Below are 230,686 nucleotides of genomic sequence, written 5' to 3' on the forward strand. Positions count from 1 at the left end.
TTGCCACTCTCAAGGCCTACGCCGTCATTAACACCTGCATTATTTACGAGCCCGTCTATGCGCCCGTATTGTGCAACAATTGCATCAATAGCAGTTTTACAGTTATCAGGAGTAGAAAGTTCTGCTGTGGCAAGGCCGGCTTTTAGCCCGGCTGTAGTTAGTTCATTAACCAGTTTCAGGTTATCGTTTTCACTACGGCCTATAATAACGGGTATTGCCCCCTCAGCGGCTAATATTCTCGTTATTGCTTCGCCAATACCTTTTGCACCGCCACTAACAACTATTACTTTATTTTCGAGATATAAATTCATTTTTAAGCATTTAAAGATTATAGATACGTGCTGCGTTATTGCCCAATATGTCCTGTTGCTGCGCAGTAGTGCATTGCGAAATATATTGTTTTACAAAGCCCATCCACTGTGTATATGTTCCCGCAACGTTTACCACCGGCCAGTCGCTGCCAAAAAGAATGCGGCTTGTGCCGAAGTTTTCAAAGATGGTATCAAAGCATTCTGATAACTGTTTTTCATTGCAGTTGTGCCACTTATCTTCAGTTAAAAGCCCTGATATTTTGCAAGATACATCGGGGTTTGTTGCAAGTTCTTTTATGCCTGATTTCCAGTTTTTAATAGCGCCGCTGCGCAATGCAGGCTTACCACAATGGTTAAGAATAAAAGGCTGGCCGGATAGCTTTTCGGTTAGCTGTATGGCATCTTCCAATTGATGGTCATATATCAATATATCATAGGTATAGCCATTAAGGCCAACTTGTTTTATGCCGGTTACAATTTCATCGCGAAGCAAAAATCCCCTGGGTTCACCTTGTGCCACATGTCGCAATCCCTTAAGTTTTTTCTCTGTTTTATAGCCTTCAAGTACCTCTAAGATATCGGGGTCTGCCAGATTAATCCAACCGACTACGCCTTTAACCTGAGTATTTTCGGCTGCAAGCTCTAATAAAAAATCTGTTTCTGCATCGCTTTGGGTAGATTGTACAGCAATACAGCCATCAACACCATTTTGAGCTAAAACGGCTGACGCATCTGCAGGAAGAAAATCTTTTTGGATCACTTTCATATCGTCCGTAATCCAGTCGTTCTTTACCGCATCATAGTGCCAAAAGTGCACATGTGCATCAATAATCATGGTTGATACTCCTTTACATGTTGGGTACTGCTGCCAAGGCCATCTATGCCCAAAGCCACTATGTCGCCCGGGTTTAAGTACCATGGTTCGGGTTTTTGGCCTAAGCCTACGCCTGCGGGTGTACCTGTAGATATAACATCGCCCGGAAGCAGCGTCATGAACTGGCTGATATAGCTTACTATAAACGGAACGTCAAAGATGAGGTTTGAGGTGTTGCCATCCTGTAGTACTTTATCATTTACCTTAAGCCAAAGCCTCAGGTTGTGTACATCTTCAATTTCATCGGGTGTGGCAATAAAGGGGCCTATTGGGGCAAATGTATCGCAACTTTTACCTTTTACCCACTGGCCATTGCGCTCCAGCTGAAAAGCCCTTTCGCTATAATCATTGTGCAGGGTATATCCGGCTACGTGATTAAGTGCATCTTGCTCATCAATATAACTTGCCTTTTTGCCAATAACAATTGCAAGTTCTACCTCCCAGTCCGTTTTAGTGCTGTTTTTAGGGATAATCAAGTCATCATCAGGGCCCACAATTGCTGTGGTAGACTTAAAAAACAATATAGGTTCCGTAGGTATTGGGGCATTGGTTTCGGCGGCGTGGTCTTTATAGTTAAGGCCTACACATATAATTTTTGACGGACGTGCCAGTGGTGCGCCAAGCCTTTCATCAGCTGAAACTTCGGGCAGATTGCCATTTGATATTTTATTTTTAAGCTGTTCAATACCATCGCCGGTAAAAAAAGCTTCGTTGTAATCGGCTACCAGGTGAGATACATCGTAGCGTTTATCTTTTATAATAACACCGGGTTTTTCCTGCCCCGGGGCTCCAAATCGTATTAGTTTCATACTTTTCTTTAATTGTTTAGGGTAGTAAAACCACCATCTATAGGATAATCTACACCCGTAATAAATGCCGCCTCATTACTACATAAATATAGTGCGAGAGATGCTACCTCATCAGGTTTTGCCATGCGGCCTATAGGCTGGGTTTTAGAAAGTTTATCAAACATCTCAGCTATATTATCAGGATAATTTTTTTGAAGGAAACCATCTACAAACGGGGTATGCACCCGCGCCGGGGAAATAGAGTTGCACCTTATGTTTTCGCCTATATAATCTTTTGCCACGCTCATGGTCATGGCCTTAACTGCACCCTTAGCAGTGCTGTATGCAAAACGGTGCGGTATACCTACCAGTGCGGCAATAGAAGCCATATTTATAATAACACCGCCGCCTGCAAGCCTTAACTGCGGTATTGCGGCATACAAAGTATTATAAACACCTTTTACATTAACACGCATTACCCTGTCAAAATCATCTTCGGGTGTTGTATCTGCCTTGCCAATGTGGGCTATGCCTGCGTTGTTTACTAATATATTTACAGGGCCTATGGCTTTAAAAGCCGCCAGGACTTCCTGCTGGTCTGCAACATCGCAAACCCTGATGAATGCTTTACCGCCAAAAGCCTCTATTTGAGAGAGTGTTGCGGCTGCATTTTCTGCACTGATCTCGAATATATAAACTTCGGCACCCTGCTTAGCGAGTAGTACGGCTATAGCCTGGCCAATGCCGCTGCCACCCCCGGTTACTACCGCTATTTTATTATCTAATCTAAACATTTTTATAGTCTAAAGGTTGAATTTTTTAAGTCTTAAAGCCCGAGCAGGATGTCTAAAGGCTTACCCCACGTTTCCACGGAATAAAATCGTCCTGGTTAAGTTGCACTGCCTTGGGTATTTCTATACCGCTTGCTGCTTTAATGCAATATTCCAGTATATCTTCGCCCATTTCGGTAATTGTTTTTTCGCCATTTATAATAGCACCGGTATCAATATCTATTATATCTGCCATGCGTGCTGCAAGCGCCGAGTTTGTAGCTACTTTTATAGTAGGGCATATGGGGTTGCCGGTAGGTGTGCCCAAGCCTGTGGTGAACAGTATCAATGTGGCTCCTGCCGCAGCTTTACCTGTAGTAGCTTCTACATCGTTACCGGGTGTGCATACAAGGCTAAGGCCTGGTTTTGTAGCCGGTTCTGTATAATTAAGTACATCTACAACCGGCGATGAACCCGCTTTTTTTGCAGCCCCTGCCGATTTTATGGCATCGGTTATTAACCCGTCTTTAATATTGCCCGGCGAAGGGTTCATAAAGAATCCCGAACCTGCCTGATGCGCAAGGGCATCATAATCGGTCATTAATTTTATGAATTTTTCGGCAGTTTCTCTGTTTACAGAACGGTCTATCATTTCCTGCTCTACACCGCACAATTCAGGAAACTCAGCCAACAGTACTTTAGCACCCAGACCTACAAGAAGATCTGCACAATGCCCCACAGCAGGATTAGCAGATATGCCACTAAAACCATCACTGCCACCACATTTTACACCTACTGTAAGCTTGCTTAACGGTGCATCGGCACGTTCTGCCTTATTAGCTTCTATAAGGCCTATGAATGTTTGCCTTATTGCATCTTTTAGCATTTGCTCTTCGCTTACCGCGCGCTGCTGCTCAAATATAAGCAGCAGCTTATCAAAATCTGGATGAAGGGCAAAAAGGTCGTGTTTAAAACTATCAGCCTGTAAGTGCTGGCATCCAAGGCTTAATACCGTAACGCCCGCTACGTTAGGATGGTTTGCGTAAGCAATCAATAACCTGCTCAATACTTCAGAGTCCTGTCTTGTGCCACCACATCCACCTGTATGGTTAAGAAACTTTATGCCGTCTATGTTTTTAAACACACGTTCAGGGGCAGTAGCTGCCACCGGGCCCAGGCTTATAGTATTGATGTCTTCTCCGTTATTAAAAGCTTCTATAAGCTTATGGGTGAAGGATTTGTACTTATCATCTACGGCATATCCCAGTTCGCTATACAGCGATTCTTTAATAATATCAAGGTTGCGGTTTTCGCAAAAAACAGTAGGTATAAATAACCAGTAGTTGGCTGTACCTACCTGTCCGTTACTGCGGTGGTAACCTTTAAAAGTACGATTGTTATACTTGCTTACATCCGGAGCCTGCCAGGTATAACTTACATCGCGGTAGGCGTAAGGTTCTGCGGCATGTTTGGTGTTTTCGGTACTCATGCGGGTGCCTTTTTGCACCGCGTACTGTACTTTGCCAACCAGCACACCGTACATTATTATTTCTTCGCCGGGCTCCATATCAGCCATAAAAAATTTATGCTTGGCAGGTATTGGCTCTGTTGTGGTATAATCAAGGCCATCATAATGTATTGTAGTGCCCGCAGCAATATCCTGTAAGGCTACAAGAACATTATCTGCCGGGTTAATTCTTAATACAATATTCTTCATAGAAAGGGGAGTGCTATTTAATTAAAGTAAGTTATTGTTGGTATGGTTTTGCTGAGGTTGCCAGTATTTGGCGGCGTATAATAAAACAACCAGAAAACAAACGGCAGGTACGGCATAGCCATATTGTATGTTTCCTGTAAGGTCTGATATGTAACCAAGCCCTAATGGCAATAGTGCGCCGCCTACAATGCTCATTACAATGAGTGATGAGCCAAGCTTTGTATCATGCCCCAGGCCGCTGATGCCCATAGAAAATATAGAAGGAAACATAACCGACATAAAAAATGATATGCCTATAAGAGCATAAACCGTTATCATGCCCGTGCCAAAAATAGCCAGGAAGCAAAGCCCTACATTTATAGAGGCGTATAGTATAAGTAGCTTGTTTGGCGCTATAAACTGCATAAAAAATGTACCTGCAAAACGCCCCAGCATAAAGGCGAGCCCGGCTGCCCCGGCATACCAGCTAGCCTGTAGCTGGCTAATACCCGCTGCGGTAGTAGCAAAGCGTATAAAAAAGCTTAAGATACATACCTGTGCGCCCACATAAAAAAACTGTGCAATTACAGCCCATTTAAGATGCTTGTGCTTTAGTATCTTACTTATAGATGCGCCATTGTTACTATCTGTACTTTCTTCTTCATGTTTAATATCAGGTAGTTTTACAACAGCAAATAGTACTATGATAATACAAATTATAATGCCTAAAACCAGGTAGGGGCCTTTAACACTGGCTGCTTCCTGTGCAAGGTATATTTGCCTGTCTGCAGGGAGCATAGCGTTAATTTGAGCTTCGGTATATTCGGTTCCTGAGAGTATAAATTTACCACCGATGATAGGAGCCATAAATGCTGCCAGGCCATTAAAAGACTGAGAGAAATTAAGCCTTCGCGTGGCCGTTTCAGGATCTCCTAAAATTGTTATGTAAGGATTAGCTGCCGTTTCAAGAAACGCTAATCCGCAGGCAATGATAAACAAGGCACCCAGAAAAAATATGTATTGTTGTGTATTAGCAGCTGGAATAAAAAGGAAAGAACCTATGGCAAAAAATAGCAAGCCTACTATTATGCCGCTTTTATAACCATAACGCCGCATAAAATATCCGGCAGGCAGGGCCATTACAAAGTAGGCTATGAATACAGAGAAGTCTACAAACGCAGTTTCAAGATCGTTTAGGGTAAATACTTTTTTAAGGTGCGGTATAAGTATAGGATCCAGGTTATGTATAAAGCCCCAAAAGAAAAACAGGCTGGTAACCAATATTAGAGGTATCAGGTAGTTGTTACCGGTACCCGACTTTTTGCTTACTGTAACCTTTGATGTAGCGTGATTCATTTTTTAGTTTATGATTTCTATATAAACATCTACTCTTTCTAAAACAGCATAAGATTACTTTTTATGCTGCTTTAAGATGTCCTGAGATAAACTGTATTCATATCAGGTTACTATATCGATTGATGTTTTACAAAGTAATGTAAAAGCCGGAATTAAAAAATATGGGTAATTATTAAATTAGTAAGATATATTAACCTGTAATTATTTATAATAAAAAAAATAAGGTAATATTTTTTACTTATTGTAAATTTTTTGATACTGCAAAGGCGTGTTGCCGGTTACGATTTTAAAGCATTCGTGAAAACTGGCAAAATTATTAAATCCTGATTCAAAGCATATTTCTTTTACACTCAGCGAATTTTCTATGAGCATACGGCATGCGTTGCCTATCCTGATTTCATTTATAAAGCTGGAATAGGTTTTGCCCGTCTTTGCCTTAAAAAATTTGCAGAATGCCGGGCGGCTCATTTTAGCTACACCCGCTATTTCGTCAAGGTCAATGCGCCTTTTATAATGGTTTATGGTATGATTAAATATTGCCTGTATGCGGTCGCGCTCTACTTCCTGGTAATAGCCCTGAAAACCTACCGATGCTAAGTGTTCTTTTTTTTCTGTTTCAGAAATTACCAGCAGCGCATCCATAAGGTTAAGTATTTTGCGCCTGTCGTTACCGGTAACAATTTCTTCGATCAGGCAGCCCAGCCGTGTTCCGTGGCAATCGGTAAGCTGTATGCCCCTTTTAGACTTTTCTATTATGCGTTGCAAGTCTGTATTCTCGGGTAATTTTAAAAAATCAGCACCCCAAAACTGATTAGAAAAATGTATTACATAAACCTCTATCGGGTTATCCTCTATGTTTTCAAAATACTTGGCTGAATACTGCCAGTAGTGTGGCAGGTTACTTCCCACAATTATTATGTTGCCGTCTTTAAAAGGGCGAATGTCATCACCCACAAACTGGGTACCGTCACCTTTTTTTACATATATAATTTCAAGCTCGGTATGGTAGTGCCATATATTATTAATATCCGGCGCTCTGTCTACCCTTGCACTAAATGAGCGCGATGAACTTGATGGTATTTTTAATAAAAAAGGTTTCACTATTTTTTCAATTTTAATCAAAACTAATGTTTTTTATTTAATACTTGGGTACTGTATCGTAGTAGTTTGATAATAAAGCTTAATAATTGGAAAATAGGGTAAAGTTTTATGATTTTCAATTGCTATTACTTTGTACTTACATTTTAGAACTTATTACAGCGTTAAAACGCTAACAGAGGTATGGCTTTCTTTAAATTAAGCATGCTACATAACAGGTGGCTGTCAGGCTGCTGAAACCTAACCAGTATTCCAATAATAATTTATAGCACAAATTAGTATTCCATGAAATACATAGTATGCGAGGAGCCTTACAGGCTACTGATAAAGCACAAACCCATGCCGGAATTACAGCCGGGTGAGGTACTGCTTAAACTTAAAAAAGCCGGTGTGTGCGGTACAGACCTTCATGCTTATGAGGGGACCCAGCCTTTTTTTGAATATCCAAGAATATTAGGCCATGAGCTTGCTGCCGAATATGTGGCAGGAAATAGTAACCGATTTAATGCAGGGGACAGGGTTACCGTTTTGCCTTACTTTAATTGTGGTACGTGTGTAGCCTGCCGCAATGGGCATACTAACTGCTGTGAGAAGATGAACGTTTTTGGGGTACATACAGATGGTGGTATGTGCGAATATATTACCCTGCCCGAAGCTTATGTTATAAATGGACAGGGACTATCTTATGATGAACTTGTTGTGGTAGAGCCTCTTGCCATTGCAGCCCATGGCATAAAAAGGGCTGGTGTAACTGCAACCGATACAGTACTTGTTATGGGTATAGGCCCCATAGGTGCCGGGCTTATAGCATTTGCTAAAATAGCCGGCGCTAAGAAAATTATTGCTATGGATGTTAATAATTACAGGCTGGGCTATGCAAAAAATGAGCAGGGTGCCGATGCCGTTATTAATCCGCTGGAGGAGGATGTAATTTCGCGGCTGCGCGAAATTACCGATGGTGATATGCCTACAGTAGTGATAGATGCTACCGGTAATAAAAATGTAATGAATGATGCTTTTAAGTATATGGCCCATAGCGGCAGGTATGTGCTTGTGGGCTTACAAAAAGAGCCGCTAACGTTTAGCCATCCTGAATTTCATAAGCGCGAATCTACTCTTATGAGCAGCCGTAATGCTACAAAGGCAGATTTTGATTTTGTAATAACGGCTATTAAATCGGGTAACATAGATGTTACTACATATATAACGCACAGGCTCAGCTTTGACAGCCTGGCCGAAAATTTTGAAACCCTTATGGATAGTAGCAGGAACGTATTAAAAGCCGTAATAGAGTTCGATGCGTAAGGTAATTACTTTTGGCGAGGTACTTATGAGGCTTTCGCCACCGGGCAGTTATAAACTACAACAGGTTTACTCGTTAGATTATTACTTTGGGGGTACCGAGATGAATGTTAGCGCCGGGCTGTCTATGCTGGGGCTAACAGTACAGCACATTACCTGCCTGCCAGAGGATATGACAGGCGATGCCGCGCTATCTGTTATGCGTGGTTATGGCATAGATACTTCGGCAGTTGTAAGGAATGACCATCCTATAGGCTTATATTTTTATGAAGCAGGATCAGAATTTCGTTCCGGTAACATTAGTTACAACAGGCAGCACAGCGCTTTTTCTAAAATAACGCCAGCGGCTGTTGACTGGGAAACCGTTTTAAAAGATACCGCAATTTTTCACTGGACGGGAATAACGCCTGCCATTTCAGAGGGGACTTATAAAACATTGCTTGAAGGGCTCAAAATTGCCCGAAATAAAAATATAGTGGTTACAGCCGATCCTGTTTTTCGTAAAAACCTATGGAATTATGGGCGTGATAGCAAAGAAGTTATTAGCGAGCTATTGCAATATACAACCGTATTTATAGGCGGTCCTGCCGAGATAAACGAAATTCTGGATAGATCAGAACCGGCAGATAAAGAGAGTTTTATTTCGGCCTCAGAAGAATTGATGAAAGCCTATCCTGATATTACTATGGTTGTAGATAAAGTAAGGGTGGGTAGCGATGCATCTGCACAAAAAATCTACGCACGGTGCTGGACCAATAGCCAGTACATACAAACGGATGCAATTACAATAAACACAATTACAGACCGTATAGGCACGGGCGATGCTTTTGCTGCCGGGCTTATATACATACTGCACCAGGACGGAGATGTTTACGAAGCTTTACAATTTGCATTGGCTTCCTGCGCGTTAAAGCATGGTATTTTGGGGGATGTAAACCTTGCTACTGTCACAGAGATTACCGCTCTGGCAAAAGGAAGTTTTTCCGGGAGAATTAACAGATAATATTTATGGGGCAATTTACTAAAATACAAGTGCTTTTAGCACTTAAAGAAACGGCTATTATACCTGTTTTTAACCATATGGATGTAACTGTTTGTAAGGAAATTATACAAGCCTGCTACACTGCAGGTATACGTGTGTTTGAGTTTACAAACCGTGGCGATAGTGCTTTACAGGTATTTACAGCCGTACATGCGTATACTAAAAAGCACATGCCGGAAATGATACTTGGTGTAGGGTCTGTAACAGATGCTGTATCTGCGGCATTGTATACATCGGCAGGTGCCGAATTTATAGTATCTCCTTTATTTAATAGCGAGATAGCGCGTTTTTGTAATGGCAGGCAGATAGTATGGATACCCGGTTGCGGTACAGTTACCGAAATAGCTACAGCACAGGAAGCCGGCTCTTGCATCGTAAAGATTTTTCCTGCGGAACAGCTGGGCGGCCCAGCATTTATAAAAGCTGTAAAAGGGCCTATGCCCTGGACTAATATTATGGCTACCGGTGGCATAACGCTCGATGCCGAAGAACTACAACAATGGTTTAAGGCAGGTGTTTACTGTGTGGGTTTTGGTTCTTCGGTATTCAAAACTTTACCCGATGGCAGTTATGATTATCAGCAAATTGAGGCTGAGCTAAGCCAGGCCGTAAACATAGTAAAATCGCTTTCAATTAATATGTAGCAAATGAAAACATTAAACCGCTCTGTAATAAATGCAAAAGAGTTACCTGTAAAAATAATACAGTTTGGCGATGGTAATTTTTTGCGTGGTTTTGCAGATTATATTGTTGACTGCCTTAATAAAAATGGGTTTAACGGCGGCGTGGCTGTTATAAAAAACAGGCCGGGGTCGGGATTAGAAACGTTACAGCGGCAAGAGGGACTTTTTACTCTCTTTACACAAGGTGTAAAAGATGGTGTAACAATCGATAAAAATCAGGTAATTACCTGTATACAGACTGCTGTAAATCCTTATGAAAATTACGACGATTTCTTAAAACTTGCCGAAGGGGAAGAACTGAAATTTATATTTTCTAACACTACCGAAAACGGTATTGCATTTGACGAGGACGATAATTTTTTAGAAAGGCAGCCGCATAAAAGCTTTCCAGCAAAATTAACTGCCTTGCTGTACAAACGATATCTGCACTTTAATGGCGATGAGCATAAAGGACTCATAATTTTACCCTGCGAACTAATAGAGAATAATGGAGATACGCTTAAAGATATAGTATTACAGTATGCTCATTTATGGCAGCTGGATACTGCATTTATAAATTGGGTTATTACCTGCAATACATTTTGTAATACCCTTGTAGATCGCATCGTATCGGGTTTTCCTAAAGATAATCCTGAAGCGTATATGGCTCAGCTTAATTATTATGATGCCCTTGCTACTGTTTGCGAACCCTATCTTTTATGGGTAATTGAAGGAGATGATGCCCTTGTTGCAAAATTGCCGTTTACCGGTATTGATGAGAATATTATTGTAGTGCCAGATCTTACACCTTACCGTACACAAAAGGTAATGGTGTTAAATGGTGCACATACCATACTGGCACAGATAGGCCGTCTGTTAGGTATTACAACGGTTAAAGAAAGTATGGAAAACCGTTTCTGTATAGATTTTGTTTTGCAAACGTTGCACAATGAAATATTGCCTATAATACTCTTGCCCGAAGAAACCCGCCTGAAGTACACAAAACAGGTGCTGGACCGTTTTAACAATCCTTATTTAAAGCATTATTTATCAGATATTTCTCTTAACTCCATTTCTAAATTTGAAGCGAGGCTTATTCCGGTTATAAGAGATTACTATACATTAAACCAGGTCTTACCATTACGTCTTACGTATGCTTTTGCCTGTCTGATAAGAATTTATAAAGGTAACTGGCAGGGCCGGGAAATACTGCGCCGGGATGACGATGCCATAATCAATTTTTTTAATACCGCATGGAAACAGTACAGTACAGCTGAGGTTTGCCGCTTTATTTTATCTGATGTAAGGTTTAAATCTCTGGCAGATGAGTTACCCGGGTTTTATGAAATGGTAGTATCAGCCTTAGATAATTTAGAAGTTCATGGAGTAGAAAATGGATTTGACATTTTTTATAGAACCCATGAATAAGTTTTTGGATGATAAATACAGATATCAAAAAAAATACCCTAAAAATTTAATTAAAAAATAATTTAGTTTAATAATTAGATAATATTCCAAAATTTTCAGATTTATATTTCTCTCACCTTTGTACAAGACCTGATACTTAAAAGATTGTTAAAAAATTAAACTAAAACGTTTTCTTGAAACTGAAAATGTTTATGCTCTTACAGCTTGTATTTCATTGTAATAATATCCAAAAAACATATCTGATAAATAATAATAAATAAGTAAACCTACGCTTTTTTCACTATAACGATATAGTGTTTTTCTGACCTAATTTTTTAACTATTAACCATTTAACCTTATGCTGATATGATGAAACTAATACTCATCTCCGGAAGCGAAAATCGCCTTAAAGAAAATAAAAGGCAGCTGTTTCCAAAAATACTATTGTTGTTTTTATTGGGCTTATCTGCCCATACTGCCCTGGCACAAAGTACCGTAACCGGACAGGTAAAAGCATCAGACAATCTTTCTGAAGGCCTTATTGGCGCTTCTGTACTTAATAAAGCCACTGGCAAAGCTGTTACTACAGATTTAAATGGTGAATACTTTGTATCTGCTTCTCAAAGCGATACACTTGTATTTACTTTTATAAGTTACAAATCGCAGTCTGTTGCAGTAGGTAGCCAGTCAGTTATTAACGTTACACTTCAGTCAGACAATGAACAGCTTGATGAGGTTGTAATTGTGGCATACGGCACCCAAAAAAAGGTAAATCTTACAGGCTCTATATCTACAATATCATCTAAAGATTTAGATAACAGGCCTATAACCCAGGCATCTCAGGCTCTTGCGGGTCTAACGTCGGGTGTTATCGTATCGCAGGGTTCAGGCCGCCCCGGTGCAGATGGTACCGGCATCACTATAAGGGGATCAGGATCTTATGGTGCAGGTGGCGGGCCACTTGTATTGATAGATGGGCTTGCAGGATCGCTAAATGATGTAGATCCAAACATTATTAAGAGTATAACAGTGCTAAAAGATGCTGCTTCTGCAGCAATTTATGGTAGCCGTGCGGCTAATGGTGTTATTCTTGTAGAAACCAAGCGCGGTACAGAAGGTAAAATGCAGGTAAGCTATAACAGCTATGCAGGTTTTCAAAATCCTACTTCGCTGCCCGATTTTGTAAATTCTGCCGAATATGCAATATTGAGAAACGAAGCTAATGCAAACATGGGGCAATCTGCTACATATACTGATGCTGAGATACAAAAATTTCGCGATCAGTCAGATCCTGATAATTATCCGAATGTTCCACATTTAAAAAACCTTTTAAATTCAGGCTCAGGTTTTCAAACCAACCATAACCTGAGCTTTATGTGGGGTAATGATAAAATAAGAAACCTTTTTTCTACATCATATCTTAAGCAGGATGGTTTAGTTGAAGAAAACAACTATACTAAGTTTAACTTTATGTTTAATACAGATACCAGGATTAAAGATAATCTTACGCTGAAAGTAAACATGATGGGGTACTCATCTGAAACTAATGAGCCTACACAACTTGAGGGTGGCGGTAGCATGACGAGTATTATAAGATATGCGGTACGCCAGGGGCCAATTTATGCAGGCAGAAAATCTGACGGTACATATGGTTACCAGGATAATTTTAGCCCTGAAGCCTGGCTGGACAGTAATTCATTTAAAAAAGGCACAAACAAATATTTTCTTGGAGGTACTGAGTTAGCATGGGAGCCGGTAAAAGGGCTTACCATTAGCGGAAAAGTAGGATATATGTATAATGCCTACTATGATAAAAATTATATTGCCGAAGTAGTATTTGACCAGTATAAAACAGTAGGGCCAAACAACCTTAATGTATACAGTGGCCAGGGCAGCCAGGTAACGCTGCAGGCATTGGCATCGTATACCAAGACTATTAAAAACCACAATTTTACCATACTTGCAGGTGCATCTCAGGAAAACGCTGAAAACGTATTTATAAATGGTTACAGAAAAGATTTCCCTAATAACCTGTTGTCAGAACTAAATGCTGCGGGTGCAGTAGGTATGTCTAATTCAGGTTCTGCTTCAGAGTGGGCTATACGATCTTATTTTGGCAGACTAAATTATATACTAAACGACCGCTATTTGTTTGAAGCAAATATAAGGACAGATGGTACTTCAAGATTTCCGAGTGCGGGACGTTGGGGCGTATTTCCTTCATTCTCTGCAGGATGGATTGTTTCAGAAGAAGCTTTCTTAAAAGATAAACTGAGCTGGTTAAGCCTTCTAAAGTTCCGCGGTTCATGGGGTGAATTGGGTAACCAGAATGTGGGCGAGTATCCTTACCAAAATAAGGTAAGCCTGGGCGAAAATTATTCTTTTGGAGGTATCTATACAGCAGGTGCAGCTGTAAATACTACAAGTAACGCTAATATAACATGGGAAAGTACCACTACAACAGATGTGGGTATAGATGCCTCTTTTCTTGGTGGCAGTCTGGGGCTTACATTTGATTACTTTAATAAAAAAACTAATGATGTACTCTATGGTATAGCAAGTTCATCAGTTCTGGGTATGGGAACAGCTCCGGTAAACATAGGCGGAGTAAGAAACAGGGGCTATGAAATAGCGCTTAACTTTAATCAGCAAATAGGAGATTTAAGATTTAGTGTAAGCCCTAACTTCTCATACATTAAAAATGAGGTTACAGAACTTTCCAGTGGTTTAAAGGAAGATATAAATAGTAACCTTTTTGTAGGGCAGCCCATAGGTGCAATTTACGGTTATGTTGCAGATGGCCTGTTTACAGACCAGGCAGATGTAGATAGTTATGCTTCTCAGCCTTATGCCGCAGAGCCGGGATTTGTGAGGTATAAGGATATTAGTGGCCCTGATGGTGTACCGGATGGTAAAGTAGACGGAACTTATGACAGAAAGGTTATAGGTAGCACAACCCCTAAATATACTTATGGTGCTACTATTAATGCTAATTACAAAGGATTTGATTTCTCATTATTGGTTAGCGGCCTTGGAGGTTATAAAAAGAGGCTGGACTCATACGAAGCATACGCGTTTTACAATGGAGGGCAGGTACAACGCTGGCAGGCAGACAACCGATGGACGGCAGACAACCCGAACAGAAATGCTGAATATCCAAAACTTACCAGCCTTAATGGTAGTAGCGGTACTACAATGACGTCTACCTACTGGCTTAGGGATGCAAGCTTTTTGAGGGTTAAAAACATACAGATAGGTTATACATTACCGGAAAGCTTTGTAAAGGATAAGCTAAAGATGGAAAGGCTAAGATTTTATGTAGGAGGGCAAAACGTGCTTTCTTTCAATAAATTCTATGAAGGATGGGATCCTGAAATGAGCAACGGTAATTTTTATCCTATAACCAAAACCTACACATTAGGTATTAATGCCACATTTTAATAACAAATACTATGAAAATAAAATTTCTTAAACATATATCTCCGGCAAAAGTACTGAGTGTAATAGCCTTGTCGGTAATTATTACAGGCTGTTCAGATGATTTTCTTGACAAGCAACCCCTTGACCAGGTTTCTGATGCTACCTTTTGGAAGAATGAAAAAGATGCTATGCTGGCACTTACCGGCTGTTATGACATTGATGCGTTTTGGGCAGGGCAGGACTTTTTTAATGGTATCTCTTTACTATGGCTAGACCTTGCTGCGGGTGAAGGTTCTGAAAAAGAACATTATCCTGATGGTATTACCGATGGTACGCTAAATGCCACTAACTGGGTAACAGCATCATACTGGTCTAATACCTATCGCAAAATATCCAGGTGCAATAATTTTCTTGATCATATTGGAGATGTAACCATGGATGAACAAAATAAGGCTATAATGACGGCTGAAATCCGCACGCTAAGGGCATACTGTTTTTTTAACCTTGCATTGTATTTTGGCGATGTACCTATGCCGGAACATTTACTAACGGTAGAAGAGGCAAACAGCATACCACAAACATCAAAAGCTAATGTATGGGCATTTGTAGAGCAGGAACTTATAGAAAGTTATCCGGCATTACCTACAACACGCCCTGCGGCAGATAGCGGTCGCCTTACAGCAGGTGCATCGCTTGCAATACTGGGCAGGGTACAAATGGCACAACAAAAGTGGAGTCTTGCCGCTGCAACCTATAAAAAGATAATAGACAGTAATGCTTATGCTGTGTATCAAACAGGATATGCACAGGTGTTTTGGCAGGCAAATGAAAATAATAGCGAGATTATATGGAGTACACAATACCAGGAAGACCAGTATGCACAGGTTTTGCCACAGTATGCTTACCCCGAAGCTATGGGCGGGTGGCATCAGTTCTCTCCGTATAATGAGCTGGTACAATCTTTTGAATGTACAGATGGTAAAACCATAGAGGAGTCGCCATTATATGACTGGACAAATCCTTATGAAAACCGCGATCCCAGGATGGACTTTAATATAATGATATCTGACAGAACCGTGTTTAATGGTACTACTTATGTGTCCCGGCCAGATAGTAACTCGCCAGACAGGATAAGCAGGTACAACTGGAGTGGTTACTGCATTAATAAACTTATGGATCCCAGCTTTAGCGGTAACCTTATGAACTATGGTGGTAATTCTATAATCATTCGCTACCCTGAGGTGTTATTGGGGTATCTTGAATCTAAACTGGAGTCGGGTGAAGGTGTTACCCAGTCTGTGCTCGATGAAACCGTTAACCTTATACGCAACAGGCCTGGTGTAAATATGCCGGATGTTACAACGGCAGACCCAACACAACTGCGCGCTATTGTAAGAAGGGAACGCAAAGTAGAGCTGGCTTTTGAAGGAGTACATTATTATGATATCCTGCGTTGGGGCACAGCAGCACAAGAGCTTAATAAGCAGTTTACAGGTATGAAACTTACAAATACGCCTTCGTCTTATACGGCATATCCGGTAGATAATAATGGGTTCTTTATTTACCAGAAGAAAAATTTTGTAGCTGGTGTAAATGAGCTTTGGCCAATACCGCAAACAGAACTGAACATTAATAAAAACCTTGTTCAGAATCCTGGCTATTAATATACAAGTTTAAGTTTTGGGTTATTGTTACTGTATTCCCCGGGCGCTATAGGCTGCGTCCGGGGTTTACTATTAAATAAATTTCTTACATTTAAGATCTCAACCAGGACAATCAAAACAATTAATGATATTTGCCTGCCTTAACTATGGCAGGCATTTTTACAATATGAATATGAAAAAAAAATTATTGACAAGATTTGCACTTGCGTTCTCTATTCTGCCCGGTATTGCTTTTGCGCAGCAAAAACCGGAGTGGCAGGATGAAACTGTTTTTAGTGTAAATAAAGAAGCTGCCCACGCATGGTTTGTACCTTATGAGTCGGTAGAAAAGGCAAAGGCCGAAAACCCAGCCGCTTCAAAATATTATCAGACCCTTAATGGGACATGGAAATTTAAATGGCTTAAAAATCCGGGACTGGCTACAGACGATTATTTTAAAGAAAGCTATAACGACAAGAAATGGGATAATATTCCTGTTCCTGCCGATTGGCAACAACACGGGTATGACTACGCAAATTATACTAATATTAAGTATCCGTTTGAAGCCCATGTTTCTGAGAGTGGCATACCTACTGTTCCCGTTGAATATAACCCAACAGGTATTTATCGCCGGGAATTTACAGTGCCTAAAGACTGGGATGGATATCAGGTATTTGCGCATTTTGGTGCCGTAAATTCTGCTTTTTATCTTTATATAAATGGCCAGCGTGTGGGCTATAGCGAAGACAGCAAAACCCCGGCCGAGTTTAATATTACAAAGTATCTTAAACCAGGTAAAAACCAAATGACTGTTGAGGTAATTAAATGGAGTGACGCATCTTATCTTGAAGACCAGGATATGTGGAGGCTGTCAGGCATAGAGCGCGATGTTTTTTTAGTAGCTACGCCACAAAACAGGATAGAAGATTACACAGTTAAGAGCTTACTTGATACTAATTTTAAAAATGGTTATTTTTCACTTTCTGTAGACCTTAAAAGTTATACAAATAGCACGGTTCCTTTAAGTATTACAACCCGTATAGTAAATGGAAATAGTGTACTGTTTGAGGCTACCAAACCGGTTACGGGTACAACCGTTAATTTTTCATCAGTCATTCCAGATGTAAAACCCTGGTCGGCAGAGTTTCCGGAACTTTATGAACTTCAAATCGAATTAAAAAATGGTAGCGCTGTTTTACAGGCTATTACACAAAGTATAGGATTTCGCACTGTTGAAATTAAAAACGGTAACTTGCTTGTAAACGGTAAGGCAATCACTATTCGTGGAGCAAATCTTCATGAACATCATGATGTAACGGGCCATGTGGTAGACCTTGCCACAAGGCTTAAGGATATTGAGGTAATGAAGCAAAATAATGTAAATGCCATTAGAACCTGCCATTACCCGCAAGACCCTGTTTTTTACCAACTTTGCAATAAGTATGGTATCTATGTACTAGATGAAACCAATATAGAGTCGCACGGCATGGGGTATGATATGAATAAAACCTTAGCAAATAAGCCAAACTGGCAGGGTGCACACCTGTACCGTACCCAAAATATGGTTGAACGGGATAAAAACCAGCCTAGTGTAATAATTTGGTCATTAGGCAACGAAGCAGGAAATGGCACTAACTTTTACAGTACTTATAACTGGATCAAACAAAACGAACCTACAAGGCCGGTACATTATGAGCGTGCCGGTAAGGAGTTTAATACAGATATTGTAGCATATATGTATTACACAATGCCCCAAATGGAGCAGTATGCACGTGAATATAAAGACAGGCCACTAATACTTTGCGAATATGCCCATGCTATGGGTAACAGTTTAGGTAACTTACAAGATTACTGGAACCTTATTTACAGTTATGATATTATGCAGGGCGGTTTTATATGGGAGTGGCTGGATGAAGGCCTTAAAAAAACAGATGCCAACGGAAAAACCTATTGGGCGTATGGTGGAGACCTGGAGCCTGCCGGTACACAAAACGATAATAACTTTTGTATCGATGGTATTGTTAACCCGGACCGTACACCACACCCAGGTTTATCTGAACTTAAAAAAGTGTATCAGCCTGTATATTTTAAAGAAGCCGATCTTTACAGTAATACCATTAAGCTAATTAACCATTATGCTTTTGACGACCTCAGCAACCTGCAACTGAGTTGGGAACTAGAGGCAAATGGCAAAGAAATTAAGTCTGGCATTCAGGAAACAGGTAGTGTTGCGCCGGGTAGTACTAAGGTTGTTGTACTTAACCTGCCTCAAATTTCCCCGGAACCAGGAGTCGAATATTTTGTAAATGTCTATCTAAAATCTAAAGAAGCCAGGCATTTAGTACCGGCAGGACATATTGTGGCTTACGAGCAGTTTAAATTGCCTCTTTCTATTGCAAAGGCATTCAAATTTAATACGGCACAGGCATTGAAACAAACTGATTCTGGCAACAATTTGAAAATAGAAGGGAACAATTTTTCAGTAGTATTCGATAAGAAGACAGGCTGGATAAATTCACTTAAAAACAAGGAAGAAATATTGGCTATGCCTGTTGAACCTGATTTTTGGCGTGCTCCAATAGATAATGATTTTGGTAATGATATGCAGGAGCGTTGTAAGATATGGAAAAACCTTCCTGCAAGTTTTGAAGTAAAAAGGTTTAGGGTAACACAAGACATCCCGGGACTCGTAGAAGTTGCTGTAGAGTATAGCATAAATGACCTAAAAGGCAAAAAAGCTGAGGTAAATTATAAAATCTATGGTGATGGTAACATAGCTGTATCAAGCCGTTTTGATTTTAATGATACTAAATTACCTGAGATACCCAGGATAGGCTTCCGTACACGCCTTAAAGGATCGTATGAAAATTTTGAATACTTTGGCCGCGGCCCTCAGGAAAACTACATAGATCGTAATACGGCTACATTGGTAGGCTTGTACAGCTCTAAAGCGACAGAGCAGTATTTTGCCTACGAACGCCCACAGGAAAACGGCTACAAGACAGATGTACGCTGGGCTACACTATCAAATTCAAAAGGTAATAGCGTTACAATAACTTCTCCATCAAATTTTGGTACGAGTGCCATGCCTTATTCCCGTGAGGATTTTGATGATGGAGATAAAAAAGACCAACGCCATGCCAAAGACATTATAAAGCAAAATTACACCGAGTGGCATTTTGACAAAAAACAAATGGGAGTAGGCGGAGATACCAGTTGGGGCGCAAAACCACACGATGAGTATATGATTTATCCCGGTATTTATGAATTTGATTTTGTTATAAGTCTTTTTTAGATTTACATTTATGTGTTTTACAAGCTACAGCAAATAAATTCTGAATTTAGAAATAGATTTGGCTAATTTGTTTGATAAGCAAAAAATGACAAACTTAACTTAATGCGTAGTTGCTTAAGTTAAGTTTGTTGCATTTAAAAAGAAACCATAAATTCTTTTTATGCAGGCATAACTTGTTTTTTTACAATGTTAATTACACAAATCAAAACGTATCATGATTTGTTACAGTACATTAAATGTTTTTACTTAAAACATATAATATTATTTAGAATTAAAAATTACACGGTTTGTCTTTTAAAGAAAAGGTTATCGTTAAAATTGCCTCAAAAAACAGCAGTTTTATGTTAGCGATTGTGCTTTTCAATTTATCTTTGCACGTGTTAAATGAATGCAAAAATAGCCTACTCTAAAATGTTCTCTGATAACTTACTTAAACAGCTGGATTTTATTAAAGAGATCGATAAGGTTAAATATATTCAGCGCAAAACCAGACTTTTTAATAGTAACAGAAATGAAAATGATGCTGAACACAGTTGGCATCTGGCATTGATGGCTCTTGTATTGGCAGAACATTCTAACGAACCTGTTGATATACTAAAAGTGGTTAAGATGGTTCTTATACATGATATTGTTGAAATTGATGCAGGAGATGTCTTTATCTACGATACCCAAAAAAACCATTCTAATACAGATCAGGAACGGTTAGCGGCTAACCGTATATTTGGATTACTTCCTGAAAGCCAGGCACAAGAGTTCGTTACGATTTGGGAAGAGTTTGAAGCAGGAGAAACTGCTGAAGCAAAGTTTGCCAGAGCAATGGACAGGCTGGAACCACTTTTACAAAATACCTCTAATAATGGAGGAACCTGGAGAGAGTTTAACGTACCCTATAAAAAGGTGTACGAAAAAAAGAGCCATATAAAAACAGGTTCAGAGGTGATATGGAATTATGCTGAAAATTTGATTAACGAGAGTGTTGAAAAAGGAATTTTAAAAGATGAATAAGCAAGTATTGTAATAGGAGGGAATAACAAATGTTTTATTGGCGAAATGTAATTTTCCTGTTGCGTTCCAGGTTTATACAACTACATTTCAGCAGGATTTTTAAACGTTTCAGGATTTTTTTAGTTCTAACTATCCTTTTATATTGCACTTTTGCTATAATGTACTAAATTTTGTTATATAATGAAAAACGCTACTATTACTGCCCTTGGTGGCTATGTACCCACTTCTGTCCTGTCTAACGAGGCACTTACAAAGATGGTTGATACATCTGAAGAATGGATTGAAAAAAGGACAGGCATCAAAGAGCGCAGGATAGCGGAATTTGACCAAAGTACGTCTCACCTTGCGGCAGGTGCCATAAAAGACCTGTTGCAAAGTTATGATGTACACCCTTCAGAAATAGAAGGAGTAATTTTGGCCACGGCTACACCAGATAGTCTTCTTGCACCTACGGCGCCTACTGTATGCCAGTTATGCGAGTTAGACAACGCATTTGGATTTGACCTTAACTCTGCCTGCAGCGGGTTTTTATATGCGCTTACCATGGCTACATCTATGATAGAGAGTGGCAGATACAAAAAAATTATTGTTGTAGGTGCAGATAAAATGAGTTCTATAGTAGATTATAATGACCGTAATACCTGCATACTTTTTGGAGATGGGGCAGGTGCTGTGCTGTTAGAAGCCATTGAAAGTGGTAATGGTGTTTTAAACAGCATATTGCGCACAGACGGTAAAGGAACAGAATCGTTACTTGTACCGGGCGGTGGGTCTAAATATCCTGCAAGTGCAGAAAGCCTTATTAGCGGTAAACACTATATAAAGCAAGACGGTAGCCTTGTGTTTAAAAAAGCTGTTGCTGCTATGGGTAGTGTAAGTAGGGATGCACTGACGGCTAACGACTTTGATAGCGAAGATATTGACTGGGTTATACCACATCAGGCTAATATCAGGATTATTAAAGCAGTAAGCGACAGTTTAAATATTCCTTTTGAGAAAGTAAAGGTAAATATTGAAAAATACGGAAATACAACTTCAGCGACTATACCATTGTGCCTGTGGGATTTTAAAGAAGATTTTAAAGAAGGGCAAAACCTGCTTTTAACTGCTTTTGGAGCCGGCTTTACATGGGGGGCAACTGTGCTGACCTGGGGAGTATTGCGCCCAAGCAAGTCTCATAATTACCAGGGCAATTGTGTAGAGGCTACTATCTAAAAGCCTGTAAAACATAATAAAACGGATAAACAGTAATTTACTTATTGTTTATCCGTTTTTTGTGGTTTATGTTTTTCTTATCTACAGCTGATGATCTTATTTTAAGCCTAATCTCTCTATTGATTCTTCAATAAATTTTATTGCAAGTTCTTTGTAGTGTAGTGTAAAAACTTCGCATTGCATCCGATATTCGGCAATAGGAAAAATATGTTGAAGTGAGTGTGTTGGAAGATTTACGACAGAAAGCAGCTGCATTAAAAAATCTTCTGCCTGTAAATTTTGTAAACTTTCAGGTGGGGCAAAATTTTTTATCTCTTCCAGCAAAGCATTGATCTTTGATTTATGGACGTAAAAAAAACATTTTAAATCCGGATTGTACTTCATCCCTGTTATCAAAAATGTTTCCAGGTAAGGATATTTTACCGATATTGCAAATGCGTTATGTGCAAACAAAATAATACGGCTGTACAACGTGTCGCTGCCTGTAAATAAAGGCTGCATTTTTAAATTGTAAAGCTCCATTGCTTTAGAACAAATTATTTCATGTATTTCTTTCTTGTCCTTAAAATAATAGTGCAATAATGTCCTGCTTACATTAGCGGCAGTAGCAATTTCTATTGTAGAAGGGTTAAAAACCCCTTCGTTAAGAGCCAGTTTAATTGCGCAGTCTTTTATTTTTTCGAGGGTAGTGTCATCAGTCATGTTATATTGCATTACAAAATTAAAAATCCCCACCCACAACTTAATTCCCCTGCTTTAGCATGGAAAAGTAGCGGATGAGGAAAATGTAATCTTTATTCTATACCACCGCCCAGGGCACGGTAAAGGTCTATAGAAGCGTTTATTTGCTCCAGCTTTATGCTAATGGCTTCCAGATCATTTTGTAGCGCACTGTTTTGTGCTGTAATAACTTCAAGATAATTTGCCATACCATTGCTGTATAGTAAATTGGCATCTTTTGTAGCTTTATTAAGAGCTGTTGTTTTTTCTGACACCAAATCCCGGCGCTCACTTGCATATTTAAGTTTAGACATGGCATCAGATACTTCGCCTACAGCTATAGTAAATGATTGTTTAAATGCCACAGCAGCTTTTTCCTGCTCAATAACAGCCACTTTATAAGCCGTGCTCAGTTCTTTTTTCCTGAAGAGCGGCTGTAAAATTCCGGCAGCAATTGTCTTGGTTATAGAGCCCGGAAAATCAAACCATTTTTCAAATTCAAACGTATTGGCACCTATTGAAGGTGTTAGTGTAAGCGATGGGTACATGGCTGCTTTTGCAAGCCCTGTTTTTGCCGCGGCAGACATCACTGTATATTCCGCGGCCTTTACATCAGGCCTCCTGCTTAAAAGCGCCACAGGAATACCCGATGGGAAAATATTGGCAATTTCGCTGTTGCTAAGTGTGCCTGCACGTTCTATAGCATCAGGATACTCACCACATAATATTCTCAGCGCGTTTTCCTGAACGGCAATACTGGCTTTAGCCTGGGGCAGTAAAAGTTCTGCCGTTTTCTTTTGTGCCTCGGTTTGGTCTAAAGCCAGCGAACTTATGCTGCCAGAATTATATTGCAACTGCATCATTTGTAATGTGCTTGTTGTTAGCAGTATATTTTTCTCAGCAATTTTTAACTGCTCATCAAGTCCTAAAAGGTTGTAATATGCCTGGGCTACCTGTACAATGATCCTGGTTTTTAAAGCCAGGAGGTTCTCTTTTTGTGCAAAATAACTCGCCCTGCCGTCTCTTTTGCGCAGGGCAGCCTTGCCCCACACATCAGCTTCCCAACTAAGGGCAAGGCTTGCGGTGTAGTCGTCTAGATATTCCTGCCCGGTAAATTGCTCACTAAGCGAACCGTTTAGTGACGATTTAGACAAGTAAGCCCTGTTTGCCGATACATTAAGGTCTAATGATGGTAACAATGACAGCTTGGCCTGTTTGTAATTCAGGTTTAGTTGCTCCATTGTTTTTAGAGCAGTAACTACTTCAAAATTTTTAGTTAGTGCTTTATTTATCAGTTCCTGTAGCTTTGCATCCTTGTAAAAATCTTTCCAGGGCAGGGCAAGCGTATCTCCCGTTAAAGTAATATTTTCACGATAGTTGGCAGGTGCGGCTAATTCCTCACGCTTGTACTTTTTACCTACAACACAAGATGTAGTGCTTAGTGATAATGCGGCCGCTATGGCTATATAATATATTGATCTCATTATTAGTTGTTTGTTGTGTTAACCACTTGTTTGTTTCCGGAAATTTTTTCCTGTAAATACTGGAACAGTATAAAAAGCAACGGAATTACAAATACTCCCAGTACTACGCCGCTAAACATACCTACGGCAGCACTTACACTAATAGACCTGTTTCCTACGGCTGTACCACCAGAAGCAAACATAAGTGGTATCATACCCACAATAAAGGCAAGGGAGGTCATAATAATAGGGCGTAACCTCGAACGTGCTCCTTCAATAGCCGACTCTACTAATGAAAGTCCGGATTGCCTTCTCTGTACGGCAAACTCTACAATAAGGATGGCGTTTTTAGCTAAGAGCCCCACAAGCATAATAAGTCCCACCTGAACATATATGTTATTATCCAGTCCTACAGCCTTAATACCCAGAAATGCACCTAAAATCCCTGTAGGTATAGACAGTAGTACGGCAAGTGGCAGCAGGTAGCTTTCATATTGCGCAGCAAGTAAAAAGAACACAAATAACAGGCAAAGGCCAAAAATGGCTACAGTCTGGTTACCTCCTGCTTTTTCTTCAAGGCTCAGGCCCGTCCACTCGTAACTATAGTCAGATGGGAGATTATTACCAACAGTTTCAATACTTTTCATGATATCGCCACTGCTAAAGCCCGGTAACCCTACAGCAGTAATACTTACCGAATTGTAAAGGTTGTAGCGGTTAACAGATTCCGGCCCATACACCTTTTTAAGGGTTACCAATGATTTTACAGGAACCATTTGCATATCGGCGTTGCGCACAAAAATTTCATTAAATGCATCTTCATCTGTCCTGAAAATACCATCTGCTTTAACATTTACCCTATAAAATTTACCAAAACGGGTAAAGTCTGAAGACTGGTCGCCGGCAAAGTAGGTTTGTATGTTGTTTAATAACTCGCGTATGCTAACGCCCATTTGCTTGGCTTTATCCTCATCTACTTCAAGCTCCAGCTGCGGGTAGTCTGCCCTAAATGTTGTATAGGCATATTGCACGCCAGGTTGTTGCATAATTTGGCCTATAACTTTATCTGCCATGGCTTTAAGCACCGCCGGATCTTTAGATGTCCTGTCTTGTAATACAATTTCGGCACCGCTGGTAACACCAAAACCTTCTACCGGTGGCATCCTGAGTACCATAATAGATCCTTCTTTAATCGTAGATAATTTACCTGTTGCTAAATCTACAATTTGTTGAATATCTTTTATTTCACCACGCTCTTTTTTAGGTTTAAGCTTTACAAATCCCATTGCATAAGCAGGGCTGGCGCTGTTACTTAAAATATTAAAGCCTGTAATACTTGTATTGTTATCAATAGCCTCTATGCCCGAAAGTTCTTTCTCAATATTTTTTACAACAGCAGTGGTTCTGTCCAGTGCTGTACCTGGCGGCATAGATAAACTGTAAAGCATAAAGCCATCATCTTCCATAGGTACAAAACTTTTTGGGGTAGACATCATACTATATATTGCCAGGGCAGTTATACCCGCTACAAAACCAGCAGCCAGCCATTTTCTGCCTATTAAAAAACGGACACCTTTTATGTACTTGTTTGTAAGATTGTTAAAGCCCGAATTGAACCCGGTAAAAAAGCGCTGACTAAATGATGTTTTAACTTCAGTTCCTTCATGCGAATGAGTATGTGTATTTTTTAGCAGTATGGCACATAGGGCAGGGGTAAGTGTAAGGGCATTAACAGCCGATATTATAATGGCTATGGCCAGTGTGTAGGCAAACTGCTTATAGAATATACCCGATGAACCCGTCATGAACCCGATAGGTATAAACACAGCCGACATAACAAGGGTAATAGATATTACCGCACCTGTAATTTCTGACATTGCTGTGTGGGTAGCTTCTTTAGGGGTTAGCCCTGCATCTTCTTCCATTTTACTATGCACAGCTTCAACCACCACAATGGCATCATCTACCACAATACCTATGGCGAGAACCAGTGCAAAAAGTGTTAGTATATTTATGGTAAACCCAAATACTAGTAAGAAAAAGAATGTACCCACAATAGCCACCGGAACTGCTATGGCAGGAATGATGGTAGAGCGCCAGTCCTGCAAGAAAAGGAAAACTACAATAAACACCAGTATAAAGGCTTCTATAAGGGTAGATTTTACCTGTCCTGTAGCCTCGTCAAGGCGTGCCTTAGTACTCATTACGTTTACGTATTTTATACTTGGTGGGAATGACTTAGACAGCCTTTCAATTTCCTGGTTTACACCTATCTCTATATCATTAGCATTAGACCCCGATGTTTGTAAAATGGCCATAGTAACGGCATTTTTACCGTTTGATTTATTATCGCCACTATATGATATAGAACCAAACTCTATGCGCGCCACATCTTTAAGGCGCAGTAAATTGCCGCCATTGTTTTTTACTACAATGTCTGAATATTGATCAGGTTTATTCTTTTTACCCTTGTAACGGATAACATATTCCAGAGCCGCATCAGATTCTTCACCAAGCTTGCCCGGTGCCGATTCAAGGCTTTGATCTGCAATGGCATTTGTAACGTCTGATGGTACAAGGCCGGCATTTGCCATTTTCCTTGGATCAAGCCAAATGCGCATAGAATAGTCTTTTTGCCCAAAAATTTGTACCTGGCCTACGCCCGGTACACGCTTAATTTGTGGTACAAGGTTAATGTTAGCATAGTTTTGAAGAAACAGCTCATCATACTTCTCATTATCTTCGGTATAAAGGTTGAAAATAACAATCATGCTGTTTTGCTGCTTAGAGGTAGTAAGCCCCATGCGTATAACTTCCTGCGGTAGTTTTGGTGTAGCCTGTTGCACACGGTTTTGTACGTTTACCGCTGCCTGGTCCGGGTCTACGCCCTGTTTAAAAATTACGCTGATGGAAAAAGAACCATCGTTGCTGGCGTTAGATTTTATGTATTGCATATTTTCTACACCATTTATTTGCTCTTCGAGCGGGGTAACTACCGAACGTATTACCGTTTCGCTGTTACCGCCCGGATAGGAGCCGCTTACCATAACGGTAGGAGGGGAGATGTCCGGAAATCGGGTAACCGATAACCTTGTAAGTCCTATAACGCCCAGTATAAGCAGTACTATAGAGATTACCGTGGCCAATACCGGCCTGTCTATTATGTTTTTTAACATTGGAAATGCTTTTTAATGTATCTGATAGTTATTTTTTAGCAACCGGTGTGTTTTCTCTTGCAGTTACCTCCATGCCGTCGTTAAGGGCATCTATACTATTGATAGCTACCTTATCGCCAGATTTAAGGCCTTTGTTTACAAAATAATCAGTACCGGCGCTACCTGCAATTTCTACAGGAACCATGGCAACTTTATTACCGTTTAGTGTAAATACAAAAAACTTATCCTGTATGTCCTTAACGCTTGCCATAGGCACGGTAAGTACCGAAGAAAGGTTACTGTTAAGTATAACTCTTGCAGAACCGCCAGAGCGCAGGTATTTTTTTGGATTCGGAAAAATGGCTTTTAAGGAAATGCTGCCTGTAGTACGGTCTACATTTCCACTTGCTACTTCTACGGTACCTTTATGCTCATAAATGCTGCCATCTGCCATAATAAGTTGCACGCCTTTATCTTCTGCTGTGTCTTTCAGGTATGCTAAATAATCGGCTTCGCTTAATGAGAAATACACATAAACTGTATTAATGTCTGATAGTGTAGTTAACGGAGTAGCATCGGTAGGGGTAACAAGATTTCCTATCCTGTTAGGTATGCGGCTTATATAACCACTTACCGGAGCCTTAATTAGAGAAAAATCGGCATTAAGTTGAGAAGAACCAAGCGCAGCTTTTGCTTGTGCTACCTGTGCTTTTGCTGCCTCATAGCTGGCCTCGGCTGTTTTTAACTGCATTGGCGAAAATACTTTGCCTTCAACCAGCGGCCTTATTTTGTCTACTTCAAGTTTTGCAGTGGCAAGGTTAGCCTGTGCATTTTTATAAGCCGCCTCACTGCTGTGTACCTGCTCTTCAAAAACATCGCCTTTAATTTTAAAAAGCGACTGGCCTTTTTGAACGTAGTCACCTTCTTTTACATATATGGCTTCAAGATAGCCAGATACCTGAGCTTTAATATCTACATTTACACTACCTTCTATAAGTCCAGGATATTTTTTATCAATTTCTCCGGTTCCTGATTGCACTGTTAAAAAGTCTACTTCAGGTTTTGGCATTTGCTGGGCGGCATCTGCATTCTTTTGTCCGCAAGAAGAAAAAACAAGAGCTACAATTAAAGCTAATGATGTTTTAATAACGGCATAGCGCTGCAAAATTTTCTTTGTCATTTTTTTGATTAATAGATTATTTCAACAAAATAACGTTAGAAAAGAGCTGTATTTGGAGATATTTAACCGAAGCGTATTTTTTAGCTACTGAAGCGAAAAATAGGCAAACTGAAAAAATAAGGATGGTTTAGAAAGCCAAGATTTAATAATCAATCCATGACTTTAAAAGGCCTGCTTTTTCCCTGCTTACAATAATTTGAAGCCCGGGGTTATCTTTAATTAATACAACAAGTTTAGAATTAAAATGATTGTAAATTTGCTCTATAGCATCAATATGTATAATGTATTGCCTGTTTGCCCTAAAAAAAACTTTTTTATCAAGTTGCTCTTCGAGTTCGTCCATTTTTAGCGGAATAACCTCTTCGGTTCCGTTATGCAGTCTTGCCCTTGTAATTTTGTGTTCAGAGTAAAAAAATGTAATTTCTGATACGGGCAATGTTTTAAAACCATCTCTGTAAGGGAGCAAAAATCTGGTACGGTGCTCTTTTAAAGAAACAAAGCTTAATAAACTTTCAAGCTTAACGGTAACATCTTCTTTTGGCAAATTTTCCAGTTTTAAAAAGGCAGCCGATAATTCTTCCGGTTCTACAGGTTTAAGCAAATAGTCAATACTATTATACTTAAAAGCCCTAACAGCATATTCATCATAAGCTGTGGTAAAAATTATAGGGCAGGTTAGTTTTATATTTGCAAGTATCTCAAAGCTTAGGCCATCACTAAGGCGTACATCCATCATTACAAGATCTGGCATTGCGTTGGCAGAAAACCATGCAAGGCTGTCTGAAATGCTTTCCAGTACAGAGATTATTGTTGCCTGTGGCTTGATCCCGCTAATAAGCCTTATTAACCGGTCGGCGTTAGGCTTTTCATCTTCTATAATTACAATTTTCATTCTTTAGCCTATAAGTGGAATTATTACTTTAAACGAATCATTAGTATTAACTACAATCGGTATTTCTTTTGAGAGCAGACTGTAGCGGCCTATAATATTTTTAAGCCCTGTACCGGATGAGCTTACATCGCCCTGAATGGGTACAATTATATTTTCTACAACCAAGGAATTAAGCCCTTTACTGTACACACGAACTTTTAACGGATTGTTTTTGTTTGTCTGGTTGTGTTTAAGGGCGTTTTCTATAAGCAATTGTAAAGTAAGGGGAGGCAAATTAAGGCCGAGTGATACCTTGTTTATATCAATTTCAAACTCTACACCTTCACCAATCCTGCTTTTTAAAAGGAACATATAAGACTTTACAAATTTTAGCTCATCTGAAAGGGCTATTAGGTCCTTGCGCGAATTTACAAGCAGGTAGCGGTACACCCTTGAAAAATTTTCAGAAAACTCATATCCAATCTGCTGGTCTCTTAGTATTAATTCAGACAGTACACTAAGGTTATTAAAAACAAAATGCGGGTCTATTTGTAACTTAAGTGCATGTAGTTCTGCCTCGGTTACAGCCCTTTTCATTTCAGCAGCTTTTAAGCGCTGTTCTGCAGCTTCAAGGGCAGTTTTTTTCCAGTTTTCAATTATATAGCTACCCGTGTTAATGCTGCTTATAACAAGACCAATGATAAGACTACCCGTTAGCCAGTTCCATATTTCTCTAAAGTTGCATAACGGGTCGTTAATACAACCATTATCTTCATAGAAGAGAGACCCTAAAAGAATCTGAAATGCTATTATAGTAATAACTCCCAGTATTTGTAAAAACGTTTGTGTAATTACACGCTTAAGTGTCTTTTCTGTCCATGGTAGCGATTTGTTTAACCTGTTGTTCAGCATTATGCTAAATCTTGAAATTGCAATACAAAACAACAGTGATATAAAAATATCGCCTATTACAGCAAAAAACGGCTGGGTTAAAAATATTGTCCAGTAATGAGAATCAGGATGTAATAAAAATGAAATTATGTAATAAATTAAAAGTGAAAGAAAGGCAAACAAAACCCGTCTCCACTTTTTTACAATATATTTATTTACGTCATCAATCATGTTTGTGGCAGCATTATATAATTTTATAAAGATATGCTATTGAATTTATTCTGTAAAAAACGTGTTCTAATAATTAGGGAGCGAAAGTAATGGTATGTTTAACCCGGATGCCATTATGCGTGTTTTGCTGCGGTGTACAATAGAGTCCCAAAAACCATAGCGTTGTGGCATCATAACCAGTATATCTGCATTATACAGGTTTATCTCTTTTTCTATTTCGGCAATTACGGTATTAGAGCGTACACTTTTATAAACATATTTAATTTCCTGAAATTCTTCATCAATAATGTTTTTTACCAGCACACCGGGATTTTCTTCTTTTAACGTTTTCAGGGTTTCATCTACACTAAAAAGTTCTATTTCTGCTTTAATATGTTTTAATGCGACGCCAAGCCAAAGTAATTTACCCGCTGCTATTTTTTTCTTTGCATCAAAAGCAAATAAAACCTTTTTAGCCTTGTGTAGCCTGGCGTGCAGTGGCACGGCCAGTACCGGCAGGTTAAGCGATTTTATAGCAAATGTTGTAGCGTTTCCCATTAGTTCCTGTTCAAACGAACGCTCTGCCATACCCATAACTACCAGTTGTGTATTTGTATCTGTAATTAGTGTCGGCAAATAATCTTCAAGGAATGAGTAGCTACAGTTATATGTAATAGTAATGGCATAAAACTGTGTTAACTCTGCGGCTAAAAGTGCAAGCCGGGTATTTACTTTGTTTAGCTGTAACTGCAGTCCATCTGCTGTTATATGTGAATTAGCACTATGCAGTGGCAGCGAAAATGAATGAAATATAAGGAGTTGTGCACCCGATGCTTTTGCTAAGCCGGCAGCATAATTTACCGCATTAACAGATGTTTCTGAAAAATTTGTTGCGGCAATAATTGTAAATTGTGAATTCATTACGATACAAGTTTGATAATACAAAAAGACCATATTAAATGACCGGTTTACAAAATTATTACCTGAAGTGTAGTTATTCTTTACTGAAACGTATATGATGGCAACTGAAAATTGCAGGGTGGATAACGCTTTGTTGTTTTGTAGGAATACAAATATATGTAAGGCTTTTGTGTACTGTTTTTGTTACTGCTTAAATAATGATGGCAGGCAATAATTGCCTGTTATAAAATTGATGACAAAGTAGAACAAACAGCAAAAAAGTGGTTGCCGGAGTAATACTGTTTTTGTAATTTCGAACTGTTTTTATATCTATCCTTTACAGGAATTAAACACTTATAAACATGAAAAATAGTCTATTTGCTCTTGCTCTAATATCTTTATTAACTGCATGTAAAGAAAAAGAAGCGCACGCTGTGACCGAAAGCGAATCTGTGACAGCTAATGCCAACGGTAAATATTTAGCAGGCGATGGGCCTTTAAAAGGTGTTGAGCTTGATAGCCCCAAAGATTTATATTGCGAGATGAACGTACAAAAATATGGAGTTAGCGATACGCTGCATTATAAAGGCAAGGTATATGGGTTTTGTTCTGCAACTTGTAAAGATGGTTTTGCAAAAAATCCTGAAAGCTACCTGGCAAAGAAATAGCGTTGTTATATATAATTGCCGCTTACATAATATCTAAATACTCCTTAATATTAGCTATGGAGGATTTAGATATTCTGTGTCGTATTTTTTAGCGGGAAATGATTACAGAAAATAGTAAAAATAGCTTTACAAGTTTTTTATTTCTGTATATACTAAGTACTTTTGCATCGTGAAAAAGCTTGCATTTATCATAGCGGTATTTTTATTGTTAAAGCCTGTACTCCCATTAGGAGAGTACCTGCTTAATTATGACTATATTGTAAAAGAACTTTGTGTTAATAAGGATAAGCCTGTAATGCACTGTAATGGTAAATGTCACTTAATGAAAGAGCTTGCAAAAAATGCTGCTGAAGATACTCCGTCATCTGAAAAGAAAACAGTTGTAACACAGCACGAAATTTTTGCTGTTCTTGAAACACCATTTACATTTTCTTTTAATCCGGTAGTGTTTTATAACGTTAGCCCTGCTATTGTTTATAAAAATCTATATTCGCACGCTTACAATCCTGTTTTTTTCAGGCCACCCAGTATTGCTTAATTTTTAATACTACATATTTTGGGGTATCTTAAAAAGATGCTGTCAAATGTATTCTCATAGTATAAAAAAATTAAAGCTGTTAATAAAGCTTTCCCTTTACTATACGTTTTAAACTTTAAGTTGCTTTACCCCTAAAAGCTTAGGTAAGGTATAGCTTGTCTCAAACAAAAGTTAAGTAAAAATGTGTTTTAGCGGTAGGGCTTATTAAACACTATTGGTAATCCTTTTAGTTTTTTCTGTTGTTTTCATCGGTAGTATATTTATCGGTGTACGGTTTTGTGCCATTACAATAGCAATAATAAAATTTACCAAATGTTTACAGCTCTAATACTTAAACAATTAAAAATGAAATTTTATTATTGCTTAGTAATCGCAATGGTTATTGCGGTTACATCCTGTACGCTTGATAAAACCGATTATGAAGCCGAAATAGGCGCCGTAGTTCCTGAACATTATGAATTTAAAGAAGCTGTCTCCTTAACCAGCGGCATTTATAAAATAAGCATCGAAGCGCTAAACGGTACACTTTATAAAGGTTATAACGAAATACATATAAAAATTACCAATACACAAGCCAGGCAGGATGTAAATGGATCTGCTGTTACTTTTTTACCTGTATTAACTGATGGTGCCGGAAATAACTCATCATGTCCGCATAAATACAGTATGGACTATGATGCCGAAAATCAGTATTATGTAGGTTATGGTGTTTTTACAAGTCTTAGTAGTGTTACAGAAAACTGGAAGTTGTATCTCAGCTTTACCGACGGTGGACAAACTCATACTGTAAATGAAGTAATTTCGGTTAAAGAGCAGCCCAATAAAAACCTGAACATGACAACATTTACAGGTAACGACGGTGCACAATATGTAATAGCATTAATAGCTCCGCAAAGGCCAAAGGTCTCAGAAAATGAACTTATTGCGGGAATATATAAATATAACCAGCCCGATGGCCCGGCTACAGCTTTTCCGGATCCGTTGCAGTTTACTTATAATGAAGTTAGTGGTTACACATTACGACTGGATCCCAGGATGCCGGAACCCTCTATGGGAAACCATTCTTCTCTCAATAACCAGGACTTAACGCAGCACAGTAATAGCCTCTATTATGGCGTGGTAAACTATACCATGACAGGAAACTGGACCCTGAACTTTGTTATGCTCAATCAAAATGGGATGATTTTAAAAGGCACCCAGGTACCTACTACTTTCACGCCTGGGGTGCAGGGCGTAAAAAGTGAACTTTTTATAGATATATTATTCTAAAGCGATGAAGATAATAACTATTATCCTGCTCCTGTTAGGACTAAGGGTTGCTGCTCAAAATGACAGCATTAATATTCTGGAAGAAATAAAGGTAAACGCTGTTGTAAAGAAGAAGATAGAAACAGATATGAAAATGGCTGTTTCGGTAGATGAATTCTTAGCATCTTCAGGCAATATCAGTTTTATAAAACGCGGAGCTTATGCCTGGGAACCTTTGCTTAATAATATGAGTAGTGAACGATCTATACTTACCATAGATGGCATGCGTATTTTTGGCGCGTGTACTGATAAGATGGATCCTGTTACATCCTATGTAGAAGTTAATAACCTTTCTACAATCGAAATCAAATCAGGGCAGGAAGGCAGCCTGCACGGTGCTACTGTTGCGGGAAGTATAGACCTGAAGCACAAAAGCACACCGTTTGGGCTTATTAAAAAATGGAATGCCGGATATCAAAGTGGATTTGAGTTTAATAACAAACAGCTTTTTAACCTTGGTAATGTATCTTATTCCGGCGACAAGTTTGTGGCAGACGGAAGCATATCATATCGAAAGGCAGGGAATTATACTGCCGGAAATGACAAGGAAGTAAAACACTCCCAGTTTAGTAAATTCAATACATCTTTAGGTCTTGCTTATAAAACCGGTAATTTGTCATCATTACGTGCAGACGTTATTTTTGATGAGGCGAAAGATGTAGGTTTTCCTGCATTACCCATGGATCTATGGCTATCAAGGGCAATAATTACATCATTGTCTTACAAACAACTGTTTGAAAAAGGACTTATAAAAGCAATAGATACTAAGGCTTATTTTAATGCCATAGAGCATTATATGGATGATACCACGCGCCCGGAAAACCTTGTACATATGGATATGCCGGGGTGGAGCACCACATATGGCCTTGTTTCTAAAGCCAGTCTTATGAGCAATCGCTACATATCAGAAATACAGTTTAATGCCTTTGATAACCTATCTATTGCAGAGATGCGTATGTATCCGCAGGACCGTAGCCAGAGAACAATGTTTGCATATAGCTGGCCTTGGGTAACCACGCGTTTTGCAGGACTTTCGATGAATAATTCTTATGAAATTTCAGAAAAAAGCCAACTGAATTTTGGCGGCTCTTTAGGCGTAAACTACAATAACTCTAAATATGTAGAGTTTAACTGGATTTTTCATCCCGGAGCACCACAGCAAAAAACAAGGATATTGCCTGGGCTGCACGCATCTTATCAATTGGCCATAAGCAAATTTAACTTTTCGGCAGGAGCAGGTTATGGGCATAGGGCACCATCTGTATCAGAAGGATATGGTTATTACATTTATAATAGTTTTGACCGTTACGATTACATAGGTAATCCTGACCTGAAAAATGAAATATCAAATGAACTTAACGCGAGTGCCGGATTTAAAAATGACAAGTTTAGCTTACAGGCCAAAGTAAATTATTTCTACATCAAAAATTACATCATAGGCAGGGTTTTAAGCTTGGGTAGCCCTATGAATTATCAGTCGGTAGGGGTAAAGGGGTACACATCTTTAGACTATGCCACATTGTTTAACTTTTCGCTAAACAGCAGTTATATCATTTTGCAGGATTTGCATTGGGAGGGTTTACTAACCTATGCACGAGCCCAGGATAATAAAGGCGGTAACCTGCCTTTTATTCGCCCGCTTAGTTATAAATCTTCACTCCATTATATGATTAACAAGTTTAGGATACAGGCATCTGTTAACGGCGATTTTTCTCAAATTAATTACAGCCCGGAATATGGCGAAGACCAGACACCGGCTTATGCAATTTTTAACCTGTCGGCAGATTATGCTTTCAAAATTAAAAATGTTGGCGTAGTAGTACAGGCTGGCGCAGAAAACCTACTAAATGAGTATTACAGCACTTATGCAGACTGGGGCAACATACCCCGAATGGGGCGCAACATATTCACATCTTTAAAATTTAATCTTTAAAATAAAAACAATTAATAAATTACTTAAAATGAAAATCTTAAAACAATACCTTTTCCTTTCGCTTACAGCACTTGCCTTAGCTTCATGTTCAGATGATAATGACCCGGCAGCAAATAATGTTACCCTGGCTTTTAACAACACATTAGGCAGTACAGCTATTGTACTTGGCAATGCTAATTCGGCTACAGCAACAACAGGTACATCTGCTGCGGGGCAGGTACATCATTTCTCGGAGTTAAAATATGTAATAAGCAACATCCGCCTTATAAAAGATGACGGAACTGAAGTGCCTTATAACATAAATGATCTGGATAAAGGCGCTACAGTTATAGACCAGTCTAAACCGGCATCGTTAAACTATTTGTTAGCTAACATACCTGCCGGTGTTTACAGGCAGTTGAAATTTGGCCTGGGTATAAAACCGGAACAAAATACACTGGACCAGGTACGTTTCCCAAATTTTTATGCCGCAGCTGGTGCTAATGATACAGAGATGATGTGGGAGTGGGGAGCAGGCTACCGTTTTACTAAGATTGAAGGCTTTTATGATGCAGATAACAAAGTAATGTCTATACATACCGGAAGCACCGTTCAGGGCGCAGAAGGTAATTATACGCAAGGTGTAAACGCTTATAGGGATATTACCCTGAATCTTGTTACAAACGCAATAGTGGGCAGTTCTGCACCAAAAATTACCATACAGGCAGATTTTAGCAAATTACTTAGTGGTGCTACAAATACCATAACACTATCTACAGGTACAGGTATGGACGATAATGCTACGCCGAACATACATACTGCGGTACAGATGATAAAATTTGTTGATAATCTTGGCGGAAACGGCACGAGTGATAACAGCGGAATGTTTTCTGTAAGTAATGTTGCAAATTAAATAACAATGAGCAGCCGTCTCAAAATATGAGGCGGCTTCCAATTAAAAGCGTTTAGAAGTCCTTCATCCATGAAAAAAGTATTTTGTATTTTACTACCTATAATCTTATTTATATCATGCAGTAATGATGATTATAAGCCTGTCTCTTATAACAATACTGAAATTGCTTTAAATATACCCGCCGGATTTCCGGCTTTAAATAATGCGGTACTCGAAAATCCTCCTACATTATATGGTACAGCGTTAGGTAAAATGCTTTTTACAGATAAAAGATTTAGTGCAGATAATTCAATTTCCTGCGCTGAATGTCATATACAGGCACTCGCCTTTTCTGATAACAACGCGCGGGGCATTGGCGTTAAGGGGAGGGTTGGGCTTAGAAATGTACCTCCTTTGCAAAATTTGGCTTTTATGAATTTTTACAACTGGGATGGCAGTAAACTTCAGCTTGAGAAACAGTCGCTTGTGCCTATTATTACACATGAAGAAATGGACTCTTCCATATTAGATATTATAGGTAAAATAAAAGATGATGCTACTTATAAAGAGTTGTTTAATAAAGCGTTTGGAGATGAAGACATTACGCCCGAAAGGATTTATAAAAGCATTGCCCAATATGAGTATACGTTACTATCTGCTAACAGTAAATATGACAAAGTAATGAGAAATAAGGGTGAAGATTTTACAGTAAGCGAAGCTTCAGGATATGAGGTTTTCCGGCAGAAATGCGTATCCTGCCATAGTACAGCTTTGTTTACAGATCAATCTTTCAGGAATATTGGCTTTCCGCTAAATCAGGATACTAACGAGGCTGGCAGGGCAAGGGTAACAGGCATCTCTGCGGATTATATGAGCTTTAGGGTACCATCATTAAGAAACGTAGCACTTACTGCGCCTTATGGCAGTTTTGGTCAGTTTGCAACTTTAAAATCTGTACTTGATTATTTTAGTGATGGAGTTTTAGACGCAGACAATCTTGATCCTGTTTTTAAAAATAACAGCGGTAAAATTCCTTTAACAGAAACCGAAAAAGTAAATCTTATAGCATTTATGAAAACACTGACAGACGATAGTTTTATTTCAGATTAACGATTGAAATTTCATGAACAAATACTTCAATAAACAACAAAAGCTCACAGATTTAAAACTGTGAGCTTTTTTAATAGCATAATCAGGGGGGCATGCTAGTCTTTCTTTTTATCCCGAAACTGTTCTATCAGTTTTTTCTTAAAATCTTCTTCCGCTTTTTTAAGCTTTAATATTTTGGCAGATCCTATTATGGGTTTAAGATCATCTGTAAGTTTTGCTTTCAGTTCAAAAAGTTCGCGGTCAGCTGCTTCCAGTTTATCAAGGCAGCCTGCGGCTTCTTTTTCGGGCATTTTGTCAAAGCCGGACTGGTCTATCTTTGCTATAAGCGGACGCATCCTGTCATGGCGTATTTTAAATTGCTTTTCATCAAAAGCATTATAAACCGGCCAGAATTTAGCTGCTTCATCCGGGGTAAGGCTAAGTTCAGACGTAAAGAACGAAACCTTAAGTGCCTTTATTTGCTCGTGCTTATCTTTTTGGGCATAACCCGTAAGGCAAAATAGTAGCAGTAGGGGTAGTAGTGTTTTTAATTTTTTCATGGTTTATTCGTATATATTTTCATCCAGTAAATAATCTTCAACAGCATCATCGTTTATGGTAAGCGACGATTCAAGTTGCTTAATATCCTGTTCATTTAATTGCTGTGTAAGGTCATACGTGCTTACATTACTATTGTAAACTAAATAGTTTTCGATAGTAACATCATCTGGCTGTGCTGTTTTTTGGTTATTCAGCATAAAAAACCATCCTGCGCCCAGTAGCAATATAAAAGCCGCTGCTGCACTAAACCATACGGGCATATGCCTGTAAAGCGGAAGCACTTTAGGTTCGGGCTGTTCGGCAATTTGAGTCATCATACGCTCAGTAAAAACATCAAAGTAGCCCTCCGGTACCCTAAAACCGGTTTTCATTTTATCCTCTTCATCTATCTTAAAATCTTTCATGGCAGTTAGACTATAGTGTTATTAAAAAGTTTAATGCGTGTTAACATAATCTTCTATTTTTTTTACCGCATGGTGGTATGATGCTTTTAAAGCGCCCACACTGGTGCCTGTAGCTGTTGATATCTCCTCATACGGCAGGTCTTCAAAATACCGCATCTTAAAAACCAGCTGTTGCTTTTCCGGCAGTGTTGCTACAGCCTCCTGAAGTTTAAGCTGTAAGGCATCTCCCTCAAAGTAATCATCGGCACGCATCTTGGCAACTTCTTTCTGCAAAACTTCCTCATTAGTGATACCGCCTCTTTTTGCCCTTTGGTTTACAAAAGTAATAGCCTCATTAGTAGCTATGCGGTACATCCATGAGAAAAGCTTGCTTTCGCCTTTAAAGCTCTTCAGGTTGCTAAAAATCTTTATAAAGGTATTTTGCAGTACATCATCGGCATCGTCATGGCTTATAACAATAGTACGTATATGGTTATACAACGTCCTGCTGTATTGCCCCAATAGCTGCCTAAAAGCTGCCTCGCGTGTATCGTTATGTAGCAACAGTGCTATAAATGCTTTTTCGTCCTGCAAAGTAATTGCCTTTTTATATAAGACTAAAGTTACTGCAAAAGGTTTAATTAATGTTTGTTTTATAATTCGTAACAAAACCTTTAACAGCTTTTTAAAACTCAGCCTGCGGGCTATATCGTAACTTTATGTGTTATGAACCTTTAAATAAGCCTGTTATGAAAAATAATGCAATGATAGATGCCTGCCTGGCTTGTTTTGCGGCCTGCGAAATGTGTGCCACGGCCTGTATAAAAATGGTTAATGCAAGCCACACGCACTGTATAGCACTTTGCCGCGACTGTGCCGATATTTGTGCCCTGTGTGTTAAGTTTGAAGAACGTGAGTCAGCTTTTGCACAGCAGCTTATGGCTGTATGTGCAGACCTTTGTATTGCCTGTGCTGAGGAATGCGACAAATTTGCAGCAATGCACGACCATTGTAAAGAATGTGCTAATGCCTGCCGGGAATGTGCCGAAGAGTGTATGGCTTACTAAATAAAAATAACCAAATCTTTACCCGATATCCTTTACTTTTTGTGGGGGATATCGTATTTTTGACTTTTAACTACTATTATGGTTCACACGGTTATTTTTGATATGGATGGCGTTATTGTAGATACTGAGCCACTACACCACCTTGCATACCACCAGCACTTCAGGCAGCTTAATATAGAAATCCCTAAAGATGTTTATGCCACCTACACGGGGCTAAGTACTAAAAATACATATCAGCGTATTAAGGAAGCGTATGGACTGGAGCACGAAATACCGGGCCTTATACAAAGCAAGCGCGATTTTTTCAACGATCTTTTTGATACTAAAGAAGACCTTGAAATGCTGCCGGGTGTATTTAACCTTATTAAGGATGTACACGCGTCGGGCATACAGTTGGTATTAGCATCGTCGGCTTCACACGTAACGATAAAGAGGGTGTTTGACCGTTTTGGGCTGCATCAGTATTTTACCCATACAGTTAGTGGTGAAGACTTTCCGCAGTCAAAACCGCATCCTGCCATCTTTTTAAAAGCTGCTGAATTATCGGGTTCGCCCGTAACCGAATGTATTGTAATAGAAGACAGTACAAACGGAATTACAGCTGCAAATGCCGCAGGTATATTTTGCGTAGGCTACAGGAGCGCCAACACTGCCCCGCAGGAACTGGGCGAGGCAAGCCTAGTCATCAATCATTTTGATGAGCTTACGGCTGAAAAGATTAAAACATTAGTATAGATTAGAGTCGCAGTCCCAATTTTCAGGCTGCTAAACTTTACGACTTTATAAACTTTAGACTTTTAAACTAATATGATTAAAGCAGTAATATTTGATATGGATGGAGTAGTGGTAGATACCGAACCGCTAAGCCACAGAGCTAATAAAAAGTTTTATGAATCGCTAGGCCTTGATGTTACCGATGATGTGTATTCAACATTCATTGGCAATTCTGACAAAAACATTATCCAGAAGATCAAGAATATTTATGGTGTAGACACAGATGAGGCTGTATTAGTAGCGCAGGGTCTGGAATATTATTGCCAGGAATTTGACGCCGATGCTACCTTAGAATTAATGCCCGGTTTAAAAAATCTTGTTATTGATCTTTATAATAACGGCATGACAATTTTACTGGCGTCATCATCATCTAAAGTAAAGATAGAGAGGGTTTTTAATCGATTTGGTTTAAACCAATACTTTAGCCATAAAATAAGCGGACAGGATTTTGAATTCTCTAAACCACACCCGGCTATATTTTTAGACGCGGTTGCTAAATCTGGCTTTACAGCAGATGAATGTATTGTTATCGAAGACAGTACAAACGGTATTAAAGCCGCAAAAGCTGCCGGCATTTATTGCATAGGTTACAAAAGCGAAGAAGAAAGCCTTCAGGATACATCATTGGCAGATGAAGTAATAACCGATTTTAGCCAGTTGAGTTTTGAAAGAATAAGAGATATTAAATAATTTGTTTCAGGTTTCAGGTTCAAAGTTTATTTTAAAGTTTTGTGCGTAGTAATCTTCAGCTTGAGTGAGTAACCTGAAACTTTAAACCTGAAACAAAAAATATGCTTAAGGCTGTAATATTTGATATGGATGGTGTAGTTATAAATTCTGAACCTGTAAGCTACAGGGCAGATAAAGAACTCTTCCGTCAGTTGGAGCTTGATGTACCCGATGCTGTATATGCGTCTTTTGTGGGTACAGCTCCGCATAACAATATGCAAAAGCTAAAAGAACTTTATGACATTTCGCTAACACAGGCAGCTTTACTGGACAAACGCTATAAAGTATATTTTGATGTGTTTGACAAAGCCACCGATCTTGAGCTAATGCCCGGTGTGTTAGAATTTATTAGTGAGTTAAGGCAAAAAGGCATAAAAGTATTACTTGCCACATCGGCTATAAAAGCCAAGATAGAAAGGGTCTTTAAACGGTTTAACCTCGACAGCTATTTTGATGCTGTAATTAGCGGCGAAGATTTTGAATTTTCAAAACCACATCCTGCTATTTTTTTAGAAGCTGTAAACCGTACAGGCTATAACAAAAACGAGTGTATTATTATAGAAGACAGTACAAATGGTATAGCGGCAGCCAAAGCTGCCGGTGTATATTGTGTAGCTTACGAAAGCCCGCACGGATTGCCACAGGATACCGGCGCCGCAGATAAAATTATTACAGATTTCAGAGAATTGATTTCAATGTTCTAATTTTGACCACTGACCACTGACCACTGACCACTGACCACTGACCACTGACCACTGACCACTGACCACTGCTTACTGTCTTCCTAATCCTTCTTTATAAACGCTAAGTGCCCTTTCGCGCGCTTCTTTATGGTCTACAATAGGTTTATAATCAAGCTCCTCAAATTCAGGAACCCACTTGCGTATATATTTCAAGTCCTTGTCAAATTTTTTAGTTTGTTCAGTAGGATTAAAAATACGGAAGTAAGGTGCGGCATCTACACCGCTTCCTGCGGCCCATTGCCAGTTGCCTATATTGCTTGATTGTTCATAATCAAAAAGTTTTTCGGCAAAATAAGCCTCACCTTTACGCCAGTTGAGCAGCAGGTGTTTGCATAAAAAACTGGCAACCACCATACGCACACGGTTGTGCATAAAGCCCGTAGCATTTAGTTGCCGCATACCGGCATCTACAATAGGGTAGCCTGTTTTGCCTTCGCACCAGGCGGTAAACTCTTTTTCGCTATAGCGCCATTTAATATTATCGTAATCAGGGCGAAAAGCTTTGGTTACCGTATGTGGGTAATGCCAGAGTATCTGCATAAAGAATTCCCGCCAAATAAGTTCTTTCAAAAATACGGGATTACTACTCTCCGCTGCTTTATTAACCATTTCCCTCACACTAACCGCGCCAAACCGTAGGTAAGGGCTTAACATCGAGGTGCCGTCTACAGCTGGAAAATTTCGCGTATCTTCATAATCGTCGATAAGCTTTTTTGAAACATTAAAAGGATCGGGCTTTATGTCAGACTCCGTAAACCCGATATCTTCCAGGCTTAAAAAAGAATAATTGTGGGTAGCAATATCGTCTGCCTTAAGTGTTACTTTGTGAGATGATATTCCCTCTCTGTTAAACCTGTCAAGCCAGCGTTTACTATAGGGAGTATATACAACATAAGGTTCGCCATTATCTTTTGTTACTTCATCCTTCTCAAAAATAACCTGGTCTTTAAAGGTTTTAAAATCAATATTATGGTCTCCTAAAAATTTTCCAATTTCAGTATCACGTTGGTGAGCATAGGGCTCATAATCATGATTGGCATATACTGCCGTAATTTTATGGTCTTTAATAATCGTTTTAAAAACTTCCTGCGGCGTGCTGTGAAATACTGCGAGCGACCGATTGTGCTTTTCTAATTTTTTATTTACATCGCTAAGAAGCGCAGCTATAAAAGTTACGCGGGCATCATCTTTAGAAAGTTCTTCCAGTATGTTTTTGTCAAATATAAATATAGGGAGCACTTTTTCTCCGCTGTGCAAAGCCTGATAAAGTGCGGTATTATCTTGAATGCGCAGGTCGCGCCTGTACCAGAATACGATCATGTATTACGATTTAAATTCTCCAAATAGTTCAACCAGTTTCTTTTCGCGGTAAGCAAAGATCTCATCAAGCTTTGGCTTTACCAGAAAAGGCCGTACAAGCCTGCCCAAAAATCCCATCGGGATTTTATAGTGTACAATGTCTTCCATCTCTGTACCGCCGGGTATTTCTTTCAAAAAATGCTTGTGGTGCCAAAACGCGTACGGGCCAAAGCGTTGCTCGTCTACAAAGAATTCTTTATCTTTTACATGGGTAATTTCTGTAACCCACTGCAATTTGATGCCAAACAACGGCGTTATGGTATAGGTAATGATTTGCCCGGCAAACATAGGGCGATCATCGCCACCAGTAGTTACAAAACCCATTGATGGTGGTGTAATTACGGCAAGGTTTTTGGGATTACCCATAAACGCCCAGGCCTCATCAATAGGTATGGGAAGTTTTTGTATCTTATGAACAGTATAGATCATCTGTAAGAAATTATCCTGTGAAGGTACAGAAACTAAATTGTTAGCTGTTAAGGCAGCCTTTTATTTTTTAAGTTTTTTAACAAGTGTATACCATAGAATAACTAATTTTGCAGCATTAAAATTAAATACCCAACATGAAAAAATTATTGATAGCGGCAGCTTTTGCACTGACCCTAAGCATTACAGCTACTGCACAGATACAAACCCCTCAGGCCAGCCCTAAAGCGGTAATAGAGCAAACAGTAGGGCTTACAAATGTTAAAATAGAATATTCGCGTCCCAGCGCAAGGGGCAGGGCTGTTTACGGAGAGCTTGTGCCATTTGGACGTTTGTGGAGAACCGGTGCAAATAACAACACTATTATAACCTTTAGCGATGATGTTATTATAGGCGGAAAAACAGTTAAGGCAGGTCATTATGCTTTATACAGCCAGCCTAAGGCGGACAGCTGGGATGTAATTTTATACAGCGATACAAACAACTGGGGACTTCCTGAAAAATATGACGAAAAGAAAGAGGTAGTGCGTACTACGGTAAAACCTGAGTTTTTGTCACGTCCGGTTGAAAGCCTTACAATAGGAATCAATGGTCTTGAGAATGACTATGCATTTCTTGAAATTGCATGGGAAAAAACTATGGTAGCCGTAAAAATAGAAGTGCCTACTAAAGCTACTGCGCTTAAAAGCATAGAAGAAGCCATGAGTGGGCCTACAGCGGGTGCATATTTTGCTGCGGCACAATACTTTTATCAAAGTAATGCCGACCTGCCTAAAGCACTTGGATGGATAAACACAGCCATTGAGAAAACACCACAGGGTGAAGAAGTACCGTTTTATATGCTTAGGCAAAAATCGCTTATACAGGCTAAAACAGGCGATAAGGCAGGTGCTGTAGAAACAGCAAGATTATCACTTGCAGGTGCTGAGAAAGCCGGTAATGCAGATTATATTAAAATGAACAAAGATTCGATACTGGAGTGGAGCAAAAAATAATTTGCACTGCTTTATAAAATAAAAAAACCGCCATCAGGCGGTTTTTTTATGCGGTTATGTTTTCAGGAAGTTCTGTTTGCAACGGAGGCTTCTTGTTAAACAACTGGATAAGGAAGGCAAGTAAAACGGTTAATACCGCGCCTATGATGTTTAGCCACAAGAAACTTACAATGTCTATGTACCATATATATATTACAGTAGCCTGGCTTACCAGCGCACTCCAGAATATGGCACGAGCACCAATGTATTTTAAATAGAAAGCCGCAAGGAATATGCCCAGTACGGTTCCGTAAAAAATAGAGCCAATGATATTAACCAACTGGATTAGGTTTTCAAACATGGTGCCTACACAGGCAAACAATATGGCTACAGCGCCCCAAAGCAGTGTAAACAGGCGTGTGGCGTTTACATAATGCTTTTCAGATTTTTCTCCTTTAATATTTCGTCGGTAAAGATCTATTGCAGTTGTACTGGCAAGTGCATTTAGCCCTGATGCCGATGACGACATTGCCGCTGAGATAATAACGGCAAGCAGTAGCCCAATCATGCCGCGTGGCAGGTAATGTAATATAAAATATAAGAACACATAATCTTTATCATTAACTTCTGCCTTGGCATCTACGGTAGTTATAAGCTCGCGTGCCTGCTCCCTAAGGTCTTTTTCCTGGTTATTAAGGGCTACCATGCGGTTGTGCAGCTCTTTGTTATCATAATCCTGATAAAGCTGGTTTACATAGAGCATGCTAATTTCTTCTTTTTCCTGCTCAACAGTTTTTAGTTCATTCTCTAATTGTTGATAATCTCTTTTATACTGAGAGTTTGCTACAATTTTTGTATTGTTTGGGTTAAAGTGCAGCGGTGCTTCATGAAACTGGAAAAATACAAACACCATTACCCCTATAAGCAATATAAAAAACTGCATGGGTATTTTAAGCAGTGCGTTCATAATAAGCCCCATCTGGCTTTCCCTTATAGATTTACCCGACAGGTAGCGTTGTACCTGGCTTTGGTCTGTGCCAAAATAGGCCAGAGCCAAAAAGAAACCACCGGCAAGCCCGCTCCATATGGTGTAGCGTTTTTCAGGGTCAAAAGAAAAATCAAGGGCATTAAGTTTATCGTTGGCTCCCGCTATGTGCAGGGCATTGTCAAAGCTTAATTCTTCCGGCAGGGCATATAAAATGATAAAGAAGGTAATGATAAGCCCGGCAAATATTACGAACGTTTGCTGGGTATGCGTGACGTTGACTGCACGTGTACCACCCGAAACCGTATAAATGATTACCATAATACCTATAATGACATTCATAAGGGTAAGGTTCCACCCCAGCAGCGATGATAGTATGATGGCAGGTGCCAAAATAGTAAAGCCTGTGCCAAGCCCGCGCTGTACCATAAAAAGGAGGGAGGCGAGGGTACGGGTTTTTACGTCAAAACGCTGTTCTAAAAACTCGTAAGCCGTAAAAACTTTTAACCTGTGGTAAATGGGAATGAATGTTATACAGATAACCAGCATGGCAAGTGGAAGGCCAAAGTAAAACTGTACAAAACCCAGCCCGTCATGATAAGCCTGCCCGGGTGTAGAAAGAAAGGTAATGGCACTGGCCTGTGTAGCCATAACTGATAGGCCTACCGTCCACCACGGAGTCTGGTTATTGCCTAATATATATTCTTCTACGTTTTTGCTGCCCCGTGTTTTTATAACGCCATAAACGACGATAAATATCAGGGTAAACGAAAGTACGATCCAGTCTAATAACTGCATACTATGAATAGATTTGCATCAAAAAATAAAACAACGCTATATAGACAATGTTGAGTACCAACACCAGGGTGTAACTCTTTTTCCATACAAATGGGTTATCTTTCATGCGTTTTGTTTGTTATTATTGTTCTTATAAGACTTACTGTAGCGCCACTTGTTACAGTAAACGCTGCAATTATTATTGTCCTATTGCTATCAGGTTTGCCATCAGCCTGTAAGCGCCTGAAACGCCCTCCGGCAATTCTCTGAAAAAGCTTAAGCCTGTGTAAATATAATACCCTTTTCCGTACTTCGCTACCAGCAGCGCACCTTTTTGATCCTGTTCGCCTGCATCATGCGAAGCGATTATTGGTGTATACTCCGGAGCCCATTCATCAGGGTAATAAAGTCCCTGTTCCTGTACCCATCCGGTAAAGTCTTTCGCGGTAATTTTATTAGGGTAATTAAGCACTTTTGCATTAGGATCTAAAAAAGTAACCTTCGCATTTTCGTCGGTCACCCTTTGTCCTGAAATGCGCAAATGGTAAGGTCCCGGTTCTTTAACGGTAAGAGCCCCTGTAGTATTGTAGAGGGTTATCATAGTACCGCCATTATTTACATAATTAAGCAGGGCTTCCTGCTTATAAGCTAACCCATCTAATACATTATATGCGCGAATGCCCATAATTACAGCATCAAATTCTGCTAGCCTTTCCGGTGTAATATCCGTTGTTTTTAGCAGGCTTACATTGTATCCCATTTGTGTAAGGCTTTGCGGAATGTTGTCTCCCGCACCGGTTACATAGGCAATGTTTTCGCCTTTTATCTTAAGATCGGCACGGGTAAATTTAGCGGTTGATGGCAGTAAAACCTGTTGCGCGTCGATATGAGGGTAGTTGATAATGGTTTGCTCCCTGTCATAATCTTTACCATCAATTGTTGCAATACTTCTTCCTACAGCCTCCATAGGGGTTGTTGGGGGAACTACTTCAAAATTTGCAATGACTTCACTTCCTTTTAGTTTCAGGTCAAATGGTATGGCTTGTGGCTCTACTTTCCATCCTTCCGGAAGTTCAAAACGCAGGCTGCCTTTACAATTGTCGCGGCCCGCCTTTATTTTAATGCTAATGGTCTGGCTGCGGGTATTGCTAAAGAGTTGTACTTTGTTAAGTATGCGTGTGGTAACATCAGGAATTATATCCAGCGGCTGGTAAACTTCGCCCTGCACAGGATCATTAAACTTATACGTTACTTTACGCTCAAACGGAATTTGAGTGCCATTGATATCTACGGTGAAATTTACCGCAAGCTCACGAATGATGTCGGCTTTGCCAATTTTTTTTTGGTCAGTCACTACATACATACCTGATGTACCCTGCTTATCAAGCCAGTAGGGGGTAGTGTAAGCCAGGGTAGCCGGCAATGTCGTAGTAAGTGTATTGTTTTGCCCAACGTTGTTATGAAGGGGAAGATTGATTGCTGTGGAACTGTTTATCGGAAGTACAGCAAGCGATACCAGGTTCATGTTTACATTACTACGGTTTACGGCTTCCCACTTAATGCCAAAGTTACTGCCGGGCGTTACAGATTGTGCTTCTGCCACAGCTTCAAGATATAAGCCTGAACATTCTGCTATAATGTCTGCCAGTTCTTTCTGTTTCAGGTTTTTCCAGTAGCCGTTCTCTAATGTACTTATCTGCGCGTATAATTTTACAAGTGCGGGTACAGCTGCCGACGGATTTTTAAAATCGTAATTTTTAAGGATGTGCGCCAGGGCATCGCCAATAGGCTTGCCGCCCTTAACGCGGTTCCATGAGGTATCAATACCTTCAAAAAGGTTTTGCTTGTTTTTAAGCTCTGGGCCTTTAGTCTGCTCCAGGTATTCCATGTCATCGCCACGTTCTCCGGAAGTACCAAATCCCTGCGATTTGTGCCTGCTGCGGCTAAGTGCAGCTATCTCCTGGTTAGATTTACCTAAAAGCGAATAATAGGTTCCTGTAGAAAGATTTACATATTTAGATTTATCGGCTTTTTCAAATTTATCTCGGCCACCAAAAAACCACCATGATATATTAAAAAATACCCTCTCAGGTTTCCATGTTTGGGTGTAGGCAAGCTGCCCCGGTTCATAGTTGGCATCTGCGGCAAGTTCATAAGCTTCCTGCGTAAGCATGGCGCTGGTAGTGTGGTGCCCATGGGTACTGCCGGGTGTGCGGTGGTCAAAACGGGTTACAATTACATCGGGCTTAAAGTTTCGAATTACCCAAACCATGTCCTGTAATACCTCAGTCTTGTTCCATATCTTAAGGGTTTCGTCGGGCAGTTTGCTGTAGCCAAAATCATTCGCACGGCTAAAGAATTGTTCGCCACCATCAATATTACGGGCTTCGATAAGCTCCTGGGTGCGTATAACACCAAGCAGTTCGCGCAACTCATTTCCTATAAGGTTTTGCCCACCATCGCCCCGCGTTAGCGAAAGGTAGCCGGTACGTGCGTGCGTAGTGTTAGACAGGAACGATATTAACCTTGTATTCTCATCATCAGGGTGTGCGGCAATATAGAGTGCAGAACCCAGAAAATTCAGCTTTTCGAGCTTGTGGTATATTTCTGCCGAAGTAGGCTTGGGCGGCTGCGCGTAACTTATAAATGCTGCAAACAGCATTGCAGGTAGCGGCAGCTTTTGTATTATATTTTTAATCATAAAATTCTTTGTCCTCTTGTTTTATGGGTACTATGCTCACGCCCTTTTGCAGCAGCAGGCTGTTAGGGTAGGTTATGAGTTCGCCCTCGCGGGTTTTTAGTATGGTGTGGAATGCTTTAATGTCTTCAATTTGTGCCTCGATGGGGAAATCTTTATCGTGTATCCGTATTACATCGCCTATGCGGAACGGAAAGGTAAAGAACATTATTATGCCTGATGTAATATTACTCAGTATGCTCCATTGTGCAAAAAATGCCACGCCTATAACCGTTAGCGCGCCACCCAAAAGCCCGAATATCTGTTTAGAATCTGTACCCCAAACGGCTATAACACCTATGCAGGCCAGGATAAACATAAATATGTCTATGTATTTAGAAATAAGATTGGTGCGGTGCTCTGATAAATGCGATGCTTTAGCATACTTTCGGGTAAGCTTTGTAATGATAAAATTGAGCAGTATAAATACCCCAACTAATATCAATGTACTTATTATCTGTTGTGTATAGGGAAAATCCTGCATTTAAAAAGTATTATGCGTTTTTTGTAAGTTTACTTAAATATTGGTACACCTTATCTACCGGAAGCCCCACCACATTAGCATAAGAGCCTTCTATGCGGGCTATAGCCACAAGGCCTATCCATTCCTGTATGCCGTATGACCCGGCCTTATCAAAAGGTTTGTAATTGTCAAGGTAATATTTTATTTCTTCGTCAGACAGAGGGTTAAAGGTAACACGTGTAGTCTCATTAAATACATCGGCCTTAGTTGTGGTCTTAATACAAACCGATGTTATTACCTCATGTGTTTTACCTGCCATAGACTGTAGCATGGCAAAGGCATCGTTATAATCTTTTGGCTTGCCCAGTGCCCTGTTATCCTGCCACACTATGGTATCGCTGGTAAGGATGATCTCGTTATCGGCAGCATCAAAAGCATCAGCCTTTAATTTTGCAAGGAAATCGGTTATCTCAGCACCCTGAAGGCTGTCTGGATAGATTTCTTCCACGTCCTTAAGGCGTATTTCAAAATCTACATCAAGGTCGCGCAAAAATTGCTGCCTGCGGGGCGACCCCGAAGCCAATACCAGTTTATATCCCTGTAATTTAGTGTTTAACATAATCGATATTAAAAGTGATGACCATTATAGAAAAAGCGGTAAAAAGCAGTACCAGTTTCAGGATGCTTTCCAGGTGGATAAAGTCTTTAGTCGCCTTAGCACTAAAAAGCTTAAGCATAAAATAAGCCAGTAGTCCTAATATAAACAGGAGTACATAGCCCAATGCATAAATTAAGTTTATAAGATATTCGTTAGCATAGTAAAGGACCAGGCCAAGAGGTATAACAGATAATCCCAACACTATTTTCATGGTACGGCCACGTCCCAGTAATATAGGCAATGTACTTAGGCCTGCGTTGTAATCGGTATCGTTATTAGCAAGGTCGTTTACAAAACTAAGTATAAGGCCAATTATAAATGTAAAGATGGTATAATCTATAAATATCCTGAACAACAGGGTAAACTGTGCACGGACTTCTTCCGATACTACGGTAAGTATGGGGAACATCATAAAAAGCGGCACTATAATTACAGGAAGTGCAATAAGTAGTGCAACGATAACATTACTTACTATCAGCATTTGCTTAAGCCCCGTGGCATATACATACATGGTAGCCGCTGCAAGCACAAACAGCCCACTAAGCAGCATGGACTTTTCAAGCCCGTTAGAAAGGTAGTAGCTAAGCCCTATGCCTGCAAGATTTAGTGCTATGTAAATGTTGTAGCCTTTTGCCTCGCTAACATCAGGATTACCATCTTTACCAAAGCCAAATACGCTGTTGATAAAAAAGCCACCCGCCGCAACCAATACCGCCGCCAAAACCAATAAGAAATATTGCCACTGGTTAAGTGCCAGTATAATACCTGTCTGCCTGTCTAGGAAACCAAATTTAAGCGTAAGCATTGTTATGGCTAATAGTAAAAGTGCCGGTATATTGAAGTGTTTTAAAAGCTTCATTTAAGGTTTGTTGTTTTTAGTTTATGGTTTGTTGTTCAGGGTTCTGTGTAGCTCCGAATTAGCAAATTAACAAATTACCGTATCCACAAAGAATTAATCGTATTTTGCGTCGAACAGTTCCATCCATTTGCCCTGAACTTTCATTACCTGCTCTATAACATCGCGCACGCAGCCTGTACCGCCTTTTTTGTGTGATATGTATTTGCTGATTTCCTTAATTTCAGGCGCAGCATCCTGCGGGCAGGTAGGCAGGCCTACGAGCTGCATTACAAAAAAGTCAGGAATATCATCGCCCATATACAGTACCTGCTCCGGTTTAATTTTATAAACATCGGTAAACTCTTTGAAAGTTTCCACCTTATCCGGCACACCCAGGTGAATATCTGTAATGCCCAGGTTCCGCAGGCGTATGCGCACACCCTCATTACTGCCGCCAGAAATAATGCAAACCGTATAGCCATTTTCTACCGCGGCCTTCATGGCATAACCATCGCGTATGTGCATATTGCGCAGCATTTCGCCGTTTGGCGCTACGTGTATGGTACCATCGGTTAGTACACCGTCCACATCAAAAACAAATGTGGTAATATCGTTCATTAACTCTTTATAGCTTTTGCTCATGTGTTTGTTGTATCGAATAGGTTAATAAGGTATAAATTTCTTTTAGCTTTTCATCCTGTAAAAAATCCAGGTGTCGGCTTATGGTTTTCTCGTCGCCACGCAGTGCAGGCCCGGTTTGTGCCTGTAAGGGCGGGAGGGAAGTCGCTTTATCGGCAACCTCTTTTATCAATGGTTTTAAAATATCAAAAGGGATATTGTTCTGTGCGCACACTTCGCTGCCCAGTACATACATATGGTTTACAAAGTTGCTCACAAACACAGCCGCTACGTGCAGTGCCTGCCGTTGTTTAGAGTCAATGTGATAAAAGCTTTTAGATATGGCCTGCGCCAAGGTGTGCAGCGTTTGAAGATCTTGGCTAAACTCACTTTCAAGGCATAGTGGCACCGTACTAAAATCTATCGCCTTGGCGGCAGAAAACGTCTGTAAAGGATAAAATACCCCACGGCGGTTCTTATTGTCTAAAATTTCTAACGGCGTGCTGCCGGAAGTGTGTACCACCAGTTTACCCTTAAACTGAAGTTCGGCGGAAACAGCTGCAATGGCATCGTCGCTTACGCTGATGATATATACATCGGCATCTGCCAAATTGCTTATGACGTTTGTGATTTTTTCAGGGGGAAGCAGGTGCGAAAGCTTCTCAGGATGGCGTGCGTAGGCCTTCACTAAGTTAACATCTGCCGCAGCAGAAAATGCCTTAATGAGGTGCTGTGCCACATTGCCCGAACCTAAAATTATTACTGATAACATAGCGGCTAAATTATAAAAATAAAACCGTGTATTAAAATGCCGTTGCAGGGAGAGGTTTTGTTGGAAATAGTCTATTGATATTCTTTATGTGATAGATATCAATTTACTTTTTTAAAGGTATTTTATTGGAACGTATCTGTCCATCAAATATCTCAATTTTATTATATTCCAGTTCATCCAAAATATATTTCGGAAGCTCTGACTTTAAACGCTTTGCATTACAACTATAGTTCAATTCAAAAGTATTAGAATTGTTTAAATCACTGTAATTGATTATGCCGCCTCCACCTTCTTTTCTTTCTAATACAATAGGTAACATTACTATAGATTTAAATGTTCTTTTCTCACCCGGATAAATTGTTACAGAATTATGAAGGTAGTTATAAACTTCCTGGGAGTATCTGGGCGTTATTCCTAATTTTTCATATTCGTTTATACGATTTATCATTTGGGAAGATTCGCAATCTCGAGAATATGATTCGGAAAAACTATCTATAATTCCCGGATTATATTTTTTAAATACGTTTTTGTCACTAAAAATACTGTAGCCTATAAAAGCCCTTACATAGTCATTTTTATCAGAAAACATCGATTCAGGTGATTCTCTATCAAAAACGAGTAAATACTTTTTGTCTGTAGGGTTACTTATGGTGTAAGTTATAATATTTGTTGTTTTTTTCTTATCGTATCATTTTTGTATGTGTATTCAGCTGTATGTGAGTAGTCAACATATTTTATATACTCATTTGCTAATGTTAATTGAAGTTTATTTTCGGTAGTATTGCAACCCACAATTGCTATTAAAGAAAATATAGATAATACGCTATTTAAAATCTTGTTCATTATATTCTTGGTTGGTAGATTAGATATCAAATATAACAATCCCATTCAAAAAATCTGCGCCAATCAGCCAAAATCCGTGTCATCCGCGTTCCGTTTTAAGTTCGCAAACCCTTAACAAAAAGCTCCCCATAAAACTGTATCTTTGCGCATTACTTTTTTGCCATGATAAAGACGGATTTCTCTACCCTTGAGCCTAAGAAAAACATACTTATAAAAGGTGCGCAGCTGCACAACCTTAAGAATATAGACGTAGCCATACCGCGAAATAAACTGGTAGTAGTTACCGGACTTTCGGGTTCTGGTAAGTCAAGCCTGGCGTTCGATACGCTTTATGCTGAGGGTCAGCGCCGCTATGTAGAAAGTTTATCGAGCTATGCGCGCCAGTTCCTTGGCCGCTTAGATAAGCCTAAGGTAGAGTATATTAAAGGCATAGCCCCGGCCATTGCCATTGAGCAAAAAGTAAATACCACCAATGCCCGCAGTACCGTGGGTACCAGTACCGAGATATACGATTACCTTAAACTATTGTATGCCCGTGTGGGGCGTACTTATTCGCCTGTTTCAGGGCGTGAGGTTAAAAAGCATACCGTTACTGACATTGTAAATACTGTTAAGGGCTTTGAGCAGGATAGCCGCTGGCTGCTTCTTGCGCAGGTTCATACTGAGAAAGGCCGCACGATTGAAGAGAAGCTTGGCATACTCCTGCAACAGGGTTTTGCCCGTATACTGGTAGATAACGAAACGCTAAGGCTTGATGATATTACCGGAGTAGACTTTACCAACAAAGAAGTACTGCTGGTTGTTGACCGTATTGTGGTTAAGGACGAGGAAGAATTTTACAACCGCCTTGCCGATGCTGTACAAACTGCATTTTATGAAGGCAAAGGCGAAGCCTATCTTCAGGACGTAGGCAATGGCAACCGCCTGCCGTTTAGCAACAACTTTGAGTTGGATGGTGTAACGTTTGTAGAGCCTAACGTACACCTGTTTAGCTTTAACAACCCTTATGGTGCCTGCCCGTCATGCGAAGGCTACGGCAGTATTATAGGCATAGATGAAGAACTGGTGGTGCCTAACACAGCACTTTCGGTATATGAAAACGCTATTTACCCTTGGCGTGGTGAGAGTATGGGATGGTACCGCGATGAGTTGGTTAAGGCCAGTCATAAGTTTGACTTCCCGGTGCATAAGCCGTATTTCCAATTGAGTGAAAGCGACCGCCAGCTGATCTGGACGGGTAATAAATACTTTACCGGGCTTAATGCCTTTTTTGCTGAACTGGAAGAAAAGAACTATAAGATACAGAACCGTGTGATGCTGAGCCGTTACCGAGGCAAAACCAAATGCCCGGAGTGTAAAGGCAAACGCCTACGACCAGAAGCCAACTATGTAAAAATAGCCGACCACACCATTAGCGACCTTGTAGACCAGCCAATAAAACACCTGGTTACCTTTTTTGATAAATTAGAACTTAACGAGTACGATGCCAAAGTAGCCAAAAGGCTTTTGACAGAAATAAATAACCGCCTCAGCTTCCTTCAGGAGGTAGGGTTAGATTACCTTACACTAAACCGTAAGTCGGCTACACTTTCAGGTGGTGAAAGCCAGCGTATCAACCTGGCCACGTCTTTAGGCAGTAGCCTTGTTGGCAGTATGTATATACTTGACGAGCCTTCTATTGGCCTCCACCCAAAAGATACCGAGCGCCTTATAAAGGTGCTTGAAGGCCTGCGCGACCTGGGCAATACCGTTATTGTAGTAGAACATGACGAGGATATTATGAAGATGGCCGACATGATTATCGACATTGGCCCGGAGGCCGGTACCCACGGTGGCGAACTTGTAGCCCAGGGTACCTATGAAGAGTTATTAAAATCTGATTCGCTTACCGCGAAATACCTTAACGGCGAGCTTGAAATCAGCGTGCCTAAAAAGCGTCGCAAATTTAAGCACCATGTAGAAGTTATAGGCGCACGCGAAAACAACCTGCAAAACATAGATGTTACTTTTCCGTTGGACTGCCTTACGGTTATTACCGGGGTATCGGGTAGTGGCAAGAGTACGCTGGTTAAAAAGATATTGTTCCCTGCCATACAGAAGCAACTGGAAGGCGTAGGGGAGAAAGCCGGGCAGTTTACCGAGCTCCGGGGAAGTTACAGCCACATAAAGCATATTGAGTATGTAGACCAAAACCCAATAGGGCGCAGTTCGCGTTCTAACCCGGTTACGTATATAAAGGCGTATGATGACATTCGCGACTTATTTTCAAAACAGAAGCTAAGCCAGATACGCGGTTATCAAAGCAAGCACTTTTCGTTTAACGTAGATGGTGGCCGTTGCGAAACCTGTAAGGGTGAGGGCGAAGTAACCATTGAGATGCAGTTTATGGCCGATGTGCACCTGCTGTGCGAAACCTGTAACGGCAAACGCTTTAAGAAAGAAGTACTTGAAGTTACCTTTAACGATAAGAACATAGACGATGTACTAAGCATGACCATTGATGATGCCGTTGCGTTTTTTAGCGAGCATAAGCAAACCAAGATCATGACCAAGCTACAGCCGCTTCAGGACGTAGGCTTAGGCTATGTACAGTTGGGGCAAAGTTCGTCTACACTTTCGGGTGGGGAGGCACAGCGTATTAAGCTGGCATCGTTCCTGGTTAAGGGGGCTACTAAAGATAAGGCTCTTTTCGTGTTTGATGAGCCTACTACGGGGCTGCATTTTCACGATATTAAAAAGCTGTTAGCCAGTTTTGAGGCACTGCTTGAAAAGGGGCATTCCATCATAGTCATAGAGCACAACCTTGACCTTATAAAATGTGCTGACTATATCATTGACATTGGCCCTGAAGGTGGCGAGAACGGTGGGCACCTCGTAGCCTTTGGTACACCTGAGGAAGTTGCTAAGAACCCTAAGAGTATTACGGGGGAGTATTTGAGGGAGAAGCTTTAGTTGTTGATAGGAAATTAAGTGACTTATTTTTTATTTATTTATTATAACGCAGAGAACTCATCTTGACTTTTTTGATTGAAGCGAAATATAGGGATTTTTGTTTCAGATTTTGCCTTTTTTTGCGCTGTATAACAGTACTACGGAGTAAGAATCAGGTAAAGTATAAGGCTAGTTTACTGGTAATTAAGAAAAAGTTAAGACGAGTTCCCAGTTAATCTTCATGAGAAGATAATTAAGCTAAATTTTAACAAATGATTAACTGTCTTTTTTTTTTAAAAAGTATAATTTTGAAATCCTATTTATAGGTAAATACAATTAAAAATTTTAAACCAATCAACATTTGTAATCATGAAAAAATTTTCATTCTATTCTGCTTTTTTTTTACCGCTCTTTATAATTTGTGGATGTTCCAGTGATAGTGTGACAGGAGAAAACAGAAACACTGCTCTGCGTACTTCAAGCTCGAGCGACAATAGTGTTATTCTACCAGAATATTTTGATTTCATAGGAGAAGCTCATAATTCAGGATTGGATTATGTTTATGATAACGCAATCAAAAACAATGGTAATTTAAAGTATGCTGATATCAAAGGAGCTTCATTATATTATTTTGATAATATTTATAATTTAACGAAAGGTAATGCAAAACAGAATTACACTCCTGAGCACGATACTATTGTTAAGATAAGTGTTGAGAGTAATAAACTTATGCCTGCAGGGCACGATTATTCATCTTTCTCAAAAGAAGAAATTTCATTTATCAATAACTTAGAATTAATAATTGATGAAAATTCGGATATTGTTGATAAAATTAAAAAGATAGATTTACTTAACAAAAAAATTTATATGTCTGATTTGGAAGATAATCAGTTGACAAGGCTTTATATGACAAATTCTGTAGCAAAAAGTTCATTAACATATTGGAATAGCAGCAAAAGAGACAAATGGCTTGATACTTTTCCAATTGGTAATCCCGCTAGTCCTACTGGTCCTACGTATCCAATAACTACTATGGGTAAAATTGATTGGTCAAATGTGGCCAAAGCTGACATTGCTGCGTTTCTAATGGCTTTTCCATTTGGTGTAAAAGCGGGAGCTATAAAAGGAGCAATTGTTCTCGGTTTAGCATCGGGTGGAACAGGTGCCGTTGCAGGTGCTATTATAGGTGCATTAGGCGGAGGTGCTGCTGCTGGTGCCACCGCTGCAGTGGGTGCTTCAGCTGCTTGGTTAGGTGCAGAAGCAATCGTTAGTTGGTGGCAATAAGATTAATATAAGATGAAAAATATAAATTTGTATTCAAGTATACTTGAGCTTTTAGCCTATTTTATAAGTGCTGTTATACTTACTGCACTTGCAATGAAGTATGAGCCGCAATTAGCATTATTACCATGCTTGTTTTTTGGTCTTTATACTTCAAAACTGGTTGTAAAAAGAATCAAAAAAGGAAAGTGACTTTATAAGATAATTGTTAACTTAAGCGGAGTAGATTAAGATCTACTCCGCTTTTTCATTCCAGCTAAAATATCCCTAGCTAGCGCGAGCATCTTGCTCGTGAATATAAACCGGCAGGAGCGGGACGCTCGCGCCAGCCATAACTTACCTAACAAATCAGTACAAAAAAACCGCCTTTGGAGGTTTTCCTATATACTATCTTATAGCCTAAATAAAATGACCGACTACAAACTCAATAAGCTTTCGTGACTCATCATTACATCATAAATTTGTAAATTGCCGTCCCTGAATGTTTCGGATGAAAAACTACTATCACATATTGGGCTTAAGCCCTGATTGCGCGCCTGCTGATATTAAAAAAGCGTACCGGCAGCTTGCGGTGCAGCACCATCCGGATAAAAACAACGGCGACAAGGCGAGTGAGGAGCGTTTTAAGGAAATATCAGAAGCCTATACCATACTTATTGAAGACGATACCCGTAGCGAGTACGACTATCTTAAAGGATACAAAACTACCTACCGCAGTGTGCTCTTTCAGGCAGGGCAACCCACACCGGTAACATTCCTTACACAATTTCAGCGGATAAAAACTACCGTGCTAAATGCCGGCGGACGTATCAACAGGCAGGCTTTATTTAAGGTGCTGGAAGATTTACTTTCAGATACAAATATACACCTGCTTGTAAGAGAGAGGGATATTGTAGTAAACAGCCGCATTATGGATGAGGTGCTTACCTGCTGTGTATTTCTGGAAGATGATGCAAAAGCAGTCTTACATACAAAGCTTTTAAAACTTGCTGATAACAATACACGTTTAGTAGAAAAGCTAAGCCTGCGCAATAGCCAGAGTGTTACTGTAAGCTCAGAGAGCCTAACGCATAATAAAGTGAATAACAGTAGTAATGACGGACAGCCGGCAATGACTACAGTATTGATATTTATATTGTTCGTGCTGTTGTTTATACTATTGCTGTTTGTTTAATCCAGTTCAAACATTACTAAAATGATTCCTGTAATTCAAACTAAAGAGGAGTGGCAAGAGCTTTTGAAACTTGCTGAAAATAATGATAGCAATGCACAATTTGATGTAGCAATGTATTATGAAGATGGTATCGTGGTAGATGATGAACAGATTATTGTCATTGATGAAGTACAGGCTTTTACCTGGATAAAAAAGGCATATGAAAATGGGAATACTGAAGCGCTGGTTCGTTATGCTGATTACCTGAGTGCAGGTGAGTTTTGCGAAAAAGATAAATATAATGCGATAGAATTATATAAAAAAGGTATCTCCCTGGGCAATGGCATAGCGGCATTTAACCTTGGTGTTGAATATCGTGACAGATACGATTATGAAAGCGCTTTTAAATGTTATGAACAATCTTTGCAATTAGGTCATCCGGCAGAATTTACCATAGCCAAATGTTACTATTATGGTATAGGGGTAGAGAAGGATAAAAATAAAGCGTTTTCGATTTTAAAAAGTGATAGAATTAAAGAAAGTTCGCAGTATGAAATGGACGAGGCTAATTATTTGATTGGTCTTTTGTATTTAAAGGGAGAAGTTGTAGATAAATCTTTGCAAAATGCCCGCTACTATCTGGAACTTGCTAATGAAGACGGAGATCACCGTTCTGCCCAAGAGATTTTATTTATAATTGGTAGGAGTGAATATGATTAATAAAATTAATTACACAAAAAAGCAGCCCTAAAGCTGCTTCTCCAAATTATCTTATAAAGTCCTACGGTCTGAAAATCTAATCATCCCATATTCTGAAAAAATCTATTTATCACCGCCATATATTTTATCATACAGCTTTTTATATTTTTCTTTAACTGCCTTACGTTTTAGTTTTAGGGTAGGAGTCATTTCGCCACCTTCGGTACTCCAAACGTCAGGAGTAAGTTCAAATTTTTTGATTTGCTCCCAGTGTCCAAACTTTTTATTAATAGCATCTACCTCTTCCTGTAAACGTTCATGTACCTCTTTGCTGTCGGCAATTTCCTGGTTGCTGTTTACAGAAAGTCCCTTGCGCGAAGCCCACGATTTTACAAAGGCAAAATCTGGCTGAATAAAGGCAGCCGGCATTTTTTCGCCATCGCCTATAACCATTATCTGCTCTATAAAACGGCTTTGCTTCATGGCATTTTCTATCAGCTGCGGGGCAATATACTTACCGCCTGATGTTTTGAACATTTCTTTTTTACGGTCAGTAATTTTCAGGAAACCGTCTTTGTCAATCTCTCCTATATCACCCGTGTGGAAATAACCATCTGTAATAGCTTCGGCCGTTTTTTCAGGGTCGTTAAAGTACCCCATCATTACGCTGTCGCTTTTGGTCAGTATCTCGCCATCCTCGGCAATTTTAACTTCAACACCTTTAAGCGGCCTGCCAACAGTGCCTATTTTAAAGCCCTTGTTACGCATATCATTCACCGCAATAACGGGAGATGTTTCGGTAAGGCCATAACCTTCCATAACCGGAATTTCTGCTGCTGCAAATACACGTGCCAGCCTTGGCTGTATCGCAGCGCTACCACTTACCATCAGGCCCAGTTTGCCGCCAAGTCCTGCCTTCCATTTACTAAATATCAGTTTGCGTGCCAGCCATAGCTTTAAGCCATACCAAGGGCCATTTGCACCATAGGGTTCATATTCGTGGCCAACATCAACTGCCCAGAAAAATAATTTCTTCTTAATGCCTGTCAGGTCTGTACCCTTCGCTATAATGGCATCATAAACTTTTTCCAATAGCCTTGGCACTGCGGTAATAACATCCGGGCTAACCTCTTTAATGTTAGCACTAACCTTTTCAATGCTTTCGGCAAAGTAAATAGATACACCCACATACTGGTAAATGTATAGTATCATGCGCTCATAAATATGGCACACCGGTAAAAAACTAAGGGCAACACTTTTACCATGTTCAAATGGTACACGTTCCTCGCTCATAAGCACATTGCTTACAATGTTTTTGTGCGAAAGCATAACGCCTTTTGGCCTGCCAGTAGTACCCGATGTATAAATTATTGTAGCAAGATCTTCTGTAGTGATTGTTTTCTTAATATCTTCAACCTCCTGCTGGTTAGCAGTGTCTTTACCAAGCTCCAGTATCTCATTCCAGCTTTTGCAACCCGCTATATCTTCAAAAGAATAAATTTCTTTAAGCTTTGGCACATTGGCTTTAACCGAAGAAATTTTATTGAACAGGTCTTCGTTAGATACAATTACATACTGCGATTCTGAATGATTTAGGATATACTCAAAATCTTCCTCAGATATGGTAGGGTAAACCGGTACGTTCTGCGCCCCGGTTTGCAATATGCCAATATCAACAATATTCCATTCAGTGCGGTTGTTGTGCGATATTACAGCAATTTTATCATCTTTTTTAATGCCCATGCGTAGTAACCCACGGCTAAAGGCATTAGCTTTATCTATATATTCCTGCGTAGAGGTGGCAACCCATTTTTCGCCATACTTGGTTGCCAGCGCTTCAGTAAGCTTATATTTTTCGAGCTGGTAATAGGGGAAATCAAACAGGCGTGTTATTGTATCCATAAGAAATGTAGGTCAGATTTTATATGCAAATTATGAAAAAAATATATAACGCCCGAGTAAAACTTGAAATATTAAATTATTTCTAAGAAAAATTATTATTCTGATATTAATATTAAAAATTCTAATATAAGGTATTGATGATTAGTGAAATACTATCTTTCTGTCATTATTACATATACAGGTTTTGTATCACGTTATAATTTGTATGTGAATTTCATTTTTATGTGAAATTTAATAAAATATTCACAATATTGTTTCTTGTTTAATATATTTACTAACCTAATAATCGCTTAAAATCATTTTAACTTGAAAAAAATTACTCTTTTTACATTTTTACTATTTGGTGGTGCTCTTTTTGCGCAAATTGTGAATACGGCTCCGTATATTTTAACGATAGATCAGTTAAAGTCCTGGACACCGGACGGTGCTACAGCTTCTGAAGATCTTATAAGCACAATACCACTTGCTACAAGGTTTAGTAATCCCGATACCCAGTTCAACCCGGCGCTTAGCAACAATATGCAAATTGCTTACCTGCCCGATGGTATGAACAATTTTGGCAACTACCACGGCGAACAAAGCCAGTTTAATCTTTACAACTTTACTCACTGGGCTTATATAGATAAGTTTGTCTGGTTTGGAGGCACATCTACCCAAACGGTTCAAATACCTTCATCGCCCTGGGCAAATGCCGCGCATAAAAATGGAGTTAAAATTTTTGGAGATATATTCTTTTCGCCATTAGCATACGGTGGTTCAACGGCTACGTTGCAAAGTTTTTTAGAACGCGATGAGCAGGGCAACTTTTTAGCGGTGCCAAAACTTGTTGCCATTATGCAATATTATAAGTTTGATGGTTGGTTTATTAATCAGGAGACAGGAACCACAGCAGCAGTTGCTACAGAAATGCGTGCGTTTGTTAGTGCCCTTACTGCCGAAGTAGAAGCAAAAGGTAAAGAAGTTATGTGGTATGATGCCATGACACCCACCGGAGCTGTGGGCTGGCAAAATAGGCTTAATACTGTAAACAGTCCTTTTTTGCAGGATGATGCAGATGGCGATAGCGCTAATGGTTTTGAAACCCGTGTGAGCAGTAGTATGTTTATCAATTTTTTCTGGAATAGTTCGGCAGGGCCCATAGCTTCGCGTAACCGTGCAAGAGCTATCGGACGTTCTGAATTTGATGTATTTACGGGAGCAGATATCTGGCCTAATCGTAATCAGGGCAGTTTTGCTACAAATGGTAATAGTTTTATGACTGCATTACACGATGGCGCCACTACACCTTACACATCGCTGGGCCTGTTTGCAACCAACTGTCTTTATAACTATTCAGGCTTTACTAATTTTAATAATGATCCTACAGATGTAGATTCTTTTTATAGCGCAGAAAACCATATGTTTGGTGGGTTAGACCGTAATCCTGCTCTTGTAGACGCTACGGGTTTTAAAGGATTTGGGAACTGGGTTCCGGAAGCATCGGTTATTATCAGCCTGCCTTTTGAAACCGGATTTTCTACCGGTCATGGGACTAAAAAATTTATAGAAGGTGTACAAACAAGCAGCGATGCCTGGCATAATGTAGGTGTTCAGGATATTTTGCCAACCTGGACGTGGGCTTTCTCTCAAAATGGTACACTATCGGCAAAGTACGATTTTGACGATGCTTATACTTTGGGTAATTCAATTAAAATAAGCGGAACGCTTCCTGCAACTACTACTGTAGATTTAATGCTTTATAAAACAAAGCTTACTGTAGTTCCCGGTACAGCGATAGAACTGGCTGCGCGAAGCACATCGCACCTAAAACTTATAGTAGTTTTTGCCGATAGCCCAACTGAGAGAGTTGAGTTTGCATTATCTGATGCTGCCGACGCAAGCTGGCATAAGCAAACAGTGGTATTACCATCAGCTTATAACGGTAAGGAAATTGCGGCTATTGGCCTGCGTTTTTATTCAGAGGCTACGCTTAACGATTATGCGGTAAATGTAGGAGGTCTTAAAGTATATGCCGACCCGGATCTTGCTACTGCTAATTACAATATGGGCAGAGATATGGTTACAGTAAGTTACCCGTCAGGCACTAAAGATGTGGTATTTACGCTAAACACTAACCTGGGTAGCAAAGTAGGTTACACTATTTTTGACCTTCAGGGTAAGCAGATACGTCAGGGTAATATTCCTGCCGGAAGTACCGATTACAGACCGGATACCAACGGTATAAGTGCAGGTATGTATATGGTTCGTTTTACCGATACACGTAACATGGCTGACACAAAAAAGATCTTTATCAAGTAAATTGCATCATGTAGAAGTTAAGGGCTGCCAATCGGCAGCCCTTTTTTGTAAGATAAAATTATAATTGATATATTTTTAAAACTTAATTTGCGTTACGATATTATATCATTTGTAAATGAAAGTTTTTACCTCGCTGTTTTTGCTGTTTGCTGTATGCTCTGGTTTTGCCCAGAGAGTAGATTCGCTCTACATTGCACCTTACCCGCAAAAAATGTCTATTTCGCCTTTTGTGGCAAACAATACTTTACTGGTAAGTAATAATGATGTTGAATACAGCCCTAACAACCCGATTACTGTAGGCGTGGGTTTTTCTATAAAAAACACCGTTGTTAATGCCCGGTTAAGCTATGGTGCGGCCGACCTGCAGGGCAAGGAGTATGGCAAAACAAAAGTGGTCGACTTCCAGCTACACAATTACGGGCGAAAGTTTATAATTGATGTATTTATCCAGAATTATAAAGGTTTTTATAATGAAGACAAACAAAACATAACGCTGTATCCTGACATGGCTGTACGGCAGATAGGAGCAGAGGGCACATATCTATTTAACGGTGGGCAGTTCTCTGCTAAGGCAGCCTTTCAGCACAGCGAAAAGCAATTACAATCTGCCGGAAGCTTTGCTATTGGAGCTGGATTATATAACTACCGTATGCACCTTGGCGATGTACTGCCAGATTCTGGTGACGAATATATTGATAACATACAATTTGGTGCCAATGCCGGATATGCTTATTCGTGGGTGGTAAACAAATACTGGCTACTGTCGGGTATGATTACTGCCGGAGCTAATGTGGGCAATAACCCTGATAACCTCAAAAATATAAAGCTTAATGTTTACCCCACAGCTTTTGCCCGTGGTGCTGCCGCTTACAGAAAAAATGACTGGTCTGTAGCATTCTCTATGCTCATACAAAACAAGCTTGTATATGCCACAAAGGGAAACGAGTTTAGTGTTGCCTCATTGGGACTGCAGTTAATGTATGTAAAACGGTTTGATAGTTTCAGGTAGGAGAAGAGGTTAACAGAATAGTGAATCTCTCTAAGAAAATAACTTTATTGGTAGCGAGGATATTAAATAAATAATCTCCATTCAAAGAGCTTTTTAAAATGTCTCGCAAAGGCGCTAAGACGCAAAGTTTATCGAGACAGATACTCTTATTATCGACACAAAGCTTTGCGTCTTAGCGCCTTTGCTTGAAATAATAGCCTACATTGTTTTGGCCACAGCAACCTAATATACACCTATACTAAATTATACTTCCCTACAAGCACACTCATGGTTCTCGTTAAGATAGGCAATAGTTGCTTTACAGATTTTCTCTAAAGCATCAATATTAATATCAGATAATTTTTTAACGTAGATGCAGGCTTTCCCCATTTTGAACTTACCCAAATCATCTAATAGCGGTTTGTTTTCTTCGGTAGGAGAGTACACATACAATGAAAATTCCGCCTTGCGTGGCGAAAATCCAAGTATTGGTGCATCGCCCTCATGCCCACTGGCATATTTATAGTGGTAACTGCCAAAGCCGATAATGGTTGGTCCCCACATTTTTGGCTCAAACCCGGACCATTCGCGCAGTAGTGCTATCAGTTGAAAACTGTCTTCTTTCTTTTGGTCATTATCCACATAGGTGTTAATGAAGTCGGTAACGTTGATGGCGGTTTCGGTAGTTTTATTTTTTGCCATGGGTAAGGGTTGTGATTTGTTGTTGTTTTTAGTTCGCTTGCGCGAGCATCTTGGTAATGCGTGTATATTTTAAAAGAAAAGCTCGCGACAGATCGGAGTTCTCACTATGAAATTATATAGGTCTTAATTTTCCTTCCCTAATTAATCTATTGTAAATGTTATCTAATAAGCTTCGTTCAATAGGCAGCTGTGTTCTTGTAAGTAAATGGTTAATTCTTGTCCAATTGACTGTAGAGCTAATATTGGATAGTCTTTCGACAAGAAAAAAAGATTCTTCATTAGTTAATTTCATATTTTGAATATCATTCTGAAAGAAGTGTTTGATTGCAAATGAAAGCCCCATTTTTCCTTTTTCATACCTAACAGAAGCAACGTATAATTTTAATATATCAGATTTTACAAAAGTTTTATTAATCCATATAGATAATAATATCTCAATCATCTTTCTTAAGTATATATTTTGGTTAGAAGGAATGAATAGAGTTCTAGCGAGTTGCATTGTTAATGTCGACCCCCCATTTTTAATTATTGAATGTCGCCTCCTGAACATCTTAAAAATACTGAAAAAACCTCTCATTAAAGATTTTATTGAAAATCCAGAATTATTATGAAAGCTTTTATCTTCGATATCTACGAGTATTTTTTCTAAGTTTTTGTAATTTACATTTAACCTATCAAGTTCAATATATGAAAGTTTAGCTCTGTAAATTATATATTCAAAATTTGGTAATAATTTTATTCTAATAATCTTGGACAAATTCTTAGTAAATACTAAAAGTAAATTTTCATGTTGTTCGAACAATTGGCATCTAAATATGTAAATATATCCTGCCAAAGTAATTAAAATGAGAGTTATTTCAGAATATTTATCAGAAAAAATTATATCTAATAATACACTATTATTACATGCAAATCGCCAGACCAAGATATTGATAAATGTTAGCATCCAAAAAGGAACAGTCTGAAACCAAAACCATCCATTAAAAAATTTTATAACAAATGGATTAGTTGCTCCTTCAACTCGAAAATTTGGTAGTGTCAAATGTATGTTCCCATAATCTAAGCCTAACATTAGCCGTAATGACACTACTTTTCTAGCGTTAAAAACAATTTGTCTTTGTAATTCAACAAAGTATCGCAACAAAAATCCTCCCAAGAATGTTATAAAGAGTGCGAATAGAAATGAGTTTTCTTGCAAAATAGTTAGATTCGCGTTTAAAGCTTCTTTTTCCTGATTAAAAAAAAGAGGTATTAAAACAGCGGTAATTGCAACTAAAACACTTGCTACTTGAGCATAAATTTTTGTTTGTGAATTTGCTACTTTTTGAGCTTCTTCAAATTCTATTAATACAACATCCCTGTTATTCAAGTCAAACCTGTATGTCGGATAAAATTGTTCCCCCTTGCTTTCCATCTATTTTTTCTTATTGATAAAGATATAGTTTTTTAACAAAAAAACGCCCCTGTTTCCAGAGGCGTCTATCATCTTACGTCTATTTGTCTTCTTCCGAATAAACAAATAACCGCATAACCGAATTACCTTTTCTCAATCCACTCACGCGCATTTACAAACGCTTCGTGCCAAGGGCTTACCTCATCGGTACGGCCTTCAGGGTAGTAGGCCCAGTTCCATTGGAACATAGAGCGCTCTATGTGCGGCATCATTACCAGGTGGCGGCCATCGTTGCTGCTCATCATTGCAATGTCAAAGTGAGAGCCGTTAGGGTTAGCCGGGTAGCCGTTGTAGGCATATTTAGCCACCACGCTATATTTATCTTCCTGGTACGGAAGCTCAAATTTACCTTCACCGTGGCTAATCCATACGCCCAGCGTGCTGCCCGCAAGCGTGTTTAGCATCACCGAATTGTTTTCCTGTACTTTAACCGATGTAAAGGCACTTTCGTGCTTGTGGCTATCGTTAAAGTGCATGCGTGGTTTTACCTCATGCTCAGGGTTAATAAGGCCAAGCTCTATAAACAATTGGCAGCCGTTACAAATACCAACTGATAGTGTATCTTCACGTTTAAAGAAGTTCTCTAATGCGGTTTTAGCTTTCTCGTTATACAGGAACGCACCTGCCCAGCCTTTAGCCGAACCCAGTACATCTGAATTTGAGAAACCACCCACAGCACCTATAAATTGTATATCTTCCAGCGTTTCGCGACCCGAGATTAGATCGGTCATGTGCACGTCTTTCACATCAAAGCCGGCAAGGTACATAGCATTTGCCATTTCGCGTTCCGAGTTAGAACCCTTCTCACGGATTATAGCTGCTTTAGGCCTTGGTTTGCTTGCATCGATAACAACTTTCTTACCTGTAAACTGAGTAGGGAAGTTATATACCAGCGGTTGCGACTTATAGTTTACATAACGCTCTTTAGCTTTCTGTACACCAGACTGTTTCTGGTCTAAAAGGTATGATGTTTTATACCAGGTATCGCGTGTTTCGGCAACGTCAAAAGTAAGATTGGTATCACCGTTTTTCACGGTTATTTCAGTGCCTTCTTTTGGCTGTCCTATTTTTATAAAGTCAATGCCATTAGCAGCAAGTTCCGCTTCAATAGAGGCATCTGCCTGTAGTACCACGGCAATATTTTCTGCGAAAAGCACCTTAACCGTATCAGCCTCATTAAGGTTGGTCAGGTCATATTCAGCACCCAGGTTTACTTCTGCAAAGCTCATTTCAAGCAGGGTAGTAATAAGTCCGCCGCTGCCTATATCGTGGCCAGCTGCAATTTTACCCGCCTTTATAAGATCCTGAATGGTATTGAATGATGTTTTAAAGTTGGCAGCATCGGTAATTGTTGGTACTTCTGTACCCACTTTATTCAATACCTGCGCAAATGATGATCCGCCCAGTTTAAAGCCATCATTGCTCAGGTTGATGTAGTATATGTTGCCGCCGTTTCGTTTTAGTACCGGCTCTACTACTTTAGTAATGTCGTTACAGTTACCCGCAGCAGAGATAATTACTGTACCCGGGGCAATAACGTCGCCGTCAGGGTATTTTTGTTTCATACTAAGTGAATCCTTACCGGTTGGGATGTTGATGCCCAATTCAATAGCAAATTCACTACAGGCTTCTACAGCTTCGTATAGCCTTGCGTCTTCACCCTCATTCTTACACGCCCACATCCAGTTGGCCGAAAGCGACACACTTTTTAAACCGTCTTTTAGCGGAGCAAATACGATGTTACTAAGCGACTCAGCAATAGCGGTACGGCTTGCGGCAGCAGGTTCAATCAGCGCTGAAACAGGGGAGTGGCCTATAGTGGTAGCAATACCTTCTTTACCGGCATAGTCAAGCGCCATAACGCCCACGTTATTCAGCGGAAGCTGTATAGGTCCCGCCGTTTGTTGCTTGGCAACTTTACCACCCACGCAGCGGTCTACCTTATTTGTTAGCCAGTCTTTACAGGCTACAGCTTCAAGCTGCAGTACCTGATTAAGATAGTCGTGTATTTTATCCTGAGAATATGTTACCTCGCTATAATTAGGGGTAACCGTTTTATCGTTCATTACAGTTTTTGGCGATGCGCCAAACATATCTTCCAACGCAAAGTCCATTGGTTTTTCGCCGGTAGTAGCACTTTTAAAGGTAAACCTGTGGTCGCCGGTTACTTCGCCTACAGTATACATTGGGCTACGCTCACGGTCGGCAATGCGCTGTAATGTGTCAATATCTTTCTGACCAATGATAAGGCCCATACGTTCCTGGCTCTCGTTACCAATGATCTCCTTAGCAGAAAGGGTAGGGTCGCCTACAGGAAGCTTATCAAGGTCGATAAGCCCGCCGGTTTCCTCAACAAGTTCGCTAAGGCAGTTTAAGTGTCCGCCCGCACCGTGGTCGTGGATAGAAACAATAGTATTATCATCACTCTCTACCATACCACGAACGGCATTGGCAGCACGTTTTTGCATTTCAGGGTTAGAACGCTGCACTGCATTAAGCTCAATACCAGATGCAAACGCTCCGGTATCTGCGCTTGAAACGGCAGCACCACCCATACCTATGCGGTAGTTTTCACCACCCAGGATAACTACTTTATCGCCTTCCTGTGGTTTTTGTTTTTTGCTTTGGCTCTCTTTACCGTAGCCTATACCGCCTGCAAGCATTATCACTTTATCAAAGCCCAGTTTACGCCCGGCTTCTTCGTGTTCAAATGTAAGTACTGAACCTGTAATTAGCGGCTGCCCGAATTTGTTACCAAAATCTGACGCACCGTTAGATGCCTTTATCAATATGTCCATCGGGGTTTGGTACAGCCATTTGCGCTCGTCCATACCTTCTTCCCAAGGGCGGTTTTCTTCTAATCTAGAATAGGCCGTCATATACACCGCTGTTCCCGCTAATGGAAGCGAGCCCTGGCCTCCTGCAAGCCTGTCGCGAATTTCTCCACCTGCACCGGTAGCAGCACCGTTAAAAGGCTCAACCGTAGTAGGGAAGTTATGCGTTTCTGCTTTTATAGATATAACAGAATCAAATTCTTTTACATCATAAAAATCAGGCTTGTCTGCTGTTTTAGGTGCGAACTGCTGTACGCGTGGCCCTTTTATAAAGGCTACGTTGTCTTTGTAAGCCGAAACAATATCGTTAGGGTTTTCCTGAGATGTTTTCTTGATCAGTTTGAATAGTGACGATGGTTTTTCTTCGCCATCAATAACAAACGTACCGTTGAATATCTTGTGGCGGCAGTGCTCTGAGTTTACCTGGCTAAAGCCAAAAACTTCGCTATCCGTCAGTTTCCTGCCCAGTTTTACGGCAAGTTCATTAAGATAATCTACCTCTTCTTCGCTAAGCGAAAGCCCTTCTTTAGTATTATAAGCCGCAATGTCATCTATCTCGAGAATAGGCTCCGGCTGTATGTTTATGGTATAAATATCCTGGTTAAGGCCATCGTACTTTTGCGACAGCATCGGGTCGAATTTAGCATCAGCCTCATTCACCTTGATAAACTCCTCAATGCGAATAATACCTTCAATACCCATGTTCTGGGTAATTTCTACGGCGTTAGTGCTCCACGGGGTAATCATGGTGGCGCGCGGTCCAACAAAAAAATCCGCGAGTACGGATTTTTCTATTTTATGTGCGTTGCCAAAAAGCCAGTTAAGTTTTGAAATGTCCTCTGCCGTTAGTTCGTTTTGCGACTGTACCGCAAAAACCGTAGTGGTCTGGTTTCCGAAGAAATGGATCATCGTAGTAGTGTTGTTGTTTAAGGTGCAAAATTAATCTAAAAATGGCAGATGGGCAAATGTAAGTTAAGACTGAAATTAATTATTTTAAACAATAGCTACTTGCAGTTTTTAATTAAACAATACCGTAGTTTTTTGCGGTACTGTTTAATAAATTAGAAAATTTTATAGCCAAGTATAATCCCTATGCTGCTGTAGCTTGCTGATGCTACATTATATTGTAATAATTCTCTTTTTACAGCATAGCGAAAGCCAATACTTGCCCTTTCTTTATAAGTAAAACCTGTACCTATGGCAAGCCCGGAAGATGATGAAGCATCATATATGGCTACGCCTCCCCGTTCTATAGAAGTGCTTTTTAACAGTACGGCAAGTGTATAAGCTGCTTCAAGATATACTTTAGAATTGGTGTTTAAAAACATATAATGCCGCGCACCAAAAGGAATTTCTATAAAATTATATTTGAAACTCCATGTGCTAGTATTTGTTGTACCGCCGTAAGTGGTCGTTATATCGTCAGTTTTATTATAAAACTGTAATGATGGGTTTACAAACAACGACCATTTGTTATTGTTAAAAGGTAAAACACATTCTGCCTCAAAACCAAATCCCGGTACTATAGCATTACCAAAATTATAATTAACGGTAGAATACCCGCCGCCGCCAATACCGCCATAACGATATACTGCCCCGGATGTTTTTAATGATGCTAACCCTGTGCTGGCGGTAACTTTAAAATTAAAGCTTGTTTTATTTTGAGTTTGTGTATGGTCTGTAACAGTACCTTTATCGGTATTATATTTTATGATAAGTCGGCTAAGGCTTTCTTTGTTATACTGCAGCCTTTCAAATGTTGTAATGCTGTAACCTTCGTCTCTCATAATATTTATGAGTTCCTGTTTGTAAAGGTTGTTTTCTAATATAGACGAATCTTTAAGATATTGTTTATAAAGCAATTGTTTTGCATTTTCATGATTGCCTGTACTTATAAAATATTTTACAAGGTTACCGTCTTCATAAGAATACAGGTTTATTGTACCTTCTACTAGTATTTTCAGGAAAATGGTAGTATTTTCAGGATGGAACACTTTATCTGATGTAAGGCTTTGGATACTTTTTTCAGACCTGTCGATGTCTACGATAAAACGGGTAAATTGATATCCACCTACCTCAAAAGAAGCAACGTCCTTAAGCAATGCCGTTTTTATTTCTCCGTTCTCAGATAATTTATATTCAAATGAATCCGGAGTGTTTTTCCAGGCAAGGTTCTTTATAAAACAATTTGTTGTATTGTTATTATTTCCGGTAAAATTTCCGGCTTCAAACTTAATTTGGGCAAGCATTACAATAGGAGCAAGTATTGCGATAAACAATAAAGATTTTTTCATTAAGACTGGTGGTTCAAAGGTTATTGGCTGGAGACAAAAGTAGTATAAATTAGTTAAATTTTTTAACAAAAAAATGCCGCCCTATAAGAGGCGGCATATCATTTCCAGGTAGAAATTATCGTTTAAATACTTTAGTCAGGTTTTTAATATTGTCAGGATCGGTACTTATTACAAGATTTGAACCTGTATTGGCAAAAGCACCCTGCTCATGGCCTTCAACATACAGATAGCTTTTATTTGCTTCGTTAATTATAGTGTAATCATAAAAACCAGTAGGCAAGCCAGACATAATGTTTTCAGGCCCTGCGGTCTTAATGTTATTTTGCACGACGAGCGTTTTAGCGTTCTCGTTAAACGTCCACATTACCTCACCGGTTTCATATTCAAGGCTTGGGCCATCGGTTACTGTGGCATTAGTAAGCTTCCACGATCCGTTAAGGCTATTACCCTCAGGGTCATCACTACAGGATATTGCAACCAGGGCAATAAGGCTATATGTTAAAGCTTTTAACTTCATAATAAACAGTTTACGTTAAATTTGTTTTATTATTCAGCTGGTTTGGCTGGGCTAAAATATTAAAAATTTCTTAAAACTACTTCGTTTGAGCAAAAATTTAATATTGCAGTTCATCCCTTTCAAATTACAGTTCGGTCAGCTTTTTTATTTTATGAGATGATGGCATCGCAAATTTGCAGTATCAAAATCAACCGGAATGAAAACAACAATTACCCTTTTGCTACTTTTTGTTACTGCCTTTGCACAGTCTCAAACCACTATTAGCGGCACTGTGACCGATGATAAAGGTAAACCTGCCGCTGCCGCTAATGTATTTATAGATGGTACTTATGATGGTGGCACTACAGCAGCAGATGGTACTTTTAGTTTTACTACAGATGTTACCGGAAGCCAGGTACTAGTAATAACTTTTTTAGGCTTTGATGATGCACGCATAACTATAGATGTTGCTAACTATACTGCACAAACTTTTAAACTTCAGGAAAATGTAAATACGTTAGATGCTGTTGTAATTTCTGCCGGAACATTTAGTGCCGGCGATAATACAAAGGTTACAGCCTTAAACGCGCTTGATATTGTTACCACGGCAGGCAGCGCCGGTAATATTATAGCTGCCCTGCAAACGCTTCCGGGTACACAAACTGTGGGAGAGAGCGGCCGCCTGTTTGTGCGTGGTGGCGAGGCAGACGAAACCCAAACGTTTGTAGATGGTATACGCGTGGCACAACCTTATAATGCAACTGCAAACAACCTGCCCACACGTGGCCGCTTTTCGCCGTTTTTATTTAAAGGGATGATGTTTTCTACAGGTGGTTATTCGGCTGAGTTTGGGGAGGCGCTTAGCAGTGTGCTGTTACTTAATACCATTGAAGAACCTGACCAGGAGCAGACCGATATATCATTAATGACCGTAGGGCTTGGCCTTGCCAATACACAAAAGTGGGGCAGGAGCTCTCTAAGCGTAAATGCTGCATATATGAACTTACAGCCCTATCAGGTAGTAGTACCGCAAGATGTAAGCTGGAATAAGCCTTATCAGTCATTCTCGGGAGAAACGGTATATCGTTACAAAACAGAGAATGGTATTTTTAAAGTATATGCGGCTTTTGACCGAGCCAATTTTAGCCTGAACCAAAAAGACATTAATCAGCCTCAACTAATTCGCACCAGCATTACTAATGATAACTTTTATACAAACAGCTCTTATAAGGGAGTGTTTGGTACTCAGTGGACGGTGCAGGCGGGCATAGCATACGGTTACAGCCATAATGATATAGGCCTTGATGAAAATACCGTGACTAACGGTGAACACAGCAGCCATATGAAGCTGAAGTTTACCAAAGGTTTTAGCAGCAGGGTAAAATTATCCTTCGGAGCAGATTATTTCCTGACAGATTTTACAGAACGCTATACTGAGCCTTCTGGGTTTACTTACACCAGTGGTTATGTTAATAATATAGCAGCTACTTATGCTGAAGCAGATTTTATATTTTCAAAAAAGTTTGCGCTTAAAACGGGTATTCGTGCTACTTATAGTGATGTAATAGGGCAAAGCAATATCGAACCGCGCATAGCACTGGCTTACAAAGCAGGGGCAAAGGGGCAGTTCTCATTAGCGTATGGCGATTTTCATCAGACACCAAAAGCCGATTACCTGAAATATTTTAAAGACTTTGAATTTGAAAAAACGGCACATTACATCTTTAACTATATGTACAATGGTGATGGAAAAACTTTTAGGGCAGAGTTTTATTATAAAGATTATGCCAACCTTGTAAAATACAATTCGTTATTGCCGGAGTATAACAGTACCTACAGTAACAAGGGTAAAGGCTTTGCGCAGGGTATTGACCTGTTTTACCGCGACAGCCGCAGTATCAAAAATCTTGATTACTGGATATCGTATTCATATATTGACAGTAAACGCGATTATAAAAATTATGAAAAGGAAGTAACGCCATCGTATATTGCACGTCATAACTTCTCTATAGTAACAAAATACTGGATAAGCGACTTGCGCTCGCAACTTGGGGTTACCTATAGTTTTAATAGTGGCCGCCCTTATGATAACCCTAATCAGTCCGCATTTATGGCTGGGCAAACCAAAAGCTACAATAACTTAAGCCTGAGTTGGGCTTATTTACTTAGTCAGCAAAAAATACTTTATTTTTCAGTATCAAATGTGTTGGGGTATGATAACACGTTTGGTTATACCTATGCAAATAATGCGGGAGCCGATGGTATGTATGCCCGCCAGGCTATAACACAGCCCGCCAGCAGGTTCTTTTTTGTAGGTTTCTTTTGGAGCATTAGCGATGACAAAAAATCTAACCAGCTGGAAAATCTTTAATGAGAAAAGAATAAAATAATAAAAGCGGGACAAGTAGTGAAAACTGTCCCGCTCCTTTTTGGATCAGGTTCTGAACTTTAAAAATTCGTACGTCTGACCCGGTAAAAAAATTATCCCTGTTATTCTTCAGGTTCATACCAGCCAAAACGGCTGTTTCCCCTGTTATATTCGCTGTGGTCGCTGTTTATGTAATCGCCTGCATCACGTTGTTCATCATCATAAGTATAATCAACCGGCTGGCTTATAATTGTCCTTGGTTTTTTATCTATAGTTTTCATATCGTATGGCTTTTAATTAATATTCTTTTTTACTTTCTTCAAGATTACCGTTTTGTATTTTCTGGGGTGTTTTTGTAGCCCCGGTTTTGTGCTGAGCACTTTTTTCGGCTTCGCTAATCTTGGTTTTTAAATTGCTCTCATTCTTTTCGCTGGTATCCTTACCGCTAGACACCTTAGGAGCCGGGGTTTGGTTTTTATCATCTTTAGCAATCATAACAGTTTGATTTTAGGTGTTTTGTAAAGTTCGCAATTGTTATAGTTACATCAGATAAGGTTTAACACCGCTTTTTGATGTTGTTTCTTACAGTTTTATACTTATTTATTTAATATGCTGTCTTTCAGTGTTTTGTGTGTTGTTGAAAAGCTTACAGATTCAAAGTTTAACAAATAATTTACGCCTTAAAAACCTCCGGAGAGCATATTCTGTGTAAATTAGTGATGGCTTAACAGGGATTTACTTATAAAACTATTTTGAGGTTATCATTAAATCACTGTCAGCTACTAATAATCAACATAAATAATGTTTTTATGGCTACAAAACACTGGGTTTTAGACCCTGCACATTCAGATATTCATTTTCGCATCCGCCATCTGGTTATTTCTTCTGTTACGGGTACATTTAAAGTATTTAGCGGAAGGTTTGTAACGCCGCAGCACGATGATTTTTCAGAGGCGTATTTTACCATTAAAATTGATGTCTATAGCATAGATACCAATAATCGGGATAGGGACGAACACCTTAAATCGCCCGATTTTTTTAATGCAGATGCGTTTCCTGATATAGAATTCCTTTCAACCGAGTTTAAACATATAGAAGGTGATAAGCATACTCTTACCGGAGATCTTACTATTAAAGGCATTACAAAACAGGTAACGCTTGATGTGTTGTTTGGTGGTGAGGCTAAAGACGGTTTTGGTGTAGAACGTGCCGGTTTTGAAATTAATGGCTTTGTAAATCGCAACGATTTTGGTATTCATGCCAATGATGTTACAGAGGCTGGTGGGCTTGTACTGGGCGAAGATATTAAACTACACGCAAACCTGCAGTTTACAAATCAGGTTGATTAATTAAAGATATTTATTTAATCAGGCAGGCATTAAGCACTCTAACAAAATGCTATCTACTGCTTGCCTGATTAACTTATCCATTGAAATTTTCTACAGCGGGAGCTATACCTAATCCGTTCTTTTCAATAATTTTTTCAACTAAAGCAGTTGTCTTTTCCTTAAGCCACAACGGCTCTACAATTTCAGCGCAGTCTGCAAACATCATAAACCATCTCAGAAGTCCTTCTTCTGCCCAATGGGTTACAAAAGTCATTTCGATATTGTCTCCATTTTCAACTTCAGATACGAAACCATAAAAGTGTTTCCTATCCTGTATATATGGTACACAGTGTTTTGCTACGCAGAGGATAACTTTTTCCAGCGGGTATTTTTCCCATTCTTTAGGATAAAGCTCACGGTATTCTTTTAAGCTTACATGCTCTTGCTGTGCTATATCTGTAAGCTGTATTGCTATAATACGGTCTGTCCTGAACTGGCGGTACATTTCGCGCAGGTGGCAGTAGGCAATTGTATGCCAGTTATTATCTTCATGAAAAACACCTATAGGCTCAGCAATGCGGTTTGTTACATCATCACTGCCAAAAGCCTTATACGTCATTTGTACTGCTTTTTTCTCCCCAATGGCTTTTAGCAAAACATCCAAGCTGTTAGTCCCGGCTGGGGTAGCACGGCGGTGGTCGAATGTATCAATATGGTCTTCAAGGTTATTAACCAGATCCTTTTCTGTATTGCGCAATACTGCCTTTACCTTATATAATGCCGAAGCAAAATTATCGGTCAGCGCCTTGTCTGAAAATTTTTCCATGAGTTTGCCCGCGGTAATAAAAGCCATCGCTTCTTCGGGTGTAAACATAACAGGAGGCAGGCGATAGCCGTCTACCAGAGAGTACCCAATACCGGCTTCGCCATATAGTGGTACACCGGCTTCTTCCAGCGAACGTATGTCGCGGTATACCGTGCGCAGGCTGATGCTAAAACGGTCAGCAAGGTCCTGCGCTTTTACAACCTTTTTAGATTGCAGCTGAATTAATATGGCTGTTATGCGGTCAAAGCGGTTCATAATTGACTATTTAGTATTGCGTTCCTGCAGCATTTCAAGCATCTTGAGTGTGGTATTCCAGTTGCGTGTGGTAGATTTAAGCCCCATTTTACTTTCAATAAATGAATTTGAAAGTTTAGAATCGGCGGCGCTTTGGGCTAATTTTAAATACATAGTAGTACCCACGGCTTTAAACTCATCGTTACTACGGTTATATTTTTTCATCTGGTCAAGTCCCTGTGTAGTGGCCTCGCCTGAAAGAAACGTAACAAAATACTTTTTAATGCCCGATGGCTCTGGTTCGCGCTTTGTGTAAGGGTTGTTATCTACAGCTTTTTCCAGATCGGTTTCGTCAAGTATAAAGGTAAAAACGTCGTGCCCATACTCTTTATATAAAAGTACTTCTATAGCGCGGCCCACCTTAGCTTTATCTGTTTCGTCCATATCAAAAACAACATTGCCACTTTGTATGTAAGTAGCCACGTTGTTAAATCCGTTGGTTTCCATTAGCTTACGCAGGTGTTCCATTTTAATGACGTTATGGCCACTAACGTTAACGGCGCGAAATAAGGCTAGGTATGAGGGCATGTTATTTGGAATAATGATTAATTACAAATTTATTTAAATTTAATGACCAATAACGTATTTTTGCGCCATGGGAAAAAGAAAAACGACAGACAAGATTGTTTTTACAAATGTAGATGTGCTTGATGCCGGCGCTAAAGGCGTATCGGTAGCTAAGGCACCAGATGGCAAAGTTATATTTATACCTAATGTAGTGCCGGGCGATGTTGTAGATATACAAACGTTTAAAAAACGTAAAGCCTATTATGAGGGTAAGGCCATACATTTTCATGAATACAGTGCAGACAGGGTAATACCCCAGTGTCAGCATTTTGGGTCGTGTGGTGGCTGTAAATGGCAAAACATGCAGTATGAAAAGCAGCTTTTTTACAAAAACCGTGAGGTATTTAACCACCTTAAGCGCATAGGTAAGGTAGAACTACCCGAATTTGAGCCTATTAAAGGCAGCGAAAAGCAGTTTTATTATCGTAATAAAATGGAGTTCTCATTCTCTAATGCACGCTGGATAACCGAAGAGGAATCTAAAAGTGGCGAGGAGATTGATAACCGTAACGCGCTTGGTTTCCACATTCCGCGTATGTGGGATAAGATACTAGACATAAACCATTGCCACCTTCAGGAAGACCCGAGCAACATGATACGCAACTCGGTTCGTGAGTTTGCTATTAAGCACGACCTGGCGTTTTTTAACCCACGCGAGCATAGCGGCCTTTTGCGCACGCTTATGATACGTACGGCAAGTACCGGAGAGATCATGGTATTGATACAGTTCTTTGATAATAATAAAGAAGAACGAGAGCTGATACTTAACCATCTTGCAGAGCAGTTTCCTAGTATTACATCATTACAGTATGTGGTTAACCAAAAAGCTAACGACACGCTGTATGACCAGGATATAAAACTCTTTAAAGGTCGTGACTATATATTAGAGCAAATGGAGGGCCTTAGCTTTAGCATAAACGCTAAGTCTTTTTACCAGACTAATAGCGATCAGGCTTATGAGCTGTACAGCATAACCCGCGATTTTGCCGGCCTTACCGGAGAAGAACTGGTATATGACCTTTATACAGGTACGGGTACCATAGCCCAGTTTGTATCGCGCAAAGCAAAAAAAGTGGTAGGGGTAGAGGCAGTGCCGGAGGCTATTGCTGATGCTAAAGAAAACGCAAGGCGCAATAATATTATTAATTGTGAGTTTTTTGTAGGTGACATGAAAGATGTGTTCAATGCAGAATTTATTGAAACACATGGCTATCCTGATGTTATTATTACCGATCCTCCGCGCGATGGTATGCATAAAGATGTGGTGGCAGAGATACTGCGTATAGCACCACAAAAAGTGGTGTATGTAAGCTGTAACTCGGCTACACAGGCACGCGACCTGGCGCTTATGGATGAGGTTTATAAAGTAACACGTGTACGCCCTGTAGATATGTTTCCGCAAACGCACCACGTAGAAAATGTTGTACTTTTAGAAAAAAGATAATAGAACCACCTGCCTGATGAAAAAACTTATTGGTTGCATACTTGTTCTTTGTGTCACAGCCATCTACCTTATCAGTTGTGAAAAGGATGATATATGTGCAGAAACTACGCCTACTACACCAAACATGATTGTGTCTTTTTATTATAATGATAACAGGACATCTTATAACCATGTAACTAACCTGCAGTATTATGAAGTAGACAATGAGCAAAATATCATTTCTGTAGGAACTGTAGATAGTACCAGGGTGCCACTTCGCGTTGATGCAAACCACACAAAATGGGCTTTTGTTTTTAACCAGGTTGTAGCTAATGGAATTGATAAAAGAACTGACTATGTAGATTTTAAATATACAGTATGGCAGGAGTTTGTATCGCGTGCCTGTGGCTATAAAACCCAGTTTTTACTCGATCAGGACAATCCGCGTGGCAGTAACCCTGTTGTTACCGATGGCGATGGTAAAGGACGCTGGATACAGGGTATTGAAATTGTAAGAGACAGTATAACAGACGAAAACGAGGCGCATGTTAAAGTATATTTTTAGGCTTATTATACTTCTTCCTGTTATTGCCTTAGGTCAGCAGGATTTGAAAGTAGAAAAAATGGATACTGTGCAGGCACCGGTTTCTGTGCTACCTACCCAGCAGCGTTATGGCCTTAGGGTAGGTGTAGACTTGCACCGCCTTACACGATCTTTTTATGACGATGGCTTTAGGGCAATAGAAGTTGTGGGCGATTTCAGGCTGAATAAAAAACTCTATGCTGCTGCAGAGCTTGGCAATGTTGATTATACTGTAGACGACCGACAGCTAAATTTTACTACAAAGGGCAGCTATCTTAAAATAGGGCTTGATGTTAACGCATATGAGAACTGGCTGGATATGGAAAACATGATTTACTTTGGTTTCCGTTATGGTTTTTCTACTTTTAATCATACTCTCAATTCCTATACGATATACCAAAACAGCGATGTGGGTAATGCCGAAGGACAGGGGAATTATTTTGAAGATGTAACGGTACAGTCTGGCGAAAAATTCAGTGGGCTTTCTGCGCATTGGGTAGAATTGGTGGGTGGTGTTAAGGCAGAACTTTTTGCAAACATCTATCTTGGTTTTAGTGTTCGCATCAATAGCCTTATTAGTAATAAAAAGCCTAAAGAATTTGATAACCTTTACATCCCGGGGTTTAACCGTACGTATGATGGAAGTTTTGGTGTAGGATTTAATTATACGCTTTCTTATCTTATTCCGTTATATAAGAAAACAGAGGTAGAGAAACAGGCTAAGAAAAAATAACAAACAGCCTGTTAAAAGTTAAAATTCTGTTAAGGTAGATTTAAACCATTATCTTTGCCCCGTAAATATGTAGAGGGCAACTGTTTTTTAAACAAGGATATACAATAAATATTTAATAATTTTTTAGTTACCCAATTTTTGATATAAAACTACTTTTACGGATTTTGTTTAAATTATCAGGGCATGAAATTATTTTCATTATTACTATCCATTATTGTATTTTTTGTATCGCTTTACTTTTTAGTAGGTGAAATAACCTATGGTATATATACTTTTAATGAAGTTATTTATATACTGCTTCTTGTCATTTTAATGGTAATATGTGTTACTGGCGTAATTATAAACTGGAGTGTTTTTTCTAAAAAAAGGCGTGGCTCAGTTTATCTTTTTGTGTCAAACAATTTTTCAAAAAAGGCAAAATAAAATTTTTCTCATTTTTAATCTTTGTGGTTTAAAATAATTTTGACTTTGCTGAAACCCTGTTAAATATAGCCATTGCACACATTCTTAATAAAAATTTAATTGTATCTGCACATTTAAAATCCTATATTTACCGTCATTTATATATTGAAATGTTATAAAATGATGATGCAGGAGTTACCCGAATTATATAAATACAAACATATTTCTTTCGATTTGTGGCTTACCCTTATTAAGTCGCACCCGGAATTTAAACCAAAGCGTAATCTTCTTTTCAGAGATTATTTCGCCATCAATAAACCTATTGATGCCGTTTCTGCAGTAATACGCAAGTTTGATGTGCTTACAAATTCAATTAACGAAAAAGTATGCCGCAACTTTAACACCTACGAAATTTATTATCTTATACTCGATGCGCTCGATGTAGACATTAACACGGTTACAGCTACCCATCTTGATGGCTTTTACAAGGCGACAGAAGATTTGCTGATGCAATATAAGCCTGTATTGCTTTATCCTGAAATTCCTGAACTTTTCAGGCAATTGCACAGCGAAGGTAAAACCATGAATATACTGAGCAATACAGCTTTTATAAAAGGAAGTTCGCTTAAAAAGGTATTGACTTCACACGGGCTTGAAGAATATTTTGCCTTTCAGGGATACTCTGATGAAACCGGATATTCTAAGCCGGGAACTGAGATGTACCAGTATGCCTGGGATAACATCCTTAAAATAGGCGATATTCAAAAACACGAAGTATTGCACGTTGGCGATAATGCCCTGTCTGACCAGCAGGGAGCCCTGCAATTTGGCTTCGATGCATATTTATTAACCAACCCAATCAATAATGAACCTAAGTTACAGCCTGCATAAAATTACCGATAAAAACAACAGCCCGTTTTGCGAGGCAGAGTACAGCAAGTTTAAATTTGGCGATAGTAGCATTGCACAAAAGTTTGCCGATGAACTTTTTGACGGTTTTATAGCAAAGCATTCAGATTTAATACTGGCGCACGATGAAGTGGTGATATTGCCAAGCCCGTACCACAGCATACCTACAGCATCTAACTATCTTAGTTCATACTTTAAGCTAAAGATGAATGCGTTTTTATACACTCATGGTAAAAAGGCATTGTCTGAATCTAAAATATACCGTAACCAGACGTATACTACAGATTATGGTAGCCTAAGCTTTGCAGACAGGGTAAAACTAATAGCTAACGATACTTACTATATAGACCGTAATTATATTAACGGTAAACTATGCCTGTTTATGGATGACATAAAGATAACGGGCAGCCATGAGCTTATCGTTAAAAAAATACTTAATGAGTATGATGTGCAGGGCGAATTTGTATTTGTATATTTCGCTGAGTTAATAAATAAGGACATTCATCCTAATATTGAGAATTATTATAATTACTTTTATGTTAAGGATACTGAGAGCCTTGGGGAGGTTATCAATGCGCCGTCGTTTGTGTTTAACACGCGTACAGTAAAATACATACTGAAGCTTGAGGAGCCTGAATTTATGGCGTTGCTTGATATTATTAATCCAAATGTACTGCCGCAATTGTTTAACCTGGCGGTTAGTAATAATTATCATACCATTGAAGATTACAGGGTTAACCTGCATTATATAAACCAAAGTATAACCAATAAAAAATCTAATCATTATGGCTATCAACTTACAGAAAGGTCAACGTGAAACACTTAATGCTCCAAAATTTACCATAGGCTTAGGCTGGGATACAAACACATCTTCTACAGGTGCGGCATTTGATCTTGATGCCTCGGTATTTGTTATGGGCGATAACAGGAAGCTGCTTGCTGACGAATTTTTTGTATTTTATAACAACCTTACTTCTCCGGATGAGGCGGTACAGCACACGGGCGATAACCTTACCGGTGAAGGAGATGGAGATGATGAATCTGTAAATGTAGACCTTGCTAAGATAGACCCACGTGCTACAGAGCTTTGTGTGGTAGTAACCATACATGATGCTGAAATACGCAAGCAAAACTTTGGACAGGTGCGTAACTCTTATGTGCGTATTGTTGATGCTTCTAACGGAAATGAGCTTGTAAAATATGAGCTCGAAGAAGATTTCTCTATTGAAACTGCTGTAGAGTTTGGCCGTATCTATAAAAGAAACGGCGAATGGAAGTTTGAGGCAGTAGGTGTAGGCCAGCGTGGCGGGCTACAGGAATATTTAAACAAATACAACTAATAAAATTACAATGGCTATAAATTTAGAAAAAGGGCAGCGCATTAACCTTGAAAAAAGCAACGGCAGTAAACTACTTAACCTTTGTGTGGGGGTAAACTGGGGTGCTATAGAAAAAAAGGGGTTCTTCAGCACTAAAAAAGAGGCGGTAGACCTTGATGCAAGCTGCGCCATATATGATGAAGGTAAAAGAAATATTGACACCGTTAGCTTCCGTCAGCTTAAGAGCAACGATCAGGCCATTCGCCATAGTGGCGATGACCTTACGGGCGACCTTAATGGTAATGATGGCTTAGATAATGAAGTCATTACTGTAGATCTTTCACGCCTTACACCATCTGCAAATTACGTGGCGTTTTTTATAAACAGCTTCCGCGGGCAGGACTTTAAAGATATTCCGTTTGCATCCATCAGGATTTACGAAGGTACACCAACCCGTGTAAACGAGGTATTTGCCAAGTACGACATTGCTAACGAGGCTACTTTTGCAGGCAGTGTATCTATGGTGCTGGGTGTGTTTTATAAAAGAAATGGCGAGTGGAAATTTAATGCTGTAGGCGAACCTACAACTGATAAAAAATTAGAACAAACCATAGTAACCATTCAACAAAAGTTTCTGTAAGCTATGGAAAACAACGATTTAACAGCGCCGCAGCCACAGGCTTCGATTGCGCCAATAGATAAAGAAGGTAATGTAAACCTGGCTAATATACAGCCGGGTGATATGGCACAATATGAAGCTATTACAAACCAGCTTTCTGAAAAAGATACTAACTCAATACTAAACTTTGGTGCTGAGATACAAAATAACATTGCCCGCCAGAGTGATACGTTTTTAAATAACGTACGCACACAGCAGGGGGGCGAAGTAGGCAACCTTATAACGGAGCTTCTTACCGAGCTTAATTATATTGATGTTGATGAACTCAACAAAAATGGTTTCCAACGCTTTATCTCGGGTATACCATTACTTAATAAACTGGTTATCGACGTTAAAAAGATCTTCCAGAAGTATGATAAGATCACGGCTAATGTAGACCGTATTAGTAACAAGGTTAAGGCTGGGATGATCAATTCGGTAAAAGATAATACCTCGCTGCAAACTATGTTTGACAGTAATGTAAACCTTATCAAAGACCTTGAAAAGTATATTATTGCAGGCCAGCTTAAGTTTAAACAACTTAGCGAAGAACTTGCGGTAATGGAAGGTAATCCATCTAATTATCAGGATTATGAAATTTCTGATAAGCGTAACTTTACGACCCGCCTTGATAAAAGGCTGGCTGATATGAAGGTGGTGCGTTTTATACTCCTGCAATCATTAGCGCAAATAAGGGTGGTGCAAAATAACAACACCTCTATTGCCGAAAAAGCGCAGACGATACTTACCACAACCATGCCGGTATGGAAGAACCAGCTTACACTTGCAGTAGCGCTGCAAAGGCAAAAGCAGCACATTGAGGTACAGAAGAAAGTAAGTGAGACGACCAACACCATTCTTCAGAAAAATGCTGAAATGCTAAAAACAAACAGTATTGAGGTGGCCAGGGAGAACGAAAAAACGGTGGTGTCTTTAGATACGCTTAGATCTACTACAAGGTCGCTTATAGATACACTTAGCGAAGTAAAACAAATACACGAACAGGGTGCCCAAACGCGCAGGGAGCTAGATGCCGGCCTGCAAAACCTTGAGGCAGAACTGAAAAAAGGTGTAGTGAGCTAGAAACAGCAACATAAAGAAGGTAGATGCAGGAAGGGCAGCAGGAAATTTACGCTCAGGCTATAAAAGATAGTAATAAAAGGTTATTGGTTTTAAAAACATTGTCTAATTTTTTTAACCATAAGGATCTCTTTGCGGTTTATATTCGCACTAAGGTTATCCATAATCTTTTTGAATCGAATACTGGTCTTGATCCTAATAAGCTGGAGCTCTTTCATATACAATATACCAGTAGCCTGATCGATTTGTTTCAAAAGCTCAAAAAAGCAAAGGAGCAGCAGTACCTGTTAGTTAATGATGAAATCTATATTAATGATGAGCTGGTAGGCAAACTGGAGAAGCAAACCCAAAGCCTTGATTTTACAGGCGAGTCGCGAAAGCACAGCCAAAACATGGGTGCTAAATTGCGCGAACTTTACAGCATATTGGAAAGTGGCACGGCAGGCAAGCCCTTTAGCTGGGGCGATGCACTTATGCTTAGTACGCGTTTTGGGCAGGAGTTTTACCGGGAGTTTACGGATGCCGAAAAGTTTCTGCAACTTACAGAGGCAGAAACTAAAAAAACATACAGGAGCGACTATGCAGCCATAGAGCGAAAGCTGATGGGCAGGCTTAATAAGCTAAACTTCAGGATAAAATTTACCTGTGGGCTGCGTTATCAAAATGATTACCTGGAGGTTTTTGAATTTGTAGATTCTAATGATAAGTTCATCTTTATAGAGGCCATCAAAACCTTTTTACTGTTGGATAATGAAATGGCAGCAGGGCTTGATTTTTCTAAAAATATGTCTAACAAGGCGGATATAGTAAATAGCCTGCGCCAAAAAAATGATATGCTGCACGATAAACTGGGCAGTATTAAAACGTCGCTCCCTACTGATGTGGAGGATGTGTTAGAAAGTTATCTCGAAAAAATATCAGGGGTAGATTTCCTTGAGGAGCTGCAAAATGTAGATGAGCAGACCAATATTTTAAGAGCAATGTTAAATATAAATATTACAAAATAATGGCAATAAATCTTGAAAAAGGGCAGAGGCAAAGCATTGCTGCACCTAAATTTACCGTAGGTCTGGGCTGGGATACTAATAACAGTAATACCGGCGAGGCGTTTGACCTCGATGCTTCGGTATTTGTGCTGGGCGCTAATGGTAAACTGGTGAGTGATAATCACTTTGTTTTTTATAATAACCTTACCACACCAGATGGTGCTGTAACCCATGCAGGCGATAACCTTACGGGTGAAGGCGATGGCGATGATGAAAAAGTATTTATCGACCTTTCTAAAATTTCATCGATGTAAGCGAGATCACGTTTGTAGCAACGATACACAAAGCCGCAGACCGCAGGCAAAATTTTGGACAGGTGCGCAACTCATTCATTCGTATTGTAGATGGTTCAAATAATACAGAGCTTGTAAAATATGAGTTGGATGAAGATTTCTCTATAGAAACAGCTGTAGAGTTTGGTCGTATCTATAAACGAAATGATGAGTGGAAATTTGAAGCTGTTGGTGCCGGTATGAAAGGTGGCTTGCAAGATTTTCTTAACAAATATAATTAAGATAAATTCTTTAATTAGTTAATATTTGTATATTTAAACCAACCAATAAACATAAATCATGGCAATTAACCTATCCAAGGGTCAGAAGATAGACCTTAAAAAATCTTCAGGCGAAACCCTTACTAATTTTTGTGTAGGTGTTAACTGGGGTGCTATAGAGTCAAAAGGCTTTTTAGGCCTTGGTAAAAAAGTGCAGAGCATTGACCTCGACCTAAGTTGCATTCTTATAGACGACCAGAATAACCTGTGCGATCACCTGTACTCACCACTTTATCGTGTAGAGATACTACAGCAGTTTGGTTTGCCAAAAGGTAAGCTACAAACTACCGATGGTGCTATGCGCCACACTGGCGACGACCTTCAGGGAGATACCGGTGGTGATGATGGTCTTGATAACGAAATTATTACAGTAGATCTTTCTAAATTGCGTCCTAATGTAACGCAGATATTTTTCTTCCTGAACAATGCAGGTAAAGAAGATTTCTCGCAAATACCATACTCAAAAATCCGTATGTATGAGGGTACTCCTACTTATGTAAAAGAGGTTTTTGCATCTTATAACGTTTCTGCCGAAGGGCAGTATGTGGGTAAGCAAAGTATCATCATGGGCAAGCTGTACAAACGAAATGGCGAATGGAAATTCAGTGCCATTGGCGACCCTACAGAAGATACATTCCTTGGACAAACCATTCACCGTATTGTAAAGTCTTACCTTTAATTTTATAGCTTATGCAAATCAAAAATATTGATGGGCTATCCGTATCCCAAATCAGGAGGATGGTAAATGAAGGCGGTAAATTCGTAATCTTTCCATATACGGTATCTATAGTAGTAATGACGTTTAAAAGATCATCTTCTATTTATTTTATACCGCCCGGTGAAAATACCATCAAGCATTCTTATAAGCATGTGCTTACTAATGGTGTACTGGGTTGGTGGGGTATCCCGTGGGGGCCTATTTACACTATAGGCAGTATGTATCACCATTTAAGCGGCGGTAAAGATGTAACATCTGATGTTATGACCCATCTTATACAGCATGACCCTGAGGCCAATACGTCTACTTATAATATTAATGGCGTAGTATCTTCAAATACGGCAGTACCTGCACAACAGCAGGATACTTATAACATACCCAGGTAATCTTAGCATATGAGAAGGCTACCTGTTTATTTTTTGCTGGACACGTCCGGCTCTATGTATGGCGAACCCATACAGGCGCTTAACAATGCCCTTAGCGGTATGGTTAATACGTTGCGCAGCGATCCGCAGGCGCTTGACTCGCTGTGGCTTAGTATCATTACGTTTGACCGTGAGGTTAAAGAACTGGTACCACTTACTGAGTTGGTGCAGTTTCGTTTGCCTGAAATTACCTGTCCGCAGAGTGGGCCTACCAATACCGGTGCCGCACTCGATTTTGTTATGGATAGGGTAAGTAAAGATGTAATTAAAGGATCTGATACGCAAAAAGGCGACTGGAAACCATTGCTGTTTCTTTTTACCGATGGCAAACCCAGCGACATACAGCTGTATCGCGAAAAAACAGCCGAAGTGCGTAAATTCGATTTTGGTGCTGTTGTAGGCTGTGCTGCCGGCCACCTTGCTAACGATGCCATGCTTAAGGAACTTACCGATAATGTGGTACACCTTGATTCGGCAGACAGCCAGACGCTTAAAGCCTTTTTTAAGTGGGTAAGCGAAACCATAGAGCAGGGTAACAAAAGCCAGGGAACAGGAGAAGCGCCTAAGTTGCCTCCGCCGCCAGATGAGATAACGGTAGTAATTTAATACAGGACCAACCATGAGAAGATTACCCATTTATTTTTTGATAGACATTTCTGAATCGATGGTAGGCGAACCCATACAACAGGTAGAGGAGGGGCTTGCCGCGATTATACAGGCGCTTAAGTCAGATCCTTACGCGCTCGAAACCGTTTGGATATCAATTATCGTATTTGCGGGTCAGCCAAAAACACTGGTGCCTTTGCAGGAAATCGTTACATTTTATCCGCCAAGATTTCCTATTGGGGGTGGTACTTCGCTTAGTAAAGGCTTGGGCCACCTGATGTATGAACTGCGTAAAAATATCGTAAAGACTACTTATGAGCAAAAAGGCGACTGGAAACCCATTGTGTTTTTGTTTACAGATGGTGTTCCTACAGATGATACCGCATCTGCTATAACAGAGTGGAAACAAAACTGGCAAAAATCGGCCAATATGGTAGCCATATCGTTTGGCGATGAGGCCTATACGTCATTATTGGGCCAACTAACCTATAATGTACTGCATTTTAAAAATACTAATGCACAGTCATATAAAGAGTTCTTTCGCTGGGTTTCAGATTCTATTAAAACCAGCAGCATAAGTGTAGACAGTAACGGTTCGGGCTTTGAACTTGCCAAAACCGACGATGACACCCTTTCAAAAATAGACCTTACAAAACCCGCAGATCGTAAACCAGCTTATGATGATAATTTTGTAGTACTGGCCGCTAAATGCCAAAACACAAAACGCCCTTACCTGATGAAGTATGCCCGTAACCTGGCATCAAACAACTTTGGCGGGGTAGATTTGTATACCAAATCTTATAGGCTTACCGGTGCTTTTCCGGTTGATAATTCTTATTTTGAACTGGCCGATGCTAAAATTGACACTAAGGTAAGCAGCGAAGAGCTTGTAGGTGCACCTACCTGTCCATGCTGTGGCAACCCTTATGGCCTTGCAGTATGCAGTTGTGGTAACATACACTGCATAGGCGAAGAAAAAGAAAGTACCTGCCCTTGGTGTGGTAATAGGGGAACTTACGGCATAGGCAGCGGTGGTTTTGATATTAACCGTGCACAAGGCTAATGGATGAAACAGAAAAATATCTCTACGCACTACTGCAACAGCAGGGTATAAGCAGCCATGAACGCTTAAGGGAGTTGTTTAATGAATTTGTTAGCAGAGAAGAAAATATAAATTACGTAAAAAGCATAAAACTGCTACAGGAAAAAATGACAAAAAACTGGCAGATTTTTGCGCGCGGCGAAGATATAAAAACACTTCAGGTGGCACTTCCTAACGGCAACCAGGGCAAAGCGTATAAAGCAGTTTTTGATTTTGAAGCTTTTGGTTTAGCTGACATTACCCGTTATGAACTTACTGGTTTTGAAGGTACAGGCCTTGCATATGACCCTGAAAACAAAATAATTGAGGGTTTACCGGCAAACAGCGGCGACATTGTTTTAAATTTTAGCTATAACTTTGAGGGTGAGCCTGAAGATGCTGAATTCAACCAAAAAAAAGTTACCATCATCATCAATCCGGATCCTAAGTCGCTCTGGAGAGATATTCCCAGTGATCCTGATGGGCAGTTTGCCGTACCGGACAGGTTAAGCGAAACCGTTTCTTTTTTAGGAAAAACACTTGTGGTAGCTTCTACCCGTGGGCGTTCGCACGCTATTAAAGGTTCTTATAGAGATGATAGTTATGCCTATGCCGAATTACTTTCCGGATGGGGTGTAATTGCAATTTCAGATGGTGCGGGTTCAGCAAAATTTTCCCGTAAGGGGCAGAAATTGCCTGCAAATCTGTTATAGATTATCTAGAGAGAAATTTTACTAAAGAAAATGCAGCATTGCTTGATGAAGCTATCAGTATATATTCAGTTGATGCTTCGGTAAAAGACAGGCTTGAGGATATAGCATTTCCATATCTTTCGGAGGCAGCCAAAAATGCACATACTACTATTGAGGCCTTTGCTCATACAAATGATGCTGCTATCGGCGATTTTCATGCCACGCTTTCTTTTGCGTTAGTCAAAAAATACGAGACGGGTTATGCCTTTTTAAGTTTTGGTGTAGGCGATTGCCCTATTGTTTTAGTAGCTAAAGATTTTAGTGAAGTGATACCGCTTAATATACTTGATTCAGGAGATTTTGGAGGAGGAACACGCTTTGTAACGATGCCGGAAATTTTTAAAAAAGAAGACTACGACAGCCGTTTTAGATTTGAATTCGTAAACGGTTTCCCATATGTTGTATTGATGACTGATGGCATTTATGACCCTAAGTTTGAGGTGGAGGCTAATTTAGCAAAAGCCGAGAAATGGCAACATTTTTTTAAAAATCTTCAGGGAAATAATGATGAGGATGTAACTATTTCCTTTGATGTACGTACAAGTACTATAGATACATCACTTTTAAAGTGGATGGATTTCTGGAGCCCGGGTAACCATGACGACCGCACCCTGGCAATCTTGTTTTAAAATTTAGTATGAATATTACAACCGTACGGTCTGTTAACGACCCTGATAAAACCTACCAGTTTAATGACAACGGCGCCCCAATGCGCGGCGGGGTAAAAGACGTATACTTTAGCCCGGACCGTAGTTATGTGGTAGCGCTTTTTAGGGAGCGGCTGGACGACAACCAAAAGGAACGCCTTAAGCGTATTACCACCCAGTATCTTACCCAGATAAAAAATAAAGATGCCGCAGAATATTTTTTAGAGGAAGTATTCCGTTGGCCTACAGATGTTGTAGAACATAAGGGGCTTACCGGCATTATTGTGCCCACTTATAAGCAGAAGTTCTTTTTTAAGCAAGGGCAGGAAACTGCTAACCTGATTAAAGGAAAAGAAAAGAATGGTAAATGGTTTGCAGCTGCAAAGTTCAGGAACGAGCAGTTTCCGCTACGGCTTGCCAAGGCAGAACTGGGTAACTGGCTGAGCTATTTTCAGATATGCTTAAACATAGTACGGGGCATCAAGAAGATGCACGCCATGGGCCTGGCACACTCTGACCTTTCATACAACAATATTCTTATTGACCCCATTGAGAAATCGGCTTGTATGATCGACCTCGATGGGCTTGTGGTACCAGGGCTGTTTCCGGCGGAGGTAATAGGTACGGCTGAGTTTATAGCGCCAGAGGTTTTGGCTACAAGGCACCTGGATAAGGCTGACCCTAAACGTATTTTACCAAGCCGTTATACTGACCTGCACGCGCTGCCCGTGCTCATTTATATGTTTTTGCTACACCGCCACCCGTTAAAAGGGAGCAAAGTGCATGACCTTGATGCCGAAAAAGATGACCTACTTTCTATGGGAGAAAAGGCATTGTTTATAGAACACCCTACAGACCATAGTAACCGCCCTAAAATAAGCCGTTTCTCTAAATGGGAAATGCCCTGGAGCGATATTGATAAATTGCCTTACAGTATTACAGGGCCCTACCTTGCTGAAATGTTTGATCGGGCTTTTATTACCGGGCTACACAACCCACAGGAACGTCCACCGGCCGAGAGCTGGGAACAGGCAATTTTAAAAACAGTCGACTTAATGCAGCAATGCGCTAATACTGCCTGCAGCCAGGGATGGTATGTGTTTGACAATTCGGTGGCTCCAAAATGCCCTTTTTGCGGAACAAAACACCAGGGAACGCTGCCAATGCTCGATTTTTATTACGAATTTAGCCCCGGTGTATGGAAGCCCGATAACCAAAGGCTGATGGTGTATAATAATCAGTACCTCTTTAACTGGCATGTAAACCGAAATGTGGTACGTAATGAAAAAACAGATCCACGCGATAAGATACCTGTAGGCTATTTTACTTTTTTTGAAGGGAAGTGGATGCTGGTAAATCAAAAGCTGGATAGCATGAAAGATATTACCGAGGGTAAAGATGTGCCTGTAAACAGCATGACAGAACTTACACAGGGTAAAAAGCTGCTTCTTTCTGGCAAAGAAGGAGGGAGGCTTGTACTTATAACAATTACAAATTAAAATAACTAAATCAAATAAAATAACTAATAAATGGACAGCTTAATTAATCATCCGGGCATTATTGCCGTTTTTTCCGTCGTTGTACTAATCATGCTTCTCCTTGACCTGGGAGTATTTAACAAAAACAGCCATGCAGTAACAAATAAAGAAGCCATAACATGGTCGCTGGTCTGGATTACGCTTTCTATGGGCTTTAGTGGTGTAATATACTATTACATGGGGGTAGAAAAGTTCTCCCAGTTTCAGAGTGCTTATTGGATAGAGAAGGCTTTATCTGTAGATAACTTATTTGTATTCATATTAGTATTTAGCTTTTTTAATGTACAAAAAGAAAATCAGCACAAAGTACTTTTTTGGGGTATCATTGGGGCATTAGTGCTCAGGGCAATATTTATTTTTAGCGGTGTAGCTCTTATTAACGTTACATATCTGCCTGAATTTGAGCTTTGGGGCTATAATATGAGGGTAAATATCTTACTTACAATATTTGGACTTTTCCTTGTATATGCCGGTATAAAATCTGCTTTTGCAGAAGACGATGATGATGAAGAGAAAGACTTTAATAAGAGCCCGGGTGCACGTATTGTAACTAAATTTTTTAAAGTAAGTAAAAACTATGATAAGGATAACTTCTTTACTATAGAAAATGGCAAAAAACTCGCTACACCATTACTTGTAGTTGTAGGTGTTATCGAATTTACCGACCTTTTATTTGCGGTAGACTCTATTCCTGCAATTTTTGCCATAGCACCGGATGACCCTTTTATTCTGTACACGTCTAACATTTTTGCCATATTAGGCTTAAGAGCACTTTACTTCTTATTAGCTAACTTTATACACCTGTTTAGTAAATTAAAATATGGGCTTGCTATCATCCTTTCATTTATTGGTGTTAAGATGGTTATATCGCCTATATATCATATCGAATCGATGCATTCGCTTATGGTAGTGGCTGGCGTACTAGTACTTTCTGTATTAGCATCAGTATTATTTCCTGAAAAGGAAGAAGTTAAAGAAACAGAAGTTTAGTCTTCATCTAAATAGTAAATACAAAACAGGCCGCCCAATTTGGGAGGCCTGTTGTATTTTATAGCTATGGGTAATAGTTATTCTTCTTCGCCCTCTTCGTCATCATCTTCATCTGCTTCAAATTCATCAAGCAGAAAATCAACTACAAGCTCTATGGTATCTCCATTTTCATTTAACCCAAAGTAAGCCGGGAAATAGCCATCTCCCCATCCTGATGCAAACATAACAATGTTGTTATCACTTTCAGGATTTGGTTTATGGTCGTTCCAGTCGCCAAGCTCACGTGAGAATGTGTTTTTACCGGAATACTCCCTGAACTCTTCAGATAGCACACTGTCGTAATAATTATATTCAGGATTAGCCTCTTGAAGCACGTCCAGTTTTTCATTAAACTCTTCGCTGGTTTCTTCATCCATAAAACATGCCAGGCCAGATTCTACAGCAAAACCATAAAATTCGCCTTCTTCGAGTTCTCCAAGCTCCTCCGTAGTGATATCTTCGGTAAGGGCAAGTATCCACTTCGTAGCATCTTCCGGCCTGAATTTTATTTTGGCGTAAGCAATACGGTGGTGTAATTTATCTATTTCAGACACATAAATGTACACAGGGTACTTATCGGGTTCTACAGAGCGTGCAAAAGCAGCCTGTTCAGCCGAAAAAAAAGGGTCTGAAGCTACGATACGTCCTGTTGGCAGGTTAACATCGCCTATATGTATTTCAACAAGTTCGCGTTCGCCCATTTCTCCGGAAAGGTCAAACGGAAGCTCAAAGTCACTAACGTTTTTCATTGGTTTTAATTTTGGATTTTAAATTTAAGGAATTAACGTTTAAAAAGCTCTAGTTTATAAAATCTTTAACCCAAAAAAACAGCCTTTCAACAATTGTTGAAAGGCTGTTTTATATTTTTGTATATGATTAGCTTATAACTTGTTCATGTTGTTAGCAAGAGTTTCTATAAATTTAGTTATAGGTCCTTTTATCATCATGGCCATCATAGCGTTAAACTCGCCGTCAAAGTTAAGTACTACAGTACTGCTGTTTTCATCAATTGCGGTAATATTTCCGGTAAGGGTAAAAGGTATCTTATCGCTTGCAGCACCTAAAATTACTTTATTAGGCGCCTGCCTTTCTTTAAGTTTCAGCTTAATTTCGGGCATTCCCTTAAGGGCAAATATAAACGACTCATCGCCGGTAACCTCAAATTTTGCAATATTTTCCGGCATTAGCTTTTCAAAATTTTTAACATCGCTAAGTGCGTCAAAAATATACTGTGCCGGTTTTTGTACGGTAACCTTCGGGCTTTCTAAATTCATGCTGTTGTTTAATTATTTCTTTTTACCAAAAAGCTTATCAACTTGTTTTTTTGATAGTGCAGCCGTTAAGCCAGTTACATCAGTATTCTTCAATGTAATATACATATTCAGGTTTACTATACCTAATGCTTTAGTATAGTCTAAAGTAATTATATAGTTTGGTAATGATAACACTACATCTTCCTTAGGAGTATTTTCAAAGCCATCAATTATTGTTTTATATAGATCTTCAAATGTATTATCAACATCATCAAATGAAAATTCCTTGTAAGCCTCAATACTAGTCAATTTCATATCTCTATACTCAAAGGTATATGTATTGCCTGTTTTAGTACATTCGATACTTTTTGGCGTCCCTAATGCTCCTCCAACTTTGCCAATTGGCTCTGCCTTTACAACATCAACTTTTTTAAGCTGTGCAAATGATACCGATGATACAAGCAGTACTACAAATAATGTGAATTTTTTCATTGTGTTTATTAAATTGATTGGTTATTAATTTGGTGCAAGATATATAAAATCTTATAAATAAGAAAATAATCTTAATATTTTTTACTGTCCCCAGGTATCAGGTGTAATACGCCATTCTTTAAGGGTTTCATGTTCAGCTTCAGTAATATATTGTTTAGCTGTGGCAAGTTCTAATAGCGTATCGTAATTACCAAGTGTATGCAGGTTTACATTTGCAGCTTTAAAATTTTCTACAGAAATATCAAATCCATATGTAAAAATAGCAACCATACCCTTTACATTAACGCCTGCCTCGCGTAGTGCCTCTACAGCAAGCAGGCTGCTTTTGCCAGTACTTATAAGGTCTTCGACAACTACTACGTTCTGACCTTTTTGTATAAAGCCTTCTACCTGGTTTTGACGGCCGTGTTTTTTAGGTTCCGGGCGTACATATACAAAGGGTAGCCCCATGTACTCTGCAACCAGCATACCTATACCTATAGCGCCAGTTGCTACACCGGCTATTACATCGGGCTTGCCATATTCTTTCTCAATATATTTAGCAAATTCCTCACGAATGTAGTTCCTAATTGGTGGAAATGAAAGAGTTATCCTGTTATCGCAGTAAATGGGAGATTTCCATCCGGAAGCCCATGTAAAAGGATTTGAAGGATTTAATTTAATTGCGTTTATTTGCAGCAGCAACTCGGCTGTTTTTTTAGCTGTGTCTGTGTTAAAAATCATATTGCAAATGTATAAAGTTTTTGTAAACGATAAGCCTCTTTTTTTAACTTCTGTAGTAGAGAAAGAAACCGACTTTCAGCTGTTCCTGCTTGAAAGCATTGACATTGAGCAGCTTATTGCAAAGATGTTTAGTGGCCGTATAGAAAAGGCTTTTTTATATTACCCTGATGAAAAGCAGGGACTTAAGCTCTTGAAAGAAAAAATACCTGTAGCTAAAGCGGGCGGAGGTCTTGTGTATAATAAAAAGGGCGAAATACTTTTTATATTTCGAAACGGTAAGTGGGATCTGCCTAAGGGGGGTATTGAGAAAAATGAGGATATTGAAGATACTGCTGTGCGTGAAGTAGAGGAGGAGACAGGGGTTAAAGGACTAAAAATTACGGGCAAGCTCCAAAAAACATATCACATTTTTAAGAGAAACGGAAACTATAAGCTTAAAATTACCAGCTGGTACGAAATGACCACTAAGTATGACGGTATCCTTACCGGACAGATTGAAGAAGGTATAGAAAAGGTTGCATGGTTAAAGCCGGCAGAAATTACTGAGGCGCTTAAAAATTCTTACGAAAATATAAAACTGCTGTTTGAAGAAGACAGTATTAAACAAACACTATTATGATGTTGCTATATGTTTTAAGAACAGTTTAACTAATCGTTTACTGTTTTTAACAACAAGAGGTAGTAATTTTATAATAGCAAAAATATCTGGCCAATAAAATATATACTGTTACAGAATATACTTTTAGAAGGGTTTAAAGATAATTTGTGTTTGTTTTATTGGTTAATGGCCCCGGCCCTGTTTTTTAGAAAACAGCCGGGGTTTTTTATTGTCCCGGACTGTAGTTTTTAAAAGTACCGTCTTTATAAAATACTACTATTCTTTCAATGCTTCCACCATCATTTATTTTGTTGTCAGATAATGAGGATATTTCCGGTGCTTTTTCTTGGCTTGTAAAATCTGAGGTTGAAAAAAGATCATTTCCTTGAGCAGCTAAATTATCTTCTGGCGCTTTTTTTACAGCTGGGGCAGGTATAGGTATTACGGGTGTATGTAAATTTTCTTTGGCAGGAAAACTCCCTGTGCCATTTAATAACCAATACAAATTTACTTCGGGGTAGGTGTCTGAAATTTTCATTACCAAATCCAGGCTGGGTTTATTTCTACCAGACATAAGGTGTGATAAACCGGAGCGTTGTACGCCCAATGCATCGGCAAATGCAGAAGCAGAGAGGGAATAGTATTCCAGTATTGCCTCTATGCGTTTAATAAAGCTATCTATGTTTATCATTGTAAACAAATATTTGTTTTACAAATGTAAACAAATTTTAATTGTAAACAAAACAATTCATAATTAGGTTAGTCTATTTAATTAATAACTTTAATAATAAATGTTTAATTCGTTGAAATGTAATGTATTAAACCGTTAGTTTTAATTTCTCATAATGTTATTGGATTACGCAAACACCTTTTGTTTACAAATGTAACTAATTCATTAAATCGAGTTGTTTACAAATGTAAAAAAGGCATTGTTTACTTTTGTAATCAAATAAACACACATGGATTTAGAGTATATATATACATCAGTTAGGGAGTCTTTGTTATATGGGCGATACGTTACAAACGAACATATAGAACCATTACTTACTAAACATTCGGCTGCATTTAAAACAACTATTATAGGAGAATCTGTGCAACAGAAACCTATTTATAGTATAGAGGCTGGTACCGGAAATACAAGAATTTTTATATGGTCTCAGATGCATGGTAATGAATCTACCACTACCAAGGCTATATTTGATTTCCTGAATTTTGTTTCCTCTACAGATATCCTTGCTAAAAGCTTTCTTGATCGTTTTACTTTTTACATTATCCCTATTCTCAATCCTGACGGGGCAGAACTTTATACCCGCGAAAATGCTAATAAAGTTGACCTTAACCGCGATTCGGTAAACCTTACACAACCTGAAAGTCAATTGTTGCGAAAGGTCTTTGAAGATTTTAAACCTGATTACTGCTATAATATGCACGATCAGCGCACAATATTTGGTTTAGGGGAGGATAATCCCAAGCCTGCTACGGTATCTTTTTTAGCGCCATCATATAATGATGAACGGGAAGTAAATGAATGCCGTCAAAAGGCAATAAACGTTATTGCGGCCATGAATGATACTCTGCAAGCATATATACCCAATCAGGTGGGGCGTTTTGACGATTCTTTTAATATAAACTGTATTGGAGATATGTTCCAGTCGCTTGGAGTGCCCACTATATTATTTGAGGCGGGACATTATGAGGGAGACTATGAACGTGAAATAACACGTAAATTTATATTTTTTGCATTATTTTCAGGATTTAAAGCAATTAACGAAAACGTTATAGCTGTTAACAAAAAGGATGATTATTTCAATATTCCTCAAAATAAGATTATATTTTATGATTTCATCTACAAAAAAGTTAAAATAAATTATGAAAATAAAGAAAAAATCACGAATTTTGCATCACAATATAAGGAAGTTGTATTTGACAAATCTGTAATTTTTCAAGCATTTATCAGAGAAATAGGCAATCTTGATGGTTTTTATGCTCACGCAGAGATTGACTGCAATGAAGGTGTTTTTGAAGATTTAAAGGGTAATAATATACCGGTTGTTGATGAAAAAGCTGATTTTTTTATAGGAAAAAGCAGGAAATTTGTTAACGGAAAGGAGATTTTTTAAGAATTCTTCCTTATAAATGTAAATAGTTTGAACATATATCGACCTTAGACCAGATACATAAACTTAAAAACACACATTTATGAGCAAATTTCGTTTAGATGAAGTTGATCACCAGATACTTGATATGCTGATAGACAACACCAGGGTACCATTTACTGATATTGCAAAAAAATTGCTTATTTCTGCCGGTACCGTTCACGTAAGGGTAAAAAAGATGGAAGATGCAGGCATTATCATGGGCTCATCCCTTACATTAGATTATGAAAAATTAGGTTACTCTTTTATTGCTTACGTAGGTGTATTTCTTCACAATACTTCGCAAACTAAATTTGTATTAGAGCGAATCAACGAAATACCATTTGTAACTGTAGCTCATGTAACTACAGGTAAGTTCAACATCTTTTGCAAAATAAGGGCAAAAGATACTAAACATGCTAAAGAGGTTATCTTTATGATTGATGACATTGAAGGCGTTTACAGGACAGAAACAATGATATCTCTTGAAGAGAGCATAAACGACAAGAAAAGGCTGATGCACACCATCTTCAAAGACTTGTAAGAATTTTATAGAAAGATTAAGACCCTCATGTTTTTTACATGGGGGTTTTTTTATTAATTTCATCAAAAAATATTCCCCATGTACCCAGCTACAAGAACAGAACGCTTTTACGAGAATGTGCAGTTAAAATACCAGTTGTTTAACAGCATCTTTATAACATTGCCTTTTAGGGCTATAGATAACACAGGGGCATTGTTGCCGCTGTTTTCTGAACTTTGTGATGAAGGATTTAAACACGGTAAGAGCCCCGAAGAGATATTTAATGAGTTTTCTGATAAATACCTGCAGGAGTTTGATGAGGAAAAGAAAATAGGGCTGATGTTCCGTTTTATCCAATATGTAGAACGCCAGGTAGTGTTGTTTGATGCTATTGAAGATGCTGCATTTTCTACATTGCACAACCTTGAGGGAAGTGGTACCCTGCGTGAAGCCCGTGAAAAAGCAGAGACACACGGCAGTATGCCGGAGTTGCGGGAGTTTTTAGAAGACTTTAGCATTCGCCCGGTACTTACTGCGCACCCTACACAGTTTTATCCGGGATCTGTACTTGGTATTATTACAGATCTTACTGATGCTATCAAGAAAAATAACCTTACAGAGATACAAACGCTGCTGGCTCAGCTTGGTAAAACACCATTTATCAAAAAAGAAAAGCCTACTCCGTTTGATGAGGCAGTAAGTTTACTGTGGTATTTAGAAAACGTGTTTTATAAGGCCGCAGGAGATATTTCGACCTATATTCAGGATGCCGTATATCAAGGTGAGCTATTGTCAGATCCTGTAATGTCTTTTGGCTTTTGGCCGGGTGGTGACCGCGATGGTAATCCATTTGTAACTACAGAAATTACGCTTAATGTTGCCGACAGGCTGCGTACTACCATACTTAAATGCTATTATAATGATATTAGAAACCTTAAGAGGCATCTAACCTTTAATAGTGTGCATGATATGGTAGGCTTGCTGGAAGATAAGCTGTATCGCTCTGTATTCTATTCTAAAGGCGATATATTTATTACTAAAGAAGAATTAAAAGAAGCGTTACTGGAAATCAGGGCTATTATTATAGAAAAACACCAGTCGTTATACCTGGATGAAGTTGATAATCTTATTAATAAACTAAACCTTTTTGGTTTCCATTTTGCAACACTGGATATTCGCCAGAACAGTAAGATACATAATGCAGTTTTTGCTGATATCATAAAGTATTTGCAGGAGCACCATGAGTTTGATGCAGATTACAATGACCTTGATGAAATAGGTAAGATAAAGGCATTGGGGACAATTAAAACTACAATTTCTCCTGAGCTTTTTGATGATGAGGATACCCGTAAAACACTGGAGTCGATACTGGCTATTAAAATCATTCAGGAGCGTAATGGTGAAAAGGGCAGCAACCGTTACATTATAAGCAACAACGAGAGCGCGCTTAATGTATTAGAACTTCTTACCATGTTTTCACTATTGGGTTATAAAAACCCGCAGGTAGATATTATGCCGCTTTTTGAAACGGTAGACGACCTTGAAGATGCCGGCCATGTAATGCAGTTGTTATACGAAAACGACCGCTATGCTGCCCATCTTAAAAATCGTGGTAATAAGCAAAGTATTATGCTGGGCTTTAGCGATGGTACTAAAGATGGTGGTTACCTGATGGCTAACTGGGGTATTTTTAAAGCCAAAGAAAGCCTTACGCAAATGGCTAGGAGTCATGATGTTAAAGTAGTGTTTTTTGATGGTCGTGGTGGGCCACCGGCACGTGGAGGCGGTAAAACACACAAATTCTACGCATCATTAGGTAATACTATCGAGAATAAAGAGATACAAATAACCATACAGGGGCAAACCATAAGCTCAAATTTTGGTACGCTTGATAGCTGCCGCTTTAACCTGGAGAATCTTTTGAGTGCCGGTATTACAAACGGTGTATTTAAAAAAGACGATAAAGAGTTTACCCAGGATCAGAAAGCGATGCTTGACGAACTTGCAAAACTTGGTTATGAAAAATATATGGCTTTTAAAGGGCATCCTAAGTTTTTGCCGTACCTGGATCAAATGAGTACGCTAAACTATTATGCTAAAACAAACATAGGTAGCAGGCCAAGTAAGCGGAATAGTGGTACTGAGCTTGATTTTAGCGCACTTAGGGCTATACCGTTTGTAGGATCGTGGAGCCAGTTGAAACAGAATGTACCCGGATTTTTTGGCGTAGGTCACGCTTTAGGACAGTTTGAAAAAGAGGGCAGGTGGGAAGAGGTACAAAGCTTGTATCATGAGTCGCTGTTTTTTCGTACGTTGTTAGAAAATAGTATGATGTCACTTAGTAAGTCATTTTTTCCGCTTACGGCATATATGAAAAATGACTCTGAATTTGGTGAGTTCTGGACCATTATTCACGAAGAGTATAAAGAAACAAGGCGTTTACTACTTAAACTTTCAGGGTATAAAGAGTTGATGGAAAACTATCCTGATGGATGGGCTTCTATAAAAGTACGCGAAAATATAGTACTTCCTTTATTAACAATTCAGCAATACGCACTTACAAAAATAAGGCAGATAAAAAGTGGAAAAGGAGACGAAGGGATGCTGGAAACCTATGAAAAAATAGTAACCCGTTCGCTGTTTGGCAACATTAACGCAAGCCGCAATTCAGCTTAAATATGAAGATAACCGATATTAAAGAAGGTGAATATGCACCTTACCAAATAAACTATTTAAACCTTGTAAGCGATGAGTGGACGCTTATAGAAGAACTTGAGGTTAGCCTTGCTAACTTTATTCATTTTGTAAGAGATATCCCGATGGATAAATATGAATACCGCTATGCCGAAGGTAAGTGGGATATTAAAGATATTATTCAGCATGTTATAGATACTGAGCGTATTTTTGCTTACAGGGCGCTTCGCATTGCCCGGGGAGATAAAACGCCTCTTCCTGGTTTTGAAGAGAATGATTACGCGATTTCGGCAAATGCAGGAAGAAGGCATTTACAGGAATTGCTTACAGAATTATCATTGGTAAGGCAGTCGTCTATATTTTTATTTAAGTCGCTTACACAGGATGATCTTTTAAAGACAGGAACGGCAAGTGGTTACACAGTTTCAGTAAGGGCTTTGGGCTTTATCCTTATAGGGCATCAAAATCACCATGTCAAAATTTTTAAAGAAAGATATTTGTAGTTATGCGGTGCAATTAAGATTGCTTATTTCACTTAAAAAGCACTGACCAAAACATATAAAGTTCATACTCTAAAAACGGCTTATGCCGTTTTTTTTCGTTAATTTCGTTACTTTATTCAAATTCATTATGAAAATCGCAATAGTATGTTATCCCACCTTTGGCGGAAGCGGTGTTGTGGCTACAGAACTTGGCCTTGAACTCGCACGCCGTGGGCACGAAATACACTTTATAACCTACAGGCAGCCTGTTCGCCTGGCACTTTTAAACCCAAATATTCATTATCACGAAGTACACGTACCGGAATATCCGCTGTTTCATTATCAACCATACGAACTGGCACTGAGTAGTAAACTGGTAGATATGGTAAAGTTGCACGGCATTGAGCTGCTGCATGTGCATTATGCCATACCGCATGCTTATGCCGGTTATATGGCTAAGAAAATGCTGAAAGAGCAGGGTATACGCATACCTATGGTTACTACGCTGCACGGAACAGATATTACCCTTGTGGGTAACCACCCGTTCTATAAGCCGGCTGTTAGCTTTAGTATAAACCACAGCGATGTAGTAACATCTGTATCTCAGGATTTAAAAGACGATACCTACAGGCTTTTTGACATTAAAAGGGAGATTTATGTTATTCCTAACTTTATAGAGGTTAAAAAGTCGAAAGTAGAGGCGCCATGCCAACGTTCTGCAATAGCAGGAGAAACCCAAAAGATCATTACGCACATTAGTAACTTCAGGGAGGTGAAGCGCATTCCGGATGTTGTAAAGATATTTAATGAAATACAGAAAAAAATACCGGCTAAGCTAATGATGGTGGGAGATGGCCCGGAGCGTGAACCCGCAGAAAAACTAGTTGAAGAACTAGGGATTACAGATAAGGTTGTGTTCTTTGGTAATAGTCATGAAATTAACGAAATACTTTGCCTGAGCGATTTATTTTTGCTGCCATCTCAAACCGAAAGTTTTGGACTTGCTGCGCTTGAAGCTATGGCTGTAGGTGTTCCTGTTATTTCTACCAATTCAGGTGGGCTGCCGGAAGTTAACCGAGATGGATTTAGTGGTTACCTGGGTAATGTAGGCGACATAGATTATATGGCAGAAAAGGCGGTATCTATACTATCTGACGAACATAAGCTTGCTGCTTTTAAGCAAAATGCGCTTGATGTAGCTAAAGAATTTGATATACAAAAGATTATGCCAATGTACGAAAATATTTACCGCAGGGCGCTAAAACAGCAATTTGTATAGCCTCAGGAAAATACTACAATACTGGCATGACTTTTGGGTTGGTATTAGAAATCAAAACCGAATAATTATGAAACGATTGTTACAATTGGGCCTTATGGCTGTACTGCTCTCATCATGCAGTATTAATGTGTTAAACAACATGAATGCCAGTGTAGGAACAACTTTTGAAGTACTTAAGCAGGAAGTTTACGGCGGGTGGGATGATGAATCTAATCTTATTATCTCAAAACAATCTGAACTGGATAAGCTTTATAAAGAACTGAACCAGGGTGATGCACCTAAAATTAACTTTGAAACAAATAAAGTTGTGGCGCTTTTTATGGGGCAAAAAAGGACAGGAGGTTACAGTATAAGTGTAAGGAAGATTACTGTAAATGGTAACACCACAACTGTGTCTGTAAAACGCTCTACTCCTGAGGGCAATATGGTTACTATGGCGCTTACGGCACCATATTGTATTGCCATCATACCTAATACAGAGAAAGTAGTTGTAGAATAGTACAATCGTCATTTATAAAATCAAAACCCTGCCACTGGCAGGGTTTTGATTTTAAACTATATTTTTTCAAGGTTGTTGTGCCAGTTTTTATGATGTTCAAAATTACCATCGCGTAAAAACAGAAATGCGTGATCTAAAAGGGTTTCAAAATCGCTATTGGTGAAATCCCTGAATTTTTCAGCGCGCCTTCCTCCACCTTCAAAATATATAAATGTTACATCGCCGTTTGAACTGATTTCAACAGTTGCGGGGATGTTTCCAAAGTTCATCCACACGGTTAGTCCGTTTCCGCTGGTATTATACTGGTAGGCAAAATCTATACCCTCCTTATCACAGCGGGTTGCCAGTTCTGCCGCATATTTGTCAAAACCTTTTTCGTTGATAAGGCTTTGTAATGTTTCGTTATTCATGATTTTATTTTTCAATATTAATATCGGCAAGTACAGCCAGGTGGTCACTTAGATAATGTTTATTATTGCTATCGCTTAATACCGCATATTTAGTAACGGTTACTCCCTTTTTAGGTACAAATATATAATCCAGTCGTTCTGTAACGGGTTTGTCAAATTCAAAGGCATTCCATGTTCCTGAAGGGCCGTGCTTAAGCTTTGATACCTGTTTGCTATCATCAAGTTCTGTCAAGATATGTTTAATGCTCTCATTATCATCTGTCAGGTTAAAATCTCCTGTAAGTACAAATGGTAACTTTTGTTTGTTTACTGCCTTAATTTTTTCAAGTATCATTTTAGCGCTTTCCATCCGGGCTACATTGCCTACATGATCAAAATGCGTATTGAAAACCCAAAACTTCTGCTTTGTTTTTATATTTTCAAAAAGTCCATAGGTGCATACGCGATTGTAGGCAGCATCCCAGCCTTTTGATGGTTTATCTGGTGTTGGTGAAAGCCAAAATGTATGATTCTCCAGAACCTTGAATTTAATTTTGTTATAAAAAATGGCGCTATGCTCGCCCTGGCTTTTGCCGTCATCACGGCCTACGCCAATGTAATCATAAGCGGTAAGCGTGCTGTCTAGATATGTCATTTGCTGTGGTAATGCTTCCTGCACACCCATAAAATCGGGTTCATAAAAAAGCACCTGGTTTGCCAGTAATGTTTTGCGTGCATCCCAGCGGTTATCGCCATCACTGGCAGCATCAAGCCGAAGGTTATAGGTCATTACCCGTGTAGCCTGCGCCTGTGTTTTAGTAAATATTGTTAAAATGCAAAGGCTTAAAAATAAGTTTCTTATCATGGTTAATGTTTTTTATGTATTTAAGTATCCAAGAGACGTAAGACCGGCTTCATTTTTTATGGAATGCAATGCTCCATCTTTCAGCAAAAAGTTTTTATTGCTAATTTCGAGTACGTCCTTATAGTAATGGTCGGTTACAATAATACCCTTTTTATGGGTAAGGCTAAATAAAAGTTCTTTTATCTTTTCTTTATATAATGGCTCAACCATCGAGAAGGGTTCATCAAGCAATAGGAATGGATGGGGTAGGTTTGCGATAAGCAAAAGTTCAAAATAACGCAACTCGCCCATAGACAACTTGCCTGCTACTATATTGGCTATCTTGTGAATATTTGGAGCATAGAAAATTTTGTCCTGCCCGGCGCTATCTGTAAAATATAGCGAAATTATATCTCTAACTTTTAAGTGTTTTGGCAGAAATTGATCTTGCGGTAAATAGCTTATCAACTGTTTTGAAATAACATCTTTTGTTTTTACTTCTGTACCATCATAGGTCAGTGTAATTTTTTCTGCTTTTTCTTTACCAAATAATATCTTTAAAAGCGTAGACTTACCACAACCATTACTGCCAAATAGCCCCAATATTTCACCCGTATTTAGTTCAAATGAAATATTGTTTAGCACAGTTTTATTGCTAAAAGACTTGGTGAGGTGTTGTATAGATAAATTATGCATTATAATAAGGCTATGATTGCCAGGAGTGGAAGCGCGATTGCCAAATTAAAAACAAAAGTTATAGTTATTAACCTGAGTTTGCTGTACCCAAGATTGTGATAAAAATAGTATTGATTTTGAAAATAAAAATTATAGCAAAGTATCGCCAGACCAAGACCAAAAGTACAAAATACTACGGGCAGCCATATAAAGCCGCTAATAATTGCTACAATAAGTGAAACGGCACAGTTAAAAAGATTTACCGTAAGGTAGTACGTAAAAAAAGCCTTCAATTATTACTGCTTGTTGTGCGATAAAAGTTTTTTAATGATGCTGCTTTCTGCATTTCCTGTAAGTGCATCATTTCCTGTAACAAGCAAACCTTTATGGCCTGTGTTCGACTCTATGCCATAAACCGTGGCCTCATCATCCGGGTTAGTAGCACCTTCATAAAAATATACATGTACAATGTCAAAATCAGCATCGCCAAAACGGCCTGCATGGCTGGTAAGATAGTTGTCTTCAAGGTTAAAGTCTTCTGTAAAGCCTTTTTCGCGAAGTTCGTCTATGGCTTTAGCTACCGTGGCGTAGTGGTAAGTGATGCTCATAATAGTAAGTTTTGCAGGTTAATACCCAAATTTACATAATTGATATTACATCTGCCACAACCGTGTGTTAATTTGTGGCGGTAATGCTGTAAAATTTAAACTTGCCGTTTACTTTTATAAATCGAAATGCCTGCCTTGTACCCGCATGACCCTTAGAAAGTTCGTTTGGAAGGTAGGTGTCTACCCATACGTCGTACACCCTGGTTTCTTTACTGTTGGCAGGTAATCCCGGCACCTTAAGGTTTTTGATGACAACAGAGCTAAACCCATAGCCACGTTTTGATAATGCCCTGTAAATAGCCGATTTTGTAAAGCTCTTGCTCGCCCCCTCGAAATACTCGGCAGCGGGTACAAAAAATCCGGAAGGATTATATTCTCCCGCCTCAGCGCATTGCTCACATTCTACTTTAGATAAAGAAAGTGCAAGGAACTTTACCTGGTCGCCTTTTGTAAAAGCCTCTATAAGGCTTATAAAGGTTTTATCGAGTACATCCCACTCGTTATTGCTTTTTTGGGCAGTGGGAGCAGGATTTTGTGCATAAGCAAGGCTTGTAAGCAGGCAGAAAATAAAAACGATTTTTTTCATGTAGATGATAACAGCTTTTTGGCAAAAATAGTATTTATTATGAAACAAAAACGCCGGTTAGTACCAGCGTTTTTTATTTTTTTTAGATGCTTCAGATTTTCTTGAACCATCACCGCCGCCAGCGGGCTTTGCTTTCCCACTACGTTGGTTTGTATTTTTAGGTTTGTTGCGAAGATCTGGCTTTTGCCCTTCAGGCTTCGGTGCATTAGCATCAAAAGGATAAGGATGCCCATCTATAACCTTGATCTTCATTTTTATAAGTTTCTCAATATCCTTAAGGTAGGTAAGTTCGTCGCTTCCGCAAAAAGATATGGCAAGTCCGCTGTTACCGGCGCGTCCTGTACGCCCTATACGGTGCACATACGTTTCAGGTATATTAGGCAGGTCAAAGTTTATAACATAAGGCAGGCTCTCAATATCAATACCACGGGCTGCAATATCTGTAGCCACAAGTACAGGTATCTCCTTGTTTTTAAAAGCATCAAGCACACGCTGGCGCGAGTTTTGCGATTTATCGCCGTGTATGGCACCACTTTCTACGCCGTTCTTTTTAAGCGCTTTAACAACATTATCGGCACCGTGTTTTGTACGGGTAAATACCAATACGTTGTTAAGGCTTTCGTTGCGAATAAGGTGGTATAGTAGTTTACGCTTGTCTCCCTTATCTACAAAATAGACCTGCTGCTTTACCTTTTCGGCCGTAGATGATATTGGTGTAACCGATACATACTGCGGCTTGGTAAGGAACGAATCTGCCAGTTCCCTGATAGGAATAGGCATTGTAGCAGAGAACAATAGCGTTTGCCTGTTTTCGGGCGTTAGCTTTATAATCTTTTTTACATCGTTAATAAAGCCCATGTCCAGCATTTGGTCGGCCTCATCAAGCACCAGGTGGTGCATGTGGTCAAGGTTTATATGGCCTTGTTTGTGCAGGTCGAGTAAACGCCCGGGCGTTGCCACCAGTACATCTACACCCTTTTTTAACTGGTCTACCTGAGATACCTGGTTTACACCACCAAAAATAGTCAACTGACGAATGTTAGTATACTTACCATACGTATCAAAGCTTTCGCCTATTTGCAGGGCAAGTTCGCGGGTAGGGGTTACTATAAGTGCACGAATGTATTTTACTTTTTTATTAGAGCCAACAATACGGTGAATGTTGTTGATAATAGGAATAGCAAATGCAGCTGTTTTACCGGTACCCGTCTGGGCACAGCCCACAAGGTCAATACCTTCAAGAATGATAGGAATGGCTTGCTCTTGTATAGGGGTAGGGGCTTCATAACCTTCTTCGGCTAGTGCCTGCTGTATATTTTTTATTAAATTAAGATCTTCAAATTTCATAAGTACAGTACCGCTAATGGGTACAAACAATTAGATTAAGCTGCAAAGGTAATGATTTTAGGCGGGTTTTGCAGGTTTAGGAATAAAATGCTGATGGCTAAATAATTATGGTTAGCTAAATTTTGCAGTAAGCTCTTTTACAACATCTTCTGTCTTTTTGTTCTGTAGTTTTTTTTGCAGCCTTACAGGAGCTGCGGCACGCACCTCACAGTTAAGTATGTCGCAGGTTTCGCAGGTAACACCTACAAGCATACGGGGTATGGGGTTTTGTTTAAGAAAAGGCACTTTAGCCTGTAGTTCTTTATTATGCAATATACCCAGTGCGATGCTTCTGTACTTGCCTGCCTTAAAAGGGTCTTCCATAGAAGATGACAATACAAGATATTCATTATCAGTATGCACATATTCGGATATTTGCGCACCAAAGGCGGCCTTACTTTTAGTAGCGGCTATTTGTTTCAGGGTGCGCATGCCTACCCAGCGGCGGCAGTAATGCTCATTATTGTCGTTAGCGTGTGGCTCCTGAAGGTTAGTAATGTGCAGTTCTTTTTCCAGGCGAAACTCATCATGTTCAGGATCGTGCGAAAACCTCAGGAAGAAAATGTTGCGCATGTTAAAATCGCGGGGCAGTATGTTTGTAAGGCGCTGGTAAAACGTTTCGGGCGAATCGGTAAAAGAGTTCATCATTTCCAGTAATAACTGAGGTTTCCAGTTCTCTTCTGCAAAAAAGTCTTTTAGTTTGGCTACCAGGTTACGTCGCGGAATAATAAGTGCACCGGCAAAATATGACGCGTAAAAGTTATTAAGAACCTGGTCAAAGGTATCAAACTTTATCCATGAAAAGGTATAAAGCCTGTCTTGTATGCCCAGGTAATTATAGGCTATTTCCTTAGCATAAATAAATGTTTTTTGCGATTCGTCTATACCATCACTTAGTAGCAATGTTTTAGACGATGGCACAAAAACCGACCTAAGGCTCGTTAGCTCGTTGTACTGGCTCAGCGCATCAGAATTAACGGTATACCCGTTTTCTTCCAAAAGTACGTCGTGCAATTCCTGCGGATTTATTTTTTGGTCAAGGTCAATGTTGTAGGCTTTTGCAAAAAGCTCAGCTTTCTTTTCGAGTTCGTCAAAATAATTATTCTGGGCTTCCTGATAGGAGCGTAGCGCAGCCAGAAAGAAACTTTCGCGACCCAGGTTATAATGTTTGGCAATTTCGATAAGGGTTGATATAAAGGCATTGACTTTAACCGGTGCTTCGGCAATAATGTCAATAAGGTCGCTTTCGCGAATACCAAACAGGTCGAGCGGAATTTCTTTTAGAAGGCGTGATTGTAAGATTTCGCCAATAGGCGCAAGGTTCTTGTCCAGTTTTAAAGACACCAGATGGTCATAACTGGTTTCGAGCGCTTCGGCAATCAGGAGTATCTTGTCGCGTTTGGGGTATTTTTTTCCTTTTTCAATCTCGTTAAGGTATGATTTAGATAAGCCTGTTTTTTTAGACAGCCCAAACAGCGAGAGGTCTTTCTCGTTGCGGATCTGCTTCATCTTAAGCCCAAAAATAAGGCGTATGTACTCTTCTTCAACCATAAATGCAAATATTAGATTTTTTTGCGGACAATCAAATAAAATTTAAATTTTAAAATTTAGCGAACGTTCGCTTGTTTTGTAAAAATTTAATTTATAATATTGCCCTGTACTTAGTAACCCAAACTCAATCAGCATTATGGAAACAAAAGTTGAAAAAAGCACAGTAGCAATAACGGGCCAGCCCTATAGTCGTATACTTACGCCAAGGGCATTACAATTCCTGTCTGCCCTACACGAAAATTTTAATAATAAAAGACTTGGCCTGCTAAGCGACAGAGCGGCGCTGCAAGAACGGTTTGATAAAGGCGAGTTGCCTGTTTTTCCGCCGGAAACAGAGTATGTGCGCGATGGTAAGTGGACTGCGGCAAAACTGCCGGCAGACCTGATAGACCGCCGTGTAGAAATTACCGGGCCGGTAGACCGTAAAATGGTAATAAATGCGCTAAACAGCGGTGCTAATGTTTTTATGGCCGATTTTGAAGACAGTTGCTCTCCAACGTGGGCAAACCTTATGGAGGGGCAGCAGAACCTTAAAGATGCTGTAGATAAAACTATCAGTATGGAACAAAATGGCAAAAGCTATACGTTAAACAATGAAACGGCCACACTGCTGGTACGCCCGCGGGGTTTACATCTTGAAGAAAAGCACCTGCAAATAAACGGTGAAAATATGAGTGCTTCATTGGTCGATTTCGGCCTTTATTTTTATCATAATACGCAAACGTTATCGTTAAATAATTCAGGGCCATATTTTTATTTGCCCAAGTTAGAACATTATAAAGAGGCACGGTGGTGGAACGAGGTTTTTGTCTTTGCTCAGCAATACCTTAATATTTCGCGTGGTACAATAAAAGCCACCGTGCTTATTGAAACAATCACGGCGAGTTTTCAGCTCGACGAGATTATTTACGAGCTGCGGGATCATATTGCAGGTCTTAACTGTGGCCGCTGGGACTACATTTTTTCATACATCAAAAAACTGAAAAACCATCCAGGCTTTATGGTTCCGGACAGGGATCAGGTAACCATGTTGTCCCCCTTTATGGCTGCCTATTCGCTCAGGGTAATTCAGCGCTGCCACAAACGCAACATTCATGCTATAGGCGGTATGGCAGCGCAAATTCCTGTTAAAGACAATGAAGAGGCAAACAAAGCTGCATTTGATAAAGTAGTAGCCGATAAAGAGCGGGAAGCTAAGAACGGGCACGACGGTACCTGGGTAGCGCATCCGGCTTTAGTGCCACTTGCTAAAGCGGTATTTGATGAAAATATGCTGACACGAAACCATATTCATATAAAGCGCAATGATGTGCAAATTACAGAAGCGCAGTTACTGCAAATGCCTCAAGGCAGCATTACAGAGGCCGGTGTACGAAAAAACATTAATGTAGGTATTTTATATGTAGAAAGCTGGATTAGCGGAGCAGGTGCAGCCGCACTTTACAATTTAATGGAAGATGCCGCAACTGCCGAAATATCGCGTATGCAGCTATGGCAATGGATAAAAGCCGGTGTTGCCCTTGATAACGGTGCACAACTTAGCCCTGAACTTTACGAAGTTTGGGTGGCCGATGAGCTTGATAATATTAAGGAATATATAGGAGCTGTACGTTTTGACAACGGAAGGTTTGATGAGGCTGTACAGTTATTTAGTAGTATGGTATTGGCAGAAGTTCCGGTAGATTTCCTTACGCTGGAAGCCTATAAGTATATTGACTAAAAAAATGCCTGCCGGATGCGGCAACATACGGCAGGCGGAATTAAATAATCATAACAATCATTTAAAGCAAAGCAAAAGTATGAAAACTGACGAAAGAATTCAAGCATTAGTTACAGATTGGGAAACAAATCAGCGCTGGAAGGGTATTGAAAGGCCTTATACTGCTGAAAAGGTAGTAGAATTACAGGGATCTTACCAGCTGGAATATTCTGTAGCCCGCCGTGGTGCCAATATCCTTTGGCATAAATTAAACAACCAGCCTTATATAGCCGGCCTTGGTGCACTAACAGGAAACCAGGCCATACAGGAAGTAGAGGCGGGGCTTGAAGCCATATACCTTAGTGGGTGGCAGGTAGCGGCAGATGCAAACCTTTCTGGCGAAATGTATCCTGATCAATCGCTATACCCTGCTAATAGCGTACCCAGTGTAGTAAAGCGTATAAATAATGCCCTGTTGCGCGCTGACCAGATACAGAGCGTAAATAAAATAGAACCTAAAAAAGATTACCTGGCGCCTATAGTAGCAGATGCCGAAGCGGGGTTTGGCGGTAATCTTAATGCCTTTGAATTAATGAAAGGTATGATAGAGGCAGGTGCTGCCGGTGTTCATTTTGAAGACCAGCTTTCTTCGGCTAAAAAATGCGGCCACCTTGGCGGTAAGGTATTGGTACCTACCCAGGAGGCTATAAACAAGCTTATTGCGGCACGCCTTGCAGCAGATGTTATGGGAGTACCTACACTTATTGTAGCCCGTACTGATGCCGATGCGGCTAACCTGCTTACAAGTGATATAGATGAGCGCGACCGCAAGTTTATTACGGGAGAAAGAACTGCCGAAGGTTTTTACTATGTAAACTGTGGGGTAGAGCAGGGTATAGACCGCGGACTTTCTTACGCACCATATGCCGACCTGCTGTGGATGGAAACGTCTACACCCGACCTGGAGCAGGCACGCCGCTTTGCAGAAGGTATTCATGCGCAGTTTCCGGGTAAGCTGTTGGCTTACAACTGTTCGCCGTCATTTAACTGGGCAGCAAGGCTGTCTGTTGCAGAGATGGAAACATTTCGTGAAGAACTGGCGGCTATGGGCTATAAATTCCAGTTTATTACTCTCGCAGGTTTTCATGCGCTTAATACCAGTATGTTTGAGCTTTCTAAAGCCTATAAAGAGCATGGTATGGCAGGTTATAGCCAATTACAGGAAAGAGAATTTGCTTTGCAGAAAGATGGCTTTAAAGCGGTAAAGCACCAAAATTTTGTAGGTACAAGTTATTTTGATGCTGTACAAAATACGGTTACAGCCGGTACATCATCTACCGTAGCAATGAAAGACTCTACAGAAGCTGCACAATTTTAATTATTAATAACCCAAATGTTTGCATAACCACTGATTTTTTATTTTAGTTTGATTTAGCAAAGAATCCTGATTCATTTCAGGGTTCTTTTTGTTTTTTACCATTCAACTGTTACACTTAGAAATAAAAAGAGGCTGCCTAAATATTTAGACAGCCTCTCCTGCGTTATAGTTTATGCTATTATTTTTTTATGGCAGCTTCATATTTTTTAGAAACGGCATCCCAGTTAATCACATTGTAAAAGTTAGTGATGTAATCAGGCCTTTTGTTTTGGTACTCCAGGTAGTAAGCATGTTCCCAAACATCAAGCGCAAGAATTGGTTTACCGTTTATTGCCTGCCCAGGCATTAATGGATTATCCTGATTTGCAGTACTACCTACGGCTAGTTTACCATCTTTAGTAACCACAAGCCATGCCCAACCAGAACCAAATTGTTTAGTTGCGGCTTCTGTAAACTGGGTTTTAAAAGCTTCAATGCTTCCAAGGTCAGCTTTGATAGCTTCTGCAAGGGCTCCTTTAGGTTCGCCACCGGCATTAGGACCCATTATTTCCCAAAATAATCCATGGTTATAATAACCACCCGCATTATTGCGCACCGGTTTATTTTCAAGGTCAAGGCCTGCAAATATTTCTTCAATAGTCTTACCTTCAAGCGGTGTGCCCTTTACAGCTTTGTTTAGTTCATCTGTATATTTTTTATAATGCTTAGAGTAGTGTATCTCCATTGTGCGTGCATCAATATTTGGAGCAAGCGCATCATATTTATAAGGCAATTTTACCAGTTGAAATTTTCCTGAAGCATCGTCTGCTTTAATATCATCAGGATTTCCTACCGGAGCAGAAGCTTCTTTTTGTGCTTCTGGTACAGCCACTACTTCTTCAAGGTTATTTTTTTCTTTGCAAGACTGCAATGCAGCAACTGCGATTAAAGCCGAAACGAAAATTTTTACTCTTTTCATATCAGGTAATTATTTAGTTAATGAATCTATTATTTCTATATATAGCCTTTTGGCTTCATCGGCACTCAGGTGTCTTATTTGCATCCAGGCATTCATCTTAAAAGCGTCTCTTAAATTAAAAGACTGATGATGATTAACTACTATACCGGCTGTAGCCTGTTTATAGTAGGCATAAATACGGAGCATCACATCCTGAGGCAAGGCTTCGGTCATGTTGCATGCCCTTTCATAGGCATCCTCAAAAAGTGTGTCCAGTTCTCTATCAGGCATATATTATGCTTTAGTTGCTATAATGGTTTTACCGCCTATTGCTTTTTGGTTCAGTTTTACATTTACCTCAGTACCTAAAGGTAAGAATAAATCTACCCTCGACCCAAATTTTATAAAGCCTGCATCTGTACCCTGTACTACCTGCATGCCCTGCTGTGCATAGTTTACAATTCTGCGGGCAAGTGCACCTGCTATCTGGCGGTATAGTACCTCTCCAAAAAGATTGTTTTCTATTACTACAGTAGTACGTTCGTTTTCTTCACTGGCTTTTGGATGCCATGCTACAAGATATTTACCGGCATGGTACTTACTAAATTTTACAAGTCCATTTACTGCATAGCGCGTTACGTGCACATTTATGGGCGACATAAAGATAGATACCTGCAGGCGTTTGTCTTTAAAATATTCCGGTTCGTAAACCTCTTCGATCACTACCACTTTGCCGTCTACCGGCGCTATGATGTTGTGGTCTGTGGCAATTACATGACGCCTTGGATTCCTGAAAAACTGAAGTATCAGTATAAGAAATACGAGTACTGTGATTTGTACAATTTTCAGCAGCCAAAAGCTGTGTATGAATTGTTCTGATAAAAGCACAATAGCTACTGAAATAGCCAGGGCTCCGAAAATAATTTTAGCTCCTTCTTTATGAAACATATTTTAAGATTTGGTAATACAAAAATAAGAAAGGTATTGCAAACAAAACACTGTCAAGGCGGTCTAATATACCACCATGCCCCGGCATTATGTTACCACTGTCTTTAACACCGGCAGCACGTTTAAGTTTTGATTCTACTAAATCGCCCAAAGTGCCAAATATAGAAAGGATTGCGGCAAAAGCCATCCATTGCATTGGTGTAAGGAAAGTGTAATATAAGCCTAATATATAAGCACCGGCAACTGTAAAAATTACGCCGCCAATAAAGCCCTCAATGGTTTTTTTAGGCGAAATACGCTCAAACAGCTTATTCTTCCCAATGCTTTTACCTACAATATAAGCAAAAGTATCATTAGCCCATATAAGCACGAACATACCTATAATTACATAAGGATTAAAAGTAAAAGCAGCGTTGCCATCAATAAAAGGTAATTTGATGATGAGCAGAAAAGGAATAATAACATAGCCTGTAAGGCGAACATATTTTGCAGTACTGTCTTTTAGCTTAGGCGTATCGACAGAAAAAAGTTCGATTAGTAAGCTAAAAGATACAACTAGCGCCCCTATATTTAATAAAAGGTTAGTATAAAAATTGCTGCTCCTAAAAATTCCGAAAAGAATTATTCCTATACCCGCCATTACATAAGGTAAGACACCCTTTAAGCTAGAAAGTTTACAAAATTCATAAACCGCAACTAACATAAATATGCTAAACAGCATTACAAAACTTGTAGGGGAGAGTAACGTGGCACCTATTAAAAGTACGATATAGACTAATCCTGATATCGATCGGGTAAGGCTTTCGTTCATACTACAGGTCTTCTAAAAGCAAGAGGTACAGGTTTTTGGCAACACTGCCGTAATGAAGAAAATCTTCATCTTTTGCTTTTTCAAAATATTTTATGGCTGTAATATTAGTAGGATATTCTTTGTCGTATTTTATTTTAATAGATCGTAAGCAATCGCTCTTGTTGCCCAGTATCTGGCTGGTGGTAGCATAGATAATCATATTGTCCGGCAGGTCGCTGGGTTTGTATTGCTTTATTTGTTTTGAAGAAAACAGTATAGAACCTTCTTCTGCAACAAGGCTTTCGCAGGTAGCTAATATAAATTTAGGATGGTGTGGCTTATCGTAGATGAGCTTGTTTTCGTCAAGAAGAGAATAGAGTTTTGGCTCAAAACAAAGGGCTTCGCACTCAAACCAGTCATTTTCTTCAAGCACGTTTAAAAACTGCTCATGTACTTCTCCTATATTATCGCAGTAAATAAACTTACCGCCGTTTTTCTTAAAATTTAGCGTAAACATTTCGTCTACAGGTAAATCCTGTTCAGGAAGAAAGTGATTTGCATCTGCATTTTTCTCTTCTCCTGAAACTTCTCCTGTGCCAAAAATTTTCTTGAATAGGCTCATCCTCGTTAAATCCCCGTTTTTGCTTTAAATTCAAAGATAAAAAAATCTTAATTCAATTTCGCAATCGAATTAAGATTTTTAGTGTTTATTTATGTTTTTCGTAACTACGCTTCGGTAACTACTTCAGCACCTGATTTTTCAAAAGGCCTTTTGCCAAAAATTTCTTCAAGGTCATCTTTAAAAATAACTTCCCTCTCAATAAGGATATCGGCAAGCTTAAGAAGTTTATCCTTGTTATCGTTCAATATCTGGATAGCTCGCTGATATTCTCCTTCAATAAGTGCTGATATTTCTTTATCTATCAGTTGTGCGGTTTCTTCAGAATAAGGCTTAGAGAAGTTATATTCACTTTGGCCTGTACTGTCATAATATGTAACGTTGCCCAGTTTCTCATTAAGTCCATATATGGTAACCATGGCACGGGCTTGTCTTGTAACTTTTTCAAGATCGCTAAGTGCGCCTGTAGATATCCTGTTAAAAATAACTTTTTCAGCAGCACGTCCACCCATAGTTGCACACATCTCGTCAAGCATCTGGTCTGGTCTTACAATAAGTCTCTCCTCAGGCAGATACCATGCAGCACCCAGGCTTTGTCCGCGCGGTACTATAGTAACCTTAACAAGAGGGGCAGCGTGCTCTAGCATCCAGCTAACTGTTGCATGGCCTGCTTCGTGTATTGCAATAGCGCGTTTTTCTTCGGTAGAAACAATCTTATTTTTCTTTTCAAGGCCACCTACAATACGGTCCACCGCATCAAGGAAATCTTGTTTATCAACCGCTTTTTTGTCTTTACGGGCAGCTACAAGGGCAGCTTCGTTACAAACATTTGCAATGTCAGCACCGCTAAATCCTGGAGTTTGCTTGGCAAGGAATTCTGTATCAAGGTCTTCGGATTTCTTAAGTGGCTTAAGGTGTACTTCAAATATCTCCCTACGCTCACGAATGTCCGGAAGGTCTACATAAATTTGCCTGTCAAAACGTCCGGCACGCATAAGTGCTTTGTCAAGTACATCTGCACGGTTAGTCGCGGCAAGTACAATAACATTTGTATTGGTGCCAAAACCATCCATCTCTGTCAGTAGCTGGTTAAGTGTATTTTCGCGTTCATCATTAGATCCGCTAAAGTTGTTTTTACCACGGGCACGGCCTACAGCATCAATCTCGTCAATAAATATGATTGCAGGAGATTTTTCTTTGGCCTGCTTAAACAGGTCGCGAACACGGCTTGCACCAACACCCACAAACATCTCAACAAAATCTGAACCTGATAGCGAGAAGAATGGTACTTTAGCTTCGCCTGCAACGGCTTTTGCCAGTAGGGTTTTACCAGTTCCCGGAGGGCCTACAAGTAAAGCTCCTTTTGGTATTTTACCACCAATGTTGGTATATTTTTCAGGATTTCTAAGAAATTCAACAATCTCCTGAATTTCTTCTTTAGCACCTTCAAGGCCTGCTACGTCTTTAAAAGTAACTTTAATATCGTTTTTTTCGTCAAAGAGTTTAGCCTTGCTTTTTCCAATATTAAAAATTTGGCCGCCACCGCCACCGGCACCGCCGCCAGCCATCCTGCGCATCATAAACAGCCATATACCGGCAAGAACAATTAACGGAAGGATACCAACGATCCATTCCATATAGTTGCCTTTTGTTTTATAGTCGTAAGAAGTAAGGAAACCTTTAGAAGTTGCCTCATCCAGTTTTTTCTGGAAAAGCTCGTCGTTACCAATTTGTACAAGATAATGAGGGCCTTTTGTGTTTTCATTTTTAAAAACATCTTTCTCAACATCTTTGTGCAATGGGTTTGTGAGTGCTTGCTTATTAAGGTAAACCTCAGCTTCCGTTTTATTATAAACTACAACCTTATCAACTTGTTTTTGATCCAGATACGTGTAGAATTTAGAAAGTGAAATTTCCTTTGGCTCGCTCCAGGTTGTTGCTCCTGAAAAATAATTGATACCCAGGAACATTAAGAGTATACCGCCATAAATAACCCATGGGCTTATTTTCAGCTTGTTTGGTTTATTATCTTTTGACATGGATTGCTTTTCTTCTTTTAGTAATTGTTAGCTATAGACGTAATACGGGCGTCTCCCCAAAGGCTTTCTATATTATAGTATTCTCTAATGTGCTTTTGGAACACGTGTACCACAATATTTACATAGTCCATAAGAACCCATTCGCCATTCTCAGTACCTTCTACGTGCCATGGCTTGTCTTTAAGTTCTTTAGATACTACTTTTTGTATAGAGTGTACTATGGCATTAACCTGGGTGTTACTGGTACCATTACATATTACAAAATAATCGCAAACAGTATTATCTATTTCCCTAAGGTCCAGGATGTCAATATCATTACCTTTTACTTCTTCTATCCCTTTGATGATATTTGCTAACAAATCATCATTGCTTACATTTTTTTTTGCCATCTAAAATTTTATATATTACGCAAAGTTACCATTTTTTGTGTTTAATTTTGAACCTAAATATACAAGAAAAAACACAAAAAGCTGATATCTTTTTAAATGAATATTATCAAACTCAGTGCCATAAACTCTACAAATGATTTTCTTAAACAGCTTTTGTCTACAGGCAATGTTGAAAACTTTACTGTAGCAGTTGCAGAGCATCAGACGGCCGGTAGGGGGCAAATGGGCGCGCAGTGGAATGCAGAGGCGGGTAAAAACCTTACGTTTAGCCTTTTGATAAAGGATTTGCTTACCGATATTAATGGCATATTTGGGCTAAATGTAGCCATAGCCGTAAGCATTGCAGAAGCACTGGCTGAGTTTAATATTGAGGCACTTTCTGTAAAATGGCCAAACGACATTTTGGCAGTTAATAAAAAGCTTGGCGGGGTTTTGATAGAAAACATCATAAAAAGTAGTGGCGACATCTATTCTGTCATAGGGATTGGCATAAATATAAACCAGCACGACTTTACCGGACTGCCAAAAGCGACATCGCTTTTAGTGGCTGCAGGAAGGGAGTTTGACAAGGAAGAAGTAATGACTGCCATTCTTGCGAAAATAAAGCGGCATACAACGGCTATTTTAAACGGCAGTATTGACGCTTTATGGGATACATATCATAGCATGCTTTTTAAAAAGGGAATACCTATGCCTTTTGAAAAAGATGGCAGGCAGTTTATGGGTATCATACAAGGGGTGTCTAAAAATGGCAGCCTGCGTTTGCTCCTTGAAGACGAAACCATTGCAGAATACGGACTTAAAGAAGTACAATTGTTATATTAATTACTTCCAGTTGAGTTCCAGTGCAAAGCAGGGCTTGTCTTCTTTATTGATGCTGAAAAATGTTTGCTTGTCCTGCTGTGTCGCTACAAGCTGAACGTCCTGACCTAGCTGTAGTTCGCGCATAAAATTCATATCAAAGCTTAGTAATTGCTGTCTTAATAGCGGCTTATAATCAATGGCATCCAGGCACCACTCCAGGTACTTTACATTATTAACATGATTTACAATATCCAGGTCGCTAAGTACTACTTTGCGCTCGCTGTGCAATTTAGCATCGGGTTGTAGTGTTACTTTCTTGAAAGATTCTGATGTGGCTTCTTTTTCAGGGTATTTTATAAAATGTTCATGTGGTAATGCAAGAGCCTCGGCTTTACGAAGTTTTGTATTAAAAACAGCCCAGTAGGTAACACAGCCCACTATTTTTTTATCGCCCACATACATTTCTAACGCACGTATAGAGCGTGAACCCTGAAGATCATAAATCCAGGTTTTTACGGTAACAATATCGCGCCATTTAGGCAACGATTCTATTTCAACACGCATGCGGCTCAGTACCCATGCCTGATGGTGCTCCTGCATATCAGTAAAACTCAGGCCGCCTTTTTCGGCGTGGTAGCCGGCTGTAAGTTGTAACAGGTTACAAAGTTCTGTATGCTTTAACAGGCCATTTGGCGTACATTGTACAAAATTTATCTCCCAGTCATGGCTGTATATCGATGTAAAATCAGTAGCTATTGGCATGAGTAGTGTGTTCTATGTAATTAATAATATCCGCAGGTGCAGTGGTAAAGTCAAACCATTTAGCTCCTTCGGTACGTTTAAACCAGGTCATTTGCCTTTTGGCAAAACGCCGTGTATTCTTTTTTATTTCTTCAAGAGCAAAATCCTGAGCTATTTCGCCGTCAAAGTAGCTGAATAATTCACGGTAGCCTACTGTTTGCAAGGCATTCAGCTTTTTATGTGGGTATAAAGCCCTTGCTTCTTCAATAAGGCCCTGTTGTACCATGATGTCTACCCTACGATTTATCCGGTCATACATTAATTCCCTTTCAGCTTCAAGGCCAATGACAACAGGTGTGAACTTGCGGCTGTTTTTTTTGATATTCAGGAAAGAAGAGTAGGGTTGGCCACTGCCAATACACACTTCAAGTGCGCGCATAAGGCGTTGCGGATTGTCTTTTGCTACTTTAGCATAATGTACAGCGTCAAGCCTTTCGAGTTCCTGCTGAAGATATTCAATTCCTTTAGCTTCATAATCAGCTATAAGCTTTATTCTCACGGCAGGATCAATATCGGGGAAATCATCAAAACCTTTCAGTACGGCATCGATATATAAACCAGATCCGCCCACCATTACAGCATAATCATGCGATTGGAACAGTTCATCAAGCTTTGCAATAGCATCACGTTCAAAATCGCCTACCGTATAGTCTTCAAAAATGCTGATGTTTTGGATAAAATGATGTGTTGCCTGGGCTAATTCATCAGTGGAGGGGACAGCTGTGCCAATTGCCATCTCCTTAAAAAACTGCCTGCTGTCTGCCGAAATAATTTCGCAGTTAAAATGCTTTGCTATTTCAATAGCCATGGCGGTTTTTCCAATGGCGGTAGGGCCTACAACGGTTATCAGGTATTTACTTGGCATTTTGTGTTTTATCTGGGTTTATCAATGAGCCACATTTATAGCAAAATTTGGCATCATCGCGATGTTGCTGTGCACCACAATTAGGACAGGCTTGTGTGTTTAGCTGTGGCGGAGCAGCATTATTTATAAACTGTGCTGTAACAAGGCCTGTAGGTACAGCTATAATGCCGTAGCCCATTATCATGATAATTACAGATATGAATTGGCCAAGTGGTGTAAGCGGTGTAATATCGCCAAAACCTACAGTAGTTAGCGTTACAATAGTCCAGTAAATACTGGTAGGGATGCTTGTAAAACCGCTTTCAGGCCCTTCAACCATATACATAAGTGTACCCAGGATGATACAGATAACCATAACGCTAAACAGGAAAACAGCTATTTTTTCCCTGCTTTTTTTAAGGGCTGCAGTAAGCTGGTTTCCGGCACCTACAAAGTGGGTAAGCTTTAGTATCCTGAAAACTCGAAGTAAGCGTATAGCTCTTATGGATATAAGAAAACGATACCCATACCCCGGGAAAATAAAGCCGACATACATGGGAATTGTAGCCAGCAGGTCGATGATGCCGTAAAAACTGAAGATGTATTTTAAAGGCTGCCTTAACGATGCTATGCGCCCTATGTATTCTATGGTAAAAAATATGGTAACCACCCATTCTATTACACCTAGTGCATAACCGTACTTAACCCTGATGGGGGCAACAGTTTCTAGCATTATGGCAACTATGCTAAGCAGAATTACAAAGAGTAGTATAATGTCAAAGGTTTTGCCCAGCGGTGTGTCGGCTTCATAAATTATGGTATGCAGCCGGTCACGTTGCTTTTCGGGCAATAGGCCTCCTTTTGTAGATTGGGGTGTATCCATATACTAAAGATAAGGAATCTGCTAAAAACGGATGGTTTTAAGCGCTTTCTTTTTACGGATGTACTCCTGTATTATTTTCTTGGCATCCTTGCTGTTCTCCATTGGTATAAGGATATTTTTAAGGATGTCTATTTTATTGACCTGATAGTTTAAATTAAAGAATGCATAGCCTTTATAAATACCATTTTCTATCAATACAGCGCTACGTTCTTCTATAGTACGTCCGCGGTCTATAATTATAATACTCTGGTTATAAAAACTATTAGCATTAATGAATTCTATAACCCTTGCGTTATAATCTCCCGGTGCTTCTTTATGAATGCAGGCACCATTACAACCACCCAGTTCATACGGAAAACAGGCTGTTTTTATAGTCGGGTCCATGCCATTAATCTTTTGGCACAACTTGTATTTTTCAGTAATGCGGTATTGCGCACTTTTAGCTTCTACCGGGCCGGGAAATGAGATGATCTCTTTCTTGCGGCCGTCAGTTTTTTCAAGCTTAAGGGCTATATAGCCATCAGCATCTTTAACAGGATAAAGGGATAGAGGGAATACCGTTTTCTTTTCAGCACGGTTTAGGATAGGTTTGTTAACCTTAATCTCCTGGCATTCTTTAAGCAGGGCAATAAGTTCGCTGCCCGTTTCTTCGTAGGTAGTGGTAAAGGCTTCACGCTGAATGCGTTTTGACTTGCGCGATGTACCTGTAAAGTGCTGGTTAACGCGCTTTTTAATATTACGGCTCTTGCCAAGGTAAATCAGCGTACCATCTTCTTTGTATATATAATACACACCTGTTATAGATGGGATACTGTCCAGCAGGTCTTTAAGGCGTGGGGCAAGCCCTTTTTTCTCGCCCTCTGTTTTAATGAGTGCTTTTACAATTTCCTTTTCTACATCTTTTTGCAACAGCATTTTAAACAGCTGCACGGTAGCAAGTGCATCACCGGTAGCACGGTGCCTGTCGCTCATAGGGATGCCCAGTGCGCGCACCAGTTTACCCAGGCTGTGCGATGGCTGTTCGGGCATTAGTTTTTGGCTGAGCTCTACAGTACAAAGGGTTTGTTTTTCGAAGTCAAAACCCAGATTCCTGAACTCAGTGCGTAATACACGGTAGTCAAACTGGGCGTTGTGGGCTACAATAATGCAGCCATCGGTAATTTCGATAATGCGCTTCGCCACTTCATAAAACTTGGGTGCGCTACGCAGCATGGCATTATTAATGCCGGTAAGTTTTACCACAAAGGGCTGTATGGGTTTTTCGGGGTTAACAAGGCTTATAAACTGATCTACTACCTCATGGCCGTCATATTTATATATGGCTATCTCGGTGATGCCTTCCTCATTAAATTGTCCCCCTGTAGTTTCTATGTCAAGTATTGCGTACAAGAAAAAAGTATCAGGTTTAACATTACAAAGTTCGTAAATGTACGCAATTTTCTGTGCAAAAGCACTAATTAACGTATTACAAAAAGAAATAAAACGGCCTTACCTGCCACCAAAAATGCTGCTGCCAATACGTACCATGGTACTGCCACAATCAATAGCAATCGGGTAATCGCCGCTCATTCCCATACTAATTGTTTGTGGTTTATAGTTCAGGGTTTGTGGTTGCTCACTCAGGCGGTCAAAAATCGCCTTAAGGTGTGTAAACTCTTTTTTAATCTGCACTTCATCATCAGTAAAAGTAGCCATACCCATAAGTCCTGTAATGCAAATATTTTCCATTTGTCTGAACTCTTCTGAATCTAATAACTCGTTAAGTTCAGCTTCACTTAGCCCGAATTTAGTATCTTCTTCGGCGATATGAACTTGTAGTAAACAATTGATAACCTTACGGTAGCGTTTGGCCTGCCTGTTTATTTCGGTTAGTAACTTAAGGCTGTCCACACCATGTATAAGGCTAACAAAAGGTACCATGTACTTTACTTTGTTGGATTGTAAATGGCCTATCATATGCCATTGTATATCCTTTGGCATTTGTTCCCATTTCTCTACCATTTCCTGTACTTTGTTCTCGCCAAAAATGCGTTGCCCAGCGCTGTAGGCTTCCATTAAATCAGGCACAGGCTTTGTTTTGCTCACGGCTACAAGGGTAACGTGGGGCGGGAGTGAGGCTTTTATTTCGAGTAGGTTATTTTGTATTGACACGTTGATTTATTTTGTTTAGTTTTTGATCAATCAGGATTTTTTTAAATTCTTTTGCATTGATGTCTAATCCATGTAATAGAATTTTGATATTAGTTTTACTGCTAAAATTTAATCCTCCACCACTAATCATTATTTTTCCGAATACCGTCTTAGGTAAAGAATATTTGCTAATACTTTCTTTTAGATTAATATCAATATAATCTTTCTTATTGCATGTATAAGAAATTGAATTTATTTGTTCTGTGCTAATAAAAATATTGTAAGTAGTATATGTTATGCCTTCTTTAGAAATAATTAGAGGGGGATTTCTACGGACTAATCCAATAAAATTAGTTATAAATAAAGTAATGTGAAAAATAAACAGCAAAGTTAAAACAAGACCTAAGATAACATGGTTTATCGTTAATAAGATGCAAACTGCGACAACCATTCCCACAAAAAGTAGATTAAAAATAGTAGTGCTTTTTTTGTAGTGTATATTTACTTGTTCAGACATCTATACAATTAATTTAGTCATAACTCATACACCACCAGCCCGCTCCTGAACTTTGGTTCAATGTATGTGCTTTTTGGCGGCATGATAAGATTGTTATCTGCTAATTGTTTTATTTCATTGATGGAAGCAGGATACAGCATAAAGCCTACAGCGAATGTACCTTCGTCTACCATTTCCTTAATGGTCGTGATGGGTTTATTGCCGGGAATGTAGGCAATGCGCTCATCATTTCGCAAATCGTTTATGCCAAGTAACGGTTGAAGTACTTTGGTATAAAGTATTTGTGCATCAAGGCTTTCTATTGCAGATTCAAATTGTTTATCCTTAAGTTTCAGCGCGTAAAATTCGCCACCAAGGTACATCCCAAATTCAAATTTTTGTTCAGGTTTCCAAAGCTCCATGTGGCGGTTTTCGATATCGAAATCCTTAGCTAAGGCTTTTAAAAATTGGCTTTTTGTAAGTCCGTTAAGGTCGTGCACCAGGCGGTTGTATTCATATATTTTAAGGTCGCTTTCTGCAATAAGAAAACTCATAAAATAATCAAGATTGACATTACCTGATGATTTGTCCTGCTCATACAGTAGTTCTGCCGAAGCAGATCTATGGTGACCGTCGGCTATATAAAGGCTTTCTATATTGCCGAACTGTTTTTGCAGCCATTGTATTTCCTGTTCATCACGAATACGCCATAGCGTGTGCTTATCGCGGTTAAGCGAAGAAAACAGGTATAGCGGACGTTTTTGTTTTCGCTGTGTAATCCAGTTTTTAAGTTCGGGATTGTCAGGGTAGGTAATAAGCACAGGCTCTGTGTTAAAACCCGTTTGGTGCAGGTAATCTTTAAAATACTCTACCCGATAGGCAAGAGTATCTTCGTGCTTTTTAATAATGTTGTCCTGGTAATCTGCAATAGATGTACCGGCTATTATCCCTGTAAACGTCTTATTCTTACTTTGAATTTCATACAGGTAGAACACAGGAGCTGCCTCCTGTTTTAGTATTTCCTCATCTTTATATTCCCTGTATTTTGTGTGAACCGATTTAAAGCGCACCGTTTCAGACAACTTGTGCATATTTACATAAGCAGGGTTAAGCACGTGCAAAAACGAGTACGGATTATAATCCAGCTGCGATGCAAGTTCGGCTGGGCTGTATTCGTCATATGACCGGCAGGTTACCAGGGTTACTTTATCGCGCGCCGGGCGTACTGCTTTAAATGGTACTATTGTTGCCAAGGGGTTTGTTTAAAGTTTTGGGTTATTAAATTTGTCTGACGCGGTTTTGCGTATTGTCATTGCGAGGAACGAAGCAATCTTATAAAGTATAAAATTAAGATTGCTTCGTCGTTCCTCCTCGCAATGACGGCGAGTGAGCAGTATTATTATTAGTATTTATACGCATTGAACGCTTTCTACTGCAAAACTGTGACAATCACAGCCTACTTCTTATACGCTACTTTCTCAGCTTTTTTGCTTTCGCTATAGTCATAAAAACCTTCGCCAGATTTTACGCCCAGCTTACCTGCGCGTACCATGTTTACTAAAAGTGGGCAAGGAGCATACTTAGGGTTTTTAAAGCCATCGTGCATTACGTGCAGTATAGAAAGACAAACATCAAGGCCAATAAAGTCGGCTAACTGTAGCGGCCCCATTGGGTGTGCCATACCCAGTTTCATTACTGTATCTATTTCGTAAACGCCTGCAACGCCATTATACAAGGCTTCTATGGCCTCATTAATCATAGGCATCAGGATGCGGTTTGCCACAAAGCCAGGGTAGTCGTTAACTTCTACAGGAACTTTACCCAGTTTTTCGCTCAAATCCATTATGCTCTTAGTAACTTCATCAGAGGTGTTGTACCCACGAATGATCTCTACCAATTTCATAATAGGCACAGGGTTCATAAAGTGCATACCAATAACTTTATCCTGCCTGTTAGTTACGGCTGCTATTTGTGTTATTGAAATTGAAGATGTATTGGTAGCTAATATTGTATTAGCATCGCAATAGCTATCCAGGTCTTTAAAAATCTTAAGCTTAAGGTCTACATTTTCTGTAGCCGCTTCTACCACAAGGTCAACGTTTACTACACCATCCTGAATATCAGTATAAGTAATGATGTTGCTGATGGTTTTGAATTTATCTTCTTCAGTAATGGCTCCTTTAGCCACCATACGGTCGAGGTTGGCAGCAATGGTAGCCATACCTTTATCTAATGATTTTTCTGAAACATCAATAAGCTTTACATTAAAGCCACTTTGTGCAAAAGTATGGGCTATACCGTTACCCATGGTGCCGGCGCCTATTACTGCAATGTTTTTCATATCGTTTGTTTGTTGTTTGGGTTTGGTTATTTATAGAAATTGCGGATAGTGTAAGTATCCGCAATTATTTTAAACGTGAGGTTACTTCTTAAAACAGTCAATAATTTTATAAGCTACCCTTAGTGCTTCGGTACCATCTTCAAGAGTAACTACCGGGGTAGTATTATTGTTTATGGCATCTGCAAAGGTTTCAAGCTCGTCGAGTATGGCATTGTTTGCAGCTACATCAGGATTTTCAAAGTAAATCTGTTTTTTTAGACCCTCGGCATTTTGTAGTATCATATCAAAATCTCCAGGTACTTCCGGAGCGTCCTTCATTTTTACCACTTCACATACTTTATCTAAAAAGTCTACCGATATATAGGCGTCCTTTTGGAAGAAACGTGACTTACGCATATTCTTCAATGATATACGGCTTGCGGTAAGATTAGCCACACAGCCATTTTCAAACTCAATGCGGGCATTGGCAATATCAGGGGTTTCGCTGATAACCGATACACCACTGGCATTGATGTTTTTAACCGGAGATTTTACCACGCTAAGTATCACGTCGATATCATGTATCATGAGGTCAAGCACTACCGGTACATCTGTACCGCGCGGGTTAAACTCTGCCAGGCGGTGTGTTTCAATAAACATCGGGTTTTCGATCTTGGCTTTAGTGGCCGTAAAGGCGGGATTAAAGCGCTCTACGTGGCCTACCTGGCCTTTAATGTTATATTTATTCGCCAGGGTTATAATATCATCTGCCTCTTCAATAGTATTAGATATGGGCTTTTCTATAAATATGTGTTTGCCGGCTTCTATTACCTGTTTTGCGCAGTCGTAGTGCGAAAGGGTAGGAGTCACTACATCTACCACATCTACAGCTGCTATAAGTGCTACAATGGTATCAAATTTTGTATAGCCAAATTCTTTAGAAACTTTATCTGCATTATCGCTGTTAGGATCATAAAAGCCTACAAGTTCATATTTATCAGACTGGTTTAGTAAACGCAGGTGTATCTTGCCTAAATGGCCTGCGCCCAAAACGCCAACTTTTAGCATAAGGATTAGTTTTTAAACAAAAGTAAGATTATTTATGTGGAATATCCAAAAATCAGTAGCCTAAATGGTTACCTTTATTTGTATTTGACAATAGTAAACCTATTAATTTTTGTTTTGGATTTTACTGTATTTGTTTGCTATTTTTACCAAAATAAACTGCCTATATTTTGAGAGACACCGCCAAACATCAGGGACTTCGTAATCAATTAGTAACCGTTCTGGAACAGAAAGGCATTACCGACAGGAATGTGCTTGATGCTATTAAAAAAATTCCGCGACACCTTTTTCTTAACTCCAGCTTTGAAGATTATGCCTACCAGGATAAGGCTTTCCCCATAGGGGCAGGGCAAACCATATCCCAGCCATATACGGTTGCTTACCAAAGCCAGTTACTGGAAGTACAAAAAGACCATAAAGTACTTGAAATTGGTACAGGGTCCGGCTATCAGACTGCTGTATTGTGTACTATGGGAGCCAAAGTATATAGTGTAGAACGCCAGAGCGAACTCTTTAAATCTACCTCTTTATTATTGCCAAAACTGGGTATGCGCCCCAAGCACCTTTCTTTTGGAGATGGTTATAAAGGCCTGCCAAATTTTGCTCCTTTTGACAGTATTATAGTTACTGCCGGCGCACCCATGATACCCAAACCACTAATGGCTCAGCTAAAAATAGGGGGAAGGCTTGTAATACCTGTAGGCGGAGAAAATGAAGCCCAGATGATGAACCTGCTGATACGCAAAAACGAAACACAGTTTGAGAAGCATGAGCTTGGTGAGTTCAGGTTTGTACCATTGCTCGAAAATAAGAATTAACCACTTTTACCAACCAATATGAAAAATTTTTTGATTGCACTCCTGTTTTTGTCGACAGGATTTATTTATGCACAAACGCCTCAGCAAAAGGTGTGGGACTTGCTGTTACAAAACAAGCGTATAGAAGCACGCAGGCTTTTTGACAAAGACCTTAAAAAAAGAAAGATACCAGTGCAGAATTGCTAATACTGGATGCCATACTGGACAGAGAATTAGGCAGGCTGTATTATGATGATACTTTTTTAAAAGCATTTTCAAAACTGCCTGAAAGTAAAAATCTTCTTTATCCTGTATGGTATTATCCTTTTGGTCCAGGTGCTGTAAATAGTGAGGGATTTGACGATCTTGCATATTTAAAGATGGACTTCATCGCAAGTCAGGAAGAATATAAAAATGATATTCATGTTTTATATAACAAAGCTACGTTTGACAAGAAAAGGCTAAATAATAATGGGTATATTACTAATATTGCCAAGTTGGGTGCTATTGAAAAATGGCAGTATTGTGGTGTTTTTGAAAACCTTAATGGTAGCGGCCTTGAAACTGAATATGAAGCAGAATATTATGCTAAAAATGATAAAACATTTAATGCTAATAGTAATGGCATAGTTAATTGGTATAATCCGGCTATTACCCAAACCGAAGGTTGCCACTTTTATTATAATGAGAGTGAATATGGAGCAGGCATTATGTATGCGCAAACTTTTATCAATAATCCGGCAGATAAAAATGTTGTACTTAATTTTTGTTCTGGTGGAGATATCAAAATTTTGCTTAATGATGTAGAATTATATGTAAACGATAAGGTAAATCTCAATGACCTTAATGCTTTTAAACTAAAATTCAATCTTAAAAAAGGAATGAACAGATTAGTAATTAAATCTGCAATTGGTTCTGGCAATGATTATTTTTTTGCCTCATTGCGTGATGATAACCAAAATCTTTTTACTGATCTTGAATATTTTGATACTTTTAAGCCTTATAATAAAGATACTCTTGCAGAAATTAATGCAGTAGAGGTAGCACCAGATTTTGAAAAATACCTGATAGAAAAAGTAAAGGCAGAACCTGCTAACCCATTATATGCCATATTATTATTTGACGCTTATAATTATAACCGTAAAGACGAATTGGCTTTTGATGCTATAGAAAAGCTAAGTGATAAGTATCCTTTAAGTTCGCTACTAAACGTAAAGCTCATAAGCCATTATGCCCATATGGGAGATGAGGCAAAAGTTGACGAACTTTCTAAAAATATGCTTCTTAAGGATGAAGATTACTATTATAGCCTTATTTCTAAATTTAAAGATGGTAATTTTTTACAGGAAGCCAATATATCTGAACTTGAAAGATACAAGCATAAAGCAGAAAATATGCAGTCTCCGCTTTATGTACTTCTTTATGATTATATAATTGCCTTACGAAACTCTGATATCGACCTTTCATTCAAAAAAATAGATGAACTGCTTGCTCAGTCCCACCATAATGATAAATTTATTACTTCTTTCGCAGGGCTTTATGCTTCTATTAAAAATGATAAAGATAAAACGGTAAGCATTCTTGAAAATCTTTTAAAAACAAGAGAAAACACTTCGGCTACAAATGCGCTTATAAGTTATTATAATTCGATGAGCAGGAAAGATGATGTTAAGAAGCTGGTCAATGAAAAAATAGATCGTTATCCTTATTTTAACACATCTTACAATGATGCTATTATTCTTGCAAAAAATGATAATAGATATGAAGATGCCGTAAAATATGCAGATACGGCACTTAATAATTTCCCTTATTCATATATGATGATGGAGAAGAAAGGAAAAGCACTTAACTCACTTAAAAATACAAAAGAAGCAGAAAAATATTTTAGAAAATCGCTTTTACATTACTCAGGAAATTCTTCTTTAAGAAAAACTTTATATGACATTACCAAAGTGCCTGATGAAATAGAAGAAGTAGCCATTAAAGATGTTTATAGTGTAATAAAACAACGCAGAAACTCTAAGCTTACAGGCGATTATGGGGTAGCAATGCTACTGGACGAATATATTGTAAATATACTGCCTGAGGGAGGCCGAAAAACCAAGGTTACTTATGTTTATGAGATTACCGGTGAAAAAGGAATCGAACAAATGAAAGAGTATAATATAGGAAGTGGTGTTAACGTTATTAAAGCTGAAATTGTAAAGCCTGATGGTAGTGTACAACCAGGTGAGCAAAACTATGGTACCGTTGTATTTACTAATCTTAAAGTGGGAGATGTGCTACATATTGAGTATGACGATACTGAAAATGGAAGTGGGCGATTTTATAAAGATTTTACTTTAGATTACTATTTTAATGGTCTTTATCCCACTGTGCATACAATTTTTGGTGTTATTTATCCTAACGATGTTACGTTTGCACATAATATTACAAATGGGGGTATAGATTCTAAAACCCGTAAGTTGCCTAATAACCGTACTTATACAAGTTGGGAGTTAAAAAATACGCCAACAATGCCTCTGGATGAAAATTACGCACCTAAATATGATGATACTGCAAACAAAATATCTATAAGTTCAATAAAATCCTGGGCTGATATATCTAACTGGTATGCTGATATGGTGCGTAAGAACATAAAAATGGATAATATAGCAATTAAGGTATATAATGAAATATTTCCTAAAGGTACACAAGGCATAAAAGAAGAAGAAATTGCTTATAAAATATACAAGTATATTGAGGAAAATATTACATATAGTTCTCTTGACTTTAGACAAAGTGGATATGTACCGCAAAAGCCTTCTAAAACCATTACTACAAAGCTGGGCGACTGTAAAGACCTTTCTACACTTTTTGTAGCCATGGCAGAGCGTGCCGGGCTAAAAGCTAATCTTGTTCTTGTTCAAACCAATGACCTGGGGACGGAAGCGCTTGTATTGCCATCGGTAAGTTTTAACCATTGTATTGTAAGGGTGTTTTTAAATGGTAAAGAACAGTTTCTTGAAATGACAGATAATTACCTGCCATTTAAGGCATTGCCATCAAGCCTTTACAGGGCTAAAGCACTTGTGATTTCTTTCGACAAAGCAGAAAATGAAAAATCAACATTAATAAGCCTGCCGTTTACAAATGCACTGCCATCTACTATAAACAGCCTGAGTAAGATTACAATTGACGATGTATCTAAAAAATTTGAAAATACGCATATAGTAAGCGGTGCGCACAAGGCTTATTATAGCCAGGCGTTTAGCGACGCTACTACAGCAGATGTTCGTAAAAAAGATTTTGAGGAAGATTTTAATTCTAAGTTGTCAAAAAATGTTGTATTTGAGGAGAGTAAGCTTATTTCTAATGAACGCTTTGATCCTGAATTAAAGTACCTGACAAAATTTTCGGTGTCTGAAAAGCTTCAATCTGTGGGTAGCCTTAAGATTTTTGAAATACCATTTGTTGACAGGGTTTATACTAAAGATATAATAGCTGTAGAAAAACGTAACTATGACATTAACTATCCGGGATATGAAACAATAAATTCTTACAAGTCTGAGGTAATACTAAATATCGCTGACGGCAAAAAGTTTACAGAGATACCACAAGACCATAATTTTACATATAAAAAACACGAGTATAGCATAAAATATGAGCAACTGAGCCCTAATTCTTTAAAAGTGGTAAGGAGTGTAAATACAGCTTGGGATAATATTAAGACTACAGAATATGCTGCCTTTAGAAAGTTTGTAGAAGATGTAATTGCTACAGAAGAAGAAATCATAGGGTTTAAATAAGCCGGAAGATTATAAAGGTATGGGTAGAGACATCAACATTTATTATAACTATAGTATCTTTACGATATGGAAAAACCACAATCTAATAATCCGATGCACGGTATTACGCTGAAAAAGATACTCGAAGACCTCGAATCTTTTTATGGTTTTGATACCTTGGGAGAGCTAATAAATATTAAGTGTTTTAATGAAAACCCCAGCATAAAGAGCAGTCTGACATTTTTAAGAAAGACCGACTGGGCACGAAAAAAAGTTGAGGAACTATACTTAAAAACACTTCCAAAGCTTAATGTTTAAAGAGATAATTGCTAAGGGATTAATAAAAAAGGATGGCTTTTTAGCCATCCTTTATACATTGTATGTAGTGTCATAATTTGAAGAGAATTACCTGAGCTGAGCGCCGGTTTCCTTTTCAAGATTTTGCCTTATTTTATTCATGATCTTATCAATCTGCTCATCAGTAAGGGTTTTACTGCTATCCTGAAGAACAAAGCTTACGGCATAAGATTTCTTGCCTTCCGGCAGGTTTTTACCTTCATAAACGTCAAACAGGCTAACGTCTTTTAGTAAAGATTTTTCGCTTAGTAATGCCGTTCTGTAAATATTTTCAAAACTTACAGTATAATCAACTAAAAGAGCAAGGTCACGGCGTACCTCAGGGAATTTAGATATTTCGCTAAACTTAATTTTACCTGATACCAGTTTAGTAATTGCTGCCCAGTTAAAATCGGCAAACAGCACATCCTGCTTAACGTCAAAATGTTTAAGTACAGGCTTTTTAATTGTTCCAAATTCAACAATTAACTCAGTTCCTACGCTATAAGCTACACCTTCTGCAAATACATCATTTGCTAATGGCTGGCTTTGAACTTTATCAATACCCAGCCTGCCTAATAATTGTGTAATATAACCTTTAAACATAAAGAAGTCGGCACCTTTTTGTGGTGCTGTCCAGCTTTCGTTTTGGCGGTTACCGGTTACAGTAAGCGTTAAATGTTTATTCTCAGTATAGCCCGAAGGAAGCTTGTGGTAGCTTTTGCCAAATTCGAACAATTTCAAATCGGCCCTGCGGCGGTTAATGTTGAACGAAACCGCTTCGAGAGCACTAAACAGTAATGATTGCCTCATTACAGAAAGGTCGCTACTTAGCGGGTTAAGCATCTGTACATTAAATTCTTCATTCAGATTTTCTGAAAGTGCTACATAATCAGGCGTTGTAAGGCTGTTAGCCATCATTTCATTAAACCCAAGTGCAGTAAGCTGGTTTGCCACAATATTCTGCAGTTTGTAGTCTTCTGTACGCGATGAGTTTGAAATAGAAGCGTTAAGCTTTTGTGTAAAGTTGATGTTGTTATAACCATAAATACGCAGTATTTCTTCTATAACATCAATTTCGCGTTCTACATCTACACGGTATGATGGGATAACAAGGCCAAGGCCTTTTTCTGACATGCTGTTTATCTTGATATCCAGCGATACCAGTATTTTTTTTATGGTTTCCTTACCAATATCCTGCCCGATGGTGCGGGTTACACTATCAAAGTTAAGGAAAACCGAGTGGTCTTCTATCTTACGCGGATACTGGTCTTCAATATCCATGGTAATTTCGCCTCCACCAGTTTCCTGTATCAGCAGAGCTGCACGTTTAAGGGCATATTGTGTAATGTTAGGGTCGATACCGCGCTCAAAACGAAACGAAGCATCGCTGCTGATGCCGAGACGTTTTGCTGTTTTGCGTATTGAAACCGGGTTAAAGTAAGCACTCTCTAAAAATATAGCCGACGTACTCTCTGTAACACCCGATGCTTTTCCGCCCATAACACCTGCAATGCACATAGGGCCATTTTCGTCAGCAATAACAAGATCTTCATTGCTTAATGTGCGCTCTACATCATCAAGGGTAACAAATTTTGTACCCTCAACCGCAGGCTTTACAATTACTTTGTTACCTTTTATTTTGGCAGCGTCAAAAGCATGTAGTGGCTGGCCAAGTTCGTGCAGTACATAATTCGTAACGTCTACAATATTATTTTTTGGCGTAAGGCCAATAGCTTTAAGCTTGTTTTGCAGCCATGCGGGAGATGGTTTTACTGTAAGTCCCACTATAGTAACACCGCAGTAGCGTGGTGCCAGTTTAGTATCTTCTACACGGATATCCATTTTAAGAATACGCTTGTCTACACGGAAGTTACTTACCGATGGTGTTATCAACTCAGTATGAACATTCTTTTGGTTAAGGCCGGCTTTCAGGTCGCGTGCTACACCCAGGTGGCTCATTGCATCAGCACGGTTTGGCGTAAGGCCTATCTCAAAAACCTCGTCGGTTACAATATCAAAAAGTTTTGCAGCAGGCGTGCCGGGAGCAAGGTGTGCATCTAATACAAGGATACCATCGTGGCCTTCGCCAAGCCCAAGCTCGTCTTCAGCGCAAATCATGCCGTGGCTTTCTTCACCGCGTATCTTGCCTTTCTTGATCTGGAATGCGTTACCCTCTTTGTCATATAGTGTAGTGCCTATGGTAGCCACAGGAACCTTTTGGCCGGCAGCCACATTTGGCGCGCCGCATACTATCTGCACAGGGGCATTGCCATCGCCCAGGTCTACAGTAGTAACACGTAGCCTATCAGCATTAGGATGTTGCACGCAGGTAAGCACATGGCCTACTACAACGCCTTCAAGGCCGCCCTTAAGCGACTCATATTTATCAACACCTTCTACCTCAAGGCCCAGGTCTGTAAGCAGGGCGGCAGTTTCTTCTGATTTCCAGTCGAGTTTAATGAATTGTTTTAACCAATTGTAAGATATGCGCATGGATTATCTGTTTTTTTAAAGCATGCAAAGATAACAAATGCGTAAGAAAGTAGTGTTATAAAGAGGAGGGAAAATGGTAAGATCAGTAAATGTATAGTCCTAAAATTAGTTGACACATAAATCGCCCCATATTAAAAATATTAGTAGTAACTTAAAGCAGGCTCAAAAAAGATTACAGTTTAGCTTTTAAATTACAACGAAGTCTAGGTATACCAGTGCCTCAGTGCCTGTATATGTAGTTGTTTGCGCCTGTTTTTATAGCAGTTTACACTTACCGGATGTAGTTTAATTTCTAAAGAATTAGTTGTAATGGTATATCCTGCTGTAAAACTTAAAATACAACAGGAAGAATCAGCCGTTTAATTCAATATATCGGTAGGGTGCAAGCCTACAAATTATCATAAGATTGATCTATTATAAATGCAATGGCTTTTTCTATTTCTGAACGACCTTCTTCGCTTTTGACATCGATACCACAAAATGTACTTCCATTTACCATTGAATACAAATCAAGATAGTATAGCCCTGAAATCATAATGGCCATAATGGCACGGAATTGCCTTGCATTTTCTCCAAAATGTATGTCAGCAACATACTTAAAAAGTTGTTCACCATTAGCTTCCTGGTTGTCCGTCCATGTACGTAATGAGCTTCGTTCTTCAGACAGTCGCCAAAGCAAGAGTTTTTGCAGCCCCTCATTTTTCAACACATAATCGAATTGCTGCAAAAGCAGCTGCTGGGCGATTGCTTTCCCTCCGTCGGTAATTTGGGGAGGTGCTTGGTCATTTTTTGCATTGCTCCAAAAATCCTGCCTGCGTATGTATTCATCCACTAAGCCATCCAAGCCGCCAAAGTAGCTGTAAATCATTTTTTTATCTACGCCTGCCGTGGCTGCAATAGCGTTGATTTTTAAGCCGGCATGTCCGTGGGTTTTAAGTATTGTACCCACTGCATCTAAAAATTTCAATTTACTTCTTTCCTTATTTCTTAACTGTCCGCCTCCTGTTTTATTTTCCATGGGTAGTGTGAATGATGACGCAATTTAAGAAAAATTCATTCAGAACTAAGACACCAATTGGTGTTTTGTTTATATTTGCACTCGTCAATCATCAATCAAAAACGAATAGTACTACTATTATGAAAGGACTTTTTTTTTACTGTTTCATTATTTTAATTCCCTTTGTGCTGTCTGCCCAATCGGACAGGCGAACACAAGAGCTTGACAGCATCTTTACAATGCTATATGAGCAAAACCAATTTAATGGTACCGTAATAATTACCGAAAAGGGAAAAATTTTGCTACAGAAAGGCTACGGCTATAGTAATGAGTCTACTAAAAAAGCCAATGATCCCCATACTATATTTGAGTTAGCATCCTGCTCCAAGCAATTTACTGCCGCAGCGATTATGCTGCTCAAAAGACAGGGGAAACTGAACTATACTGACAAGCTGCCAAAATATATACCCGAACTTTCCAGATGGGATAAGGTAACGATTTACGACCTGTTGCGGCATACCAGCGGCATACCCGAATATATCGTTGATATGCCAAAAACCTGGGACAAGACCATGATTGCTACAAACAGAGATGTTATACAATTTTATGCAGAAAGGCAGGATACACTTAAGTTTATGCCCGGCAGCAGGCACCAGTACAATAATACCAATTATGCCCTGCTGGCAAGTATTATAGAAAAGGCTTCGGGCAAAAACTACGAGGTTTTTCTTTCCGAAAATATATTTAAGCCACTGGGCATGAAAAAGACCTTTGTGTACAACCCATACCTAAATCCAAAGAAGCTAAAAAACTACGCGCCGGGTTATATATGGGCTAAAAATTCGTTTGCTAAAATTACTCCCGAAAAAGATCCTGGGGGCAACGACATGGTTTATTACTTAGATGGTATAATAGGAAGTGCAAAAGTTCACTCTAATGCCGAAGATCTTCTGATATGGATAAATGCACTAAAAAACAACACCCTTTTTAACGCTGCCGAATTTGGGGAAATGACAGAAATGATTAAAATGGCCGATGGAAAAAAACTCTATTATGGCTTCGGATTAGATGTAGCCAAAGCAGACGGCACTTTTTCATTCGGGCATACCGGCGGCTGGGGAGGTTATGCTACGTTTATATACCACGACATGATTAGGGACAGGACAGTTATTACACTCCAGAATTTTAAAATGGGAACCTGTCCTTTTGAGAACATCAGGCAGATACTGGACGGTAAGCCTCTTGTTGAAGAGTTCAGGAAAAAAATAACCCTGCCCGAAAGCGACCTGAAAAAATATGCAGGATCTTATACCGATGATAAAAATCCGGAAGAAGTGCAGCTAATAACTTATCTCGACGGACACCTTATTCACAACTCAGGCAAAATACCCTGGGATATGCGCTTTTTTCCTGTCACTGCAAATGAATTTCAGGCTGTAAGACAAGGAGGTACCGATGGTGTACTGCGTTTTACGGCCTTAGAAAATGGCGATGTAAAGCTGGAAATGTTGCAGTATGGTGAGGTTATCGGCTCGGGGATACGAAAGAAATGATGTGCCCATCATGGGGTATTTTAAAATGGAATGGAACTATTGAATACATAAAATTTAGAAATGAAAAAAAATATATTGCTTCTGGCAATTACCTTTATTACAGCGCAATTACACGCTCAGGATTATTTAAAGCCTATTGATTCTATCGTAAAGCTATACGCAGGAAAAGAGATACCCGGCTTCGCCGTTTTAGTGAGTAAAAATGGTAAAACCCTTTACAGCAGAAATGCGGGATATGCCAATCTTGAAAAGAAAGAGAAGATAACTGATAAAACGGTATTTGCACTTGCATCCACATCCAAGCAATTTACGGCTGCATGTATCGTACTTTTGGAAAAACAGGGCAAGCTAAGCCTTGATGATAACCTTAGAAAGTATATGCCGGAATTTCCAGAGTATGCCGAAAAAATAACAATTAACCAACTGCTGAACCACACCGCAGGCCTTAAAGACCATCGTGCCCTTGCAATGTTTAGAGGTGAGAAATCAGATGAATATAATTCATCTGCCATTAAAGACATGCTCACGGCACAGGAACTAAACTACCAGCCCGGAGAAAAGTGGAGCTACAGTAATTCGGGTTACTGGTGCCTGGCGCAGATTGTAGAAAAGGTATCGGGTCAGAGTGTCGCGCTTTTTGCAGAAAAAAATATCTTTAAGCCCCTGGGGATGAAAGATACGCGCTATGTTACAAAACCGGACAACAAAGTGAAAAATGCCGCTGCGGGTTATCAAAATGACGGAACACATTATAATCCAAGTGATGTAGATGAATATGCAGTAGGTGGCGCAGGTGTCTACAGCACAGCAAAGGATTTACAAAAGTGGTTAGCTGAAATGGAATCACACCGTGTATTCGGACCAGCTTTCTGGAATACGATGACAGCTGAGAATCCGGCTCAGGGTAAAGGTTTTGCCTATACTAAGGGACTTTTTAATTTTAAATATGCCGGGCGCACGATGATTAGCCATGGTGGTGATGTGGTAGGCTTTCATCCCATAACCGCTTATTTCCCGGCAGAAAAAATTGGGGTAGTAATTTTAGGAAATGATGACGATTTTAAACGTTATGAGATATTAGGCGCAGCCGTTGACCTGTTATTGGGTGATACATACGACTATCCAAAGGTAGAGAACAGTATTACGGAAAAACAGAACGATGAAGATAAAACCATTACGGTAAGCCCATCACTTTTGGAAAGCTACGCCGGTAATTATGAACTTACACCGGGCTTTACCATAGCAATTGTGGTTGAGAATGGAACGCTGAGGCTTACACAACTGTGGGATCTCACCAGTGTACTGGTGAAACCTTCAAATGAAACCCACCATTTTGAAATTGCCGGTGCCAATCTTGCTTTTAGTAATTTCGAAGCAGGTAAGGCTACACAGTTGCACATTGTCACCAGTGAGGAAGACAGTGTTTATAATCGTATGGACAAAGAACCCGACTTCACACTATATGATAAATATGCCGGAACATTTTACTGCAAGGCTTTAAAAGCCACTATAACATTCTTTACAGAAAAAGGAATATTATATTACAAACTTAAAAATAGCGAACCCTTTATTGCCAGCCCTCCCGATAGTGAAGGCGCATTTTCTACGTCTCACGGTTCAATACTATTTAAGGTAGAAGCATCGGGCAATGTTACCGGTTTTCTGCTTAATCATGAAAGGGTATTAAACATGGAGTTCCTTAAGCAGGAATTAATTAAGGCCTAGTTATAAATTCCAAGGCTTTCCTTTATAAGGTGTTGACTTTCAGGTTAAATATAAAAAAAATGAAATTAAACAATCCATCGAGTTTGCATATTTATAGATATTTAAGATAAACAACTATGAAACTATCATCAATCACTTTAGCTGTTGCAACACTGATAACCTCTACCATAAACGCGCAAAAAGTCCAAACCACACAAGACAGCATCCGAGAATTCTACGGAATGGTTTTTCCACTAATGAAAAACAGTTATGTTCAACGAGATAAGGTAGACTGGAAAGACCTGCAGAAAACCGTCAATACAAATCTTTCGCAATATACTGATTTTAAAAGTTCGCTAAAAGAGCTGACTACCATTTTTACTACTGCTAATGCCAACCATTGTGCAGTTTATTATAAGGATAAAAAATTCGCAGGAAACTTTAAAGGGGTAACAACAGACGATTTTAGCGGGCAATGGCTTAAAAAGTTTCAGAGTAAACCGGGATTTGAGGTAAAAGTGTTAGATAATAAATACGGTTACATTTTGTTACCCGGAATTAGTATAAATGGTTCCGGTGAAGAAATTAATAAAGTAGCCCAGCCAATGTATGATGCAATCAACAAAATAAAATCTTCACAAAAACCGGAAGCATGGATTATTGATTTAAGGCAAAATACCGGTGGCAACTGTGTACCAATGATTTTAGCATTGTATGACCTTTTGGGTGATAACAAAGTTTGGGGCATCCTAAACGAAAAGAAAAAGTTTGAAAGCAGTGTACGCCTTGATAAGGGCAAGTACATTGAAAAAAAATACACCACTTCGTATGTACACCCTAATGGAGCATTAATAGATAAGATTAAAGTGGCCGTGATTATGAACCAGGCAACAGGGAGCTCTGGCGAGGTAACAGCCTTAGCTTTTAAAGGCCGGGAAAACACTATTTTTATTGGCGATCATACCAACGGAATGACAACTACTAACACCGTTGTCGAGTTACCTTTTGGTGCCACTTTTGCAATTACCATAGGATATGACTGCGATCGCAATGGCAATTATTACGACGTGATTCAACCCGATGTTTCAGTCATCAGGCAAGATAATTTTGATGATTTGCTAAAGGATGGTAACGTACTGGAGGCTATAAAATTCTTTACTACCATTTAAGAATAACCTATGGACTTTAGATACATAATACTTTTAGCTGGACTTTTGAACCTAAACTATTGTTTACAGGCTCAAAACAACACTGAACTGCAAAAAATGGTCGATGCAGACCAACAGGAAAGAGCGGTTAGCAAAATAGACTGGAAAACACTAAACAGCGAAGACAGTCTACGGCGGGTACGCGTATTCGAACTCATAAAATCCGGCGGGGTGCAGACCGGTCAGGACCACCTGAATGTGGGTATTATTTTTCAGCATGGCAACGATACCATTTCCTCAGCAATGGCTGTAAAGAGTTTTGAAACGGCTATAAAATTAGACAGCACCGTCAACCGCTGGTGGTATGCTGCTGCTGTAGACAGGGACTTAATGCGCCGAAAAAAACCACAGGTTTATGGCACTCAGTTTATACAGGACCGGGATTCAGGAAAATGGAAACGGTATGAAATAGATTCCACAAAAGTAACCGATGCCCAAAGGGTATATTATTACGTAGAAACCCTGGCTGCCCAACGTGAAAAGGAATGGAGAATGAATTTGAAACCAATTTCCGAAACGTACCAAAAAAATAAATCAATTGAGGAAACTATAGAAAGTATCAGAGAACAACACCGTAAGGGCAGGCTTTCTCAATACAGCCTTGAGGAAGAAATAAATCAATTTGGCTATGAGCTGATGACGAACAATAAAGATGAGGAAGCGTTACGGATATTTAAACTTAACACAGAGCTTTATCCTGATTCTTTCAATACTTACGATAGTTACGGAGAAATCCTGATGAAAATGGGAAAGAAAAAGGCAGCCATAAAAGCATACAAGCATTCTTTGGAATTAAATCCGGCTAATGAAAATGCAAAACAAATTATTCAGTTAAACAAACGGTAACTACTGTGTCAAATATTATCTAAACCAAATTTAATAACAAAATACTAAACCGTAAAACAACATCTGAACTATCCAAAATATCATGAATAAGATTATTATCGTTTTTATTTCTCTTCTAACCACTGCCGGATTATTCGCACAGGAAAAAGTCTTCTTTTCTGAAACATTTAAAAGTCAAAATCAGGGCAAATACAAAATTGAAATAAACGAGCTAAAGGAATTGCTCCACATTATGATTGCTATTACAAAATCAGGTCTCGAAAATGATGACATGATTCAACAAAATGGACAGTATTACGAAGATGTCCTGGCACACTTTAAGCCTTATGAAAATGAAGATATAATAAAGACTTTCGATTCGTTGATGGTATCATCCCTCTATAATTATATCTTCCTGACGGGAAATGCCATTACCTATGATTTTAAAGGAAACAAGCTGCGAAAAAGCGATACTTTTATTTTTACAGCTACAGGGGTAGGAGGTGAGCATATCACTTTAAACCCAATAACAACGTACAGAAAACAGATTGAGGCATTTGCCAGAAAATCCGGGTTTCGGAAGTTTTACTGGATATACCAATTAAATTGACCCCCTCTCGCCAGAGCAAATTGACCCCTTAGAGTTGTTGACAAAAAAGAGTAAAAGTTGTAGTTCGTTGCAGGCTTTAAAAACGGTAGTTTTTAGTCCTGGTTATTCACTAATATTTTTACAAAAATACATTATCTGATTTAGATTTTCTTCTCCTTAAAGATTCACCATAGAGTTCCAGCCTTAAATAGTGATGAACAATACGGTCAAGTACTGCGTCAGCTATGGTTTTCTCACCGATTATATCATACCATTGCTTTACCGGTATTTGGGAAGTAAGCATCGTAGAGCGTTTCTGGTGGCGGTCTTCTATAATATCAAGCAGTATAAGCCTTGACTGGGGGTCGAAGGGTTGCAGTCCAAAGTCGTCGAGTATCAGCAGGTCTACACGTTCTATACGCTTAAGTTCAGCCAGTAAGGTGCCTTTTGCCTTGGCTAGTTTAAGCTGCCCCATAAATTTAGCGGTGTTGACGTACATTACTTTAAAGCTGTTTTGGCAAGCCTGGTAGCCCAGTGCTGTTGCGAGGTAGCTTTTGCCTGTACCGGTAGATCCGGTAATAAATATATCCTTATGTTCTTTTATAAAGTCAAGGCCTGCAAGCCTGTGGAACTGGTTTTTATCCAGACCCCGGTCAATAGCATAATCTACCTCTTCCAACGAAGCTTTGTAACGGAAGCCCGCTGCCTTAATGGCCCGTTCTATATTTCGGTTACGTCGGTCATCCCATTCGCTGGCTATTAAAAAAGCTATGAACTGGTCTGGTGTAAGCGATTCTTTTAGGGAAGTTTCCAGATTGGTTTTAAAGGCATCATACATGCCATATAAGCGCAACTGGCGCATCTTGTCTAACGTTTCATTATTCATGGTCTTTATTATTTTAATAGTAATGATTATTGGTAATATTCTCTTCCACGGATGTTATTGTGCGGGGGTATTTCTGTTAACTCTTCTTCAGCCTGAAGCTGGTCAAGGCGCTTGCGCAGTATCTCCGTAATTGTACTGGCTAAGGTTCATTGCCCAACGGCAGGCATTGGTAAGCCTTTCGGCGCCTACACGTCTTGAAAAGCTTAAGATACCCGAACAGGATTTATAAGCCTGCTCGGGATAGGGTTTAAGTTCCAGTACTTTGCTTATATAAAGAGCTACATCCTCGTGTATGGCCTGTGCCTGCTGTATAAACTTCTCGGGGCTCCATTCGGTAAGGAAGCGGTGTTGTGAGGCAAGGTGGTCTTCATTGGTTGTGTAGTGGTATTTGCTCCTTATTCGCTCATGGCAGGCAATCATGGTATACTGATAATAAACCTTTACCAATGCCGTTGTGTAAAGTATCTTTACCTTTTTGCCGATGTAGGTATAAGGTACGCTGTAGTAATGTATGTCTTCCCCCAGACGTATGTAGCCGTTTTTCATAACGGTAACCATTACCTGCTTGTGAACCTGATAATCAATAGGGTTTAAAGCAGATAAGGCTTCGCGCTCTATCTCCTCGAACTGTTCCCTACGGGAGTAGCTGCGCCCGGAGAAAGGCTTGTTATTATGCATTTCAAGTGCTGGGAGTATTGATTCGTTAAGGGATACAAGAGTATCGAAGCTATGACCTTCCAGACGGGTGTAAATGCTGCGGTAGATTAGTTTTACTGCACCTTCTACTAAAGACTTGTCACGGGGTTTATAAACACGTGCAGGCACTATAGTAACGCCGTAGTGTTCAGCAAAAGCAGCAAATTCATCATTAAGCACTGCTTCATATTTGCTGCCCCGTGTTACTGCCGAACGAAGGTTGTCCGGCACGATGGCCTTTGGCACACCACCAAAGTAACGCAACGCATTTTGGCAGGCAAGGATCAGGTCTTCTTTACGCTGGCTATCCACGGCTTCCACGTAGGTAAGCTGGCTACAGCCCAGTATGGCAACAAAAACCTCTACATCGCGTGCAGCCTCACCCTGGCCAACCTTCAGCTTGCTGCCAGCAAAATCAATATACATCTTATCGCCCGCCTTGTGCTCCACATGCATGACTGGCCGGGCGAGTTGCAGGTAAGTATGGATGGCATTATTAAAACTGGAACGGCTATAACCATCTGGATATCTCTCAAGGTATTCCTTATAGAGCAGTTCCCTGGTCATACCTTTCTTTTTAAGCCTTTTACATAGCTCAGGCAGTAATGGCTCTAACTCCTGCATACGTGGGCTGCTATGGATTTTGGCAACAGGAGTAGTAAAAATGATAGAGAGTTCGCTGTCGCTTTTGGCGCTAAAGGCCTCAAAATCTATATCCAGACCGTTCCAGATGCGGACATATTTCTTGATTGTGTTGCGGGAGGTGCCCACCATCCCGTGGATTGTTTTGATCCCCGTCCCCTGGCAATACAGGCGGATGATCTGTCTTAATTTATTCATTTTTATCGGCTTATTGGACATTCTTACGCAGGTTTAGGTTTATCAAAACGCTAAACTAAACCTTGTTCCAAAGCCGACAACGGGCTACTTTTTTAAACTCTTTTGAGGGGGCATTTTCAATTGGCCACAGGGGTCAATTTGCTCTGGCGGAAAGGGGTCATTTTCAGCCGGCGAAAGGGGTCTTTTTGAATCGGTCAAGAGGGGTCAGTTTACACTGGTTTGTCCAGCTTTACGCTCATAAAAGCGTGTTGCCCTGTTGCTTCGTTGAAATTTATATTGTGTGCCATGATGTTGAGAATTTAAGGTTATACATTAAAATGGCAGGTCATCGTCAATGGCTGCCCCATTAGGGATTACTTCGGCATCGTACACGGGTGCTGCGGCTGCGTTGGCAGTTGCTGCTGTGTTGGTATCGGGTAAACCTCCGTTTTGCGGTGCAGCCTGTTGCCCCTGTGCGGGTTGCTGTTGTTGTGGCTGTTGCGCCCCCTGTGCATCGGGTTTGTTGCCCCCGTGCAGGGTAATATCTGTCGTGTTGAAGTTCAGTCCCGCTTTGGGCTGCCCGTCGTTACCCATCCACGCACGGGCAGACACACGCCCTGCGAGTTCTACAAGGCTGCCCTTAGTCAGGTACTGCGCCACGCCTGTAGAGAACCAATAGGCACAGTCAAAAAATTCCGTTTGGGTTACTTTTGTCCCGTTTTTGTCTTTGTAGTCATGGTTTACGGCTACAGAGAAACTCACTACACTTTTGTTGTTTGACAGGCTGCGCACTTCGGCATCCCTTGTCACTCTTCCGATAATTGTCATAATCGTCCTTATTAAATGATACATTCGTTTTGTATCTCCCTCCAGTCCTCAAATGTGGCAGTCCTGCCTCGCTTGCGCTCCGCATAACTTTTTCCCAAAAGAAATTCTCATGACTAAACACATTTTTTTAGAGTCACCAACAGGCATGAAAAAGGCATCGCATATCTCAGTACTTTAGTGTATCAAATATTGAGACTATGAAGGCACAAGTAAATTTTCCCCAAGTTATTGAGCGTGGATGTGGTATGGATGTACATCGCGATACAGTCGTAGTTACTGTAATGGGAGTAGGTATAACTGTTGAGACACGTTCTTTCACAACCTACACGAATAGTTTACGCTCCTTGAGAGATTGGCTCATTTCCTTAAATATTACTCATATGGCAATAGAAAGTACCGGGATTTATTGGAAACCGGTCTACAATATTCTTGAGCAGGATTTTGAGGTAATCTTAGTCAATGCCCGCCATGTAAAGAACGTACCGGGCCATAAAACCGATAAGAAAGATAGTCGATGGCTTGCTAAACTTCTAATCAGCGGCCTTTTGAAAGCAAGTTTCATCCCACCAAAAGATATCCGGGATATGCGAGACCTTACCCGTTACCGTAAGAAATTGGTTCAAAATGCAGCAGCTGACCGCAATCGCTTTGAGAAAATATTACAGGATGCAAATTTCAAACTGAGCAATGTTATCAGTGACATTTTTGGTAAATCTGGAACCCTATTAATTAATGCGCTCATTGATGGAGTTGATGACTTTAATCTCCTTTTATCTCTATGCCATGGAAGAATCAAAAAGAAAAGAGAAATACTGTATGAATCTCTTCAGGGAGTACTCACAGATAATCATAAATACATGCTAAATGCTATTCGAACCAATCTTTATAACACTCTGTTAAAAATTGAATCGGTTGATAGCCAGCTACTCCAATTATCACAGCCATATGGTACTGAGTTAGAATTATTAAAGACTATGCCAGGACTCAATCAAATTAGTGCTACGATGTTGTTGTCGGAAATTGGAGTTGACATGAGTCGTTTTCCAACGGTTAATCACCTTGCATCATGGGCTGGAATATGCCCGGGCAATAATGAGAGTGCCGGCAAAAGCCGCTCTTCAAGAACTAACCAAGGCAATCAATACATCAAACCAATTTTAGTCGAGTGTGCCTGGGCTGCCTCTCATGTTAAAAACAGCTACCTAAAGAAAAAATATGAAAGTTTAATAGGCAGACGTGGCAAAAAGCGGGCATTAATCGCAGTAGGACATAAAATGCTTAATGCAGCATATTACATCATCAGGGACAAAGTCCCGTATCAGGATTTAGGATATGAATATCTTGACTCTCGGAAAAAGCAAAAACAGATACAGTCATACATAGACAAATTAAAGGACTTAGGGGTAGATATTGAAATCCCTAATATCCAATAAGGTCGTGGTTTATTGGTGGTGTATAGTACAACCCCGACAAAGAAATTGACCTCAAGCGCCATGTACAAACAGTTGTTGCCAAGAGCACGCAGAAGAAAATATTACCTTCAGGCGTTTTTATTAATGTGTTTATGTCAAAGAACATCTTTCTTTCAATTAATTTTTTTTCAGAAGAAAACCGGAAAAAGAAAGCAGATAAACAGTGCGGGTAAAGCGGGAAAACAAAAGGAAACGGAATAAGTCCCTAGGGGTGGGTTTGTGAGTGTGCGAGCAAAGCCATTATGCCGTAGTCTTTTGCTTTTACCACTGGCTTTAGCCGCAATATATTAGCTGCCTTTTACCGGTTTATCTTGGGAAAAGTTTCTTCTTAATCAAATAGAAAGTGGAGAACTGTGCTTGACAGTGATATTAAAGTAACTGCAAACCAATAATTTTACTCATTTGTGCAGTATAGGATCATAAAGAAATGATCATTGCCTATAAAGAGCATGATTGCTGAGAAGAACGGAAAGACCTACCAGATAGAATGCAAAAGGCAACAAAAATCAGGGAGCTATTTTTACAAGGAGAATGAAATCCGTCAAAAGATGGTGCACCATATAGCTCCATTTCTAATAACTCGTAGCTTGCTTCTTGAAATCGTGTTTCACGTAGAGTTAAAGACGCTTCCGGAAACCTATCTGAAAGATCTTTTCACAACTGAAGCATCAAAGTTGACAAAAGATTTTTGGTGTATATCAAATGATAAAGTAGATATAAAGTCATAGTATGTATATCCGATAAATCCAATACCTAAGAATTTTCTGGTTTTGCCTGATGAAACGGATGTTGTTGAAAGCAGCAGACATTGGGAACGCCCACTGCCTTAAAAGCGAACTGAGAATCTTGCTTTTTAAAGTATTATAACCAGAAATTGGGCGCCATCTCAAAAAAATAAATTGTTATAGAATATCAAGAAGGCGTACAGTCAAAAAATTAGATATGAAGTGTCGTAAATCATTAAAGTCCGTTTTAGATTACTTCCTCAAATTATAAATTCCGCAGACGCTGTCTGCGGAATTGAATAAGCAAGGTAAAACTGTCTCATTTGCTCAAGGTTTCGCTGTGAAAATCCTTTTCTAAAGCTAACCGTAAGCTTTTTAGACAGTTCAGCCATAAATTGTTTGCCATAAGCTGCCCTTTCCCGACCATTTTGTTTCTCTTCAATAATCATCCTGCCTATTTCTGATTGGTAAGCACCATCGTATGGTTACCGGAGTAAGATATTTTTGCCAGAAGTATCAATTAAAGACATTAAGACGCATCGAAATCAAATTAAGCGAAAGCTTTACCTGCCTGAAGGTAATATTAATCCTTGGTGAATAAACCGAACGCAGCTGACTCCTTTCGTCGATTGAGTACCAATTCTATTGGTTTACAAATAAACAGTAGCGTCATAAAAAAATGGCGGAAGGGGTCTAACGTAATTAATTGAATAATATCTAAAAACGTTAATTAAAGAGAAAATATTACTATCGATTTAGTTTGAATTTCTATATTCTAAAGGCGTTATACCTGTATTTCTCTTAAAGGTTCGGGTAAAATGATGAGGGTATTTGAATCCTAAATTAAAAGCGATTTCACTGATTGATTTACTAGTATCTAGAAGGCGTTCCTTGGCCGTATCTATAATCTTTAGATGAATATATTCCATCACTGTTTTACCTGTCTCTTTTTTCACTAGATCTCCAAAGTAATTGGGTGATAGGTTAAGCTTATAGGCAAAATAGGTAACAGCAGGCAATCCAAGGGCTTGAGCCTGATCAGATAGGAAATATTCGGACAGGAGCTTCTCAAATTTTTCTATGCTGCTCTGGTTTACCTGGTTTCGGGTAATGAATTGCCTTTCGTAAAAGCGCACACAATAATTAAGAAACAGTTCTATATTGGCTGCAATAAGCGTTTTACTATGGTTATCTGTGCGCTGCTCCAGCTCGTATTTTATCTTGTCGAAACAGTCCATGACAATCTTTCGCTCCTTTTCCGAAAGATGCAGTGCCTCCCTGGATTGGTAGGAGAAAAAGTTGTAATCCTCAATGTGTCTGCCAAGCGGAGTACCGTGGATTAAGTCCGGATGGAAAAGTAGCGCATAGCCCGATGGCTTATATTCCTCATTAATATCTACATTAATGATCTGGCCCGGAGCAACGAATACTAGTGTCCTGTCCTGATAGTCATAGGTATCCCTACCATACTTTATATCGCCACATACTACATCCTTCAGGTAAATGGCATAAAAACCAAAGTTCATCCTGGAAGCATAAACTTCTGGTGCAGTACCCTCAAAATCTATAATGCTAACTAAAGGATGAAGGTTCTCCTGATGATAGTATTTATCATGCTCACTTACAGTATCTATTCTCAACACTTTTTCCATTGCGATTTTATATTATAATTGATACAAATTTAACAGTAAAATCTTCCCTTTATCTCAAGCCCACAGCATAATCTGTAAAAATGGTAGGTAAACCCGTAATCTGTGTTGGTAAATAATCCCTCAGGCTGTTGACCTTTGTGGTAACAATATATATAAAGAATATTATGAAAATAATGGAAGGTAAAGTTGCACTGGTTACAGGAGCAGCCTCGGGATTAGGATTTGCAACCGCAAAGGCATTTGCAGAGGCAGGTGCAGCAGTAGTATTAGCAGACTGGAATGGGAACAATGTTGAGGAAGCATCGGAAAAATTAACTGCAGTAGGACACAAAACGTATGCTATTCAATGCGACGTATCCGATGATAAACAAGTTGAAAACATGGTTAGAAAAACGGTTGAAAAATTTGGCAGGTTGGATTATGCCTACAATAATGCGGGGGTACAAAATGTCCTTGCGGAAGCCGCTGATCAAACCATGGATGATTTTGAAAGGGTCAACAATATAAATTATCGTGGCATCTGGAGCTCTATGAAATATGAACTACAGCAAATGGTAAAACAAGGCAGCGGTGCTATTGTCAACTGTTCCTCAATCGGGGGCATCCGCGCCGGTGCGCAGCGGGGCATATATCACGGTGCCAAACACGGCGTTATCGGGCTTACTATTAGTGCAGCTGTAGAATACGCTGGCCGGGGTATTCGAATCAATAGCGTCAGCCCTGGATTGTTTTATACCGGCATGGCGGAAGAAATGATTGCTGGCGGACAAGAGGAAGCCTTAGAAGGCATGATGAAGATGGTGCCGATTGGCCGCATGGGCCGTCCTGAAGAGATTGCCAGTACCGTGGTATTTCTGTGCAGCGATGCTGCAAGTATGGTCGTTGGGCACAACCTTGTTGTAGACGGTGGTCTGACAGTGTAATTAAAGCTCTACGCCTTATTAGAGGCGAAAAGCATAACGTTTTAATATAATATAAATGATAAGTACCATCGAAGATCATTCACAGGAAACCAAAGTTATGGAAATCTCCCAAAAGCCGGCCTGGAGTGCCGTTTTTTCCATGGCTATGGGTGTCTCGGGATTGGTTATGGCCGAGTTACTACCGGTTAGCCTACTAACACCAATGGCCAAAGAATTATACATTACCGAAGGGTTGGCTGGCCAAACCGTTTCAGTTACAGCGGTAATTGGCTTATTTTCAAGTCTTTTTAGTGCACTAATAACCCGAAAAGTAGATAGGCGTACTGTCGTTCTAATCTTTTCGGCCCTATTGGTTTTATCAAATATCATTGTTGCAGCCGCACCCAACTATATCTTTTTATTGTGCGGACGTTTATTACTGGGTATTGCTCTTGGCGGCTTTTGGGCAATGACCGCGGCAATTGCTATGCGACTGGTTCCTGAAGCGTATATACCTAACGCGTTTTCTATCATATTTGGCGCAGTGTCGGTAGCAACTGCCCTGGCTGCCCCACTAGGTAGTTTTCTTGGCGGCTTAATCGGATGGAGGCTTACATTTTTGTTTGCCTCAGGTGTTGGCCTCATCGCCTTTGTCTGGCAGTTTATATCCATGCCAAAAGTACCGCCTGCCGGGCTGATCCGTCTAAATACTTTTTTAGAGGTTCTTAAACGTCCCGGTATTGCGATAGGTTTAGTGACAGTCTTACTAATTTTTGCAGGACACTTTTCTTTTTTTACATATGTGCGGCCATATCTTGAAAGTAAGGTTGGCTTAGATGTGAGCGGCATTTCGGTAATATTACTTGCATTTGGAGTCGCCGGTTTTTTGGGCACGACATTTATTGCCCGCTTTCTTGGGAGGCACCTCTACCTGATCTTAGGCCTTGCGCCATTGGCAACGGCTATTTTAGGCGTAACGCTAATTACAAACGGCGCTAACGTCTGGACTGCTGGTGTATCGGTGGCTCTTTGGGGGTTTGCCTTTGGAACTGTACCCGTCGCCTGGTCAACATGGATGAGCCAGGCAGTTCCTGACCACGCTGAAAGTGCAGGGGCACTACTTGTCGCTGCCATGCAGCTAGCCGTTACTTTGGGAGCCTCTGTCGGAGGGATTCTCTTTGATGTCAAGGGTGTTTACGGATCTTTTTCAGGAGCTGTACTGATGATGACTGCTGCCGCGATACTTCTTTTTGTAGGAAGGCGTTTCACAGCACAGAAACCCATTTTATAAAAGTTTAATATCTAAAAGTTATGAAAAATATTGTATTAAATAATGGTGTCCGAATGCCTATACTTGGCTTTGGTGTTTATCAGGTAAATGACCTTAAGGAATGTGAAACAGCAGTTTCTGAGGCAATTGCTACAGGATATAGGTTGATTGACACCGCAGCAGCGTATCAGAATGAGAAAGCTGTCGGACAAGCAATTAAAAATAGCGGTGTTCTGCGGGAAGAACTGTTCATCACGAGCAAAATCTGGGTGCAGGATGTAAGTTATAAGAAAGCCAAACCTGCTTTTCAGCGGGCATTGGAACGCATGCAATTGGATTATCTTGACCTGTATCTCATTCATCAGCCCTATGGCGATGTTCACGGTGCCTGGCGTGCTATGGAAGAATTATATCAGGATGGATTAATCAGGGCGATCGGTGTCAGTAATTTTCAACAAGACCGCCTGATTGATCTGATTACCTTTAATAATATCGTACCTGCAGTGAACCAAGTAGAAACCCACCCTTTCCACCAGCAGATTGAGAACCACGGGTTCATGGCGGAGAATAGAGTACAGATAGAATCCTGGGGACCTTTTGCAGAGGGGCGCAACGATATGTTTAATAATAGATTACTGCAAAGTATAGGTGACAAATACCACAAAAGCATAGCGCAGGTAATTTTGAGATGGCTTATTCAAAGAGATGTGGTTGTGATACCGAAATCCGTTCGTAAAGAGAGAATGGAAGAAAACTTTGATGTTTTCGATTTTGAACTAAGCACAGATGACCTTACCGCTATTGCGGGCTTAGACAACAAACAAAGCCTTTTTTTTGACCACCGTGATCCGGAAAGAATAAAGAACATCGGGACATTAAAATTCAATACATAACTGTAAATAAATAAGGATATGCCACATATACATGTAAAGATCGTCGGTAAGACAGATGAGGAAAAAACAAAGTTAGCTGAGGATATTACCGCAGCAGTCGTAATATCCTTAAATACATCGGAAGCTAATGTTTCTGTTGCTATACAAGACATCGAAAAAGAAGAATGGGTAGAAAAAGTTTACAAGCCCGATATACTCGCGCATCAGACCAGGTTATATAAAAAACCCGGTTACGAACCTACGAAATGATTTAAAATAAGCTGAAATGAATAAGGAATGTAATATTACAAAAAGCCCACAACTTAAAATGTGGCAATGGATTACTATAGCCTCCCTTACTATTTTATCTCACAGGATAAATTCGCAAACATTTGAAAAAGCCCCCCCCGCATTGACTATCGCAAGCCAGGGTAGTTTTGCCGTAGGTGGCAAGATAGTGACCAATTCAGAAGGCAAACTGTTTCACGGCGACCATGCCTACGTTACCTACCAGGTTCCTGTTAATTCCCGCAAATATCCGCTAATATTTGTCCATGGTATCGGACAGTTTTCAAAAACGTGGGAAACAACACCGGATGGACGGGAAGGGTTTCAGAATATCTTTTTACGCCGGAATTTCAGTGTGTATCTAGTGGACCAGCCACGTCGCGGCAACGCCGGGCGCAGTACCCTGACAGACACTATCAGGCCGGAATTTACCGAGGAATTTTGGTTTAACCGATTTCGTTTAGGCGTTTGGCCCAGTTACTTTAAAGGCGTCCAATTCAGTCATGATAAAAATGCCCTTGACCAGTTTTTTCGCCAGATGACACCAGACACGGGCCCATCTGATTTTGAGGTGTACACGGATGCCTATGCCGCGCTGGCGGAAAAGATCGGCCCCGCCATTTTAATAACCCACTCAATGGGCGGCCCCATAGGCTGGCAAACGCATTTAAAAACGAGCAAGATAAAAGGAATCGTTTCCTATGAGCCGGGGGGTTATTCCCTTTTCCGGAAGGTGAAAGACCTGTACAGGCCAATACAGAAACACGGGCAGCTGAGGTAACGGAGCTCCCACTATTGAAGTTTATGGAGTATACAAAGGTGCCAATTATGATCTATTATGGGGACAACATACCGGCCAATCCAACCGATAACCCCCATCAAAACGACTGGCTCTTCCGTCTTAATCTAGCTAGGGAGTGGGCCGCTGCAGTTAATAAGCGCGGCGGCAATGTTACAGTTGTCCACTTGCCTGAAATAGGGATATACGGTAACACACATTTTGCTTTTTCAGACCTGAACAATATTCAGCTAGCCGACCTCTTATCAGATTTTCTAAAAAAAAATAAACTTGATTAAGCACCCATGAGCATAGCAACAAATCAGTACTTAGAATCAGGCAGCGTAAAATGCCTGATTATGGGTCTAATGCTACTCTCGTTTACTCATGTTCATGCCCAACACAAACTGACCAGGCTTTGGGAAAGTGAACCGACACTTGCAGTGCCCGAATCTGTACTGGTTGTACCGGACGGCCTTTATGTTTCACTAGTGGATGGCCAGGCTTTAGAGAAAGACGGAAAAGGGGGAATAGCAAAACTGGACCGTAACGGAAAAATTATTAATGCCTCATGGGTTACCGGTTTGAACGCTCCAAAAGGAATGGGAATATGGAAAGGCAGGCTGTATGTAACAAACATTTCTGAAGTTGTCGTCATTGATACCGCCACGGGAAAAATAGAGTCGAGAATTCAGGTTGAGGGGGCAAAAGGGTTAAATGATATTGCCGTCGATGACAAAGGCTCAATATATGTGTCTGATTCAGAACTTGGCAAGATCATTCAAATTTATAATGGCAAGCCATCTTTATATTTTAGTGGCTTATGCGGAGTTAACGGTTTATGTGCAACAGGCAGGAACTTATATGTGCTCACAGACGAACACGTCTACAGGATAAACCCGCAAAGAAAAATAATCGCACTAGCAAATATCCCAAAAAAGGGGGGCGATGGCATAGTAGCGCTCGGGAAGGGTAATTTCCTGTTCACCATTTATAGTGGCCTAGCTTACTACCTTGGAAAGTCAGGAAATGAGGAACTGCTACTAGATACTGAGGCCGACGGGATAAACTGTGCAGATATAGGATACGATCCGGCAAATCAAATCGTTTTTGTGCCTACCCTGTTTAAAAAATCAGTGGTAGCCTACCGGTTTGAGCAGTGAGTATTGAAATGTAAACAAAAAATATGAATAATGAAGAAATCACTTTTAATCATAGGGGCAGGAGAAGGCTTAAGCCTGGCAACTGCCGAAAAATTTGGTAAGGAAGGATTTGCTGTAGGTTTGATCAACCGCGATAAAAATAAGGCAGCAGTAATATTGAAAACGCTGGCTGAGCAACACATAGATGCCTATTCAGAAGTTGCAGATGCAACAGACTATATCAGTCTGGAACATGCCATCAGGGAGCTCACTAGGCAATTGGGAGGTATTAGTGTATTGATATATAATCCCGCGGCACTTAAAAACAAAGATATTTTAGACGTTGAGCCGCAGGAGTTCATGGATGATTTCAAGATAAATGTTGGTAGTGCTTTAAAAAGCATTCAGTTAACAATTGCTGATTTGAAAGTAAGTAGTGGTACAATCCTCCTGACCGGAGGAGGTTTTGCAACGCATCCCTCATTTAAAAATGGTACGCTTTCCATAGGAAAAGCCGGTATCAGAAACCTTGCCCTTCAATTAAATGAAAAGTTGGGCCAAGAAGGTATTTATGTGGGAACACTAACTATTACGGCTAAGATAACCCCAGATAGTACAAACCATAACCCGGTAAAACTAGCCCAGGCTTACTGGGAAATGTTCAACGACAGAATTGAGGTTGAAGTAATAATTTAAAACTGATTTTTATGAAATGTACTTTCAAGATGACGGTTGCCTGTTTATTCTTTTTCGGGATACAAGGCCAAGCAAAGAATATTGTTAAAGATTCTATCTTTCCGAAAGGAAAATTGACACCGGCAAATTTTACAGGAAAGGTTTGGGTGCTGCCCCTTCTTGCCCAAGACAGTACTTTCAACCTTGTTGCCGGTAATGTGACCTTTTCGCCAGGTGCACGGAGCAACTGGCATACCCACAATGCCGGACAAATCCTAATGGTAACCGAAGGTACGGGTTACACACAGGAAAAAGGTAAGCCCATACGTATAATCCATAAGGGTGACGTAATCACCTGCCCGCCAAATGTCGAGCACTGGCACGGTGCATCAAAGGACAGTGCTATGACTCACATATCCTTAAACCCTAATGCTGACCGTGGCATTGGGACCTGGCTAAGGCCTGTGTGCGACCAAGAGTATGATGGACCCAAGGAAACAGATTAATAAAAGACGCTATGAAAAAAATTTTGACCTTATCGGCATTGATAATAACTAGCCTCGCATCCAACATAAAAGCACAGCATATTATGGACAATAACAATAAGCTAGATTGCAGACAGCAGAGCATGGTTGCCATTTCAGCACTAACCGCCGTTGGCAATATAGAACAGCTTAAAGGGTACCTCAAAATTGGCATGGACGCGGGTTTAACGGTCAACGAAATAAAAGATGAACTGATACAACTTTACGCTTATTGCGGTTTTCCGCGCAGCCTGAATGCAATCAATGCCTTTATGGTTGTTTTGGACGAGCGCAAGGCAAAAGGTATACATTATCCGGAGGGCAAAACTGCGTCGGCGTTCAATGATAAAGACAAATATCAAACCGGTAAAAAAAATTTGCAACAACTTACAGGGACTGACGAGAAGTATCTTACCGGTGTGAATGCTTTTGCGCCGGCCATTGATTCCTACTTAAAAGAACATTTGTTTGCAGACATTTTCAGCAGCGATGTGCTGACTTTTCAGCAAAGGGAACTGATAACAGTTTCAGCCCTAGCCGCATTGACCGGGGTGGAGGCGCAATTAGAGGCACACATTGGAATGGGTATGAATACAGGTATGACGGAAAGTCAATTTAAGGAGGCGTTTATAATTATCGACCAAGCCGTAAACAAGGCGCAAGGAGATATGGCACGTAAAACGCTGGATAAAGTGCTGGACAGTAAAAAACAATAATTGAGTATTATGAAAAAGGAGGTTGTAACGCTCGCATCAATTTGGCTCTCCTGGTACAATGCTACCCATATCACAAAAAGCACTGTAGATTCAAGCTGCGGGATGGTAAAAGACGTCACTTTCGGACCAGCTATAAACGCTGTGTTAAATAAGCAGATCGACGAGGCCCTACCTCAATAAGTAGGACTACAGCCGATACTTTTGTTTCCGAAGATAGTTGCACATGCTAAAACAAAGAGCATTAAGATCACACCAAAGTAAATAGTACACAATCTAAGATGTGCAAGACGGTATTATGAACAAGCTGTTAAGGTTACAGCCAGCCCCTTGTTGCTGATGTAGCGCCATTGATTTACTCAGTAATAATCAACTAAACAATAAGGAATATGGAAAAGGGAAGTGAAAACAGATCTAGGAGAAAGTTTCTAAAACAGTCAACTGCTTTTAGCGCTGGCATGGTGCTGGGGGGTGGACTAAATTTATTCGCAGAAACCAAAAACAATACTATTATTATGAGTAAAATCAAATCGAATGGCTATGCTGGCCGTGATGCGAAAAGCAAATTAACGGTCTGGAACTTTGAGCGCCGAGCCGTAGGCAATAATGACATATTGATCGACATTAAATTTTCTGGGATTTGCCATTCTGATATCCATACCATCCGTGGCCACTGGGGTGAACAAGTTTACCCCCAGGTACCGGGCCACGAAATTGCAGGCATTGTAGCAGCAGTAGGTAAAAATGTAACCAAATTCAAAGTCGGCGATAAAGCCGGTGTGGGCTGCATGGTAGGCAGTTGCATGAAGTGTACGAGCTGTAAAAATGGTGAGGAACATCACTGCGAGACAACCGGCATGGTGGGAACGTATGGGGTGCCGGACAAATCTGATCCAACCGGCATCACGCAGGGAGGCTACTCGAATAATATCGTTGTCGATGAGCACTTCGCAATCAGGATTCCGGAAACAATAAGTCTGCAAAATGCAGCGCCCCTTTTGTGTGCGGGTATCACTACCTACTCACCCCTGATGAATGCTAAAATCCAAAAAGGCGATAAGATTGGCGTTGCTGGTATTGGCGGCCTTGGGCATTTGGCCATTAAGATTGCCGTAGCGAAAGGGGCTGAAGTTTATGCTTTTACCACCAGTGAAAGCAAACGCTATGATATCTTGGGCTTTGGTGCTAAAGAAGTAATCCTTGTGGATTCATTGGATAAGTTGACGCCCTATGCCGGAAAACTAGACTATATGATCTCGACCATACCTTATGCTTTTGACCTTTCGGCTTATGTTACCTGCGTGAAACCATATGGTCACTTTACTCAGGTCGGCCAGCCTATCGAAGGGAAACTGGAAATCAGCAATACGAATTTTATGTTCAGCAGGGTAAATTATAACAGCTCGCTCATCGGTGGCATACCGGAAACCCAGGAAGTGATGGATTATTGTGCACTTAACAAGATTTATCCTGAGGTCCAAGTTATCAAGGCATCAGAGATAAATGTAGTTTGGGATAAGCTGGTAAATAAAGAAGCAAGATACCGTTATGTAATCGATGCGGAGACAATATAAATGTAAGCTATGAAAAATAAACTTAAATCGACAATGTTGCACATTGGCATATTGTTAGCTGCGAGTGGTTGTTACGGGCAATCCGGCGACCGTTCATGGTCTGTGTATAAAAGCGGTGAGGGTAGCACCAATTACTCACCTTTAACACAGATTACAGCGACAAATGTAAGTCAGCTGAAACCAGCCTGGATATTGAAATTGAACGACAAAAAGTTTGGTGTTGAACCCGGTAAAAGTGAATGTAACCCGATAATCGTTGATGGAGTGTTGTATGCAAGTTCTGCAAACCAAAGTGCGTACGCTGTGAACGCTGCAACCGGGAAACAAATATGGTCTTTTGACCCATTGAACGGAAAAAATGGCTCTGAGGTAAACAGGGGGCTGACGTACTGGGAGGACGGCAACGAGAAAAGGATATTGATGTCGGCGGATAACAATCTTATCGCACTGGACGCCCGTACCGGCAAATTGATTTCTGGTTTCGGCAACGGCGGCAAGGTAGACTTAAAGGTTGGCCTTCGCAGTAAAGATCTTAACTCATTTTACGTATCTCTAACTTCCCCGGGCGGCATCTACAAGAACCTTATCATAATAGGCTGCCGTGTACCGGACACCTACGGGTCGCAACCGGGATACATTCGTGCTTATGACTGCAAAACAGGTAAATTGGTTTGGACCTTTCACACGGTTCCAAATCCCGGGGAATCGGGATATGAAACCTGGTCAAAGGATGCCTACAAAAAAGTGGGAGGGGTAAATAACTGGGCAGGATTGAGTATTGACAGCAAGCAGGGCATAGTGTTTTTGGCATTGGGTTCTCCATCGTACGACTTTTATGGCGCGGATAGAACAGGTGAAAATTTGTACGGGAATTGCGTGGTTGCGCTGAATGCCGCTACAGGGCAGCACATTTGGCATTTTCAGACCGTACACCACGACTTGTGGGATTATGACCTTCCTGCACCGCCTGCACTGATCACAATCACAAAAGATGGAAAAAAAATTGATGCTGTAGCACAGATCACTAAACAGGGTTTCGTATTCGTATTCAACCGGGAGACAGGAATTCCCATATTCCCTGTGGAAGAACGCAAGGTTCCTGTTTCACGCATGCCGGGTGAAGTATCCTCCCCGACACAGCCTTTTCCGGTAAAACCCAAACCTTTCGCCCGGCAATTGGTCACAGAGGCAGACCTGAGTAATTATTCGGCTGCCGACCACGATTCGTTAATTAGACAATTCCGGACAATGCGTTACGAAGGGTTGTATTCTCCACCTGATATGCAGGGTACCTTACAGCTGCCTGGGACAAGGGGCGGTGCAGAATGGGGCGGTGCGGCTTACGATCCTGCGACTAATTTACTTTATGTAAAATCTACCGAAGCGGCTGACCTAATCACGATTAAGAAAGGTAAAAAGAACGCGTCGGTCGAAGAAGCGCAGAAAACGGCTGATAGCCAGTTTGCGCCTGATGCCCGGGGTGCTGGGACAAATGAATACGTGAACACTACAGGTTACAAAACATGGAAAGATCCAAGTGGCAATCCGGCTATTACTCCACCCTGGGGTACGCTTAGCGCCATAAATATGGCGACAGGTGATTACGCATGGCAGCTCCCGTTGGGGAATGATAGCGGGCGGCAGGCGAAAGGTGCTCCCGAAACCGGACAGGAAGGCAAGGCAGGGCCGATAGTTACAGCGGGGGGGGTCATCTTTATTAGCGGCACAGAAGATAAACAGCTCCGTGCCTTAGACAAGCTTTCAGGAAGACTGCTCTGGCAGTACTCGCTGCCTGCCATTGCAAATGCGACCGCTTGTACGTATGAAGCCGGCGGCAGGCAATATGTTGCCTTATCCGTAGCAGGTACGCCTGAAAACCCTTCAGGATCTATTATGGCCTTCGCACTCCCTTTAAAATAATTTACTTTACTCCAACTACTATCAACTAAAAACAGTTACTATGAAAAAAACATTAATCTCTCATCTGAAGATACACCTGATGAAAATAATGAAAGCAACAACAACTACAACAACAACTACAACTGACGCAACTTCTTAAAAACAGTCACAACAATTGTAGCAGCGATAGGCTGTTCGAATTTATATGGTATCAAATATACAGCGCTGATAAATTTAGTTCATTTGGATGTACATCCAACCCTTTGCTTGAGAAAGCGTGTAAGGTGAGCGGACATTTAAAGCCCCGTTTGTAAATCAGCGCCTTAAGATCTCGACGATTGAGTTGTTCGGTGCACGACTGAACAATGCAGTGCTAACGATAACGTAAGAGCAGTAATTAAATTGTAAAAAGGAGGGGTAGATAATACGTTCTTTTGTACTTACATACTAAGTTTGGCCAAACTTTGTTTACTGGGCAACACTGTCATGTATTTACTTGCAAAAATTTGCGTATTATTTTCCGGTAGGGTAAATTCGACAACTGCTTCACTTTTATTTTGGCAGAGTATTATGCCTATTGTTTTTCCTTCTTCCTTTAGTTTGATTTTCCTGTCATAATAATTTACATACATCTGCATTTGACCTATATCCTGGTGCTTAAGTTCGCCAATTTTTAAGTCGATTAGGACAAAGCACCTTAGCAACCGATTGTAGAATACTAAATCAACCCTGAAGTGCTTGTCGTCAAAACTGATGCGTTCCTGCCTGCCTACAAAGGTGAAACCTGTCCCGAGTTCAAGGATGAAAGATTCTAGTTTTTCAATTAATTTTTCTTCCAATTCCGTTTCTGAATAGGAAGCTTTTTCAGGTAGGCCAATGAATTCTAATCTGTAGGAGTCTTTTATAGCATCCTGTGGCCTTTCAAATAGTTGCCCCTCTTTGGCGAGTCTCAGGACTTGCAATTCATCTCTTGAACGGGAGAGTCTTGTAAATAGTGCTGAATCGTATTGCCTGTTTAGCTCCCTTAAGCTCCAATTATTTTTTAAAGATTCAATTTCATAGAATTTACGTTCATAAATATCATCGATCCTCATTAACTTAAGGTAGTGTGACCAGCTCAATTGAAAGCTATCATCTTTATAATTAGTATTTTGGAATTCCGCAGACAGTGTCTGCGGAATTGAGTAGGCAAGGTAAAACTGCCTCATTTGCTCAAGGTTTCGCTGAGAAAACCCTTTCCAAAATTTACGATCAGCTTTTTTGACAATTCAGCTATAAGCTGTTTTCCGTAAGCAGCCCTTTCTTTTCCGTTTTGTTCTTCTTCGATAATCATCCTTCCTATCTCTTAATATGTAATTACCATTGTATGGTTGACCGTCTGCAAAACTTTCCTGCGGGCGTCAAGCAACAGGCTTGAGACCTTTTGCGCCAGATTATCGGTATTTATATTTCCCATGACCACATCTTTAGATTATATACCAACCGATAGTCTTTCTTTAAGTCTGCCCATATCTTCGCTAAGTTTATTTTCAATAACCTTAGCGTATATCTGGGTTGTACGAATCGTTGTGTGGCCTAGCATCCTGGATACACTTTCAATGGGTACGCCATTACTAAGCGTGACGGTTGTAGCGAAGGTGTGGCGTGCAATATGGAAAGTAAGTGGTTTAGTAATTCCGCAAACATCCGCTATCTCTTTGAGGTATCCGTTCATTTTCTGGTTGGAGATAACCGGAAATAATTTCCCTTTATTCTGCGCTTTTGGATTATCGCGATATTTTTCCATGAGTGCCTGCGCTTGTGGTAAAAGAGGTACACGAACGTTTGTATCGGTTTTAGTCCTGCTTGTATAGAGCCAAAGCCCACCATCTATACCTGTTATTATATTATCTGGGCTCAGTTCAAAAAGGTCGATATACGCCAGCCCGGTATAGCAGCTGAAGAGGAACATATCCCGAACACTTCCTAGACGCTCAATGTCGAAATCTTTATTGGACAGCCTGGTAAGTTCATCATCCGTCAGAGATTGCCTCTGCACCTTATCAAAGTGTTTCTTAAAGCTGGAAAAAGGATCTTTTGGCAGCCAGTCGAGCATCACGGCAAGGTTAACCATTTTACGGAACCGCTCAATGTGCTTCATGATACCGTTGTTGTGTAGTGCTTTCTGATGGTCTTTGGGCGTATGGTTAGCTAGGTAATTTTCAAAGTCCAATAAAAACTTATAGTTCAGTTCTGACAGTAAGATATCATTCCTGAATAATTTTTCCCTTAAGAACTTATGAAGATATCTTTGGGTGGTGCCATAGTTTTTCATTGTACCTGGGGCAAGTTTACCTAATGCCATCTCATAATGATAATCAATCAATTTACTGAGGGTAAGTGTTTCTTCTTCAACACCTACGAATAGTGATTTTACAACATCAACGGTGACCGGCCTGCGTTTTTGAATAAGGTCATAATAGCCATCTGAAATAATGGTGCGTACTCGTTCGAGGTAGCTATTGAGTTTATTACTCTCTGCTGTCTTACCCCGTGCTCTGCCTCGGACGTTATCCCAGGCTTTGGCATCTACTTTTTGTTTAAGTGAAATTTCTGCTCTCTTTCCATTGATTGTCAAACGAGCATAAATGAGAGCCTTCGAACCTTTTCCCTGTTTTGGCAACCTTATAATAAAGTGAATGCCGAACGTGTTTGTGCTTTTCATCGCGTAATACTTTAAATTAAACCAACTTAAGTACCGACTCAATTCAATTGCTTCGCAAATGGTGGCATTGGCGGGCGTTATTTGGCTCTGAAAAAGTGTTAAAAAATTGCTGTAACAATTTGGTATTCAATTTTTTAACCCTGTTTTTGTGAGTAAATTTTTTCGCATTGAAATTTACTCACCTAATTACTCACAAAAAGATTGATATAAATGCCGTTTTCATTTTAGGGTATAAAACGAAAAAACCCGCAAATACTGATGATTTGCGGGTTTCTGACTGCCGTTGAAGGCTTTTTAGTCGGGGTGGCAGGATTCGAACCTGCGACCTCCTCGTCCCAAACGAGGCGCGATGACCGGGCTACGCTACACCCCGAGTTGTTTTCATTTAGCAAAAATGCTTCCTGAAAGCGGTTGCAAATATAGAACTATTTTTTAATTATCAAACACTATAAGCAAATTTTATTTTTCAATAATCAAAACTAATATCTTTCTATATAAAATAAGCATTATAAGGCATACATTTGCAGTCTGTAAATTCACAAACTTTACTAATCAAAGATTATGTCTGATACTATAGAAAAAATTAAATGCCTTATTATAGGGTCCGGGCCTGCGGGATATACCGCTGCTATTTATGCAGCCCGTGCCGATATGAATCCTGTATTATATACCGGTATGGAGCCGGGTGGACAATTAACTACTACTACAGAAGTAGATAATTTTCCAGGATATCCGCAGGGTATAGATGGCCCTACAATGATGATACAGCTACAGCAACAGGCTGAGCGTTTTGGTACACAGGTACGCATAGGTATGGCTACTGCTGTTGAATTTAGTACCCAGGAAGGTGGCTGGCACAAAGTAACCATAGACAATAACAAAGAATTACTTGCCCATACTATTATTATATCTACAGGAGCTACTGCAAAATACCTTGGGTTGCCAAGTGAACAGCGCCTAAGGGGTGGGGGAGTATCTGCCTGTGCAGTTTGCGATGGTTTCTTTTATCGTGGTCAGGATGTAGCCATTGTAGGCGCAGGAGATACCGCTGCCGAAGAAGCTACTTATCTGGCTAACATTTGTAAAAATGTAACAATGCTGGTACGTAAAGATGTAATGAGGGCGAGTAAAGCTATGCAGCACAGGGTTCAAAATACACCAAACTTAACCGTGCTCTACAATACAGAAGTAGATGAAGTACTGGGCGACCAGGTAGTAGAAGGCCTTCGTACTGTAAATAATGAAACGGGAGAGAAAAAAGAAATAAGTATTACAGGTTTATTTGTGGCCATTGGGCATAAGCCAAATACTGATATTTTTAAAGGGCAGCTGGATATGGATGAAACCGGATATCTAATTACTGAAGCTAAATCTACAAAAACAAACCTTCCGGGTGTATTTGCCTCAGGAGACGTACAGGATAATATATACCGTCAGGCTATTACTGCCGCAGGTACTGGCTGTATGGCAGCACTGGATGCCGAAAGGTATCTCGCTGACATTGAAAGCCATTAATCAATATGATTACCACCAATAAAAAACGGGATTGATTAATCAATCCCGTTTTTTATTGGTATTACTAACGTTTTAAATTGTGCACTTAAGTACATTTAAACACAAATTCTTTTTAATTTATATTCAGCTATCTAAGATTACAAATATTTTACGAACCGCTGTTTAAGATGACATCCGAAAAATTATATATGCTACCTTTACGGCTTATATAATCAACCCGTGAAAATAATACTCCAGATACTTTTATTACTACATACAACTTTTTTGTTTGCACAAAATGTAAATAATCTGGATCGTCTGGAAAAAAGATTAAACGAATTAAGAAATACAAATCCTGAAGAGGTTATAAAAACAGGGCAGTATATTTTAGATCATTCCTCATCAGACCGGCAAAAATCTAATGCTCTTGTATTTATGTCATTTGCTTATTTTGCTAAAAAAGACACTCAAAAGTTTACCGACCTTCTTTTTAAAGCAAAAGAAACAGCCGAAGCAACAAATGATCCGGAAGTTACCACGCAGGTATATGGAACAATTGCCCAAATGTATTTAAAGATTGAATTTAAAGATAAGGCTACAGAATACATACTAAAAGCCATTGACGAAATTCAAAAATTGTCCGAAGGAGATAATAAACATATGCTAAGAGGACTATCTTACATAGAATTAGGGAAAATTGAATTTGCCGATAAGAAATATGGCAGTGCAAACATGCACTTCAGGCATTCTTTAACCGAATTTACTACCATGAACGAGAATTCTCCTTATTTTGTTAAGCGCTCTTATTACAACTTAGCCGATTGTATGTATGAGATGGGTAAGCTGGACTCTTCTTTAGTATATTTGGAAAAGGTTTTGGAAATCAAACAAAACCCTTCTGTAAATCCATATGCCTTGTTTACCCTTGCAAATATTTATACAAAAGAAAAACAATATCAAAGAGCTATCGATACACTTTCGGCAGTTTTAGGGCGCGATGATTTTCAGGATGATACCCTTAAATCAGAAATATATCTTGCAATTCTAAAAAACTATAAAATATTAGGTAACACTAAAAAATATGATTTTTTTAATGAAAGATATTTAGCCCTCAAAAGCGAAATATCTAACAATAATCTTAACACTATTAAAAGCGTCGTTAAGATTGAAGAAAAAAATTATACGAATAAGATTACTTCTGCCCAAAGGCAAAATAACAGGCTGCTAATATTACTTGGACTAACTTTAGCAATTGGTACTGGCATATTGTTGTATTTACGATACAAAAAGAAAATACAGAAAAAACAATATGAAGCCATAATAAGCCAGTTGAACAGAGCAGAACAACCTGAATTACCTCATGTTTTAATGTCTGCTAAAGAAACCGGAAGCCTGGGTATTTCTCCTGAGATAGAGAAGGAAATTTTAGAAAAGCTGGTTAGGTTTGAGCAGTCTGGTAAATTTACAAACCCAAAGCTTAGTATATCAACAGTTGCTACCCAACTAAAAACAAATACAACCTATCTTTCCCAAATTGTAAATAAATATAAGGGGAAGAATTTTAGCGCATATATTAACGATTTACGGATTAATTATATCTGCGATAAGATTCATAATAACCCAGAATACCTTGCATATAAAATTAGTTATCTTGGCGAAGTAGCGGGTTTTACATCTCATAGTACTTTTACAACCACTTTTAGAAGCATTACAGGTATGTCTCCCTCAACTTTTCTTCGAGAAGCAGATAAAAGTAATAAATTACTAAAAGGTGTTGATTTGTAGTTTTTTACATTTATTTTTTAGTTTTAGAAATCAAGGAAACAGAAAGACATACTGTATAAAAAACACGACCTCATTACTACATTTGGATAAAATTTAATTATATGAGAAAAATATTTACATTACTCCTGTTTTCCTATTGTTGTTTTGTAGCCGCACAAACCGGTTGCCTTGAATCAGTAAACGGACAGCAGCCTTATGGGCAATTTAGCGCTTATTGCAATAACAGTTTTCAGAATATTACAACAGTTGCCAAGGCCGGTACTTTTTCTACAGTAGAAATAGGAGCAGGTAAGGCCTATACTTTTAAAAGTTCTATTGCAACAGATTTTATTACATTATCTAACGAAGAAGGAACTGAAGTTATAGCTTTTGGTACCGGCACTTTAGAACTTACACCGCAAACAGACCAGGTTATTCGTTTTTATATCCATTCAGATGATCAATGTGGTAGTGCTACCAATTTCAGGACAAAAAGCGTAAAATGCGACCCGGGACCAGATCCTAATGACCCTGCTGAACCTGTTGCAGGCTGCCTTACAAGTGCATGGTCTAACACAACCATTTATACACCTTTTTGTAACGGTACTGACGAGATGATTACCGATTTTGCCGGGACGGGTAGTTATAGTCCGGTTCAGGTTACGGCAAATACACCGTACACTTTTAAATGCTCTATGCCTACAGACCACATTACAATTACTAATGCTTTAGGTACTGCAATTATTGCCGTAGGCGTTGGTGAAGTTACATGGACTGCCGTTGCCGATGGCGAGGTACAGTTTCAGATATTTCTGGATGAAAACTGCGGCGTAGGCGATTATACCGAAGAGCCTAGGATATTAACAATACATTGTGGTGAACAACAACCTCCATCTGAAGGATGTCTTGAAGCACCAAATGGGCAAGGACCTGTAGCGGTAGTTGTTCCGGCCTGTAACACTACAATAGAATCTGTTGCGCCGGCAGGATATGCAGGCCAATATTCAATGGTGCAGGTAACTGCAAATACACACTATACTTTTTATAGTTCTATTGATACTGATATGATTACCATAGGTAACGAAGATGGTACCACAGTACTGGGCTATGGCTTTGGAACTTATGAGTGGACAGCTGATGTTGATGGCCTTATACGTTTTTATACCCACGCAAACGCTTCGTGTGCATTAGATATCCTTACAAGATCCAGAGCCATTAAATGTGGTAATCCATTTGTGGCAACAGAGCCTGAATTTAATTGTTTTCAGGGAGATGGCCTTAACAGCAATAATTACGAAGAAGGATTATCAATATCAGAACCAGCCTTTTTTGTTGCAGATGATTTTGTTGTAGAGGGTGAATTTGAGGTACAACAAATAAGGCTGAATATGTTTGCGGCAGATGAAATACAAAATATTTCTTTCAGTTTCATGGCAGACAACAATGGTATTCCAGGCGGCGTGGTACAAACAGTACAAAATATAGTACCTACAGAGCAACTGGTTATAGGGGCTAGCAGCAATAACGCTTATTTTATTTACCAGGTTACTGTGGATTTACCAAATCCGTTGACTTTCCAGACAGGGAAATATTGGTTACGCCCTATGGCGAGCTCTATGTTTGGTGCTTACTGGGAAATTACATCTACCGGATCAAGCCACGCAACAGTACAAACCCTGTCACCAGAGCATGATTGGCAGGCAACTAATGTACAGGCTGTATTCTTTATTTCGGGCGAATGCAGTAGCTTATCAACGGATGATTTTAATAAAAACAAAATATCGTTTTCGCCAAATCCTGTAAAAGATGTTGTTACTTTTTCATCGTCTGACGATATTGAAAAAGTATCTATAATTAATATGTCAGGACAACTTCTTAGTGAACAAAAACCGATAGGCGGAAAAGTTAATCTATCTGCCTTGCAAACGGGTATCTATATACTCAAAGCAGTTTTACCGTCTGGAAAGTCAGAAACGTTTAAGGTAGTAAAAGAGTAATATCTGAATTATATTGAAGAAGCCGTCTCAAATACTGAGACGGCTTCTTTTTTATATGGCTAAACGCAAAAAGGTTTTCTTTTGTTTGGTTTTAAAAGTTAACCTGCGCCTGTACCCTGAGCGAATTTCCTTTTTGGTGATTATCCTGCAGGGCATAATCTTCATACTGCCTGTCAGAGATGCAATATTCTGCACTTAGTTCAAAGTACTTGTTTACCTGCCATTCCATTCCCAGGTCTATTTGATGAACTGCGTAAGAGCGGGCATCGGTTTCAAACTTACGGCCGCCATTATAGTACTGGTAGCGCGCAAACGGAAAAAACAGCATATTTTTTACCGGTAGCCTGTAACTTGTCATTACATAACCCCCGTCAAGGTCTTTTTCTACAATAGACAGTGTTGTTTTATCAAACTGTGGGCCACGGCCTATGTTGTATTCTGCCTGTATACCAAAAGGGCGGGGATAGAGTATAAAACTGGCCGCTGCACGCTGGTCTGTATAATTTTTGTCGGCAGTATAGCTAATGCCCGATGTTAGTTGAGAATCATATAATACATAGCGCCCGGCATATCCTTGTAAGCTGGCTTCTATAATCTGGTTACCTATTATAAACGGGTAAGTGGCTCTTGCTACAATGTGCTGACTTTTGTTCATTTCCTGACGGTTTGTTGCCTGGCCGTTATAAACCCCGAATGCTAATAAACCAAAGTCGCCAGATCCTTTATAGTTTTGATTTACAAGATCAGCATATAGTTTTTTAAACTTTACAGGGGTAAAATAAAGAAAAGCACCCAGGTCACGCTCGTTAAGCAGCGCACTGTTCATGGCATCGGCACGGTCCAGCATCAGGCGGTTTCCGCTACTTTGCAGGTTTTCGAACCCATAAGGTACTTTACTTTGCCCTATTCTTACTTTTAAAACATTTTCAGGGTCAAGGCCTACATCTACATAAGCATCCCTAAGTTGGGTATAGTTTCCTGTTGTACTTCCTGTTACGCTTGCTGCAAAATCAGCTTCAAGCTTAAAGTAAATGTTTTGGTATACCTGGCCGAGAATATTTATACGCGCACGCCTTATTGATATGCCTCCATTACCACCCCAGTTAGCATCGCACTGGGCGCATCCCAGGTCATCATTAGTATTAATTAAATTGTTTTGCCTAAACTGTAAATATCCGCGAATACTAAAGCGGTCGTACCACTTCTTTTCTTCAACAGGTTTCTTTTCATTTTGGGAGTGTAATGCGTCTGTAGGCTCAGTTACTGCCACAGAAGTAGTTTTTGTGTTGTTATCCTGTGCATATAAGCTTACAGTACCGGCCATTATCAAGCCCGCACACAGGAGGTGTCGTAGTGTCATGTTTATAGTTCGTGTTTCGGATGCAAAACTATTATCTTAAGATATTTATCAGGTTAATTTAACGTTAACAACTTATATCCTTAACATTAAATAAACTTTCAGGAAACTCTTTATTAATCATTTGGTAACAATATTAAATTTTTATATTCTCATAACATAAAATATGTAAATTCGTTAATGATAAAAACCAACTGTAATGAAAAAAATAGTGGGCCTGTTGCTGGCCCTCGCCGCCATTTCCTGTTCTGAAAAGTATGAGATTAAAAGATCATTTTGTTATTGGAACACATCATATTCTTCGTACAGTTTTGACTTCAATATGGCCGATTCTCTTAAAGTGAGCCATATGTATATGCGGCTTTTTGATGTAGGGTGGAACCCCTACGAAAAAAGAGCACTCCCCATTGCTACTTTATGGGATTTTGCTGATGAGCACAACCGCGGAGAGGTAACACCAAGCATCTACATAACTAATGATGTGGTGCTAAACAGTAACCGCTCGCAGCTTACCGAACTTGCCGGACAGATAAAAAAACGAATCAATACTATTTTAGATAAAACAGAAGATTTTGCTTCAGGCGCTACTGTAGATCGATATAATATAGATGAAGAAAAAGATAATAGATACTCTTGTATTCTAGAAGAAAAGAAAATCTTTAGGGAACGTATAAAAGAAATACTCATAGACTGCGACTGGACGCTAAAGAGCAAGGACAACTATTTTTTTCTTCTCGGAGAAATTAAAAAAACAATACCGCAGTACCAGTTGTCAGCAACAATAAGATTGTGGCAGTATCGTGATTTTGAGAAAGCCGGTGTTCCGCCAACTGACAGGGGATTACTTATGTGCTATAACATGAAAGACCCTGCCAGCCAAAAGACAGATAATTCTATTGGTTCAGCACACGAAATGGCGAAATATGTAAACCATGACGACTATCCCCTAAAACTGGATGCCGCATTACCTATTTTTAGTTGGACACTGGCCTATAGGGGAGAAAAATTCCTGGGTATTGTTCCGGAAGAACATACAAATTTTGAAAGGGATATTTTTAAGAAACGCGACGATACACATTACACTTTTACAAAAGATGTAGTACTGGGAGAAACATATTACCGCAGTGGCGATGAATTGCGGATAGAAAGGGTATCTGATGCCGAAATGGAAAAGATGATAGGCATACTCAAAGATAATGTAGACCTTGAGGATAGTAAAGTGAGTTTTTTTTCGTGGAAAAATAATTATATAAACGATTATGGTATCAAGACAATTTCCGGTTTTTACGAAATGTTTGGCCGTTAGCCTGGCATTGCTTATTACAGTGCAAGCAGGTGCCTGTGGTTGGGGAGACGATTACGAGACGCTTCGACTAGCGTTCTTCAGGCCGGTAACAGATGATGTCCAGAAATTTAGCCCATTCTTTTATTCAGAGCATTATTTCAATGAGTATGACATTCACAGTGATGCCGACCGTCACCGCAATTGTAACGAGTGGAAAAAAAGGCTTGGCAACGCTGTAGACCAAAATAATATTTATGAGTTGCAATACAAAACGGTTCCTGAAAAATTTCAGTCGGCTTACGCATTGGGTACTCTTGCCCAAGTTTTTGCAGGCAATACTTTTGTAAAAGCACTACTTAAACCGGAAAACAAAGCACTACTTGATTATTTTGCGTTTGCCAAACAAATGGAATATACAGGTAACCCTCAAAACTCGAAGTGGGAATCGTGGGATGAAGACCGGAGCAAAGACTGGTGGGAGCGGGCAGAAGATCTTCCAGAAAGAAAAGTTTTTAAGGCTATCGAAGATAAGCTACCTGGTATTAAGGATAAATTTTTACAGCAGCGTTATGCTTTTATGCTGATACGCTATGGACGCAGCGAAAACATATTACCGCTGTATGATTCTTATTTTGCCAGTGATAGCACCGGTACGGTTTTAAAGCCATGGGCATTACTTTTCAGGGCATACATGACAGAAAATAAAGCTGAACAAAATTATTACCTAAGCCAGTGTTTTGATACCTGCGAAGAAAAAGTGATTGCAGTTTCTCAGGCTTATAATTATGAGGAGCAGGAAGCCACAATGGCATTTGCCAAGAACGATCATGAACGTGCTGTAATACTTGCCCTTGGTGCTATGCGTAATCCCGGTCCCGGACTAGATGTACTTAAAAAGGTATATGGATATGACCCGCAAAGCCCATACCTAAAACTTCTTACAGGCCGCGAAATTAATAAACTGGAAGACTGGGTATTATTCTCTCAGATAAAAGATTCAGGGCCTGATGTCTCTAATAACTACTATTCGGATAGTGATGATGAATTTCAGAAAAACAGGCAGGTAAATTATATAAAAGACATGGCATATCTGGGTAAAGTCAGAGAATACCTTATCAGTATTTACGAGGCTACGCCATCAAATAATAAAGATTATCTGGCCGCAGGTATTGCGCATCTTAGCTTTATAGATGATAATATGGCAGATGGCTATAAGTATGCTTCTGCGATAAGCGACAAAGCCCCGGATGCCGTTAAGGTTCAAAAATACATAGAGCTTGCACTTGTAGTGGCCAGGCAAGGCGATATTCAGGATACTGTGGTACAGCAAAAACTGGTAGAGGCTTTTGATAAACTGGAAGATATGGTTAAGGTTAAGTCTTCCTATAACAAGAGTATGTATTCGTTATTGGTCGTTTTGTCCTCAGAATACAATAAACAGGGCGATATGGCTACAGCGGGATTATTGTTTCTTAAATCGCAAACGTATAAATATAATTATGGAGAGAGCGATATGTACTGGACGCCAGATGACCTTGATAAAGCCCCGGCCTATGAGCATATTGCTTATTTTGACCGCTTTGCTGCCCTCAAGGATATGGATAAGGTAGTGGCATTGATTGATAAAAAAGATAAAACACCTTTTGAGGCTTTTATTTGTCAAGGTACAACTACTAACCGAAATTTTTACCTCGACCTTAAGGGTACTATAGCTTTCAGGCAAAATAACCTGCCGTTGGCGTATGATATTTTTAAAGAAATTCCGGACTCTTTTTATAAAAACGAATGGGATTATAAATATTACCTTAATGAAGATCCTTTCTATCCTAAGGTGCTTAACTATGCTAAAAAAGGGAATCCTTTTGAATACAATTTCAATAAAGCAAAACTTCTAAAGAGGATATTAGAACTGCAAAAGAAAACAGATACAGAAAGTTACATGCAATTAGCCCATGCATATTACAATTTAAGCTACAGGGGTAATTCATGGCTAATGCAATCTTATTACCAAGGGTATATGTATTACGATGCTTATTTTGGAAAGATTGCTCCTAAAAAGGAAGAAGGGTATATGGCGGGTAATTACAAAAACTTTACACTTGCCAAATACTATTATAAAAAGGCATTGGATACAGCCAAAAGTGATGAACACCGCGCTATGGCCAGCCTGATGCTGTATGTAATAAACAATCCGGGAGATTATGAAAGCAGGTACTGGGGAGAAGAAGTTAAAAAACACGAGCCGGGCGATTACCTGAATGATTTTTACGGAAAATATAAAAATACCAAAGTATTTAAGCGATACAGTTGCCCTGAACTTGAGTATTATTTGAAGTAAGCACTAAAAGTGATTTATTTTAATAAATTTGCAATAACAATACATCTTTATTATGTTACAGGAGGCAGATACCATAGTTACAAGCAGTCTTGAAGAATATTTCTCAAAATTCAGGGAAAACATCATTGGCGTAAGCCAGGAATTTACCTCGCCTTATGGCCTTAAAAAAATGGTATATACAGACTGGACTGCCAGCGGCCGCCTGTATCGCCCTATAGAAGATAAGATTGTAAATGAGTTTGGCCCTTTTGTAGCTAACACGCATACCGAAACTACTGTAAGTGGTACGGCCATGACAAATGCTTACCATGAAGCACGCCACATCATTAAACACCATGTTAACGCAGGATCTGATGATGTATTGATTACAGATGGTACAGGAATGACAGGTGTTGTAAATAAATTTCAGCGCATACTGGGGCTTAAAGTACCAGAGAATATGAGGCCACACACCACTGTACCTGACGAAAAGCGCCCTGTGGTATTTATTACCCACATGGAGCACCACAGTAACCAGACTTCATGGCTGGAAACCATTGCTAAAGTAGTAGTAATACCCGCCTGTCCGCAGGGATTAATTTGCCTGGACAGCTTTAAAGAACTACTTGAAGAACATAAAGATTATACATTAAAAATAGCTTCGATAACAGGTTGTAGTAACGTTACAGGAATAAAAACACCCTATTCTGAAGTCGCAAAACTGGTACATCAGTATAATGGTGTTTGTTTTGTAGATTTTGCCTGTAGTGCGCCTTATGTACAAATAGATATGCACCCCGAAGATGAAGAGGCATATCTTGATGCCATATTTTTTTCGCCGCATAAATTTTTAGGTGGGCCAGGTACTTCTGGTGTACTTATCTTTAATAAGAAATTGTACAAAAACATGGTACCTGATCATCCGGGGGGAGGAACCGTAAGCTGGACCAACCCGTGGGGTGAACATAAATACTTAGATAATATTGAAGAGCGTGAAGATGGTGGTACACCGGGCTTCCTTCAGGTAATCAAAACGGCACTTGCTGTTAAGCTTAAGGAACAAATGGGCGTGCACAATATACTGCAGCGCGAGAAAGAAATTACCGATTATGTTTTTGAAACACTGGGTAATGTTCCTAACCTTAATATCCTTGCTCCACAGCATACAGAAAGGCTTGGTGTTATTTCTTTTTATATTGATGGTTTGCATTACAACCTTGGGGTAAAAATGCTAAACGATAAATTTGGCATACAAACCCGTGGCGGATGCAGCTGCGCCGGTACATACGGGCATTTCCTGCTGCACGTAGACCAGGAGCAGTCAAACTACCTGACAGATAAAATAACGGCAGGCGACTTAATTCAAAAGCCGGGATGGATCAGGATGTCTATTCACCCTACGACTACCAATGAAGAAATACAGTTTGTATGCGAAAGTATAAAAGCCATGGCTCAAAATTTTGAAGCCTGGAGTGCAGACTATAACTATGTTCGCGGTACTAACGAGTTTATACACAAAGAAGAAGTAAATACTACTGATGCATTAATGCAAAAGTGGTTTACTTTATAAATATCCCAATTGATTAATGATTTAATGTACTTATTATTTAGCATATCAATTGGTACATTAAATCATTGATGTATTGTCACATTATTAATTTCGACGGTGCTTAAAGCGCTTGTGCGTCCATAAATAGTATTCCGGTTTTTCTAATATCTGTGCTTCAAGCATTTTCATAAAACGGTCAGATATTTCATAATTAGGTATTTCTTTAAGATTGCCCTCTACAGGTATAAAAGTACAGCTGTAATGACCACGCTTTACTTTTTCTATTTTTGCAAAGATCATATTAAGTCCCAGCTTTTTAGACAGCATTTCTCCGCCAACGTGTATAGGTACTTCCATACCGAAGAAATCGCCCCAGTGTATGGCAGAGTTCTTAAGCGGACTTTGATCTGTTATAAAGCCATAGACACCTTTAACGCCGGTACGGGCGTTTTGACGCATTGTAGGCACCACTTCGCGCACGCCTATTAGTTCGGCCTTGAACCTGCCGCGTATTTTGCGTACCAGCCTGTCAAAATATTTATTGCGCATAGGTTTATAAATGCCATAACCCGTATGAGAAATAAAATTAGTATTCATTTGCAGCAGCCATTCATAGCTTGCATAATGCCCCACAAGCATAGCAATACTCTTACCTTGTTTTTCAAGTTCATGCACTACTTCAAAATTAGTAAACACAAAGCGCTGCTTAATTTCTTTTTGCGATATAGAAAGCGCCTTTGCCATTTCGGCAAAATTGTCACAAAAATGGTGGTAGAATTTCTTTTCGAGCACCTTTCTTTCTGTCGCGTTTAAATGGGGCAGGGCAAGCGCAAAGTTTTTACGCACCGTTTTTTTTCGGTAGCCAATAATATAATATACGATGACATAAACCGCGTCAGACAATAGATATAAAAGCCTGAAAGGTAATATTGATATAAACCAGATTATGGGGTAGGCCAACAGGTAGGCGAGTAGTTGCATTCGGCAAAATAATTTATACAAAGATAATAGATTATTTAATCTTAAATTTTGTGCGGCTTATTTTACAGTACAGATAATATTTTATTACTTAGCACTACAAATACATTAATATTATATGGGACTCGAATTTGTAGTTTTTATCATTATTGGCATCAATGCACTGGTTAGCTTTAAAGGCTTTAACGACATGGCTTTCTTCCGTAAATATGAATTTCACGTAGGCAGTATCCGCGCCGGCGACCAGGTACGTATGTTTACAAGTGCGTTTTTACACGCCGATTTGCAGCATCTTATCTTTAATATGATAACGCTATACTTTTTTGGCCCTACGGTTGTATATTATTTAGGCACTCTGGGTTTTGTAATGGTGTATTTAATAAGTCTTGTTGCAGGCAACCTGCTTACGCTTTATTTTCATAAAAACGATTACAGCTATCGTGCCATTGGTGCATCCGGAGCAGTTATGGGTATAGTGTTTTCATCTATTCTGCTAAATCCGCATGCAACAATAAATTATTTTATACCTGCTTATCTCTTTGGGATATTTTATTTATTGTACTCTATTTATGGTATGAGGGCTAAGAACGATAATATAGGTCACACAGCGCATTTTGGCGGAGCCATAGGCGGTTACGCCGTTACGCTGGCACGTATGCCCGAGCTTTTTTATACCGAAACCATCTATGTAATCATACTGGCCGTGCCTATTATTATCTTATTTATCATGGCAAAAATGGGTAAGCTGTAAAACTGGCACGCATTTTGGATTTCTGTAAGAAAATAACAAAAACAAATAAACACTATGAAAAAGATTTTCCTAACCGCATTAGTATTTACCGGCGTTCTTGCAACGGCACAGGTACAACAAAACACACCTCCGCAAATTAACGTTTCCGGTGAGGGCAAAGTATTAGTAATGCCAGATCTTGTAGACATTAGCGTAGGCGTAACAAACACCGGTGCAGATGCCGCAAGCGTTAAAAAAGCAAATGATATAGCTATAGATGCTGTAATTAAATACCTGAAAGCCCAAAAGCTTGATGCTAAAGATTACCAGACGCAGCGTGTAAGCCTTAACAAGAATTATGACTACGACAAAAAGAAATACAGTTTTGTGGCATCGCAAACCATCATTATCCACCTTAAGGACATTACCAAATATGACACTGTAATGCTTGGCCTTACCGATGCGGGAGTGAACACTATAAACGGTGTTACTTTTAAAACATCTAAAGAAGACCAGTATGAAAGCGAAGCCCGTGTTAAGGCAATAGCCGATGCGCGCAAAAAAGCTGAAGATTACACTAAGGCTTTAGGCAACAAGCTGGGCAAAGCATTATTGGTTACAGACAATTCTCAAACTTATTACCCTGTTATGCACGCCGCTGCTATGTACAAAACAGAAAATATGGTTGCTGATGCAAGAGAAACACTTGCACCCGGAGAAATAACCATTACTGCAAATGTAAACATTGCTTATGCCCTTGAATAAAGGATATTAATTGCAAAATCATAAAAAAATCCCGTAGGCATAGCGCTTACGGGATTTTTGTTTTTTACGATATATCGTAAAAAATATTATTCATTCCAAAGCTCAGAAACCTCATTTTTAAGATGCGCAAGAGCAATGCTGCTTGGGCTTTGTTTCTCAAAAAGATCGGTAAGCATTACCTCGCGTAATTTATTAGCGGTATCTACACGGTCGCTCATATTTGTTTTACGTATGGTTTGTATGGTAGCATTTTTAGCCGTAGTAATAATACCCCAGCATTCTGCAGAAACATAAATTTGTTGTGTAAGGTTGTGCTCATATTCCTGCTCTACCTGTGATATAACATACTCTTCATAGTCGTGCTTGTTATTGCTTTGCGGCGTAATGCGTATCAGCAATTTGGCTGGGTCTATGCGCTCCAGAAAAAGAGCAAGCCTTTCATAAGCCTGTAGTCTTAGCGGCAACGCATGTCTTTGTGCTTCCTTGTGCAGGCTGTAACGGCGTCTTTTTTGTTCGTTTTCAAAATATCCCTGAAAAAAGTAATAGGCTACAAGTGCTACTACAATAGCGGGAAGGGCAGAAAATAATAGTTGTAAAAATTTGTCGAAATCCATGCTTGTGGTAATAAATAGTTATAGTTACTCTATTAACGCAACCTGTGCTTTATAATTGCGAAAGGCGAAAATAGCGAAATAAGTTATAAAAGTCTCTGAACGAAAAAAATATTTTAGGCTTAGATTTGTCAATCAAACTACGCTAATGAAACAAATCAACCGCTTTAGTCTTGTCTATTTTATAATAGTGCTTTCAGTAATTGCCCTTGGCCTGTTTGTAAGGATAAAAGCAGCCTTGTTTCCTGATATCATTAATCTGTATTTAGGCGATGCACTTTATGCCGTAATGATGTTTTACATTTATAGTACGCTTTTACCCTTAAAAAAAAGTGCTTCACGTGCAATGTTAGCGTTACTTACCTGCTATTGCATAGAACTTTCACAACTTTGCAATGCCCCATATATCAACGCGATACGTGCAACGTTGCCGGGCAGGCTCATTTTGGGACAGGGATTTTTATGGAGTGATATCCTTGCTTATTCAATAGGGGTATCAGTAGCTTTAGGTATAGATATGTTTTGGCGTTCCCGCACAAAAATCAGTGGGTGATTATGGTTTAAATTCGCTAATTTTGCAGGGTAAAGAAGAAAAATGGATATTTTAGAACATATAAGTAAGTTAAACGAAGCCCAGCAGGCGCCAACCCTGCAAAAAGAAGGGCCAATGATAGTGATAGCCGGCGCAGGGTCTGGTAAAACACGTGTGCTTACCATGCGTATTGCCTACCTTATGAGCCAGGGTGTAGATGCTTTTAACATACTCTCGCTTACGTTTACCAATAAGGCTGCGCGCGAAATGAAACATCGTATTGCCCAGATTGTAGGTAACAGCGAAGCAAAAAACCTGTGGATGGGTACATTTCACTCCATATTTGCTAAAATACTACGCTTTGAGGCCGATAAACTTGGCTTTCCTTCTAACTTTAGTATTTATGACTCCCAGGATAGCCAGCGACTTATATCTTCTATAATTAAGGAAATGCAGCTGGACAGGGATGTATATAAGCCAAAACAGGTTTTAGGCAGAATATCGTCTTACAAAAACAGTCTTATTACGGTAAAGGCATATTATAACAACCCTGAACTTCAGGAAGCCGATGCCATGAGTAAAAAGCCACGCCTTGGCGAAATTTATGAGGCATATGTAGACCGTTGCTTTAAAGCAGGTGCTATGGATTTTGATGACCTTTTATTGCGTACTAACGAATTGCTGAACCGCTTTCCTGATGTACTTTCTAAATATCAGAACCGTTTTCGCTACATCATGGTAGATGAGTACCAGGATACTAACCACAGCCAGTACCTTATTGTAAGGGCACTGTCTGATAAGTTCCAGAACATTTGTGTGGTGGGCGATGATGCCCAGAGTATCTACGCATTTCGTGGGGCGAATATTAATAACATCCTGAATTTCCAGAAAGATTATGATGGTGTAAAGATGTTCCGCCTGGAACAGAATTACCGTTCTACCCGAAATATAGTAGAAGCGGCAAACTCCATTATTGACAAGAATAAGGTAAAGCTTGATAAAGTGGTGTGGACGGCTAATGATGACGGCCCGCCAATAAAAGTACACCGCAGCCTTACCGATGGCGAAGAAGGACGTTTTGTAGCAGGTACCATTTTTGAACAAAAGATGCAGAACCAGCTTAAGAACGGGCAGTTTGCCATACTATACCGTACCAATGCCCAGAGCCGTGCTATGGAAGATGCCCTGCGCAAACGCGATATACCGTACCGTATTTATGGCGGATTATCATTCTACCAGCGCAAAGAAATTAAAGATGTACTGGCTTACCTGCGCCTGGTTATAAACCCTAAAGATGAGGAAGCACTTAACCGTGTTATCAACTTTCCGGTTAGGGGTATAGGTAACAGTACCATGGAGAAGCTTACTGTGGCTGCAAACCACTACGGCCGATCGGTATTTGAAGTGATGGAAAACATCGACCGTATTGACCTGAAGTTTAACAGCGGTACTAAAGGCAAGCTGACCGATTTTGTAATGATGATAAAGAGTTTCCAGGTAATGAACGAAACCCAGGATGCTTTTGCTCTTTCTGAACATATTACAAAGAAAACGGGCCTTATACAGGAACTTAAAAAAGATGCTACACCAGAGGGTATAGCCCGTATAGAGAATATTGAAGAATTATTAAATGGTATTCGCGACTTTATAGAAGGTCAGGTAGAGGTAGATGGCGCACGTGGCGCATTATCTGAGTTTCTGGAGGACGTAGCATTAGCTACAGATCTTGATAAAGATACCGGAGATGATGACCGTGTGGCGCTAATGACCATTCACTTGGCAAAAGGGCTTGAATTTCCGCATGTGTTTATTGTGGGTATGGAAGAAGATCTTTTTCCTAGTGCCATGAGCCAGAATACGCGTAGTGAGCTGGAAGAAGAACGACGCCTGTTCTATGTAGCGCTTACCCGTGCAGAGCATCAGGCATACCTTACCTATGCACAGTCGCGCTACCGTTGGGGCAAACTGGTAGACAGCGATCCATCTCGTTTTATTGAAGAAATAACCGATAAGTTTATAGAATACCTTACACCGCCAGAAACGAACTACCGCTATAAGCCAATGGTTAATGCTGATATTTTTGGCGATGTAGACAAATCAAAACTAAGGCAGGTAAAACCTACTGCCGGAACCCCGCCAAAATGGGTTACCGATAACGACCCTAAGCCCGATAGTGGCATCCGTCGCCTTAAGCCTATGGCTACAAACAGTACATCATCTAATAGTAGTGGCCCCGCAATGCCTGATAGTAAACTGGCTGCTGGCAATATTGTAATGCACGAGCGTTTTGGTAAGGGCAAAATACTTAACTTAGAAGGGGTAGGAGCCGACCGTAAAGCTGAAATTCATTTTGAGGTAGGCGGTATTAAAAAACTGCTATTGCGCTTTGCCAAGCTTGATGTTATAGGATAGATTTAAGAGGCTGATTTAGAACCATGATTGCCTGAATTAATAAGCTACAAAAGGCACTAATTTCACAAATTATCGTGTGAAATTAGTGCCTTTTTGTGGCTTTAAATAGTAAGGGTGTCCTACATTCCTAAAGAGAACATAACCCCGTTTGTAGATACGTTGCTCTGAACAGAATGTACATAGTCTACACGTAATCCCCTGAAAGAGCCAATGCCTATGTTGCCAAAGCCTGCTGTAAACTCATGATACGGTGCCCTATCCGGTGTTATAAGGCTGTGGTAGCCCACAATTAGGTTCCATTGCAATACGTTAAGCAGCGGTATCTTATTCATGATAAAGCCTTTGGTATTAAGCTCACTATGAAATTCAAGGTAAGCATTGTTAGTGCTTTGGGTATAATATGGCAGCATATTAAAGGCTTTCAGTCGTTGTTCATCATCTGCTACAACGTGGGTCTGGTTACCATTAAAGTGTTTATAATCTACAAACGAAATACCGTCTGCACCAAAGAATTTACCTGCATTCAATCCTAACCCAAGATCGCCTTTGTTGCCTAAAGATGTATTGTATGTACTGGTTAGGCTTACAAAATCGTATTTATACTTATCATCATTTGCGGCAAAAGCCTTTTGGTATAAGAAAGATACCTTAGGATATTTTTCCCGGTCTAATGGCATCCTGCCTCCACCCGGGTAACTAATATACTTATATGGCCAGATGATACTTCCGCCAATGCTTGCCTTAGTTACATAATGTGTTGCAAACGGCGCCGACGTAAAATTATATGGCTCCAGCGGATTGTTTGAGGTATAAATATCGTCGTTTTTTATAAGAACATAATCGGTATTATTATACAGTGCCTTGCGCCTTGAATACTCTATATATCCTGTGAGCGATAGCCAACTGAATGGGCTACGGCTGTATGATAAGCCTAAATAAGTCTTATCGTAAAGCTTCATGTAATTATCTTTAAATACCAGTGAACTAATAGTGTTAATTAATGGTGTAATAGGTTCGTTAGGGTTAAATTGCTTAATAGCATTACCACCGCTTATTGTAAAAGTTCCCACTTTTTTAAAACCTTTACCAATAGTTCCCTCAACCCTTAGCCTGTCTTCGGCAAGGCCATAATCAAAAGAGGCATCGGCATAGAAATAAGATGTTTTTTTACCCCAGCGAGAGTAACTTAACTTGGTATGTGTGTTCCATCCCTGTACCGTGTTGTACATTGGTATTGCAAGTCCGTCATATTTAAAACGAACGGTTTTGCCAACGGCAGTATCCTTATCGGTCTTGTAATAATCATACCCTGTTATAAAATCAAAGAAATGATATTTGTTTCGCACCCTTGCAATAGAGTCTAATCGGGCAGGGTCGTTACGCACCGTTTTAATACTGTCTTTCTTTACATAGTCCCGTGTTTCTTCTTCCGTAAGCGGAACCGGTCGCACGGTATTCCAGTATAGGCTGTCTTTTTTATTGGCATCCTTATCATAAGATACTACTTCGCGCCCAAATGTCTTTTTATCAAAATGGTTGTGAAATATATAATTACTGTATACATGGGTAAATTTACCCGAGAAGTTTATACCAAACATCCCCGCTTTAAAGTCAAAGGTTTGCGAGTTTTTTGCCCAGATGCCTGTAGACGGGTTATAACTAAAATTTTGTTGCAGGTTAAGGGTTTGCAGCGGTGGCACTTGCACACGGTAGCCTTTAATGTCTACATCTAATGCATAGATGGCCCAACTTTGGCTTACAATATAAATGTATCCTTCAAAAACCGGCTCTTTGTCGCGCCTTGGAATGATTTTGATCTTGTTGATCTCATTGCCATTTTCATCAAAAAAGCTGCCTTCAAATTTATAACGGTAATAGCCCAGCGCTCCTTTTGCTAATGGCGAAACCATATTGATCTCAAACTCTACATTATCATTATAAAAGTTGTAGAATGTACCCAGTGCTGTATTATAGCTAAAACCATTATCGCTACCGCTTACCTTACTGGCTATAATACGTTCTTTAAGGTTATCGGGCTGCTCAAAAGTAAGGTGTGATACTGTTTCGCTTAGATACATGACACCTTTACCCGTACTGTCTACAGAGCCTTCCGGGGTTTCTACCTTCATACCCATAATCCTTTTTGGCAGGTTGGCAACTCTAAAAATACCCTTGCTGTAAAAATCGGCTTCAAAGCGGCCGGCTTTTTCGCTGTTTATTTTTTTATTGGCAATAGCCTGGCGGATAATTGCGTAGGCAGGATCTTCGCTATTGCTTACCACCACTTCTTTTAATTCATAGTTTTCATCTTCAAGAACAACATCAAGTGTATGAGGAAGGGTAATAGCATTTACCGGAATTTTTTTTGTTTTGTAGCCAATGCTCTGAAAAACAAGTGTGTATTTACCTGGTTGTTTAACGCCTATTTCATAACCGCCATTTTCGTTTGCTGTAGTGTTATTATAAGTGTTTTCTATAGCAACAGCAACAAAGGGCAGTCCTTGTCCGGCTTTATCCGTTATTTTTCCCTTGATCTGGGCATTCATGGCAATCCCTGCCAACATAAAAATTAGAAAGAACAGTTTTTTCATGTAGTGGTTTTATTGGTGATTTAGGTTATTTGGGAAATCCCGCTATGTTTCCTTAGACGGGTAAAAAGTTTAATTGGTTGCATCGGTCTGAAAAAAAACAAAACTTTAACAGGATTTCTTCCGTAAAAATAAACGACGGTTAGTAAGTTTAATTGCCCGTGCGGTAAAAAATGGATGAGAAGCCTTATTTTTGCGAAATGAAAAATGCCTGCCTGTATTTATTGATAATTATAACAGCCGCTTACAGTACAGGCCTGTCTGAACTGGCTAAAACTCCTGCGTTCATCAGTCATTACAAAGAACATAGGGCAGATAATTCGGCAAGCGGATTGCATGAATTTATCAGTATGCACTACTTTGGGCACGACAAAAAAGACGATGACCGCCAAAAGGACGAAGCACTCCCTTTTAAAAACCATCATAATAAACCATCGGTTTATACTAAAGCCGAGGTTGCTTATCCCGACATTTTTCCGTTTAAATATACCATTGCAAAAAAAGTAATCCCTTATCGTGAGGGATGTTTAGCTTTAGATGTTGCTCTTGCTTTTTTCCGCCCTCCGTGTGTAACGGTTTGTTAATCTCAGACCCGGAATTATTGTATATTTAAAACCATTTAAAAATGGAAAAAAAAGTTATTGCCCCAACGCCCGAGGCCGGACTTAAAACCACCCTTATTGGCATCGTGATCAGTACTATACTGGCGGTAATTAAAGCGCTTGGAGGTATATTTGGAAACTCATACGCGCTTATTGCCGATGCCATAGAAAGCACCACCGATATTGTAACCAGCGGTATGCTGTACATAGGCCTTAAATGGAGCGTGCGCCCGGCAGACAGCAAGCACCCTTATGGGCATGGTAAAGCCGAAGCGCTTATAGCCCTTGGTATCGCTCTTGCACTTTGTGTGGCGGCTGTAATTATTTCGGTAGAAAGCGTACACAACATACAAACCCCACACAAAGCGCCTAAGCCTTTTACCCTTATTATACTCGCCGTCGTAATTATTACCAAAGAGCTACTGTACAGATTTGTAATAAAAACCGGTGAAGAACTGGATAGTGGAGCCGTTAAGGCTGATGCATTTCATCATCGTAGCGATGCTATAAGTAGTGGTGCTGCCTTTATAGGCATTACCATTGGTATCATTGGCGGGCCGGGTTATGAGGTAGCAGATGACTGGGCTGCACTTATGGCTGCTGTTGTAATAGTTATTAATGCCTGGCTTATAGCGCGCCCCGCACTTGGCGAGTTACTGGATGAAGAATTACAGCCTGAACTTAACATTCGTGTAAGGGAAATTGCAGCAGAAGTTGCCGGTGTTGTAATGGTCGAAAAATGCCATATCCGTAAGATGGGGTTGCAAAGCCATGCCGATATGCACGTTTGGGTTAATAAAGACCTCACAGTAGAGCAGGGGCATAACATAGCCCACGCCGTTCAGGATCATATACAAAGCATACTGCCACAGTTTGCACAAATCCACATACATATAGAGCCGGATGGTCGCTCTGATATTTAATCAAAATCCAAAAACAACATATTATCATGAAAGATAAACGATTTAACCTTGCTTCAAGGCTGATACACTGGGCTATTGCCTTTACTTTTTTATACCTGTTACTTACCGTGCTGCTTCGGATGGGCTGGATGAACAAGAACAATATGGGAAGCATTATGCAAAATGGCCTTGCCGAAAAAGGTGTTACCATAGATGATGATACAGCGGGTACTGTTGCTAAGCAGGTGCGCCGCCCTATGTGGGGTACACATACCATTGCAGGCTATGTGCTTGTAGGTTTATACATTATACGCATGATTATTTTTGCGGTGCAGGGCATTACATTTGGCAGTCCATTTAAAAAAGACAGTACAACTTACCAACGTTTTCGGTCGTGGGTATATTTACTTTTTTATGTATTTGTGGCAGTTTCATTGATTACAGGATTGTTGATAGAGTTTGGCCCCGATAGCATACACGAGCCAAGTGAAGAGATTCACAAACTATCGCTTTACTATATGGTTAGTTTTATTGCACTGCACCTGGCAGGCGTTGTTATTGCCGATGGTGGTAAAGAGCGCGGCATCATTTCTAAAATGGTAAGTGGGGAGGAGCCTGCTTAATACCTTTTATATATGTCTAGAAATAAAATGAGGAACCTGATTATAGGTTCCTCATTTGTTTTATCAGATGACTAAAGTCTTGATTATTTTACAGTAACGGTGCCCTTAAGTTTTATATCTGCAGATGATGAACCTACCAGGATTTCAAATGTTCCGGCATCGTAACCAAAGGCTTTTTTATCATCTTTCCAGTACGAAAAAGCATCTTTATCTAACTGAACAGTAACGGTTTTACTTTCGTCTTTTTTAAGCATTACTTTAGTAAAGGCTTTCAATTCTTTTACAGGGCGTGCAACCGGGCTGTTAACCTGTCTTACGTAAACCTGTGCAACTTCTGCGCCATCATAATCTCCTGAATTCTCAATGCTGAAAGTAAGATTGACATCTGTTTTGCCATTAGAAGTTATCGCCATATCGGTATAGTCAAACGTAGTATATGATAAACCAAAACCGAACGGGAATTGTGGTTTTACATCACTATGGTCATAATAACGGTAACCTATGTCAAGACCTTCTTTATACAATACATGTTTGTCGCCATCGGCATCATAATAGTTGTTAAAGGTAGGGTTGTCTTCCCATTTCTTTTCAAAACTTGCGGGTAACTTACCGCTTGGGTTTACTTTTCCGGTAAGTATTTCACCTATGGCGGTACCACCTTCCTGACCCGGATACCAGGCGTGAAGCAAACCTTTTATATTACCCAACCACGGCTGCATATCTACATTTCCGCCAGAATTTAGCACTACTACGGTATTGGCATTTGCTTTAGCAACGGCGCTTATCAGCTGGTCATGGTATTCCGGCAGTTTAAAAGTACGGTCAGAGCCTTCACTTTCAGATGAACCGTTATAACCTACGGAAACGATAGCTACATCTGCAGCCTTAGCGGCTTTAACCGCCTCGCTAAAGTCTACATTGTCCTGGTATACGGCAAATGAAATTTGCGCACCACCGCCATGCTCATAATATTCCAGCTTAAAACTGTAATCTTTGCCTGCTTTAAGTGTAATGTCTTTGCTCTGCACTACAGCTGCATGGTCGCCCCACATTTCGATTACCTTTTCGCCGTCTACGAACAGTCGGAAACCATCATCGCCTTTAACGCTAAATTTATATGTGCCTGCCTTTTCTACACGTACCACACCGGTGTAGCGTGCCGAAAAATTATCGGCACCAATACCTTTAATACCTGTTTCTCCTCCCCAGGTATGGTTAATGCTTTTCTCGGTTTGCTGGGTTACGGCATCGCCTTCAAGATCCATATTATTAAAATAAGATGCTTTTACACCTTTGGTCTTAGAGCCTTTATCAAGGTACAGGGGAGAGTTATCGGCATAGTTTTCCATTTGTGGTATGCTGTTGGGTACATAAACCACTTTAGCACCCGGAGCAGCTGCTTTTATACCTTTTAGCAAACTGGTGTAGTGGAATGGTTCTGTAAACGAACTACCGCCACCGGCAGGGTTTAGGTCGGCGTTAGGGCCTATAACAGCTATGGTTTTCACCTTGTTTTGCAGCGGCAGTATATTGTCGTTTTTAAGAAGCACGACACCGCCACGGGCAAGATCTAACGCTACAGCCTCGCTCTGGGTATTTGCCTTCAGCGGGCTCACAGCCTCATAAGGTGTGTCATAAAATCCGAAGCGGAAGATAACCCTCAATATCCTGCGTATCTTATCATTAATCAATTCTTCGGTAATGGTTTCGTTTTGTAATGCCGGCATCAGGTTTTTACGGTTCATAAAAGCACCGTTTGGCATTTCCAGGTCCAGGCCACCTTTAGCCGCAGCCACACCATCATAGGTAGCTACCCAATCGCTCATCACGATACCGTCAAACTTCCATTCGTTTTTAAGTATATCGTTATTAAGATGATTGTTTTGTGTAGCATGCTCACCATTAATAAGGTTATAACTGTCCATAACTGCAGCTACATGGCCTTTTGTTACCGCAGCTTTAAACGCGGGCAGGTATATTTCGCGCAGGGTGCGCTCGTCCATATCGCTGCTTACATTGTTACGGTCCCATTCCTGGTTGTTGGCTGCAAAGTGTTTTATCGTGGCTACTACGCCTTTGCTCTGCACACCATTTATGTAAGCCACTGCCATTTCTCCAGCCAGGTAAGGGTCTTCGCCCATGTACTCAAAGTTACGCCCGTTCATGGGCGCACGGTAAATATTTACACCCGGGGCTAATAGTATATGTACACCACGCTCGCGGGCATCGTTACCCAGGGCTTCGCCAAGACGTTTTGCAAGCGCGGTATCCCAGGTTGCAGCACTTAGTATGCTGGCAGGGTAGGCTGTAGTATTACCATAGTTACGGGTACCCACAGGGCCATCGGTCATCTTAATCTGTGGCAGGCCAAGGCGTTCTATCGGGCGGATGTAAAAATCATTGTAACCGCCTATGTAGTCAATCTTTTCCTCAAGGGTCATTTCCTTAAGAAGTGTATTAACACGGTCTTCAACAGTAGCCTTTTTATCTTTATAAGTTTGGGAGAATACCGGCAGGTACAGCAATACCGCGGCAATAAGTAATCGATTTCGCATTATGAGATGTTTTGGATTTTGTATAGCTAATTTAGGAAAATATTTACATCCTCAATTTATTTCAATGTTATATTCATCCTTAGAAAATCTTCTATATTTTACCAAAAAACGAATGGGAAACCATAGATCAGTGGCAGCATTTTAAAATGTGCATACTGCCATAAACAGTAAAAAGCCGTGCCTTTACCTGCCTGGTTATTGACAGCCTTAAAGGAACGACTTTTAAGATATTATTGAAAATAGGCTATTGCGCTATTTTATCAAGCGTATAACTAATAAGATTATTTACAGCAGCGTAAGGATCTGCACTAAACGTACCCGAAGCCCTGTTAGCAATAATGGCATTCATAGAAAGCGCATTGTGACCTAATAGTGCAGACAGCCCGTAAATAGCGGCCGTTTCCATCTCAAGGTTGGTAACGCGGTTGCTGTTAAAGTTAAAGCTATCCATTTTGCTGTTCAGGCTGCTGTCTTGTATACCAAGTCGCAATACACGCCCCTGTGGCCCGTAAAATCCACCCGCTGTAGCAGTAATACCTTTATGGATATCCGGAGTGTAAAGCAGTTCCTGTAATACTTTACTGCCACGTACAGCATACGGACGGCCTTTGCGAATATCCCACGATGTGTGGTTTATAAAGGCATCTTCCAAAGCGCTGTCTGTAACCTTGCTTACTTCATAAGAGCGCAGCATATTATCGAGCCCCAGCGCAAATTCAGACATTACGATACTGTCTACAGGAATATCTGTATGCAATGAACCCGATGTACCCACACGAATGATATTTAGCGATGTAAGATTTTCTTTCGGGAGGCGTGTTTGCAGGTCGATATTAACAAGCGCATCAAGCTCGTTCATTACAATATCAATATTATCCGGCCCAATACCGGTAGACATTACCGTAATGCGTTTGCCTTTATAGGTACCTGTCTGGGTTTTAAATTCGCGCTTTTGTGTCGAAAACTCTATACTGTCAAAATACGATGTTATTTTTGCCACACGATCCTGGTCGCCCACAAAAATAATGTCATGCGCTATATTTTCCGGTTTCAGGTTCAGGTGGTAAACGCTGCCATCCGGATTAAGGATAAGTTCAGATTCCTGTATGTTACTCATATCGATTCTTGGTTTTAACCGCCCACGCGTTTTACTTTATAACCTTCTTTAGCAAGGAAATCCATTATTTTATCCCTGAAATTTCCCTGAATGATGATCTCATTATCTTTCGCCGATCCACCTACACCGCATAGCGTTTTTAGCTGCTTGGCAAGCGCTTTAAGGTCATCCTCAGTCCCTTCAAAACCTTTTATAACAGTAGCTACTTTGCCGCCACGGTTTTTCTTGTCGAGATGGGCTTCCAGTTTTTGCTGGTTAGGGGCAGGGGTTTCCTGCTGCTCGTCGTTATTGTTTAACTCAAAGTCCTTATTGGTTGAAAATACAAACCCGCCAAGACTTTCTAAACTATTTAATTTCTTTCCCATATTTATGATGGAACGCGGATGCCGCGGATTAAGCGGATTTTCACGGATTTATTTATTAATATTCTGAAATACTTTTCGCATAAATTCCGGCTTTTTGCCAAAATTCAAAAGTAGTCCAACTTCACATTGTGTACTTCTTAAGTAATTTACTATTTGATGCTCAAATTCTTCTGTCAGGTAATCACAAGCTTTAAGCTCTAGAATCACTAGGTCATTTACAATAATATCAGCAAAATAATCTCCAACAGGTATTTCTTTGTAATATACAGTAATTTTTCGCTGCGCTTCCACACTTAACCCTCTTAATTTTAATTCGTGGAATAGTGCGTTTTGATATACTCTTTCTAAAAAGCCATAGCCGAGCTCATTATAAACATCATAAAAAGCTTTTAAAATCTGACCTGTCAATTCTTCGTGTAACATAAATAGAAATCTGTGAAAATCCGCTTAATTCGTGGCATCCGCGTTCCATTAATCTTTATTGCATATTACTTCTTAATCAATCCAAGCTCCACAAGTCTTTCATACAAAAACTCCCCTGCGGTAATGTCTTCATATAACTTAGGATGTTCTGCATCAATACAGTTCTCAAGACAATCCAGTTTCATTTCACTAACCGGGTGCATAAAGAACGGAATAGAATATCTTGATGTGCCCCATAACTCACGTGGTGGGTTAACCACCTGGTGTATTGTCGATTTTAGCCTGTTATTAGTATGGCGGCTTAGCATATCGCCTACATTTATAACAAGTTCGTCAGGTTCAGCTATGGCGTCTATCCATTGTCCATCATGGTTTTGTACCTGCAGGCCGCGCCCCTGCGCGCCCATAAGCAGGGTTATAAGGTTGATGTCGCCATGCGCTGCTGCGCGTACAGCATTATCAGGTTCAGAGGTAATAGGAGGGTAGTGGATAGGGCGCAGTATGCTATTGCCTTCAAGTGCATATTTGTCAAAATACAATTCATCCAACCCTAGGTACAACGCTAATGCACGCAGCACATAGATACCCGTTTTTTCGAGCATCTGGTAGGCTTCTTTACCTACAGCATTGAAATTAGCAAGCTCATTAACAGTTACATTTTCAGGATATTCACCTGCCCTGGCAGAGCCTTCGTTAAGGTATTGGCCAAAATGCCAAAACTCTTTAAGGTCGCCTTCTTTCCGGCCTTTGGCGTGTTCTTTACCAAAGGAAACATAGCCGCGCTGGCCACCAATACCCGGAATTTCATATTGTTCCTTAACCTCAAGCGGCAGGTTAAAAAAGTTACGCACTTCACCATACAGGCTGTCTACCAGCGTATCGTTTAGAAAATGCCCTTTTAATGCCACAAAACCTATATCTTCATAGGCCTTTCCGATTTCATTTACAAATTTTTGCTTGCGTTCCGGTTCACCCGAAAGGAAATCACGCAGATCCACACTGGGAATGTTTTGCATAAGAAAGGTTTATTGTTAATAACTTTACAAAGCCTAAAGCCTTGTGTTTACAAAGCTAAGGATTAATTTTTATTTGTAGGAAATGAAGTTGTTAACAGGTAGTATCTACGATTAATTTGAATTTGTTACCTGTATAATTCCCTGCATTGAGATAAAAGATTTTTCACGGTAATATCCTCTTCGTTCTCAAACGCATTTACAGACTTTAAATGAGGCAGTAGTTCCTGATTTACAATCTTATAATACTTTTTTCCTGTAGCAAACTCATTTTCAGACTTTAATATTGCTATTTTGAGGAATAATATGATGATTGGTTTTTGAAGACTTTCCCTTTGAATTAAACTGTTCAGTTTTTTCAGGGGAATAGAGTCAGGATTATCAATATCCGTATCAAAAAACTCTTGAAGCAAATCATTAGACTGTTGTTCAAAGGCTTCCGATTCTGAATCAATACTTATTTTAAGAAGCTTCTTGATAAAAAGCGAAAAGCGCTCAATCATCTTTAAGATAAAATCTTCCTGCTGCATTTTTGATGTCGGTTAGTGGTTTCCGTAAACATACAAAAGCTAAAGATATTACCAAAAGCAATACCTCAAATTAACACAATGCAGACAGCTACAGTTAGCAGTCTACATTGTTAACCGTTACGGCAAGGCCGCCTTCGCTGGTTTCTTTATACTTGTTATTCATATCCTGGGCGGTTTGCCACATGGTATTCACAACCTTGTCAAGAGGAACTTTTGCGTTTGCAGGGTCTGTTTCAAGGGCAAGTTCTGCCGCGTTAATAGCTTTTATTGCGCCCATAGTATTGCGTTCTATACATGGCACCTGTACCAACCCGCCTATAGGGTCGCACGTCATGCCAAGGTGGTGTTCCATAGCAATTTCTGCTGCCATAAGGCATTGTTCTGGAGTGCCGCCCATAAGTTCGCATAATGCAGCTGCTGCCATGGCGCTCGAAACGCCTATTTCGGCCTGGCATCCACCCATAGCCGCACTAATGGTAGCTCCTTTTTTAAAGATACTGCCTATTTCGCCTGCAACTAAAAGGAATTGTTTTATGTGGCGTTCGTCTGCCTGGTGGTTTTCTATAACCATATAATACATTAACACGGCAGGAATAACACCCGCACTACCATTAGTAGGCGCGGTAACCACGCGTCCAAGGGCCGCATTAACCTCATTAACGGCAAGGGCAAAACAACTTACCCATTTAAGTATCTGACGGAATTTCACCTCAGTTTGTCTTATAACCTGAAGCCATTCCTGCGGAGACGAATAGGGGAGTTCGCCTATCATTTTATTGTGCATATCATAAGCACGGCGGCGCACATTAAGCCCACCCGGCAATATGCCCGATGTGTGGCAGCCGGTGTACATACACTCCAGCATGGTGTTCCATACACGCATCAGCTCGTGGTCTATTTCTGCCTCAGTACGTATCGATTTTTCATTCTCATATACTACTTCAGAGATACTTTTTCCCAGCGTTTTAGTATAGGCTAAAAGTTCATCAGCCTTATCAATTGGGTAAGGGAACGCACGGCGTATTTCCTGTTTTTGTTTTGCTACAATGCGCTCTTCCTTAACTACAAAGCCACCACCTATAGAATAAAAAGTTGAAGTATATTCACCTTTATTATGGTATGCTGTAAACATAAACCCGTTGGCGTGAAAAGGCAGGAAATCGCGATTAAAAATAATATCGGTGAAAAAGGAGAAATCAATTTCCCGTTCGTTACCTAAAGTAAGTTTTTGATTATGAGTAATGCTTTCTATGATACCATCAATACTATCAATAGGCACATACTCCGGGTCAGCTCCGCTAAGGCCAAGCATTACAGCAAGGTCTGTAGCATGGCCTTTACCGGTAAGGGATAGTGAACCATAAAGGTCTATGCGCACGCGGGTAACGGCATCAAAAATTCCTTCTTCGCGAAGTTCGTTAAGAAAGCGTTCGGCACCGCGCCACGGACCTAAAGTATGTGAGCTCGATGGGCCAACGCCTATCTTAAGCATGTCAAAAACAGAAATACATTCAGTCATAGCAATGTGTAGCAATTGCTGCAAATATAACGCAATTACAGCCCGCAAATTTAATTATTTTTAATAATGCTATAACGATGTAGGGTAAAAATTATTGATTTGGTAAAATAGCTTAGGATAATGGGTTATAATTATTTTGCCTAATTTATATAATCTTTAAATACATCTTCTATAGCGTGATACCTTTCTGATACTATATTACCATTTTTATCCATCATAAAATAAGTAGGGAACTCCCAAATACCTAATGTCTCAGTAGGGGTATTGTTTCCATTTTGCCTGTAATTCATCCAATTATAACTATGTTTTGAAAGATAGTTGTCCCAGGCGGTAAAATTGTTATCGGTGGCAATCCCTATAACTTCAATGTTGTGCTTCTTTAAATCGTTAAGTCGTTTACTAATAAGTTTATGGTCGCGCGCACATGGTACACATTTTACAAACCAAAAATCAACCAGATATAATTTATTTTCTTTTAAGGGTATCTGTTCAATAACATTTTTTCGGTTTGTAAATTCATACAGTGAAAGTGTAAGATTATTTAAAGGCTTAAGTTCTTTTTGTAGAGCGATATACATCCCCTCTGCGCCAAATTTAATATCATCAGGCTGTTGCTCTAATTTTTGTAATATACTCTTTAGCAACTTCGGATTGTTACGGTTATAGCTATGATAATTCATAACAACAAGATTAGAAAATACACTGTTTTTATGTTCTTCAAATTTTTTAAGTAAATAAGCATTACGTAGTGTATTATTATCTTCAAATTTATTAAGATCCTGAAGAAATGTAAAATATTCATAATACAAAGGCGCATTTTGCACAGTATCAATAACAAGTTCTTCATTTATAAAATGTAAATCTACTTTGGGCGTACCATTGTTTAGCCATAGTTTTTGGCTGTAATGTTTACCTCCTTTAAAAAACGCAATAACGTAGAGATTAGGTTTATCAAAAGTAAAGACAGCATTAATTTGGCCGTCATCAGGATATGAATGCCACTGTGTAAAGAGGTCATCAGTAATAACAACGCTGTCAACTTTACTCTCTGCGGTATAATTAATACTAATTTTGGTGCCTGTAATTTTCTCTTTCTTACATGCAGCTAAACAAAGCATCGATATTAGTATCACAAAATATTTCATAAGCTTATGGTTGGTTGTTAAAATCACAACGTACTATAAACATAAGTAGTATAATGCTACAATAATTATTTGTGGATGTACCTTTGCAACATCATACTAATATCGGATTTTGATATTGGCACAATGTAATATCTTATGAAAATTATTCCGCTAAATGAAGGCGTTTTCCATGTAAGTAACGATAAGGAGTTTTACCAGGAAGGTGAGGCGCTACCTAACGATGGAAAAGGTTTCCTTACAATGGCTATTTGTCCGTTTCTTATTGAACTACCAAATGACCTGATACTAATAGATACCGGTTTAGGATTTCTAAAAAATGGAACGCCTGTTATTAGGCAATGTATTGAAAATGCCGGATATAAAGTAGAAAATATAACAAAGGTGCTGCTCAGTCACCTGCATAAAGATCATACTGATGGCCTGGGGTATTTTGAAAACGGTGTTTTCATACAAAATTTTCCACAGGCAGCTATCTATGTTCAGGAACGTGAACTTGATAATGCGCTTACACAATCTGCAAGCCATTCTTATAATCAGGAAGTATTACAGCAGTTAGGATATCTGGATAATATTAAATTCATGAATGACGACAAGGGGCACATTGGCGATTTCATAACGTATGAGGTTACGAGCGGGCATTCACCGTTTCATCAGGTATTCTGGATTGAACATGATGGTGAAATTGCTTTCTTTGGGGGAGACAACCTGCCTCAACTGGCCTACCTGAAATACCACATAGCCTATAAAACTGATTTTGATGGTAAAAAAGCAATGGAATTACGCCAAAAATGGGAAAAGCAAGCTTTAGAAAACAACTGGTCGCTGCTCTTTTACCACGATGTTAAAAGACAGGTAGTAAAACTAAACAAATAGGAGATGCTTTAAAACACCTTTTCCATTTTGGCAACAATCTCATCAAGGCATAAGTTATTGATGCTGCCCTCATGAGTATGTTTTGTAGCTTTTGGCGACTCAAAAGTGCCATTATCTACCTGCTCGCCCACAATTTTATATGCATCGCGGAAAGGTATTCCCGATGTAACCAACTCATTAAGCGCATCTACCGTAAACAGGTAATCATACTTTTTATCGTCAAGGATATTTTCATTAACCTTGATTTCTTTAATGGAATAATGCGCCATTTCAAGGCAGGATTTCAGTGTTTGCAATGCAGGAAATAACCCTTCTTTAAGCAACTGAAATTCTCTGTGATATCCGCTTGGCAGGTTATTAGTTATCAGCGTAAGTTCGTATGGTAATGCCTGTATTTTGTTACACTTGCCGCGAATTAACTCAAAAATATCCGGGTTCTTTTTATGAGGCATAATGCTGCTACCGGTAGTAAGGTGTTGCGGCAGGCTTATAAAACTAAAATTCTGGCTCAGATACAATGTAATATCCATAGCAAGTTTGGATAGGGTACCTGCTACAGCGGCCATTGCAAAAGCAGTAGTTTTCTCAACCTTGCCACGGCTCATTTGTGCGGCTACTGCATTGTACTTAAGAGTAGCAAACCCCATTTCCTTAGTTGTAAAAGTACGATCGATGGGAAAGGAGCTTCCGTAACCGGCAGCCGATCCTAGCGGGTTCTGGTCGGCTACGGTAAGCGCTGCATTCAGCATCGTTACATCATCAATAAGCGTTTCTGCATATGCCGAAAACCACATACCAAAAGACGATGGCATAGCAACCTGAAAATGCGTATATCCCGGAAGCAGAATATTTTGGTATTGGGTGCTTAAACCAATAAGTAAATCAAAAAGCTCTTTAACCTGGGTTTTTATTGTTAGTATTTCAGCCTTAAGATACAGGTGCACATCAGTTAAAACCTGGTCGTTGCGGGAACGTGCCGTGTGTATTTTTTTACCGGTATCGCCCAGTTTCTCAATTAGCAGATATTCTACTTTGCTGTGCACATCTTCAAATGAATCTTCTATGGTAAAATTACCCGCTTTTATCTGGGTACGTATTTCTTCTAAGGCCGCTACCAATTGTTTACCTTCATCATCCGTAAGCAAACCCACTTTGGCAAGCATTTTAGCCTGGGCCATAGACCCGATAACGTCGTACTCGGCCAATACAAGGTCGAGTTCGCGATCGTTGCCTACGGTAAAAATATCGGTTTTCTTATCAGTTGGTATGCCTTTTTCCCAGAGTTTCATTTTGTGTTTTTTTAAGCCACGAATTACACTAATTCTCACAAATCTATCATGATATATTAATTCGTGTTATTAGTGTAATCCGTGGCGAAATATTTTTAGCCAGCAGATAATTACTGCTCAGATTCAGCAACAGCCTCTTCAGCTTTGTTGCTATTTATATTCAGGAATTTAGAGAGTATTTTTACATATAACGCTATTCCTTCTTCAATTTCGTTTACAAAAATATATTCGTCGGCGCTATGCGAACGGGTTGATAAGCCCGGACCCAGCTTAAGCGATTGACAGCTTAAAACCGACTGGTCGCTAAGGGTAGGGGAACCATAGGTAGTCCTTCCCAGTTCTATGCCTGCCTGCACAAGCGGATGTTCTTTATCTATAGACGAAGAATTAAGGTGTAATGAACGCGGATTTACTCTCACCTTATCTCCAAATTTTGCCGCAAGCTCGGTACGGATGATTTCCAGTACTTCTATATTCGTGTATTTATCGTTAACACGAACGTCTACCACAAGGCTGCATTCTGCCGGTATAACGTTGTGCTGCTTACCCGCGTTTATACCCGTAACTGTCATTTTCATGGGGCCAAGTACATCGCTTACGTGTTCAAAACGATAATTTCTAAACCATTCTATTACAGGTATAGCATTGTATATACTCACATCATCGTTAGGGTGCGCGGCATGGCCAGGAGTTCCTGTAATGGTAACATCAAGTACCAGCAATCCTTTTTCAGCAATGGCAAGTTGCATCTCAGTAGGTTCACCCACAATGGCGAGTTCCAGGTTTGGCAGGTGCTTTAGTACACTGTTTAGTCCTTTCGGCCCACTGCTTTCTTCTTCGGCAGAAGCTACGATTACCACATTATATGGTAAATTTTCTGCCTCATACAAATACGTAAAAGAGGCAATCAACGACACCAGGCAACCACCTGCATCATTACTGCCAAGGCCGTAAAGTTTACCATCTTCTATAGCAGGAGCTAACGGATTTCGAGTATAGCCCTGATTAGGTTTTACGGTATCGTGGTGCGAGTTAAGCAACAATAAAGGTTTACCTGCAACAAAATTTTTATTGTATGCCCAGATATTATTGTTCTCCCTTTTAAAAGGAATATTGTTATTGTTAAACCATGCCTCTATAAGCAGTGCCGTACCTTCTTCTTCAGATGAAAAAGACTGGGTTGAGATCAGCTGCTTTAGCAAAGCTATGGCTTCCTGTGTTAGTGTTTGTATTGTTTTGTCACTCATACAATCGTGTTTCGTTATGCGGTTATCAGGGTATAAATGCTATTTCCTTTCAGCATTTCAGGGCTGCCAATACCTATTTGCGTAACGCCCTGATTTAGCGCGTTAAAACAATTTTCAAGCTTAGGCAGCATACCGGAGTGGATTATACCTTGTTCCCGCAGTGTCTTGTAGGTGCCAAAAGTAAGGTTTTTTATAACGGAATCCTCATTTTCGCTATCCATAAGCACACCTTTTTTCTCAAAGCAATACATCAGTTGTACCTCAAAGTATTTGCTACAGGATACGGCTAGTGTACTGGCTATTGTATCGGCATTAGTGTTAAGCAATTGACCATTTCCGTCGTGTGTAATGGCACAAAATACCGGCACAACATTTTGAGTAATAACTACCCTAAGCAATTCAGCATTTACAGCAAGTACATCGCCTACAAAACCAAAATCTACTACCGCATTTTTACGCTTTTCAGATAGTATAAGGTTACCATCTGCACCGGTAAAACCCATAGCATTACTGCCAAAGGCCTGCAATTGGGCTACAACGTCTTTATTAATAAGCCCTGCATAGGTCATAACCGTAACATCCAACATGGGCTTATCGGTAATCCTTCGGCCTTCATGAAAAACTGCGTTTATGCCAAGCCCCTCAGCGGTTTTAGTAGCAATCTTACCACCGCCATGTACCAGGATTTTATGTCCCTCTAAAGCTGCAAAATCTGCAAGAAAGCTTTTAAGGGCAGCAGGATTGTCTATCACATTGCCACCTATTTTTACTACGGTTAGTTTTGGCTTAGTTTCCTGCATCTTCCAGTATTTTAGTTAAAATAGCCTGAGCCGCATAGGTACGGTTGTTTGACTGAGGTATTACAATAGAACTGTCGCTATCTAGCACAGCATCAGTAACAATCATGTTACGGCGCACAGGCAGGCAGTGCATAAATTTACCATTATCAGTCAGTCCCATTTTTTCAGGAGTAATCGTCCATGATGGATCCTTGCTGGTTATCTTGCCGTAATCAATATAACTGCTCCAGTTTTTGGCATAGATAAAATCGGCATCCTTAAACGCTTCGTCCTGGTCATGGGTAATAGTAACGCCTGTAGTAAACTCAGGGTTAAGCTCATAACCTTCGGGGTGTGTGATTATGAAATCAACATCTGCCTTTTTCATCACTTTTACAAATGAATTAGGCACTGCATGTGGCAGTGCTTTAGGGTGCGGTGCCCATGTAAGCACCACCTTAGGACGAGGCTTTGTCTTATATTCTTCAATGGTAAGTGCATCAGCAACAGCCTGCAACGGGTGTTCTGTAGAACCTTCAAGGCTTAGTACAGGTACCGTAGCATATTTTTTAAAGGCACTTATTACATATTCCTCTTCATCTTTTTCCTTATCTGTAAGGGTAGGAAAACTACGAATGGCAATGATATCACAGTATTGCGAAACCACCTGTGCGGCCTCTTTAATGTGCTCGCTGCTGGCGCCATCCATTACCACGCCATTTTCAAACTCCAGTGTCCAGCCTTCGGTATTAAGGTTCATTACTATAGGGTTCATGCCCAGGTTAAGCGCAGCCTTTTGGGTGCTTAGCCTTGTCCTTAAACTTGGGTTAAAAAATAATAATCCAAGGATTTTATTTTTACCAATTTCCTGATTGGCAAAGGGAGCTGCCTTAATGGCCTTCGCCAAAGATACAAGCCCGTTAAGGTCCTGTATATCGTCTACCGAAGTGAAGTTTTTCATTTGCTTTTTTATTACCTGCAAGGTTTCCAAAACCTTGTAGGTTTATTATTATGTTAATTAAGATGATAAATTGAATACCTACAAGGTTTTCGAAACCTTGCAGGAACCTGAGCTTATATTGATAACGCATTTTTTAATCCCTCAAAAAACACATCTACATCAGCCTTAGTTATAGAAAGTGGAGGGAGGATGCGCAATAGATTCTTCTGAGAAGCATTACCTGTAAAAATATGCTCGTTATAGATAAGTTTTTTGCGAAGCTCAGTTACATCAAAGTCAAATTCAAGGCCCAGCATCAGTCCACGTCCTTTAATGTTTTTAACTTGTGGAATATCTGCTGCTTTATCCTTAAAATAAGCACTGATGGTATTTACATTATCAATAAGGTTTTCTTTTTCGATAACATCCAAAACCGATAACGCCGCAGCACAGGCCAGGTGGTTACCCCCAAAGGTTGTGCCCAGCAAGCCGTATTTAGCCTCAAATTTTGGAGAGATAAGGATGCCGCCGATAGGGAAGCCGTTACCCATGCCTTTTGCCAGAGAAATAACATCAGGAGTAATATTGTGATGTTGGTGCGCAAAAAACTTACCCGAGCGGCCGTAACCGCTTTGTATCTCGTCTAAAATAAGTACAACGTTATTATCATTGCAGGCTTTTTCAATCAATTTAAAAAATTCGGTAGTAGCCTGGTCAAGACCGCCTACGCCCTGTATGCCCTCGATGATAACGCAGCTAGCATCGCCTTTGGCTATTTCAGCCATAAAAGCAGCTTCGTTATTAAGTTCAAGGAAAACAACTTCATGTCCGGCATTAACCGGCGCAACTATAGAGGGGTTATCTGTAGCGGCTACAGCAGCCGATGTACGTCCGTGAAAGGCTTTTTTAAAGGCAATGATCTTCTTTCTCCCATTGTGGAATGATGCCAGTTTCAGGGCATTCTCATTTGCCTCAGCACCTGAGTTACACAGGAACAATGTAAAATCAGGATATCCTGATTGTTCCGGTAGTTTTTTGCCCAGTGCTTCCTGTATAGGATTTTCTATGGAGTTTGAGTAGAAGCCTATTTTAGCCACCTGCTCACTTACTGCTTTTACATATTGCGGGTGGGAGTGCCCGGCAGAAATTACGCCATGGCCTCCGTAAAAATCCAGGTATTCCTGGCCTTTATCGTCCCACACTTTAGCGCCCAGCGCTTTTACCGGGGTAATGTTATATATGGGGTATACGTTAAATAAACTCATCTTTAAATTTGTGGTTTATTGTTTATAGTTTGTTGTTCTCCCCCTTTGGGGCAGGGGGCTGTTAAAACCCCTGAGCTTTCAATTTAAGTCCTGTAGTTTCTTCAAGGCCAAACATAAGGTTCATATTTTCAATAGCCTGTCCGCTTGCACCTTTTATAAGGTTATCTATTACTGACGTTATAAGTAAATATTTACCCTGTTGCTCAAGGCTTATAAAGCAATTGTTCGTTTGTAATACCAGCTTCATATTAACGCTGTTTGTAGTAATCTTTACAAACGGCTCAGATGCATAATATTCAGTATATAATTTTAGGACTGCATCAAAATCAGCAGGAAGTTTAGTATATAATGTTGCAAAAATACCACGCGGAAAATCGCCACGGTTAGGGATAAACAATAACTCTTCGTTAAATGCTTGTTGGGTTAATGCTAAACTTTGAATGATTTCACCTAAATGCTGATGGTTAAATGCTTTATAATGACTCATATTGCCCATTCTCCACGGGTGGTGCGACGTAGCCGATGGCATTACACCCGCGCCCGTACTGCCTGTTGTGGCGTTAATGTGCACAGTGTTGTTGAGTAAATTATGTTTAGCTAATGGGAGCAAAGCCAACTGTATAGCTGTAGCAAAACAACCGGGGTTAGCAATATATTGTGCCGATTTAATAGTATCACGATTCAGTTCCGGCAGGCCATAAACAAAGGTTTTACCTTTAAAATCAGCATCTGCCGTAAGGCGGAAATCATTACCTAAGTCAATTATCTTAGTAGTATTTGAAAAAGTATTGGCTTCTAAAAATGCTAACGATTTACCATGGCCCAAACATAAAAATACTACATCTATATCTGGGTTAACGGCATCGGTAAAATTAATATCGAGTGTGCCATACAGGTCTTCATGTACCGAAGCCACGGGGCTGCCGGCATTAGTAGTACTGTACACAAAATCGATATGCGCTTCAGGATGATTGACTAACAAGCGCAGCAATTCGCCTGCCGTGTAGCCCGATCCTCCTATGATGCCTATGTTAATCATATTTTTCGTTGTTTACGTGCGCATAAATATTCTGCGCATTGCCTACAATTTTGATAAAGCCTTTAGCATCATCTGCGCTCCAGGCGTTGTTTACTTCGCCATACTGCCCAAAGCTGCTGTTCATAAGGTCGTGTTCCGACTCAATACCATCAAGCGAAAAATGATATGGCTTGAGACTTACAGTAACTGTTCCTGTAACTGTTTTTTGAGTATCTTCTAAAAAGGTCTCTATGTTACGCATTACCGGATCAAGGTATTGCCCTTCATGGAAAAGCATGCCATACCAGTTGCCCAGTTGTTCTTTCCAGTATTGTTGCCATTTACCCAGCGTATGTTTTTCCAACAGGTGGTGCGCTTTAATGATGATTAGCGGAGCTGCTGCTTCAAAACCTACACGGCCTTTAATACCTATAATAGTATCGCCCACATGTATGTCGCGTCCTATGGCAAATGCCGAAGCCAGCGCTTCAAGCTTTTGTATGTTAGCCGATGGCTTATCAAATTCATTATTGATACCTTTAAGTTCGCCTTTTTCAAAATGAAGGATAACTTTTTCAGGTTCTGTTTTTTGCAGTTGTGATGGATACGCCGAATCGGGCAGGGGCTGGCCTGAAGTCAGGGTTTCTTTGCCGCCTACGCTTGTACCCCAAATACCTTTGTTTATAGAGTATTGTGCTTTTTCCCAACTGTATTCCACACCGTTTTGTTGCAGGTAAGCTACTTCTTCCTGGCGGCTAAGCTTTAGGTCGCGGATAGGGGTAATGATTTCCATCTCCGGGGCAATGGTCTGGAAAACCAGGTCAAAGCGTATCTGGTCGTTGCCGGCACCAGTACTGCCGTGTGATATGGCTTCTGCACCCACTTTTTTAGCATAGCGCACGGTTTCCAGTGCCTGGAACACACGCTCTGCACTTACCGAAAGGGGATAGGTGTTGTTTTTAAGTACATTGCCATACACCAAATATTTAATGGCTTTATCATAGTACTTATCTATAATATCGAGGTTAAGGTGGTTAGCGCTGCCCAGTTCATAGGCACGCTTTTCTATGGCCTGCAACTCTTCTTCGCCAAAGCCACCGGTGTTAATTAAAATGGTATGAACTTCATACCCCAGTTCGTTCTTTAGGTACTTAAGGCAGTAAGAGGTATCCAAACCTCCGCTGTATGCCAAAACCACTTTTTTACTCATTGTCTTTCTCTTTTTTAAGGAACAGCGCCTGCTTAATACTTTTTAAACGGGCAAGCACTTTGTTATTAAATGTATATTGGTCTTCTTCTTTACTTTTTTTCTCGGCAGGGTCATACAGCATACCGGTGCACAGGCACATTTTGTACTCTTTGCGTTGCAGTATGTCGTAGTTATTACAGCCGCTGCACCCTTTCCAGAAGGATGGGTCATCTGTAAGTTCGCTAAAAGGTACAGGCTTATAACCCAGTTCTGAGTTTATCTTCATTACAGCAAGTCCCGTAGTGATACCAAATATCTTGGCACCGGGATATTTTTCCTGGGAGTAGTTAAATACACGCTCTTTTATTTTCTTGGCAAGGCCAAGATTGCGAAAATCAGGGTGTACAATAAGTCCGGAATTGGCCACAAATTTGCCATGGCTCCAGCTCTCAATGTAGCAAAATCCTGCAAACTTACCGTCGCCTATTGCAATAACGGCATCTTTATGTTGCATCTTAGTAACAATATATTCGGGCGTGCGTTTGGCAATGCCGGTACCGCGCTGTATGGCAGATTCGTACATGGTATCTACAATTTCCTGTGCAAATTTGTAGTGCTCTTCGCTGGCTATTACAATGGATATATTCATTTCAGCTTAAGAAATAAAGTATATAAAGTTCAATAATAAATAAGGATAGTTTCGTGGGATACGGGCAGGACGGACCCACCCAAAATATATGCAGACCGTTAAGGCCTGAAGCGCCTCGGGCTCAGGAAAGAATTAAGGTTGCTGATGTAAGCAAGATCCCCAATTATAGAAGCGGTAAAAACAGATGTGTTTTTCAATATAATTAAAAATAAAAATGAACGGTTAATGCAAATTGCAATTCAGCTTTATTTACGGCTGCAAATGTATATCATTTGAAAAATACATCGCCTAAAAAAATCATAAAAAAATCAATTATCACTAATATGATATAAAATGTTGCAAAATATTGCAGGATGCGTAAAATTATATGATTAATGTATTTGGTAAAGTTAGGGAATTTCTCTCAGTGTAATATTTAATCTAAGAAAAGTCCAGAGCCAATAACATTACTTAAGAGTCTAAATTAACTTCAGGTTAAGAGGGGATTAGTCTATTGTTTGAGCACATTAAATTAGGCTTTTTTTAAGATATTGAATATTTATGAAGCTATATATTTGATTAAACATAAATTGTAAATAATTATGAAAGTATCGTTTATTGCTTACACCGCTTTAGCTGTGTGTGTTATTTCATGCAAAAACAATTCAGCCGATAATACTAAAGTTGTTGAAACTACCGATAGCATTGCCCCTGATAATGAAAAGGCAAACGCTACAGTTGTGACTGAACAAATAAACTGGGATGATGTGCCTGAACTGAATAATATAGGAGATTATCCTTTTCTTACATCGCCGGAAGGAATTGATGTTCAGGACTGGGGAGATAAGAAAGATGGGATTTCAGAAATATTTGATCTGAGAAAATGGGAAGTATATAACGGGACAGGCATTACAGCAGTAGAAGGAAAACTGGCAGTACTGCGCTACGTTGAAGATACAAGTAACGGACTGAAATATGACCAGTATATTTTTGACCGCAGTTTTTCAGATTATCTTGAAAAGTCAGGAGCTAAGAAAATTTACAGCGGTAAGTTTCCGGAGGATGAAGCGATAAGAGAAAAACTTAAGGAGAATATGTATAGTGGTAAGTATGTTACTTATGGGCTGTCTGACGATGAACCGTTTACCGTTTATGTTTTAAAAAACAAAGGCAAAAAGTATATAATTACACTGCAGTCAAATTCTGCTGCAGGACATATCTATATTGTAGAGCTAAAAGATTTTAACCAGACAATTACTCCTTACAAAGCTAAAGAGATTGAGAAAGACCTTAAAGACAAGGGCAAAGCGGTGTTATATATTAACTTTGATACAGACAAAGCAACCTTAAAGCCCGACGGAAAACAAATTGTAGATATTATAAATGAAGTGCTAAAGAGCGATAATGCGCTTAAACTCTCCATCAACGGTTATACTGATAATACAGGATCTACTGAACACAACCAAAAATTATCGCTTAGCCGTGCAGAAACGATTAAAAATACTTTGGTGTCGATGGGTATAAGCTCTGCAAGGTTACAAACAAAAGGCTATGGGGCTGATATGCCATTAGCGGCTAACGACAGCGAAGAGAATAAAGCTAAAAATCGTAGGGTAGAGTTAATTAAGCTCTAAAAATATTTTATTAGCGGTTTTGTAAATATATAATCCGGTTGCAGTATAGCAGCCGGATTTATTTTTTATGTCCGGTTTCTCTCAAAAATATTGTCAGCAACAATGCAGTAAGAATACCAAACACAAAGAATAACACGGCGCCTGCAAAATGAGCTTCTTTATTGGCTGTAGTAAGCAAAGAATTTCCATAAATGTAACTAAACAATGGCCCAAGTAATGAGGTAACCCCAAAGGTTATAAAGTTGATAGCCCCGGTAGCACTGCCTTTAACCCAGTCTGGGTTAACCTCTTTTATAATGGCATAAGGAAGCATGGCTACTCCGGATGCTATGCCTAAAATAAGGGGAGTAATATAAGGGTGGAGAAGTGTGGGGAAATATGCAAGTTGCAGCAGGCTTAAGGCCATAATACTTGCCCCAAGTGCCAGCACTTTTTTACGGCTTCCGGTTTTATCGGCCAGCCAGCCCATAAGCGGACATCCGATAGCCCAGCCTATAGGCACTATAGCCCAGGTAATTGTTGCGGCTGTATAATCAAGACCACGGCCACTCTGGAAAAATGCCACACCCCAGGTCATTGCAAAAACAGTAGTAGGAGCAAAGAGTAACCCCGATACTAGACCGCACATATAGCTCTGGATATTTGAAAACACAATTTTATAGGGCAGCAATATTGATGTATTCGATTTTGATACAGGTACAATTTTATCTTTAGGAGTTTTTCCAAAAACAAAGCCGCCAATGATTAGTGATAAAACACCAATAATGATCCAGAAAGCTGCAAGCCCTAAACCATTTTTAAAGAGGGGAGCTGATATGAATTGACCCGCCGACCCGCCCAACATACCAAGGCTTTGCGTAGCACCTATAGCGGTAGCAAGGTGTTTTGGCGAAAAGGCCCGCACGGCAAGGTACACACACGCAGGAAATGCAATTGCCGAACCCATGCCCTGTAATAACCTGCCCGTGTAGCCTGCATACACATCGCTAACGGCAAATAATATACAGCCTATTCCTAATATTACTGTACCTGCAATAAGTGGGTTTTTAGCGCCCATGCGGTCTATAAGTAGTCCTGCAGCCAGGCTGATAACAGAATAAGTTACATAGTACATACCTATAAGGCCGCTAACGGCAGCTGTTGGTAATGCAAATGCGATACCCAGTTCTGGTATCATTATGCTTGGAGCCGAGCGTACTGCATATTCTAAAGCATAGAATAGCAGGCCAAGTACCCATGCAGATATAAATGTTTTTTGTGTGGTTTTATCAGGACGTATTGAGGTAGTCATTATAATATTGTTTCAAAACGAAACAATAAATTTACTATATGAAAGTGTAGTAATCACACTATAAATTTATTATATGAAAACTATTACGCTATGTGCAATTTTTTAAGTGTAAAATTATTGGTCTGTTAAAAAACATCCATGTATTTCTACTCATGTCTTTTGAGAAACAAATCTAATTATAGGATACATTATTTTTACTTAGTTTCAAATACATATAAAAAATCATTGAAAGTACTTATAAAGATCACTTTGGTACTCTTTGTAAGATTGCTTCGTTCCTCGCAATGACGGTACGGATTGGAACGCTTTTCACACGCTGTCTTTGCGAGGGAGGAACGAGCGCGGCAATCTAATAAGTCAAGAATATTAGGTTTATGATATAAAAAAAACGCTTCGGTAAAGAAGCGTTTGATTATAAAAAAACAATTACTATTTATGTTTTGTAAATGGCGGCAGCAACTTACTGCAAACCTCGCCAAAGCCTATACGTACATCATTATTCTGGCAGTAACCGCGCATTATAACGCTGTCACCATCGTTTATAAACTTGCGTTCTGTGCCATCTTTAAGCGTAAGCGGGTTTTTACCGCCCCATGTAAGTTCCAGCATTGATCCAAAACTATCTTCGGTAGGGCCGCTTATCGTGCCGCTGCCCATAAGGTCGCCACTGTTTACGCGGCAACCGTTAATAGTATGATGCGCCAGCTGCTGTGCCATACTCCAGTACATATATTTAAAGTTACTGTTGCTAATCACGGTTTCTTCGCCGCCTTCGGGCTCTATTGCTACCTGCAAATTAATATCATAAGCATGAGCACCTTCCTGCTGAAGGTATTCCAGCGGCTTAGGCTCCTGCTCAGGGCCTTTGGTACGGAATGGTTCCAACGCATCCAAAGTTACAATCCATGGTGATACAGAAGAGGCAAAATTCTTTGCAAGGAAGGGGCCAAGTGGCACATATTCCCATTTCTGGATATCGCGTGCGCTCCAGTCATTAAACAGCACAAGGCCAAAGATATGCTCTTCTGCTTCTTCTACAGGAACAGATTCGCCCATTATATTGGCATCAGTAGTAATAAATGCCATTTCAAGTTCAAAGTCTACCAGTTTTGAAGGACCAAAAACAGGCTGCGTTTCGCCGTTAGGCAATGTTTGCCCTAAAGGCCTGTGCACCGGTATGCCGCTTGGTACAATAGTGCTTGAACGCCCATGATACCCTACAGGCAGGTGCAGCCAGTTAGGCAACAGTGCATTTTCTGGGTCGCGGAACATCTTTCCAACATTAGTAGCGTGTTCTTTACTGCTATAAAAATCGGTATAATCACCTATAAGTACAGGCAACTGCATTTCTACATCTTCAATCTTAAAAACTACAACTTCTTTATGCGCTTCGTTATCTTTTAAGGTTGTATTGTTAGCATCAAATATTTCTGCAATACGGTTACGCACAGCTCTCCATGTTTTTTTTCCGTCAGATATAAAATCGTTTAGCGTATCCTGCATAAACATATCGTCTGTTAATTCAATGCCTTCAAAATAATTAAGTTGTTGCAGGGCACCCAGGTCTATGGCATTATCGCCAATGCGGGTACCTATGGTAACTACATCATCTTTAGTTATAAACACCCCAAACGGAATGTTTTGTATCGGGAAATCGCTGTTATCAGGCACATTAAGCCAGGATTTTCTTGTAATATCGTTTGCTGTTAGCGGCATATCTTTAGTTTGTGTATTGTATATTGTTAATGTTTGTGTCGTTGTATCAAATATACTTTTGTCTGGTATTTTACCAAACGTTTTTTGTACTTTTGGCAGCAAATTAACGAAAAATAATACAATGCAACGCGACGAACAAATTTTTGACTTAATTCTTGAAGAACAGGACAGGCAAATACATGGCCTTGAGCTGATAGCATCTGAAAATTTTGTGAGCGACCAGGTAATGGAAGCTGCAGGATCTGTGCTTACAAATAAATATGCTGAGGGCTACCCGGGCAAGAGGTACTATGGCGGATGCGAAGTAGTAGACGTTATAGAACAAATAGCTATAGACAGGGCTAAGGCATTATTTGGCGCTGAGTATGCTAACGTACAGCCACACTCAGGCTCTCAGGCTAACGCATCTGTATTTCATGCGTGCCTTAAACCGGGCGATAAAATTTTAGGTTTTGACCTTTCTCACGGTGGACACCTTACACATGGCTCTCCGGTAAACTTTTCTGGCCGTTTATACAACCCCGTATTTTATGGAGTAGAAAAAGAAACAGGTCGTTTAAATTATGACAAGATACAGGAAATAGCTACTGCCGAAAAGCCTCAGATGATTATTGCCGGTGCTTCTGCATACAGCCGTGATATGGATTTTGCACGTTTCCGTGAAATTGCAGACAGCGTGGGCGCTATCCTTTTAGCTGATATATCTCATCCTGCAGGGCTTATAGCCAAAGGGCTTATGAACGATCCTATACCACATTGCCACATTGTAACAACCACTACCCACAAAACCCTTCGCGGGCCAAGGGGAGGGCTTATACTTATGGGTAAAGATTTTGAAAACCCTTGGGGCCATAAAACACCAAAAGGCGAAATTAGAATGATGTCTGCACTGTTAGACTTAGCTGTTTTTCCTGGTAACCAGGGTGGGCCTTTAGAGCATATTATTGCTGCAAAGGCAGTTGCTTTTGGCGAAGCGTTAAGCGATGAGTTCTTTGCTTACGCAAGACAATTACAAAAAAATGCTAAAGTTATGGCCGATGCTTTTGTAAAGCGCGGATATGATATTATTAGTGGCGGTACAGATAACCACATGATGCTTATTGACCTTCGTAATAAAAATATTAGCGGTAAAGAAGCTGAAAACGCTCTTGTTAAGGCTGAAATTACGGTTAATAAGAACATGGTTCCGTTTGATGACAAGAGTCCGTTTGTAACCTCTGGTATACGCGTGGGTACTGCTGCCATTACAACCCGCGGACTTGTAGAAGCTGATATGGAAACTATTGTAGACCTTATAGACAGGGTTATTACAAACCATACTGATGAAGCAGTTCTTGAAGAAGTAGCAGATTTAGTTAATGATATGATGAGCGAAAGGCCAATCTTTGTTTTCTAAAAAAAGCAAATATATCTATATATCAAAATCCTCCGTAAGGGGGATTTTTTTATACCTAAAATACAGATTTTTAATTTCTTATTGTTACATTTAGAGGACTAATCAATATAATTTTTCACGCTATGAAAAAGACATTACTTATTTTAAGCTGCCTTGCCATCATTGGATGTTCTAATGATGACAAAGCAAAAGAAACTACTGCTGCATCACTTATAGGCAACTGGCAACTGACAGCGCAGTATGGCAGCGATGGCGGAAGCAACAGCGGCTGGGTGCCGGTGCAAATGGGCTATGCCATGAAGTTTAATGAAAACGGAACCTTTACATCTCAGAAGTACGCAGAATGTACTGAAGGAACATATACGGTTTCTGGAAACAAGCTAAAACTGGATTATGGATGCGAAGGTTTTACTACCGGAGCAGAATCGCCGGCAGGAATTTTTGTAGAAGAAGTTAGTTTTGAAAATGGATCATTAATTCTTAACCCTACCTATGCAACTTGTGATGAAGGATGTTGGGTAAAATTTGAAAGGACAGGAGAGTTTGTAGTATATTAAGGTATAATAAAAAAAACAAACCTCTATAAAAAGCGAAGACCCGAGGGTGGAAGCCCCTGGGTCTTACCATTAAAGACCCATAACATGATCAATAATGAGCTGCAAAAGTAGGGTATAGGTTTACAATTTCCTAACATAAACAGATGTTTTTTGAAAATAATTTATATTAGTACTGATAAACAATATCTTAAAGTATCGGGCAATTTTACTTTATGACCAAATCAAATTTTGTTAGCAAGCCTTTAAGACCTTCAGTAGTGAAAATAGCTTTTTTAAGTTTATTTTTTTCAGGATCTATTGTAAAGTTATAGGCAGTACTAAAATCGGTTTTATTAGCTGTGGTATCAATAAATACACTTTTGTGCAGATTACAATTATCAAATACAGATCCGGTTATATCAGCTTCCATAAAATCTACTGCAATCATGCTACAATTTTCGAATAATGTGTTGCGCATTTTAAAGGCATAAAATTTAGTATAGTCCAGCTTACAGTCCTTAAAGGCAAATTTAAAAAGGAGCTTATCTACGGTTACAAAATTTACTTCTGTAAAATCGCAGCCGGTAAATTGTACATCTCTAAAAGAAACATAATTTATTCTTGCTTTTGCAAAGTTGCAGTTTATAAAAATACAATCTATAAATGCGACACCAGAAAAATCGACAGCACTAAAATCGCAATCATCAAATGTACAGCGTTCAAAATCATGATATATTATTTCTCTTTCAAAAAAAATACTGCCCGAATATTGCTTGTTTATTATATAGTCTGCCATTAATGTTATATTTATTACAAAAGTACATTAATGGATTATACTTTTTGAAATATAAAAAAAGTCATCTTTATTTATCAAATATATTTGAATTCCGGATTCCAAAATTATAACTGAAAATTAATTAGTTAGAGCTAATTATATAAACCTTTATAAAATGCAATAATATTATTTATTGTAAAATAGACGACTATGCACCTCTCTAATTAGTTTCATATATATATATATGACTTATAATATATATTATGTAAAATAAAAGGTAAAAAAATAAACCGGACTATTACCCGGCTTAAATTATGTTATTTAACTGTAAATGGTACTTCCAGCTTTTCCCAGCTTAGTACTACACCTGTTTTAGTAATAGTATATGTAAGGCTTTCTGCAAGTTTGTCAACTTTTTTTGTTTTAACTGTTACACGCAAAGCATCTTGTTTCTCATTATATTTATAAGCTCCCCATTGTTTAGCTTCTTTATTAAATATAACTGTAGCTGTACCGTTCTCTTGTGGAATAATAAATAATGAATATGTACCTGCGGCAAGGTCTTTACCTTCAACTTTTATTGCTTTACTTGTTTCAAAAGTTGTAGCATCGTTAGCACCTGCACGCCATACTTGTCCGTATGGTACAAGGCTTCCCCATATTTGGCGGCCTTTAACAAATGGGCTGTTATATTTAATTGTAATAGCGGCTCCGTTAATTGTGCCTTTAGCTTCGGCCGCAGGACTTGCCGGTTTCTTTTCCTGTGCAACGGCACTGTTTACAGATACAAGCGCTACAAATAGCAACGCCAATTTTGCAATAAGTTTCATTTTTAAATTGTTTTATTGTTGTGCTTGTAAAGTTATAAAGACTCTTCTTAAATATTAAATTTTAACAAACCTTTATGTGTTTTTACTGTAAGTATTTCTTTCATTGCTTTTTAAAAAATAGTATTTTTAGCATCAAACTTTCATTTGATGAAAAACCCTGTTGCCCAAAAGGTTGCTGATTTTTTAAAGCATTATCCACCTTTTAGTAGTCTTACTCCAGATAACCTTTTTGCTATTGCTGAGGCTTCAAGGCTATTATATCTTGATAAAAACCAGACGCTTTTTAAAGGGGGCGATCATATTCATACTGATTTTTACATAGTTAATACAGGTGTTGTAGGGCTTTCGCTTACGTCAGATGCCGAGGAAATGCTTATAGACAAATGTGATGAAGGCGATATACTGGGCTTGCGCCCTTTCTTTGCAAAGAATGATTACCTGATGACGGCGCGTGCCCGCGAAGAAGCCACAGTATATGCAATTCCGATTACTTTTTTTGAGCAGTTTATAACAGGAAACTCAAAAGTACTTGAATTTTTATTAGAAAGTTTTGCATCGCAAACACGTAATCCATTAGACAGGGAACGTAGCGGTCGTTTACTTTCTGAAAATACAATTTACAGCGACCAGGATGTTGATATCCAATACTTTCAACCTATAAAATATACACGCAATCCTATTACGGCAAATCCGGATGATGTATTAATGTATATTGCAAAAACAATGGCTAACAGTGCTATTGGCAGTGTCATTATTCAAAAAGACCAACTGCCAATAGGTATTATAACCGACAGGGACCTGAGGGCAAAAATAGCAACGGGCCTGCTTCCTATTACTTCGATAGCTACCGAGGTTATGACCAGCCCTGTAATTACTGTACCGGAAAACATATCAGTTGCAGAAGCCCAGATGATTATGCTTAAACATAATGTAGGCCACCTGTGTGTAACGCGCGACGGTACTGATAATACAGCTGTTAGCGGTATAATTTCTGAGCATGATGTGGTTGCCGCACAGGCAAATACTCCGGGAGTTTTATTAAAACAAACCCGCAGGTCGGCAAATAATAAGGAACTAAAGTATGTACGAGAAAAACTTACAGATCTTATACAGAACTCTATAGATAAGAATATCCCTATTTCGCACATTTCTAATATTGTGGCTGAGATAAATATAGCGCTTACCCGTAGGGCTATAGAACTGGCTGTAACTAAAATAGGCAGCCCCCTCCTGTTCGTTTTGTATGGATGAACATTGGCAGTCAGGGACGCAAAGAACAACTTTTACGTACAGACCAGGATAATGCGCTGATATTTGAAGATGTAGCGCCGGAACAACATGATACTGTAAAACGCTACTTTATGGAACTTGCTGAACTGGTTACAGAGTCCTTGAATAAAGTAGGCTACGAATTTTCTCCGCATAATATTGTTGCAAGAAATCCTAAATGGTGTAAGTCTTTAACAGACTGGATAAAACAATATAATGAGTGGACAAACACACCCCGTGAAAAAGATATTGAAGTAAGTACACTTTTCTTTGATTTCGATTTTATATATGGTTTCCCCGCTATTGAAGAAGTGATAATTGATACTATAAACCAAAATATTACCCGAAACAAGAAGTTTTTTGCATTCCTTGCATCAGATACTCTTAAAAACCCTGCCCCACTTGGATTTTTCAGGCAGTTTTTATTGGAGAGTGACGGCGAGCATAAAGATAATTTTGATATAAAAGCACGCGCACTTGAGCCGCTTATTGATGCTGCGCGCCTGCTTGCCCTAAGCCAGGGCCTTACCGAAATAACAAATACCTACCACAGGTTTAAAAAACTTGCTGAGCTTGAGCCTCAAAATGCAGAACTTTATGAAGAATGTTCTGAAGCATTTAATACCCTGCAGCGCTTTAGGACTGAGGAAGGCCTTATAAACGATTCTAATGGCAGGTACTTAAACCTTAATGAGTTATCTAAAACAGATAAAGTAAAACTTAAAAACTGTTTTCAGCCCATAACAGATGTACAGGATATGATCAAGAACCGATTTTCTTTAACTTACTTAAGCTAATATTATGGCATTTGAATGGCTTACCGGCAGCAATCCGCAGTTTTGGAAAAACTATCTTTCCCTCTTTGAGAATGATAATAATACGGGTAAAAAACGTTTTGTGGTTTTTGATATGGAAGCTACCGGGCTCGACTTTAAAGAAGATACGATACTATCTATAGGTGCTATGGGCGTTAATGATGGTGGCATTTCTATTGGCGATTTTTTTCAGGCTTATGTTGCTCGCGAGCAATTCAGTCCACGATCTGTAGCATTGCAGGATGTGGTAAAAGACACAAATGAAACGGTCGTAGAAGCCGAAGCAATGATACAATTTTTAAATTTTATTAAAGATGCTACACTGGTAGGCCATAACATAAACCTTGATATTGAAATGCTTAATCAGGCACTTAAAAGGCTAGAACTGGGCAGGCTCAAAAATGATGTTATGGATACAAACGTATTGTTTAAACGCTGGAAAGGAAATACTGATGATAGCCAGTATACGCTTGACGAACTTTGCGATGCGCTTAAAATTGATAAGACAGACCGGCATACTGCATGGGGTAATGCATACACTACTGCAATGGTATTTTTAAAGCTGAAAAATAAGCTGGGTATTTAAGAAATTTACTGTGCTTCCGGAAGTAAGATAACAAATGTGGTTCCCTGCCCCTGAACAGATTCTACATATATTGCACCATTATGATGGTTTACAATACGACGGCAAATAGCAAGGCCTATACCACTACCGGAATATTCTGAACGGGAATGCAGCCTTTTAAACACTTCAAATATTTGCTTTTTATATTGTTCTTCTATACCAATACCATTATCCCGTACTTCGATTTTATAATACTGCACCGGTAAGGGCGACTTAATGTAAAGTGCTACTTCTGCCCTGCTTATTTTTCCTGAACTAATGTTAATGGTTGGTATTTTACCGGCTTCAACAAATTTAAGAGCATTGCCCACCAGGTTATAAAACAACTGGTTCATTTGTAGGGATACTGCTTCAATTTCCGGAAGGTGCCCTATGTGCACTACAGCCCCGCGTTCTTCAATGAGCAACTCAAAATCGTGTATTATATTCTTTACAATATTCTCAATATTTGTTTTTACAAAGCGTACATCCGGGCTAAGTAGCCTCGAAAACTCAAGCAGGTCTTTTATCAGCAGCGACATCCGGTCTGAAGCCTTTACAATTTTATCAATTGTAAGAGCATGTATGTTATCAACATCCCTGTCTTTTAACAGGTTGCTGAACATACTTATTTTTCGCAATGGCTCCTGAAGGTCATGGCTTGCTACATAAGCATATTGTTCCAGCTCCTGATTAGTATTTATAAGTTTCAGGTTTATTTCTTCAAGTTCGTAATTTGCTTTTTGTAATGCTTCTGTACGTTCTTTAACCTCATTTTCAAGGGCTAGTTGTATTTTTTTTGTTGCAGTAATATCCTGGGCAGTACCACGCAGCATATACGGTTTTCCACTATTGTCACGAAAAGCTTTACCCTGTGCGTGTAAAATACGTTCTCTGCCTGTAATACGGCTTATAACCCTAAATTCTTCGTCATAATGCCCGTCAGATTCTAATGCTAATGCACCATCAACAGCGTCAGCAATACGCTGCCTGTCATCAGGATGTATAGAATTAATAACATCATTAAGGTCTTCAATAGCGCCGGTTAACCCAAACCATTCTAAAACTCTTTCAGAATAATCTACCACTCCTGTAGAAGGATCTACCGTCCAGGTACCAAGTTCTGCAAGCTCTATGGCACCTCTCAGGGCAGTTTCTGTTTCGCGCAAAGCTTCCTGGGCTTTAATTGTTTCTGTTACATCAATTGCAATATCAAGAACCGCATATATTTTTCCGTTGCCGTCATAAAGCGGCGAATAGCTTACATTATAAAAATTTTGGGTAAGCACACCATTTCTCATAATGTTTACCTGTCTTCCAAAGTGGTGTGTTTTTATACCTTTTGCAAAAACTTCGCGCATGAGGTCAATAGATGCCTGGCCTTCCATTTCAGGCATGCTTTGCAGTAAGGGCAAACCTTCCATTTCTTCACGCGTGCGGCCTACAAAACGCAAAAACTCATTATTCATCAAATCTGCAACAAGCTCTTCTCCTTTAAATACAGCCACAGCAGCCTGGGCAGAATATATAACCGACCTGAATTTTTCTTCGCTGGCAGCAATTTCTTTAAGTGCCCGGTTACGGTCGCTCACATCATTAGCAAGTATCACTATACCACTTATTTCTCCATGTTCATTCCTGAATGGTGAATAGGTAAAATCAACATATACATCTGTGAGTAGATTATCGTGCGTTAGCTTTACAAGCGTATCATATCCCCTATGAGGTATCCCGGTATTATAAACCCCATCAAGCAGTTCTAAAAATCCCTGTCCTTTAATTTCTGGAAGTGCTTCTGATAACGGCAGGCTTATGATGCTTTCATCTTTACCCCATATTTTGAGAATCATTTCGTTGGCAATTTCCACCACCATATCCTTACCTGTAAGAAAACCAATGGCCATAGGACTTTGCTCTGTAACATTCCTGAAACGGGCCTCGCTTTCTAAAAGCCTTCGTTTAGATACTACCCTATCGGTAACATTTACAGCCGTATTCATAATCGCATAAACCTCGCCCTGCCTGTTAAATAACGGTTTATAGGTAAAATCAAAATAATACGTATCAAGTACACCATCTACCGCAAGGTATGCGGGCTCATCGGTTACAGTATAAATTTCTCCGGTAGTAAAAACATTATCAAGTATCTGCAAAAAGGGCTGACCTTCAAGCTCGGGAACGGCATCAGCCAGTTTCTGACCTATAATGGCGCGCGTTTTACCCCAAAAACTCAGGATAACATCATTAGCAATACCTACTACAAGCTCCCTGCCCACATAAAGCCCTATGGCCACAGTAGATTCGGCTATAATGTTTGCCAATGTCTCCTGGCTTTTTCCTGGCTGAAATGCATTATTAAATGCTTTTTGCACCGTTCCATAAATCACATCTTCATCATTTACAGTAACGCGTTTGCCTTTTACAATAATATGGGTGTTAGAATTGTGTGGTAAATAACTCAAGCTTATCTCGCCGGTAATAAGTGCCCGCTGAATTGCTGCTGAAACATGTGGCAGGTCATCAGCATCTGTAAGTGTAAATATGTTATTGTAAGGGCCGGTGGCATGCGGGTACCCAAAGAGCAGCTGTGACCTTTCATCAAGGGTTACAATTCCTGTGGCTTCATTAAATAACCATACACCTATACCAGAGGCATTAATTACCAGGCTAAGGTCAACATTATTAAGGCCAGGGTGCTGCATACTATTTTAAAGAATTTATCTAAAACAAATATATCTAATTAAAAAGAGATACGGAAAGCCAAATACATATAGTGCATTATTTACAGGCAGTATCAAGAAAGATAATTTTTTGCATAGGCACGCATTGAATAAGTTTTGTATGGCTAATAACTTCACCGGAAGGAGAACAGGTATAAAATTCTTTGATAACCCCTGGAGGAAATGTGATTCCGTTCTTTTCAAAATAGTTAAGCATGCCATTTATTCCGGTTATAGAGAGCGTAAAATTATAACTGTTATCAAATATATACTTATATGTATTGAGCTCTTTCTTCTTAGATTTTTTTTCATTTTTTGGAGCCAGCTTAACATAACTGTAGGCCTTATCAGTTATCAGCGTGTCCTCTAGTTTAGAATAAGTGTAATTTTCTAGACCAGTATCAGGATTACCATTGTAAAATCCCGTTTTAGGGCATTTAAGACTAATGGCATATACCAGGAAATCATTTTTTTCCATCGAGTCAGTATAGATTTTACCATTGGCAAGCCTTAATGTCATGTACAATTTTTCGCCCTCGGGTGTTACGGTAAGTGAAAAGCTGTTATCCTTAGAATTAAAGAATTTATAAAAATCTCCACTTTTATGGGTTGTACCATTATTTTCAAAATGATATTCCTGAACGTAATCAAAGTCATATTGCTGTGCTATACACGGAAAAGCAAAACATAGTAATAATAGTTTTAGCAGATTGGTAAACATAGTAGAATTGGTTTACTGCAAGATACAAAAAAAGCGGTACCATTACTGATACCGCTTTTACAAGAGTTTTCAAAACTATTATTCTATACGATCTTTTTTGATCTCCTCAACAATTTCAGGATTAAGCAATGTAGAAGTATCGCCAAAGTTAGAGAAGTCGCCTTCTGCTATCTTACGCAATATACGCCTCATGATCTTACCCGAACGGGTTTTTGGTAAGCCGCTTACAAACTGAATTTTATCCAGTTTTGCAATTGGGCCAATGTGGCTCGATATATGTTCGTTGATTTCTTTTACAAGGTTTTCCTGGTTACGCCATGCGCCCGCTTCTTTAAGTATGATAAAGCCATACAGCGCATTACCCTTAACATCGTGCGGGAAGCCTACAATGGCAGATTCTGCAACCGATGGGTGCTCGTTAATAGCATCTTCAATAGGTGCGGTGCCCAGGTTATGGCCAGAAACAATAACAACATCATCTACACGGCCGGTAATACGGTAGTAACCTACTTCATCTCGTAGTGCGCCATCTCCGGTAAAATATTTACCCGGGAAGGTACTAAAGTAAGTATCTTTAAAACGCTGATGATCACCCCAAATGGTACGGGCCATGCCCGGCCAAGGGAATTTTATACACAGGCTGCCTACAACCTGGTTATCTTCTATTTCGTTACGCCTTTCATCCATTAGTACAGGCTGTACACCCGGTAACGGAAGTGTAGCATAAGTAGGCTTAGTAGGGGTAACAAAAGGAAGCGGCGATATCATGATGCCACCGGTTTCGGTTTGCCACCAGGTATCTACAACAGGCGATTTCTTTTTGCCTACGTGGTCATTATACCAGTGCCATGCTTCTTCATTTATTGGCTCACCTACAGATCCTATTACTTTTAGAGATGTAAGGTCGTGCTTGTCTACCCACTTCCAGTCTTCTTTAGCAAGCGAGCGTATAGCAGTTGGTGCAGTATAAAACTGGTTTACCTTATGCTTGTCTATAACTTCCCAAAAACGCCCGAAATCAGGATATGAAGGTATACCTTCAAAAATAATAGTTGTTGCACCATTTAATAATGGTCCGTATAGTATGTAAGAGTGGCCTGTAATCCAGCCAATATCGGCAGTACACCAGTACACATCACTTTCTTCATAAGCAAAAATATTTTTAAAGGTATAGGCAGAATATACCATGTAGCCTGCAGTAGTATGCAGCATACCTTTAGGCTTACCTGTTGATCCTGATGTATACAGGATAAACAACGGATCCTCGGCATCCATTATTTCGGCTACGTTGTTTGGTATAGCATCATCAAGCAGCGGCTGTAGCCACTGGTCACGGCCTTCCTGCATCTTTATTTCGGCATTGGTTCTTTTAACAACCAATACATTTTCTACAGTTGGACATGTTTTAAGCGCCTCGTCTACAATGCCTTTAAGATCAATCGTCTTGTTGCCACGGAAACCACCATCTGATGTAATAACCATTTTAGCACCACAGTCTATAACCCTTGCAGCAACTGCCGATGCAGAAAATCCTGCAAAGATAACAGAGTGTACTGCCCCTATCCTGGCGCAGGCCAATACTGTAACCGCAAGCTCAGGTATCATGGGCAGGTAAATACATACCCTGTCGCCTTTTTTAATACCCTGATCTCTTAATACGTTGGCCATTTTAGCCACGCGGTCATACAATTCATTATATGTTATGTGCTGTGCAGCCTCATCAGGGCTATTTGGTTCAAATATAATAGCTGTTTTGTTGCCCCTTTTCGCAAGATGGCGGTCAATACAGTTTTTTGTAATATTTACTTTAGCATTGGTAAACCATTTTACCTCTGCTTCCTGCATATCAAACTCTACAACCTTATCCCACTTTTGGTACCAGGTAAAATTCTCATCAGCAATACGATCCCAAAATTTTCTGGGCTCGCGCACCGATTTGTTATAGTGCTTAAAATATTGTTCCAGGTTCTCTACCTTATAGTAACTCATGATGTGTTTGTGTTTAAGCTGTTTTTTTTAATACAATGTAAATATATTAAGGTTTTTTTAATGATGCTATATATTTATGCAAAAATAATATATATACTATATTTTCTAAGCATCTATACTGTAAGCAATTCATTAACCTGCTCTACCAGCTTTTTTATCGAAAACGGCTTGGTCATGTATAGGTTGGCCCCGAGTGATAAACCCTTCTCAATATCACTTTCCTTGTTCTTAGCCGACAGGAAAATAACTTTAGTATCTGTAAGCCTTTCGTCCTTTTTTATTTGTTCCAGCGTAGCATAACCATCTACCATGGGCATCATTACGTCAAGTATGATCATGTCAGGGCATTCGGTTTTTAAAATATCAAGCGCTTCCTGTCCGTCACGTGCTATAAACACCTCAAAATTATTTTTCCTGAAGGTATATTCGAGCGACATAACTATGTTTGGCTCATCGTCAACAATTAATATCTTTTTCATTTGGCGTATGTGTGTATTATATTTTTGGCAGTGTAAAGATAAGGCAGGCGCCGCTATTTTCGGTATTTTCTGCCCATATGTGCCCACCATGATATTCAATGATCTGGCGGCAGATAGACAAGCCGAGTCCGCTTCCCACCGGCTTTTTAATATTCTGGTTGTCTGACTGGTAAAACTTATCAAAAATAGCATCAAAATCGCCTTCGCTTATTCCTCTGCCATTATCGCATACCGTGGTAATTATTTCAAGCTCTTCTACAACCACGCCAATAGTGATGGTACCATTTTGTTCGGGGCAAAATTTTATAGCATTACTAACCAGGTTCGTAATAACCTGTATTATACGGTCTTCATCAAAACGGGCATGTATGGCAGTATGCTTAGAAAGGGTAAGTTTAATGCCCTTGTTCTTGATAAGTTGGTGCAAGGGTACCAAAGCCTTTTCTATGGTCTGGCCAAGATTATTTACTGATAGATTGATCTTTTGCTTGCCTGTTTCAAATTTTTCAAGGTCAAGAATGTTATTTATAAGCCGGTTAAGCCGGTCTGACTCAGACATGATACTTTGCAGGAATTGTTTTTTAAGCTCCTCGGGCATATCATCTTCATCGTGCAAAAGCTCTGTAGCGGCTTTAATTGCAGTAATGGGCGTGCGCAGCTCATGTGCTACGGTATCCAGAAATTCATCTTTCTGTTTGTCTTTCCATACCAGTTTCTGGTTTGCCTTTTGTAACTCTCCTGTAATGGCCTTCAGCTCATTACCTGTTTCGGTTAACTTTTTGTTGATGAGAATGTTCTCATGCGATTCTTCAAGTATCTTAAGTACTTCGGGTAAGGTAATTTTTTCTTCCTTTACCACACTGGATATTAATATCCTTGCAGATGCGGTACCCAAGTGCCCTGTAAGCAGGTTTTCGGCAAATTTTATAAGCCTTGCATCAGCCAGATCCTGGTTTTTATCCAAGCCGTATTTTGAATTAAAGAGCGATAGCGCCCTCTTTGTACGGTCTTCTCCCAGAAAACGTGCTAATACCTTTTGTATATCGCTGGTGTAGGCAGTACCTTTCCAGATAAAGGCATTTTCGTGCATGGTAATATATTTGTCTACATCTACAAACATCTCTGCATAGTTACGCTCGCGATAGTTACCCCGGTACATAACAGACACCCACATAAACGTAAAAATGTTAGCAAACATACTCCAAAACAGGGCATGCGGTACCGGGTCAAGATAATCTAAACCAAATAGTTCAAATGGGCGCAGTAAGCCAATGCCCCAGGGGCCATTCATTAAAAAAGATCCGCCAAGATGCGAGGCTCCGGTAGCATATGGTATTAACAAGGTATAGGTACATACTGCAAATCCGGCAATAATGCCGGCAATGGCTCCTCTCCTGCTTGCCCTGCGCCACGTAAAAGCGGCAAAGAATGATGGTGCCAGCTGCGCGATCATTACAAACGATACCAAACCTATTGATACCAGATTGTAGTCGAGCACTACCACACGATAAATAAAATAGGCCACAACAATAAGGCTAAAGATGCCTACCTTTCGCATATTAACAATGCGCTTGCGGTTTACTTCTGGCTCTGCAGATTTAAATGTTTCTAGGAAACCATATGGGATAAGTATATTGTTGCTCAGCATTGTAGATAAACCTATAGATGATACCACAATCATGGATATCGCTGCCGAAAACCCTCCCAAAAATACCAGTACGGTTATTACCTTATTACCCATTAATTGAGGAATAAGTAATGAATAAGTATCGGCATTAACCTCTGTATCATGAAATAATATATTACCTCCCCAAGCTATGGGGTACACAAAAATATTGATGAGCAAGAGGTATAAAGGGAAAAGCCACGTAGCTGTCTTAATATGGTTTTCGCGGTGGTTTTCTATAACACCCATCTGGAATTGACGTGGTAATAAAAATATGGCAAAAGTAGACAGCACACACAGCATAAACCAGTTAATGGCCTGCGGAATACCCCCCATGGTGTTTCGTTCTTTAAAATAAGACAGCTTGCTTGCCTGAGCATAAATATCATCAAAACCATCAAATACAAAAAAGGTTACATACAGCCCTACCAAAAGAAAAAAGAACAGCTTAAAAGCAGATTCCATTGCCACAGCGGTAACAATGCCCCTCCTTTTTTCAGAGGCATCTACATACCGTGTTCCGTAATAAGATGCAAATAATGCCAATGCGATGGCTACATAGGTTGTAGTGTCGTTAAACACGTTAGAGCTAAGCGAAGTTTGTGTAACTACATGAAATGTTTCTGCTATAGCCTTAAGCTGAAGGGCTATATATGGTAGTATACCAAAAAGGCAGATAAGCGATACCAACGCACCCAGAAAACGACTGTTGCCATAGCGCAGCGATATAAAATCGGCAATGCTGGATATCTTATTTACCCGAGATATCCTGATTATCTTGCGGAGTATGATCATCCATGCAGGAATGATGATCACGGGCCCCACATAAGTAGGCAGAAAGCCCAGTCCGCTTTTTGCAGCTACGCCTATACTGCCATAGTATGTCCAGGCAGAGCAGTATACCGCGAGAGAAAGTCCGTACACATAAGGGTTATTCGTCCAGCGACTGCCGGTTGCTTTTTTTTCTGCCCAGTGCGCTACAAAAAACAGTAAGGCCAGGTATAGGGTAAGGATAAGCAATAAGGAAGCACTACTCATAATACCTCCTGATTATGTAGGCTGAAACTAATATAGAAAATAACCATACCGAAAAGATATAGATGTAAATTACAGGTATACCCCCTACAGGTTCTGCGCTGTCAAACAACAACATAAGCGGCATGTTAAAAGCTATAAGGAGCAGCAGTGAAACGATAAGCAGTTTTTGTTCGTGCCTTTTTTTCATAAACAGTATATAAAAGCCGTAGCCCCCAGAGAGGGAGCTACAGCAAATGGTCTATAAACTATAAAATTACACTTCGTCATATTCTCCCTTCAGGGCATATAACCCAAAGGTTCCCAGCCCGGCCACGATAAGCGGCGTAAGGATAAAAAGGATAATGATGCCAAACACAAGGTCATCCTGTTTTCCGGTAGCAAACTTGGGCAACCCGAAGATAAAGATACAAAAATATGCTGCTGCTGCTGCCAGTGCCAGCCAAAGCAGCCCTAATATTCTTTTTAATGCTTTCATGATTTCAATTTTTTTAGTCGTGTTCTACGTTATTTTTTGCTTTAATGTATATCATACCTATTACAAAACTTATGGCTGCAATAATTATTGGGTACCATAAACCTTCAAGGTAGAATTTAGCATCGCCATTATCTTTTGCACTGGTAACAAGGTAGGTAGAAATTGCCGGAAGCAAACCACCAAAGATACCATTACCCACGTGATACGGTAAAGACATAGAAGTATAGCGTATTTTAACCGGGAACATTTCTACCAGGAATGCTGCAATAGGGCCATATACCATGGTTACAAAAATTACCTGTATAAACACAAGGAAGATAAGCATCCACCTGTCATCGCTGTTAATGGTTTTTGTCAGTTTTGTATCGGCTTTTACTTTACCATCTTCGTCTATGGCAGCTTTGCCATCTTCTAAATGTACTGTTTTAACTTCTACCAGTTTTGTACCATCAGTATATTCTTTTGTAGTGGTATATATAGAGTCTGACTTACCCTCTTTAACTTCCTTAATTACAGCATCAATTTTAGTTTTCTCTACAACTTCTGTCTTTGTTGCAAGGTCTGTAGTTTCATACATTTTCTGGTAAATAGGCCTGTATAATAATATTGCAGCAAGCATACCTACCATCATTATGGCCTTTCGGCCTATTTTATCACTCAGCCAGCCAAATACTACAAAGAAAGGAGTACCAATTAAAAGCGCTATCCCTAAGAGTGCGTCTACCTGGCTGCTGTCTACCGCCATTACTGTTTTAAGGAAACTCATGGCATAAAACTGACCCGTGTACCATACTACACCCTGCCCCATAGCTGCACCAAATAGCGCAAGTAACACGAATTTAAGGTTGTATTTATTACCAAAGCTTTCTTTTAACGGATTAGCCGTAGTTTTTCCTTCTGCCTTTGCTTTTGCAAAAACAGGTGATTCGTGCATATTCTTACGAATGAAATAAGAAACAATAACCATTATTATAGATACCCAGAATGGTACCCTCCATCCCCATAGGTCAAACTCTTCTGCACTAAGCGTTGCCCTTGTAAGCAGGATAACCATTAGCGAAATGAAAAGCCCGAAAGTAGCAGTAGTCTGTATCCACGAGGTCCAGTAACCGCGTTCACCACGAGGGGCATGTTCAGCCACATAGGTTGCTGCACCACCATATTCACCACCTAATGCAAGTCCCTGTAATAACCTTAAGATTAATACCAGCAAAGGTGCAAAAAAGCCGATAGATTCATAACTTGGTATACAGCCTATTAAAAATGTGGCTCCGCCCATTAGGAGCAGCGTTACCATAAAGGTGTATTTACGCCCGATGATATCGCCCAGGCGGCCAAAGAACAGCGCCCCGAAAGGCCTTACCACAAAGCCTGCCGCAAAGGTAGCCAGCGTACTTAAAAAGGCAGCGGTAGGATTATCTGCCGGAAAAAACTTGGTAGAAATGACCACGGCAAGGCTGCCGAAAATGTAAAAGTCATACCACTCAATTAATGTACCAAGGGAGGAGGCCGTGATTACCTTCCATATCCCTTTTGTAGATGGATTGCTCATAGTTGTAATTTAGTGTTTATAGAATTATTGTTTATTTACAGATAGATGGCCAGTTGCACCAGGAATTCTCCTTTTGTGCTATAGCTGTCAGTACTTGTATATACCGGCCTTGTGGCATATTGTGTTGTTATCTTGGCATGGTGCCCGTCTATATACCAGTTAGCTCCTACGTCAAACTGTGAACTGGCTTTATCAAGCGCTTCAAAATTTTTGTAGGTATAAGCTGCATACGGCTGTATCCTTACTTTTGGCTTAGCATGGCTGTCCGGTATAAGAAAACCTGCCTGAGTGTACCAAATGCTCCCTGTACCCATTGTAGGCTGGGCGTTACCTGCTCCTGCAATAGCGCGAGAACCTGTAAAGGTTCCATCGTTTACCCCTACGTTCATAATACCCAGGTTACGCATGTAGTTAGGACCAAAATCATAGCTATAAAACACACTGTATGCGGTTATTGCCCCTTTTTTAGAGCCTATTGGTATATCAAGAAAAGCATCGGCAGAGAACAGGTTAATGTCGTGTTTAGATACCGTGGCATCTGCATTGCGCGATCGTGTACCATCCGGAGCCAGGTAAAAACCTGCTCCCAGGTTAAATACCTTTTTACTGCCCAGATAACTTCCTACCTTATAAGGCAGCAGGTTACTTTCTACATCAAAAAACTGGTATTCTATATATCCTGCCTTACTCCATTTTGTATTGCCATTACTGTCAAAGGCAACGCCCTGAGGCTGAACATAAGCCCCAGATGCGGCATTAGTTTCAAGTATGTTAATATTTGTTGCAAATGGCTTGTTATAGCTAAGGCGGTATTCTAAATGCCCATATTTACCTTTAGCAAAAAGCCCCATCTGCCGGGCAAACTGGTCTGAATTTTCAATTAGCGGCCAGTTGAATATTGGTGCGTCTGCGGCAAGAAAGTTAAGTGTAGACGCCATTGTCATACGGCTTAACCCCATATAATAGTGCAGGCCACCTCCTATCGAAAGGCTAAATTTTCCGCTTTCTCCCGGCAGTATAACTGCATATTCGTTCCAGGCATCATGAAAAAACATTCCCGGTTTTTTTGCGGCACCATAACCACCGGTTCCTGTTGTACTGGCAGCGCCGCCATTAGTAAAAGTCTGGTTGTTAATACCAAAGTGTGTAAGGATAAGGTACCTTTTAGAGAGCTGCGCATACATAAGCAAACGCAGCCTGCGATTACCAATATCGGTACTTGTTGTTGCGGTTTCGCCGTTAATGGCAGTACCCGGATTCATCTCGGTAGATCGTAGCCATATCTGGTCCCATACTATGGTACGCAGATATTTGCTGCCTGTAGAATCGATATTAAACTTTAAGCCGGAACCGTACTCACTGGATCCCTGAGCTAATGCGGCGACTGAAGAAAACAGCAGTGCGGCACAGATGGTTAATTTTTTCATACTATTCGTCAAAATTTGGGTTTTTGTAACGTTTTCGTACAGCCAAATTCTAAAAAACAGTTCAATGAAAGAAATTATAGTATATACAGTTGTAAAGTGTATAGTTTTAGTCCTTAAAACGTTCCCATTTTATAAGCATGAATTTATCGCCAAGCTCAGTAATAATCATGCCTGCGCCAGATAAGCGGTCTTTGTTTTTGAGGTATTCTACAAGTTCTAAATGGTTGAATATCTTATAGGTGGGATGATAATCGCCGTGTGATGGTTTCTTGACCTTAAACTCCTTTACCCAGTTGCTTACCGTAACATGGGATACGCCAATAATACGCTCAATTTCCCTAAAGCTAAGTCCTTCAAGATACAGCTGTAATACTTTAGTAACGTAATAGTTATCTATCTTCTTACCTATTTTGTTAACGGTAAAATAATAGTTGCATTTTTTACAGAGATAACGCTGCTTATTACTTATTATTCCGCTCTTAACTATCTGGTTGCCGTGGCATTTTGGGCAGGCTAAAATGTCCATATATACTATTTTTGCATAAATATAATAATTTAGCAAATATATAAAAACGAATAATAAAAAAAATGTCTTGTTTTTTTATTTACAGAACAATTATAATTTAAAATAATTACACATAATTCATAGATTGATGTATTTAATAGATTGACTTTGCTTTGTTATAATACATTTTAATATATACCATTGGCATTTTTAGTATTTAGTATTATGAGTTAAAAATTCTACCCTGTAACACCGTAAACAGTTGGGGAAAGTTGAAAAAACCAGAATTTATAAGGACCAGATGTTTTAGTCAAGAATATTTACATCCCAGGATAATGTAGTATCGTAATACAACTCACCGTTTTGAACCACAAGTGGCGAGTCAAAATTATTAGTATATAAAGCACCGGTACCCAGACCTTGTGGCATCGGGTTATTTTTAGTAAAAGTGTACTGGGCAATGGCGTTAAGGCCAATATTACTTTCTAATGCAGATGTGATCCACCAGCCAATATTGTACTTTTCAGCAAGAACTATCCATTCCTCACTTCCTCTAAACCCACCTACAAGGCTTGGTTTTAGAATGATGTATTGGGGTTGTATTTTTTGCAGTAAGGCTTCTTTATCTTCATAGCTAAAAACACCTATAAGTTCTTCATCAAGCGCTATGGGAAGTGATGTATCTAAGCAGAGTTTCTTCATTGCATCAGGCTGCCCTGCTTTTACAGGTTGCTCTATGCTATGTAATTCAAATATTGATAGTTGTGATAGTTTACTTAAAGCATCTGCTACAGCAAAAGCGCCATTAGCATCTACGCGTATCTCTATTTCATCTGCGCTAAAATGCTGCCTGATAAATGCTAAAAGATTAAGTTCTTTTTCGAAATCTATAGCACCAATTTTGAGTTTGATACAGTTAAAACCCTGTGCAAGTTTATCCTCGATTTGCTGCTTCATGTAGCCCTCATCCCCCATCCAGACCAGTCCGTTTATAGGGATGTTTGCCTTGCCTGAAGTAAATGTCGATGGATAGATTTCAAAAGCATTTTGTGCAGCTAAAGACCTAAACGCGGTTTCTAAACCAAACTGTATTGAAGGAAATTCAATTAATGCTTCCCACAAGGCAGCCTCGCCTAAATGAATATTATTGCAGGCCCACTTTAGCTTTTCTTCATAATCTGGCCGGTCGTCAATGCTTAAGCCACGCAGTATACCACACTCACCTATCCCCTTTTTGCCATCAGCTTCCAGTATAATGAACCAGGTTTCTTTTTGGGTCATTACACCACGTGATGTTCCGCTGGGGCGTTTAAAATCAAGAATGTATTGTTGATATTTTGCTATCATGAATTGCGAATTGAATCAATTACACTAAGTTACGCAAAGAAGGCACAAAGTTTCACTAAGGGTATAATCAAAAGTACGTATACCTTATGGCCTTTGCGAAACTTTGTGCCTTCTTTGAGATACTTTGCGATATTATACGGTCAGGCTATCGCCTATTTCTAGTAAGGTAATCTTCTTTCCTTTATCAGTAAATAGCTTCTTAGTCGCTTCATGGTCTATTTTGATATAACCAAACGTATCATAGTGATAACCCAGTACATTGTCGCATTCAACAAAATCTGATGCTATAACAGCATCTTCAGCATCCATGGTAAAGTTAGAGCCAATAGGCAGGATAGCAAGATCCAGCTTTGTACGCAGCGGAATAAGCTTCATATCATAGGTAAGGGCAGTATCGCCGGCTATATAAATGTTCTTATCAGCCTCTATAACAAAACCACCCTGGTTACCACCATATGTACCGTCAGGAAACTGGCTTGAGTGTATAGCATTTACATACTTTACCTTACCAAAGTCAAACTGCCAGCTGCCACCATGGTTCATAGGGTGTACGTTAAAACCTTTTTTACCATAATAAGTAGCAATCTCTGCGTTAGAAACTATGGTTGCACCGGTGTTTTTAGCAATTTCTTCTACATCCAGTACGTGATCACCATGTGCATGGGTAAGTAAAATATAATCGGCTTTAAGGTCTTCAATTTTTATATGTGCGGCAAGCTCATTAGCAGTGATGTAAGGGTCTACAATAATATGCTTTCCGTTAGTTTCAATGCCAAGACTGGCGTGTCCGTAAAATGTAATTTTCATAATGTGTGTATTTGGTAATTTGTAATTTATAGTTGCATGGCAATGCATAGCAGCACCGACAAAAAGAATGTGCCCAGCGCTACTTTTTTAAGCTCAGGGTCTAAGTCGCGCGGAACAGTATTGTTAGCAACGGTTTTTAAATGCAGGAGAAATGGTATGTATGCAAGGAGAAAAACATACTGCACCGCAGTAAAATGATTTAATATAGCAAAAGCAAGTGTTAATGCCAATGCGGTAATTATTACAGTATAATGATATAGCTTGGCGGCTTTAGCTCCCATTTTTACCACAATGGTATTTTTACCACTCATGGTATCGCTTACCTGATCGCGCATGTTGTTAAGGTTAAGTACCGCAACACTTAATAGACCAACAGATATTGCCGGAAGTATTACCAACACATCTACCTGCTTAGAGAACAGGAAGTAACAGCCAATAACACTAACAAGGCCAAAAAAGATAAAGACAAATACATCGCCAAGCCCTCTGTAGCCGTAAGCATTATTACCTACCGTATATTTTATTGCAGCCGCAACAGCTCCTAATCCTAATACGAAAAAGAAAACCGAGTAGGCAAAATTTTCGCTGCCAAACGATAGGTAAATCAGCACAATGGCAGCAATCATAGTAAGAACCGATGTAATTATAATACCCTTTTTCATGGCGGGTATTGTAATAGCACCTTTTTGTATGGCGCGTTGCGGCCCTATACGGTGCTCATTATCTGTTCCCTTAACACCATCGCCATAATCATTAGCAAAGTTAGAAAGTACCTGTAAACCAAGTGTCGTAACTAATGCCAGAGCCAGTATGCCCCAATTAATATATCCTTGTGAAAACGCGTAAAAACTACCTACCAGTATGCCGGATACAGATAGTGGAAGTGTTCTTAAACGTGCGGCCTCAAGCCATGCTTTTGTATTAGACATTTAATTTATTTTAAATTATAAATTTTGAATTCAAAGCGACGAATTACTTGCATTACCAAATTGACAAATCCACATGAAATTACATCCAGTTTTTATCTGTGGTTTCTACCTGGTAAAGCCAGTAATTGGCCAGTTTTTTTAGTTGTGTAAAGTTAGCCAATCCAAAGGTAGTGTGCCCGCCGGCAGTATAAATTTTTATAACACCTACATCGCTCATTTTCTGCCAAAAGTATTGCTGCAATTGTATGCCCTGAATTTTATGAGGCATCAATATGTCATTATCAATATCCCAGGCACCCCGCTGACGGATTATAAAATCGGGGGTTATAAATAGTCTGCTGTTCCTGAAAGCAAAGTAAATAAGTATGCCAACAAACACTACATAAAAAGGCACAACCATTAATATACCTGCTACAGGAGGTACCAGTTTTGTATAACCGTACAACAAGCCTACAGGCGCTATGATGAGAGTAAAGGTTTCAAAAATCATTTTACGAAAGTTAGGCTTTACAGCAAAACCGCGTTCCGGCATTTTTTCAAGTAAAAATTCTAACAGAATGTTCTTCTCGGTTTCGTTTACACCCGGAATTTCCATCGACATCTTAGCGCGGTCTTTACTTTGTTCCAAGTCTGATGCCTGACGAATCTTCACATCATTAATATCAAACTTTTTTTGGAAATAGTTACGCCCTACAGTAACCATTTGCACCTTATCGGGCCTTATGATCGTATTCTGCGTGTTTATAAGCCCGTGCGATAGTAATAGAGAATTTTTCTCTTTAGTAACCTTAAAATCATAAAAGCGCAGTATGGTTCGCCCCAAGTTTATAAGTAACGTTAATAAAAGGATAGAAAAAATAATGGATGCTATAAAGCGCAGCAGAAACTCGGTATTAAAATAATCGTGTAT

209 protein-coding genes, 1 tRNA gene and 3 pseudogenes (2 of these 213 running past the window's edge) are annotated in these 230,686 nt (G+C 39.7%); 98 read left to right on the forward strand and 115 right to left on the reverse strand.

Features of this window, described 5'->3' with window-relative positions; translation table 11 throughout:
* The 7 genes from DYH63_RS06245 to DYH63_RS06275 form a co-directional block, all read right to left on the reverse strand.
* On the reverse strand, positions 1 to 311 hold the 5' portion of the coding sequence (locus DYH63_RS06245) for an L-fucose dehydrogenase (protein ID WP_116787988.1). It extends 469 nt beyond the left edge of the window; the window shows 311 of its 780 coding nt (coding positions 1–311); the start codon lies at positions 309 to 311; its stop codon lies off the left edge, out of view.
* 10 nt (positions 312 to 321) lie between these two features.
* Positions 322 to 1,146: an amidohydrolase family protein gene (locus tag DYH63_RS06250; RefSeq protein WP_116787989.1), complete on the reverse strand. Its 825-nt coding sequence runs from the start codon at positions 1,144 to 1,146 to the stop codon at positions 322 to 324.
* On the reverse strand, positions 1,143 to 1,994 hold the full coding sequence (locus tag DYH63_RS06255) for a fumarylacetoacetate hydrolase family protein (protein WP_116787990.1): 852 nt from the start codon (positions 1,992 to 1,994) through the stop codon (positions 1,143 to 1,145). Before DYH63_RS06255 ends, DYH63_RS06250 begins: the two co-directional genes overlap by 4 nt.
* 8 nt (positions 1,995 to 2,002) lie before the next feature.
* Entirely contained in the window at positions 2,003 to 2,767 is a 765-nt protein-coding gene (locus tag DYH63_RS06260; protein ID WP_116787991.1) for an SDR family NAD(P)-dependent oxidoreductase, read from the reverse strand.
* 52 nt (positions 2,768 to 2,819) lie between these two features.
* Complete coding sequence (locus DYH63_RS06265; protein WP_116787992.1) at positions 2,820 to 4,460, reverse strand: UxaA family hydrolase; 1,641 nt, start codon at positions 4,458 to 4,460, stop codon at positions 2,820 to 2,822.
* 21 nt (positions 4,461 to 4,481) lie between these two features.
* Positions 4,482 to 5,795: an L-fucose:H+ symporter permease gene (gene fucP, locus DYH63_RS06270; RefSeq protein ID WP_116787993.1), complete on the reverse strand. Its 1,314-nt coding sequence runs from the start codon at positions 5,793 to 5,795 to the stop codon at positions 4,482 to 4,484.
* Between the two features lie 234 nt (positions 5,796 to 6,029).
* Positions 6,030 to 6,896 (reverse strand): AraC family transcriptional regulator, encoded by an 867-nt coding sequence (locus tag DYH63_RS06275; protein ID WP_116790756.1) that lies wholly within the window; start codon positions 6,894 to 6,896, stop codon positions 6,030 to 6,032.
* A 282-nt stretch (positions 6,897 to 7,178) separates the two neighbouring features.
* Between DYH63_RS06275 and DYH63_RS06280 the strand changes: the two genes are divergently transcribed.
* The 9 genes from DYH63_RS06280 to DYH63_RS06320 all read left to right on the forward strand — a co-directional run bounded on the left by DYH63_RS06280 (position 7,179) and on the right by DYH63_RS06320 (position 21,884).
* On the forward strand, positions 7,179 to 8,198 hold the full coding sequence (locus DYH63_RS06280; protein ID WP_116787994.1) for a zinc-binding alcohol dehydrogenase family protein: 1,020 nt from the start codon (positions 7,179 to 7,181) through the stop codon (positions 8,196 to 8,198).
* Positions 8,191 to 9,198: a sugar kinase gene (locus DYH63_RS06285; protein ID WP_116787995.1), complete on the forward strand. Its 1,008-nt coding sequence runs from the start codon at positions 8,191 to 8,193 to the stop codon at positions 9,196 to 9,198. Before DYH63_RS06280 ends, DYH63_RS06285 begins: the two co-directional genes overlap by 8 nt.
* A gap of 5 nt (positions 9,199 to 9,203) precedes the next feature.
* Positions 9,204 to 9,881, forward strand: a complete 678-nt coding sequence (locus DYH63_RS06290; RefSeq protein ID WP_116787996.1) for a bifunctional 4-hydroxy-2-oxoglutarate aldolase/2-dehydro-3-deoxy-phosphogluconate aldolase — start codon at positions 9,204 to 9,206, stop codon at positions 9,879 to 9,881.
* Positions 9,882 to 9,884: 3 nt separating this feature from the next.
* Positions 9,885 to 11,327: a tagaturonate reductase gene (locus DYH63_RS06295; protein ID WP_116787997.1), complete on the forward strand. Its 1,443-nt coding sequence runs from the start codon at positions 9,885 to 9,887 to the stop codon at positions 11,325 to 11,327.
* A 345-nt stretch (positions 11,328 to 11,672) separates the two neighbouring features.
* On the forward strand, positions 11,673 to 14,747 hold the full coding sequence (locus DYH63_RS06300; RefSeq protein ID WP_240409070.1) for a SusC/RagA family TonB-linked outer membrane protein: 3,075 nt from the start codon (positions 11,673 to 11,675) through the stop codon (positions 14,745 to 14,747).
* 11 nt (positions 14,748 to 14,758) lie between these two features.
* Positions 14,759 to 16,390: a RagB/SusD family nutrient uptake outer membrane protein gene (locus DYH63_RS06305; protein WP_116787999.1), complete on the forward strand. Its 1,632-nt coding sequence runs from the start codon at positions 14,759 to 14,761 to the stop codon at positions 16,388 to 16,390.
* Positions 16,391 to 16,562: 172 nt separating this feature from the next.
* Entirely contained in the window at positions 16,563 to 19,664 is a 3,102-nt protein-coding gene (gene lacZ, locus DYH63_RS06310) for a beta-galactosidase, LacZ type (RefSeq protein WP_162926945.1), read from the forward strand.
* A 411-nt stretch (positions 19,665 to 20,075) separates the two neighbouring features.
* Positions 20,076 to 20,669 carry an HD domain-containing protein gene (locus tag DYH63_RS06315; protein WP_116790757.1) on the forward strand — a complete coding sequence of 198 codons (594 nt, stop codon included), beginning with the start codon at positions 20,076 to 20,078 and terminating at the stop codon, positions 20,667 to 20,669.
* Positions 20,670 to 20,849: 180 nt separating this feature from the next.
* Positions 20,850 to 21,884 (forward strand): beta-ketoacyl-ACP synthase III, encoded by a 1,035-nt coding sequence (locus tag DYH63_RS06320; RefSeq protein ID WP_116788001.1) that lies wholly within the window; start codon positions 20,850 to 20,852, stop codon positions 21,882 to 21,884.
* Positions 21,885 to 21,980: 96 nt separating this feature from the next.
* Here DYH63_RS06320 and DYH63_RS06325 read toward each other — a convergent pair whose 3' ends face one another.
* The 7 genes from DYH63_RS06325 to DYH63_RS06355 all read right to left on the reverse strand — a co-directional run bounded on the left by DYH63_RS06325 (position 21,981) and on the right by DYH63_RS06355 (position 31,295).
* A complete protein-coding gene (locus tag DYH63_RS06325; RefSeq protein ID WP_162926946.1) occupies positions 21,981 to 22,586 on the reverse strand; it encodes a TetR/AcrR family transcriptional regulator in 606 nt (201 codons plus the stop codon).
* Positions 22,587 to 22,678: 92 nt separating this feature from the next.
* The gene (locus DYH63_RS06330) at positions 22,679 to 24,088 is read right to left on the reverse strand and encodes an efflux transporter outer membrane subunit (RefSeq protein ID WP_116788003.1); all 1,410 of its coding nucleotides are present in this window, start codon (positions 24,086 to 24,088) and stop codon (positions 22,679 to 22,681) included.
* A gap of 2 nt (positions 24,089 to 24,090) precedes the next feature.
* The gene (locus tag DYH63_RS06335; protein WP_116788004.1) at positions 24,091 to 27,243 is read right to left on the reverse strand and encodes an efflux RND transporter permease subunit; all 3,153 of its coding nucleotides are present in this window, start codon (positions 27,241 to 27,243) and stop codon (positions 24,091 to 24,093) included.
* A gap of 28 nt (positions 27,244 to 27,271) precedes the next feature.
* The gene (locus DYH63_RS06340) at positions 27,272 to 28,402 is read right to left on the reverse strand and encodes an efflux RND transporter periplasmic adaptor subunit (protein WP_116788005.1); all 1,131 of its coding nucleotides are present in this window, start codon (positions 28,400 to 28,402) and stop codon (positions 27,272 to 27,274) included.
* 142 nt (positions 28,403 to 28,544) lie between these two features.
* A complete protein-coding gene (locus tag DYH63_RS06345) occupies positions 28,545 to 29,294 on the reverse strand; it encodes a LytR/AlgR family response regulator transcription factor (RefSeq protein WP_116788006.1) in 750 nt (249 codons plus the stop codon).
* A gap of 3 nt (positions 29,295 to 29,297) precedes the next feature.
* Positions 29,298 to 30,185 (reverse strand): sensor histidine kinase, encoded by an 888-nt coding sequence (locus DYH63_RS06350; RefSeq protein WP_162926947.1) that lies wholly within the window; start codon positions 30,183 to 30,185, stop codon positions 29,298 to 29,300.
* A 276-nt stretch (positions 30,186 to 30,461) separates the two neighbouring features.
* Complete coding sequence (locus DYH63_RS06355) at positions 30,462 to 31,295, reverse strand: universal stress protein (RefSeq protein ID WP_116788008.1); 834 nt, start codon at positions 31,293 to 31,295, stop codon at positions 30,462 to 30,464.
* Between the two features lie 341 nt (positions 31,296 to 31,636).
* On the opposite strand from DYH63_RS06355, the gene DYH63_RS06360 reads away from it, so the two are divergent.
* The 6 genes from DYH63_RS06360 (at position 31,637) to DYH63_RS06385 (ending at position 37,702) form a co-directional block, all read left to right on the forward strand.
* Positions 31,637 to 31,942 (forward strand): YHS domain-containing protein, encoded by a 306-nt coding sequence (locus tag DYH63_RS06360; protein ID WP_116788009.1) that lies wholly within the window; start codon positions 31,637 to 31,639, stop codon positions 31,940 to 31,942.
* Between the two features lie 169 nt (positions 31,943 to 32,111).
* Positions 32,112 to 32,480 carry a hypothetical protein gene (locus tag DYH63_RS06365; RefSeq protein ID WP_116788010.1) on the forward strand — a complete coding sequence of 123 codons (369 nt, stop codon included), beginning with the start codon at positions 32,112 to 32,114 and terminating at the stop codon, positions 32,478 to 32,480.
* 345 nt (positions 32,481 to 32,825) lie between these two features.
* Entirely contained in the window at positions 32,826 to 33,749 is a 924-nt protein-coding gene (locus DYH63_RS06370; protein ID WP_116790758.1) for a hypothetical protein, read from the forward strand.
* A 4-nt stretch (positions 33,750 to 33,753) separates the two neighbouring features.
* Positions 33,754 to 35,721 carry a TonB-dependent receptor plug domain-containing protein gene (locus DYH63_RS06375; RefSeq protein ID WP_116788011.1) on the forward strand — a complete coding sequence of 656 codons (1,968 nt, stop codon included), beginning with the start codon at positions 33,754 to 33,756 and terminating at the stop codon, positions 35,719 to 35,721.
* Between the two features lie 28 nt (positions 35,722 to 35,749).
* Entirely contained in the window at positions 35,750 to 36,613 is an 864-nt protein-coding gene (locus tag DYH63_RS06380) for an MbnP family protein (RefSeq protein WP_116788012.1), read from the forward strand.
* 69 nt (positions 36,614 to 36,682) lie between these two features.
* Positions 36,683 to 37,702: a cytochrome-c peroxidase gene (locus DYH63_RS06385; protein ID WP_116788013.1), complete on the forward strand. Its 1,020-nt coding sequence runs from the start codon at positions 36,683 to 36,685 to the stop codon at positions 37,700 to 37,702.
* A gap of 95 nt (positions 37,703 to 37,797) precedes the next feature.
* Here DYH63_RS06385 and DYH63_RS06390 read toward each other — a convergent pair whose 3' ends face one another.
* From DYH63_RS06390 to DYH63_RS06400, 3 genes are read right to left on the reverse strand one after another with little or no spacing between them, the layout of a single operon-like run.
* Positions 37,798 to 38,241, reverse strand: coding sequence for a sensor of ECF-type sigma factor (locus DYH63_RS06390; protein ID WP_116788014.1), 444 nt, complete (start codon positions 38,239 to 38,241; stop codon positions 37,798 to 37,800).
* A 3-nt stretch (positions 38,242 to 38,244) separates the two neighbouring features.
* Positions 38,245 to 38,646, reverse strand: a complete 402-nt coding sequence (locus tag DYH63_RS06395; RefSeq protein WP_116788015.1) for a hypothetical protein — start codon at positions 38,644 to 38,646, stop codon at positions 38,245 to 38,247.
* A gap of 30 nt (positions 38,647 to 38,676) precedes the next feature.
* Positions 38,677 to 39,219, reverse strand: coding sequence for an RNA polymerase sigma factor (locus DYH63_RS06400; protein WP_116788016.1), 543 nt, complete (start codon positions 39,217 to 39,219; stop codon positions 38,677 to 38,679).
* Between the two features lie 155 nt (positions 39,220 to 39,374).
* Between DYH63_RS06400 and DYH63_RS06405 the strand changes: the two genes are divergently transcribed.
* From DYH63_RS06405 to DYH63_RS06420, 4 genes are all read left to right on the forward strand, one after another.
* Complete coding sequence (locus tag DYH63_RS06405) at positions 39,375 to 39,692, forward strand: four-helix bundle copper-binding protein (RefSeq protein WP_116790759.1); 318 nt, start codon at positions 39,375 to 39,377, stop codon at positions 39,690 to 39,692.
* A gap of 78 nt (positions 39,693 to 39,770) precedes the next feature.
* The gene (locus DYH63_RS06410; RefSeq protein ID WP_116788017.1) at positions 39,771 to 40,427 is read left to right on the forward strand and encodes an HAD family hydrolase; all 657 of its coding nucleotides are present in this window, start codon (positions 39,771 to 39,773) and stop codon (positions 40,425 to 40,427) included.
* A gap of 72 nt (positions 40,428 to 40,499) precedes the next feature.
* On the forward strand, positions 40,500 to 41,156 hold the full coding sequence (locus DYH63_RS06415) for an HAD family hydrolase (protein ID WP_116788018.1): 657 nt from the start codon (positions 40,500 to 40,502) through the stop codon (positions 41,154 to 41,156).
* 101 nt (positions 41,157 to 41,257) lie between these two features.
* The gene (locus tag DYH63_RS06420; protein ID WP_116788019.1) at positions 41,258 to 41,899 is read left to right on the forward strand and encodes an HAD family hydrolase; all 642 of its coding nucleotides are present in this window, start codon (positions 41,258 to 41,260) and stop codon (positions 41,897 to 41,899) included.
* Positions 41,900 to 41,968: 69 nt separating this feature from the next.
* Here the strand turns inward: DYH63_RS06420 and DYH63_RS06425 are convergent, their stop codons facing one another.
* Both DYH63_RS06425 and DYH63_RS06430 read right to left on the reverse strand, forming a co-directional pair.
* Positions 41,969 to 43,258, reverse strand: a complete 1,290-nt coding sequence (locus DYH63_RS06425; RefSeq protein WP_116788020.1) for a cryptochrome/photolyase family protein — start codon at positions 43,256 to 43,258, stop codon at positions 41,969 to 41,971.
* Positions 43,259 to 43,261: 3 nt separating this feature from the next.
* On the reverse strand, positions 43,262 to 43,726 hold the full coding sequence (locus DYH63_RS06430) for an SRPBCC family protein (RefSeq protein ID WP_116788021.1): 465 nt from the start codon (positions 43,724 to 43,726) through the stop codon (positions 43,262 to 43,264).
* Positions 43,727 to 43,860: 134 nt separating this feature from the next.
* Here DYH63_RS06430 and DYH63_RS06435 point away from each other — a divergent pair, with 134 nt between their 5' ends.
* Positions 43,861 to 44,718, forward strand: a complete 858-nt coding sequence (locus DYH63_RS06435; RefSeq protein WP_116788022.1) for a DUF2911 domain-containing protein — start codon at positions 43,861 to 43,863, stop codon at positions 44,716 to 44,718.
* Between the two features lie 46 nt (positions 44,719 to 44,764).
* On the opposite strand, the gene DYH63_RS06440 is transcribed toward DYH63_RS06435, so the two are convergent.
* The 9 genes from DYH63_RS06440 to DYH63_RS06480 all read right to left on the reverse strand — a co-directional run bounded on the left by DYH63_RS06440 (position 44,765) and on the right by DYH63_RS06480 (position 53,388).
* Positions 44,765 to 46,480, reverse strand: a complete 1,716-nt coding sequence (locus DYH63_RS06440; protein ID WP_116788023.1) for a sodium:solute symporter family transporter — start codon at positions 46,478 to 46,480, stop codon at positions 44,765 to 44,767.
* Positions 46,481 to 46,658: 178 nt separating this feature from the next.
* Entirely contained in the window at positions 46,659 to 49,160 is a 2,502-nt protein-coding gene (locus DYH63_RS06445; RefSeq protein ID WP_116788024.1) for a PIG-L family deacetylase, read from the reverse strand.
* Positions 49,153 to 49,680, reverse strand: coding sequence for a mechanosensitive ion channel domain-containing protein (locus tag DYH63_RS06450; RefSeq protein WP_116788025.1), 528 nt, complete (start codon positions 49,678 to 49,680; stop codon positions 49,153 to 49,155). Before DYH63_RS06450 ends, DYH63_RS06445 begins: the two co-directional genes overlap by 8 nt.
* A 10-nt stretch (positions 49,681 to 49,690) precedes the next feature.
* The gene (locus DYH63_RS06455) at positions 49,691 to 50,278 is read right to left on the reverse strand and encodes a Maf-like protein (RefSeq protein WP_116788026.1); all 588 of its coding nucleotides are present in this window, start codon (positions 50,276 to 50,278) and stop codon (positions 49,691 to 49,693) included.
* Positions 50,265 to 51,176 carry a UbiA prenyltransferase family protein gene (locus DYH63_RS06460; RefSeq protein WP_116788027.1) on the reverse strand — a complete coding sequence of 304 codons (912 nt, stop codon included), beginning with the start codon at positions 51,174 to 51,176 and terminating at the stop codon, positions 50,265 to 50,267. Before DYH63_RS06460 ends, DYH63_RS06455 begins: the two co-directional genes overlap by 14 nt.
* A gap of 93 nt (positions 51,177 to 51,269) precedes the next feature.
* Positions 51,270 to 51,797: a KdsC family phosphatase gene (locus DYH63_RS06465; protein ID WP_116788028.1), complete on the reverse strand. Its 528-nt coding sequence runs from the start codon at positions 51,795 to 51,797 to the stop codon at positions 51,270 to 51,272.
* Positions 51,781 to 52,545 carry a Rossmann-like and DUF2520 domain-containing protein gene (locus DYH63_RS06470; RefSeq protein WP_116788029.1) on the reverse strand — a complete coding sequence of 255 codons (765 nt, stop codon included), beginning with the start codon at positions 52,543 to 52,545 and terminating at the stop codon, positions 51,781 to 51,783. Before DYH63_RS06470 ends, DYH63_RS06465 begins: the two co-directional genes overlap by 17 nt.
* Positions 52,546 to 52,648: 103 nt before the next feature.
* Positions 52,649 to 53,134: a hypothetical protein gene (locus tag DYH63_RS06475; RefSeq protein WP_116788030.1), complete on the reverse strand. Its 486-nt coding sequence runs from the start codon at positions 53,132 to 53,134 to the stop codon at positions 52,649 to 52,651.
* Positions 53,135 to 53,202: 68 nt separating this feature from the next.
* Positions 53,203 to 53,388 (reverse strand): hypothetical protein, encoded by a 186-nt coding sequence (locus DYH63_RS06480; RefSeq protein WP_162926948.1) that lies wholly within the window; start codon positions 53,386 to 53,388, stop codon positions 53,203 to 53,205.
* 162 nt (positions 53,389 to 53,550) lie between these two features.
* Here DYH63_RS06480 and uvrA point away from each other — a divergent pair, with 162 nt between their 5' ends.
* The 5 genes from uvrA (at position 53,551) to DYH63_RS06500 (ending at position 59,473) form a co-directional block, all read left to right on the forward strand.
* Positions 53,551 to 56,340 carry an excinuclease ABC subunit UvrA gene (gene uvrA, locus DYH63_RS06485; RefSeq protein ID WP_116788032.1) on the forward strand — a complete coding sequence of 930 codons (2,790 nt, stop codon included), beginning with the start codon at positions 53,551 to 53,553 and terminating at the stop codon, positions 56,338 to 56,340.
* 348 nt (positions 56,341 to 56,688) lie between these two features.
* Positions 56,689 to 57,603, forward strand: a complete 915-nt coding sequence (locus tag DYH63_RS06490) for a hypothetical protein (RefSeq protein ID WP_116788033.1) — start codon at positions 56,689 to 56,691, stop codon at positions 57,601 to 57,603.
* Between the two features lie 12 nt (positions 57,604 to 57,615).
* Positions 57,616 to 57,792, forward strand: a complete 177-nt coding sequence (locus DYH63_RS21250) for a hypothetical protein (protein WP_162926949.1) — start codon at positions 57,616 to 57,618, stop codon at positions 57,790 to 57,792.
* A gap of 298 nt (positions 57,793 to 58,090) precedes the next feature.
* The gene (locus DYH63_RS06495) at positions 58,091 to 58,774 is read left to right on the forward strand and encodes a J domain-containing protein (RefSeq protein WP_205528285.1); all 684 of its coding nucleotides are present in this window, start codon (positions 58,091 to 58,093) and stop codon (positions 58,772 to 58,774) included.
* A 21-nt stretch (positions 58,775 to 58,795) separates the two neighbouring features.
* Positions 58,796 to 59,473 (forward strand): tetratricopeptide repeat protein, encoded by a 678-nt coding sequence (locus DYH63_RS06500; protein WP_116788035.1) that lies wholly within the window; start codon positions 58,796 to 58,798, stop codon positions 59,471 to 59,473.
* Between the two features lie 102 nt (positions 59,474 to 59,575).
* Here DYH63_RS06500 and DYH63_RS06505 read toward each other — a convergent pair whose 3' ends face one another.
* Positions 59,576 to 61,354 (reverse strand): AMP-dependent synthetase/ligase, encoded by a 1,779-nt coding sequence (locus DYH63_RS06505; RefSeq protein ID WP_116788036.1) that lies wholly within the window; start codon positions 61,352 to 61,354, stop codon positions 59,576 to 59,578.
* A gap of 306 nt (positions 61,355 to 61,660) precedes the next feature.
* On the opposite strand from DYH63_RS06505, the gene DYH63_RS06510 reads away from it, so the two are divergent.
* Positions 61,661 to 63,652 carry an endo-beta-N-acetylglucosaminidase gene (locus DYH63_RS06510; protein ID WP_116788037.1) on the forward strand — a complete coding sequence of 664 codons (1,992 nt, stop codon included), beginning with the start codon at positions 61,661 to 61,663 and terminating at the stop codon, positions 63,650 to 63,652.
* A 115-nt stretch (positions 63,653 to 63,767) separates the two neighbouring features.
* Positions 63,768 to 64,661, forward strand: a complete 894-nt coding sequence (locus tag DYH63_RS06515; protein WP_116788038.1) for a DUF4421 family protein — start codon at positions 63,768 to 63,770, stop codon at positions 64,659 to 64,661.
* A 243-nt stretch (positions 64,662 to 64,904) separates the two neighbouring features.
* On the opposite strand, the gene DYH63_RS06520 is transcribed toward DYH63_RS06515, so the two are convergent.
* The 5 genes from DYH63_RS06520 to DYH63_RS06540 form a co-directional block, all read right to left on the reverse strand.
* Positions 64,905 to 65,342, reverse strand: a complete 438-nt coding sequence (locus tag DYH63_RS06520; RefSeq protein ID WP_116788039.1) for a DUF1801 domain-containing protein — start codon at positions 65,340 to 65,342, stop codon at positions 64,905 to 64,907.
* 112 nt (positions 65,343 to 65,454) lie between these two features.
* Complete coding sequence (locus DYH63_RS06525; RefSeq protein ID WP_116788040.1) at positions 65,455 to 66,756, reverse strand: transglycosylase domain-containing protein; 1,302 nt, start codon at positions 66,754 to 66,756, stop codon at positions 65,455 to 65,457.
* 122 nt (positions 66,757 to 66,878) lie between these two features.
* Positions 66,879 to 70,538, reverse strand: coding sequence for a phosphoribosylformylglycinamidine synthase (purL, locus tag DYH63_RS06530; RefSeq protein WP_116788041.1), 3,660 nt, complete (start codon positions 70,536 to 70,538; stop codon positions 66,879 to 66,881).
* Between the two features lie 152 nt (positions 70,539 to 70,690).
* On the reverse strand, positions 70,691 to 71,923 hold the full coding sequence (locus DYH63_RS06535; protein ID WP_116788042.1) for a hypothetical protein: 1,233 nt from the start codon (positions 71,921 to 71,923) through the stop codon (positions 70,691 to 70,693).
* Positions 71,924 to 72,038: 115 nt separating this feature from the next.
* Positions 72,039 to 72,440, reverse strand: a complete 402-nt coding sequence (locus DYH63_RS06540) for a hypothetical protein (RefSeq protein ID WP_116788043.1) — start codon at positions 72,438 to 72,440, stop codon at positions 72,039 to 72,041.
* 196 nt (positions 72,441 to 72,636) lie between these two features.
* On the opposite strand from DYH63_RS06540, the gene DYH63_RS06545 reads away from it, so the two are divergent.
* The gene (locus DYH63_RS06545; RefSeq protein ID WP_116788044.1) at positions 72,637 to 74,790 is read left to right on the forward strand and encodes a TonB-dependent receptor; all 2,154 of its coding nucleotides are present in this window, start codon (positions 72,637 to 72,639) and stop codon (positions 74,788 to 74,790) included.
* A 119-nt stretch (positions 74,791 to 74,909) separates the two neighbouring features.
* On the opposite strand, the gene DYH63_RS21255 is transcribed toward DYH63_RS06545, so the two are convergent.
* Positions 74,910 to 75,068, reverse strand: coding sequence for a hypothetical protein (locus tag DYH63_RS21255; protein ID WP_162926950.1), 159 nt, complete (start codon positions 75,066 to 75,068; stop codon positions 74,910 to 74,912).
* A gap of 16 nt (positions 75,069 to 75,084) precedes the next feature.
* Positions 75,085 to 75,282, reverse strand: coding sequence for a hypothetical protein (locus DYH63_RS06550; RefSeq protein WP_116788045.1), 198 nt, complete (start codon positions 75,280 to 75,282; stop codon positions 75,085 to 75,087).
* 314 nt (positions 75,283 to 75,596) lie between these two features.
* Between DYH63_RS06550 and DYH63_RS06555 the strand changes: the two genes are divergently transcribed.
* Positions 75,597 to 76,136, forward strand: coding sequence for a YceI family protein (locus DYH63_RS06555; RefSeq protein ID WP_116788046.1), 540 nt, complete (start codon positions 75,597 to 75,599; stop codon positions 76,134 to 76,136).
* 73 nt (positions 76,137 to 76,209) lie between these two features.
* Here DYH63_RS06555 and DYH63_RS06560 read toward each other — a convergent pair whose 3' ends face one another.
* Positions 76,210 to 77,196 carry a helix-turn-helix transcriptional regulator gene (locus DYH63_RS06560; RefSeq protein ID WP_116788047.1) on the reverse strand — a complete coding sequence of 329 codons (987 nt, stop codon included), beginning with the start codon at positions 77,194 to 77,196 and terminating at the stop codon, positions 76,210 to 76,212.
* A 6-nt stretch (positions 77,197 to 77,202) separates the two neighbouring features.
* Positions 77,203 to 77,763 carry a DUF1697 domain-containing protein gene (locus DYH63_RS06565; protein WP_116788048.1) on the reverse strand — a complete coding sequence of 187 codons (561 nt, stop codon included), beginning with the start codon at positions 77,761 to 77,763 and terminating at the stop codon, positions 77,203 to 77,205.
* Positions 77,764 to 77,830: 67 nt separating this feature from the next.
* Between DYH63_RS06565 and rlmD the strand changes: the two genes are divergently transcribed.
* The 17 genes and pseudogenes from rlmD (at position 77,831) to DYH63_RS06660 (ending at position 93,265) form a co-directional block, all read left to right on the forward strand.
* Positions 77,831 to 79,246: a 23S rRNA (uracil(1939)-C(5))-methyltransferase RlmD gene (gene rlmD, locus DYH63_RS06570; protein ID WP_116788049.1), complete on the forward strand. Its 1,416-nt coding sequence runs from the start codon at positions 77,831 to 77,833 to the stop codon at positions 79,244 to 79,246.
* A 16-nt stretch (positions 79,247 to 79,262) separates the two neighbouring features.
* Complete coding sequence (locus tag DYH63_RS06575) at positions 79,263 to 79,790, forward strand: DUF6452 family protein (protein WP_116788050.1); 528 nt, start codon at positions 79,263 to 79,265, stop codon at positions 79,788 to 79,790.
* Positions 79,771 to 80,541 (forward strand): DUF6048 family protein, encoded by a 771-nt coding sequence (locus DYH63_RS06580; protein WP_116788051.1) that lies wholly within the window; start codon positions 79,771 to 79,773, stop codon positions 80,539 to 80,541. The genes DYH63_RS06575 and DYH63_RS06580 overlap by 20 nt, the downstream gene beginning before the upstream one ends.
* A gap of 567 nt (positions 80,542 to 81,108) precedes the next feature.
* On the forward strand, positions 81,109 to 81,834 hold the full coding sequence (locus DYH63_RS06590) for an HAD family hydrolase (RefSeq protein WP_240409071.1): 726 nt from the start codon (positions 81,109 to 81,111) through the stop codon (positions 81,832 to 81,834).
* On the forward strand, positions 81,809 to 82,669 hold the full coding sequence (locus DYH63_RS06595; RefSeq protein WP_116788054.1) for a phosphoribosyltransferase family protein: 861 nt from the start codon (positions 81,809 to 81,811) through the stop codon (positions 82,667 to 82,669). Before DYH63_RS06590 ends, DYH63_RS06595 begins: the two co-directional genes overlap by 26 nt.
* Entirely contained in the window at positions 82,638 to 83,192 is a 555-nt protein-coding gene (locus DYH63_RS06600) for a TerD family protein (protein ID WP_116788055.1), read from the forward strand. Before DYH63_RS06595 ends, DYH63_RS06600 begins: the two co-directional genes overlap by 32 nt.
* Positions 83,193 to 83,202: 10 nt before the next feature.
* Positions 83,203 to 83,811 carry a TerD family protein gene (locus DYH63_RS06605; RefSeq protein ID WP_116788056.1) on the forward strand — a complete coding sequence of 203 codons (609 nt, stop codon included), beginning with the start codon at positions 83,203 to 83,205 and terminating at the stop codon, positions 83,809 to 83,811.
* Between the two features lie 3 nt (positions 83,812 to 83,814).
* Positions 83,815 to 84,912 (forward strand): toxic anion resistance protein, encoded by a 1,098-nt coding sequence (locus tag DYH63_RS06610; protein WP_116788057.1) that lies wholly within the window; start codon positions 83,815 to 83,817, stop codon positions 84,910 to 84,912.
* Between the two features lie 23 nt (positions 84,913 to 84,935).
* The gene (locus tag DYH63_RS06615; protein ID WP_116788058.1) at positions 84,936 to 85,916 is read left to right on the forward strand and encodes a hypothetical protein; all 981 of its coding nucleotides are present in this window, start codon (positions 84,936 to 84,938) and stop codon (positions 85,914 to 85,916) included.
* Positions 85,916 to 86,469: pseudogene (locus tag DYH63_RS06620) on the forward strand (TerD family protein). Before DYH63_RS06615 ends, DYH63_RS06620 begins: the two are co-directional and overlap by 1 nt.
* A gap of 58 nt (positions 86,470 to 86,527) precedes the next feature.
* The gene (locus tag DYH63_RS06625; RefSeq protein WP_116788059.1) at positions 86,528 to 87,187 is read left to right on the forward strand and encodes a TerD family protein; all 660 of its coding nucleotides are present in this window, start codon (positions 86,528 to 86,530) and stop codon (positions 87,185 to 87,187) included.
* Between the two features lie 11 nt (positions 87,188 to 87,198).
* Entirely contained in the window at positions 87,199 to 87,612 is a 414-nt protein-coding gene (locus DYH63_RS06630) for a hypothetical protein (protein WP_116788060.1), read from the forward strand.
* 9 nt (positions 87,613 to 87,621) lie between these two features.
* The gene (locus tag DYH63_RS06635; protein ID WP_116788061.1) at positions 87,622 to 88,257 is read left to right on the forward strand and encodes a vWA domain-containing protein; all 636 of its coding nucleotides are present in this window, start codon (positions 87,622 to 87,624) and stop codon (positions 88,255 to 88,257) included.
* A 13-nt stretch (positions 88,258 to 88,270) separates the two neighbouring features.
* Entirely contained in the window at positions 88,271 to 89,320 is a 1,050-nt protein-coding gene (locus DYH63_RS06640; protein WP_116788062.1) for a TerY-C metal binding domain-containing protein, read from the forward strand.
* A gap of 146 nt (positions 89,321 to 89,466) precedes the next feature.
* A pseudogene (locus DYH63_RS21590) lies at positions 89,467 to 90,719 on the forward strand (PP2C family serine/threonine-protein phosphatase).
* Positions 90,720 to 90,727: 8 nt separating this feature from the next.
* Entirely contained in the window at positions 90,728 to 92,236 is a 1,509-nt protein-coding gene (locus DYH63_RS06655; RefSeq protein WP_116788065.1) for a helix-hairpin-helix domain-containing protein, read from the forward strand.
* 30 nt (positions 92,237 to 92,266) lie between these two features.
* Entirely contained in the window at positions 92,267 to 93,265 is a 999-nt protein-coding gene (locus tag DYH63_RS06660) for a TerC/Alx family metal homeostasis membrane protein (RefSeq protein ID WP_116788066.1), read from the forward strand.
* Positions 93,266 to 93,342: 77 nt separating this feature from the next.
* On the opposite strand, the gene DYH63_RS06665 is transcribed toward DYH63_RS06660, so the two are convergent.
* The 4 genes from DYH63_RS06665 to pyrE all read right to left on the reverse strand — a co-directional run bounded on the left by DYH63_RS06665 (position 93,343) and on the right by pyrE (position 95,772).
* On the reverse strand, positions 93,343 to 94,053 hold the full coding sequence (locus tag DYH63_RS06665) for a DUF4241 domain-containing protein (protein WP_116788067.1): 711 nt from the start codon (positions 94,051 to 94,053) through the stop codon (positions 93,343 to 93,345).
* A 132-nt stretch (positions 94,054 to 94,185) separates the two neighbouring features.
* Positions 94,186 to 94,578, reverse strand: coding sequence for an SRPBCC family protein (locus DYH63_RS06670; protein WP_116788068.1), 393 nt, complete (start codon positions 94,576 to 94,578; stop codon positions 94,186 to 94,188).
* A 12-nt stretch (positions 94,579 to 94,590) separates the two neighbouring features.
* The gene (locus DYH63_RS06675; protein ID WP_116788069.1) at positions 94,591 to 95,049 is read right to left on the reverse strand and encodes a hypothetical protein; all 459 of its coding nucleotides are present in this window, start codon (positions 95,047 to 95,049) and stop codon (positions 94,591 to 94,593) included.
* An 81-nt stretch (positions 95,050 to 95,130) separates the two neighbouring features.
* Complete coding sequence (gene pyrE / locus DYH63_RS06680; protein ID WP_116788070.1) at positions 95,131 to 95,772, reverse strand: orotate phosphoribosyltransferase; 642 nt, start codon at positions 95,770 to 95,772, stop codon at positions 95,131 to 95,133.
* 7 nt (positions 95,773 to 95,779) lie between these two features.
* Between pyrE and DYH63_RS06685 the strand changes: the two genes are divergently transcribed.
* Positions 95,780 to 96,391 carry an NUDIX hydrolase gene (locus DYH63_RS06685; protein WP_116790760.1) on the forward strand — a complete coding sequence of 204 codons (612 nt, stop codon included), beginning with the start codon at positions 95,780 to 95,782 and terminating at the stop codon, positions 96,389 to 96,391.
* 205 nt (positions 96,392 to 96,596) lie between these two features.
* Here the strand turns inward: DYH63_RS06685 and DYH63_RS06690 are convergent, their stop codons facing one another.
* Positions 96,597 to 97,061 (reverse strand): helix-turn-helix domain-containing protein, encoded by a 465-nt coding sequence (locus DYH63_RS06690; RefSeq protein ID WP_116788071.1) that lies wholly within the window; start codon positions 97,059 to 97,061, stop codon positions 96,597 to 96,599.
* A gap of 268 nt (positions 97,062 to 97,329) precedes the next feature.
* Here DYH63_RS06690 and DYH63_RS06695 point away from each other — a divergent pair, with 268 nt between their 5' ends.
* The 6 genes from DYH63_RS06695 (at position 97,330) to DYH63_RS06720 (ending at position 103,982) form a co-directional block, all read left to right on the forward strand.
* Positions 97,330 to 98,490 carry a M14 family metallopeptidase gene (locus DYH63_RS06695; protein ID WP_116788072.1) on the forward strand — a complete coding sequence of 387 codons (1,161 nt, stop codon included), beginning with the start codon at positions 97,330 to 97,332 and terminating at the stop codon, positions 98,488 to 98,490.
* A gap of 79 nt (positions 98,491 to 98,569) precedes the next feature.
* On the forward strand, positions 98,570 to 99,049 hold the full coding sequence (locus DYH63_RS06700) for an Lrp/AsnC family transcriptional regulator (RefSeq protein ID WP_026300077.1): 480 nt from the start codon (positions 98,570 to 98,572) through the stop codon (positions 99,047 to 99,049).
* 78 nt (positions 99,050 to 99,127) lie between these two features.
* A complete protein-coding gene (locus DYH63_RS06705; RefSeq protein WP_116788073.1) occupies positions 99,128 to 101,704 on the forward strand; it encodes a phosphoenolpyruvate carboxylase in 2,577 nt (858 codons plus the stop codon).
* 2 nt (positions 101,705 to 101,706) lie between these two features.
* The gene (locus DYH63_RS06710; RefSeq protein WP_116788074.1) at positions 101,707 to 102,225 is read left to right on the forward strand and encodes a DinB family protein; all 519 of its coding nucleotides are present in this window, start codon (positions 101,707 to 101,709) and stop codon (positions 102,223 to 102,225) included.
* A gap of 127 nt (positions 102,226 to 102,352) precedes the next feature.
* Positions 102,353 to 103,483 (forward strand): N-acetyl-alpha-D-glucosaminyl L-malate synthase BshA, encoded by a 1,131-nt coding sequence (bshA, locus tag DYH63_RS06715; RefSeq protein WP_116788075.1) that lies wholly within the window; start codon positions 102,353 to 102,355, stop codon positions 103,481 to 103,483.
* A 67-nt stretch (positions 103,484 to 103,550) separates the two neighbouring features.
* The gene (locus DYH63_RS06720; protein WP_116788076.1) at positions 103,551 to 103,982 is read left to right on the forward strand and encodes a protease complex subunit PrcB family protein; all 432 of its coding nucleotides are present in this window, start codon (positions 103,551 to 103,553) and stop codon (positions 103,980 to 103,982) included.
* Between the two features lie 56 nt (positions 103,983 to 104,038).
* Here the strand turns inward: DYH63_RS06720 and DYH63_RS06725 are convergent, their stop codons facing one another.
* The 7 genes from DYH63_RS06725 to DYH63_RS06760 form a co-directional block, all read right to left on the reverse strand.
* On the reverse strand, positions 104,039 to 104,392 hold the full coding sequence (locus tag DYH63_RS06725; protein ID WP_116788077.1) for a hypothetical protein: 354 nt from the start codon (positions 104,390 to 104,392) through the stop codon (positions 104,039 to 104,041).
* Between the two features lie 4 nt (positions 104,393 to 104,396).
* Positions 104,397 to 105,236, reverse strand: coding sequence for an endonuclease/exonuclease/phosphatase family protein (locus DYH63_RS06730; RefSeq protein WP_116788078.1), 840 nt, complete (start codon positions 105,234 to 105,236; stop codon positions 104,397 to 104,399).
* 12 nt (positions 105,237 to 105,248) lie between these two features.
* Positions 105,249 to 105,860 carry an ATP-binding cassette domain-containing protein gene (locus DYH63_RS06735; protein WP_369692829.1) on the reverse strand — a complete coding sequence of 204 codons (612 nt, stop codon included), beginning with the start codon at positions 105,858 to 105,860 and terminating at the stop codon, positions 105,249 to 105,251.
* A gap of 326 nt (positions 105,861 to 106,186) precedes the next feature.
* Entirely contained in the window at positions 106,187 to 106,498 is a 312-nt protein-coding gene (locus DYH63_RS06745; protein WP_116788081.1) for a hypothetical protein, read from the reverse strand.
* A 67-nt stretch (positions 106,499 to 106,565) separates the two neighbouring features.
* Positions 106,566 to 107,084: a hypothetical protein gene (locus DYH63_RS06750; protein WP_116788082.1), complete on the reverse strand. Its 519-nt coding sequence runs from the start codon at positions 107,082 to 107,084 to the stop codon at positions 106,566 to 106,568.
* Between the two features lie 57 nt (positions 107,085 to 107,141).
* On the reverse strand, positions 107,142 to 108,431 hold the full coding sequence (locus DYH63_RS06755; RefSeq protein WP_116790761.1) for a DEAD/DEAH box helicase: 1,290 nt from the start codon (positions 108,429 to 108,431) through the stop codon (positions 107,142 to 107,144).
* A gap of 111 nt (positions 108,432 to 108,542) precedes the next feature.
* Positions 108,543 to 110,021: a helix-turn-helix domain-containing protein gene (locus DYH63_RS06760; protein WP_116788083.1), complete on the reverse strand. Its 1,479-nt coding sequence runs from the start codon at positions 110,019 to 110,021 to the stop codon at positions 108,543 to 108,545.
* Between the two features lie 136 nt (positions 110,022 to 110,157).
* Here DYH63_RS06760 and aceB point away from each other — a divergent pair, with 136 nt between their 5' ends.
* Together aceB and aceA are read left to right on the forward strand one after the other, a co-directional pair.
* The gene (gene aceB, locus DYH63_RS06765) at positions 110,158 to 111,741 is read left to right on the forward strand and encodes a malate synthase A (RefSeq protein ID WP_116788084.1); all 1,584 of its coding nucleotides are present in this window, start codon (positions 110,158 to 110,160) and stop codon (positions 111,739 to 111,741) included.
* Between the two features lie 79 nt (positions 111,742 to 111,820).
* A complete protein-coding gene (gene aceA, locus DYH63_RS06770) occupies positions 111,821 to 113,098 on the forward strand; it encodes an isocitrate lyase (protein WP_116790762.1) in 1,278 nt (425 codons plus the stop codon).
* Between the two features lie 178 nt (positions 113,099 to 113,276).
* Here the strand turns inward: aceA and DYH63_RS06775 are convergent, their stop codons facing one another.
* The 7 genes from DYH63_RS06775 to rsfS form a co-directional block, all read right to left on the reverse strand.
* Complete coding sequence (locus DYH63_RS06775) at positions 113,277 to 114,056, reverse strand: superoxide dismutase (RefSeq protein ID WP_116788085.1); 780 nt, start codon at positions 114,054 to 114,056, stop codon at positions 113,277 to 113,279.
* 9 nt (positions 114,057 to 114,065) lie between these two features.
* Positions 114,066 to 114,326 (reverse strand): acyl-CoA-binding protein, encoded by a 261-nt coding sequence (locus DYH63_RS06780; RefSeq protein ID WP_116788086.1) that lies wholly within the window; start codon positions 114,324 to 114,326, stop codon positions 114,066 to 114,068.
* Between the two features lie 3 nt (positions 114,327 to 114,329).
* A complete protein-coding gene (locus tag DYH63_RS06785; protein ID WP_116788087.1) occupies positions 114,330 to 114,983 on the reverse strand; it encodes a phosphatidylserine decarboxylase family protein in 654 nt (217 codons plus the stop codon).
* Positions 114,973 to 115,794, reverse strand: coding sequence for a phosphatidate cytidylyltransferase (locus DYH63_RS06790; protein ID WP_116788088.1), 822 nt, complete (start codon positions 115,792 to 115,794; stop codon positions 114,973 to 114,975). Before DYH63_RS06790 ends, DYH63_RS06785 begins: the two co-directional genes overlap by 11 nt.
* Before the next feature lies 1 nt (position 115,795).
* A complete protein-coding gene (locus tag DYH63_RS06795; RefSeq protein ID WP_116788089.1) occupies positions 115,796 to 116,395 on the reverse strand; it encodes a lactate utilization protein B/C in 600 nt (199 codons plus the stop codon).
* 104 nt (positions 116,396 to 116,499) lie between these two features.
* Complete coding sequence (gene ftsH, locus DYH63_RS06800; RefSeq protein ID WP_116788090.1) at positions 116,500 to 118,431, reverse strand: ATP-dependent zinc metalloprotease FtsH; 1,932 nt, start codon at positions 118,429 to 118,431, stop codon at positions 116,500 to 116,502.
* Between the two features lie 17 nt (positions 118,432 to 118,448).
* The gene (rsfS, locus tag DYH63_RS06805; protein ID WP_116788091.1) at positions 118,449 to 118,820 is read right to left on the reverse strand and encodes a ribosome silencing factor; all 372 of its coding nucleotides are present in this window, start codon (positions 118,818 to 118,820) and stop codon (positions 118,449 to 118,451) included.
* A 96-nt stretch (positions 118,821 to 118,916) separates the two neighbouring features.
* Between rsfS and DYH63_RS06810 the strand changes: the two genes are divergently transcribed.
* Positions 118,917 to 119,645: a biotin--[acetyl-CoA-carboxylase] ligase gene (locus tag DYH63_RS06810; RefSeq protein ID WP_116788092.1), complete on the forward strand. Its 729-nt coding sequence runs from the start codon at positions 118,917 to 118,919 to the stop codon at positions 119,643 to 119,645.
* On the opposite strand, the gene DYH63_RS06815 is transcribed toward DYH63_RS06810, so the two are convergent.
* From DYH63_RS06815 to DYH63_RS06855, 9 genes are all read right to left on the reverse strand, one after another.
* The gene (locus DYH63_RS06815) at positions 119,646 to 120,386 is read right to left on the reverse strand and encodes an acyl-[acyl-carrier-protein] thioesterase (protein WP_116788093.1); all 741 of its coding nucleotides are present in this window, start codon (positions 120,384 to 120,386) and stop codon (positions 119,646 to 119,648) included.
* Entirely contained in the window at positions 120,370 to 121,290 is a 921-nt protein-coding gene (miaA, locus tag DYH63_RS06820) for a tRNA (adenosine(37)-N6)-dimethylallyltransferase MiaA (RefSeq protein WP_116788094.1), read from the reverse strand. The genes DYH63_RS06815 and miaA overlap by 17 nt, the downstream gene beginning before the upstream one ends.
* Positions 121,280 to 122,152 carry an ion transporter gene (locus DYH63_RS06825; protein WP_116788095.1) on the reverse strand — a complete coding sequence of 291 codons (873 nt, stop codon included), beginning with the start codon at positions 122,150 to 122,152 and terminating at the stop codon, positions 121,280 to 121,282. Before DYH63_RS06825 ends, miaA begins: the two co-directional genes overlap by 11 nt.
* Positions 122,153 to 122,173: 21 nt before the next feature.
* Complete coding sequence (locus DYH63_RS06830) at positions 122,174 to 123,541, reverse strand: exonuclease domain-containing protein (RefSeq protein WP_116788096.1); 1,368 nt, start codon at positions 123,539 to 123,541, stop codon at positions 122,174 to 122,176.
* 99 nt (positions 123,542 to 123,640) lie between these two features.
* Positions 123,641 to 124,303 (reverse strand): YggS family pyridoxal phosphate-dependent enzyme, encoded by a 663-nt coding sequence (locus tag DYH63_RS06835; RefSeq protein ID WP_116788097.1) that lies wholly within the window; start codon positions 124,301 to 124,303, stop codon positions 123,641 to 123,643.
* A complete protein-coding gene (locus DYH63_RS06840; RefSeq protein ID WP_116788098.1) occupies positions 124,287 to 124,799 on the reverse strand; it encodes a hypothetical protein in 513 nt (170 codons plus the stop codon). The genes DYH63_RS06835 and DYH63_RS06840 overlap by 17 nt, the downstream gene beginning before the upstream one ends.
* 17 nt (positions 124,800 to 124,816) lie before the next feature.
* Positions 124,817 to 126,031, reverse strand: a complete 1,215-nt coding sequence (locus DYH63_RS06845) for a DUF1015 domain-containing protein (protein ID WP_116788099.1) — start codon at positions 126,029 to 126,031, stop codon at positions 124,817 to 124,819.
* A gap of 203 nt (positions 126,032 to 126,234) precedes the next feature.
* The gene (locus DYH63_RS06850; protein ID WP_116788100.1) at positions 126,235 to 127,119 is read right to left on the reverse strand and encodes a 3-hydroxyacyl-CoA dehydrogenase family protein; all 885 of its coding nucleotides are present in this window, start codon (positions 127,117 to 127,119) and stop codon (positions 126,235 to 126,237) included.
* Positions 127,120 to 127,200: 81 nt separating this feature from the next.
* Entirely contained in the window at positions 127,201 to 128,166 is a 966-nt protein-coding gene (locus DYH63_RS06855; protein ID WP_116788101.1) for a Gfo/Idh/MocA family protein, read from the reverse strand.
* A gap of 167 nt (positions 128,167 to 128,333) precedes the next feature.
* Between DYH63_RS06855 and DYH63_RS06860 the strand changes: the two genes are divergently transcribed.
* From DYH63_RS06860 to DYH63_RS06870, 4 genes are all read left to right on the forward strand, one after another.
* Positions 128,334 to 128,981: a protein-L-isoaspartate(D-aspartate) O-methyltransferase gene (locus DYH63_RS06860; RefSeq protein ID WP_116788102.1), complete on the forward strand. Its 648-nt coding sequence runs from the start codon at positions 128,334 to 128,336 to the stop codon at positions 128,979 to 128,981.
* An 18-nt stretch (positions 128,982 to 128,999) separates the two neighbouring features.
* A complete protein-coding gene (locus DYH63_RS21260; RefSeq protein ID WP_162926951.1) occupies positions 129,000 to 129,167 on the forward strand; it encodes a hypothetical protein in 168 nt (55 codons plus the stop codon).
* Positions 129,161 to 132,748 carry a transglutaminase domain-containing protein gene (locus DYH63_RS06865; protein ID WP_116788103.1) on the forward strand — a complete coding sequence of 1,196 codons (3,588 nt, stop codon included), beginning with the start codon at positions 129,161 to 129,163 and terminating at the stop codon, positions 132,746 to 132,748. The genes DYH63_RS21260 and DYH63_RS06865 overlap by 7 nt, the downstream gene beginning before the upstream one ends.
* 66 nt (positions 132,749 to 132,814) lie before the next feature.
* Positions 132,815 to 133,045, forward strand: a complete 231-nt coding sequence (locus DYH63_RS06870; protein WP_116788104.1) for a VF530 family protein — start codon at positions 132,815 to 132,817, stop codon at positions 133,043 to 133,045.
* 87 nt (positions 133,046 to 133,132) lie between these two features.
* On the opposite strand, the gene pheT is transcribed toward DYH63_RS06870, so the two are convergent.
* Complete coding sequence (gene pheT, locus DYH63_RS06875; protein WP_116788105.1) at positions 133,133 to 135,559, reverse strand: phenylalanine--tRNA ligase subunit beta; 2,427 nt, start codon at positions 135,557 to 135,559, stop codon at positions 133,133 to 133,135.
* Between the two features lie 388 nt (positions 135,560 to 135,947).
* Complete coding sequence (locus DYH63_RS06880; RefSeq protein ID WP_116788106.1) at positions 135,948 to 136,577, reverse strand: TetR/AcrR family transcriptional regulator; 630 nt, start codon at positions 136,575 to 136,577, stop codon at positions 135,948 to 135,950.
* A 119-nt stretch (positions 136,578 to 136,696) separates the two neighbouring features.
* Here DYH63_RS06880 and DYH63_RS06885 point away from each other — a divergent pair, with 119 nt between their 5' ends.
* The 5 genes from DYH63_RS06885 (at position 136,697) to DYH63_RS06905 (ending at position 142,456) form a co-directional block, all read left to right on the forward strand.
* Positions 136,697 to 138,109 (forward strand): serine hydrolase domain-containing protein, encoded by a 1,413-nt coding sequence (locus DYH63_RS06885; RefSeq protein ID WP_162926952.1) that lies wholly within the window; start codon positions 136,697 to 136,699, stop codon positions 138,107 to 138,109.
* 60 nt (positions 138,110 to 138,169) lie between these two features.
* Positions 138,170 to 139,834: a serine hydrolase gene (locus DYH63_RS06890; RefSeq protein ID WP_116788108.1), complete on the forward strand. Its 1,665-nt coding sequence runs from the start codon at positions 138,170 to 138,172 to the stop codon at positions 139,832 to 139,834.
* Between the two features lie 116 nt (positions 139,835 to 139,950).
* Positions 139,951 to 140,982 (forward strand): S41 family peptidase, encoded by a 1,032-nt coding sequence (locus tag DYH63_RS06895; RefSeq protein ID WP_116788109.1) that lies wholly within the window; start codon positions 139,951 to 139,953, stop codon positions 140,980 to 140,982.
* Positions 140,983 to 141,078: 96 nt separating this feature from the next.
* Positions 141,079 to 141,867 carry a tetratricopeptide repeat protein gene (locus DYH63_RS06900; RefSeq protein ID WP_240409072.1) on the forward strand — a complete coding sequence of 263 codons (789 nt, stop codon included), beginning with the start codon at positions 141,079 to 141,081 and terminating at the stop codon, positions 141,865 to 141,867.
* Positions 141,868 to 141,949: 82 nt separating this feature from the next.
* A complete protein-coding gene (locus tag DYH63_RS06905; protein ID WP_116788111.1) occupies positions 141,950 to 142,456 on the forward strand; it encodes a DUF4932 domain-containing protein in 507 nt (168 codons plus the stop codon).
* A 118-nt stretch (positions 142,457 to 142,574) separates the two neighbouring features.
* Here the strand turns inward: DYH63_RS06905 and istB are convergent, their stop codons facing one another.
* From istB to DYH63_RS06920, 3 genes are all read right to left on the reverse strand, one after another.
* The gene (gene istB, locus DYH63_RS06910) at positions 142,575 to 143,321 is read right to left on the reverse strand and encodes an IS21-like element helper ATPase IstB (protein WP_116787229.1); all 747 of its coding nucleotides are present in this window, start codon (positions 143,319 to 143,321) and stop codon (positions 142,575 to 142,577) included.
* Positions 143,322 to 143,423: 102 nt separating this feature from the next.
* Positions 143,424 to 144,857: an IS21 family transposase gene (istA, locus tag DYH63_RS06915; RefSeq protein WP_205528256.1), complete on the reverse strand. Its 1,434-nt coding sequence runs from the start codon at positions 144,855 to 144,857 to the stop codon at positions 143,424 to 143,426.
* A gap of 312 nt (positions 144,858 to 145,169) precedes the next feature.
* Positions 145,170 to 145,664 carry a single-stranded DNA-binding protein gene (locus DYH63_RS06920; protein ID WP_116788112.1) on the reverse strand — a complete coding sequence of 165 codons (495 nt, stop codon included), beginning with the start codon at positions 145,662 to 145,664 and terminating at the stop codon, positions 145,170 to 145,172.
* A 197-nt stretch (positions 145,665 to 145,861) separates the two neighbouring features.
* Between DYH63_RS06920 and DYH63_RS06925 the strand changes: the two genes are divergently transcribed.
* Positions 145,862 to 147,097, forward strand: a complete 1,236-nt coding sequence (locus DYH63_RS06925) for an IS110 family RNA-guided transposase (RefSeq protein WP_116787011.1) — start codon at positions 145,862 to 145,864, stop codon at positions 147,095 to 147,097.
* A 1,024-nt stretch (positions 147,098 to 148,121) separates the two neighbouring features.
* Here the strand turns inward: DYH63_RS06925 and DYH63_RS06935 are convergent.
* Together DYH63_RS06935 and DYH63_RS06940 are read right to left on the reverse strand one after the other, a co-directional pair.
* On the reverse strand, positions 148,122 to 148,310 hold the full coding sequence (locus DYH63_RS06935; RefSeq protein ID WP_116788114.1) for a DUF1016 N-terminal domain-containing protein: 189 nt from the start codon (positions 148,308 to 148,310) through the stop codon (positions 148,122 to 148,124).
* A 306-nt stretch (positions 148,311 to 148,616) separates the two neighbouring features.
* Entirely contained in the window at positions 148,617 to 149,513 is an 897-nt protein-coding gene (locus DYH63_RS06940; RefSeq protein ID WP_116788115.1) for a helix-turn-helix domain-containing protein, read from the reverse strand.
* 164 nt (positions 149,514 to 149,677) lie between these two features.
* Between DYH63_RS06940 and DYH63_RS06945 the strand changes: the two genes are divergently transcribed.
* The 12 genes from DYH63_RS06945 (at position 149,678) to DYH63_RS06995 (ending at position 160,171) form a co-directional block, all read left to right on the forward strand.
* A complete protein-coding gene (locus DYH63_RS06945) occupies positions 149,678 to 150,436 on the forward strand; it encodes a glucose 1-dehydrogenase (protein WP_116788116.1) in 759 nt (252 codons plus the stop codon).
* Between the two features lie 55 nt (positions 150,437 to 150,491).
* Positions 150,492 to 151,706 carry an MFS transporter gene (locus DYH63_RS06950; protein WP_116788117.1) on the forward strand — a complete coding sequence of 405 codons (1,215 nt, stop codon included), beginning with the start codon at positions 150,492 to 150,494 and terminating at the stop codon, positions 151,704 to 151,706.
* Between the two features lie 20 nt (positions 151,707 to 151,726).
* A complete protein-coding gene (locus tag DYH63_RS06955; RefSeq protein ID WP_116788118.1) occupies positions 151,727 to 152,578 on the forward strand; it encodes an aldo/keto reductase in 852 nt (283 codons plus the stop codon).
* A gap of 18 nt (positions 152,579 to 152,596) precedes the next feature.
* The gene (locus tag DYH63_RS06960; protein WP_116788119.1) at positions 152,597 to 152,827 is read left to right on the forward strand and encodes a tautomerase family protein; all 231 of its coding nucleotides are present in this window, start codon (positions 152,597 to 152,599) and stop codon (positions 152,825 to 152,827) included.
* Between the two features lie 16 nt (positions 152,828 to 152,843).
* Entirely contained in the window at positions 152,844 to 153,626 is a 783-nt protein-coding gene (locus tag DYH63_RS06965) for an alpha/beta hydrolase (protein WP_205528286.1), read from the forward strand.
* Positions 153,627 to 153,649: 23 nt separating this feature from the next.
* Positions 153,650 to 153,922, forward strand: coding sequence for an alpha/beta hydrolase family protein (locus DYH63_RS21435; RefSeq protein ID WP_205528287.1), 273 nt, complete (start codon positions 153,650 to 153,652; stop codon positions 153,920 to 153,922).
* A 6-nt stretch (positions 153,923 to 153,928) separates the two neighbouring features.
* Positions 153,929 to 154,786, forward strand: coding sequence for an SMP-30/gluconolactonase/LRE family protein (locus tag DYH63_RS06970; protein ID WP_116788120.1), 858 nt, complete (start codon positions 153,929 to 153,931; stop codon positions 154,784 to 154,786).
* A 30-nt stretch (positions 154,787 to 154,816) separates the two neighbouring features.
* Positions 154,817 to 155,461 (forward strand): SDR family NAD(P)-dependent oxidoreductase, encoded by a 645-nt coding sequence (locus tag DYH63_RS06975; RefSeq protein WP_116788121.1) that lies wholly within the window; start codon positions 154,817 to 154,819, stop codon positions 155,459 to 155,461.
* Between the two features lie 113 nt (positions 155,462 to 155,574).
* The gene (locus DYH63_RS06980; protein WP_240409073.1) at positions 155,575 to 155,946 is read left to right on the forward strand and encodes a (R)-mandelonitrile lyase; all 372 of its coding nucleotides are present in this window, start codon (positions 155,575 to 155,577) and stop codon (positions 155,944 to 155,946) included.
* Positions 155,947 to 155,957: 11 nt separating this feature from the next.
* A complete protein-coding gene (locus tag DYH63_RS06985; protein WP_116788123.1) occupies positions 155,958 to 156,680 on the forward strand; it encodes a carboxymuconolactone decarboxylase family protein in 723 nt (240 codons plus the stop codon).
* A gap of 386 nt (positions 156,681 to 157,066) precedes the next feature.
* Positions 157,067 to 158,251 (forward strand): NAD(P)-dependent alcohol dehydrogenase, encoded by a 1,185-nt coding sequence (locus DYH63_RS06990; RefSeq protein ID WP_116788124.1) that lies wholly within the window; start codon positions 157,067 to 157,069, stop codon positions 158,249 to 158,251.
* A gap of 9 nt (positions 158,252 to 158,260) precedes the next feature.
* Complete coding sequence (locus tag DYH63_RS06995) at positions 158,261 to 160,171, forward strand: pyrroloquinoline quinone-dependent dehydrogenase (protein WP_116788125.1); 1,911 nt, start codon at positions 158,261 to 158,263, stop codon at positions 160,169 to 160,171.
* Between the two features lie 419 nt (positions 160,172 to 160,590).
* Here the strand turns inward: DYH63_RS06995 and DYH63_RS07000 are convergent, their stop codons facing one another.
* The 4 genes and pseudogenes from DYH63_RS07000 to DYH63_RS07010 form a co-directional block, all read right to left on the reverse strand.
* The gene (locus DYH63_RS07000) at positions 160,591 to 161,112 is read right to left on the reverse strand and encodes a PDDEXK nuclease domain-containing protein (protein ID WP_439952040.1); all 522 of its coding nucleotides are present in this window, start codon (positions 161,110 to 161,112) and stop codon (positions 160,591 to 160,593) included.
* An 81-nt stretch (positions 161,113 to 161,193) separates the two neighbouring features.
* Positions 161,194 to 161,483, reverse strand: a pseudogene (locus DYH63_RS21830) (DUF1016 N-terminal domain-containing protein); the annotation flags it as partial.
* 138 nt (positions 161,484 to 161,621) lie between these two features.
* Entirely contained in the window at positions 161,622 to 162,854 is a 1,233-nt protein-coding gene (locus tag DYH63_RS07005) for a site-specific integrase (RefSeq protein ID WP_116788126.1), read from the reverse strand.
* Positions 162,855 to 163,152: 298 nt separating this feature from the next.
* Positions 163,153 to 163,227: transfer RNA gene (locus DYH63_RS07010), tRNA-Pro, on the reverse strand.
* Positions 163,228 to 163,415: 188 nt separating this feature from the next.
* On the opposite strand from DYH63_RS07010, the gene trxB reads away from it, so the two are divergent.
* The 3 genes from trxB to DYH63_RS07025 all read left to right on the forward strand — a co-directional run bounded on the left by trxB (position 163,416) and on the right by DYH63_RS07025 (position 168,109).
* Entirely contained in the window at positions 163,416 to 164,369 is a 954-nt protein-coding gene (gene trxB / locus DYH63_RS07015; protein WP_116788127.1) for a thioredoxin-disulfide reductase, read from the forward strand.
* 219 nt (positions 164,370 to 164,588) lie between these two features.
* Complete coding sequence (locus tag DYH63_RS07020; RefSeq protein ID WP_162926953.1) at positions 164,589 to 166,133, forward strand: helix-turn-helix domain-containing protein; 1,545 nt, start codon at positions 164,589 to 164,591, stop codon at positions 166,131 to 166,133.
* Positions 166,134 to 166,234: 101 nt separating this feature from the next.
* On the forward strand, positions 166,235 to 168,109 hold the full coding sequence (locus DYH63_RS07025) for a T9SS type A sorting domain-containing protein (protein ID WP_116788129.1): 1,875 nt from the start codon (positions 166,235 to 166,237) through the stop codon (positions 168,107 to 168,109).
* A gap of 91 nt (positions 168,110 to 168,200) precedes the next feature.
* On the opposite strand, the gene DYH63_RS07030 is transcribed toward DYH63_RS07025, so the two are convergent.
* Positions 168,201 to 169,469 carry a porin gene (locus tag DYH63_RS07030; protein WP_116788130.1) on the reverse strand — a complete coding sequence of 423 codons (1,269 nt, stop codon included), beginning with the start codon at positions 169,467 to 169,469 and terminating at the stop codon, positions 168,201 to 168,203.
* Between the two features lie 196 nt (positions 169,470 to 169,665).
* Here DYH63_RS07030 and DYH63_RS07035 point away from each other — a divergent pair, with 196 nt between their 5' ends.
* From DYH63_RS07035 to DYH63_RS07045, 3 genes are read left to right on the forward strand one after another with little or no spacing between them, the layout of a single operon-like run.
* The gene (locus tag DYH63_RS07035; protein ID WP_162926954.1) at positions 169,666 to 170,772 is read left to right on the forward strand and encodes a hypothetical protein; all 1,107 of its coding nucleotides are present in this window, start codon (positions 169,666 to 169,668) and stop codon (positions 170,770 to 170,772) included.
* Entirely contained in the window at positions 170,726 to 173,089 is a 2,364-nt protein-coding gene (locus DYH63_RS07040) for a hypothetical protein (RefSeq protein ID WP_162926955.1), read from the forward strand. Before DYH63_RS07035 ends, DYH63_RS07040 begins: the two co-directional genes overlap by 47 nt.
* Positions 173,090 to 173,141: 52 nt before the next feature.
* Positions 173,142 to 174,638 carry an aminotransferase class V-fold PLP-dependent enzyme gene (locus tag DYH63_RS07045; RefSeq protein ID WP_116788133.1) on the forward strand — a complete coding sequence of 499 codons (1,497 nt, stop codon included), beginning with the start codon at positions 173,142 to 173,144 and terminating at the stop codon, positions 174,636 to 174,638.
* Between the two features lie 84 nt (positions 174,639 to 174,722).
* Here the strand turns inward: DYH63_RS07045 and DYH63_RS07050 are convergent, their stop codons facing one another.
* Positions 174,723 to 175,598, reverse strand: a complete 876-nt coding sequence (locus tag DYH63_RS07050; protein WP_116788134.1) for a lysophospholipid acyltransferase family protein — start codon at positions 175,596 to 175,598, stop codon at positions 174,723 to 174,725.
* Between the two features lie 115 nt (positions 175,599 to 175,713).
* Here DYH63_RS07050 and DYH63_RS07055 point away from each other — a divergent pair, with 115 nt between their 5' ends.
* Both DYH63_RS07055 and DYH63_RS07060 read left to right on the forward strand, forming a co-directional pair.
* Positions 175,714 to 176,346: a rhomboid family intramembrane serine protease gene (locus DYH63_RS07055; protein WP_116788135.1), complete on the forward strand. Its 633-nt coding sequence runs from the start codon at positions 175,714 to 175,716 to the stop codon at positions 176,344 to 176,346.
* A 54-nt stretch (positions 176,347 to 176,400) separates the two neighbouring features.
* Positions 176,401 to 177,090, forward strand: coding sequence for an SIMPL domain-containing protein (locus tag DYH63_RS07060; protein ID WP_116788136.1), 690 nt, complete (start codon positions 176,401 to 176,403; stop codon positions 177,088 to 177,090).
* Positions 177,091 to 177,176: 86 nt separating this feature from the next.
* On the opposite strand, the gene DYH63_RS07065 is transcribed toward DYH63_RS07060, so the two are convergent.
* Positions 177,177 to 177,704, reverse strand: a complete 528-nt coding sequence (locus DYH63_RS07065) for a DUF7935 family protein (protein WP_116788137.1) — start codon at positions 177,702 to 177,704, stop codon at positions 177,177 to 177,179.
* 145 nt (positions 177,705 to 177,849) lie between these two features.
* Between DYH63_RS07065 and DYH63_RS07070 the strand changes: the two genes are divergently transcribed.
* Both DYH63_RS07070 and DYH63_RS07075 read left to right on the forward strand, forming a co-directional pair.
* The gene (locus tag DYH63_RS07070; RefSeq protein WP_116788138.1) at positions 177,850 to 178,254 is read left to right on the forward strand and encodes a ribosomal maturation YjgA family protein; all 405 of its coding nucleotides are present in this window, start codon (positions 177,850 to 177,852) and stop codon (positions 178,252 to 178,254) included.
* Between the two features lie 42 nt (positions 178,255 to 178,296).
* Positions 178,297 to 180,645: an ATP-dependent helicase gene (locus DYH63_RS07075; RefSeq protein ID WP_439952034.1), complete on the forward strand. Its 2,349-nt coding sequence runs from the start codon at positions 178,297 to 178,299 to the stop codon at positions 180,643 to 180,645.
* Positions 180,646 to 180,764: 119 nt separating this feature from the next.
* Here DYH63_RS07075 and DYH63_RS07080 read toward each other — a convergent pair whose 3' ends face one another.
* Positions 180,765 to 183,236 (reverse strand): DUF5686 and carboxypeptidase regulatory-like domain-containing protein, encoded by a 2,472-nt coding sequence (locus DYH63_RS07080; RefSeq protein WP_116788139.1) that lies wholly within the window; start codon positions 183,234 to 183,236, stop codon positions 180,765 to 180,767.
* Between the two features lie 170 nt (positions 183,237 to 183,406).
* Between DYH63_RS07080 and DYH63_RS07085 the strand changes: the two genes are divergently transcribed.
* From DYH63_RS07085 to DYH63_RS07095, 3 genes are read left to right on the forward strand one after another with little or no spacing between them, the layout of a single operon-like run.
* Positions 183,407 to 183,817, forward strand: coding sequence for a hypothetical protein (locus tag DYH63_RS07085; protein ID WP_162926956.1), 411 nt, complete (start codon positions 183,407 to 183,409; stop codon positions 183,815 to 183,817).
* 41 nt (positions 183,818 to 183,858) lie between these two features.
* Positions 183,859 to 184,758: a cation diffusion facilitator family transporter gene (locus DYH63_RS07090; RefSeq protein WP_116788141.1), complete on the forward strand. Its 900-nt coding sequence runs from the start codon at positions 183,859 to 183,861 to the stop codon at positions 184,756 to 184,758.
* 26 nt (positions 184,759 to 184,784) lie between these two features.
* Complete coding sequence (locus DYH63_RS07095; protein WP_116788142.1) at positions 184,785 to 185,360, forward strand: cytochrome b/b6 domain-containing protein; 576 nt, start codon at positions 184,785 to 184,787, stop codon at positions 185,358 to 185,360.
* A gap of 83 nt (positions 185,361 to 185,443) precedes the next feature.
* On the opposite strand, the gene DYH63_RS07100 is transcribed toward DYH63_RS07095, so the two are convergent.
* The 8 genes from DYH63_RS07100 to DYH63_RS07135 form a co-directional block, all read right to left on the reverse strand.
* Positions 185,444 to 187,915 carry a beta-glucosidase gene (locus DYH63_RS07100; RefSeq protein WP_116788143.1) on the reverse strand — a complete coding sequence of 824 codons (2,472 nt, stop codon included), beginning with the start codon at positions 187,913 to 187,915 and terminating at the stop codon, positions 185,444 to 185,446.
* 244 nt (positions 187,916 to 188,159) lie between these two features.
* The gene (locus DYH63_RS07105) at positions 188,160 to 189,032 is read right to left on the reverse strand and encodes a nucleoside phosphorylase (protein WP_116788144.1); all 873 of its coding nucleotides are present in this window, start codon (positions 189,030 to 189,032) and stop codon (positions 188,160 to 188,162) included.
* A 14-nt stretch (positions 189,033 to 189,046) separates the two neighbouring features.
* Entirely contained in the window at positions 189,047 to 189,397 is a 351-nt protein-coding gene (locus DYH63_RS07110; protein WP_116788145.1) for a translation initiation factor, read from the reverse strand.
* A gap of 48 nt (positions 189,398 to 189,445) precedes the next feature.
* Positions 189,446 to 189,820, reverse strand: coding sequence for a GxxExxY protein (locus DYH63_RS07115; RefSeq protein WP_116788146.1), 375 nt, complete (start codon positions 189,818 to 189,820; stop codon positions 189,446 to 189,448).
* A gap of 65 nt (positions 189,821 to 189,885) precedes the next feature.
* Positions 189,886 to 190,836 (reverse strand): isopenicillin N synthase family dioxygenase, encoded by a 951-nt coding sequence (locus DYH63_RS07120; RefSeq protein ID WP_116788147.1) that lies wholly within the window; start codon positions 190,834 to 190,836, stop codon positions 189,886 to 189,888.
* Between the two features lie 125 nt (positions 190,837 to 190,961).
* Positions 190,962 to 191,363, reverse strand: coding sequence for a hypothetical protein (locus DYH63_RS07125; RefSeq protein WP_116788148.1), 402 nt, complete (start codon positions 191,361 to 191,363; stop codon positions 190,962 to 190,964).
* Positions 191,364 to 191,457: 94 nt separating this feature from the next.
* Positions 191,458 to 192,882 carry an L-serine ammonia-lyase gene (locus DYH63_RS07130; protein WP_116788149.1) on the reverse strand — a complete coding sequence of 475 codons (1,425 nt, stop codon included), beginning with the start codon at positions 192,880 to 192,882 and terminating at the stop codon, positions 191,458 to 191,460.
* A 140-nt stretch (positions 192,883 to 193,022) separates the two neighbouring features.
* Positions 193,023 to 194,027: a TlpA family protein disulfide reductase gene (locus DYH63_RS07135; RefSeq protein ID WP_116788150.1), complete on the reverse strand. Its 1,005-nt coding sequence runs from the start codon at positions 194,025 to 194,027 to the stop codon at positions 193,023 to 193,025.
* Positions 194,028 to 194,162: 135 nt separating this feature from the next.
* Between DYH63_RS07135 and DYH63_RS07140 the strand changes: the two genes are divergently transcribed.
* Positions 194,163 to 194,900, forward strand: coding sequence for an MBL fold metallo-hydrolase (locus DYH63_RS07140; RefSeq protein WP_116788151.1), 738 nt, complete (start codon positions 194,163 to 194,165; stop codon positions 194,898 to 194,900).
* A gap of 8 nt (positions 194,901 to 194,908) precedes the next feature.
* On the opposite strand, the gene argH is transcribed toward DYH63_RS07140, so the two are convergent.
* From argH to DYH63_RS07180, 8 genes are all read right to left on the reverse strand, one after another.
* The gene (argH, locus tag DYH63_RS07145; protein WP_116788152.1) at positions 194,909 to 196,189 is read right to left on the reverse strand and encodes an argininosuccinate lyase; all 1,281 of its coding nucleotides are present in this window, start codon (positions 196,187 to 196,189) and stop codon (positions 194,909 to 194,911) included.
* Positions 196,190 to 196,299: 110 nt separating this feature from the next.
* On the reverse strand, positions 196,300 to 197,436 hold the full coding sequence (locus DYH63_RS07150) for a M20 family metallo-hydrolase (protein ID WP_116788153.1): 1,137 nt from the start codon (positions 197,434 to 197,436) through the stop codon (positions 196,300 to 196,302).
* 14 nt (positions 197,437 to 197,450) lie between these two features.
* Entirely contained in the window at positions 197,451 to 198,236 is a 786-nt protein-coding gene (argB, locus tag DYH63_RS07155) for an acetylglutamate kinase (protein WP_116788154.1), read from the reverse strand.
* Entirely contained in the window at positions 198,223 to 199,176 is a 954-nt protein-coding gene (locus DYH63_RS07160) for an N-acetylornithine carbamoyltransferase (RefSeq protein ID WP_116790764.1), read from the reverse strand. Before DYH63_RS07160 ends, argB begins: the two co-directional genes overlap by 14 nt.
* 113 nt (positions 199,177 to 199,289) lie before the next feature.
* Positions 199,290 to 200,420 (reverse strand): aspartate aminotransferase family protein, encoded by a 1,131-nt coding sequence (locus DYH63_RS07165; RefSeq protein ID WP_116788155.1) that lies wholly within the window; start codon positions 200,418 to 200,420, stop codon positions 199,290 to 199,292.
* 61 nt (positions 200,421 to 200,481) lie between these two features.
* Positions 200,482 to 201,459 carry an N-acetyl-gamma-glutamyl-phosphate reductase gene (gene argC / locus DYH63_RS07170; protein ID WP_116788156.1) on the reverse strand — a complete coding sequence of 326 codons (978 nt, stop codon included), beginning with the start codon at positions 201,457 to 201,459 and terminating at the stop codon, positions 200,482 to 200,484.
* Positions 201,452 to 202,648 (reverse strand): argininosuccinate synthase, encoded by a 1,197-nt coding sequence (locus DYH63_RS07175; RefSeq protein ID WP_116788157.1) that lies wholly within the window; start codon positions 202,646 to 202,648, stop codon positions 201,452 to 201,454. Before DYH63_RS07175 ends, argC begins: the two co-directional genes overlap by 8 nt.
* The gene (locus DYH63_RS07180) at positions 202,641 to 203,276 is read right to left on the reverse strand and encodes a GNAT family N-acetyltransferase (protein WP_116788158.1); all 636 of its coding nucleotides are present in this window, start codon (positions 203,274 to 203,276) and stop codon (positions 202,641 to 202,643) included. Before DYH63_RS07180 ends, DYH63_RS07175 begins: the two co-directional genes overlap by 8 nt.
* Positions 203,277 to 203,857: 581 nt before the next feature.
* Between DYH63_RS07180 and DYH63_RS07185 the strand changes: the two genes are divergently transcribed.
* Entirely contained in the window at positions 203,858 to 204,889 is a 1,032-nt protein-coding gene (locus tag DYH63_RS07185; RefSeq protein WP_116788159.1) for an OmpA family protein, read from the forward strand.
* A gap of 58 nt (positions 204,890 to 204,947) precedes the next feature.
* Here the strand turns inward: DYH63_RS07185 and DYH63_RS07190 are convergent, their stop codons facing one another.
* The gene (locus DYH63_RS07190) at positions 204,948 to 206,180 is read right to left on the reverse strand and encodes an MFS transporter (RefSeq protein ID WP_116788160.1); all 1,233 of its coding nucleotides are present in this window, start codon (positions 206,178 to 206,180) and stop codon (positions 204,948 to 204,950) included.
* 429 nt (positions 206,181 to 206,609) lie between these two features.
* Positions 206,610 to 207,896: a fumarylacetoacetase gene (gene fahA, locus DYH63_RS07195; RefSeq protein WP_116790765.1), complete on the reverse strand. Its 1,287-nt coding sequence runs from the start codon at positions 207,894 to 207,896 to the stop codon at positions 206,610 to 206,612.
* Positions 207,897 to 208,017: 121 nt separating this feature from the next.
* Between fahA and glyA the strand changes: the two genes are divergently transcribed.
* Positions 208,018 to 209,292, forward strand: a complete 1,275-nt coding sequence (gene glyA, locus DYH63_RS07200; protein ID WP_116788161.1) for a serine hydroxymethyltransferase — start codon at positions 208,018 to 208,020, stop codon at positions 209,290 to 209,292.
* 122 nt (positions 209,293 to 209,414) lie between these two features.
* On the forward strand, positions 209,415 to 209,849 hold the full coding sequence (locus DYH63_RS07205; protein ID WP_116788162.1) for a lipocalin-like domain-containing protein: 435 nt from the start codon (positions 209,415 to 209,417) through the stop codon (positions 209,847 to 209,849).
* Positions 209,850 to 210,054: 205 nt separating this feature from the next.
* On the opposite strand, the gene DYH63_RS07210 is transcribed toward DYH63_RS07205, so the two are convergent.
* Together DYH63_RS07210 and DYH63_RS07215 are read right to left on the reverse strand one after the other, a co-directional pair.
* Complete coding sequence (locus DYH63_RS07210) at positions 210,055 to 210,624, reverse strand: pentapeptide repeat-containing protein (protein ID WP_116788163.1); 570 nt, start codon at positions 210,622 to 210,624, stop codon at positions 210,055 to 210,057.
* A gap of 296 nt (positions 210,625 to 210,920) precedes the next feature.
* Positions 210,921 to 211,433, reverse strand: a complete 513-nt coding sequence (locus tag DYH63_RS07215; protein WP_116788164.1) for a DUF2911 domain-containing protein — start codon at positions 211,431 to 211,433, stop codon at positions 210,921 to 210,923.
* Positions 211,434 to 211,580: 147 nt separating this feature from the next.
* Between DYH63_RS07215 and DYH63_RS21755 the strand changes: the two genes are divergently transcribed.
* Genes DYH63_RS21755 through DYH63_RS07225 form a run of 3 tightly spaced genes read left to right on the forward strand, consistent with a single transcriptional unit; the run spans position 211,581 to position 214,103 of the window.
* Complete coding sequence (locus DYH63_RS21755; protein WP_369692831.1) at positions 211,581 to 212,684, forward strand: CBS domain-containing protein; 1,104 nt, start codon at positions 211,581 to 211,583, stop codon at positions 212,682 to 212,684.
* Complete coding sequence (locus DYH63_RS21760; RefSeq protein WP_369692832.1) at positions 212,681 to 213,499, forward strand: putative nucleotidyltransferase substrate binding domain-containing protein; 819 nt, start codon at positions 212,681 to 212,683, stop codon at positions 213,497 to 213,499. The genes DYH63_RS21755 and DYH63_RS21760 overlap by 4 nt, the downstream gene beginning before the upstream one ends.
* A gap of 4 nt (positions 213,500 to 213,503) precedes the next feature.
* Positions 213,504 to 214,103: a 3'-5' exonuclease gene (locus DYH63_RS07225; RefSeq protein ID WP_116788165.1), complete on the forward strand. Its 600-nt coding sequence runs from the start codon at positions 213,504 to 213,506 to the stop codon at positions 214,101 to 214,103.
* 5 nt (positions 214,104 to 214,108) lie between these two features.
* Here the strand turns inward: DYH63_RS07225 and DYH63_RS07230 are convergent, their stop codons facing one another.
* The 14 genes from DYH63_RS07230 to DYH63_RS07295 all read right to left on the reverse strand — a co-directional run.
* Positions 214,109 to 216,823 carry a PAS domain-containing sensor histidine kinase gene (locus tag DYH63_RS07230; protein WP_116788166.1) on the reverse strand — a complete coding sequence of 905 codons (2,715 nt, stop codon included), beginning with the start codon at positions 216,821 to 216,823 and terminating at the stop codon, positions 214,109 to 214,111.
* Positions 216,824 to 216,899: 76 nt separating this feature from the next.
* Entirely contained in the window at positions 216,900 to 217,562 is a 663-nt protein-coding gene (locus DYH63_RS07235; RefSeq protein WP_116788167.1) for a hypothetical protein, read from the reverse strand.
* Between the two features lie 78 nt (positions 217,563 to 217,640).
* Positions 217,641 to 219,551 (reverse strand): acetate--CoA ligase, encoded by a 1,911-nt coding sequence (acs, locus tag DYH63_RS07240; protein ID WP_116788168.1) that lies wholly within the window; start codon positions 219,549 to 219,551, stop codon positions 217,641 to 217,643.
* Between the two features lie 113 nt (positions 219,552 to 219,664).
* A complete protein-coding gene (locus DYH63_RS07245) occupies positions 219,665 to 220,030 on the reverse strand; it encodes a response regulator transcription factor (RefSeq protein ID WP_116788169.1) in 366 nt (121 codons plus the stop codon).
* 16 nt (positions 220,031 to 220,046) lie between these two features.
* A complete protein-coding gene (locus tag DYH63_RS07250; protein ID WP_116788170.1) occupies positions 220,047 to 222,734 on the reverse strand; it encodes a sensor histidine kinase in 2,688 nt (895 codons plus the stop codon).
* Positions 222,727 to 222,921: a hypothetical protein gene (locus DYH63_RS07255; RefSeq protein ID WP_116788171.1), complete on the reverse strand. Its 195-nt coding sequence runs from the start codon at positions 222,919 to 222,921 to the stop codon at positions 222,727 to 222,729. The genes DYH63_RS07250 and DYH63_RS07255 overlap by 8 nt, the downstream gene beginning before the upstream one ends.
* 66 nt (positions 222,922 to 222,987) lie before the next feature.
* Positions 222,988 to 223,209 (reverse strand): DUF6814 family protein, encoded by a 222-nt coding sequence (locus DYH63_RS07260; RefSeq protein WP_116788172.1) that lies wholly within the window; start codon positions 223,207 to 223,209, stop codon positions 222,988 to 222,990.
* A gap of 13 nt (positions 223,210 to 223,222) precedes the next feature.
* Positions 223,223 to 224,761 (reverse strand): MFS transporter, encoded by a 1,539-nt coding sequence (locus tag DYH63_RS07265; RefSeq protein WP_116788173.1) that lies wholly within the window; start codon positions 224,759 to 224,761, stop codon positions 223,223 to 223,225.
* Positions 224,762 to 224,796: 35 nt separating this feature from the next.
* A complete protein-coding gene (locus DYH63_RS07270) occupies positions 224,797 to 226,188 on the reverse strand; it encodes a porin (RefSeq protein WP_116788174.1) in 1,392 nt (463 codons plus the stop codon).
* Between the two features lie 106 nt (positions 226,189 to 226,294).
* Positions 226,295 to 226,714 carry a transposase-like zinc-binding domain-containing protein gene (locus DYH63_RS07275; RefSeq protein ID WP_116788175.1) on the reverse strand — a complete coding sequence of 140 codons (420 nt, stop codon included), beginning with the start codon at positions 226,712 to 226,714 and terminating at the stop codon, positions 226,295 to 226,297.
* Between the two features lie 285 nt (positions 226,715 to 226,999).
* On the reverse strand, positions 227,000 to 228,040 hold the full coding sequence (locus tag DYH63_RS07280; RefSeq protein WP_116788176.1) for an o-succinylbenzoate synthase: 1,041 nt from the start codon (positions 228,038 to 228,040) through the stop codon (positions 227,000 to 227,002).
* A gap of 132 nt (positions 228,041 to 228,172) precedes the next feature.
* Positions 228,173 to 228,847, reverse strand: a complete 675-nt coding sequence (locus DYH63_RS07285; protein ID WP_116788177.1) for a metal-dependent hydrolase — start codon at positions 228,845 to 228,847, stop codon at positions 228,173 to 228,175.
* A 26-nt stretch (positions 228,848 to 228,873) separates the two neighbouring features.
* Entirely contained in the window at positions 228,874 to 229,776 is a 903-nt protein-coding gene (gene menA, locus DYH63_RS07290) for a 1,4-dihydroxy-2-naphthoate octaprenyltransferase (protein WP_116788178.1), read from the reverse strand.
* Between the two features lie 79 nt (positions 229,777 to 229,855).
* Positions 229,856 to 230,686: the 3' portion of a PH domain-containing protein gene (locus DYH63_RS07295; protein WP_162926957.1), read on the reverse strand. Its footprint extends 666 nt past the window's final position; the window shows 831 of its 1,497 coding nt (coding positions 667–1,497); its start codon lies off the right edge, out of view; its stop codon occupies positions 229,856 to 229,858.

Source organism: Flavobacterium psychrotrophum, from assembly GCF_003403075.1.
In the GTDB taxonomy this organism is placed as follows: Bacteria; Bacteroidota; Bacteroidia; order Flavobacteriales; family Flavobacteriaceae; genus Flavobacterium; species Flavobacterium psychrotrophum.

What these genes read in the sequence shown, in the direction of transcription:
- DYH63_RS06320 (WP_116788001.1), top strand. Translation starts at nt 20,850, where the DNA reads ATGAAAAACGCTACTATTACTGCCCTTGGTGGCTATGTACCCACTTCT.
- DYH63_RS07035 (WP_162926954.1), top strand. Translation starts at nt 169,666, where the DNA reads ATGAAAAAAATAGTGGGCCTGTTGCTGGCCCTCGCCGCCATTTCCTGT.
- DYH63_RS06390 (WP_116788014.1), bottom strand. Translation starts at nt 38,241, where the DNA reads ATGAAAAAATTAAAAACACTACTACCCCTACTGCTACTATTTTGCCTT.
- DYH63_RS06520 (WP_116788039.1), bottom strand. Translation starts at nt 65,342, where the DNA reads ATGGCAAAAAATAAAACTACCGAAACCGCCATCAACGTTACCGACTTC.
- lacZ (WP_162926945.1), top strand. Translation starts at nt 16,563, where the DNA reads ATGAAAAAAAAATTATTGACAAGATTTGCACTTGCGTTCTCTATTCTG.
- DYH63_RS06395 (WP_116788015.1), bottom strand. Translation starts at nt 38,646, where the DNA reads ATGAAAGATTTTAAGATAGATGAAGAGGATAAAATGAAAACCGGTTTT.
- DYH63_RS06900 (WP_240409072.1), top strand. Translation starts at nt 141,079, where the DNA reads ATGGTCGATGCAGACCAACAGGAAAGAGCGGTTAGCAAAATAGACTGG.
- DYH63_RS06500 (WP_116788035.1), top strand. Translation starts at nt 58,796, where the DNA reads ATGATTCCTGTAATTCAAACTAAAGAGGAGTGGCAAGAGCTTTTGAAA.
- DYH63_RS07120 (WP_116788147.1), bottom strand. Translation starts at nt 190,836, where the DNA reads ATGCAAAACATTCCCAGTGTGGATCTGCGTGATTTCCTTTCGGGTGAA.
- DYH63_RS06505 (WP_116788036.1), bottom strand. Translation starts at nt 61,354, where the DNA reads ATGGATACAATAACACGCCTGTTTGATTTCCCCTATTACCAGCTCGAA.
- DYH63_RS06465 (WP_116788028.1), bottom strand. Translation starts at nt 51,797, where the DNA reads ATGAGCAAAAGCTATAAAGAGTTAATGAACGATATTACCACATTTGTT.
- DYH63_RS06745 (WP_116788081.1), bottom strand. Translation starts at nt 106,498, where the DNA reads ATGAGCATCACTTACCACTACGCCACGGTAGCTAAAGCCATAGACGAA.
- DYH63_RS06810 (WP_116788092.1), top strand. Translation starts at nt 118,917, where the DNA reads ATGAATATTATCAAACTCAGTGCCATAAACTCTACAAATGATTTTCTT.
- DYH63_RS07095 (WP_116788142.1), top strand. Translation starts at nt 184,785, where the DNA reads ATGAAAGATAAACGATTTAACCTTGCTTCAAGGCTGATACACTGGGCT.
- DYH63_RS07255 (WP_116788171.1), bottom strand. Translation starts at nt 222,921, where the DNA reads ATGAAAAAAAGGCACGAACAAAAACTGCTTATCGTTTCACTGCTGCTC.
- fucP (WP_116787993.1), bottom strand. Translation starts at nt 5,795, where the DNA reads ATGAATCACGCTACATCAAAGGTTACAGTAAGCAAAAAGTCGGGTACC.
- miaA (WP_116788094.1), bottom strand. Translation starts at nt 121,290, where the DNA reads ATGCCAAGTAAATACCTGATAACCGTTGTAGGCCCTACCGCCATTGGA.
- DYH63_RS06700 (WP_026300077.1), top strand. Translation starts at nt 98,570, where the DNA reads ATGAGCAAATTTCGTTTAGATGAAGTTGATCACCAGATACTTGATATG.
- DYH63_RS06615 (WP_116788058.1), top strand. Translation starts at nt 84,936, where the DNA reads ATGCAGGAAGGGCAGCAGGAAATTTACGCTCAGGCTATAAAAGATAGT.
- DYH63_RS21755 (WP_369692831.1), top strand. Translation starts at nt 211,581, where the DNA reads ATGAAAAACCCTGTTGCCCAAAAGGTTGCTGATTTTTTAAAGCATTAT.
- DYH63_RS07225 (WP_116788165.1), top strand. Translation starts at nt 213,504, where the DNA reads ATGGCATTTGAATGGCTTACCGGCAGCAATCCGCAGTTTTGGAAAAAC.
- DYH63_RS06535 (WP_116788042.1), bottom strand. Translation starts at nt 71,923, where the DNA reads ATGAAAAAATCTTTATTGTTTATCGCAATACTTGCTCCTATTGTAATG.
- DYH63_RS06780 (WP_116788086.1), bottom strand. Translation starts at nt 114,326, where the DNA reads ATGCCTGATAGAGAACTGGACACACTTTTTGAGGATGCCTATGAAAGG.
- DYH63_RS06370 (WP_116790758.1), top strand. Translation starts at nt 32,826, where the DNA reads ATGAAATTTTATTATTGCTTAGTAATCGCAATGGTTATTGCGGTTACA.
- DYH63_RS06890 (WP_116788108.1), top strand. Translation starts at nt 138,170, where the DNA reads ATGAAAAAAAATATATTGCTTCTGGCAATTACCTTTATTACAGCGCAA.
- DYH63_RS06445 (WP_116788024.1), bottom strand. Translation starts at nt 49,160, where the DNA reads ATGATTAAAAATATAATACAAAAGCTGCCGCTACCTGCAATGCTGTTT.
- DYH63_RS06815 (WP_116788093.1), bottom strand. Translation starts at nt 120,386, where the DNA reads ATGCCAATAGCTACTGATTTTACATCGATATACAGCCATGACTGGGAG.
- DYH63_RS06415 (WP_116788018.1), top strand. Translation starts at nt 40,500, where the DNA reads ATGATTAAAGCAGTAATATTTGATATGGATGGAGTAGTGGTAGATACC.
- DYH63_RS06430 (WP_116788021.1), bottom strand. Translation starts at nt 43,726, where the DNA reads ATGATCTATACTGTTCATAAGATACAAAAACTTCCCATACCTATTGAT.
- DYH63_RS06710 (WP_116788074.1), top strand. Translation starts at nt 101,707, where the DNA reads ATGAAGATAACCGATATTAAAGAAGGTGAATATGCACCTTACCAAATA.
- DYH63_RS06825 (WP_116788095.1), bottom strand. Translation starts at nt 122,152, where the DNA reads ATGGATACACCCCAATCTACAAAAGGAGGCCTATTGCCCGAAAAGCAA.
- DYH63_RS21760 (WP_369692832.1), top strand. Translation starts at nt 212,681, where the DNA reads ATGAACATTGGCAGTCAGGGACGCAAAGAACAACTTTTACGTACAGAC.
- DYH63_RS07030 (WP_116788130.1), bottom strand. Translation starts at nt 169,469, where the DNA reads ATGACACTACGACACCTCCTGTGTGCGGGCTTGATAATGGCCGGTACT.
- DYH63_RS06290 (WP_116787996.1), top strand. Translation starts at nt 9,204, where the DNA reads ATGGGGCAATTTACTAAAATACAAGTGCTTTTAGCACTTAAAGAAACG.
- DYH63_RS06880 (WP_116788106.1), bottom strand. Translation starts at nt 136,577, where the DNA reads ATGGAAAATAAAACAGGAGGCGGACAGTTAAGAAATAAGGAAAGAAGT.
- DYH63_RS07065 (WP_116788137.1), bottom strand. Translation starts at nt 177,704, where the DNA reads ATGGATTTCGACAAATTTTTACAACTATTATTTTCTGCCCTTCCCGCT.
- DYH63_RS06265 (WP_116787992.1), bottom strand. Translation starts at nt 4,460, where the DNA reads ATGAAGAATATTGTATTAAGAATTAACCCGGCAGATAATGTTCTTGTA.
- DYH63_RS07115 (WP_116788146.1), bottom strand. Translation starts at nt 189,820, where the DNA reads ATGTTACACGAAGAATTGACAGGTCAGATTTTAAAAGCTTTTTATGAT.
- DYH63_RS07180 (WP_116788158.1), bottom strand. Translation starts at nt 203,276, where the DNA reads ATGAATATATCCATTGTAATAGCCAGCGAAGAGCACTACAAATTTGCA.
- DYH63_RS07125 (WP_116788148.1), bottom strand. Translation starts at nt 191,363, where the DNA reads ATGCAGCAGGAAGATTTTATCTTAAAGATGATTGAGCGCTTTTCGCTT.
- DYH63_RS06795 (WP_116788089.1), bottom strand. Translation starts at nt 116,395, where the DNA reads ATGAGCCTATTCAAGAAAATTTTTGGCACAGGAGAAGTTTCAGGAGAA.
- DYH63_RS07150 (WP_116788153.1), bottom strand. Translation starts at nt 197,436, where the DNA reads ATGAGTGACAAAACAATACAAACACTAACACAGGAAGCCATAGCTTTG.
- DYH63_RS07270 (WP_116788174.1), bottom strand. Translation starts at nt 226,188, where the DNA reads ATGAAAAAATTAACCATCTGTGCCGCACTGCTGTTTTCTTCAGTCGCC.
- DYH63_RS07285 (WP_116788177.1), bottom strand. Translation starts at nt 228,847, where the DNA reads ATGAAAATTACATTTTACGGACACGCCAGTCTTGGCATTGAAACTAAC.
- DYH63_RS06665 (WP_116788067.1), bottom strand. Translation starts at nt 94,053, where the DNA reads ATGAAAAACGTTAGTGACTTTGAGCTTCCGTTTGACCTTTCCGGAGAA.
- DYH63_RS06725 (WP_116788077.1), bottom strand. Translation starts at nt 104,392, where the DNA reads ATGAATAACGAAACATTACAAAGCCTTATCAACGAAAAAGGTTTTGAC.
- aceA (WP_116790762.1), top strand. Translation starts at nt 111,821, where the DNA reads ATGAAAACTGACGAAAGAATTCAAGCATTAGTTACAGATTGGGAAACA.
- DYH63_RS07275 (WP_116788175.1), bottom strand. Translation starts at nt 226,714, where the DNA reads ATGGACATTTTAGCCTGCCCAAAATGCCACGGCAACCAGATAGTTAAG.
- DYH63_RS06605 (WP_116788056.1), top strand. Translation starts at nt 83,203, where the DNA reads ATGGCTATAAATTTAGAAAAAGGGCAGCGCATTAACCTTGAAAAAAGC.
- DYH63_RS06470 (WP_116788029.1), bottom strand. Translation starts at nt 52,545, where the DNA reads ATGTTATCAGTAATAATTTTAGGTTCGGGCAATGTGGCACAGCACCTC.
- DYH63_RS07185 (WP_116788159.1), top strand. Translation starts at nt 203,858, where the DNA reads ATGAAAGTATCGTTTATTGCTTACACCGCTTTAGCTGTGTGTGTTATT.
- DYH63_RS06450 (WP_116788025.1), bottom strand. Translation starts at nt 49,680, where the DNA reads ATGCAGGATTTTCCCTATACACAACAGATAATAAGTACATTGATATTA.
- DYH63_RS06335 (WP_116788004.1), bottom strand. Translation starts at nt 27,243, where the DNA reads ATGTTAAAAAACATAATAGACAGGCCGGTATTGGCCACGGTAATCTCT.
- DYH63_RS07205 (WP_116788162.1), top strand. Translation starts at nt 209,415, where the DNA reads ATGAAAAAGACATTACTTATTTTAAGCTGCCTTGCCATCATTGGATGT.
- DYH63_RS07135 (WP_116788150.1), bottom strand. Translation starts at nt 194,027, where the DNA reads ATGAAATATTTTGTGATACTAATATCGATGCTTTGTTTAGCTGCATGT.
- DYH63_RS06885 (WP_162926952.1), top strand. Translation starts at nt 136,697, where the DNA reads ATGAAAGGACTTTTTTTTTACTGTTTCATTATTTTAATTCCCTTTGTG.
- DYH63_RS07100 (WP_116788143.1), bottom strand. Translation starts at nt 187,915, where the DNA reads ATGCGAAATCGATTACTTATTGCCGCGGTATTGCTGTACCTGCCGGTA.
- DYH63_RS06555 (WP_116788046.1), top strand. Translation starts at nt 75,597, where the DNA reads ATGGCTACAAAACACTGGGTTTTAGACCCTGCACATTCAGATATTCAT.
- DYH63_RS21435 (WP_205528287.1), top strand. Translation starts at nt 153,650, where the DNA reads ATGGAGTATACAAAGGTGCCAATTATGATCTATTATGGGGACAACATA.
- DYH63_RS07165 (WP_116788155.1), bottom strand. Translation starts at nt 200,420, where the DNA reads ATGAGTTTATTTAACGTATACCCCATATATAACATTACCCCGGTAAAA.
- DYH63_RS06625 (WP_116788059.1), top strand. Translation starts at nt 86,528, where the DNA reads ATGGCAATTAACCTATCCAAGGGTCAGAAGATAGACCTTAAAAAATCT.
- ftsH (WP_116788090.1), bottom strand. Translation starts at nt 118,431, where the DNA reads ATGTCAAAAGATAATAAACCAAACAAGCTGAAAATAAGCCCATGGGTT.
- DYH63_RS06960 (WP_116788119.1), top strand. Translation starts at nt 152,597, where the DNA reads ATGCCACATATACATGTAAAGATCGTCGGTAAGACAGATGAGGAAAAA.
- DYH63_RS06420 (WP_116788019.1), top strand. Translation starts at nt 41,258, where the DNA reads ATGCTTAAGGCTGTAATATTTGATATGGATGGTGTAGTTATAAATTCT.
- DYH63_RS07235 (WP_116788167.1), bottom strand. Translation starts at nt 217,562, where the DNA reads ATGTTTACCAATCTGCTAAAACTATTATTACTATGTTTTGCTTTTCCG.
- DYH63_RS06925 (WP_116787011.1), top strand. Translation starts at nt 145,862, where the DNA reads ATGAAGGCACAAGTAAATTTTCCCCAAGTTATTGAGCGTGGATGTGGT.
- DYH63_RS21255 (WP_162926950.1), bottom strand. Translation starts at nt 75,068, where the DNA reads ATGAAAACTATAGATAAAAAACCAAGGACAATTATAAGCCAGCCGGTT.
- DYH63_RS06945 (WP_116788116.1), top strand. Translation starts at nt 149,678, where the DNA reads ATGAAAATAATGGAAGGTAAAGTTGCACTGGTTACAGGAGCAGCCTCG.
- DYH63_RS06790 (WP_116788088.1), bottom strand. Translation starts at nt 115,794, where the DNA reads ATGAACGAAAGCCTTACCCGATCGATATCAGGATTAGTCTATATCGTA.
- DYH63_RS07055 (WP_116788135.1), top strand. Translation starts at nt 175,714, where the DNA reads ATGGGACTCGAATTTGTAGTTTTTATCATTATTGGCATCAATGCACTG.
- DYH63_RS06580 (WP_116788051.1), top strand. Translation starts at nt 79,771, where the DNA reads ATGTTAAAGTATATTTTTAGGCTTATTATACTTCTTCCTGTTATTGCC.
- DYH63_RS07050 (WP_116788134.1), bottom strand. Translation starts at nt 175,598, where the DNA reads ATGCAACTACTCGCCTACCTGTTGGCCTACCCCATAATCTGGTTTATA.
- DYH63_RS07250 (WP_116788170.1), bottom strand. Translation starts at nt 222,734, where the DNA reads ATGAGTAGTGCTTCCTTATTGCTTATCCTTACCCTATACCTGGCCTTA.
- DYH63_RS06905 (WP_116788111.1), top strand. Translation starts at nt 141,950, where the DNA reads ATGAATAAGATTATTATCGTTTTTATTTCTCTTCTAACCACTGCCGGA.
- DYH63_RS06280 (WP_116787994.1), top strand. Translation starts at nt 7,179, where the DNA reads ATGAAATACATAGTATGCGAGGAGCCTTACAGGCTACTGATAAAGCAC.
- glyA (WP_116788161.1), top strand. Translation starts at nt 208,018, where the DNA reads ATGCAACGCGACGAACAAATTTTTGACTTAATTCTTGAAGAACAGGAC.
- acs (WP_116788168.1), bottom strand. Translation starts at nt 219,551, where the DNA reads ATGAGTTACTATAAGGTAGAGAACCTGGAACAATATTTTAAGCACTAT.
- DYH63_RS06455 (WP_116788026.1), bottom strand. Translation starts at nt 50,278, where the DNA reads ATGTTAAACACTAAATTACAGGGATATAAACTGGTATTGGCTTCGGGG.
- DYH63_RS06755 (WP_116790761.1), bottom strand. Translation starts at nt 108,431, where the DNA reads ATGAAATTTGAAGATCTTAATTTAATAAAAAATATACAGCAGGCACTA.
- argC (WP_116788156.1), bottom strand. Translation starts at nt 201,459, where the DNA reads ATGATTAACATAGGCATCATAGGAGGATCGGGCTACACGGCAGGCGAA.
- DYH63_RS06640 (WP_116788062.1), top strand. Translation starts at nt 88,271, where the DNA reads ATGAGAAGATTACCCATTTATTTTTTGATAGACATTTCTGAATCGATG.
- pyrE (WP_116788070.1), bottom strand. Translation starts at nt 95,772, where the DNA reads ATGATTTTTAACACAGACACAGCTAAAAAAACAGCCGAGTTGCTGCTG.
- DYH63_RS06955 (WP_116788118.1), top strand. Translation starts at nt 151,727, where the DNA reads ATGAAAAATATTGTATTAAATAATGGTGTCCGAATGCCTATACTTGGC.
- DYH63_RS06995 (WP_116788125.1), top strand. Translation starts at nt 158,261, where the DNA reads ATGAAAAATAAACTTAAATCGACAATGTTGCACATTGGCATATTGTTA.
- DYH63_RS06785 (WP_116788087.1), bottom strand. Translation starts at nt 114,983, where the DNA reads ATGTTTCATAAAGAAGGAGCTAAAATTATTTTCGGAGCCCTGGCTATT.
- DYH63_RS06300 (WP_240409070.1), top strand. Translation starts at nt 11,673, where the DNA reads ATGATGAAACTAATACTCATCTCCGGAAGCGAAAATCGCCTTAAAGAA.
- DYH63_RS06575 (WP_116788050.1), top strand. Translation starts at nt 79,263, where the DNA reads ATGAAAAAACTTATTGGTTGCATACTTGTTCTTTGTGTCACAGCCATC.
- DYH63_RS06545 (WP_116788044.1), top strand. Translation starts at nt 72,637, where the DNA reads ATGAAAACAACAATTACCCTTTTGCTACTTTTTGTTACTGCCTTTGCA.
- DYH63_RS07045 (WP_116788133.1), top strand. Translation starts at nt 173,142, where the DNA reads ATGTTACAGGAGGCAGATACCATAGTTACAAGCAGTCTTGAAGAATAT.
- DYH63_RS06950 (WP_116788117.1), top strand. Translation starts at nt 150,492, where the DNA reads ATGATAAGTACCATCGAAGATCATTCACAGGAAACCAAAGTTATGGAA.
- menA (WP_116788178.1), bottom strand. Translation starts at nt 229,776, where the DNA reads ATGTCTAATACAAAAGCATGGCTTGAGGCCGCACGTTTAAGAACACTT.
- DYH63_RS06340 (WP_116788005.1), bottom strand. Translation starts at nt 28,402, where the DNA reads ATGACAAAGAAAATTTTGCAGCGCTATGCCGTTATTAAAACATCATTA.
- DYH63_RS06565 (WP_116788048.1), bottom strand. Translation starts at nt 77,763, where the DNA reads ATGCCCTCATACCTAGCCTTATTTCGCGCCGTTAACGTTAGTGGCCAT.
- fahA (WP_116790765.1), bottom strand. Translation starts at nt 207,896, where the DNA reads ATGCCGCTAACAGCAAACGATATTACAAGAAAATCCTGGCTTAATGTG.
- DYH63_RS06360 (WP_116788009.1), top strand. Translation starts at nt 31,637, where the DNA reads ATGAAAAATAGTCTATTTGCTCTTGCTCTAATATCTTTATTAACTGCA.
- DYH63_RS07110 (WP_116788145.1), bottom strand. Translation starts at nt 189,397, where the DNA reads ATGGGAAAGAAATTAAATAGTTTAGAAAGTCTTGGCGGGTTTGTATTT.
- DYH63_RS06840 (WP_116788098.1), bottom strand. Translation starts at nt 124,799, where the DNA reads ATGTCTGAACAAGTAAATATACACTACAAAAAAAGCACTACTATTTTT.
- DYH63_RS06525 (WP_116788040.1), bottom strand. Translation starts at nt 66,756, where the DNA reads ATGGAAAGCAAGGGGGAACAATTTTATCCGACATACAGGTTTGACTTG.
- DYH63_RS07265 (WP_116788173.1), bottom strand. Translation starts at nt 224,761, where the DNA reads ATGAGCAATCCATCTACAAAAGGGATATGGAAGGTAATCACGGCCTCC.
- DYH63_RS06970 (WP_116788120.1), top strand. Translation starts at nt 153,929, where the DNA reads ATGAGCATAGCAACAAATCAGTACTTAGAATCAGGCAGCGTAAAATGC.
- DYH63_RS06460 (WP_116788027.1), bottom strand. Translation starts at nt 51,176, where the DNA reads ATGAAGCTTTTAAAACACTTCAATATACCGGCACTTTTACTATTAGCC.
- DYH63_RS06690 (WP_116788071.1), bottom strand. Translation starts at nt 97,061, where the DNA reads ATGATAAACATAGATAGCTTTATTAAACGCATAGAGGCAATACTGGAA.
- DYH63_RS06435 (WP_116788022.1), top strand. Translation starts at nt 43,861, where the DNA reads ATGAAAAAATTATTGATAGCGGCAGCTTTTGCACTGACCCTAAGCATT.
- DYH63_RS06595 (WP_116788054.1), top strand. Translation starts at nt 81,809, where the DNA reads ATGAACCTAAGTTACAGCCTGCATAAAATTACCGATAAAAACAACAGC.
- DYH63_RS07085 (WP_162926956.1), top strand. Translation starts at nt 183,407, where the DNA reads ATGGATGAGAAGCCTTATTTTTGCGAAATGAAAAATGCCTGCCTGTAT.
- DYH63_RS06250 (WP_116787989.1), bottom strand. Translation starts at nt 1,146, where the DNA reads ATGATTATTGATGCACATGTGCACTTTTGGCACTATGATGCGGTAAAG.
- DYH63_RS06380 (WP_116788012.1), top strand. Translation starts at nt 35,750, where the DNA reads ATGAAAATCTTAAAACAATACCTTTTCCTTTCGCTTACAGCACTTGCC.
- istA (WP_205528256.1), bottom strand. Translation starts at nt 144,857, where the DNA reads ATGAATAAATTAAGACAGATCATCCGCCTGTATTGCCAGGGGACGGGG.
- aceB (WP_116788084.1), top strand. Translation starts at nt 110,158, where the DNA reads ATGGAAACAAAAGTTGAAAAAAGCACAGTAGCAATAACGGGCCAGCCC.
- DYH63_RS06475 (WP_116788030.1), bottom strand. Translation starts at nt 53,134, where the DNA reads ATGTTTTCTGATAAAAATGACTATGTAAGGGCTTTTATAGGCTACAGT.
- DYH63_RS07070 (WP_116788138.1), top strand. Translation starts at nt 177,850, where the DNA reads ATGAAACAAATCAACCGCTTTAGTCTTGTCTATTTTATAATAGTGCTT.
- DYH63_RS07175 (WP_116788157.1), bottom strand. Translation starts at nt 202,648, where the DNA reads ATGAGTAAAAAAGTGGTTTTGGCATACAGCGGAGGTTTGGATACCTCT.
- DYH63_RS06330 (WP_116788003.1), bottom strand. Translation starts at nt 24,088, where the DNA reads ATGAGATCAATATATTATATAGCCATAGCGGCCGCATTATCACTAAGC.
- DYH63_RS06405 (WP_116790759.1), top strand. Translation starts at nt 39,375, where the DNA reads ATGAAAAATAATGCAATGATAGATGCCTGCCTGGCTTGTTTTGCGGCC.
- purL (WP_116788041.1), bottom strand. Translation starts at nt 70,538, where the DNA reads ATGATCCATTTCTTCGGAAACCAGACCACTACGGTTTTTGCGGTACAG.
- DYH63_RS06685 (WP_116790760.1), top strand. Translation starts at nt 95,780, where the DNA reads ATGTATAAAGTTTTTGTAAACGATAAGCCTCTTTTTTTAACTTCTGTA.
- DYH63_RS07130 (WP_116788149.1), bottom strand. Translation starts at nt 192,882, where the DNA reads ATGACTGAATGTATTTCTGTTTTTGACATGCTTAAGATAGGCGTTGGC.
- DYH63_RS06315 (WP_116790757.1), top strand. Translation starts at nt 20,076, where the DNA reads ATGTTCTCTGATAACTTACTTAAACAGCTGGATTTTATTAAAGAGATC.
- DYH63_RS06550 (WP_116788045.1), bottom strand. Translation starts at nt 75,282, where the DNA reads ATGATTGCTAAAGATGATAAAAACCAAACCCCGGCTCCTAAGGTGTCT.
- DYH63_RS06675 (WP_116788069.1), bottom strand. Translation starts at nt 95,049, where the DNA reads ATGAAAAAATTCACATTATTTGTAGTACTGCTTGTATCATCGGTATCA.
- DYH63_RS06965 (WP_205528286.1), top strand. Translation starts at nt 152,844, where the DNA reads ATGAATAAGGAATGTAATATTACAAAAAGCCCACAACTTAAAATGTGG.
- DYH63_RS06515 (WP_116788038.1), top strand. Translation starts at nt 63,768, where the DNA reads ATGAAAGTTTTTACCTCGCTGTTTTTGCTGTTTGCTGTATGCTCTGGT.
- DYH63_RS06920 (WP_116788112.1), bottom strand. Translation starts at nt 145,664, where the DNA reads ATGACAATTATCGGAAGAGTGACAAGGGATGCCGAAGTGCGCAGCCTG.
- DYH63_RS06935 (WP_116788114.1), bottom strand. Translation starts at nt 148,310, where the DNA reads ATGATTATTGAAGAGAAACAAAATGGTCGGGAAAGGGCAGCTTATGGC.
- DYH63_RS07005 (WP_116788126.1), bottom strand. Translation starts at nt 162,854, where the DNA reads ATGAAAAGCACAAACACGTTCGGCATTCACTTTATTATAAGGTTGCCA.
- istB (WP_116787229.1), bottom strand. Translation starts at nt 143,321, where the DNA reads ATGAATAATGAAACGTTAGACAAGATGCGCCAGTTGCGCTTATATGGC.
- DYH63_RS07280 (WP_116788176.1), bottom strand. Translation starts at nt 228,040, where the DNA reads ATGATAGCAAAATATCAACAATACATTCTTGATTTTAAACGCCCCAGC.
- DYH63_RS06375 (WP_116788011.1), top strand. Translation starts at nt 33,754, where the DNA reads ATGAAGATAATAACTATTATCCTGCTCCTGTTAGGACTAAGGGTTGCT.
- rsfS (WP_116788091.1), bottom strand. Translation starts at nt 118,820, where the DNA reads ATGGCAAAAAAAAATGTAAGCAATGATGATTTGTTAGCAAATATCATC.
- bshA (WP_116788075.1), top strand. Translation starts at nt 102,353, where the DNA reads ATGAAAATCGCAATAGTATGTTATCCCACCTTTGGCGGAAGCGGTGTT.
- DYH63_RS06630 (WP_116788060.1), top strand. Translation starts at nt 87,199, where the DNA reads ATGCAAATCAAAAATATTGATGGGCTATCCGTATCCCAAATCAGGAGG.
- DYH63_RS06425 (WP_116788020.1), bottom strand. Translation starts at nt 43,258, where the DNA reads ATGATCGTATTCTGGTACAGGCGCGACCTGCGCATTCAAGATAATACC.
- DYH63_RS07075 (WP_439952034.1), top strand. Translation starts at nt 178,297, where the DNA reads ATGGATATTTTAGAACATATAAGTAAGTTAAACGAAGCCCAGCAGGCG.
- pheT (WP_116788105.1), bottom strand. Translation starts at nt 135,559, where the DNA reads ATGCGCATATCTTACAATTGGTTAAAACAATTCATTAAACTCGACTGG.
- DYH63_RS07190 (WP_116788160.1), bottom strand. Translation starts at nt 206,180, where the DNA reads ATGACTACCTCAATACGTCCTGATAAAACCACACAAAAAACATTTATA.
- DYH63_RS06635 (WP_116788061.1), top strand. Translation starts at nt 87,622, where the DNA reads ATGAGAAGGCTACCTGTTTATTTTTTGCTGGACACGTCCGGCTCTATG.
- DYH63_RS07140 (WP_116788151.1), top strand. Translation starts at nt 194,163, where the DNA reads ATGAAAATTATTCCGCTAAATGAAGGCGTTTTCCATGTAAGTAACGAT.
- DYH63_RS06305 (WP_116787999.1), top strand. Translation starts at nt 14,759, where the DNA reads ATGAAAATAAAATTTCTTAAACATATATCTCCGGCAAAAGTACTGAGT.
- DYH63_RS06355 (WP_116788008.1), bottom strand. Translation starts at nt 31,295, where the DNA reads ATGAATTCACAATTTACAATTATTGCCGCAACAAATTTTTCAGAAACA.
- DYH63_RS21250 (WP_162926949.1), top strand. Translation starts at nt 57,616, where the DNA reads ATGAAAAATATAAATTTGTATTCAAGTATACTTGAGCTTTTAGCCTAT.
- DYH63_RS06350 (WP_162926947.1), bottom strand. Translation starts at nt 30,185, where the DNA reads ATGCTGAACAACAGGTTAAACAAATCGCTACCATGGACAGAAAAGACA.
- DYH63_RS06985 (WP_116788123.1), top strand. Translation starts at nt 155,958, where the DNA reads ATGAAAAAAATTTTGACCTTATCGGCATTGATAATAACTAGCCTCGCA.
- DYH63_RS06440 (WP_116788023.1), bottom strand. Translation starts at nt 46,480, where the DNA reads ATGCAGTTATTAGACTGGATCGTACTTTCGTTTACCCTGATATTTATC.
- DYH63_RS21260 (WP_162926951.1), top strand. Translation starts at nt 129,000, where the DNA reads ATGAAAAATTTTTTGATTGCACTCCTGTTTTTGTCGACAGGATTTATT.
- DYH63_RS06385 (WP_116788013.1), top strand. Translation starts at nt 36,683, where the DNA reads ATGAAAAAAGTATTTTGTATTTTACTACCTATAATCTTATTTATATCA.
- DYH63_RS06660 (WP_116788066.1), top strand. Translation starts at nt 92,267, where the DNA reads ATGGACAGCTTAATTAATCATCCGGGCATTATTGCCGTTTTTTCCGTC.
- DYH63_RS06285 (WP_116787995.1), top strand. Translation starts at nt 8,191, where the DNA reads ATGCGTAAGGTAATTACTTTTGGCGAGGTACTTATGAGGCTTTCGCCA.
- DYH63_RS06255 (WP_116787990.1), bottom strand. Translation starts at nt 1,994, where the DNA reads ATGAAACTAATACGATTTGGAGCCCCGGGGCAGGAAAAACCCGGTGTT.
- DYH63_RS07260 (WP_116788172.1), bottom strand. Translation starts at nt 223,209, where the DNA reads ATGAAAGCATTAAAAAGAATATTAGGGCTGCTTTGGCTGGCACTGGCA.
- uvrA (WP_116788032.1), top strand. Translation starts at nt 53,551, where the DNA reads ATGATAAAGACGGATTTCTCTACCCTTGAGCCTAAGAAAAACATACTT.
- DYH63_RS07105 (WP_116788144.1), bottom strand. Translation starts at nt 189,032, where the DNA reads ATGAGTAACATACAGGAATCTGAACTTATCCTTAATCCGGATGGCAGC.
- DYH63_RS07230 (WP_116788166.1), bottom strand. Translation starts at nt 216,823, where the DNA reads ATGCAGCACCCTGGCCTTAATAATGTTGACCTTAGCCTGGTAATTAAT.
- DYH63_RS06295 (WP_116787997.1), top strand. Translation starts at nt 9,885, where the DNA reads ATGAAAACATTAAACCGCTCTGTAATAAATGCAAAAGAGTTACCTGTA.
- argB (WP_116788154.1), bottom strand. Translation starts at nt 198,236, where the DNA reads ATGCAGGAAACTAAGCCAAAACTAACCGTAGTAAAAATAGGTGGCAAT.
- DYH63_RS06540 (WP_116788043.1), bottom strand. Translation starts at nt 72,440, where the DNA reads ATGAAGTTAAAAGCTTTAACATATAGCCTTATTGCCCTGGTTGCAATA.
- DYH63_RS07080 (WP_116788139.1), bottom strand. Translation starts at nt 183,236, where the DNA reads ATGAAAAAACTGTTCTTTCTAATTTTTATGTTGGCAGGGATTGCCATG.
- DYH63_RS06720 (WP_116788076.1), top strand. Translation starts at nt 103,551, where the DNA reads ATGAAACGATTGTTACAATTGGGCCTTATGGCTGTACTGCTCTCATCA.
- DYH63_RS07215 (WP_116788164.1), bottom strand. Translation starts at nt 211,433, where the DNA reads ATGAAACTTATTGCAAAATTGGCGTTGCTATTTGTAGCGCTTGTATCT.
- DYH63_RS07160 (WP_116790764.1), bottom strand. Translation starts at nt 199,176, where the DNA reads ATGAAAAACTTCACTTCGGTAGACGATATACAGGACCTTAACGGGCTT.
- DYH63_RS07090 (WP_116788141.1), top strand. Translation starts at nt 183,859, where the DNA reads ATGGAAAAAAAAGTTATTGCCCCAACGCCCGAGGCCGGACTTAAAACC.
- DYH63_RS06480 (WP_162926948.1), bottom strand. Translation starts at nt 53,388, where the DNA reads ATGAACAAGATTTTAAATAGCGTATTATCTATATTTTCTTTAATAGCA.
- DYH63_RS06345 (WP_116788006.1), bottom strand. Translation starts at nt 29,294, where the DNA reads ATGAAAATTGTAATTATAGAAGATGAAAAGCCTAACGCCGACCGGTTA.
- DYH63_RS06560 (WP_116788047.1), bottom strand. Translation starts at nt 77,196, where the DNA reads ATGAACCGCTTTGACCGCATAACAGCCATATTAATTCAGCTGCAATCT.
- DYH63_RS06990 (WP_116788124.1), top strand. Translation starts at nt 157,067, where the DNA reads ATGGAAAAGGGAAGTGAAAACAGATCTAGGAGAAAGTTTCTAAAACAG.
- DYH63_RS06730 (WP_116788078.1), bottom strand. Translation starts at nt 105,236, where the DNA reads ATGATAAGAAACTTATTTTTAAGCCTTTGCATTTTAACAATATTTACT.
- DYH63_RS06895 (WP_116788109.1), top strand. Translation starts at nt 139,951, where the DNA reads ATGAAACTATCATCAATCACTTTAGCTGTTGCAACACTGATAACCTCT.
- DYH63_RS06600 (WP_116788055.1), top strand. Translation starts at nt 82,638, where the DNA reads ATGGCTATCAACTTACAGAAAGGTCAACGTGAAACACTTAATGCTCCA.
- DYH63_RS07025 (WP_116788129.1), top strand. Translation starts at nt 166,235, where the DNA reads ATGAGAAAAATATTTACATTACTCCTGTTTTCCTATTGTTGTTTTGTA.
- DYH63_RS06495 (WP_205528285.1), top strand. Translation starts at nt 58,091, where the DNA reads ATGAAAAACTACTATCACATATTGGGCTTAAGCCCTGATTGCGCGCCT.
- DYH63_RS06490 (WP_116788033.1), top strand. Translation starts at nt 56,689, where the DNA reads ATGAAAAAATTTTCATTCTATTCTGCTTTTTTTTTACCGCTCTTTATA.
- DYH63_RS06850 (WP_116788100.1), bottom strand. Translation starts at nt 127,119, where the DNA reads ATGAAAAACATTGCAGTAATAGGCGCCGGCACCATGGGTAACGGTATA.
- DYH63_RS06410 (WP_116788017.1), top strand. Translation starts at nt 39,771, where the DNA reads ATGGTTCACACGGTTATTTTTGATATGGATGGCGTTATTGTAGATACT.
- DYH63_RS06695 (WP_116788072.1), top strand. Translation starts at nt 97,330, where the DNA reads ATGGATTTAGAGTATATATATACATCAGTTAGGGAGTCTTTGTTATAT.
- argH (WP_116788152.1), bottom strand. Translation starts at nt 196,189, where the DNA reads ATGAAACTCTGGGAAAAAGGCATACCAACTGATAAGAAAACCGATATT.
- DYH63_RS07210 (WP_116788163.1), bottom strand. Translation starts at nt 210,624, where the DNA reads ATGGCAGACTATATAATAAACAAGCAATATTCGGGCAGTATTTTTTTT.
- DYH63_RS07040 (WP_162926955.1), top strand. Translation starts at nt 170,726, where the DNA reads ATGGTATCAAGACAATTTCCGGTTTTTACGAAATGTTTGGCCGTTAGC.
- DYH63_RS06705 (WP_116788073.1), top strand. Translation starts at nt 99,128, where the DNA reads ATGTACCCAGCTACAAGAACAGAACGCTTTTACGAGAATGTGCAGTTA.
- rlmD (WP_116788049.1), top strand. Translation starts at nt 77,831, where the DNA reads ATGGGAAAAAGAAAAACGACAGACAAGATTGTTTTTACAAATGTAGAT.
- DYH63_RS07060 (WP_116788136.1), top strand. Translation starts at nt 176,401, where the DNA reads ATGAAAAAGATTTTCCTAACCGCATTAGTATTTACCGGCGTTCTTGCA.
- DYH63_RS06940 (WP_116788115.1), bottom strand. Translation starts at nt 149,513, where the DNA reads ATGGAAAAAGTGTTGAGAATAGATACTGTAAGTGAGCATGATAAATAC.
- DYH63_RS06760 (WP_116788083.1), bottom strand. Translation starts at nt 110,021, where the DNA reads ATGGTTGAAGAAGAGTACATACGCCTTATTTTTGGGCTTAAGATGAAG.
- DYH63_RS06775 (WP_116788085.1), bottom strand. Translation starts at nt 114,056, where the DNA reads ATGAAAAGAGTAAAAATTTTCGTTTCGGCTTTAATCGCAGTTGCTGCA.
- DYH63_RS06870 (WP_116788104.1), top strand. Translation starts at nt 132,815, where the DNA reads ATGGAAAAACCACAATCTAATAATCCGATGCACGGTATTACGCTGAAA.
- DYH63_RS06670 (WP_116788068.1), bottom strand. Translation starts at nt 94,578, where the DNA reads ATGAATTTAGAAAGCCCGAAGGTTACCGTACAAAAACCGGCACAGTAT.
- DYH63_RS06325 (WP_162926946.1), bottom strand. Translation starts at nt 22,586, where the DNA reads ATGACTGATGACACTACCCTCGAAAAAATAAAAGACTGCGCAATTAAA.
- DYH63_RS06655 (WP_116788065.1), top strand. Translation starts at nt 90,728, where the DNA reads ATGAATATTACAACCGTACGGTCTGTTAACGACCCTGATAAAACCTAC.
- trxB (WP_116788127.1), top strand. Translation starts at nt 163,416, where the DNA reads ATGTCTGATACTATAGAAAAAATTAAATGCCTTATTATAGGGTCCGGG.
- DYH63_RS06855 (WP_116788101.1), bottom strand. Translation starts at nt 128,166, where the DNA reads ATGCTAAAAGTTGGCGTTTTGGGCGCAGGCCATTTAGGCAAGATACAC.
- DYH63_RS06260 (WP_116787991.1), bottom strand. Translation starts at nt 2,767, where the DNA reads ATGTTTAGATTAGATAATAAAATAGCGGTAGTAACCGGGGGTGGCAGC.
- DYH63_RS06750 (WP_116788082.1), bottom strand. Translation starts at nt 107,084, where the DNA reads ATGAAAAAAATCGTTTTTATTTTCTGCCTGCTTACAAGCCTTGCTTAT.
- DYH63_RS07245 (WP_116788169.1), bottom strand. Translation starts at nt 220,030, where the DNA reads ATGAAAAAGATATTAATTGTTGACGATGAGCCAAACATAGTTATGTCG.
- DYH63_RS06610 (WP_116788057.1), top strand. Translation starts at nt 83,815, where the DNA reads ATGGAAAACAACGATTTAACAGCGCCGCAGCCACAGGCTTCGATTGCG.
- DYH63_RS06975 (WP_116788121.1), top strand. Translation starts at nt 154,817, where the DNA reads ATGAAGAAATCACTTTTAATCATAGGGGCAGGAGAAGGCTTAAGCCTG.